Annotated in this window: 198 protein-coding genes and 2 tRNA genes (1 of these 200 cut by a window edge); 113 read left to right on the top strand and 87 right to left on the bottom strand. The window is 64.5% G+C overall.

Annotated features, from left to right (window positions below; all coding sequences use genetic code 11):
* Positions 1-442: 442 nt before the first annotated feature.
* The 5 genes from ACM42_RS20185 to ACM42_RS20165 form a co-directional block, all read right to left on the bottom strand.
* Positions 443-739 (bottom strand): hypothetical protein, encoded by a 297-nt coding sequence (locus tag ACM42_RS20185; RefSeq protein ID WP_271529566.1) that lies wholly within the window; start codon positions 737-739, stop codon positions 443-445.
* A gap of 382 nt (positions 740-1,121) precedes the next feature.
* Positions 1,122-1,574 (bottom strand): hypothetical protein, encoded by a 453-nt coding sequence (locus ACM42_RS20180; protein ID WP_271529565.1) that lies wholly within the window; start codon positions 1,572-1,574, stop codon positions 1,122-1,124.
* Positions 1,571-2,995 carry a tyrosine-type recombinase/integrase gene (locus ACM42_RS20175; protein WP_271529564.1) on the bottom strand — a complete coding sequence of 475 codons (1,425 nt, stop codon included), beginning with the start codon at positions 2,993-2,995 and terminating at the stop codon, positions 1,571-1,573. The genes ACM42_RS20180 and ACM42_RS20175 overlap by 4 nt, the downstream gene beginning before the upstream one ends.
* A 287-nt stretch (positions 2,996-3,282) precedes the next feature.
* Positions 3,283-4,248: an AraC family transcriptional regulator gene (locus ACM42_RS20170; protein ID WP_271529563.1), complete on the bottom strand. Its 966-nt coding sequence runs from the start codon at positions 4,246-4,248 to the stop codon at positions 3,283-3,285.
* A gap of 361 nt (positions 4,249-4,609) precedes the next feature.
* Positions 4,610-4,888 (bottom strand): hypothetical protein, encoded by a 279-nt coding sequence (locus ACM42_RS20165; protein WP_271529562.1) that lies wholly within the window; start codon positions 4,886-4,888, stop codon positions 4,610-4,612.
* A 265-nt stretch (positions 4,889-5,153) separates the two neighbouring features.
* On the opposite strand from ACM42_RS20165, the gene ACM42_RS20160 reads away from it, so the two are divergent.
* Positions 5,154-5,564 carry a DUF3775 domain-containing protein gene (locus ACM42_RS20160; protein WP_271529579.1) on the top strand — a complete coding sequence of 137 codons (411 nt, stop codon included), beginning with the start codon at positions 5,154-5,156 and terminating at the stop codon, positions 5,562-5,564.
* Between the two features lie 39 nt (positions 5,565-5,603).
* Entirely contained in the window at positions 5,604-6,065 is a 462-nt protein-coding gene (locus ACM42_RS20155) for a host attachment protein (RefSeq protein ID WP_271529561.1), read from the top strand.
* Between the two features lie 25 nt (positions 6,066-6,090).
* Here the strand turns inward: ACM42_RS20155 and ACM42_RS20150 are convergent, their stop codons facing one another.
* A complete protein-coding gene (locus ACM42_RS20150; RefSeq protein WP_271529560.1) occupies positions 6,091-6,354 on the bottom strand; it encodes a hypothetical protein in 264 nt (87 codons plus the stop codon).
* Between the two features lie 301 nt (positions 6,355-6,655).
* On the opposite strand from ACM42_RS20150, the gene ACM42_RS20145 reads away from it, so the two are divergent.
* The gene (locus ACM42_RS20145) at positions 6,656-7,102 is read left to right on the top strand and encodes a hypothetical protein (protein WP_028178621.1); all 447 of its coding nucleotides are present in this window, start codon (positions 6,656-6,658) and stop codon (positions 7,100-7,102) included.
* A 97-nt stretch (positions 7,103-7,199) separates the two neighbouring features.
* Positions 7,200-8,072, top strand: coding sequence for a DMT family transporter (locus ACM42_RS20140; protein ID WP_271529559.1), 873 nt, complete (start codon positions 7,200-7,202; stop codon positions 8,070-8,072).
* 232 nt (positions 8,073-8,304) lie between these two features.
* Here ACM42_RS20140 and ACM42_RS20135 read toward each other — a convergent pair whose 3' ends face one another.
* The 3 genes from ACM42_RS20135 to ACM42_RS20125 all read right to left on the bottom strand — a co-directional run bounded on the left by ACM42_RS20135 (position 8,305) and on the right by ACM42_RS20125 (position 10,882).
* On the bottom strand, positions 8,305-8,598 hold the full coding sequence (locus ACM42_RS20135; RefSeq protein WP_271529558.1) for a histone: 294 nt from the start codon (positions 8,596-8,598) through the stop codon (positions 8,305-8,307).
* Between the two features lie 66 nt (positions 8,599-8,664).
* The gene (locus ACM42_RS20130; protein ID WP_271529557.1) at positions 8,665-10,104 is read right to left on the bottom strand and encodes a cryptochrome/photolyase family protein; all 1,440 of its coding nucleotides are present in this window, start codon (positions 10,102-10,104) and stop codon (positions 8,665-8,667) included.
* 118 nt (positions 10,105-10,222) lie between these two features.
* Positions 10,223-10,882, bottom strand: coding sequence for a peroxiredoxin (locus tag ACM42_RS20125; RefSeq protein WP_271529556.1), 660 nt, complete (start codon positions 10,880-10,882; stop codon positions 10,223-10,225).
* Positions 10,883-11,275: 393 nt separating this feature from the next.
* Between ACM42_RS20125 and ACM42_RS20120 the strand changes: the two genes are divergently transcribed.
* Entirely contained in the window at positions 11,276-11,860 is a 585-nt protein-coding gene (locus ACM42_RS20120) for a hypothetical protein (protein WP_271529555.1), read from the top strand.
* Positions 11,861-11,915: 55 nt separating this feature from the next.
* On the opposite strand, the gene ACM42_RS20115 is transcribed toward ACM42_RS20120, so the two are convergent.
* On the bottom strand, positions 11,916-13,769 hold the full coding sequence (locus ACM42_RS20115) for an alkaline phosphatase family protein (RefSeq protein WP_271529554.1): 1,854 nt from the start codon (positions 13,767-13,769) through the stop codon (positions 11,916-11,918).
* 1,115 nt (positions 13,770-14,884) lie between these two features.
* Entirely contained in the window at positions 14,885-15,166 is a 282-nt protein-coding gene (locus tag ACM42_RS20110) for a hypothetical protein (RefSeq protein ID WP_271529553.1), read from the bottom strand.
* 285 nt (positions 15,167-15,451) lie between these two features.
* Here ACM42_RS20110 and ACM42_RS20105 point away from each other — a divergent pair, with 285 nt between their 5' ends.
* On the top strand, positions 15,452-15,898 hold the full coding sequence (locus ACM42_RS20105) for a hypothetical protein (RefSeq protein WP_271529552.1): 447 nt from the start codon (positions 15,452-15,454) through the stop codon (positions 15,896-15,898).
* Between the two features lie 88 nt (positions 15,899-15,986).
* Here ACM42_RS20105 and ACM42_RS20100 read toward each other — a convergent pair whose 3' ends face one another.
* A complete protein-coding gene (locus tag ACM42_RS20100; protein ID WP_271529551.1) occupies positions 15,987-16,829 on the bottom strand; it encodes a GNAT family N-acetyltransferase in 843 nt (280 codons plus the stop codon).
* Positions 16,830-16,943: 114 nt separating this feature from the next.
* On the opposite strand from ACM42_RS20100, the gene ACM42_RS20095 reads away from it, so the two are divergent.
* The 3 genes from ACM42_RS20095 to ACM42_RS20085 all read left to right on the top strand — a co-directional run bounded on the left by ACM42_RS20095 (position 16,944) and on the right by ACM42_RS20085 (position 18,612).
* Positions 16,944-17,648: an SDR family oxidoreductase gene (locus tag ACM42_RS20095; protein WP_271529550.1), complete on the top strand. Its 705-nt coding sequence runs from the start codon at positions 16,944-16,946 to the stop codon at positions 17,646-17,648.
* An 83-nt stretch (positions 17,649-17,731) separates the two neighbouring features.
* Positions 17,732-18,121, top strand: a complete 390-nt coding sequence (locus ACM42_RS20090; protein ID WP_271529549.1) for an ArsR/SmtB family transcription factor — start codon at positions 17,732-17,734, stop codon at positions 18,119-18,121.
* Complete coding sequence (locus ACM42_RS20085; RefSeq protein WP_035676811.1) at positions 18,121-18,612, top strand: SRPBCC family protein; 492 nt, start codon at positions 18,121-18,123, stop codon at positions 18,610-18,612. Before ACM42_RS20090 ends, ACM42_RS20085 begins: the two co-directional genes overlap by 1 nt.
* 164 nt (positions 18,613-18,776) lie before the next feature.
* Here the strand turns inward: ACM42_RS20085 and ACM42_RS20080 are convergent, their stop codons facing one another.
* Positions 18,777-19,109 (bottom strand): hypothetical protein, encoded by a 333-nt coding sequence (locus tag ACM42_RS20080; protein ID WP_271529548.1) that lies wholly within the window; start codon positions 19,107-19,109, stop codon positions 18,777-18,779.
* A gap of 291 nt (positions 19,110-19,400) precedes the next feature.
* Between ACM42_RS20080 and ACM42_RS20075 the strand changes: the two genes are divergently transcribed.
* Positions 19,401-19,898, top strand: coding sequence for a ferritin-like domain-containing protein (locus ACM42_RS20075; protein ID WP_271529547.1), 498 nt, complete (start codon positions 19,401-19,403; stop codon positions 19,896-19,898).
* Positions 19,899-20,020: 122 nt separating this feature from the next.
* Here ACM42_RS20075 and ACM42_RS20070 read toward each other — a convergent pair whose 3' ends face one another.
* The 4 genes from ACM42_RS20070 to ACM42_RS20055 are packed head-to-tail and all read right to left on the bottom strand — an operon-like array spanning position 20,021 to position 24,388.
* Positions 20,021-21,241: an ABC transporter substrate-binding protein gene (locus ACM42_RS20070; RefSeq protein WP_271529546.1), complete on the bottom strand. Its 1,221-nt coding sequence runs from the start codon at positions 21,239-21,241 to the stop codon at positions 20,021-20,023.
* Positions 21,242-21,261: 20 nt separating this feature from the next.
* Positions 21,262-22,248: a Bug family tripartite tricarboxylate transporter substrate binding protein gene (locus ACM42_RS20065; protein WP_271529545.1), complete on the bottom strand. Its 987-nt coding sequence runs from the start codon at positions 22,246-22,248 to the stop codon at positions 21,262-21,264.
* Between the two features lie 54 nt (positions 22,249-22,302).
* Positions 22,303-23,499 (bottom strand): CaiB/BaiF CoA transferase family protein, encoded by a 1,197-nt coding sequence (locus tag ACM42_RS20060; protein WP_271529544.1) that lies wholly within the window; start codon positions 23,497-23,499, stop codon positions 22,303-22,305.
* Between the two features lies 1 nt (position 23,500).
* The gene (locus ACM42_RS20055) at positions 23,501-24,388 is read right to left on the bottom strand and encodes an IclR family transcriptional regulator (RefSeq protein ID WP_271529543.1); all 888 of its coding nucleotides are present in this window, start codon (positions 24,386-24,388) and stop codon (positions 23,501-23,503) included.
* A 207-nt stretch (positions 24,389-24,595) separates the two neighbouring features.
* Here ACM42_RS20055 and ACM42_RS20050 point away from each other — a divergent pair, with 207 nt between their 5' ends.
* Positions 24,596-25,438: a hypothetical protein gene (locus tag ACM42_RS20050; RefSeq protein WP_271529542.1), complete on the top strand. Its 843-nt coding sequence runs from the start codon at positions 24,596-24,598 to the stop codon at positions 25,436-25,438.
* Between the two features lie 3 nt (positions 25,439-25,441).
* Here ACM42_RS20050 and ACM42_RS20045 read toward each other — a convergent pair whose 3' ends face one another.
* Genes ACM42_RS20045 through mhpA form a run of 3 tightly spaced genes read right to left on the bottom strand, consistent with a single transcriptional unit; the run spans position 25,442 to position 29,078 of the window.
* On the bottom strand, positions 25,442-26,653 hold the full coding sequence (locus ACM42_RS20045; RefSeq protein WP_271529541.1) for an ABC transporter substrate-binding protein: 1,212 nt from the start codon (positions 26,651-26,653) through the stop codon (positions 25,442-25,444).
* Positions 26,654-26,694: 41 nt separating this feature from the next.
* A complete protein-coding gene (locus ACM42_RS20040) occupies positions 26,695-27,546 on the bottom strand; it encodes a fumarylacetoacetate hydrolase family protein (RefSeq protein ID WP_271529540.1) in 852 nt (283 codons plus the stop codon).
* Between the two features lie 23 nt (positions 27,547-27,569).
* Positions 27,570-29,078 (bottom strand): bifunctional 3-(3-hydroxy-phenyl)propionate/3-hydroxycinnamic acid hydroxylase MhpA, encoded by a 1,509-nt coding sequence (gene mhpA / locus ACM42_RS20035; protein ID WP_271529539.1) that lies wholly within the window; start codon positions 29,076-29,078, stop codon positions 27,570-27,572.
* Positions 29,079-29,252: 174 nt separating this feature from the next.
* Between mhpA and ACM42_RS20030 the strand changes: the two genes are divergently transcribed.
* Both ACM42_RS20030 and ACM42_RS20025 read left to right on the top strand, forming a co-directional pair.
* Positions 29,253-30,440, top strand: a complete 1,188-nt coding sequence (locus ACM42_RS20030; protein WP_271529538.1) for an ABC transporter substrate-binding protein — start codon at positions 29,253-29,255, stop codon at positions 30,438-30,440.
* Positions 30,441-30,474: 34 nt separating this feature from the next.
* A complete protein-coding gene (locus ACM42_RS20025) occupies positions 30,475-31,653 on the top strand; it encodes a cytochrome P450 (protein WP_271529537.1) in 1,179 nt (392 codons plus the stop codon).
* Here the strand turns inward: ACM42_RS20025 and ACM42_RS20020 are convergent.
* Positions 31,650-32,441: a DNA-binding transcriptional regulator gene (locus ACM42_RS20020; RefSeq protein WP_271529536.1), complete on the bottom strand. Its 792-nt coding sequence runs from the start codon at positions 32,439-32,441 to the stop codon at positions 31,650-31,652. The genes ACM42_RS20025 and ACM42_RS20020 overlap by 4 nt on opposite strands.
* A gap of 146 nt (positions 32,442-32,587) precedes the next feature.
* Between ACM42_RS20020 and ACM42_RS20015 the strand changes: the two genes are divergently transcribed.
* Positions 32,588-33,571, top strand: coding sequence for a VOC family protein (locus ACM42_RS20015; RefSeq protein ID WP_271529535.1), 984 nt, complete (start codon positions 32,588-32,590; stop codon positions 33,569-33,571).
* A 37-nt stretch (positions 33,572-33,608) separates the two neighbouring features.
* Positions 33,609-34,571 carry an MBL fold metallo-hydrolase gene (locus ACM42_RS20010; protein ID WP_271529534.1) on the top strand — a complete coding sequence of 321 codons (963 nt, stop codon included), beginning with the start codon at positions 33,609-33,611 and terminating at the stop codon, positions 34,569-34,571.
* A gap of 11 nt (positions 34,572-34,582) precedes the next feature.
* On the opposite strand, the gene ACM42_RS20005 is transcribed toward ACM42_RS20010, so the two are convergent.
* Positions 34,583-35,230: a response regulator gene (locus ACM42_RS20005; RefSeq protein WP_271529533.1), complete on the bottom strand. Its 648-nt coding sequence runs from the start codon at positions 35,228-35,230 to the stop codon at positions 34,583-34,585.
* Complete coding sequence (locus ACM42_RS20000; RefSeq protein ID WP_271529532.1) at positions 35,227-36,609, bottom strand: sensor histidine kinase; 1,383 nt, start codon at positions 36,607-36,609, stop codon at positions 35,227-35,229. The genes ACM42_RS20005 and ACM42_RS20000 overlap by 4 nt, the downstream gene beginning before the upstream one ends.
* 192 nt (positions 36,610-36,801) lie before the next feature.
* Between ACM42_RS20000 and ACM42_RS19995 the strand changes: the two genes are divergently transcribed.
* Complete coding sequence (locus ACM42_RS19995) at positions 36,802-37,668, top strand: DUF3280 domain-containing protein (RefSeq protein WP_271529531.1); 867 nt, start codon at positions 36,802-36,804, stop codon at positions 37,666-37,668.
* A 6-nt stretch (positions 37,669-37,674) separates the two neighbouring features.
* On the opposite strand, the gene ACM42_RS19990 is transcribed toward ACM42_RS19995, so the two are convergent.
* Genes ACM42_RS19990 through ACM42_RS19980 form a run of 3 tightly spaced genes read right to left on the bottom strand, consistent with a single transcriptional unit; the run spans position 37,675 to position 40,706 of the window.
* A complete protein-coding gene (locus tag ACM42_RS19990; protein ID WP_271529530.1) occupies positions 37,675-38,706 on the bottom strand; it encodes an L-idonate 5-dehydrogenase in 1,032 nt (343 codons plus the stop codon).
* A 20-nt stretch (positions 38,707-38,726) separates the two neighbouring features.
* A complete protein-coding gene (locus tag ACM42_RS19985) occupies positions 38,727-39,494 on the bottom strand; it encodes a glucose 1-dehydrogenase (RefSeq protein WP_271529529.1) in 768 nt (255 codons plus the stop codon).
* A gap of 12 nt (positions 39,495-39,506) precedes the next feature.
* On the bottom strand, positions 39,507-40,706 hold the full coding sequence (locus tag ACM42_RS19980) for a mandelate racemase/muconate lactonizing enzyme family protein (protein WP_271529528.1): 1,200 nt from the start codon (positions 40,704-40,706) through the stop codon (positions 39,507-39,509).
* 177 nt (positions 40,707-40,883) lie between these two features.
* Between ACM42_RS19980 and ACM42_RS19975 the strand changes: the two genes are divergently transcribed.
* Together ACM42_RS19975 and ACM42_RS19970 are read left to right on the top strand one after the other, a co-directional pair.
* Positions 40,884-41,651 carry a GntR family transcriptional regulator gene (locus ACM42_RS19975; RefSeq protein ID WP_271529527.1) on the top strand — a complete coding sequence of 256 codons (768 nt, stop codon included), beginning with the start codon at positions 40,884-40,886 and terminating at the stop codon, positions 41,649-41,651.
* 26 nt (positions 41,652-41,677) lie between these two features.
* A complete protein-coding gene (locus ACM42_RS19970; RefSeq protein ID WP_028177361.1) occupies positions 41,678-43,042 on the top strand; it encodes an MFS transporter in 1,365 nt (454 codons plus the stop codon).
* A gap of 48 nt (positions 43,043-43,090) precedes the next feature.
* Here the strand turns inward: ACM42_RS19970 and ACM42_RS19965 are convergent, their stop codons facing one another.
* The 4 genes from ACM42_RS19965 to ACM42_RS19950 form a co-directional block, all read right to left on the bottom strand.
* Positions 43,091-43,327: a hypothetical protein gene (locus ACM42_RS19965; protein ID WP_028177362.1), complete on the bottom strand. Its 237-nt coding sequence runs from the start codon at positions 43,325-43,327 to the stop codon at positions 43,091-43,093.
* 121 nt (positions 43,328-43,448) lie between these two features.
* Positions 43,449-44,699, bottom strand: a complete 1,251-nt coding sequence (locus ACM42_RS19960; protein ID WP_271529526.1) for an arsenic transporter — start codon at positions 44,697-44,699, stop codon at positions 43,449-43,451.
* Between the two features lie 26 nt (positions 44,700-44,725).
* A complete protein-coding gene (locus ACM42_RS19955) occupies positions 44,726-46,009 on the bottom strand; it encodes an MFS transporter (RefSeq protein ID WP_271529525.1) in 1,284 nt (427 codons plus the stop codon).
* A 76-nt stretch (positions 46,010-46,085) separates the two neighbouring features.
* Positions 46,086-48,563, bottom strand: coding sequence for a PAS domain-containing hybrid sensor histidine kinase/response regulator (locus ACM42_RS19950; protein WP_271529524.1), 2,478 nt, complete (start codon positions 48,561-48,563; stop codon positions 46,086-46,088).
* A gap of 215 nt (positions 48,564-48,778) precedes the next feature.
* On the opposite strand from ACM42_RS19950, the gene ACM42_RS19945 reads away from it, so the two are divergent.
* The 4 genes from ACM42_RS19945 to ACM42_RS19930 all read left to right on the top strand — a co-directional run bounded on the left by ACM42_RS19945 (position 48,779) and on the right by ACM42_RS19930 (position 53,360).
* Positions 48,779-49,870: a zinc-binding metallopeptidase family protein gene (locus ACM42_RS19945; protein ID WP_271529523.1), complete on the top strand. Its 1,092-nt coding sequence runs from the start codon at positions 48,779-48,781 to the stop codon at positions 49,868-49,870.
* Positions 49,871-50,035: 165 nt separating this feature from the next.
* Entirely contained in the window at positions 50,036-52,051 is a 2,016-nt protein-coding gene (locus ACM42_RS19940) for an acetyl-CoA carboxylase biotin carboxylase subunit (RefSeq protein ID WP_271529522.1), read from the top strand.
* Positions 52,052-52,197: 146 nt separating this feature from the next.
* Positions 52,198-53,064, top strand: a complete 867-nt coding sequence (locus ACM42_RS19935; RefSeq protein ID WP_271529521.1) for an isocitrate lyase/PEP mutase family protein — start codon at positions 52,198-52,200, stop codon at positions 53,062-53,064.
* Positions 53,061-53,360, top strand: coding sequence for an acylphosphatase (locus ACM42_RS19930; RefSeq protein ID WP_035675193.1), 300 nt, complete (start codon positions 53,061-53,063; stop codon positions 53,358-53,360). Before ACM42_RS19935 ends, ACM42_RS19930 begins: the two co-directional genes overlap by 4 nt.
* Before the next feature lie 140 nt (positions 53,361-53,500).
* Here ACM42_RS19930 and ACM42_RS19925 read toward each other — a convergent pair whose 3' ends face one another.
* Together ACM42_RS19925 and ACM42_RS19920 are read right to left on the bottom strand one after the other, a co-directional pair.
* On the bottom strand, positions 53,501-55,018 hold the full coding sequence (locus ACM42_RS19925; protein WP_271529520.1) for a PAS domain-containing sensor histidine kinase: 1,518 nt from the start codon (positions 55,016-55,018) through the stop codon (positions 53,501-53,503).
* A 124-nt stretch (positions 55,019-55,142) separates the two neighbouring features.
* Positions 55,143-55,997, bottom strand: coding sequence for a LysR family transcriptional regulator (locus ACM42_RS19920; RefSeq protein ID WP_271529519.1), 855 nt, complete (start codon positions 55,995-55,997; stop codon positions 55,143-55,145).
* Positions 55,998-56,111: 114 nt separating this feature from the next.
* On the opposite strand from ACM42_RS19920, the gene ACM42_RS19915 reads away from it, so the two are divergent.
* Positions 56,112-56,534, top strand: coding sequence for a tautomerase family protein (locus ACM42_RS19915; protein ID WP_271529518.1), 423 nt, complete (start codon positions 56,112-56,114; stop codon positions 56,532-56,534).
* A 43-nt stretch (positions 56,535-56,577) separates the two neighbouring features.
* On the opposite strand, the gene ACM42_RS19910 is transcribed toward ACM42_RS19915, so the two are convergent.
* Together ACM42_RS19910 and lipB are read right to left on the bottom strand one after the other, a co-directional pair.
* Positions 56,578-57,291, bottom strand: coding sequence for a DNA helicase (locus tag ACM42_RS19910; protein WP_271529517.1), 714 nt, complete (start codon positions 57,289-57,291; stop codon positions 56,578-56,580).
* Positions 57,292-57,477: 186 nt separating this feature from the next.
* Positions 57,478-58,227 (bottom strand): lipoyl(octanoyl) transferase LipB, encoded by a 750-nt coding sequence (gene lipB, locus ACM42_RS19905; RefSeq protein WP_271529516.1) that lies wholly within the window; start codon positions 58,225-58,227, stop codon positions 57,478-57,480.
* 68 nt (positions 58,228-58,295) lie between these two features.
* Here lipB and ACM42_RS19900 point away from each other — a divergent pair, with 68 nt between their 5' ends.
* Positions 58,296-58,538: a FliM/FliN family flagellar motor switch protein gene (locus ACM42_RS19900; protein WP_028177375.1), complete on the top strand. Its 243-nt coding sequence runs from the start codon at positions 58,296-58,298 to the stop codon at positions 58,536-58,538.
* 204 nt (positions 58,539-58,742) lie between these two features.
* Positions 58,743-58,827 (top strand) — tRNA-Leu (locus ACM42_RS19895).
* Between the two features lie 617 nt (positions 58,828-59,444).
* Here the strand turns inward: ACM42_RS19895 and ACM42_RS19890 are convergent.
* Entirely contained in the window at positions 59,445-60,224 is a 780-nt protein-coding gene (locus tag ACM42_RS19890) for an IclR family transcriptional regulator (RefSeq protein ID WP_271529515.1), read from the bottom strand.
* A 181-nt stretch (positions 60,225-60,405) separates the two neighbouring features.
* Here ACM42_RS19890 and ACM42_RS19885 point away from each other — a divergent pair, with 181 nt between their 5' ends.
* The 8 genes from ACM42_RS19885 (at position 60,406) to ACM42_RS19850 (ending at position 70,050) form a co-directional block, all read left to right on the top strand.
* Positions 60,406-61,557, top strand: a complete 1,152-nt coding sequence (locus tag ACM42_RS19885; RefSeq protein ID WP_271529514.1) for an ABC transporter substrate-binding protein — start codon at positions 60,406-60,408, stop codon at positions 61,555-61,557.
* A gap of 66 nt (positions 61,558-61,623) precedes the next feature.
* Complete coding sequence (locus ACM42_RS19880; protein ID WP_271529513.1) at positions 61,624-62,499, top strand: branched-chain amino acid ABC transporter permease; 876 nt, start codon at positions 61,624-61,626, stop codon at positions 62,497-62,499.
* A gap of 4 nt (positions 62,500-62,503) precedes the next feature.
* Positions 62,504-63,484: a branched-chain amino acid ABC transporter permease gene (locus ACM42_RS19875; RefSeq protein WP_271529512.1), complete on the top strand. Its 981-nt coding sequence runs from the start codon at positions 62,504-62,506 to the stop codon at positions 63,482-63,484.
* The gene (locus tag ACM42_RS19870; RefSeq protein ID WP_271529511.1) at positions 63,481-64,218 is read left to right on the top strand and encodes an ABC transporter ATP-binding protein; all 738 of its coding nucleotides are present in this window, start codon (positions 63,481-63,483) and stop codon (positions 64,216-64,218) included. The genes ACM42_RS19875 and ACM42_RS19870 overlap by 4 nt, the downstream gene beginning before the upstream one ends.
* On the top strand, positions 64,205-64,912 hold the full coding sequence (locus ACM42_RS19865; RefSeq protein WP_271529510.1) for an ABC transporter ATP-binding protein: 708 nt from the start codon (positions 64,205-64,207) through the stop codon (positions 64,910-64,912). Before ACM42_RS19870 ends, ACM42_RS19865 begins: the two co-directional genes overlap by 14 nt.
* A 21-nt stretch (positions 64,913-64,933) precedes the next feature.
* Positions 64,934-66,250, top strand: a complete 1,317-nt coding sequence (locus ACM42_RS19860; RefSeq protein WP_271529509.1) for an aspartate aminotransferase family protein — start codon at positions 64,934-64,936, stop codon at positions 66,248-66,250.
* Between the two features lie 84 nt (positions 66,251-66,334).
* A complete protein-coding gene (locus tag ACM42_RS19855) occupies positions 66,335-67,993 on the top strand; it encodes a hydantoinase B/oxoprolinase family protein (RefSeq protein ID WP_271529508.1) in 1,659 nt (552 codons plus the stop codon).
* Between the two features lie 14 nt (positions 67,994-68,007).
* Positions 68,008-70,050, top strand: a complete 2,043-nt coding sequence (locus ACM42_RS19850) for a hydantoinase/oxoprolinase family protein (protein WP_271529507.1) — start codon at positions 68,008-68,010, stop codon at positions 70,048-70,050.
* Positions 70,051-70,225: 175 nt separating this feature from the next.
* Here ACM42_RS19850 and ACM42_RS19845 read toward each other — a convergent pair whose 3' ends face one another.
* Positions 70,226-71,548, bottom strand: coding sequence for an HlyD family type I secretion periplasmic adaptor subunit (locus ACM42_RS19845; RefSeq protein WP_271529506.1), 1,323 nt, complete (start codon positions 71,546-71,548; stop codon positions 70,226-70,228).
* 10 nt (positions 71,549-71,558) lie between these two features.
* Positions 71,559-73,334, bottom strand: coding sequence for a type I secretion system permease/ATPase (locus ACM42_RS19840; RefSeq protein WP_271529505.1), 1,776 nt, complete (start codon positions 73,332-73,334; stop codon positions 71,559-71,561).
* A 502-nt stretch (positions 73,335-73,836) separates the two neighbouring features.
* Here ACM42_RS19840 and ACM42_RS19835 point away from each other — a divergent pair.
* Together ACM42_RS19835 and ACM42_RS19830 are read left to right on the top strand one after the other, a co-directional pair.
* The gene (locus ACM42_RS19835; RefSeq protein WP_271529504.1) at positions 73,837-82,146 is read left to right on the top strand and encodes an ExeM/NucH family extracellular endonuclease; all 8,310 of its coding nucleotides are present in this window, start codon (positions 73,837-73,839) and stop codon (positions 82,144-82,146) included.
* Between the two features lie 567 nt (positions 82,147-82,713).
* Positions 82,714-83,322 carry a cysteine hydrolase family protein gene (locus tag ACM42_RS19830; RefSeq protein WP_271529503.1) on the top strand — a complete coding sequence of 203 codons (609 nt, stop codon included), beginning with the start codon at positions 82,714-82,716 and terminating at the stop codon, positions 83,320-83,322.
* A gap of 142 nt (positions 83,323-83,464) precedes the next feature.
* Here ACM42_RS19830 and ACM42_RS19825 read toward each other — a convergent pair whose 3' ends face one another.
* Together ACM42_RS19825 and ACM42_RS19820 are read right to left on the bottom strand one after the other, a co-directional pair.
* On the bottom strand, positions 83,465-84,034 hold the full coding sequence (locus tag ACM42_RS19825; RefSeq protein ID WP_271529502.1) for a hypothetical protein: 570 nt from the start codon (positions 84,032-84,034) through the stop codon (positions 83,465-83,467).
* A gap of 12 nt (positions 84,035-84,046) precedes the next feature.
* Positions 84,047-85,222: a zinc-dependent alcohol dehydrogenase gene (locus ACM42_RS19820; protein ID WP_271529501.1), complete on the bottom strand. Its 1,176-nt coding sequence runs from the start codon at positions 85,220-85,222 to the stop codon at positions 84,047-84,049.
* A gap of 152 nt (positions 85,223-85,374) precedes the next feature.
* Here ACM42_RS19820 and ACM42_RS19815 point away from each other — a divergent pair, with 152 nt between their 5' ends.
* Entirely contained in the window at positions 85,375-86,157 is a 783-nt protein-coding gene (locus tag ACM42_RS19815) for an SDR family NAD(P)-dependent oxidoreductase (protein WP_271529500.1), read from the top strand.
* Positions 86,158-86,432: 275 nt separating this feature from the next.
* Positions 86,433-86,630, top strand: coding sequence for a hypothetical protein (locus tag ACM42_RS19810; RefSeq protein WP_271529578.1), 198 nt, complete (start codon positions 86,433-86,435; stop codon positions 86,628-86,630).
* A gap of 161 nt (positions 86,631-86,791) precedes the next feature.
* Here ACM42_RS19810 and ACM42_RS19805 read toward each other — a convergent pair whose 3' ends face one another.
* Positions 86,792-87,076, bottom strand: a complete 285-nt coding sequence (locus ACM42_RS19805; protein ID WP_057197072.1) for a hypothetical protein — start codon at positions 87,074-87,076, stop codon at positions 86,792-86,794.
* Between the two features lie 276 nt (positions 87,077-87,352).
* Here ACM42_RS19805 and ACM42_RS19800 point away from each other — a divergent pair, with 276 nt between their 5' ends.
* The 5 genes from ACM42_RS19800 to ACM42_RS19780 all read left to right on the top strand — a co-directional run bounded on the left by ACM42_RS19800 (position 87,353) and on the right by ACM42_RS19780 (position 90,073).
* Positions 87,353-87,562, top strand: a complete 210-nt coding sequence (locus tag ACM42_RS19800; RefSeq protein ID WP_271529499.1) for a hypothetical protein — start codon at positions 87,353-87,355, stop codon at positions 87,560-87,562.
* The gene (locus ACM42_RS19795) at positions 87,562-87,762 is read left to right on the top strand and encodes a hypothetical protein (RefSeq protein WP_271529498.1); all 201 of its coding nucleotides are present in this window, start codon (positions 87,562-87,564) and stop codon (positions 87,760-87,762) included. The genes ACM42_RS19800 and ACM42_RS19795 overlap by 1 nt, the downstream gene beginning before the upstream one ends.
* 62 nt (positions 87,763-87,824) lie before the next feature.
* The gene (locus tag ACM42_RS19790; RefSeq protein ID WP_271529497.1) at positions 87,825-88,901 is read left to right on the top strand and encodes a flavodoxin family protein; all 1,077 of its coding nucleotides are present in this window, start codon (positions 87,825-87,827) and stop codon (positions 88,899-88,901) included.
* The gene (locus tag ACM42_RS19785; protein ID WP_271529496.1) at positions 88,898-89,794 is read left to right on the top strand and encodes an NAD(P)/FAD-dependent oxidoreductase; all 897 of its coding nucleotides are present in this window, start codon (positions 88,898-88,900) and stop codon (positions 89,792-89,794) included. The genes ACM42_RS19790 and ACM42_RS19785 overlap by 4 nt, the downstream gene beginning before the upstream one ends.
* A 90-nt stretch (positions 89,795-89,884) precedes the next feature.
* Positions 89,885-90,073 carry a hypothetical protein gene (locus ACM42_RS19780; protein ID WP_271529495.1) on the top strand — a complete coding sequence of 63 codons (189 nt, stop codon included), beginning with the start codon at positions 89,885-89,887 and terminating at the stop codon, positions 90,071-90,073.
* A gap of 24 nt (positions 90,074-90,097) precedes the next feature.
* Here the strand turns inward: ACM42_RS19780 and ACM42_RS19775 are convergent, their stop codons facing one another.
* Entirely contained in the window at positions 90,098-91,036 is a 939-nt protein-coding gene (locus tag ACM42_RS19775; protein WP_271529577.1) for a GlxA family transcriptional regulator, read from the bottom strand.
* A gap of 92 nt (positions 91,037-91,128) precedes the next feature.
* Between ACM42_RS19775 and ACM42_RS19770 the strand changes: the two genes are divergently transcribed.
* Both ACM42_RS19770 and ACM42_RS19765 read left to right on the top strand, forming a co-directional pair.
* Positions 91,129-91,815, top strand: coding sequence for a DJ-1/PfpI family protein (locus ACM42_RS19770; RefSeq protein WP_271529494.1), 687 nt, complete (start codon positions 91,129-91,131; stop codon positions 91,813-91,815).
* Between the two features lie 59 nt (positions 91,816-91,874).
* The gene (locus ACM42_RS19765; protein WP_271529493.1) at positions 91,875-93,140 is read left to right on the top strand and encodes an ABC transporter substrate-binding protein; all 1,266 of its coding nucleotides are present in this window, start codon (positions 91,875-91,877) and stop codon (positions 93,138-93,140) included.
* A gap of 36 nt (positions 93,141-93,176) precedes the next feature.
* On the opposite strand, the gene ACM42_RS19760 is transcribed toward ACM42_RS19765, so the two are convergent.
* Positions 93,177-93,434: a hypothetical protein gene (locus ACM42_RS19760; RefSeq protein WP_193374346.1), complete on the bottom strand. Its 258-nt coding sequence runs from the start codon at positions 93,432-93,434 to the stop codon at positions 93,177-93,179.
* 290 nt (positions 93,435-93,724) lie between these two features.
* Between ACM42_RS19760 and ACM42_RS19755 the strand changes: the two genes are divergently transcribed.
* Positions 93,725-94,099: a hypothetical protein gene (locus ACM42_RS19755; protein ID WP_239624072.1), complete on the top strand. Its 375-nt coding sequence runs from the start codon at positions 93,725-93,727 to the stop codon at positions 94,097-94,099.
* A 4-nt stretch (positions 94,100-94,103) separates the two neighbouring features.
* Here the strand turns inward: ACM42_RS19755 and ACM42_RS19750 are convergent, their stop codons facing one another.
* Complete coding sequence (locus ACM42_RS19750) at positions 94,104-95,444, bottom strand: polysaccharide deacetylase family protein (protein WP_271529492.1); 1,341 nt, start codon at positions 95,442-95,444, stop codon at positions 94,104-94,106.
* A gap of 160 nt (positions 95,445-95,604) precedes the next feature.
* On the bottom strand, positions 95,605-96,411 hold the full coding sequence (locus ACM42_RS19745) for a polysaccharide deacetylase family protein (protein WP_155251819.1): 807 nt from the start codon (positions 96,409-96,411) through the stop codon (positions 95,605-95,607).
* Positions 96,412-96,494: 83 nt separating this feature from the next.
* On the opposite strand from ACM42_RS19745, the gene mgtE reads away from it, so the two are divergent.
* The 4 genes from mgtE to ACM42_RS19725 all read left to right on the top strand — a co-directional run bounded on the left by mgtE (position 96,495) and on the right by ACM42_RS19725 (position 100,374).
* Entirely contained in the window at positions 96,495-97,916 is a 1,422-nt protein-coding gene (gene mgtE, locus ACM42_RS19740) for a magnesium transporter (protein ID WP_271529491.1), read from the top strand.
* Between the two features lie 251 nt (positions 97,917-98,167).
* Positions 98,168-98,470 (top strand): helix-turn-helix domain-containing protein, encoded by a 303-nt coding sequence (locus ACM42_RS19735; protein WP_131867921.1) that lies wholly within the window; start codon positions 98,168-98,170, stop codon positions 98,468-98,470.
* A 121-nt stretch (positions 98,471-98,591) separates the two neighbouring features.
* Complete coding sequence (locus tag ACM42_RS19730; protein ID WP_271529490.1) at positions 98,592-99,410, top strand: aldo/keto reductase; 819 nt, start codon at positions 98,592-98,594, stop codon at positions 99,408-99,410.
* Positions 99,411-99,459: 49 nt separating this feature from the next.
* Positions 99,460-100,374, top strand: a complete 915-nt coding sequence (locus ACM42_RS19725; protein WP_271529489.1) for a hypothetical protein — start codon at positions 99,460-99,462, stop codon at positions 100,372-100,374.
* 287 nt (positions 100,375-100,661) lie between these two features.
* Here the strand turns inward: ACM42_RS19725 and ACM42_RS19720 are convergent, their stop codons facing one another.
* Complete coding sequence (locus ACM42_RS19720) at positions 100,662-101,375, bottom strand: DUF599 domain-containing protein (protein WP_271529488.1); 714 nt, start codon at positions 101,373-101,375, stop codon at positions 100,662-100,664.
* Positions 101,376-101,511: 136 nt separating this feature from the next.
* On the opposite strand from ACM42_RS19720, the gene ACM42_RS19715 reads away from it, so the two are divergent.
* The 4 genes from ACM42_RS19715 to ACM42_RS19700 all read left to right on the top strand — a co-directional run bounded on the left by ACM42_RS19715 (position 101,512) and on the right by ACM42_RS19700 (position 104,303).
* Positions 101,512-102,174, top strand: a complete 663-nt coding sequence (locus ACM42_RS19715; protein WP_271529486.1) for a glutathione S-transferase family protein — start codon at positions 101,512-101,514, stop codon at positions 102,172-102,174.
* Positions 102,175-102,478: 304 nt separating this feature from the next.
* On the top strand, positions 102,479-102,682 hold the full coding sequence (locus ACM42_RS19710; RefSeq protein WP_085966667.1) for a hypothetical protein: 204 nt from the start codon (positions 102,479-102,481) through the stop codon (positions 102,680-102,682).
* A gap of 154 nt (positions 102,683-102,836) precedes the next feature.
* Positions 102,837-103,820 carry a hypothetical protein gene (locus ACM42_RS19705; protein ID WP_271529484.1) on the top strand — a complete coding sequence of 328 codons (984 nt, stop codon included), beginning with the start codon at positions 102,837-102,839 and terminating at the stop codon, positions 103,818-103,820.
* A gap of 42 nt (positions 103,821-103,862) precedes the next feature.
* Positions 103,863-104,303, top strand: coding sequence for a DUF1489 family protein (locus ACM42_RS19700; RefSeq protein WP_271529483.1), 441 nt, complete (start codon positions 103,863-103,865; stop codon positions 104,301-104,303).
* Here the strand turns inward: ACM42_RS19700 and panC are convergent.
* Complete coding sequence (gene panC / locus ACM42_RS19695; RefSeq protein ID WP_271529482.1) at positions 104,300-105,151, bottom strand: pantoate--beta-alanine ligase; 852 nt, start codon at positions 105,149-105,151, stop codon at positions 104,300-104,302. The two genes, ACM42_RS19700 and panC, sit on opposite strands and share 4 nt — an antisense overlap.
* A 94-nt stretch (positions 105,152-105,245) precedes the next feature.
* Here panC and ACM42_RS19690 point away from each other — a divergent pair, with 94 nt between their 5' ends.
* The 5 genes from ACM42_RS19690 to ACM42_RS19670 all read left to right on the top strand — a co-directional run bounded on the left by ACM42_RS19690 (position 105,246) and on the right by ACM42_RS19670 (position 109,245).
* Positions 105,246-105,452, top strand: coding sequence for a hypothetical protein (locus ACM42_RS19690; protein ID WP_271529481.1), 207 nt, complete (start codon positions 105,246-105,248; stop codon positions 105,450-105,452).
* Positions 105,436-106,359: a division plane positioning ATPase MipZ gene (locus ACM42_RS19685; protein WP_271529480.1), complete on the top strand. Its 924-nt coding sequence runs from the start codon at positions 105,436-105,438 to the stop codon at positions 106,357-106,359. Before ACM42_RS19690 ends, ACM42_RS19685 begins: the two co-directional genes overlap by 17 nt.
* A 342-nt stretch (positions 106,360-106,701) precedes the next feature.
* Positions 106,702-107,562 (top strand): alpha/beta fold hydrolase, encoded by an 861-nt coding sequence (locus ACM42_RS19680; RefSeq protein ID WP_271529479.1) that lies wholly within the window; start codon positions 106,702-106,704, stop codon positions 107,560-107,562.
* A 134-nt stretch (positions 107,563-107,696) separates the two neighbouring features.
* Positions 107,697-108,446, top strand: coding sequence for a VWA domain-containing protein (locus tag ACM42_RS19675; RefSeq protein WP_271529478.1), 750 nt, complete (start codon positions 107,697-107,699; stop codon positions 108,444-108,446).
* Positions 108,447-108,519: 73 nt separating this feature from the next.
* Complete coding sequence (locus tag ACM42_RS19670; protein WP_271529477.1) at positions 108,520-109,245, top strand: DnaJ domain-containing protein; 726 nt, start codon at positions 108,520-108,522, stop codon at positions 109,243-109,245.
* A 243-nt stretch (positions 109,246-109,488) separates the two neighbouring features.
* On the opposite strand, the gene ACM42_RS19665 is transcribed toward ACM42_RS19670, so the two are convergent.
* A complete protein-coding gene (locus ACM42_RS19665) occupies positions 109,489-111,324 on the bottom strand; it encodes a serine hydrolase (RefSeq protein WP_271529476.1) in 1,836 nt (611 codons plus the stop codon).
* 387 nt (positions 111,325-111,711) lie between these two features.
* Here ACM42_RS19665 and ACM42_RS19660 point away from each other — a divergent pair, with 387 nt between their 5' ends.
* The 4 genes from ACM42_RS19660 to clpA all read left to right on the top strand — a co-directional run bounded on the left by ACM42_RS19660 (position 111,712) and on the right by clpA (position 116,002).
* A complete protein-coding gene (locus tag ACM42_RS19660; RefSeq protein WP_024341049.1) occupies positions 111,712-112,050 on the top strand; it encodes a phasin family protein in 339 nt (112 codons plus the stop codon).
* 322 nt (positions 112,051-112,372) lie between these two features.
* Entirely contained in the window at positions 112,373-112,630 is a 258-nt protein-coding gene (locus tag ACM42_RS38720; protein ID WP_370123080.1) for a hypothetical protein, read from the top strand.
* A gap of 339 nt (positions 112,631-112,969) precedes the next feature.
* Complete coding sequence (clpS, locus tag ACM42_RS19650; protein WP_028135886.1) at positions 112,970-113,302, top strand: ATP-dependent Clp protease adapter ClpS; 333 nt, start codon at positions 112,970-112,972, stop codon at positions 113,300-113,302.
* Positions 113,303-113,593: 291 nt separating this feature from the next.
* Complete coding sequence (clpA, locus tag ACM42_RS19645) at positions 113,594-116,002, top strand: ATP-dependent Clp protease ATP-binding subunit ClpA (RefSeq protein ID WP_271529475.1); 2,409 nt, start codon at positions 113,594-113,596, stop codon at positions 116,000-116,002.
* 99 nt (positions 116,003-116,101) lie between these two features.
* Here clpA and ACM42_RS19640 read toward each other — a convergent pair whose 3' ends face one another.
* The 4 genes from ACM42_RS19640 to ACM42_RS19625 form a co-directional block, all read right to left on the bottom strand.
* A complete protein-coding gene (locus ACM42_RS19640; RefSeq protein ID WP_271529474.1) occupies positions 116,102-117,523 on the bottom strand; it encodes an MFS transporter in 1,422 nt (473 codons plus the stop codon).
* A gap of 90 nt (positions 117,524-117,613) precedes the next feature.
* Positions 117,614-117,952: a c-type cytochrome gene (locus tag ACM42_RS19635; protein ID WP_271529473.1), complete on the bottom strand. Its 339-nt coding sequence runs from the start codon at positions 117,950-117,952 to the stop codon at positions 117,614-117,616.
* A gap of 115 nt (positions 117,953-118,067) precedes the next feature.
* Complete coding sequence (locus tag ACM42_RS19630) at positions 118,068-119,093, bottom strand: aldo/keto reductase (protein WP_271529472.1); 1,026 nt, start codon at positions 119,091-119,093, stop codon at positions 118,068-118,070.
* Positions 119,094-119,385: 292 nt separating this feature from the next.
* On the bottom strand, positions 119,386-120,342 hold the full coding sequence (locus tag ACM42_RS19625; protein WP_271529470.1) for a helix-turn-helix domain-containing protein: 957 nt from the start codon (positions 120,340-120,342) through the stop codon (positions 119,386-119,388).
* 190 nt (positions 120,343-120,532) lie between these two features.
* Here ACM42_RS19625 and ACM42_RS19620 point away from each other — a divergent pair, with 190 nt between their 5' ends.
* Positions 120,533-121,549, top strand: a complete 1,017-nt coding sequence (locus ACM42_RS19620; protein WP_271529469.1) for a carbon-nitrogen hydrolase family protein — start codon at positions 120,533-120,535, stop codon at positions 121,547-121,549.
* A gap of 27 nt (positions 121,550-121,576) precedes the next feature.
* Here the strand turns inward: ACM42_RS19620 and ACM42_RS19615 are convergent, their stop codons facing one another.
* Entirely contained in the window at positions 121,577-122,215 is a 639-nt protein-coding gene (locus ACM42_RS19615) for an HAD family hydrolase (RefSeq protein WP_271529468.1), read from the bottom strand.
* Positions 122,216-122,303: 88 nt separating this feature from the next.
* Between ACM42_RS19615 and ACM42_RS19610 the strand changes: the two genes are divergently transcribed.
* The 4 genes from ACM42_RS19610 to tsaA all read left to right on the top strand — a co-directional run bounded on the left by ACM42_RS19610 (position 122,304) and on the right by tsaA (position 125,121).
* Positions 122,304-123,257 (top strand): lytic transglycosylase domain-containing protein, encoded by a 954-nt coding sequence (locus ACM42_RS19610; protein WP_271529467.1) that lies wholly within the window; start codon positions 122,304-122,306, stop codon positions 123,255-123,257.
* A gap of 254 nt (positions 123,258-123,511) precedes the next feature.
* Positions 123,512-124,252 carry an AzlC family ABC transporter permease gene (locus ACM42_RS19605; protein ID WP_271529576.1) on the top strand — a complete coding sequence of 247 codons (741 nt, stop codon included), beginning with the start codon at positions 123,512-123,514 and terminating at the stop codon, positions 124,250-124,252.
* On the top strand, positions 124,249-124,599 hold the full coding sequence (locus ACM42_RS19600) for an AzlD domain-containing protein (protein ID WP_271529466.1): 351 nt from the start codon (positions 124,249-124,251) through the stop codon (positions 124,597-124,599). Before ACM42_RS19605 ends, ACM42_RS19600 begins: the two co-directional genes overlap by 4 nt.
* Positions 124,600-124,629: 30 nt before the next feature.
* The gene (tsaA, locus tag ACM42_RS19595) at positions 124,630-125,121 is read left to right on the top strand and encodes a tRNA (N6-threonylcarbamoyladenosine(37)-N6)-methyltransferase TrmO (protein WP_271529465.1); all 492 of its coding nucleotides are present in this window, start codon (positions 124,630-124,632) and stop codon (positions 125,119-125,121) included.
* Between the two features lie 3 nt (positions 125,122-125,124).
* Here the strand turns inward: tsaA and ACM42_RS19590 are convergent, their stop codons facing one another.
* The 4 genes from ACM42_RS19590 to ACM42_RS19575 all read right to left on the bottom strand — a co-directional run bounded on the left by ACM42_RS19590 (position 125,125) and on the right by ACM42_RS19575 (position 128,211).
* A complete protein-coding gene (locus tag ACM42_RS19590; protein WP_271529464.1) occupies positions 125,125-125,550 on the bottom strand; it encodes an HIT family protein in 426 nt (141 codons plus the stop codon).
* 60 nt (positions 125,551-125,610) lie between these two features.
* Positions 125,611-126,867, bottom strand: a complete 1,257-nt coding sequence (locus tag ACM42_RS19585) for a GNAT family N-acetyltransferase (protein ID WP_271529463.1) — start codon at positions 126,865-126,867, stop codon at positions 125,611-125,613.
* A 124-nt stretch (positions 126,868-126,991) separates the two neighbouring features.
* Positions 126,992-127,738: a glycerophosphodiester phosphodiesterase gene (locus ACM42_RS19580; protein ID WP_271529462.1), complete on the bottom strand. Its 747-nt coding sequence runs from the start codon at positions 127,736-127,738 to the stop codon at positions 126,992-126,994.
* Between the two features lie 5 nt (positions 127,739-127,743).
* Positions 127,744-128,211, bottom strand: a complete 468-nt coding sequence (locus tag ACM42_RS19575; protein ID WP_061021329.1) for a RidA family protein — start codon at positions 128,209-128,211, stop codon at positions 127,744-127,746.
* Positions 128,212-128,434: 223 nt separating this feature from the next.
* On the opposite strand from ACM42_RS19575, the gene ACM42_RS19570 reads away from it, so the two are divergent.
* Together ACM42_RS19570 and ACM42_RS19565 are read left to right on the top strand one after the other, a co-directional pair.
* Complete coding sequence (locus tag ACM42_RS19570) at positions 128,435-129,280, top strand: cell envelope integrity EipB family protein (RefSeq protein WP_271529461.1); 846 nt, start codon at positions 128,435-128,437, stop codon at positions 129,278-129,280.
* A gap of 77 nt (positions 129,281-129,357) precedes the next feature.
* Positions 129,358-129,759: a RidA family protein gene (locus tag ACM42_RS19565; protein WP_239624027.1), complete on the top strand. Its 402-nt coding sequence runs from the start codon at positions 129,358-129,360 to the stop codon at positions 129,757-129,759.
* A 21-nt stretch (positions 129,760-129,780) separates the two neighbouring features.
* On the opposite strand, the gene ACM42_RS19560 is transcribed toward ACM42_RS19565, so the two are convergent.
* The 3 genes from ACM42_RS19560 to ACM42_RS19550 are packed head-to-tail and all read right to left on the bottom strand — an operon-like array spanning position 129,781 to position 131,785.
* Positions 129,781-130,188: an ACT domain-containing protein gene (locus ACM42_RS19560; RefSeq protein ID WP_271529460.1), complete on the bottom strand. Its 408-nt coding sequence runs from the start codon at positions 130,186-130,188 to the stop codon at positions 129,781-129,783.
* The gene (locus ACM42_RS19555; RefSeq protein WP_271529459.1) at positions 130,188-131,477 is read right to left on the bottom strand and encodes a DNA polymerase IV; all 1,290 of its coding nucleotides are present in this window, start codon (positions 131,475-131,477) and stop codon (positions 130,188-130,190) included. The genes ACM42_RS19560 and ACM42_RS19555 overlap by 1 nt, the downstream gene beginning before the upstream one ends.
* Positions 131,474-131,785, bottom strand: a complete 312-nt coding sequence (locus ACM42_RS19550; protein ID WP_028177874.1) for a DUF3572 domain-containing protein — start codon at positions 131,783-131,785, stop codon at positions 131,474-131,476. The genes ACM42_RS19555 and ACM42_RS19550 overlap by 4 nt, the downstream gene beginning before the upstream one ends.
* Positions 131,786-132,022: 237 nt before the next feature.
* On the opposite strand from ACM42_RS19550, the gene ACM42_RS19545 reads away from it, so the two are divergent.
* Positions 132,023-132,388 (top strand): response regulator, encoded by a 366-nt coding sequence (locus ACM42_RS19545; protein WP_271529458.1) that lies wholly within the window; start codon positions 132,023-132,025, stop codon positions 132,386-132,388.
* A 14-nt stretch (positions 132,389-132,402) separates the two neighbouring features.
* Positions 132,403-133,776 (top strand): PleD family two-component system response regulator, encoded by a 1,374-nt coding sequence (locus ACM42_RS19540; protein WP_028177872.1) that lies wholly within the window; start codon positions 132,403-132,405, stop codon positions 133,774-133,776.
* A 355-nt stretch (positions 133,777-134,131) separates the two neighbouring features.
* Here the strand turns inward: ACM42_RS19540 and ACM42_RS19535 are convergent, their stop codons facing one another.
* Positions 134,132-134,731 carry a TetR/AcrR family transcriptional regulator gene (locus ACM42_RS19535; protein WP_333921692.1) on the bottom strand — a complete coding sequence of 200 codons (600 nt, stop codon included), beginning with the start codon at positions 134,729-134,731 and terminating at the stop codon, positions 134,132-134,134.
* 129 nt (positions 134,732-134,860) lie between these two features.
* On the opposite strand from ACM42_RS19535, the gene ACM42_RS19530 reads away from it, so the two are divergent.
* On the top strand, positions 134,861-136,099 hold the full coding sequence (locus ACM42_RS19530; RefSeq protein ID WP_271529456.1) for an MFS transporter: 1,239 nt from the start codon (positions 134,861-134,863) through the stop codon (positions 136,097-136,099).
* Between the two features lie 248 nt (positions 136,100-136,347).
* On the opposite strand, the gene ACM42_RS19525 is transcribed toward ACM42_RS19530, so the two are convergent.
* Entirely contained in the window at positions 136,348-137,358 is a 1,011-nt protein-coding gene (locus ACM42_RS19525) for an Lnb N-terminal periplasmic domain-containing protein (protein WP_271529455.1), read from the bottom strand.
* A 446-nt stretch (positions 137,359-137,804) separates the two neighbouring features.
* Between ACM42_RS19525 and ACM42_RS19520 the strand changes: the two genes are divergently transcribed.
* The 3 genes from ACM42_RS19520 (at position 137,805) to ACM42_RS19510 (ending at position 140,730) form a co-directional block, all read left to right on the top strand.
* On the top strand, positions 137,805-138,008 hold the full coding sequence (locus tag ACM42_RS19520; protein ID WP_028181690.1) for a hypothetical protein: 204 nt from the start codon (positions 137,805-137,807) through the stop codon (positions 138,006-138,008).
* A gap of 171 nt (positions 138,009-138,179) precedes the next feature.
* Entirely contained in the window at positions 138,180-139,541 is a 1,362-nt protein-coding gene (locus tag ACM42_RS19515; protein ID WP_271529575.1) for a metal-dependent hydrolase family protein, read from the top strand.
* A 325-nt stretch (positions 139,542-139,866) separates the two neighbouring features.
* Positions 139,867-140,730, top strand: coding sequence for a cation diffusion facilitator family transporter (locus ACM42_RS19510; RefSeq protein WP_271529454.1), 864 nt, complete (start codon positions 139,867-139,869; stop codon positions 140,728-140,730).
* Between the two features lie 1,199 nt (positions 140,731-141,929).
* Here ACM42_RS19510 and rpmG read toward each other — a convergent pair.
* The 6 genes from rpmG to topA form a co-directional block, all read right to left on the bottom strand.
* Positions 141,930-142,097, bottom strand: coding sequence for a 50S ribosomal protein L33 (gene rpmG, locus ACM42_RS19505; protein ID WP_007603295.1), 168 nt, complete (start codon positions 142,095-142,097; stop codon positions 141,930-141,932).
* A 208-nt stretch (positions 142,098-142,305) separates the two neighbouring features.
* Entirely contained in the window at positions 142,306-143,631 is a 1,326-nt protein-coding gene (locus tag ACM42_RS19500; protein WP_271529453.1) for an LLM class flavin-dependent oxidoreductase, read from the bottom strand.
* Positions 143,632-143,872: 241 nt separating this feature from the next.
* Positions 143,873-144,625: an NUDIX hydrolase gene (locus tag ACM42_RS19495; protein WP_271529452.1), complete on the bottom strand. Its 753-nt coding sequence runs from the start codon at positions 144,623-144,625 to the stop codon at positions 143,873-143,875.
* Between the two features lie 32 nt (positions 144,626-144,657).
* A complete protein-coding gene (locus tag ACM42_RS19490) occupies positions 144,658-145,098 on the bottom strand; it encodes a DUF983 domain-containing protein (protein WP_271529451.1) in 441 nt (146 codons plus the stop codon).
* Positions 145,092-147,458, bottom strand: a complete 2,367-nt coding sequence (gene rnr, locus ACM42_RS19485; protein ID WP_271529450.1) for a ribonuclease R — start codon at positions 147,456-147,458, stop codon at positions 145,092-145,094. The genes ACM42_RS19490 and rnr overlap by 7 nt, the downstream gene beginning before the upstream one ends.
* 7 nt (positions 147,459-147,465) lie before the next feature.
* Positions 147,466-150,252 carry a type I DNA topoisomerase gene (topA, locus tag ACM42_RS19480; protein ID WP_271529449.1) on the bottom strand — a complete coding sequence of 929 codons (2,787 nt, stop codon included), beginning with the start codon at positions 150,250-150,252 and terminating at the stop codon, positions 147,466-147,468.
* A 230-nt stretch (positions 150,253-150,482) separates the two neighbouring features.
* Between topA and ACM42_RS19475 the strand changes: the two genes are divergently transcribed.
* Positions 150,483-150,719, top strand: coding sequence for a hypothetical protein (locus ACM42_RS19475; RefSeq protein ID WP_271529448.1), 237 nt, complete (start codon positions 150,483-150,485; stop codon positions 150,717-150,719).
* A 9-nt stretch (positions 150,720-150,728) separates the two neighbouring features.
* Positions 150,729-151,118, top strand: coding sequence for a hypothetical protein (locus ACM42_RS19470; protein WP_271529447.1), 390 nt, complete (start codon positions 150,729-150,731; stop codon positions 151,116-151,118).
* Positions 151,119-151,170: 52 nt separating this feature from the next.
* On the opposite strand, the gene ACM42_RS19465 is transcribed toward ACM42_RS19470, so the two are convergent.
* Positions 151,171-151,635 carry a winged helix-turn-helix transcriptional regulator gene (locus ACM42_RS19465; RefSeq protein WP_271529446.1) on the bottom strand — a complete coding sequence of 155 codons (465 nt, stop codon included), beginning with the start codon at positions 151,633-151,635 and terminating at the stop codon, positions 151,171-151,173.
* 122 nt (positions 151,636-151,757) lie between these two features.
* On the opposite strand from ACM42_RS19465, the gene ACM42_RS19460 reads away from it, so the two are divergent.
* Together ACM42_RS19460 and ACM42_RS19455 are read left to right on the top strand one after the other, a co-directional pair.
* Positions 151,758-152,531: an SDR family oxidoreductase gene (locus tag ACM42_RS19460; protein ID WP_239624003.1), complete on the top strand. Its 774-nt coding sequence runs from the start codon at positions 151,758-151,760 to the stop codon at positions 152,529-152,531.
* A 174-nt stretch (positions 152,532-152,705) separates the two neighbouring features.
* The gene (locus ACM42_RS19455; RefSeq protein ID WP_271529445.1) at positions 152,706-152,873 is read left to right on the top strand and encodes a hypothetical protein; all 168 of its coding nucleotides are present in this window, start codon (positions 152,706-152,708) and stop codon (positions 152,871-152,873) included.
* Positions 152,874-152,951: 78 nt separating this feature from the next.
* Here the strand turns inward: ACM42_RS19455 and ACM42_RS19450 are convergent, their stop codons facing one another.
* Positions 152,952-153,560, bottom strand: coding sequence for an FMN-dependent NADH-azoreductase (locus ACM42_RS19450; protein ID WP_271529444.1), 609 nt, complete (start codon positions 153,558-153,560; stop codon positions 152,952-152,954).
* Between the two features lie 83 nt (positions 153,561-153,643).
* On the opposite strand from ACM42_RS19450, the gene ACM42_RS19445 reads away from it, so the two are divergent.
* Positions 153,644-154,090 (top strand): winged helix-turn-helix transcriptional regulator, encoded by a 447-nt coding sequence (locus ACM42_RS19445; protein ID WP_271529443.1) that lies wholly within the window; start codon positions 153,644-153,646, stop codon positions 154,088-154,090.
* Between the two features lie 232 nt (positions 154,091-154,322).
* Here the strand turns inward: ACM42_RS19445 and dprA are convergent, their stop codons facing one another.
* Positions 154,323-155,465 (bottom strand): DNA-processing protein DprA, encoded by a 1,143-nt coding sequence (dprA, locus tag ACM42_RS19440; RefSeq protein ID WP_271529442.1) that lies wholly within the window; start codon positions 155,463-155,465, stop codon positions 154,323-154,325.
* Between the two features lie 91 nt (positions 155,466-155,556).
* On the opposite strand from dprA, the gene ACM42_RS19435 reads away from it, so the two are divergent.
* Positions 155,557-156,801, top strand: coding sequence for an amidase (locus ACM42_RS19435; RefSeq protein WP_271529441.1), 1,245 nt, complete (start codon positions 155,557-155,559; stop codon positions 156,799-156,801).
* Here ACM42_RS19435 and ACM42_RS19430 read toward each other — a convergent pair.
* From ACM42_RS19430 to ACM42_RS19415, 4 genes are all read right to left on the bottom strand, one after another.
* On the bottom strand, positions 156,793-157,998 hold the full coding sequence (locus ACM42_RS19430) for a patatin-like phospholipase family protein (RefSeq protein WP_271529440.1): 1,206 nt from the start codon (positions 157,996-157,998) through the stop codon (positions 156,793-156,795). The two genes, ACM42_RS19435 and ACM42_RS19430, sit on opposite strands and share 9 nt — an antisense overlap.
* Before the next feature lie 150 nt (positions 157,999-158,148).
* Positions 158,149-158,745, bottom strand: coding sequence for a glycerol-3-phosphate 1-O-acyltransferase PlsY (gene plsY, locus ACM42_RS19425; RefSeq protein WP_271529439.1), 597 nt, complete (start codon positions 158,743-158,745; stop codon positions 158,149-158,151).
* 47 nt (positions 158,746-158,792) lie between these two features.
* Positions 158,793-160,094 carry a dihydroorotase gene (locus tag ACM42_RS19420; protein WP_271529438.1) on the bottom strand — a complete coding sequence of 434 codons (1,302 nt, stop codon included), beginning with the start codon at positions 160,092-160,094 and terminating at the stop codon, positions 158,793-158,795.
* Between the two features lie 5 nt (positions 160,095-160,099).
* Complete coding sequence (locus ACM42_RS19415; protein WP_271529437.1) at positions 160,100-161,047, bottom strand: aspartate carbamoyltransferase catalytic subunit; 948 nt, start codon at positions 161,045-161,047, stop codon at positions 160,100-160,102.
* A 186-nt stretch (positions 161,048-161,233) separates the two neighbouring features.
* Here ACM42_RS19415 and ACM42_RS19410 point away from each other — a divergent pair, with 186 nt between their 5' ends.
* The 3 genes from ACM42_RS19410 to ACM42_RS19400 all read left to right on the top strand — a co-directional run bounded on the left by ACM42_RS19410 (position 161,234) and on the right by ACM42_RS19400 (position 164,548).
* Positions 161,234-161,998, top strand: a complete 765-nt coding sequence (locus ACM42_RS19410) for a M15 family metallopeptidase (RefSeq protein ID WP_271529574.1) — start codon at positions 161,234-161,236, stop codon at positions 161,996-161,998.
* Positions 161,999-162,018: 20 nt separating this feature from the next.
* The gene (locus ACM42_RS19405) at positions 162,019-163,662 is read left to right on the top strand and encodes an isovaleryl-CoA dehydrogenase (protein WP_271529436.1); all 1,644 of its coding nucleotides are present in this window, start codon (positions 162,019-162,021) and stop codon (positions 163,660-163,662) included.
* A 115-nt stretch (positions 163,663-163,777) separates the two neighbouring features.
* Positions 163,778-164,548, top strand: a complete 771-nt coding sequence (locus ACM42_RS19400) for a CPBP family intramembrane glutamic endopeptidase (RefSeq protein WP_271529435.1) — start codon at positions 163,778-163,780, stop codon at positions 164,546-164,548.
* A gap of 182 nt (positions 164,549-164,730) precedes the next feature.
* On the opposite strand, the gene ACM42_RS19395 is transcribed toward ACM42_RS19400, so the two are convergent.
* Both ACM42_RS19395 and ruvX read right to left on the bottom strand, forming a co-directional pair.
* Positions 164,731-165,651 carry an AEC family transporter gene (locus ACM42_RS19395; RefSeq protein ID WP_271529434.1) on the bottom strand — a complete coding sequence of 307 codons (921 nt, stop codon included), beginning with the start codon at positions 165,649-165,651 and terminating at the stop codon, positions 164,731-164,733.
* 3 nt (positions 165,652-165,654) lie between these two features.
* The gene (gene ruvX, locus ACM42_RS19390) at positions 165,655-166,146 is read right to left on the bottom strand and encodes a Holliday junction resolvase RuvX (RefSeq protein ID WP_271529433.1); all 492 of its coding nucleotides are present in this window, start codon (positions 166,144-166,146) and stop codon (positions 165,655-165,657) included.
* Positions 166,147-166,191: 45 nt separating this feature from the next.
* Here ruvX and ACM42_RS19385 point away from each other — a divergent pair, with 45 nt between their 5' ends.
* Positions 166,192-166,419: a hypothetical protein gene (locus ACM42_RS19385; RefSeq protein WP_239623971.1), complete on the top strand. Its 228-nt coding sequence runs from the start codon at positions 166,192-166,194 to the stop codon at positions 166,417-166,419.
* Positions 166,420-166,690: 271 nt separating this feature from the next.
* Entirely contained in the window at positions 166,691-168,934 is a 2,244-nt protein-coding gene (locus ACM42_RS19380; RefSeq protein WP_271529432.1) for a DNA/RNA non-specific endonuclease, read from the top strand.
* Positions 168,935-169,143: 209 nt separating this feature from the next.
* Here the strand turns inward: ACM42_RS19380 and ACM42_RS19375 are convergent, their stop codons facing one another.
* A complete protein-coding gene (locus ACM42_RS19375) occupies positions 169,144-170,079 on the bottom strand; it encodes a cyclase family protein (protein ID WP_271529431.1) in 936 nt (311 codons plus the stop codon).
* 186 nt (positions 170,080-170,265) lie between these two features.
* Complete coding sequence (locus ACM42_RS19370; protein WP_271529430.1) at positions 170,266-171,156, bottom strand: LysR family transcriptional regulator; 891 nt, start codon at positions 171,154-171,156, stop codon at positions 170,266-170,268.
* A 97-nt stretch (positions 171,157-171,253) separates the two neighbouring features.
* Here ACM42_RS19370 and ACM42_RS19365 point away from each other — a divergent pair, with 97 nt between their 5' ends.
* The 8 genes from ACM42_RS19365 (at position 171,254) to ACM42_RS19330 (ending at position 179,259) form a co-directional block, all read left to right on the top strand.
* Complete coding sequence (locus ACM42_RS19365; protein WP_271529429.1) at positions 171,254-172,231, top strand: NAD(P)H-dependent flavin oxidoreductase; 978 nt, start codon at positions 171,254-171,256, stop codon at positions 172,229-172,231.
* A 189-nt stretch (positions 172,232-172,420) separates the two neighbouring features.
* Positions 172,421-173,497 (top strand): NAD(P)H-dependent flavin oxidoreductase, encoded by a 1,077-nt coding sequence (locus ACM42_RS19360; protein ID WP_271529428.1) that lies wholly within the window; start codon positions 172,421-172,423, stop codon positions 173,495-173,497.
* A 139-nt stretch (positions 173,498-173,636) separates the two neighbouring features.
* Positions 173,637-173,924, top strand: a complete 288-nt coding sequence (gene gatC, locus ACM42_RS19355) for an Asp-tRNA(Asn)/Glu-tRNA(Gln) amidotransferase subunit GatC (RefSeq protein ID WP_008548395.1) — start codon at positions 173,637-173,639, stop codon at positions 173,922-173,924.
* 78 nt (positions 173,925-174,002) lie between these two features.
* Positions 174,003-174,215 (top strand): hypothetical protein, encoded by a 213-nt coding sequence (locus ACM42_RS19350; RefSeq protein WP_027547180.1) that lies wholly within the window; start codon positions 174,003-174,005, stop codon positions 174,213-174,215.
* A complete protein-coding gene (gene gatA, locus ACM42_RS19345; RefSeq protein WP_271529426.1) occupies positions 174,212-175,687 on the top strand; it encodes an Asp-tRNA(Asn)/Glu-tRNA(Gln) amidotransferase subunit GatA in 1,476 nt (491 codons plus the stop codon). The genes ACM42_RS19350 and gatA overlap by 4 nt, the downstream gene beginning before the upstream one ends.
* The gene (locus ACM42_RS19340; protein WP_271529425.1) at positions 175,678-175,980 is read left to right on the top strand and encodes a hypothetical protein; all 303 of its coding nucleotides are present in this window, start codon (positions 175,678-175,680) and stop codon (positions 175,978-175,980) included. Before gatA ends, ACM42_RS19340 begins: the two co-directional genes overlap by 10 nt.
* Positions 175,977-177,455, top strand: a complete 1,479-nt coding sequence (gene gatB / locus ACM42_RS19335) for an Asp-tRNA(Asn)/Glu-tRNA(Gln) amidotransferase subunit GatB (RefSeq protein ID WP_271529424.1) — start codon at positions 175,977-175,979, stop codon at positions 177,453-177,455. The genes ACM42_RS19340 and gatB overlap by 4 nt, the downstream gene beginning before the upstream one ends.
* Positions 177,456-178,992: 1,537 nt before the next feature.
* Positions 178,993-179,259: a hypothetical protein gene (locus ACM42_RS19330; RefSeq protein ID WP_061877321.1), complete on the top strand. Its 267-nt coding sequence runs from the start codon at positions 178,993-178,995 to the stop codon at positions 179,257-179,259.
* A 434-nt stretch (positions 179,260-179,693) separates the two neighbouring features.
* Here the strand turns inward: ACM42_RS19330 and ACM42_RS19325 are convergent.
* Positions 179,694-179,786: transfer RNA gene (locus ACM42_RS19325), tRNA-Ser, on the bottom strand.
* Positions 179,787-180,621: 835 nt separating this feature from the next.
* On the opposite strand from ACM42_RS19325, the gene ACM42_RS19320 reads away from it, so the two are divergent.
* Complete coding sequence (locus tag ACM42_RS19320) at positions 180,622-182,157, top strand: porin (protein ID WP_271529423.1); 1,536 nt, start codon at positions 180,622-180,624, stop codon at positions 182,155-182,157.
* A gap of 469 nt (positions 182,158-182,626) precedes the next feature.
* Here the strand turns inward: ACM42_RS19320 and ACM42_RS19315 are convergent, their stop codons facing one another.
* Complete coding sequence (locus ACM42_RS19315; RefSeq protein ID WP_271529573.1) at positions 182,627-185,050, bottom strand: transglycosylase SLT domain-containing protein; 2,424 nt, start codon at positions 185,048-185,050, stop codon at positions 182,627-182,629.
* Positions 185,051-185,328: 278 nt separating this feature from the next.
* Here ACM42_RS19315 and dapA point away from each other — a divergent pair, with 278 nt between their 5' ends.
* The 4 genes from dapA to ACM42_RS19295 all read left to right on the top strand — a co-directional run bounded on the left by dapA (position 185,329) and on the right by ACM42_RS19295 (position 187,810).
* On the top strand, positions 185,329-186,219 hold the full coding sequence (dapA, locus tag ACM42_RS19310; RefSeq protein ID WP_028179703.1) for a 4-hydroxy-tetrahydrodipicolinate synthase: 891 nt from the start codon (positions 185,329-185,331) through the stop codon (positions 186,217-186,219).
* 56 nt (positions 186,220-186,275) lie between these two features.
* Positions 186,276-186,689 carry a large conductance mechanosensitive channel protein MscL gene (gene mscL / locus ACM42_RS19305; RefSeq protein WP_061877353.1) on the top strand — a complete coding sequence of 138 codons (414 nt, stop codon included), beginning with the start codon at positions 186,276-186,278 and terminating at the stop codon, positions 186,687-186,689.
* Positions 186,690-186,750: 61 nt separating this feature from the next.
* Entirely contained in the window at positions 186,751-187,224 is a 474-nt protein-coding gene (gene smpB / locus ACM42_RS19300) for an SsrA-binding protein SmpB (protein WP_271529422.1), read from the top strand.
* Between the two features lie 4 nt (positions 187,225-187,228).
* Positions 187,229-187,810, top strand: coding sequence for a peroxiredoxin (locus tag ACM42_RS19295; RefSeq protein WP_271529421.1), 582 nt, complete (start codon positions 187,229-187,231; stop codon positions 187,808-187,810).
* An 81-nt stretch (positions 187,811-187,891) separates the two neighbouring features.
* On the opposite strand, the gene ACM42_RS19290 is transcribed toward ACM42_RS19295, so the two are convergent.
* On the bottom strand, positions 187,892-188,566 hold the full coding sequence (locus ACM42_RS19290) for a uracil-DNA glycosylase (RefSeq protein ID WP_271529420.1): 675 nt from the start codon (positions 188,564-188,566) through the stop codon (positions 187,892-187,894).
* The gene (locus ACM42_RS19285) at positions 188,547-189,191 is read right to left on the bottom strand and encodes a LabA-like NYN domain-containing protein (protein WP_028179699.1); all 645 of its coding nucleotides are present in this window, start codon (positions 189,189-189,191) and stop codon (positions 188,547-188,549) included. Before ACM42_RS19285 ends, ACM42_RS19290 begins: the two co-directional genes overlap by 20 nt.
* A 329-nt stretch (positions 189,192-189,520) precedes the next feature.
* Here ACM42_RS19285 and rpoZ point away from each other — a divergent pair, with 329 nt between their 5' ends.
* The 13 genes from rpoZ (at position 189,521) to ACM42_RS19220 (ending at position 203,750) form a co-directional block, all read left to right on the top strand.
* Positions 189,521-189,913 carry a DNA-directed RNA polymerase subunit omega gene (gene rpoZ, locus ACM42_RS19280; RefSeq protein WP_007603391.1) on the top strand — a complete coding sequence of 131 codons (393 nt, stop codon included), beginning with the start codon at positions 189,521-189,523 and terminating at the stop codon, positions 189,911-189,913.
* 205 nt (positions 189,914-190,118) lie between these two features.
* Entirely contained in the window at positions 190,119-192,401 is a 2,283-nt protein-coding gene (locus ACM42_RS19275) for a RelA/SpoT family protein (protein ID WP_271529419.1), read from the top strand.
* A gap of 45 nt (positions 192,402-192,446) precedes the next feature.
* Positions 192,447-193,199, top strand: coding sequence for a pyridoxine 5'-phosphate synthase (locus tag ACM42_RS19270; protein WP_271529418.1), 753 nt, complete (start codon positions 192,447-192,449; stop codon positions 193,197-193,199).
* Positions 193,196-193,615 (top strand): holo-ACP synthase, encoded by a 420-nt coding sequence (acpS, locus tag ACM42_RS19265; protein ID WP_271529417.1) that lies wholly within the window; start codon positions 193,196-193,198, stop codon positions 193,613-193,615. Before ACM42_RS19270 ends, acpS begins: the two co-directional genes overlap by 4 nt.
* A gap of 249 nt (positions 193,616-193,864) precedes the next feature.
* Positions 193,865-194,629 carry a signal peptidase I gene (gene lepB, locus ACM42_RS19260; RefSeq protein WP_061877333.1) on the top strand — a complete coding sequence of 255 codons (765 nt, stop codon included), beginning with the start codon at positions 193,865-193,867 and terminating at the stop codon, positions 194,627-194,629.
* Positions 194,626-195,462 carry a ribonuclease III gene (gene rnc / locus ACM42_RS19255; protein WP_271529416.1) on the top strand — a complete coding sequence of 279 codons (837 nt, stop codon included), beginning with the start codon at positions 194,626-194,628 and terminating at the stop codon, positions 195,460-195,462. Before lepB ends, rnc begins: the two co-directional genes overlap by 4 nt.
* A complete protein-coding gene (gene era, locus ACM42_RS19250; protein WP_271529415.1) occupies positions 195,452-196,378 on the top strand; it encodes a GTPase Era in 927 nt (308 codons plus the stop codon). Before rnc ends, era begins: the two co-directional genes overlap by 11 nt.
* Positions 196,379-196,399: 21 nt before the next feature.
* Positions 196,400-196,780: a hypothetical protein gene (locus ACM42_RS19245; RefSeq protein WP_271529414.1), complete on the top strand. Its 381-nt coding sequence runs from the start codon at positions 196,400-196,402 to the stop codon at positions 196,778-196,780.
* 159 nt (positions 196,781-196,939) lie between these two features.
* Positions 196,940-197,692: a DNA repair protein RecO gene (gene recO / locus ACM42_RS19240; protein WP_271529413.1), complete on the top strand. Its 753-nt coding sequence runs from the start codon at positions 196,940-196,942 to the stop codon at positions 197,690-197,692.
* A gap of 99 nt (positions 197,693-197,791) precedes the next feature.
* Positions 197,792-198,079: a hypothetical protein gene (locus ACM42_RS19235; RefSeq protein WP_271529412.1), complete on the top strand. Its 288-nt coding sequence runs from the start codon at positions 197,792-197,794 to the stop codon at positions 198,077-198,079.
* 61 nt (positions 198,080-198,140) lie between these two features.
* Positions 198,141-200,399 (top strand): DNA topoisomerase IV subunit A, encoded by a 2,259-nt coding sequence (gene parC / locus ACM42_RS19230; RefSeq protein WP_271529411.1) that lies wholly within the window; start codon positions 198,141-198,143, stop codon positions 200,397-200,399.
* A 251-nt stretch (positions 200,400-200,650) separates the two neighbouring features.
* Positions 200,651-202,201 carry an ABC transporter substrate-binding protein gene (locus ACM42_RS19225; RefSeq protein WP_271529410.1) on the top strand — a complete coding sequence of 517 codons (1,551 nt, stop codon included), beginning with the start codon at positions 200,651-200,653 and terminating at the stop codon, positions 202,199-202,201.
* Between the two features lie 4 nt (positions 202,202-202,205).
* On the top strand, positions 202,206-203,750 hold the full coding sequence (locus tag ACM42_RS19220) for a GMC family oxidoreductase (protein ID WP_271529409.1): 1,545 nt from the start codon (positions 202,206-202,208) through the stop codon (positions 203,748-203,750).
* 1,013 nt (positions 203,751-204,763) lie between these two features.
* Here the strand turns inward: ACM42_RS19220 and ACM42_RS19215 are convergent.
* From ACM42_RS19215 to ACM42_RS19205, 3 genes are all read right to left on the bottom strand, one after another.
* A complete protein-coding gene (locus ACM42_RS19215; RefSeq protein ID WP_271529408.1) occupies positions 204,764-205,381 on the bottom strand; it encodes a hypothetical protein in 618 nt (205 codons plus the stop codon).
* Positions 205,382-205,656: 275 nt separating this feature from the next.
* Entirely contained in the window at positions 205,657-207,042 is a 1,386-nt protein-coding gene (gene chrA, locus ACM42_RS19210; RefSeq protein ID WP_271529407.1) for a chromate efflux transporter, read from the bottom strand.
* Positions 207,043-207,861, bottom strand: a complete 819-nt coding sequence (locus ACM42_RS19205; RefSeq protein ID WP_271529406.1) for a chromate resistance protein ChrB domain-containing protein — start codon at positions 207,859-207,861, stop codon at positions 207,043-207,045. It abuts the gene before it with no gap.
* Positions 207,862-208,057: 196 nt separating this feature from the next.
* Between ACM42_RS19205 and dmeF the strand changes: the two genes are divergently transcribed.
* Positions 208,058-209,047: a CDF family Co(II)/Ni(II) efflux transporter DmeF gene (dmeF, locus tag ACM42_RS19200; RefSeq protein WP_271529405.1), complete on the top strand. Its 990-nt coding sequence runs from the start codon at positions 208,058-208,060 to the stop codon at positions 209,045-209,047.
* Positions 209,048-209,101: 54 nt separating this feature from the next.
* On the opposite strand, the gene ACM42_RS19195 is transcribed toward dmeF, so the two are convergent.
* Together ACM42_RS19195 and ACM42_RS19190 are read right to left on the bottom strand one after the other, a co-directional pair.
* The gene (locus ACM42_RS19195) at positions 209,102-209,293 is read right to left on the bottom strand and encodes a hypothetical protein (protein ID WP_271529404.1); all 192 of its coding nucleotides are present in this window, start codon (positions 209,291-209,293) and stop codon (positions 209,102-209,104) included.
* A 31-nt stretch (positions 209,294-209,324) separates the two neighbouring features.
* On the bottom strand, positions 209,325-209,422 hold the end of the coding sequence (locus tag ACM42_RS19190; RefSeq protein WP_271529403.1) for an MFS transporter. It continues 1,060 nt past the right edge of the window; the window shows 98 of its 1,158 coding nt (coding positions 1,061-1,158); its start codon lies beyond the right edge, outside the window; the stop codon is at positions 209,325-209,327.

Below are 209,422 nucleotides of genomic sequence, written 5' to 3'. Positions count from 1 at the left end.
CGTACTCATGGCGGGCCTGCTTGTATGCGTTCGTCCGCGCCAGCAAAACGATCCCCCCGAGCACCGCGAACTCAAACACACCAAGCCCAACTTCCGGGTCATCGCCACGGTGTCTGATCGGTGGGTTCTTGAGAATAGCGTTCGGCAGACAGACGAATTGATGTAGGGACGTGTGGTCTCTTTTGGAGTTAGCTACCACGCGGCACCTGCGAAACCATCAGCGCACGCATTAAGTCTCGCCATGCCTTGCGCTCGTTACGGTGAAGTGTCAGTGGCGAAGCCCCCGGAGCCAAGGTGTGGGGTTTTTCCTGCCAAGACCAGTTTGCTTGTAGTTCATAGAACGCATCGAGCACAGCAGGTTCTGCCGGTCTGATCTTGGGGCGGCGTGGCAGTTTCTGCTTAGGCTTATATCGAGGGATAGACTTCTTGCTGTAGCGCGGCGTCATTTTCCGCGCGCCTTCTTTGCTTCGCGCCCCATCTTTCGTCCTTGCTCAAGATTGCGGACGTCCCTCTCGTCCGGTGCTGCCGATGCGGCCACCATGATCAGGTGCTGCTTGAACTGCTCCCAGAGATCGCGCTGGCGGTGATTGATCCTGCCGATCTTGATTTTTGGTGGAAAGATGTCGGGATAGCGCCGCTGCAAGCGCACCCACCACATGTCGCTTCTCTCGTCATTTGGATCGAGATCGCGACGACACTGCGCATCTGGCACAAACCTGATGGACTCGGTCTCGTTCACGTTGACGGCCTCCGCTAGTTGCTTCGTAGCCTAACGTTAGCGCGATGCTGGTGCGAGCAAAGGACCGTCTACCGGGTATAAGGCGCGGGTATTACCCGGCACTCTTCTGTTGCGAAGAGGGTGCGGCTGTTGTGGTGATCAGAGGCGCGCACATGCTGTGTGCGCTAGAACAAGCGGAGAGTTTCAGTGCGCAGAAAAATAAGGGACCACAATGACGACACTGATCTCGCAGGCATTGACTTGCGAGTGGCTACGATTGAAGACCGATTGAGGAAACTGGAAGAACGGGTGGGCTGCACCCAGCGGAAGCCGCGAAACCGCTCTACGCAGGAGTCAATTGGCGGTACGCTATTTCGTGACTGACGGAAGGCCGCCTTACGAATTATGCCGTATCGGCGGCCTTCTTCTGTCGAGGCTTCCTCGGTCGGGTTTTCCCAATCCGATCGGGGTGGTCATACATTTCCCAAACTTGCTTGTTGGTACAGCCGAGTTCGTCGACGGCATCGTTTATGATTTCAGCTTCATGCTGACAATACTCGCGTGTCGAGGTCGGTGCTCGCCGGTACGCGGCCTTTAGCGCTGCTATCCGCTGTCGCACCTCTTCGATGACCATCTTCCGAAACCGCACGGAATGGCTGGGTGGACGGCCCGTAGTGCCCGACGCTTCCGCTTCGTCGGCAATGTCCAGCAAGCGCTCAAGGTCCTCAATGCGAAGAGTCACGGCCTCTTCGCCAGCCTGTCTGGCTCGTTCTAGGACATTCAGCCTGACCGAGGCAAGGAAGCCATGTTGGCCGTAACGATATCGTGGCACGCGAGGTTTCACTTCCTGGGTCACTGCTTGGCCCTCATCCGCACCACGTTGTCGCTACCTTCGACCAATCCGGCAACGTGCTGGCTCCAGCGCTCCATCGCAATCTTCACCTCTGCGGACATCAGATCGGTCTGATAGGTGCCGACGATACCACCGAACGTGCCACTGACGTGGTTCAGAGCGCGCTCGATCACTTCCGGCCTCACGCCGAGACGTTGCATTCCAGTGGCACAGCTACGCCGAAGATCGTGAAGCGTCCAATGCGGAAAGTCCTTGCCCATCGCCTTATTGAGCCTCTTCTTCATTTTCGACCAGCCACTTATCGGCGTGGAGCCGGTCGTGCTGAAGACATAGGAGAAGTTCTGTCCTCGCGGAGGTTCTACCCTCGGCACATCATCGATCATATCCCTAACCGATTGCGCGAGCGGCACGTGATGCTCCCTATGGTTCTTTGTCCGATCTGGCCCAAGGGTCCAGACGTCTGCCGGTGTCCCGGGAAAGAACCCACCGAGTTCGTGGTCCATCATGCCAGCGACCTCCCTGAGCCGTTGACCCGTCAGGAGCAAAACGCGCAGCGCGGACCGGAATGGTTCTGAAATCTGCTCGCTCGCAGTCCAGAACACCTTGATCTCAGCGTCGGTAAACGCCCGCTTGCGAGCTGGCCGGGGTTCGGGACGCCAGACGTCCAAGCAGGGATTGGTCGCAATCCTGCGTTGATGCTTGGCCCATTTGAAGAAGGCCGAGAGCGCACCATGCATCTTGCGGGCTCGCGAGTCGCTCACTCCCTTGTTGCGTTTCTTCAAACCGGGGATGCCCTTCTTGCGGGCTTCGTCGATGCAAATATGGACGGCATGGTCGTCGATGGTACTGACCGGTCTGTCGCGCCACTTGTCGGCCTGACCGCCCGGAATGATCTCCGGCTCGCCCTTGGTAGGGTCTGCACTGCTGCGGTCCCATCGCAAGCCGAGTAGGGCAGCGGTTTCGCGCCAGCGACGCGGCCAGGTTCCCCAGCGCCGAACGCGGTGATCACGGATGAACTCCGTTGCTAGCTTAGGGAACGTGTTCTCGGCGGCGTCTGCGGCTGAGGCTCGCTTTCGTTCCTTGTCCGCCTTGTATTCGCTGACGACATCGATGCCGCGAGCACGATCGCGATCGACCTTATTGGCTAACTGACGGGCGGCACGCAGCGTCAGCGGAGCACCGAGAACCGGCTCCTCGTCGTTCTCGGCCTCTGAGAAATCGACAAGACCCAATGTGAGCTTCGCGGTTCGCCCATCCGGACGACGGAAGCGCATTGCCCACGAGCAGCGGGCGGGCTCTCGCTTGTCGTCAGTACGCTTCGGTTGGATCACAAGGTGCAGGCCAGGAGCGAGGCTATCGCGGATCTCGCGACGCTTTGCTGCCGGCCGGTACTTCATCATTCCGGGTACGGTCAGGACAGGCATGGGGTAGGGGCTCCTCAGGGTAACAGCCGGGTAACGGCTTGAGCCGTTATGGGGCGTTAGGCTTAGAGGGGAACCTTACCCTAACTTGCCGAAAAGCGTAGTTATTACGTGGGCTTAATGCCGATCTGACCGTTAGGCTACGTTAGGCTAGTAGGGGTAGGCCGCCGGATTTCGATTCCGAGGGTCGGAGGTTCGAATCCTTCCGAGCGCGCCAGTCTTCCGTTGTTCTAGATATGTTCTGAAGCGGCGCTGATGCCGGATCACGGTCGCGGTGCCCGCGGCGTCAATCAGCCCGCCGGGACACCGCTTCGCCGGCCGCGTGACAGCGTGTCGGAGGGCGCCTCGTGGAATATCGCGCGGTAGGCTGCGGCAAATTCACCGAGATGGTGGAAGCCGTGGGCGCGTGCGCAGGTGGCAACGGTGACGCCGCCGCCCTTGAGGAGGCGGGATCGGGTCGCCCACAGCCTTTTCAGCCGAATGTACTGGTGCAGGCTCATGCCGCGCACCATGCTGACGGCGCCGCCGAGCGTCCGGATCGAGACGCCAAACGCGCGGGCGAGATCGGCTGTATAGATCGGCGTGGTCGGATAGGTCGCGACGTAATCGTCGATGCGCTGCACGAGCTTGATCGCTCGCTCGCCCTGGACCGAGGTGCTCCGATCCGGGATCGAATCGATCCGGAACAGATCGTCGAGAGCGAGCAGCAGGCCTTCCTGGAGATGGGCCGCAACCTCGGTGGTTTCGAACAGGCCCGGCTGCACCGACGCGGTGCGCAGGATGTCGAGCAAGAGTTGTCGCGTGTGCAGCAGGGCGGGCCGGTTCGTGACATGCGCCTGCAAATCGTCGACGTGGTCGAACCAGCCCCGGTCGCTCAGCGCGGGGGAGAAGATGATCATGGCATGATGATTGGTCCGCGGCTCGACGAAATGGCACTCATCGTTGCCGCGGAGGGCAACGAAGAAGCGGGCGTCGAGATCCATTCCCTTGAAGTTGACCTGAAGGTCGTCGGTCATGGACAGGATCACCATCCCACCCGGCATGCGATAGGCGGTATCGAGGATGCGTGCGAACGATCTCATCATGATGATGCGGCACGCCGGCAGGGAGACGACGGCACGGGCCGCCGCGAAGTTCGGGATGTCCAATGGAATGCTTCTCGCATCTTCCATCGTCTCGATCGGCCGAAACGCATCGATATCGGAAAATCCGATCAGTTGAAGCGCGGAGGACGGAGCGAGGTCGTCGAACAACATGGTTCTGGCCGGCTGCTGAAATGAGATGATCAAATGAATGTCGATGCATCGCCATCAATGGCGAAACATCGCGTTTCAGTAAACCGGATTCCGGACCGTAGTATTGCGGACATCATGCCATAAATTCCGCCGGATCACTGTCACCACCGCGTTCTCGGCGCATCGCTTCGCCGGAGGCGAGGTCGATGAAATGCTGCATGCAGGCGTGACGGGCGAAGGACGAAACTCCGTCGCTTCGTCACTATGTAGAATGACGGTATCGGCAAATTTCAACTTTGATCTAAATCAGATCCAGGCCGGGGACGGCCGCGCAAAATATGATTCCGCAAATGCGAAGGGGCCCTGACGGCCCCTTCAAACGTCACCAGCGGCGATAGCCATGATAGCCATAATAGCGCGGGCCGTAATAGCGCCGCGGCCCATAGTACCGTGGGCCGTAATATGGCCGCGGCCCATAATACCCGTAGTAGTTCGGGCGCCACCAGCACCGCCCCCAGGCGTTGCAGACCATGCGGACCTGCTCGACGCCGGAGACCTGCGGTGTCGCCGGTGCGGGCGCGATGGGCATGGCGGATGCCGCCGACGATGCCACGAGGGCGCCGAACAGGGACGTGGCGACAAGGCCAGTCTTGAGATTCATGATGTCTTCCTCCGCTTACGCGATGCAGGATATCGAAGTTGTTCGGATCAAATTGTGGCGGAGCCCAAATGTAATACTGATGAACAAACCTTCAGCGAGCTGGCCCGGCCCTGATCCCAGCTGGCCGGGGCTGCAGGGCAATGTCGTAACTTGGACCTTAGCCGTGACTTGGACCTTGATCCTGCGCAATTCGCAAGTTTGCCTTGGCTTTAGTGTCGCCGACATGGCAGCGGCGTTGTGCGTGCTGCCGGACAAGGTGAGCTGGATGCGAGTCATTCCAAATCTGTCGATCTCGCCGGAGAAGGTCTTCTTCGTCATCTCGAAGTCGCGCCGGTCCGACAGCGAAGCGGCCGGGAACGGGGTCATCCTGGAGTCCGGTGACGACGACATGAGCTTCGGCCGCGGCGGACGCGGCGAAACCACCGATCGTGCCGAGCTTGCGGGCTTCATCCGCGATCTCAATGTCGACGAGCAGATCGATCTCGTGGCGCTGACCTGGCTCGGCCGAGGCGACGGTGATCTCTCCGATTGGCGCGAACTGCGCGCTCAGGCCGCGCAGGCGCACAACCAGCGCACGGCATCCTACCTGATCGGTACGCCCATGCTCGCCGATTATCTCGAAGAGGCGATGGCGCAATTCGGCAAGTCCTTCGAGGAATTCGAAGAGCAGCTCTGATGCCGAAGCGGCATCTGCGAGTGTCAAGGAGAAGTTGTGATGGACAAGATGAGGATGGCCAAGGGCGAATGGCTGGTCGTGTGCGACGGGCGCAAGGCGCTCATTCTGGAGAACCTCGGCGACGACAAGTTTCCGAATCTCCACACCAGAGAAGTGCATGAGCAGCCCAACCCTTCGACCACCGCGCAAGGCAGCGACGCGCCGGGCCGGCTGCAACCGGCGGCCGGCGGGGCGCGCAGCTCAGTCGAGCAGACCGATTGGCACGATGAGGCCGAGCGCGCCTTCTTGCGGAGACTGGCGGGCCGACTCGATGCTGCCGTCAGCTCCGGCGAGACCAAGGCCCTGACCATGGTGGCCTCACCGCGCGCGCTCGGCATGATCCGGGCCGACTATTCAGACGCCGTGCGCAAGGCGCTTCAGGGGGAGGTCAGCAAGGATCTCGTCAAGCTGCCGGTCTACGAGATCGAGAAGCAATTGCTGGTGTCGGGTGCCGCGAAATAGCGCACCCGTACGGGGCCGCGGCGCCTCAGTAGCAGGGGTGCCGCCGGCCGTCCTGGCCGATGTAAGCGGCCGCGCTGCGGTAGCAGTAGTTGGTCGACGGACCGTCGTAGTAGGCGAAGGTGCCGGGGGTGATGCCAGGTCCGTAATTGTGCAGATAGCTGATCGGGTAGGGTAGCGGGTTGGCATAGGAGCGGTGGTGCCGGTGACGTCCGTGCGCCTCCGCAAGGCCAGGGGCCAGGATTGCAGCCGTCAGGGCCGCAACCGCAGCTACAAGCGTCAACTTGCTCATCTCGATTCTCCGGAACCCGCTCGAACAGATCAGCCATCTATAGCAATTTCGGGCGGTCAGGCATCGCTGCGGAGGCCCGAAATCATGGCCAGTCCTGCAGATTTCCGGGTGGGTGTGACAGAATTGCCGGACATGCGGTCGAAAGCTGCCCATTTTTGGCCTTTTCGGGATGCTTAACGAATTCCCCACACAAGTATGACCAAAGAGTATTTGCTTAAGAATCCTGCCGCCGTCCCCAAGGGATCACTTGCGGGTCCTTCGAGGTCGGCGCATTCCTGAAGGCCATCGCCGTTACCTTGCCATGCGCATCACGCTCCTGAGCCTGCTGTTGCTCTCCGTCGCCGCCGCTACGCCGGCGCGCGCCGAGCTGCACATCACCCGCGACCATGGTGGCTATGTCGAGGAGTACAAGGCCAAATACAAGCGCGTGCGCGAGAAAGGCGAGCGCGTCATCATCGACGGTATCTGCAATTCGGCCTGCACGCTCGTGCTCGGCATCGTGCCGATGAACAAGATTTGCGTGACGCCGCGCGCGAGCCTCGGTTTCCACCAGGCCTATTACGACAAGGCGTTCACCTTCGGCATCAAGGTCACCAGCGCCGAAGGCACCTCCGATCTCATGTCCTACTACCCCGACAAGGTGAAGGACTGGATTCGTCGCAATGGTGGGCTCACCACCGACATGAAGAAGATCAAGAACGGCGTCGAGCTCTGGAAGATCATCGATCCCTGTCCGGAAGAATGGTGATCAGCTGAGCTAGGCCGCTGTCATCCGCCGCAGCGCAGCATCGTCCGGATGAAATTCGCATTGCCGCATGGCCTCCGCTGAGGCAATGAGGGCGGCAATGAACCATAATCAAGAAAACCTGACCGCCCGCGCTGCGCCGATCCTGTTCGTGCTGCTCTGGAGCACCGGATTCATCGGCACCAAATACGTCGTCAACAATGCCGATCCCTTGACCTATCTCGCCATACGTATGGCGATCGTGGTCGGCCTGATGGCGATCATCGCAGGGATCGCGCGGCCGAAATGGCCCGACCGGATTGGCATCGCGCACAGCGCGGTCGCCGGCATTCTCGTCCATGGCTTCTATCTCGGCGGCACCGCCATCGCGATCGCGCATTCGATTCCGGCCGGCCTGTCCGCTCTGATTCCGGGACTGCAGCCGATCCTGACCTCGACCATCGCCAATCGCTGGCTCGGCGAGAAGGTGACGCCGGTGCAATGGGCCGGCCTCGTCCTCGGCCTCGGCGGCGTCGTGCTGATCCTGCACAACCGTCCCATGACCGGCGAAGCCGGGCTCGGCTGGCTTGCCTCGGTGGTCTCGCTGATCAGCATCACGCTCGGTACGCTCTATCAGCGCCGCTACTGCAACCACATCGACTGGCGAGCCGGCAATCTCGTGCAGTACGTTGCCGTCACCATTTTCTTCGCGATCGGGGCATTCCTGTTCGAAGACCGGGTGGTGCACTGGACACAGGAGTTCGTGCTCGCGCTCGCCTGGCTCGCCGTGGCGCTCTCGATCGGTTCGATCGGACTGTTGTACTGGCTGATCCGCCACGCTGCAGCAACCTCGGTCGCGAGCCTGTTCTACCTGGTGCCCGCCGTCACCGCGCTGATGGCCTATCTGCTGTTCGGGGAAAGACTAGATGCGCTGGCGATTGCCGGCATGGCGATGTGCGCGGCGGCGGTGTTCGTCGTCAACCGGCGCTTCTAAAGCGCGATGCGATCAGGATGAATCGTCATCGCGCTTTAGGTTGTTGTTTAAGCATGATCTTTTCGGAAAACCGCCGTGCACTTTTCCGGATCATGCTTTAGGCGGACAGGGCGCGGCGTCGGAATACATCCCCGCTGCGCATGGCACGTTCGCGGTCAGCTGGACCGGCGCGGCGATCGGGCAGGTCTCCAGGCGTGTGTCCACTCCCGGAGACCTGTTCTGAGCGTCGTGATCAGCGCTTCGCCTTCTTGGCTTTCTTCTTCTTCTTGACGGCTTTCTTGGCGGCTTTTTTCGCAGATTTCTTGCTGGCCTTCTTCACGGTCTTCTTGGCCGCTTTCTTCGAGGATGTCTTCGCCTTCTTCTTGGCCTTCTTCTTGGACGTCTTCTTCGGGCCTACTTTCTTCGCGACCTTCTTGGCGGCTTTCCTGACTTGCTTGACGGCGTTGACCGCCGCGTCCTTGGTCGCATCCACGGCGCTGGTGCTCGTGTCCATCGCCTGTTCGGTGATCGGCTTTTCGTCGTCCATATCGTCCCCCGCGGTTTGACAGGAGCGATGACGATAGCGGGTTTCGAAATTGTGTCAAAGCATCGCTCAACCTCTGCGGATCTTTGCGTAAGCGGCGAGCGCACGCTCGCGCCCCCTGGCATGATCGATGATCGGTTGCGGATAGGTCTTGCCGAGCGTGATGCCCGCGCTCGCAAGCTCGATCGGCGTTGCCTGCCAGGGCTGGTGGATCAGCTTGGCCGGCAGGTTCTTCAGTTCCGGCACCCAGCGCCGAACGTAGGCGCCATCCGGATCGAACTTGTCGCCCTGGAGCACGGGATTGAACACGCGGAAATAGGGCGCTGCGTCTGCACCGCAGCCGGCGACCCATTGCCAATTGGCAGGATTGCTGGCCGGGTCCGCATCGACCAGCGTGTCCCAGAACCAGGCTTCCCCCTCGCGCCAGTCGATCTGCAGGTGCTTGACCAGGAAGGAGGCGACCACCATCCGGATCCGGTTGTGCATCACCCCGGTGTGCCAGAGCTCACGCAGACCGGCATCGACGATCGGATAGCCGGTGTGCCCGCGCTGCCAGGCAGCGAGCGCCTCGTCGTCGCGCGTCCAGGGGAAGCCATCGAAGTTGGTTTGCAAGTTTGCGGTGGCGAGGTCGGGATGGTCGTGGAGGAGATGACGGCAGAATTCGCGCCAGCCGAGCTCACTCAGGAATTTTTCGATGCCCGGCCCGAGCGCCGGATCTTCGGCCGCGGCGAACCGCGCGGCGTGCCAGACCTGGCGAGGGCTGAGCTCGCCGAATCTCAAGTGCGGCGAGAGCCGCGAGGTGCCCTCCCGGTCCGGGCGGTCGCGGTCGCCGACATAGACGCGTGCGGTGTGCTTGAGGAAGTCGCGCAGGCGCTCTCGCGCAGAGGATTCGCCCGGAGTCCATGTTTCGCGCAGGCCTTTGGCCCAATCAGGCTTGCTCGGCTCCAGTCCCCAACTCTCCAGCGCGTCCCCGGCGATCTTCGGCGCCGGGCCCAATTGCCTCGGAGCCGGCAGCGGTTTTGGTGGATCACCAAGCGACAACACGCGCCGCCAGAACGGCGTGAACACGCGCAAGCCCCGACCCTCCTTGTTGCGGATCGCCGAGGGCGGGACCAGGAGGTCGCCGGGGAAGCTTTGCGAGTCCACGCCGAGCTTGGCCAGTGCTGCTTCGAGTTGTCGCTCGGCCGCCCGATGCGGCGCTTGCGCGATCCCATTCCAGCAGACACAGCGGGCGCCAATCTCGCGCGCCAATTCGGGGATGACCGTGGTCGCCGCTCCCCTGCGCAGGACGAGCGATCCGCCGCGCGCGGCGATCGCCGCACCGAGCGCCCGCAGCGATTGCGCCAGCCACCAGCGCGCCGCGCCGCCCGGCGATCGCCCGACGCTGTCGTCCAGCACGTAGAGGCAGATCACCGTCCCGCCGGTCTTCGCGGCGGCGTGGAGGGCGGGGTGGTCGGACAGACGAAGGTCATCGCGGAACCAGACGATGACCGGCTGCGGGCCTGGCATAATCGGGAGTGCATCTCGCTGAGCAGGTTCTCAATATACGAGATGCATGAGCAAAGTTTCATCAGCAGTCATCCCGAGGATGCGAACCCCGGGATGATGCTCGCCGATCAAGCCGAAATCACTTGGGCTGCGGCACGATGCGGAGGTAGGGCTTTGGCTCCTTCCAGCCCTGCGGGTAGATCGTCTTGGCCTCGTCGTTGGAGACCGAACCCGCAATGATGACATCATCGCCCTGCTTCCAGTCGGCCGGGGTCGCGACGCGATGCTTGGCGGTGAGCTGGAGCGAGTCGATGACGCGCAGGATCTCCTGGAAGTTCCGCCCTGTGGTCATCGGATAGACCAGCACCAGCTTGATCTTCTTGTCCGGCCCGATGATGAAGACGTTGCGGACGGTCTGGTTGTCGGCCGGCGTGCGGGTGAGGGGATCGCCCGAGATCGCGGCCGGCAGCATGCCGTAGAGCTTCGAGACGTTGTAATCGGTGTCGCCGATCATCGGGTAGTTGGGCGCTGCGCCCTGCGTCTCCTTGATGTCTTCCGACCATTTGGCATGGTTCTCGACCGGGTCGACCGAGAGGCCCATCAGCTTGACGCCGCGCTTGTCGAATTCCGGCTTCAGCCGGGCGAGCGCGCCGAGCTCGGTCGTACAAACCGGCGTGAAGTCCTTCGGGTGCGAGAACAGGAGCGCCCAGCTGTTGCCGATCCAGTCGTGAAACTTGATCTTCCCTTCGGTGGTCTCGGCTTCGAAGTCGGGTGCAGTGGCGCCGATCGGAAGTGTCATGATTTTACCTCATCGCATTGAATTTACTGGAAGATTCATGTCTGGTCGTTACCCGCAGTATAGGGCCCTTACAAGGCCAAGTGAACGACAACTGAACCGGCTCAAGTAAAATGTGAATTCCTTCCTTGAAGGGCCGATTTCCGGGCAACTTATTGTTACAGCGGCACCTGCGGCGAAACATCCCCATCCGGGGTCAGACGGTCTCGCTCGCCCCGATAATGCCTTTTATGACTTCCATCACGCTCGCCCGGCGCGTCCCGGAACCAAAATGGTCCTGACAGCGACCAATTGGCAACCATCTAGAAAAGTCGCGATCCCCGTATCGAATCGTTAACCACCCCTTTACGCCGGCATGAAAATGCTGGCCGGTCAGAAGAAATCTGGAAGTGAACTATGTCTGCCGCTGTGCCCAAGTCCGCTGAGAAGTCTGTTGAGTCGCCTTCCCTCGAACCGTCCTGCCGCGACACCGCGGCTCATGCACTCTCCATCGTGCGGGACGGCGTGATCACGGGCGAAGGCCCGACCACCAGGGGCCGCGTCCACTTCTCCCGCTCGCTCGATGCCGATGACACCGCCTGGTGCGTGCGCATCCTGACCGCGACCGCCGTCAACGACCAGCCGGTCAGCCGCGCTGAAGCCGAACGTCTGTTCGAGATCAACGAGGCCGCGACCGAGCGCACCGATGGCGGCCGGTTCGACGACCTGCTCGCCAAGGCGGTTGCCCATTACGCGGCGAGCGCCTCGGGCCTGAAGGTGCCGCCGCGGAGCGTGGCGCTGTCGGCCGACACCGAGATCGAGAGCTGGGCGCCGTCCTATGCCGCCAAGGTCAACAGCGAGATGCTGGAGTGGATCGCCGGCCAGATGCGCGGCAAGCGCCAGAACAACCGTCGCTTGATGGCGATGGTGGCGACCTTCGTCGGCGCCACCGCGCTGCCTCTGGCGGGCCAGTTGCCGAACGTGTTCGACATCGGGATGTAAGAAACCGGGTATGTAAGATTTTTGCGTCACGCGAGGACGCGAGGGAACGGCGGGGTCATTTCCCCGCCGTTTTTTGTTTGCCGGCATCAGGCTCGAGCCCGAGCGTGCGGCCAGGGAAGCCGGCGGCATCGAAATAGCGCTGGCTGCCGACGCGCTGGAAGTTCAGCACCGTCATCAGGCCCCCCTCGGCGGGCTTCGACTTCAGCGTGCCGACAAAAGCCCTCGGCACGATGCCGTTGGGCATGGCTTCCGACATCACGCGGCCGATCAGGCCGCCGTTCTGCGAGCCGCGCAGGCCCATCAGCCGGGCGGCCGTCATGCCGACGTCGGCATTGCTGACGGGAATCTCGTCGACATAGCCCGCCTTGAAGTCCGGACCGATCGCCGCCATGAAATTCATGGTGTCGCCGCGGCTGAAGCTGCCATGCATGCCCTGGCCCTGGCGCAGCACGGTATCGGCGACCTGCACCGAGCAGTTGGTTGGCGCCTCGCCGCAATCGCTGGCATAGGAGCGGAAGTTGACGACGATCGAAGGCGCCGGCGTCGCCGCCTTGCCGCGCAGGTTGATGCTCGACAGCGGCAGCCTGCCGGGGAAGCGGCCGAGCGAGTCCTCGACGAACAGGCCGGAGACGTAATCCTGTTCGAGCAGTGCCTTGATCGTCTTCGCCGCCAGCTTCTTGTCCTTGTTCGGCAGATAGATCAGGTCGGAGCCGCCATTGGTGGCGACGACGAGATCGGGCTTCTCCGGATCCTTGCCGAGCACGCCGTTGCCCGCCCTGGGATGCTTGTTGCCTTCGACCTTCGCGTTCTTGTCGTTGGGATCGAACAGCGGCAGGTCGAGCGCCTTCGCAAGGTCGATCGCGAGGAATCCCATCGGCAGGAAATCCTTCGGCGTGTCGTCATAGCCGACCTTGGCAGAGGGGCTGGACTTGCTCTCCTTGGAGATGGTCGAGAAGCCGTGATCTGCGGAGACGATGATGTTGGTCGAGGCCGTGAGCCCGAGTTCGTCGAGCGCCTTGCGGAGCTGGGCGAGGTTGGTGTCGGCGTTCTTGATGCCGGCCATCAAGGTCGGCCCGTTGATGCCGGGCATGATCTGGTTGAGGCTGTCGCCGGTATTGTGCTGGCTGCCGTCAGGGTCGCGCGACCAGAACACCAGTACGAACGGCTTGTTGCGTGCCTTGAACATCGGCAGCACCACCTTGGTGGCGACGTCGGCGAAATAGGCCTGCTGCGCGACGTTGGCGACCGTAGTGCCCGGCGTCTTGGCATCGCCTGCCTTGGAGTTGTCGCCGCGCGGCGGCGTGGCGAGGGGCAGGCCGGCCTTGGTCAAGGCGTCCTTCACCTCGTCGGACAATGCGACACCGTTCTTGCCGCCGGTGGAATCGTCGAACACGATCGAATGCTGGCCGGGCTTTTCAGGCTTGTCGGTGTGGTCGAACTGGTAGGTCGGACCAACCTTGCCGATCGCCGCGGTGCTCAGCCCCTTGTCGCGGGCCATCTTCAGAATGGTCTCTTCGTTGAGATAGTCGCCCTTGAAATGCTCGTCGATGTCGCCGAGCACGGCGTCGTTCTCGATGAAGGGAACCACGGTATCGCCGGCGGGTGCGGAGGTGTAGTTGGTCCAGATCGTGTTGGAGAACACGCCGGTGTCGCCGAGATAATGGCCGGTCGACATCGCCGAGCCGTTGGCCATCGTGAAGGTCGGGAAGAGCGAATGCGGGTTCTTGAAGTTGACGCCCTTGTCGCGGACTTCGGCCATCGCCGGCGCCGTTTCCGGTGTGACCTTGAGCGCCCGCAGACCGTCGGGAATGAACAGGATCAGGTTGCGGGGCGTGTTGTTCTGGGCAGAGGCAAGTCCGGTGGACAGCACTGTCAGGCCGGCGAACAGCAACACCAGTGAACGGCGCATCAATTCTCTCCCTGCGTGAGGCGGCGTGGCCGCGACCGCGGCCCCCCGGAGCTTCGTTTAGTTTCGCTGGATGACAGTTTTGTTACAAGGCCCGTTGCCGCTGCAGGGGCTGGGGAGGGGGCGCTGTCGTCACTCTCGTGTCCCGGACAAGCCGCAACGCGTAAGCGTTGCTGCGCAGAGCCGGGACCCAGGAGGCTCTGCAGCGCACCGCTGAAGAAGCGCTGCGCTGCGTCCGGGGCACGAAATGTGATGTTGGGATGCACTGTCTCAGCGCCGTCATTGCGAGTGTAGCGAGCAATCCAGACTGCCGCTGCGGAAAGACTCGGATTGCTTCGTCGCCTCGCGCCTCGCAATGACCGAGTTTGGGGTAACGGTGTCTTTTTTCGATTTGCATCTTCATTGAAGACACACGGGCGCATCCTCGCGGCTCATCTCGCCCGAGCTTTGCGTCGATGCCTCACCCTCGATGAAAGAGGGCGCAGGGAAGACCGGGAGCCGGTTGGCTCCTGTGGACCGCCATGCCAGACGCAAACTGCGTGCGCTTCGATGCACAGCGGGTAACAGGGCAACCGGAGACATCCCGGCCTTCCCTGCGCAGTGGTTTTACGGCTTATGTCGCGCTCTCCCCGGGGAGCGATGCACTATTGCCCCCGTCGCCTTGCGGATGACTGACGGTGCGAAACCCGGTCGGGCCGCAACGTCACCGCAAGACTTGGCGCACAGACCCCGGGCGCCAGGACCACACGATTTTGCCGTACGCTGATGGCACCGGTCGTATGCGCGACACCTTGCTCACGGTCTCCCGCCCTGCAAGCCCGTTCGCGCCAACGCCATCTGCGTCCACCGCCGCCCGGCCCGCGTTCGTGACGATCGCGATCCGCCCCTCTTCCTTGGGCCGGGTTGCGGCGACACATACGCCGTTTCCGAATTTCGGTAAAGTGGAATATTTTCGGCCGGACGTCTTGACCGATGGTTTGGGTGTTTTGCCTGTCGGGCAACGCAAGGGATTGTGCCCCGGAGACGCGACCGGTGCGGTCGGCTGCGCGAGCAGCAAGGCCGCTGACGCACGAAGGCCCTCCGCCCGTTGTGGACGGTGGGCCTCACGTCAAGCAGCCTTACCAGCGATCTCTGCCGGTCAGCGTGCCGTTGTTATTGCCGCCAGGGCCGACATCACCCTGCGTCGAACTCGGGGTTGGATGGTTGGTGCCGTTGAGTGCGCCATACGGCCCGGCAACGTCCGGATAGTATGCGCGCGGCTGAACCGGTTCATAGGCGGGCGCAGTGCGGTCCCAGCCCACGGACGGTCTGTTCCAGTCGTAGCCCTGCGCCGAGGCGGCCGCAGTGCCCGCGACCAGCGATGCCGTGATCAGGCCGAGAAGTTTTGACTTGTTCTGCATTGGAGATGCTCCTTGCTTGTGTGGGGGCCAACGGTTGCAATGCGGGAGCGTTCCGGATGCATGGGCCGGGGGCGGTCACCTCCGATCAACTGGTTATGATGCGCCTGTCGCGGAACGAAGTGGCTGAAGTGTAGATGCGAATCCCTGGCGTTCTGCCGCACCATGTTCCCCGTTAATCGCGTGCCTTAACCAACAATTAATTATACGTTTGCCGGTGGGCGAGGGCCCGGCCTAGCGTAGCCGCGGGGAGCCGCAATCGCGAAGCCAAACGAGTTGGTGCGTATCATGACGTGTAGAATGCATGGGGCGGTATTCGCCTCGCTCGGCGCAGCCGCGCTGCTCCTTGCCGCCAGTGACAGTATCGCCCGTCCCGTCAGCGCTGCGCCGCATGGAGTGGCTGCCGCGCCTTCCGGCGCAGTCGCGCGTCCGCCGATTGGGCCGGGCGCCCGCTTCCATCGACGGAGCAGCCCCTGGGTCTATTGGCCGGGCGGCGGTGGGTTCTTCTACGACGGCGCGGGTTACAGCCAGCCCTTCCTCGATGCCGGCCAGCCTCTCTCCAGCGACGTGCGTTATACCTACACCTATGATGTTCCCTGGGACTGGACGCATCGCTATCCGCCGAACGTCGTGCCGTCCGATCGGCCCTATGTGCCGAGCTGCCCGACGGAGCAGGTGACTGTGCCCGGCCGCGGCGGCAGCGAGCACACCGTCAACATCATGCGCTGCTACTGAAGGGCTTAGTTGGCATTCGACGGATGATCTCTTCGGAAAGCCGCTTCACGCTTTGCGCTAGCGCGGCCCTTCGGGTCGGGATCATGCTTTAGCCCAGCTCGAAGCTGGTCACGCCGAAGACGCGGTCGAGCCGCAGCGGTGCGAGCGGCCCCGTGTACATCCGTGCCGTCTCGAATACCGGCTTGAGGCCGAGCGCCTCCGCGAGCGCGATCGCCTCGCGATTGGTGGCTGGGACATCGAGGAAGACCTCGCCGCCGCCCGCGCTTCCGAACAGGGCCTGCACGACCGCATCCGCTGCCGCGCGGTCGTCGGCGATGAGCGGGCCGATCTTGTAGCCCGTCCGGCACGGACGGATCACGCCCCATGCGGCGAGCCTGCCGTCACGCCGCAGCGCGCAGCCCATATGGCCTGATGTGTTGATCCAGGCGCGGAGGAAGGCGTTGCGCGCGGCAGGGAACACGGTGGCGTCATCAGCTTCAACGATTGCAAATGGGATCTTGTCGAGGGTGACGACCTCGGCAGGTGGTCTCGGTGGCGCCGCCACGACGCCGCCATAGCGGATATTGGCGTAAGCGAGTTGGAAGCCGGACCTCTTGTAATTGTCCTGCTGCGCCACAACGCCGTCGAGCCCGATCACGCGCGCGCCTGCATGCGCGATGGCTGCGTTCCAGATGCGCAGGCCATGGCCCGCGCCGCGAAAGCGCTCGCGCACGACGTAGAAGCCGAGGAAGGCGAAGCGGTCGTCGTAATTGACGCAGGAGATGGTCGCGACCGGCTCGCCGTCGATTTCGCCGACGAAGAAGCCTTGCGCATCGGGGATGGCGAAGCAGGCGGCATCGGCAAGGCCCGGATTCCATCCCTCGGCCGCGGCCCAGTCGACGGCGAGGGCGATTTCGTCGGGGCGCAGATTGCGGATCTGCAATTCACTCATCTCGAGTCGCTCATGATGGATGCCTTCGACCATGGACCTGCCGAGAGGTCTGGCTGTAGAAGGCCTCATGATAGTCCGAGCCTGCGGCTCGCCTCAACACAGGGATGATCGGTCATGGCAGCAGAGAAGGTTGCGCTCGTTACCGCCGGTGGCAGCGGCATGGGGGCGGGGGCTGCGCGGCGGCTGGCCGCGGACGGATTTCGCGTCGCGATCCTGTCGTCCTCGGGCAAGGGCGAGGCGCTGGCTGCCGAACTCGGCGGCTACGGCGTCACCGGCTCGAACCAGTCGAACGACGATCTGAAGCGCCTCGTCGACGCCGCCATGGCAAAATGGGGGCGGATCGACGTGCTCGTCAACAGCGCCGGGCACGGGCCGCGTGCGCCCATCACCGAGATTACCGACGAGCAGTGGCACGCCGGCCTCGACACCTATCTGCTGAACGTGATCCGCGCGACGCGGCTGGTGACGCCGGTGATGCAGGCGCAGAAGGGCGGCGCCATCATCAACATCTCGACGGCCTGGGCGTTCGAGCCAAGCGCGATGTTCCCGACCTCGGCGGTGTTCCGCGCGGGCCTTGCAGCCTTCACCAAGATCTTCACCGACACTCATGCGGCGGACAACATTCGCATGAACAACGTCCTGCCGGGCTGGATCGACAGCCTGCCGCAGCTGGAGGCGCGCCGCGACAGCGTGCCGCTGAAGCGCTACGGCAAGGTCGAAGAAATTGCGGCGACGATTTCCTTCCTGGCTTCCGACGGCGCTGCCTACATCACCGGCCAGAACATCCGCGTCGACGGCGGCCTGACGCGCTCGGTCTGAGGCGGCGACTGCGCCGCCAAATTACTTAGCTTTTGAGCTAACAATCATTGACGTCGCATGGCAGCGGCGCTATAGTTAGCTTCATGGCTAACCAATCGTCCCGCCTCGACCATGTTTTCGCAGCGCTCGCCGATCCGACGCGGCGGGCGATCGTGATGCGACTCTGCGATGGCGAGGCGTCGGTCGGCGAGCTCGCCGATCCCTTCGACATGGCGCTGCCGAGCTTCATGAAACACATCCACGTGCTGGAGACGAGCGGGCTCGTTCTTTCGGAGAAGACCGGCCGCGTGCGCACCTGCCGTCTCAGTCCCGATGCGCTTCTCGGCGCGGAGGATTGGTTCCAGCAGCAGCGCGCAGTGTGGGAGGCGCGGCTCGACCGGTTCGAGGCCTACGTGATGAAGCTCAAGAAAGAGAAGGAGAGGGCGGGCGCCAAGCGGCCGTCCCGAACAACCAAACGGAAAGGTTCCGAGTGATGACCAATTCTGCCAATCCCGCCCTGTCGCAATGGTCGCTCGACCGCGAGATCGTGATGTCGCGCGTGATCGACGCGCCGCGCGAGCTGGTGTTCGAGGCGTGGTCCGACCCGAAGCATCTGCCGCAATGGTTCGGGCCGAAAGGATTCAAGGTCGAGACCTTCGAGATCGACGTGCGGGTCGGCGGCGTCTGGCGCTTCAACATGATCGGACCCGACGGCACGGTGTACCCGAACCGCATGCGGTTCCGTCGCATCGAGCGGCCTTCTCTGATGGAGATGGATCACGGCCTCGACCAGGATGATGATCCCGGCATGTTCCGCTTCACCGTCACCTTTGCCGAGCAGAGCAACGGCAAGACCGTTCTGATGATGCGCCAGCTGGCCTCGAGCACCGAGCAGCGCGACGGCATGATCGGCTTCGGCGCCGTCGAATACGGCTACCAGACGCTGGACAAGCTTGCCGCCTATGTCGCGGCTATGAGCCGGTGAGGGCAGCGTCATTCCGGGACGCCCAATAGGGCGTGCCCGGAATGACAGGGTAGGCGTGCTCTCCTAAAGCGCGATGCGATCAGGATGAATCGTCATCGCGCTTTAGGTTGTTGTTTAAGCATGATGTTTTCGGAAAACTGCTGCGCACTTTTCCGGATCATGCTTTAGCGCCGCGTTGTGCCGTCGGATCGTGGAGTGGTTTCATTGCGCATGCCCTGAGGGCTGGAAGCGCCCTGTCCGCCACGCTCCACATGGGTGATGCCGCCGCCGCCTCCGGCGCTTCCCGCACCAGCGCCCGCGCCGCCACCATCACCTGAGCCGCCGCCGGCTCCGGCACCTGCGCCGCCCGCACCACCTGCACCTGCACCTGCACCGCCACCGGCTCCGCCGCCGGCGCCTCCGCCAGCGCCGCCGCCCGCGCCTTGCGCGAACGCTCCGCCGACTGAAGCGCCGGCAAGTACCGCGGCTGTGAAGATCGTCAGAATTGTCTTACGCATGTTGTTTCTCCTTGAGGTTTGCGACGGACCAATCACGCGTGACGCCAAGCGTTCCTACGTTCGTTGATGGAGAGGCACGGCGACCTCGTCGAACCGTTCAGCGGGAGCATCGAGTGCGAGGCGGCATCATCTCCCTGTTTTGCGTTTCGCTATCCCAGGTTAGCGCCGGGTCCTTCGGCCGGAACACTCGTTGAGACAGTCTCCTGCGGCAATCAGCCCGGTCCTCTTAGGAACAATCGCCCGTGCTTCCCTGTTGCGCGAACGAAGCCAGTCAAAACGGAGGACAGGAAAATGGCTAATGCAGCCCGCGATACGTTCGTGGTGGGACTACGCAATGCGCATGCGATGGAAGTGCAGGCGCGAGAGTTGATGGAGCGCCAGTCAGAGCGGCTGGACGACTATCCCGAGGTCAAGGCGAAGGTCACCGCTCACCTTCAGGAGACCAACGAGCAATTGCGCCGGCTGGAGAAATGCCTGGAGGCCTGTGGCGAGAGCACGTCGACCCTGAAGGACACCGCGCAGTCGGTGATGGCCAACATGACGGCCATGGCGCATTCGGTTGCCGGCGACGAGATTCTCAAGAACACCTTCGCGAACAATGCGTTCGAGAATTTCGAGATCGCTGCCTACAAGTCGCTCCTCGCGCTCTGCGGCGCCGCCGGCATGCCGGAGGCCAGGGCACCGCTCGAGACATCGTTGAAGGAGGAGCAACGCATGGCCGCATGGATCGACTCCAATGTCGAGAAGGTGACGATGGAGTACCTGACGCATCAGCGCCAGGCCGCGTAGCTCGGAGATCCCCGCCGATATCGAACCACCGGCGCGCCAGGGCGGCCGGTGGCTCTTTCGTGCCTTCGCTTTGCGTGCGTTGACCGACAGGAACGATCACGGCCAAACGACCTCTCGCCGTCTCACTCCCTGGCCTCATCCGTCACGATGTCGCCGAGCTTCTGCCAGCGCAGGCCGTCGAACTGCACCATCTGGAACTGCTTGTTGACCCGATAGTCGGTCGGCGAGGTCGTGACCGAGATCCCCGGGAGCGTCAGGTCGAGCTCGACGTTCTTGAGGTTGGCCGCCTGTCGCATGACGTTGTCGCGGGTGAGATCGTCGCCGCATTGCTTCAGCACCTGCACCAGCAGCTGCGCGGTGATGTAGCCGTAGACGTTCAGGTTCGAATCCTTGTCGCCGTCGGGATAGTACTTGGCCATGAAGGCGAAATAGCGCTTCATGCCGGCATCGTCCTTCCATTCGGGATCGGCGGCATCCTTGACGTAGCCGACGCTGATGACGCCCTTCGAGTTGTCGAGCCCAGCGGGCTTGAGCACGGCGCTGACCGAGGAGGCGTTGATGTCGATGATGTGCAGCGGCTTCCAGCCGATCTCGGCGACCTTCTTGATCGCCTGGGCCGCCTGCTTCGGGGTCGTCGCGCTGAACAGCACGTCGGCACCCGCATCCTTCAACCGCAGAATCTGCGAGTCGATCGTCGGCTCGGTGATCTCGTAGGACGTCTCGGCCACGACCATGTTCGCCTTCTCGCCGAGGCCGGCCTTGAGGCCGGCGAGATAATCCTTGCCGAGGTCGTCGTTCTGGTAGAGCACGCCGATCTTCGCGTTCGGGTGGTTCTTCAGCAGGTACTGCGCGTAGATGCGGCCCTCGACGAGGTAGGACGGGTTGAAGCCCATCGTCCAGGGGAAGTTCTTCGGGTCGGTGAAGCGCGCCGCGCCGGTCGCGGCGAAGAGCTGCGGGATCTTCCTGGCGTTGAGATATTTCTGGACGGCGACGTTCGGCGCCGTGCCGATGATCTGGAACGTCAGCAGCACCTCGTCGCTTTCCACCAGCCTGCGGGTCTGCTCCACCGTTTTCGGCGGCGAATAGGCGTCGTCATACTGGATCAGCTCGACCTTGCGGCCATTCACGCCGCCCTGGTCGTTGATCATCCTCATATAGGCGGCCTGGGTCTTGCCGATCACGGCGTAGGCCGAGGCCGGGCCGCTGAGCGGCACGGTCTGGCCGACCTTGATCGCGGTATCGGACGCGCCGGGGTCGTATTTCTTCTGCGCCTGCGCTGCCGTGATCGAGAGCGCCAGAAGCAGCGCGGAAGCTGCGATGCGCTTGAGAAGAGTGCTTGTCATGTGCTTGTCCCTCCCGCTTGCTATTCGCCCTTGAGGCCGGCGTCGCGGATCAGCCTGGTCCACTTCTGCGTCTCGTTGTCGATGAACCGGCCGAACTCGGCTGCAGTGCCGGCACGCACTTCGAGGCCCTGGGCGGTCAGCTTGTCCTTGATCGCGGGTTCGGCGAGCGCACGCAGAACCTCGGCCTGGAGCTTGTCGACGATCGCGCGCGGCGTCGTGGACGGCACCATGAAGCCGTACCACCCGGCGGCGGCCACGTTGGGAAAGCCCTGCTCGCGCAGCGTCGGCGCCTGCGGGTAGAGCGCGCTGCGCTCGGCCGAGGCGACACCGAGCACGATGAACTTGCCGCTCTGGATGTAGGGCAGGGCGGTCGGCAGCGCCGTCAGCGTCGCATCGACGCGGCCGGCGAGCAGCTCAGTGTAGGAGGCCGCATCGCCGCGGAACGGGATGTTCAGCCCCTTGACGCCGGCGTCGCGGAACAAAAGCTCTCCGGCGAGGTGCGGTTGCGAGCCGGCGCCGGGAGAGGCGAAGGTCAGTCCATCCGGTTTCGATTTGCCGTAGGCGATCAACTCGGGCAGCGTCTTGAACGGCGCGTCGGCACTGATGATGAGGAACAACGGCGCGATCACCGCCATCGCGACCGGCTGCAGATCCTTGCGGTCATAGGTCAGCTTGCCGAACAGCGCCTCGGCGGTCGCGTAGGGCGCCGCGACGTACAGGATCGTGTAGCCGTCGCCCGGCGCATGGGCGACCATGTCGTTGGCGATACGGGTGCCGGCACCCGGCTTGTTCTCGACGATGAACTGCTGACGCAGACTGCGGCCGAACTCCTCGGCCAGCAGGCGCAGCGAGATGTCGTTGGAGCCGCCGGGCCCGTAAGGCGAGATCAGCCGCACCATGCGCGACGGCCAGGCGTCCTCGGCATGCGCTGCCAAGCCTGACCCTGCTGCAAGGCCGCCTGCGATTGTGCCGAGCAGGGTTCGGCGTGTGACCTTGAATGATGCCACTGTTTTCTTCCTCCCTATTTTCTTCTCTGCTTTTTATTGGTCTTCTTGTTGCGTTCAGATCACCTTTCGCTCGGTGAGCCTTTCGACCTCCTGGTCGGAAAGGCCGAGCCAATTCCGAAACACCTCGTCATTGTCCTGGCCGACGTCGCCGGCGGCGTGGCGCATTTGCGCGGGATCATTTGCGAAGCGCGGGACGACATTGGTCATGGCAACCGTGCCGAAGTCCCGGTCGGGGACGCGGGTGATGACCTCGCGCGCTTTCACTTGCGGGTCGTCGGCGATCTGGTCGATCGAATAGATCGGGGCGAGCGTGCCTTGCGCGGCATTGAATCGCGCGAGAACCTCGTCGAGGGGATGGGCGGCACACCAGCCGGCGAAAATGCTGTTGAGCTCGGAAGCGTGCTGGACGCGCCGGTCGTTGCTGGCAAAGCGCGGATCGGTGATCAGGTCGGGCCGTTCGATCGCCCGGCAGTTCGCGGCAAAGAGGGCGTTGGTCGAACCTGCCAGCGTCACCCAGTGATCGTCGCTGGTGCGAAACACGGCGGCCGGGGCCGAATAGCCGTTGGCATTGCCGATGCGGCTGCGAACGGTGCCGAGCTGATCGTGCTCGATGGCGAGCACGTCGAGCAGGCGGAAGGTCGCTTCGGTCAGCGAAAGATCGATCTCCTCGCCGGGCGCATCGGGGTCGCGTGCCCGCTTCCAGAGCGCCGCGAGCACGCCGACGGCGCCGAACAGGCCTCCGATCGAATCCCCGATCGGGTATCCGGGATGGGTCGGCTCGCCCTCGCGCTCGCCGGTGATGTAGGTCAGGCCGCCCATGGCCTCGAAGATGCGGGCAAAGCCGGGGCGCTCGCGATAGGGGCCGTCCTGCCCGAAGGCGGTGGCGCGCAGAATCACGAGGCGCGGCTGGATCGACCACAGCACCTCCTTGGGAAGACCCCAGCGATCCAGCGTTCCCGGGCGAAAATTCTCGATCAGCACGTCGAAGCGCGGAAGGAGCTGCTTGAACAGCGCAAGCCCTTCCGGCATGCGCAGGTCGAGCGTGGCAAACTTCTTGTTGCGGTTGGCGGCCTTCCACCAGAGCGGTTTGCCGTCCTTGAACGGCGGAAACGATCGCACGCCGTCGCCGTGCCCGGGCATCTCGATCTTGAGCACGTCCGCGCCGTAGTCGGCGAGCAGCGTGGCGGCGAACGGCGCGGCGATGATCGTCGCGATGTCGAGAACCTTCAATCCTTCGAGCGGCCCAGCCATGTCATGTCCCGCCGCTTGTGATTTTCTTGGTCTTGCGCGGCGGCGTCGTGGGCTCGGCCTGCCCGACGATGGCGCGGATGCTGTCGGCGAGCGCCGCGATGCGCGGGCCGATCTCGCCCTCGAGCTGACCCGGCTGGAGCCGGAAGGCGGGAATGCCGCAATTGATCGAGAACGACTGCTTCGATTCGCTCGCATGAAACAGCGGCGCGGCGACGGCATGGATCGAGGCCATGTACTCGCCCCAGCAGGTGCAGAAGCCGCGGTTTTTGCATTGCGCGATCCCGGCGCGGTATTTGTCCCGGAACGTCGACCACAGCCCGGCGTCTTCGGCGGCGATATTCCGTTCCAGCCGGTCTGCATCGGCCGGCGGCAAGGTCGACGCCGCGGCGCGGCCCATGGCGGTCATCACGACGGGAATGGGCATGCCGATGTCGGGCACGTGCGGGCCGACGTCGCCGGAGCGCGCGGTCTCCACATAGATCATCGAAGTGGCATCGAGCAGGCCGATCGAGACCGTGCCGCGGACGCTGTGCGCCAGCTCCTGCATCATGGGCCGCGCCACCTGGCGGAATTGCATTCCGGCGAGCAGGGGATGCGCCATCCGCAGCGCCCGCGCACCGACGCGGTACTTCGCCCGCTCGGCGTCGTAACGGAGATAGCCGAGCTCGGCCAGCGTATGGGTCAGCCTCGCCACTGTCGGCCGCGGGATGCCCGTCAATGTCGACAGCTCCATGTTGCCGAGCAGCGTGCTCCCGGCCTTGAACGCCTCGATCACGACGAGCCCCTTTGCCAGCGTCGTGGCGAAAGCAGCGTCGTCGGCGCTGTCCGCCAGCACTGCTGCGGCGGAGGAGGGCGGATGTCGTGGCTTGGATGAGCTCGTCGGGGCCATTCCTAATTATCAGACAGGCCCAGCTCAGATGTCCAATAGATTCGCAAATGGCGCGGATATTGTCCGATATGTGGACGTGCTTGGGACACTTCCGTGAGAGGCAGCTCTCAAACGACCGGGCAGACAGATTTTTGTCGCGATTGCATGCCGTCCTGTGACAGGATTATTACGACGGCATGTCAGATCGATAATTTTGCGGAGCGGCTCATGTTGCAGTGGCAGGCGCGGTCAAATCCCCTCGCGTGGTGGTGGGGATCCCTTACGCTTGTGAGCAGCGCCAATATTCTCGTCTGGTTCATGCTCTATCGCGAGTTCTATCCGACGGTGGCAGGCAGCATCAGTGGCGGCTCGGACATCGGGCTGATGTTCCTGCTGTGCGCCGGCTATGTGTTCGGCTGTGCCTTCCGCTCGGTGCTGCCGCGCGCCGACGTGCAGCGCATCTGCCTGTTCGACACCTGGCTATCGAGCGTTTTCGTCGGCCGCTCCGTCGCGACCGTCGCCGAGGTCTGCTTCGCGGCGCAATGGGCCATCATCCTGCATCAGCTCGGGACCATGACCGGCGCCGAGACGGTGGTGAACATCGCGTGGGTGATCGTCCCGGTGATCATCATCGCCGAATGCTTCTCCTGGTACGCGGTGGTGACCACCAACTATCTCTACAACGCGATCGAGAATTCGCTGTGGGCGGTGACCTTCTTCCTCGCCGGCATCGCGCTGTGCCGCCTGATGCCGGAATTCCAGGGCGTGGTGCGCTGGGCGCTGATGTCAGGCGTCGTCGGCATCGCCTGCTTCCTCGCCTTCCTCGTCACCGTCGACGTGCCGATGTATCTCAGCCGCTGGCGCATCGGGCACGCCGAGGGCAACAAGTTCCTCGGCTTTCTCGAAGGCCTGCATGACGTCTCGACGCGCTGGGTCGTGACCCACGACATCGCGCATTGGAAGGGCGAGCTGACCTGGATGTTCCTGTATTTCAGTGCCGCCGTGTGGTCGAGCCTCGCGCTCTGCGCGCTCTATGCGATGGAAGGCTATCTGACGCGCTATCTGGCCTAGCGATTATTTGCCGACCAGGCTGCACTTGCTGCGGTCGAGCGGACGAAAGGCCTGGTCGGGCGGGATCGTCGCGACCAGCTTGACGAAATCCCACGGGCCTTTCGATTCTTCCGGCGTCTTGACCTGAACCAGATAGAGATCGTGCACCATGCGCTGGTCCTCGCGAATGCGGCCGTTGGGCGTGTAGGCATCTGACACCGGGGTTGCCTTCATCTTCGCCATCACGGTCGCGCCGTCGTCGGAATCGGTGTCCTTGATCGCTTGCAGATAATGGCGCACGGCGGAGTAGACGCCGGCCTGGATCTGCGACGGCATCGCCTTGCGCCGCCCATAGAATGCATCCGAGAATTTTCGGGCGGCGGGCGAGACGTCCTCGAAGAACGAGGTGACGATGAGATCACCGCGCGTCGCCTTCAAGCCCACGGACTCGATGTCGACATTCTGGAACGACATTGGCACGATCTTCATGCCCTGGTCGGCGAGCCCGAATTCCTCAGCCTGCTTGATCGCGGTCGCGTTGTCGCCGGCGACGTTGATGGCCAGGATCTTGGCGCCCGACGACTGCGCCTGGAGCAGGAACGAGCTGTAGTCGGGCGTGCCGAGTTGCGCTTTCACGCCCCCAGCGACCTTGCCGCCGAGCGCGGCGATGCGGTCGCGCGCGGTCGCCTCGATCGAATGGCCGAACGCGTAGTCGCCCGTGATGAAGAACCACGGCTCCTTGCTGGTCTGCATGATGCCGGAGACCACCGCAGTCGCCGTGGAGTAGGCGTCCTGGGTCCATTGCACACTGGTCGGCGCGCAGGCCTCGTCGGTGAGCAGGTTTGCGCCGGCGCCGGAGATGAGGAACATCTTGCCATTGCCGCGCACCAGCTCTTGCACCGCCAGCGCCGCGCCGGAGCTGCCGCCGTCGGCGATTGCCTGCACCCCGTCGCTGAACCATTTTCGCGCGAGGGATGCCGCGAGATCCGGCTTGTTCTGGTGATCGGCCTGCAGGATCTCGATCGGCTTGCCGTTGATCTTGCCGCCGAACTCCTCCGCCGCCATGCGCGCCGCCTCGACCGAGCCCGGGCCCATGGCGGTCGCGAACACGCCGTTCATGTCGGTGAGCACGCCGATGCGGATGGCGTCGCCCTTGATTTCGGCCCGCGCAGCGGAGCCCGCGAGCACGAGTGTCATCAGCAGGGTGGCGGCGGAGGTGGTGCGGGTCGTGCCCATGGCGTTTCCTGATTTTATCGTTGATTGATCGGTCTTGACGGTCAGGCCGGTTCGGCGATCACCGTGTTGCGCAAGGTGCCGATGCCGGAAATCTCGACCTCGACGGTGTCGCCGGGGCGCATCCACAGCGGCGGCGTGCGCTTGGCGCCGACACCGCCCGGCGTGCCCGTGACGATGACGTCGCCGGGCACGAGCGGGCAGATGGTGGAGATGTAGGCGATCAGCTCGGGGATGGCGGTGATTAGGAGATTGGTCGTGGTGTCCTGCACGACGTTGCCGTTCAGCCGGGTCTGCAAAGTGAGCTTTGACGGATCGGGAATCTCGTCCGTCGTCACCAGCCATGGACCGAAACTGCCGCTCTCGGCGAAGGTCTTGCCGGCGAGGAATTGACTGGTGTGGCGCTGCCAGTCGCGGATGCTGCCTTCATTGTAGCAGGAATAGCCGGCGACGTGGTCGAGCGCGCGGCCGGCGGGAATGTGACGACCCGCCTTGCCGATGACGAGCGCGAGCTCGCCTTCATAGTCGAAATCGTCGCTGACCTTCGGTTTCACGATGGGCTGGAGATGGCCGACTTGGCTGCATGGGAAGCGAACGAACAGAGCCGGCTTCTCTGTGACGGTGCGGCCGGTCTCGGCCACGTGGTCGCGATAGTTGAGACCGACGCAGATGATCTTGCCGGGATCGGGGATCACGGGTGCGAAGGTGATGCTGTCGAGCGGATGGTCGGGGGCAGTGGAGGCTGCAAGCTTGGCCGCTTCGGCGACGCGGCCAGCTTCAAGCAACTGTCGTAGCGTGGTGCAGCCTGTCATGCGCGAGCCCAGATCGACGACGCCATTGTCCTTGACGGCGCCGAAGGAGGGGCGTCCGTCCATAATGAATGAGAGCAGCTTCATGAGATGTCCTTGAGAAGGTTCGGTCAGGCCGCGGAGGGCACATGGGTTGGAGGCACGATGGCGGCGATGAGCCGGTCGAGTTCGGTCTCGTTGCAGGCGGCGCCGCGCACATAGCGGTCCGGGCGGACGAGCGCGGCAATGATGCCGTGCTCGCGCAGCCAGGGCCCAAGGCCGTTGGCATCGTCGCTGGTCAGGATCTTGATCCCTGCCTGTGAAAGCGCGAGACTCGATGAGAGTGCCGCCGCCGTCTCGACGAGCAGCACGTGGCTGTAGCCGGTCCGGTCGTCGCTGCGGCTGTCGTCGGCCAAGGTGAATTGCGGCGCCAGATGCCCGGCCAGCGGTAGATCCCCCAGGACCAGCCCGGGGCCGAGCAGAGGCTTCTTCACCTCGAGCTTCACGGGCGCGTTCTCGCGAACCTCGCCGGCGGCAAGGCCAGCTTCGATCGCCTTGGTGTTGATCACGCCGCCGAGCCGAATGGCGAGCTCGATGAATTCGCGCACATGCGGCAGACGTTCGCTCTGGTAGGTGTCGAGCACACCGGAACCTGCGGCGCCCCGGATGACCGCATCGAGCTTCCAGGCGAGGTTGGCGGCATCGCGGATGCCGGCGCACATGCCCTGGCCGAGAAAGGGCGGCGTCTGGTGCGCAGAATCGCCCGCGAGCAGCAGTCGATCGTTCCGCCATTGCTGTGCGATGACGGAATGAAAGGTATAGACCGCGGCGCGCTCGATCTCGGCATCGGCGGGAGTGATCCAGCGCGACAACAGCTCCCACACCTTCGCGGGTTGCGCGACCTCCTGGGAATCCTCGTCGGGGAGGACCGTGATCTCCCAGCGTCGGCGCCTGCCGGTGCCGCGCACATAAGTCGCGGGCCGCCTGGGATCGCAATGCTGGAGGCTGTAATCGCCAAGATCGTCGCGCTCGCGTTTGAGCAGGACGTCGATCACCAGCCACCGCTCGTGGAAGCCGAGGTCGGCCATGCCAGAACCGATGAAGCGGCGCACCAGCGAGCGGGCGCCGTCGCAGCCGATCACATAGCCGGCGCGAACTTCCATGAGCTTCCCGCTGGAGAGGTCTTCGTAGCGGACGCGCACGCCATCCTCGTCCTGATCGAGCGCGAACACATCGCAGCGGTTGCGCAGGGTGACGTGTGGCCAGCGGGCGAGCCCGCCGATCAAAACGTCCTCGAGGTCGGGCTGGTGGAAGCGGTAGCTGAGATTCCAGCCCATCGGCGTCAGCGTCTGTGGACGGGACCAATCGAGCAGCATGCGACCGGAGGCATCGAGAAAGAGCATGCCGGGGCTGAGGATGACATGCGGCAGGATCGCGTCGGCGAGCCCGAGGGTCTGGAACACGCGCATGCATTCGTCGTCGAAATGCACCGCTCGCGGCAAATGGTAGGTCCGCGCCTCGCGCTCCAGCACCAACGTCCGCACGCCGCAGAGGCCGAGCAGGTTGGCGAGCGTGGCGCCCACCGGGCCGCGACCGACGATCACGACGTCAAACTCTTCAGGGACGGATTTATCTTGCATGGGGCTATCTCTTCCCCAAGCGATGCCACCCCTTCAACGCCGCCGCGCCAAGTGTCCGCCCAGCGGACGGGCATGTTGGGTTGGTCCTTTGCGGCTGTCCACCAGCCGGACACCTCCGTGATGGCGCTACGCGCGGCGGCAGCGTTTGGCTAGGGAAAGAGAAAAGGAAGTAAAATGCAGGCTGCTTTCGGGCAGGCGATGGGAGGAATGGCGATGCTGCGAGCCGTGCTAGGCGTATGCGTTGCGCTGCAAATGCTGGCGTCACCAGCTTTCGCGGCCAATATCAAAGTCGGGATCATCCTGTCTGCCACGGGGCCGGCGGCCGCAATCGGCAATGCCGAGCGCAATGGTACCGCTTTTGGTCCTGCCGAAATCGCGGGCAGGAAGGTCGACTATCTCTTCCTCGACGAGGCTTCCGACAGCACGGCCGCGGTGGCTGCGCTGCGCAAGCTGTTTCAGGAAAGCAGCATAGATATCCTGGTCGGTCCGACCACCACGCCGGGCTCGTTCGCCGCGATCGACCCTGCGGTCGAATACAAGCTGCCGGTGATCACGCTCGCCCCGGTCAATGCGCTGGTTGCGCCGGTCGACGCACGGCGTCGCTGGATCTTCAAAACCACGACCAATGACGATCACGAGGCCACGCCGCTCTTTGCCAACATGAAGAAGACCGGGGTCAAGAAGCTGGCGCTGATCGGCTTCGGCGACTCCTATGGCGACGCCTGGAGCAAGGTCAGTGCAGATATGTGTGCGGCCGCTGGCATCGAGCTTGTCGCCGATGAGAAGTACGCGCGAACGGATACTACGGTGGTTGGTCAAATCCTGAAGATCATCGCGGCGGGGCCCGATGCGGTGTTGATTGCAGCATCTGGAGCGCCGGCGGCCCTTCCGCTGCTGCAACTGCGCGAGAAGGGATTTGCGGGGCAGGTCTACGGCACGCTCGGCGCGACTTTCGGCGACTTTCGCAAGCTGACCGGCGTGCAAGGCAACGGCATTTTGGTGCCGCTGAGCCCGGCGGTCGGCGCAGCGTCCTTCCCGGACGACTATCCCGCGAAGAAAGCTGCGCTCGAGTTCATTCAACGTTACGAGGCCAAGTTCGGCCCCGGCAGCCGCAACATCTTTGCCGGCTCCGCCTATGATGCACTGATCCTGATCGAGCAGGCGGTGCCGGCTGCGCTGAAGGTCGCAGAGCCGGGCACGGCTGAGTTTCGGGAAGCGCTGCGTAGCGCGATCGAGGGTCTCAAGGGCGTCGCCGGCTCGCGCGGCGTCTATAGCTACGGCTCCAACGATCACACCGGGCTCGACCAGACGGCACTCACGCTTGGCAGGCTCGAAAACGGTGAGTGGATTGCCGTGCGCTGAGGCGGATCGTCATGATTTGAAGGAGCCGGGGACGATGCCGACCGTCACGAACTGTCCTGCCTACGACGTCGATCTCTACGACGACGAGGTCCTGCGCAATCCCTATCCCCACTATCGTGCGCTGCGCGAACTGGGCGCTGCGGTCTGGCTGCCGCGCAACAGCCTCTACGCACTGAGCCGCTTCGAGGACGTCCGCGCGGCATTGCGCAATCCCGGCTTGTTCTCGTCGGCCGAAGGCGTTGCCGCCAACGAGGTGGTCAATGAAATGTCGAAGGGCACAACGCTTGCAAGCGACGCCCCGCTGCATGACCGGTTGCGGGCGATCATCGCGGCGCCGTTGCTGCCGCGAGCGCTGGAGGCCATCGGTCCCCGGATTCGCGCGGAAGCGAGACAACTGGTCGACGACCTCGTGAGGCGCGGACGGTTCGACGCGGTGGCGGATCTGGCGCGGCACCTGCCGCTGACCATCGTCTCCAAGCTCGTCGGGCTCGAGGATTACGGTCGGAGCAGTATGCTGCGTTGGGCGTCAGCGACGTTCAACGTCCTTGGCACCATGAACGAGCGTGGCTGCACGGCCATGAAGGACGTTCAGGAGATGCGGGGGTATCTCGGGAGCGTTGCGATCCGCGAGCGACTGCGACCCGGCAGCTGGGGCCAACGGATTTTCGACGCTGGTGATCGCGGCGAGGTCGAGCCGGAACGCTGTCCAGTCCTGATGCGCGATTATCTCGGGCCGAGCCTCGACACCACGATCTTCGCCACAGCGAACCTGATCCTGCTGTTTGGGCAGCATCCCGATCAATGGGACCTGGTGCGCCAGGACCCCACGCTGATCCCGAATGCGATCAACGAGGCGTTGCGGCTTGAATCGCCGCTCCGCGGATTCACGCGTCACTTGACCGCCGACGCAACGATCGGCGACGCCGTCATCCCCGCCGGAAGCCGGGTCCTGCTGCTCTATGCGTCGGCCAACCGCGACGAACGGAAATGGCAGGATCCGGAGCGCTTCGACGTGCGTCGCCGCGCCAGCGATCATCTCGGTTTCGGCAACGGCACGCATATGTGCGCCGGCCTGCACTTGGCCCGACTGGAAATGACGGCGCTTTTGGAGGTGCTGGTGGAGAAAGTGGCGCGCTTTGATATCGGTGAGCCCGTGCTGGCACTCAATAACGTCCTGCGCGGGCTTGCTTCGCTGCCGGTTCGCGTCTCCTAGGGACTGACTGGAATTGCGGCAGCGGTTTCGCCCATCAATGACACGAATTGTGAGATCGCATCTTCAGTTCCAAGTGCCGATCGAATCCAGATGATGGAGATGCAGCCGAATACGGCGCCGTCGCGGACGATGGGGACTGCGATCGAAGCGGTTTTCGGATTGTATTCGCCCTCGCTGCGAATGGCGTAGCCGCGGGCCTGCGTCTCGGCGATCATGCGGTCGAGGCGGCCAGCCTCGAGGAAGGGGCGGTCGTCGGCCTCATCGATCCGGCGCAGATGGGTCACGATCAGATCGCGTTCGCGCGCAGGGCAGGCGGCGAGATAGGCGCGGCCCGCAGACGTGCGCAGCATCGGCAGGCGCTTGCCGATCATGCCGCGGTCAATCGAGAGCGGGCTGCGAGAGTGTGTGGTCTCCTGCACCACCATCGCCGCGTTCTCATAGGTGGAGAGATCGACCGGCCAGACCAGTTTCTTGCTGAGATCGGCGAGATAAGGCGCCGCCGCCTGGCAGATCACCACGCCGGGATCATAGCCGTCGCCAAGGCTCAGCGCGCGCCGGGTGACTCGAAATCGGTCGTCGCTGGCGCTGCGGGCGATATAGCCGAGTTCCTCCAGAGTTTCGAGGAGGCGGTAGACGGTGGGGCGAGGCAGGTCGAGCGCGCGGGCGACGTCGCCCGCGCGGATGCCGCCGGAGCGGTTGACCTCGTGCAGCACGTCGAGCCCGCGCTTGAAGGCGCGGACGCCCTCGGACTGCCGAGGCTGGCCGTTCCGCGTCCGCTCCTTGGACACTTCGTATTTCCTCCCTTGTGGCACACCGCGGCGCGGCTATCGTCGTTGCGAACGCGAAGCGATTGCGAACGCCACCGTAGGGTCGCGCGCGGCCGGTATCAAGCTCGCCGCAGTGCGGCGATCGCGATGCCTTCGGGAGGACGTCGATGGAAATCACAGCGCTCGGCTATATCGGGATCAGTTCATCCCAGCTCGACCAGTGGGACCAGATGGCGACCGGGCTGCTCGGCATGCAGCAGGTCGATCGCGGCGCCAAGATGCGCGCCTTCCGCATGGACGATCGCAAGCAGCGGCTGATCATCGACGGCGGCAGCGACGCCGGCCTCGCGGTGATGGGCTGGGAAGTTCCGTCGACCGCCGAACTGGACCAGTTGGCAGGACGGCTGGAAAGCCTTGGCATCAAGGTGGTCCGAGGCTCGCGCGCGCTCGCTGACGAGCGGCATGTCGCCGAGCTGATCGCGTTTGCCGATCCAGCCGGCAACCGGCTGGAAGCTTTTTGCAAGCCGGAGCTTGCGAGCGAGCCCTTCAGGCCGGGCCGCCCGATCTCGGGCTTCCGCACCGGCGCGCTCGGCATGGGGCACGTCGTGCTCAATGTTGAGGATGTCGAGCCGCTCTTGCCGTTCTATCGCGACGTGCTCGGCTTTCACGTCTCCGATTTCGGGCTGAAGCCTTACGGGCTCTATTTCTTCCACGTCAACGGCCGCCACCACTCCTTTGCGATGGTCGGCTCGGGGCGGAAGGCGATGCATCACTTCATGGTCGAACTCGGCAGTCTCGATGATGTCGGGCAGGGCTACGACCTCGCGCAGTTGGACGAGGGGCGCATCGCCTACACGCTCGGCCGCCACACCAATGACCACATGACCTCGTTCTACGTAAATACGCCGTCCGGCTTCTTCATCGAATACGGCTGGGGCGGGCGCGTCATCGATCCCGAGACCTGGCAGCCGCACGAGACCTTCGACGGCCCCTCGCTATGGGGCCACGAGCGGCTCCATATGCCCGAGGAGCAGCGCAAGCGATTGCGCGACATGCGACTAGATGCGGCCGCGCGCGGCGTGCGCGTCGCCGACCCGCGCGTGCCGCCGCTCAACTGCGCATGGCTGGATTCGGTGATCGCGCGCGAATGATCCGCCGTCAATGATCCAACACTCAGGAAGAGAAGATATGCTCAAAACGCTCCTGCGGGCGGGCCTTGTGCTGCTCGCGTTCGCCACGGTCGCCTCCGCCGAACCGATGAAGGTCACGCTGCTCGGCACCGGCGTGCCGACGCCGCGACCGACCAGTTTCAGCGCGTCGACGCTGGTGGAGGCAGGGAGCGAAAAACTGCTGTTCGATCTCGGCCGCGGCGCGACCATCCAGCTCTACAAGCTGAAGATTCCGCTCGGCGCGATCACCGCGAACTTCCTCACGCATCTGCATTCCGATCATATCGTCGGCCTTCCCGACATGTGGCTGACCGGCTGGCTCGCCACGCCCTGGGCTTCGCGTAAAGGGCCGATGAAGCTCTTTGGCCCGAAGGGGACCGTCGCCATGACGGAAAACCTCACCAAAGCTTTCGCCGACGACGTCCGCATCCGCATCGACGACGAGCACCTCGATCCCGTAGCTGTCACGTTCGCGGCAACGGATATCGAAGCCGGGCGGGTCTATGAGAACAACGGCGTGACGGTCAGCGCGATCGAGGTGAACCACGGCGAGAAGATCAAGCCTTCGTTCGGTTACATCATCGAATATGGCGGCCACAAGGTCGTGCTGTCGGGCGACACCAAGTATGATGAGCGCATCGCGAAGGCGGCCGAGGGCGCCGACCTGCTGATCCACGAGGTCGCGGTGATCGAGCCGGAGCTGCTGGTCAAAAATCCCGTCTATAAGGACATCCAGGCTCACCACACCTCTCCGGAAGAGGCCGGCCGCATCTTTGCGGCCGCTAGGCCAAAACTCGCGGTCTATTCTCACATCGTGTTCGGCACGGTGAAGCCCGCGCCTGATATTCCCGAGGAGCCGCTGATCCTGCGCACGCGCACCGCTTACAAGGGGCCGTTGCTCGTCGGCCGTGACATGATGTCGTTCAGGATCGGTGACACGGTGGAGGCGTTCTCCCCTGACGGAACGAGGCTGGAGCCGTAAGGCAGCGGCAATCAGACTTCCGTCAACAGGCCCTGGCGCAGCGCCAGGCGGACCAGCTCGATGTCGGAGCCGACGCCGAGCTTGTCCTTGATCAGGGAATGCAGGTTCGCCACCGTCTTCGGGCTGACATGCAGCGTCTCGGCGATCTCCTCCGTCGTGTTCTCGGCGAGCAGCAGCCGCAGCACCTCGAATTCGCGCGGCGTCAGCACGTCGGCGGCCGAGCTCTCGCCGCTGATGCGGCTGAGCGCAAGCTCGTGGTCGATGTCGGGGCTGATGGCGATCTTGCCGGCGAGCACGTCCTTGACCGCGCGCACCAACGTCTCGGGCGGGCTGGTCTTGGTGACGTAACCCCTCGCACCGGCGCGGATCGCCTGCACGGCGAAGCCGGCATTCTCGTGCATGGTGAAGATGAGGATCCGTGCCGTCTTGTCCCACTGCCTGATCCGCCTGACGGCCTCGATGCCGCCGATGCCGGGCATGGTGAGGTCCATGATGACGAGGTCGGGCGCCTCGGATTTGTACAGACGATAGGCCTCCTCACCATCGGCTGCCTCGGCGACGACGCGCAAGCCCGGCTGCTTCTGGAGCACTGAGCGGTAGCCCTCGCGGACGACGGAATGGTCGTCCACCAGCAGGATGGTGGCGTCGGCTGCGCTCATGCCGCGTGCTCCAGCGCCTGCCGATCGGCGGCCGCGAGCGGAATGAACACGCGCAGCGCCGAGCCGTGAGGGCCGGTCTCGAAGCTCAGCCGGCCGCGAAGCGCGGCGACGCGCTCGCGCATGCCGAGCAGGCCCATGCCGGATTTGGCGGCAGCCTCGTTCGGCCGGCCGTCGTCCGCGATCGCGAGCGCGATCTCATCGTCGGCCATCGTCAGATGCAGGCTGACCTTCGTTGCGCCGGCGTGCTTGGCCGCGTTGGTGAGCGCCTCCTGCACGATGCGGTAGAGATTGGCGCTGACCGAGGCAGGCACGCTCTCGAAGGCACCGTCGAACCGGATATCGAAGCGGGTCTGTCCGCGGCTGCGGCCGTTCCACCCCGACACCAGTCCTTCGAGGCTCGCGACGAGGCCGAGCTCGTCGACATCGGGCGGCCGCAACCGGAACAGCGCGCCCCGCAGCGTCTCCATCATGCCGGTCGCGGTCCGGGCAATGCCATCGCACTCTCCGAGCAAGGCGGGACAGTCCTGCGCCGCAGTCTGGCGGGCTGACGCGGCAAGCGCGCGGATGGCGGCGAGCGACTGGCCGAACTCGTCATGCAGCTCACGCGCGAGATGGCGGCGCTCCTCGTCCTGGAGCGCGATCAGCTTCCGTGTCAGCTCGTTGCGTTCGGCAAGCGCGGTGTCGAGGCTTTCGGCGAGATGGTTGAAGACGTCCCGGATGGCGGAGAGCTCGGCGAGGTCGAACGCCGGCAGCCGCGTCGTGAGATCGCCGGCAGCGATGCGCGCGAGACCGTTGCCGATCATGCGGGTGGGGCGCAGGGCGCGGGCCAGCGCGGCATAGACCAGCGCGCAGAGCAGCGGCAGCGCGATCGCAAGCGCGATCATCAGGCGGCCGGCCTCGTGCCAGGCCTCGGCCGTCTGCACGGCCGCATCGACCGAGACCACGGTCTCGCCCAGCTTCGTTCCGCGGACGATCACAGGCCGTGCCGCCTCGCGGCCGGGGTCGAACAGGCTGCGGTAGAAGGCGGTGAAGGCCTGCGGCGGCGGGCTCGCCGGGGCAGGCGCGCCACTACAGAAGCGCTGGAGGATGTCGCCGCTCGTGCCGCGGAATGCCAGACAGAGGCCTGGCGTCATCACATAGGCAGATACAGGATCGAGGTTCGGAAAGTCTGAGCGCGGGCTGGCCACCCACTGGACCTTGCCCTGTTGCAACTCCAGCGACTTAGCCACGATGGCGGCGATACCGTCGATGCGCGCATGCGCGGCGCGGTCGGCCGTCACGAGGAAATAGGCGGAAATCGCGGCGAAGCAGGCAGCCGATATCGCGGCCACGCGCAGCGTCAGACGGATCTTGAGATCGAACCTCGGGCGGTTCCACATCGGCGGACACCTGGTGCGAACGGGTTTGTCGCTCCCGCATTAAAGGGCAGAACGCAGGCGGCGGGAAGCGTTCCCGCCTTACCGCAGTGCAACGTCGTGAAATTTTCCCGGCGTTGGTCGGGACGGTCACGGCTGCACGGCGTCAGGTAACCCGTCCAGATTTGCGGGCCGCTCCATCGACGAGGCCCATTCATGCACCGCTTCAGCCTGATTCTCGTCTTTCTCCTCTTCGTCCTCTCCTGTTCGCGGGCCGATGCCGGGGACGCCATTGGCGTAGCCATGGACGATTTCAGCTATACCGACACCTCGGCCGAGCCGACCAACCAGACCGCCGCCCACGAGCGGCGGCTGGCGGCGTTCATGGCCGCGCTTCGAAGGGACATCGCTGCGGACCCGCGCTATCGGCTGGTTCCGTCCGCGCAGGACGGCGCGGCGTTCAAGGTGATCGGCGGCATCCAGAAGACGAGCACGCTGGTGCAATGGGCCAAGGTCGCCGTGATCGAAATCGGCGCCAAAAAGCTCGTGATGGACAAGCTCTACAGCTTCCGCGGCGACAATGATGAATCCTGGGAGCGCGCCGAGATCTTCGTCTCCCGCGAGATCATGGCCGCGCTCGCAACGCCCGCGCCGGTCGCGCTCGCCGTGTTCGATTTCGAGCTCGAGGATACGACTGCCGCCCCGGCCGGCACATCGGCGGCATCGGACGCGTCATACATGGCCGAAGTTACCGGCGGCGTGCGCGAGGCGCTGGGCCAATCCGGCCGCTACCGCATCGTCGACGTCAGCGGCGCGCGCGGCGAGGCGGAGAAGGGGCGTGCCTTGCGCGATTGCGGCGGTTGCGAGGCGGCGATCGCGAAAGAGCTCGGCGCGGATCAGTCGCTGATCGGCGTGGTGCGGCGGGTGAGCCGCACCGAATACACGCTCGGCTTCCAGGTGCGCGATGCCAGGACCGGCACGGTGCTGACGCGTGGTGACAGCGGCCTGCGCATGGGCGCGGACTATTCCTGGAAGCGCGGGGCCGTGCGGCTGGTCAGCGACCGGCTGATCGAGAGCCAGTAGCGCGGTTCAGAACGTCAGCTGCACCTTCATCGACTGCGAGCGGTCGCTGGCGAGCTCGAAGGCGGCGACGGCGTTCTCGAACGGCATGGTCGCCGTGATCAAAGGCTTGACGTCGATCAGGCCTTCGCCCATCAGGCGCACCGCCAGCTCGAACTCGGGATCGAAGCGGAAGGTGCCGCGGAGCTGCAATTCCTTGGCGACGATGGAGTTGATCGGCAGCGTCATTTCCCCGCCGAGGCCGAGCTGCACCAGCGTCGCGCCCGGCCTGAGCACGTCGAGCGCGGTGCGCAGCGCCGCCTGATTGCCCGAGGCCTCGAACAACGTGTCGAACACGCCCTTACCCGCGCGCCAGGGATCGAGCGCGGCGGCGTTGCTCGCGACGTTGATGGCGTGCGTGGCGCCGAGCTTCCTGGCGACCGCGAGCGGTGCGTCCGCCACATCGGTGACCACGATCTCGGCCGCGCCGCCGAAGCGCGCGACCAGAATCATCAACGCACCGATCGGACCGCAGCCGGTGATCAGCACGCGCTTGCCGAGGAGGGGACCGGCCTGCTTGCCGGCATGCAGGCAGACCGCGAGCGGCTCGGCGACCGCGGCTTCGGCGAGCGAGAGCTTGTCCGCGATCGGGGCGGCCTGCGTCGCATCGACCGTGATGAATTCGCGAAAGCCGCCCTGCACGTGGGGAAAGCGCATCGCGCTGCCGAGGAAGCGCATGTCGAGGCACTGGTTACGCATGCCCTCCTGGCAATGCAGGCAAACACCGCACGGCTTGCTCGGGTTGACTGCAACGCGGGTACCGGGCTTCACGCTGCTGACGCCGTCACCGACCGCCGCAACCACGCCGGCAATTTCATGCCCCAGCGCCATCGGCTGCTGAATGCGGACGACGCCGAAACCGCCGTGATGGTAATAGTGCAGGTCCGAGCCGCAGATGCCGCCATTGGCGATCTTGACGCGGACTTCGCCCGGACCGGGCGCCGGATCGGGATAGCTCTCGATCCGCAGGTCCTTTGGTGCGTGGATGACGACGGCGCGCATGAGCTGCTCCTGGTTCGCGGTCACATCGCGGCGATCATGCCGCCATCGACATAGATGATCTGACCATTGACATAAGTCGAGGCGTCCGAGGCGAGGAAGATCGCCGCGCCCACCAGCTCGTCCGGCTTGCCCCAGCGCTTCGAGGGGATGCGGCCCATCAGCCAATTGTTGAAGTCGGCGTTGTTGACCAGCGCCTCGTTCATGTCGGTCAGCATGTAGCCGGGGCCGATCGCATTGGCCTGGATGCCGTGCTGGGCCCATTCTACCGCCATCGAGCGGGTCAGGTTCTTGATGCCGCCCTTGGCCGCGGTGTACGGCGCGATGGTGGGACGCGCGAGCTCGCTGCCGAGCGAGCCGATGTTGATGATCTTGCCATGCTTGCGGGGGATCATGCGCTTGGCCGCCTCGCGGCCGATCACGAAGGCGCTGGTGAGGTTGGTCTCGATCACCTTGCGCCATTCGTCGGTGGTGAATTCCACCAGCGGCTTGCGGTGCTGGATGCCGGCATTGTTGACCAGGATGTCGACGGCGAGCCCTTCGCGGTCGAAGCGCTCAAAGGCGGCGACGATGGCGGGCTCGTCGGTGACGTTGAACGCGGCGCCTTCGGCTTGATGCCCGGCGGCGCGAAACTCGGCGACGGCCTGCTCGACGCGCTGGGGGTCGACGCCGTTGATGATGATCCTGGCGCCGGCCTTGGCCATGCCCTCGGCGATGGCACGGCCGAGGCCGCGGGAGGAACCGGTCACGAGCGCGGTGCGGCCGGAAAGATCGAAAAGGGAAGTGCTCATCACGGGAAGTCCTCAGACGTTGGAGCGGCGCACGGTGAGATCGGAGCGGTCGAAGACATCAGGCAGGAGGTCGACGCCGAGGCCAGGTCCTTCCATCGGATAGACGTAACCGTCCCTGATCGTCGGCATCGTGGTGACGAGCTCATTGTACCAGCCCTTGTAGAAGGCGCGCACCGATTCCTGGATCAGCGTGTTGGGTTGGCTGAACGACATGTGGATGGCCGCGATGAAGCCGATCGGGCCGATGCAATCGTGCGGTGCGAAGGGCCGGTGATAGGTCTCGGCCATCGCCGCGATCTTGCGGCCCTCGGTGAGGCCGCCGGTCCAGCACAGATCCGCCATCACCACGTGCATGGCGTCGCGGTCGAGCATGTCCTTGTAAGGGAAGCGCGAGCCCAGCGTCTCGCTGGCGCAGACCCAGACGTCGGTCGAGCGCGCATATTCGGCCAGCGCCTGCGGCGAGTTCATGCGGATCGGGTCTTCGTACCAGGTCGGCTTGTACGGCTCGAGTGCGCGTGCGATCTGCTTTGCGGTCGGCAGGTTCCACAGCGAGTGGAGCTCGACCATGATCTCCATCTTGTCGCCGACCGCCTTGCGGATCTTCTCGAAGGGCTCGATGGCCTGCTTCATTTGCGCGGCGGTGATGTAGAGGCCCTTGTTCTCCTGCGCCGCCGGATCGAACGGCCAGATCTTCATGGCGGAGATGCCGCTTTCCAGAAGGCTCTCGGCGAGCGCGTCGGCGCGATGCATGAAACCGTCGAGATCCTCGTAAGGTCCCTTGGAGGCGCCGAGATTCCAGTTCGCGACGGGGCTGATATTGGTCGAGCGGACATATTGCGTGCCGGCGCAGGTGTTGTAGATGCGCTGCTTGTCGCGGCAGAGGCCGCCGAGCATCTGGTACACCGGCTGGCCGCAGACCTTGCCGAACAGATCCCACAGCGCGATGTCGATCGCCGAGGCGGCGCGATATTCGACACCGGTCGAGGACTGCGCCATCGGCAGGTTCAGCATGTCGCGATGGATGGCTTCGATGTGCAGGGGATTGCGGCCGAGCAGGCGGCCGGCAAAGGTGTCGTGGATCTGCGCCTCGACCGCGCCCGCGCCGTAGAACGTTTCGCCGAGCCCGATCACACCCGTATCGGTGTGAATGCGGACCCAGATGACGTTGGAAAATTCCTCCGTACGCAGCGTCTCGATCGACGTGATCTTCACGGCAATTGTCCTCCCATCACAGACGTCGCGCGTCCGTCGTCTCATTTTGCACTGCAACATGTTGCAGGTCGCGCGGGAGTCTTACGCCGGCTTGTAATATATCACAACATGTTTTAAGGCTCGAACAAACAGGGCGCCATCCAGCAACGAGAGCGCGGGCCGACGGGAGAGAACGACATGGCAAAGCGCAAGCGCGCACTCGAGGTGGTGAGAAACGACGACGACGGCGAGGGCAAGCCCTCGCGGCGCAACCGGCTCAATTTCTTCGAGCTGGCCTACCAGAAGATCGAAGAGCTCCTCGTTCACTGCGAGCTCAAGCCCGGACAATTCATGACGATGCTGGAATTGCAGCACATCACCGGCTTCGGGCGCACACCGGTGCATCACGCCGTCAATCGTCTCTCGGCCGATACCCTGATCATCATCCGGCCCCGTCACGGTCTGCACATCGCGCCAATCGATCTGGCCCGCGAGCGCATGCTGCTCGGCCTGCGCCGCGACATGGAGCGCTTCGTGATCCGCCTTGCCGCCGATCGCGCCAGCCTCTCGCATCGCAATCAGGCGCTGCACATCGAGCGTGTCCTGCGCGAGCGCCGCGCCAGCCTGACCCTCGACGAATTCAACAATATCGACCGCCGCATCGACGCGCTGGTGCTGGAGGCGGCCGGCGAGCCGTTCCTGGTGCATACGATGCGGCCACTGCACACGCTGTATCGGCGCATCGGCTACATCCACCACCGCTTCATGCCGGGGCAGGCAGATCTGTCGGGCACGATCGATCATCATCTCGCCATTCTCGCGGCCGTCGCCAACCGCCGTGTCGAGGACGCGGTGAAGGCGAGCGATGCCCTGATCGACTACATGGACTCGATGTTTACGGGCATGGAGGCGGGGATCGATCCGCGCCTGCTCGATTGCAGCATCGAGCCGCTGCTCGGCGCGTAGAAAGTTTCGAAGAGAGGACCAAGAAAATGTCAACGATGGCGATGCCACATCCGACCGCGAGCGAGGCCGCGGTCCGCTACCTCATCACGAACTACAGCCCCAAGGGCAACAAGGTCGGCTGGCTGATGATGGCCTCGATCCTGGTCGAGGCCTGGGACCTCTATTCGATCGCCTTCGTGCTGATCTTCATCAAGGAGCAGTACAATCCCGATCCGCTGATGCTGGGCCTTGCGGCGGCCGGCACGCAAGGCGGCGCCCTGATCGGCGCGCTCCTCGGCGGCTGGCTGTCCGACAAGATCGGCCGCCGCGTCATGTTCCTGGTGACGATGGTGATGTTCATCGTGCTGGCGCTGGCGCAGGCCTTCGTGCCTGACGTCGCCTGGCTCGTCGTGATCCGCTTCCTGCTCGGCATTCCGCTCGGCTCTGACATCTCGACCGGCTACACCTACATCATGGAATCCATGGCCAAGGGCGAGCGCGAGGTCATGGGCAACCGCTGGCAATTCATGTTCGCCGTCGGCGAGGTCCTGACCATAGGCGTCATCGTGATCTTCCTCCTGATCGACATGAACCACGAGATGCTGTGGCGCGTGACGCTCGGTCTCGGTGCGGTGCCGGCGCTGATAATCCTGATCATGCGCCACGACGTGCCGGAGACGGCGGTGTGGCTGGTGCAGAAGGGGCGTTACCGCGAGGCCAAGCAGGTCGCGCGCGAGATGTTCAACGACAATCTCGACATGCTGCCGGACCGGGACGTCCAGGTGCCGAAGGTCTCGACCCGCGCGTTCCTCGCCGACCTCAAGAAGGACCCGATCCGCTGGCGTGCGACGATCTACGGCTGGATCGCCTGCTTCGCGCAAGGCAGCGAATTCTCGACCTTCGCGTTCTACCTGCCGGTGCTGTTCGTGATGGTCGGCGTGTCGAGCGTGCTCGGCAATAATCTGGTGACGATGGGACTGTTCTGCTTCGCCGCGTTGTCCGGCTGGGTCGGTCCGCTGCTGACGCCGAAGATCGGCCATCGCGGTATCGCCATCGCTGGTTTCGGCATCGTCCTGGTTTCGCTTCTGGTCGCGGCCTTCGCGCTCTACACCGACAACAAGATACTGCTGCCGTTCGCGGCCGCCGCCATGCTGTGGGGCCATTATTGGGATGCGTCGAACTGCATGACGATCCCGACCATGGTCGCCAAGCCGAGATATCGCGGCACCGCCAGCGGCTTCGCCTACATGTTCGTCAAGCTGCCGTCGTTCCTGGCGATCTTCCTGTTCCCGTCGCTGTTCGCGGCGATCGGGCAGGCCAACGCCACGCTGTTCGTCGCAATCTTCCCGCTGATCGGATTGCTCGCCGCGATCTTCATCCTGCCGGAAGTCTACGGCTACGAGAACGACTGACGTGTAATCCGATCGCGGCCCGTTGTGGCCGCGATCGGGCTCCTCCCGCTACGGGCTCAGGAAGACGGGATCGATCCCGGTGCCATGGCCGAGCAGGCCGATGGCCTGAAGCTGGGCCGTGTGCACGTCGATCTCCAGGATGGCGAACAAGGCCAGCAGCACCACAACGGAGAAGACGAGCAGCGGATGGGACGTCTCCGCGCGGCCTTTGCCGGGCGCAATGAAGCTCTGAATTCCGCGACGCAGCGAGAAGCTCTGCGGCAGCGACTTTGATCGAATCTGCATGATCAACCTTCCTTGCCGCGGCCTGTCTGGAGCACGCGACAAGTAAAGTTTAGCTGCCGCAGCACCGCCGGCATTGATGCACCGCAAACGGCTGTACTTATTTAGTCGGCGCCCTTTGCCGCTACCTGATGGCAGCCGCCAGTGCACCGATCAAGGCAGGCGGCGTCACCAGCAGACCGAGCTTGAGGAACGGCCAGGCGCCGACCTCGATCTTCTCCCGCCTGAGCGCGACCAGCCAGAGGATGGTGGCGAGCGATCCGGTCACCGACAGATTGGGGCCGAGATCGACGCCGATCAGGATGGCGCTGACGACAGGTGCGGGCAGATGATCGCTGGCGGCGACCGAGCCGGCGACGAGGCCGACCGGAAGGTTGTTGGCGATGTTGTCGGCGAGCGCGGTGGCGATGCCGACGCTCCAGGCCGCCTGGGGCACCGATTGCGCGACCGCCTGGTGCAGCAGCGCGCTCAGCTGCGCGATGACGCCGGTCTTCACCAACGCTTCCACCATGACAAAGAGCCCGCCGACCAGCGGCAGCACGCTCCAGGAGACACCGTGCAGCACGGGCAAGGGCGATTGCCGGTTGATCAGCAGCACGATCGCCGCCGTCGCGACGCCGCAGATGAAGGTCGGCAGGCCCAGTTGCCGGTCCAGCGCCGACGCGGTGACCAGCACGACGCCGATCGCGACGATGCCTATTGCCGTGAGCTTGCCGCCACGTCCAAGCTTCGGATGCGGCACGCTCCGGGCGATCGTTTCCTCCTTGAGCGCGCGGTGCTGGCTCAGGCGCAGGACCACGTAAGTGAGCAGGATCGAGGCCGCCGAGGGCAGGGCGAACAGGCGCAGCCATTCGGTGAGCTCGGGCATGCGCGCGCCGAACACGACGAGATTGGCCGGATTGGAGATCGGCAGCACGAAGCTTGCGGCATTGGCAATGAAGGCGCAGACGAACAGATAGGGCAGAGGCTTTGCGCCGGCCGCGCGCGTCGCGGCATAGACGGCCGGTGTCAGCACGATCGCGGTGGCATCGTTGGAGAGCAGCACGGTGACGAGGGTGCCGACGAGGTAGATCAGCAGGAACAGCCGCTGCGGGGAGCCACGTGCATACTCCACCGCAAGCGCGGCGAGATAATCGAACAGGCCTTCGAGCCTCGCCAGCTCTGCGATCAGCATCATGCCGATCAGGAAGAGATAGACGTCGACGCCTTTCTCGATACCTGTCAACGCATCCGGCCACGGCAGCAAGCCAAACAGCAGCAGCGCGCCGGCGCCGATCACCGCCCAGATCGCCTCGGGCAGGCGAAAGGGCCGGACGATGACGCCTGCGGTCGCGACGGCGATGATACTCCAGGTCCAGATCGCGTCAGGCGGCACGGTTCAGTTCTCGAATGGGAATGGATTCATTCGGCAGCGATAACCGATGCGGGCGCCGCTGTCTTCCCCTGCGGGCGCGGATCGCCGTCGTCGCTTTGCCGCGTCTCGGGCAAGGCGAGGAGGCAGATCACCGCACCGATCGCCGCCACGGCGCCGAGCGTGATGAATGCTGCGCTGTAACCGGCGCCGACCACGACCAGGCCCGCCAGTGTCGTCGACAGCGCTGCACCAATGCTCTGGGCCGTGATGACGGCGCCCTGTGCGACGTTGAAGCGGCCAGTGTTGCGCATGAGGTCGGCGACGATGACGGGGAAGATTGCCCCGAAAATGCCGGCGCCGACGCCATCCAGCAGCTGCACGCCGACCAGCCAGAACGGATTGTCGGAGAGCGTATAGAGCGCACCGCGGATCGGCAGGATCAACAATGCGGCAAGGAAGAACCGCTTGTGTCCCCAGCGGTCGGCCCGTGCGCCGACCAGCATCGCGAATGGCACCATCACCACTTGCGCCGCAACGATGCACGCCGACACCAGGCTGGTGCCGATGTTCTTGTCCTGGAGCGCGAGCTTTTGTCCGACCAGCGGCAGCATCGCCGCGTTGGAGAGGTGAAACAGGACGACGCAGATAGCGAATATGAGCAGCGGACGGCAGGTTAGGAGCACGCCAAGGCCCGAGGGGTGTTCGGGTGCGCCATTGATACGAGAGTGGTGCAGTCCGCGCGCGAGGTCGTGGTCGATGGCCCGTTCTGGGATCGCCAGGATGCTGACGAGGCTCGCGATCGCCATGGCGCCGAGAAGGTAGAAAACGACGGTCGGTCCGAACCAATAGGCGGAGAGGCCGGCGATGCCCGCCGCGACAGCGTTGCCGGCGTGGTTGAAAGTCTCGTTGCGGCCGATGCGCCGGGTAAACGCGGCATGCCCGAAGATGCCAAGCGAGACAGCGGCGATCGCCGGCGGGAAGACCACGGCAGCGGCTTGCGCGATGCCTTGCGAGATTATCACCGGCAGGAGGTTCGGGAACAACGGCAGCGAGAGCGAGGCGAGTGTCACCAGAATTGCAGCGGCCACCATCACCAGCCGCTTCGTCCGTGTGGCGTCAACCAGCGCACCGGCCGGCGTCTGCGCGACGATGCCGGCGATGGTTGCGATCGACATCACGAGGCCAATGCGAGCCTCGTTCCAATGCTGCTCGGTGAGAAGATAGACCGCGAGATAAGGGCCGAGCCCGTCGCGGACGTCGGCGAGGAAGAAATTGGCAGCGTCCAGCGCGCGGCCGGCGCGCCTCGCCTGATCAAGGTTTTGGCTCGACATGCATTCCTCGATCCAGGCTGGAAGGTCCCCGGCGAAAACCGATTTCACGGCAGCGTTGTTCCGTCAGGTGGCGTGTTCACCGCACCCCGGATAGCTTCTCGGTGATCGCCTTGCGCAATATGCGCGACAGCGATTCCACCGAATACGGCTTCTGGATCAGTTCGAAGCCGCGATGGGCGCTTTCGGCGAGCACGTTGCTGTAGCCGCTGGTGAGCACCACGGGCAGGCCCGGATAGCGCTCCCGGATGATGCCGGCTAGCTCGACGCCGTTCATTCCGGGCATGATGACGTCGGAGAACACGAGGTCGACGGCAAATTCGTTCTCGCCGAGGATCGCCAGTGCCGCGTTTGCGTTGGCGACGCGGCGGACGACATAGCCGAGGTCTTCCAGAAGCTCGGTCGAGAACCGGCCGACCTCGTCGTTGTCCTCGACCACGAGCACGCGGTAGCCGCGCCCGGTGGTCGCGGTCTCGCTGGTCAGCGCCGCCGCTTCCTTCTCGGTGGCCGGGCTTTGCGCCTGCGGCAGATAGATGGTGAAGGTCGCGCCTTTGCCTTGCGTGCTCGTCACCGCAATGTCGCCCTCGGACTGTTTTGCGAAGCCGAAGGCCTGACTGAGGCCGAGGCCGGTGCCCTTGCCGACCTCCTTGGTGGTGAAGAACGGTTCGAAGATCGAGTCGAGATGCTCTGGCGCGATGCCGCTGCCGGTGTCGGTGACGGAGATGGCGACGTAGTCGCCGCTGCGCGCCGATTGTGCGCGCAGCTGAGGGATACCCTGGACCTTGCGCACGGCGATGGTGAGGCGGCCTTCGCCATCCATGGCATCACGGGCGTTGATGGCGAGGTTGATCAGCGCGGCCTCGAACTGGCCGATGTCGGCCACGGTGAAGCAATCGGGATCCTGAACTTCCACAGCGATCTCGATGCGGCCGCCGACTAGCGGCCGGACCAGCTGAGCCACGCCTTCGACTTGGCTGCCGACATTGAATATCTGCGGCTTCAGCGGCTGCCGCCGCGCGAACGCCAGAAGCTGTGCCGTCAGCTTGGAGGCGCGCTCGACCGTCTCGGAAATGGCGTCGACATAGCGGCGGCGGCGTTCCTCCGGCAGCTCGCGGCGGCGCAGGAAGTCGGTGGCAGAGCGGATGATGGTGAGGAGATTGTTGAAGTCGTGCGCGACGCCGCCGGTGAGCTGGCCGATCGCCTCCATCTTCTGCGATTGCCGCAGCGCTTCCTCGCCGCGGCGGCGCTCGGTGACGTCGACCGCCTCGGGCACCGCACCGGTGATGTTGCCATGGCGGTCGAGCACGGGCCGCATGCCGAAATCGAAATCGCGCTCGCCGATGGGAAGGCGCAGGCGCATCTCCAGTCGCACCGCTTCGCCTTTGAGCACCGTGTCGAAGGCCTCTCGCACGGCGACACTCATGCCGTCCGTGCCGGCGAACCAGGGCGTGTCCCAGAACGGCTTTCCGATCACATCCGAAGAGCGTGCCTTGATGCCGTCCAGCGCGGTCTTGTTGGCGTAAACCAGCTCACCTTTGAGATTGACCAGGCCCTGATACTGATTGCTGGTCTCCAGGATCGCGCGCAGCCGTGCCTCGTTGGATTCGAGCTCGGCGGTGCGCTCGGCAATGCGCTGTTCCAGCGTCTCGTTGAGCTGCCTGAGCTCGATCTCGGCCTGCTTGGCGACGGTGATGTCGTGGGCGACGCCGATGAAGCCGATATGCTTGCCCGTCGGGTCCCAGCGCGGCTGCGATTCCGATCGGAGCCACCGCCATTCGCCGCTTGCGTTCTTGTAGCGCGCTTCCAGCACGAAGGGTTTGAGGGATGCTTCACCCTGGACGGATTGCTGGAGCACGTGCGGCAGGTCGTCGGGATGCAGCACCTTGCGCCAGTCGAAGTCGATGGCCTGATCGTAGGGCAATCCGACGAAATCGACATAAGCCTGGTTGGCGAAGGACCGCTTGCGGTCGAGCTTGGTGACCCAGATCGGTACCGGCGCGCTGTCGGCGATCAGCCGAAAGCGCTCCTCGCTCTCGCGCAGCGTCTCGCGCGCCAGCGCCTGGTCGGTGATGTCGATATGGGCGCCGACCAGGCGGATGGCGCGGCCATCCTTGTCGCGCTCGATCTTGGCGACGACCCGGATCCAGCGGGTCTCGCCGTCGCTGGGACGGATGATGCGGTATTCGGCGCTGTAGTCTTCGCTCGTTCCGGCGAGAGCCTCGAAGAAATGCTTGACGGCCGCGTCGCGATCGTCGGGATGGATGCGGTTGACCCAGGCCTCGTGCGTCTCGCCCGCGGCTTCCGGCGGCAGGCCGTGGATGATCAGATATTCGGGCGAGCGACGGTTCTTGAAGCCTTCGCGGAAATCGACCTCGACGCCGCCGACCTTGCCGATGCGCTGGATGCGTGCCAGCTCGGCCTCGCGCTCCTGCAGCGCGCGATAGGCGTTATCGCGCTCGCGCGCGACGTCTTCGAGGTGCTGGCGCAGCCTCTCGGCGGCGATGGTCTCGGGCAAGGGATCGTTCAAGGCATCGGCCGTTGTGATGCGGGTGCGCACGTGCCGAACCGATATTCACACAGACGGAGCGTGATGGCCATTGTCTAGAGGGCAAAGTATCGGAAAATAGGAGCGCGTGCCTGAACGCGAGGAACGACGCGGTGGCAACGTCTGGTCCGGCAATTTGTTCCGGAGACTGGAACGATCGGCTGATCGAGGCGTCTTCGCGAGGTGCCAACTCTCTCATAAAAATCCCTTTCCAAAGAGGCTAAATCTTGAAGCTCTTCGTCTGTCAGGCCTGCGGCAACGTTCTCTATTTCGAGAATCGTGCCTGCGAACGCTGCGGCCATCGTGTCGCCTTCATGCCGGAGAAGGAGACAATGTCGGCGATCGAGCCCGACGGAGAAGCCTGGAGGACATTGGCCGACAACGGCGAAAGCCGGATGCTGTGCCGGAATGCCGAATACGATGCCTGCAACTGGCTGACAGACACGGACGATACCACCGGCTATTGCCGCGCCTGCCGCCACAATGGGATGGTACCGAACCTCTCCGATCCGGCGCAGCTTGCTGGATGGCGTGAGCTGGAGGTGGCCAAGCACCGTCTACTCTATTCCCTGATCCGCTGGAGGCTGCCGCTCCAGACCCGGCAGGACAATCCCGGGCATGGGCTGATCTTCAATTTCCTTGCCGACGATCCGAACAGCGGACAGAGGGTCATGACTGGCCACGACAGCGGCCTGATCACGATCGCGCTCAAGGAGGCGGACGACATCGAGCGCGAGCGGCGCAGGCTCGAAATGGGCGAACCCTATCGGACGCCGCTCGGGCATTTCCGCCACGAGGTCGGACACTATTTCTGGGACGTGCTGGTGCGGGACGGCGGCAGGCTGAACCAATGTCGCGCCGTGTTCGGCGATGATTCCGTCGATTACGGTCAGGCCTTGCAGCGGCACTATGCCGAAGGCCCGCCGCCGGACTGGCAGCAGAGCTACGTCTCGGCCTACGCCACGACACACCCCTGGGAAGACTTCGCCGAGACCTGGGCGCACTATCTCCACATCGTCGATACGCTGGAGATGGCCGCCGAGTTCGGCATGGAGGTGCGCCCCAGGGTCGACCGCGACGGGGAGTTGACGGCGCGCATCCGTTTCAACCCCTACGAGGCAAGGGATATCGAGGCGCTGGTCAACGCATGGCTGCCCTTCACCTTCGCCATGAACAGCGTCAACCGAACCATGGGCCTGCGCGACCTCTATCCCTTCATCCTGTCGCCCGCGGTGGTCGCCAAACTCGGCTTCGTTCACGGCCTCGTCCGGGACGTGGCCACGGCCGGGAAGCCCCGGGAAGCGGGACGGCGTCCCTAGGGCTCGCTGGGCCCATTTCGGTCTTGTGCTGGTACGCCAGAGGCCCCGGATTTAGACCGTTGCCTCCGGCCCATTTTGATGTACCACGGGAGCCACACGGCCCGTTCCCATAGGCCCCAACGGCCAGGAGACGGGTCCCGCCCAAGGTCGAGACTCAAGAAAAGCATGTTCAAACGGATTCTGATCGCCAATCGCGGCGAAATCGCCTGCCGGGTCATCAAGACCGCCCGCAAGATGGGAATTCAAACGGTTGCGGTCTATTCCGAGGCCGACCGCGATGCCCTCCATGTCGAGATGGCCGACGAGGCGGTGCTGATTGGTCCGCCGGCTGCGGCCGAGAGCTATCTGGTGATCGAGAAGATCGTTGAGGCCTGCCGCAAGACGGGCGCCGAGGCGGTGCATCCCGGCTATGGCTTCCTGTCCGAGCGCGAGGCGTTTCCGCGTGCGCTGGAGGCGGCCGGAATCGTCTTCATCGGCCCCAACCCCGGCGCGATCGCCGCGATGGGCGACAAGATCGAATCCAAGAAGGCGGCGGCGAACGCCGACGTCTCGACCGTGCCGGGCTTCCTCGGCGTGATCGAGGACGCCAAGCATGCGGTCAAGATCGCCGACGCGATCGGCTATCCCGTGATGATCAAGGCCTCCGCCGGCGGCGGCGGCAAGGGCATGCGGATCGCCTACTCGACCCAGGAGGTCGAGGAGGGATTTGGGCTGGCAAAAGCGGAAGCGAAGGCCTCGTTCGGCGACGACCGCGTCTTCATCGAAAAGTTCATCGTCGATCCCCGCCACATCGAGATCCAGGTGCTGGGCGACAAGCACGGCAACGTGATCTATCTCGGCGAACGCGAATGCTCGATCCAGCGCCGCAACCAGAAGGTGATCGAGGAAGCGCCGTCGCCGCTGCTCGATGAGGCCACCCGCCGCAAGATGGGCGAGCAGGCGGTCGCGCTGGCCAAGGCCGTGAATTATGACTCCGCCGGCACGGTCGAGTTCGTGGCAGGGCAGGACAAGAGCTTCTACTTCCTGGAGATGAACACGCGCCTCCAGGTCGAGCATCCCGTCACGGAACTGGTGACGGGCATCGACCTCGTCGAGCAGATGATCCGCGTCGCCGCCGGCGAGAAGCTCGCCATCGCGCAGAAGGACGTCACGCTGACGGGCTGGGCGGTGGAATCCCGCCTCTACGCCGAAGATCCGTTCCGCAACTTCCTGCCCTCGATCGGGCGGCTCGTGAAGTATCGCCCGCCGGCGGAAGCCAGCAAGGACGGCATCACCATCCGCAACGACACCGGCGTGCAGGAGGGCGGCGAGATCTCGATCCACTACGATCCCATGATCGCCAAGCTTGTCACCCACGCGCCGTCGCGCGCGGCTGCGATCGAGGCTCAGGCCACTGCGCTGGATTCGTTCTACGTCGACGGCATCAGGCACAACATCCCGTTTCTGTCGGCGCTCATGCACCATCCGCGCTGGCGCGAGGGACGGCTCTCGACCGGCTTCATCGCCGAGGAATTCCCCAAGGGCTTTGCGGTGCGCGTGCCCGAAGGCGAGGTCGCGCGGCGGATCGCCGCGGTCGGCGCCGCCATCGATCACGTGCTCGGCGAGCGCAAGCGGCAGATCTCGGGCCAGATGGGCGGCCGCATCGTGCAGCGAGAGCGACGCCGCGCGGTCTGGCTCGATCGCCAGGAGATCCTGCTCGAGGTCGGACGCGAGGACGAAGCGATCGCGATCCGCTTCGTCGATCCCGACGGCAAGGCCGGCAATGCGCATCACTTGCAGTCGGCGTGGAAGCCCGGCGATCCGGTCTGGCAAGGCACCATCGACGGTCACCTCGTCGCGGTGCAGGCGCGTCCGATCGCCAACGGCATCCGTCTCGCGCATCAGGGCGTCGAGGTGCCGGTCTATGTCTGGACCGAGGCCGAGGCGGCTTCCGCGCGGCTGATGCCGGTGACGACGGCCTCCGACACCGGCAAGAAGCTGCTGTGCCCGATGCCCGGCCTCGTGGTCTCGATCGCGGTGACCGAAGGGCAAGAGGTCAAGGCCGGCGAGACGCTGGCGGTGGTCGAAGCCATGAAGATGCAGAACGTGCTGCGCGCCGAGCAGGACGGCACCGTGAAGAAGATCCATGCCAGCGCGGGCGCGACACTCGCCGTGGACGCGCTGATCCTGGAGTTTGCGTAGGCGCTCGAAGCACGAAGCCGACCCTCACCCTGAGGAGCCGCGCTTGCGTGGCGTCTCGAAGGGTGAGGCCACCAGCCGGGCCTTTATCCTTCGAGACGCGCGCAAAAGCGCGCTCCTCAGGACGAGGAATTGAGAGTGAGGCAACCATGGCCTTTCGTTCCCGCCGCGAGAAACTTCGCTCCATCCTGTCGGGCGGGACCTGTGTCCATCCCGGCTCGGTCTACGACGCCATCTCGATCCGCATTGCGGAGGACCTCGGGTTTCCGCTCGGCATGTTCGGGGGATCAGTGGCCTCGCTCGCCGTGCTCGGCGATCCCGATGTCACGCTGATCACGCTCACCGAGCTTGCCGAGCAGATGCGGCGGATGTCGCGCGCCGCAACACTCCCCGTTCTGGTCGATGCTGATCACGGCTACGGCAATGCGCTCAACGTGCGCCGCACGGTGCAGGAGCTGGAGATGGCGGGCGCGGCCGGCCTCACCATCGAGGACACGCTGCTGCCGGCTGCCTTTGGCGAGACCAAGGCGCAGCTGATCTCGCTCGAGGAAGGCGTCGGCAAGATGAAGGCGGCGCTTGCCGGCCGCAGCGATCCGTCGCTGGTGATCATGGGCCGCACGGGCGCTGCCGCGATCACCTCGATCGAGGATGCTGTTCGCCGCGCCAAGGCTTATGAGGCCACCGGAGTCGATGCGTTGTTCTTCACCGGCATCAAGTCGCGCGCCGAGCTCGAGGCCATCGCATCTGGCACGCGCCTGCCGATCGTGCTCGGCGGTGCGCCGGACGAATTGAACGCGCTCGATTACCTTGCGCGCCAGCGCGTACGCATCGCACTCCAGGGCCATGCGCCGATCGCCGCCGCGACGCAGGCCGTCTACGAGACGCAGAGGGCGCTGCGCGAGGGCACGGCGCCGAAAAGCCTCAAGGGCTTGGCATCGCCGGAGCTGATGGCCCGTGTCATGCGCGAGGGCGAGGCCAGGGTGCGCAGCGCCGATGTTCTCGGACTGAACAAGTGAGCCGGGCAATTCTCCAGGTCATGATCCGCGGACGCGTGCAGGGCGTCGGCTATCGGGCCTGGCTCGAGTATCAGGCGACGACGAGCGGCCTCGAAGGCTGGGTCCGCAACCGTCGCGACGGCAGCGTGGAAGCGCTGTTCGCTGGCGCGCCGAAGCACGTTGCCGACATGGTCGCGCTTTGCCGCCACGGCCCGCCGTCCTCGCGCGTCGACAGCGTCACCAGTGAAACCGCGAGCGCGGATGAGCTGAATCTGCGCCGGGCAGGGGAGACGTTCTCGGTGCTGCCGACGGCGTAGCTTCAGAGAAGACCGTCATGTCCGGGCGCTGTCCCGGGCATCCACGTTCTTCGCGCCGTGTGGTTATGCGCGGATGGCCGGGACAAGCCCGGCCATGACGACGTAGAGGCTGAGGTGCCCCAAGCTCTCGATGGGAAATTTCACCTTGGCAGCTTGGCGATCGCCTCACTCAGCTCATGGATCTCATAGGGTTTGCGCAGGATCGGGAAATCGCCGCGCACGCCGGCGGCGACCTCGCTGTAGCCGGTGGCGAGCAGGATCGGCAGGCCGGGGCGGATCTGGCGGAGGCGATGGGCGAGGCTGAGCCCGTCCATCTTGCCGGGCATGACGATGTCCGAGAACACGAAGTCGACGCCGTTGCTCTCGATCTCGCGCAATGCCGCTTCGGCATCGGCGACCCGGCGCACTTGATAGCCGAGTTGCTCCAGAAGACCGATGCTGACCAGAGCGACGTCGGGATTGTCCTCGACCAGCAGCACCGTGCCGCTGCCGCGCAGAGGCGTCCCCGATGTCTCGCGCGACGGCGCATCTGTGCCGCGCGGCAGGATGATGGTGAATGTCGTGCCCTTTCCGAGCTCGCTTGCGACCTTTATGGTGCCGCCGGCCTGATGAGCGAAGCCGTGCACCTGCGAAAGGCCGAGGCCCGTGCCTTTTCCGATCGGCTTGGTCGTGAAGAACGGCTCGAAGATCTTGTCGAGAACGTCGGAAGGAATTCCGAGCCCGGTATCCGTGACGTCGATCGCGACGAAGTCGCCGGCGAGGGGAGGTTCGTTGAGCACGACATTGCGCGCGCCGATCGTCACCGTGCCACCGTCCGGCATCGCGTCGCGGGCATTGATGACGAGGTTGAGGAGCGCGGTCTCGAGCTCGGAGACGTCGGCCTTGATCGGGCAGGTGTCGGAGCCGATGTCGAAAGCGAGGCGCACGGAACTGCCCACGCCGGCGTCGAGCACCTCGCGGATGGCCGCGATGCGTTCGGCGAAATCGATCGCCTGCGGGTTGACGCTCTGCCGCCGCGCGAAGGTGAGGAGCTGGTTCGTCAGCGCGGCGCCGCGTTTGGTCGCGGTCTCGATCGCGGACATGGCGCGCTCGAGCTTGGGGTCGTCGGCGGCGCTCTTCTTCAGGATGTGAAGGCTGCCGCTGATGATCATCAGAAGATTGTTGAAGTCGTGGGCAACGCCGCCGGTCAGCTGTCCGAGCGCATCGAATTTCTGCGACTCGGCGAGTTGCTTCTGCATTGCCTCGAGCTTGAGCTGGGAATTGCGGCGCTCGGTGATGTCGCGCGTGATCTTGGCGAAGCCGATCAGCGCGCCGCCCTCGTAGATCGGGTCGATCACCACGCTGGCCCAGAAGAACGTGCCGTCCTTTCGGACGCGCCAGCCTTCCTCCTCATATCGGCCCTTTTCCCGCGCAATACCGAGCGCCCGCGCGGGCTTGCCATTGGCGCGGTCGGTCTCGGTGTAGAAACGGGAAAAATGCTGGCCGAGGATCTCCTCGGGCGAATAGCCCTTAATGCGTTCGCCGCCGACGTTCCAGCTGGTGATGATCCCCCTGGGATCGAGCATGTAGAGGGCGTAGTCGGCGACTCCCTCAACCAACAGCCGGAAACTGCGCTCGCTTTCGAACAAGTCTCTCTGTTGACTGAACTTTTCGGACATTCCGGACCCGCCTCGACGGGGACAAACGCCGCACATGGCAGATTTGTTCCCATTCTATGGGACATTTTTAGGCAATATCGCGCACGGAATACAGAGGCCGCCGGGCGATCAGGCGCGGTGGCCGCTAGCTCGTCGCCAGGCTCCGGAACGTCGCGGCCACCGCGCGCAGGGCCGCGAGCTTGGCGGGATCGCCGACTTTCGAATGCAGCATCACCTTCGAGCTGCCGAGTCTCGGCAGCTTGTGCGCCGGCCCGAGATCGACCAAGCCCGGAGGCGCGATCCGCCGCGCCAGCGGCGCAATTGCAAGTCCGGCAAGCGCGGCCGCGACCACCGCCGTGACACCGCCGCCGACAAATCGCTCGCGCCAGGCGATGCCGGCCTTGTCCAGCGCGCGCACGGCGATGGCGCGGACGCCACAGGGCGGGGCGAGCGTTGCGAGCGGCAGTGCTTCGCCCTTCGGGAACGTGAAACGGTGTGACGCGAACCAGCCGAACGCGTCATCAGCCAGCTTCTCGCCGCCACGGCGGCTGCCCTCCTGGCGGACGATCACCGCGTCCAGCTCGCCCGCATCATAGGCCTCCTGCATCTCGCGCGAGAAACCGATGGTGACGGCAAGCGTGAGATTCGCGGATATCGCGTGCAGACGTTCGAGCAGCGGCACCAGTTCAGGGCCCGCGGCGTGGTCGGAGATGCCGAGCGAAAGCGACTGCGCGGCGGAAGCCTCGCCGGAGAGCGCACGGTCATGCGCGTCCATGAGCGCGCGGGCGCGATCGAGGAAAGCAGCACCATCGGCAGTGAGCCGAACCGCGCGCGGCGAGCGTTCGACGAGACGTTTTCCGACCAACGTCTCCAGGCGTTGGAGCTTGAGGCTGACAGCCGCCTGCGTCGTGCCGAGCGCTTCGGCCGCGCGGGTAAAGCTCTGGAGGTCGGCGACCAGCAGGAAGGCCCGGACCGTGGCGATGTCGAGGGTGGCCGTCATTAGCAACTGTTATCACAGATATCAGATGAGATAAGATACTAAAATGAAGGGAGGAGGGCTAGCTTCCCAACGACCCCGCGCCGAAGCCCGCGCGGCATGCTGAGGAGAACGTCCATGCCCCTGATCACCGTGTCCTACACCACGTCTCGCCAGTCGCCGTCGCTGAAGGCCGACGTCGCCAATGCCGTGTCCGAGCTCACGGCAAAGATCCTGCACAAGGATCCCAGGGTCACCGCCATCATCGTGAAGTCCGTGGATGCGGGCGACTGGTTCGCGGGCGGCAAGTCGCTCGCTGAGCAGAAGCTCGCAAGCTACTGGATCGACATCCACGTCACGGAAGGCACTAACACCAAGGACGAGAAGGCGGCCTATCTCACCGCCATGTTCGAGCGCATGGCCGATATCCTGGGCCCGCTGCATCCCGAGACCTATCTGCATGTCGACGAGGTCAAGGGCGATGCCTACGGCTTTGGCGGCCTGACCCAGGAGCGGCGCTACATCGCCGGCAAGCTCGAGGTTTCGCTGCAGGCGGCGTGATGCCGGGGGCCGCGGGCGAGCCGTCTCACCCGCGGCCCGATCGTCAGCTTGCAGCCTGGAACTGAATTTCCGAATCGTTGATGAAACACGTCTTGTCGAACAGCTTCAGGTCCAGCGGGTTCGGCAAGCGGACATCGCTGAGATCAGGACAGGGCTTGACTGCGGGATCATAGGATCGGTCGATCTGCGAGATGAAGACGACGATCAGCCCCTTGTCGCGTGCGAACGATTTCAGCGCGCGCACCTGAACGGTCAGGTCGGGGTTTTCCCGCCGCTGGTCGAGCAGTTGCAGATAGTCGATCACCACGAATGTGCCGCGCGGGGCGGGGGCCATCTGCTTGACGACGTAATCGGCGCTGATCGCATCGGAGCAATCGACCTCGAACAATCTGTCGAACTGCGCGGGCTCCACGCCGATCGCCCGCAAGCGGTCCAGAACGTCTCTCTCGGTGTATTCGAGCGAGAAGAACGCAGCGCGGCTGCCTTTCCTCATGGCCTCTACCGCAAATTCGAGGCTCATGAGCGTCTTGCCATGACCGGGTCGCGCACCGAGCAGCACCAGCTCGCCCGGCCGGAATTGAGGAAACAGCTTGCCGGCCGGCGTCTCCGCCGCGGCTTTTGCCGCGAGCAAGCTCCAGGCGGAGAACCCTTCCGCTGTGGCGACGCGGTCAAGCGCGTCGTGGAGTGGAATGCCTTCCTCGCGGGACAGGCGCTTCGCCTTGCGCTTGAGATGATAGATCGGCGCAGACAATCTCATCGTGAGAACCTCCCATTGCGAGCATGATCGCAATCCCTCCTTATGCCCAGCGCTCGAACAGTCGGTCCGATGATCAATTCGCCCGGCATGAAGTCTGCTTTCCCGGCGGAGGGGGGAGGCGTGGGCGACGCCGGAATTGAGCATAGCCGATTCCGCGTCTGCGGAGAACGGCCCGGTGCGGGCTCGCTAGGCGACCGCTTCCGGCAGCAGCGCGCGGGTTGGCCCGAACAATTCTTCGAACGTCTGCCTGAGTGCGATATCGACATCGGCCATGGTCACGAGCTGGCCGAGATCGACCAGAGAGGTGACGCCGTAGCGGGGATCTGCAACGCCGCAGGGCACGATGCCGGCGAAATGCGACAGCTCCGGCTCGACATTGATGGCGATGCCATGGAACGACACCCAGCGCTTCAGACGGACGCCGATCGCCGCAATCTTGTCCTCGTGATCCGCTCCCTTGTCGGGGCGCCTGACCCAGACGCCAACCCGGTCCTCGCGCCGCTCGCCGCGAATATTGAAGGCGGCCAGCGTGCGCAGGATCAATTCCTCCAGGCTTGCGACATAGGCTCGGACATCAGGCCGGCGGCGCTTGAGGTCCAGCATGACATAGGCCACCCGCTGACCCGGCCCGTGATAGGTGAGCTGCCCGCCACGCCCGGTTGCGAAGATCGGGAAGCGGGCATCCAGCAGATCGGATTGCTTGCCCGAGGTGCCCGAGGTGTAGAGCGGGGGGTGTTCGAGCAGCCAGACCAATTCCGGGGCCTCGCCTGCCGCGATCGCTGCGACCCGAGCCTCCATGGTGGCCACCGCATCCGGATAGGGCACCGGAGCATCCGAGATAAGCCATTCGACGGGCTCGCCGCCTGCGGCGGAAAACGACGTCAAATCGAGCTCTTGGCGCTGGTTTTGACGGGGGTTTTCGGGCGAATTAACCATTGGCTAACCATAACGTGGTGATGATCGCAGGTGCAAATGAAGAGTCCCAAGTCGCGGCGGTCCTGACAGTGCCCACTCTCGATAAAGTCACCGTGGATCTCATGGTCGTCCTCGGGACGACCACCATGCCGATCCATCAAGTATTGCGTCTTTCCCGCGGCGCCATCATCGAGCTGGATGCTACCGAGGCCGACGAGGTCAAGGTCCTGGCCAATAACCTGCCGGTTGCCTCCGGCGTCGTGCTGGTCGATCGCAACCGGATCGCGGTCGAGGTCAAGCAGATGCTGCCGCGCTCCGCGGGCACCCGGTAGGCCCTGGGGCACCAGCGGCAAGCGGCCTGGGCAGGCGGCTTGCGGCCCGGCCACCCAGCGAGGCCGATTCGGGCAGAAGGCTGGAACTTTCCTGCAAAGCTTGTGGAATTCAGGGCCTTTGCAGGCTTGTACCCCTCTGATGGATTTGTTAGATCGGCGCCGTTGATCCGGCTGGCCCTCAAGCCTCAAGCCGGCATCCCCAAAGCGCTCGTGGCGGAACTGGTAGACGCGCTGCCTTGAGGTGGCAGTGAGTAAAATCGTGGGGGTTCGAGTCCCTCCGAGCGCACCATAGACCCGCGATTGGCGTTGAAATCATTTAGCTTTTTTTGGGTTTTGCCCGGGAACGTTACATCTGCGTTCCCGCGTCGCGTCGGGTCCCCGCAAAAGGTCGTCGAGTGACGGCTCTGATCGAATGCGACGATCTTTTCCATGCCGATGAGGCCGAGCTTCTCTCGATTCGCCTGAGCGATGCAGTGGCGCCGGCATTTTCGGATCGGTCCAGCCGAACATGGCCATCATCTCACTCTCGATGCAGTCGGCCTAAGCCGCAACCTCGGCGCGGGCCTCGCGCACGCCGAGAATGGCGAGAAGCCGTTCGCGGTGCTGACGCGCAAGGTCGTCAACTTTGCCTGTAGCCGTTCCAGCACCAGCGCAGCGTGCCAGGTTGTGCCGCGCCGACCGTGCTGCCGATCCGCAGCTCGGCCCCGGCGTGACAAGCGCACTCGACCGTTCTTTCGAGACGATCGACAGCAAGGGTCAATCTGTTTGCGAGCGGTCGTCCGCAAGAGGTGATCACGGCGTCGATGCTGGCAGATGTGTACGGCGTCGATGCAGTCGTGGAGCATACTGCGGGAGGCGGACTGCATATCTAGGTCGGCTGAGCGTACCAGTTCGTCAAACTCGTTCTCAACGCCGACCATTGACAACCATTCCTCGGGATAGCGCCTTCGAGAGAGCCGCTGCAGTGTCCCGCAGAGCGGCAAGTCGATCCTCCATCTGCTTGTTCATGATACGCTCGAGCGGCCCGGTCATGCCTACCGACTGCAGAACTGAGCCATCTGAAAGCACAACGGGGACCGCAAGCGCCGCAAGCCCTTCGTCGATCTCCCCGACACAGGTGGCGTAACCCAATCTTCTGACCTTTGCGAACTCCTGTTCAATCCACTTTCGGCTGGTGTGTGAATTGACGGTCGGCTTAGGAAGCTCATTTGAGAGAGCTTCAGCGATCAGTTCTTTGCTCTGAAATGCCATGATGGCCTTGCCCGTCGCAGCTGCATTCACGGGCATCTCGATTCCCGGCTGAACATATCCGCGCCACCTCACATCGGGCGAGTATGAAACGGCTACCAGTACGCGTGCCCCGACCAGGCGTGCGAGATAGCAAGTCTCGGTGGACGCCTCCGTCAAGGCATGAATATGGGGACCGGCAAGCGATGCGTACCAGCCGTCGTCGGCGCCCGCATGCAGCAGGCGCGTCAGCCTATCGCCGACTGAATAGGTACGTCCGGCTTCTCGTTCGACCGCTAGTCCCGATCGAACCAGCCCCTTCAGCAATCGATGCGCGGTCGTTTTGGGGAGTTCGAGGATCGATGAGACGTCGGCGAGCGTGATCCCGCCAGGGAAGGCCGCAATCAATTCGAGCACGTCGATGTACCGAGCCAGCGGGCCGGGCGAATTGTCATCCATGCGCATGTGATCCGATCAATTTTTGTGCGGCGCAAGCAAAAATGAACGGCTTGACACCTGACGAGGATGCCGTCTACCGTTTCGTTATTCGGGATTATGTTCCGGAAAACGGAACGTCTGTCAAGCCTCGTGAAGCTCCATTGGGCGTGATGGACAAGGTTATTTCATTCCAGGAGACGACATGAAGATCACGCGGAAGGCCTTTCTCAGTTTGATGATGGGAGCAGGAATGCTGCCGTTGGTCGGTGCGGCTCAAGCTCAGCAGGGTGGGCCCATTTTGATCGGCGCGACCGTGCCGATGACGGGGCCGCTCTCGCTGACGGGAAAGCAATACCAGAACTCTCTTTCGATGGCCGAAGAGGACATCAACAAGGCAGGGGGCATCAACGGTCGCCAGATCAAGATTGTGTTTGAGGACACGCAGGCCTCCAACGGCACCGCGGTCAACGCATTCGTAAAGCTGGCCCAGGAGACCAAGCCCGCGTTCTTCTTTCTGTCGAGCTACTCCACGCAGAATCTTGCGACCGCGCCCGAGCTTGGCAAAGTGCAAGTGCCTGCGATGTATGCGGGCGGTGCCGATGTTGTGGCTGAAAACGGAAATGAATGGATGTTCCGTATCCGTCCCGCTGACAGCGTTTCGGCCGAAGGAATGGTGAAGGCTGCGGTCGACGTCATCAAGGCGAAGAAACCCGGGATTCTCTATATCCAGAACGACTTCGGCCAAGGCGGTGCGCAGACTGCCGCCAAGCGCTTCGAAGCTGCAGGCATCTCGGTCGCCGGCATGGAAGCCTATGGTCAGAACGACAAGGACTTCTCGGCGCAGCTCCTTGGTCTGCGTAACAAGGGCGCGGATGCCATTTTGATTTTCAACTATCCGCAAGATGGCGCGCTGGTACTCCGCCAGGCCAAGCAGCTCGGCTTCAAGATGCCGCTCGTTACGTCCTCTGCTGCGCTGGTACCGGCGGCGACACAGCTTCTTTCCCCTGCAGATCTCGAGGGTGTCTGGGGGGTGGTCGATGCTTTCATGGATGTTGGTGTCGGTGGCCGGATGAAGGACTACGTCGAGCGCTTCAAGGCGAAGTTCGGAGTTGATCCAGATCCCTACGGGCTTGCTTATTACGACGGCGCGATGCTGATGGCCGACGGCATGCGCAAGGTCGGGACCGATCCGAAAGCGCTGCGCGAATGGCTGTCCTCGGTCAAGGGCTGGCAGGGCATTGGACACGTCTATTCGTACGACAGCAAAGGCAATGGCGTACGCGACCTCGCTGTCGTGAAGGCGAAGCCGGGCACCAAGACCTTAGAGCTCGTGCAGCCTGTCACCCTCAACTAGTCCTTCGCAAGGAAGTGGTCTGCGGTTCGGCGAGCCGACCGCAGACCGGGATCGTGTAGGAACGTCATGGCGGACTTCGTCCAGCTTCTAGTCAACGGACTGGCGATCGGCAGCGTCTATGCGCTCGCCGCGATCGGCTTCGTGATCGTCTACTCTGCTACCGGAGTGGTCAATTTCGCGGCTGGCCAATTCGTAATGTTCGGAACGTTCGCCGGCGTTGCGACGCTTATTCGCGCTCAGCTTCCCTGGCCAGTTGCGTATAGTGCGGCGCTCATCATCATGGCACTGTTCGGGGCCTTGTTCTTTGTCGCGGTCTATCTGCCTCTACGACGTGGGTCGATTGTGACGATCATCATCGGGACCGTCGCGATCAGCATCACGATGCAGAACGCTGCGTTGCTCTCTTTTGGATCGTGGCCGTTCCGTCTGCCGTCTCCCGTCGAAGACAGCGCGGTCTCGCTTGGCGGCGCGATCATTTCTACGCACGCACTTGGCGTGGTCGCTGTGACCGCCGTGATGGTTGCCGGATTATGGCTTCTCTTCAACCGCACTTCGGCGGGCGTGGGGATGCGGGCCGTCGCGCAGGATGTGCAGGCCGCCAAGTTGATGGGCCTCAAAGTCAATCGCCTGCTGGCGTTATCGTGGATCCTCGCGGCAGTGCTTGCAGGGGTCGCGGGACTAATGCTCGGACCTATGTGGTTCGCGGACGTCAATATGGGCGACCCGATCGCATTGAAAGCCTTCGCCGCCACCATCATCGGCGGCTTTGGCAGTCTGCCGGGGGCCATTGTGGGCGGCCTGTTCGTTGGCCTGACTGAGGTCCTCGGCGCATCCTACGTCTCGTCCGCGTACAAGGACCTGATCTCGTTCGGCATCATGATCGCTTTCTTGCTGGTACGTCCGCAAGGCGTGTTCGGCGAGAAGATTCAGGATCGAGGCTGACAGGATGGCGATGCGTATTCCCCTGCAGATCGCCACAGCGATCATTGTGCTCGGCGGGCTATCCGGTATCGTTTTGCCGGAATATCACCTTCGCCTGTTGAACCTGTCGCTGATCTCCGCAGTAGCGGTGATCGGGCTCAACTTTGCCTTTGGCTACGCCGGTTTGATCTCGCTGGGCCATGCGGCCTTTGTTGGCATGGGCGGCTATGGTCTGGCTATCCTGACCACCACTTGCGGATGGTCACCGTGGCTCGCCGCGCCAGTAGCGGTCGCGGCGACGGCCGTCTCTGCCGGCCTGATTGGGTACCCATTGCTTCGCTTGCGCGGGCACTACCTGGCACTGGCCACGCTCGGCCTCAACGTGTCGTTCTATATCGTGACGTCCAATTGGATTGCGATGACAGGGGGGACCAACGGGATCGCGCGAATCCCGGGCTTGGCGCTTGGCTCGCTCAGCTTCTCCGGGGAGCATCAATTCCTTTGGCTTGCGCTTGTAGTCCTGGCTCTGATCGCCGCAGCGGCGGCCGCATTGCACAAGTCCCGTCTCGGCCGCGAGATGATGGCTGTGCGCGATGATGAGATCGCGTCCGAGATGACCGGAATCGATACGACGCGGATCAAGATTGCAGCATTCGTGCTTTCCGCCGTCTGCGCCGCCGTTGCCGGATGCCTGTTTGCCCTGCACGTGCGCTTCGTCGCGCCCGAAGATTTCACCTACGCGCATTCGATCACATACCTCGCCATGTTGATCGTCGGCGGGGAAGGCACGATCGTCGGTGCTATCCTCGGAGCGGTGCTGCTGACGTTTCTGCCGGAATGGTTGCGCTTTCTCGGTACCGCTTACCTCTTCTTCTTCGGCCTGCTGGTGCTTGGCATTCTGGTGTTTCTGCCCACGGGCCTCGTTGGCCTCGGCCAACGCCTGAGCCGCCGGTCAGCAAGACGTCCGGTCTTCGCGTCTGCTCGTGCTCCGGAGGCGACGCCATGAATGCCTTGGAAGCACGGAGCATTCACAAGCGCTATGGGGGCCTGGCTGCGTTGGCGGACGTGGATCTGACCGTCAAAAAGGGGCAGTTCGTCGCGGTCATCGGCCCTAACGGCGCCGGCAAATCCACTCTGCTGAACGTTCTGACTGGCCTGGCGATGCCAGATGAAGGGCAGGTGTTTCTCGATGGTCAGGCGATCACGCGTATGGCCACTAACAAACGTATTCGTGCCGGCCTTGGCCGTACGTTTCAGCACGGGCGGGTGTTCGCGCGTCTTAGCGTACTGGAAAACGTGATGACGGGTGCGGCGATACGTGGCGGCCTAAGCGAGTCTGGCCTGCGCGACGTTTCGATGGAGATCATCGAGCAAATGGGGTTGGCAGACGAGGCGCACGATGCCATTGGGTCGCTCTCGTACGGTCGGCGCCGAATGGTGGAGCTCTCACGTGCGTTGGCCTGCCGGCCGCACGTCCTCTTACTGGACGAGCCGGCGGCCGGCCTCAACTCCGGCGAGGTCGACCAACTCATCGATCGCCTGGCAGAGTTGCGGGCGGCGCACGGACTCGCCGTGGTGTTGATCGAACACAACATGGGGATGGTCATGCGGCTTGCCGAGCGCATCTTCGTTCTCAACTTTGGTTGCAAGATCGCCGAGGGAACTCCAGCGGAGATTCAAGCAGATCCGGCCGTGCTATCTGCTTATCTGGGCGAAGGATATGCTCATGCTGTCGTGTAACGATCTCGTGGTCGCGCATGGCGATATCGTGGCGTTGCAGGGAGTGACCCTCCAGGTCGAAGCTGGCGAAACGGTCGCACTTATCGGTGCCAACGGCGCCGGCAAGACGACCTTGCTACATGCGATCTCCGGCCTCAACCGGGTCGCGTCGGGAGACATTAGATTCGAGGAACGCTCGATCGCCGGATGGCCCACCGATCAACGCGTTTCCGCTGGAATTGCGCAGGCGCCCGAAGGCCGAAGGATATTTCCCGGATTGTCGGTCGAGGAGAACCTGACCCTCGCGACCGTCAGCTGGCGTCGTTGGCGGCAGTCGATTGCGGCCGATCTCGATCGCGTCTTTGGATTGTTTCCGCGCCTTAAGGAGCGCCGACGACAGCTGGGATGGTCATTGTCGGGTGGAGAGCAGCAAATGCTCGCGATCGGACGCGCTCTGATGGCTCGCCCCAAGTTGTTGCTGCTCGACGAGCCATCGCTCGGCTTGGCGCCGCGGCTCGCCGAGGAGGTTTACGAACAAGTCAGGTGCATTGGCGAGACCGGTCTGACCATCCTGGTCGTGGAGCAGAACACGGTGCTCGCGCTCTCGGTCGCCGATCGCGCCTATGTGCTGGAGACAGGGCGCATTGTGCTCGAAGGACCAGCAGACGAACTCAAGCACAATGCGCGCGTGCGCGAAGCTTATCTGGGCCGTTGAACCCGGAATCAAGGAGGCAAGATGTATCCCGCCAATCATTCTCAGTCGCGAGATCTCTATCAGCGAGCGCTGAAGAGCCTGCCGGGTGGCAATACGCGCACCACAGTCTACATGAAGCCGTTTCCGATCTATGCAGCTTCGGGTGCCGGCTGCCGAGTCTGGGACGTCGATGGCAATGAATATATCGACTGCATCAACAACTTCACGTCTCTGATCCATGGCCACGCTCATCCCGCATTGATCGAGGCGGCGACCAAGCAGCTCGCGCTGGGCTCGGCCTTCGGCATGCCGACGGAGTCCGAAGTCGAGCTCGCTGAACTGCTGGCCGCAAGGCTTCCATCGGTAGATCATGTCCGTTTCTGCAATTCGGGCACGGAGGCGGTGATGATGGCGCTAAAGGCTGCCCGCGCCTACACGGGTCGTCCGAAGATCGCCAAGTGCGAGGGGGCTTATCACGGCTCCTATGACTACGCTGAAGTCAGCCTCGACCCGACACCCGCGGCTTGGGGAGGCAACGCCCCGGTATCAGTAGCCTATGCCAAGGGCACGCCGGACAACGTGCTCGCGGACGTCGTGACCATTCCGTTCAACGACGTCCAAGCGGCTGTGAGCTTGATCCGCGAGCATGGTCCCGAACTCGCTTGTGTACTCGTTGATCCGATGCCGAACCGGGCAGGTCTGGTTCCGGCGGATAGAGCCTATTTGGAAGCGATCCGTCAGGTCACGCGCGAAGTCGGCGCGCTGCTTGTATTCGACGAAGTCATCACATTCCGTCTCGGCTATGAGGGGGCACAGGGGCTCTGGGGTATCGATCCGGACCTGACTACGCTCGGCAAGATCATCGGTGGCGGCTTCCCGGTCGGCGCAATCGCCGGCGGCAAGAAGTTCATGTCGGTGTTCGATCCATCTTCCGGCAAGCCGGCGCTCCCGCACGGTGGCACTTTCTCGGCCAATCCCGTCACCATGCGCGCCGGTCTTGCCGCGATGAAGCTGCTCGATCCAGCAGCCTATTCACGCCTCGATAGGATCGGCACCGCGGTACGCGACGGTATCAATGCGGCCTTCCGCAAGACCGGCGTTGCCGGGACCGCAGTCGGATTGGGTTCGCTTCTCAAGATTCATTTTACGGATCGCAACGTCCGTGATTATCGATCAGCTTACTCGAACGAGATGGAAACGAAGCGCCAGGCCGTGTTCAACGCCGGGCTTCTCAATCGCGGGATTTTCGTCGCGAGCTATGGCCTGATGGCGCTGTCGTTGCCGATGACCGATGCTGACGTCGATACGATTGTGAAGGCGGCTGCGGAGTCCTTGGAGGAGGTCGCCGCGTTCGGCTGATCAAGCTCCCTGTACCGCGAACTGTTCCGACCGGCGCTCACTTGACGCCGGATTGAGATCCTCATTCCTACCAGTAGGCTTGCGATGACCTCCAGGATTGACCCTATCACCCGTTCCGTTGTCCAGCACCGCCTAAGTTCGATCGTGAACGAGATGGGTGAGGCGATGCTGCGTACATCTTACTCGCAGATCCTGAATTCCAGCCGTGACTTCTCGCTGGGGATCTGCGACGTAAATGCGCGGTTGATTGCGCAGGCGGACCATATTCCGGTTCATGTCGGCGCGCTGTCCTGGGCCACGCTTGCTATCGAGGAGCGCTTCAAGGACATCAAGCCCGGCGACGTTCTGCTGCTCAACGACCCCTATCATGGTGGCAGTCACTTGCCCGATCTGACCGCGTTCGTGCCAGTCTTCGATGGGAAGCGGAGGCTGTACTGGACCATCGTGCGCGCACACCAAAGCGATATCGGCGGGGCCACTCACGGCGGCTACAATCCGAGTGCGACCGACATTTGGCAGGAAGGATTGCGGGTACCGCCGATCCGTCTTTATGAAGCGGGCAAACTTCGCGACGACCTGCTCGACATGCTGGCACTTAACGTGCGGAATCCTCGCGATTTCCGCGGCGACCTTGCTGCGATGATTGGTGCGGCGCACCTCGGCGAACGCCGGGTTAGGCGGCTGCTCGACGAATTTGGTGGACGGGTCGTCGAAGCGGCCGTCGAAGCAATTCTCGATGCTGCCGAACAACAGACGCGGGCAGTCCTGTCGACATGGCAGGACGGTACGTTCTATGGAGAAGCGTATCTCGACGACGATGGTCATGGCCGAAGCGATATCAGAATCGCGGCGAAGGTGACCAAGAAGGGATCCGATATCGAGATCGATCTTTCGGAATCGGATCCTCAGTCGACGAGCTTTGTCAATTCGTCGCACGCCAATATGCAGGCTGCGGTCGTCATGGCTTTTGCCTATCTCATCGACGCGGACATTCCCAAGAATGCCGGCGCACTTCGGCCGCTGAAGGTCGTTGCCAAACAGGGCACGATCGTATGGGCAGATCCCGGCCGTCCGGTCACGATGTGCACCAGTCATCCTTCGAATGAAATCGTGGAAGCTATCGTCAAGGCACTTTCCCAGTCGTGCCCCGATCGTGCGATGGCCGGGTGGAGCCGCAGATTCCGCATCGCCATCCAAGGTGAGAATCCGCGGACAGGGCGCAATTTCATCTGGCATTTGTTTCAGGCCAGGCCCGGAGGAGGAGCGTCGTCGGCCGGCGATGGTTGGTCATCGATTGGTGAGTGGCATACGGTCGGAGGCATCAAGTTCGGCAGCATCGAAGTCGACGAAGCCCGGTTTCCGCTCTATTTCCGACATCACGAATTTCGTCCGGATTCCGGCGGTGACGGCAAGTTTCGTGGCGGCCAGGGCGTATCGTTGGATCTCGTCGTGGAAACGGCGAAGCCTGCGCGAGCGAACACGGCAGGGGAGGGCACGAAGCATGGAGGATGCGGGATGCTCGGCGGCAGCGATGGGCTTCCACATCAGTACACTCTCGTGTCGCAAGGCCGCGCGCCGCGCGTGCTGCGCACGAAGGAGGTCGGCATCGAAGTCCTTCCCGGCGACTGCTTCGAGGTTCGCTCCTCGGGGGGCGGAGGATGGGGCCCCCCTGGTCAACGGTCCGTTCAGGCGCGCGAAGCCGACTTGATGCAGGGCCTTACGACAAAACTCACAACGATTTAACGGATAGCCTGAAGATGTTTACCATCGGAATCGATGTTGGCGGTACGTACACCGACCTCGTCGCGATCGATCGCGACGGCAACACCGTGTTCGCAAAATCGCCGACAACGCCGGCAGACCAGTCTTTAGGCGTAATGAATGGACTTGAGGAACTCGCAAGCCGGCTGAAGATGCCGCGAGCGGACATGCTCGCTACAACGGACCGCCTGGTGCACGGGACAACGGTCGCGACGAACGCATTGCTCGAGCGGAAGGGAGCAAAGGTCGCGCTTCTCACGACGGAAGGCCATCGTGACGTCATCGAGATGCGCGAGGGTCTGAAGGAAGATCGCTACAATCTCCGCATCGCACCGCCGTCTCCCCTGGTACCGCGCCAGCTGCGCTTCGGTGTACGCGAGCGCGTTAGGCCGAACGGCGAAGTGCTGATCCCACTCGATCAAGACTCTCTCGGTGAGGCGATCTCGGCGATCCGCGCCGCCGGAGCAAGCTCCGTGGCTGTGTGCTTCCTGCATGCCTACCGCAATCCAACGCACGAAATTGCGACCGTCGAACGACTGAAGCGCGAACTTCCGGAACTCGACGTCTCTCGATCGAGCGATGTGTTGCCGCAGATCAAGGAGTATGAACGCGTTTCAACGACGATCGTGAACGCCTACGTCGCTCCGGTGGTGCGGCGCTATCTGACCAATCTGGAAGCCCGGCTGAAAGACGCAGGGTTGGCCAGCAGCCTTTTCATCATTCTTTCGCATGGCGGGATGGCCCCACTCGAGGAAGCCGCGCGGCTCGCTGCTGGCACCGTACTTTCCGGCCCAGCGGGCGGCATCTCGGGAGCCCGACGCTGTGCGGAACTGCTCGGAATTCCCGATCTTGTGCCGTTCGACATGGGGGGGACCAGCACCGACATCTCGCTGATTGCGGATGGACGCGCGTCGCTGTCGGCCGAGGGTGGGCTTGCCGGTCAACGCATCGCGCTCAGGAGCCTCGACATTGCGAGCATCGCCGCCGGTGGAGGCTCGATTGCCACTCTGGACGCGGGTGGTACGCTCCGCGTCGGGCCAGAAAGCGCAGGGTCCGTGCCGGGGCCTGCGTGCTACGGCAACGGCGGTGTCGAGCCGACGGTTACAGATGCCAATGTTGTTCTCGGATATCTGGACGCGTCTGCGTTCATGGGTGGAAAGCGGCCGCTCGATCGCGCGGCCGCAGAAGCGGCAGTCGATCGGCTCGCGAAAGCGCTCGAGCTATCCCGGGACGATGCCGCGGCTGGAATCTATCGAATGGTCAATCTGCGCATGGCGGACGGCATCCGTCTGATGACCCTGCGACGCGGCGTCGACCCACGTCGCTTCGCGCTGCTCAGCTTTGGCGGCGCTGCCGGCCTGCATGCGGCCGAAGTCGCGCGCGAACTCGAAATCAAGCGCGTCATCGTGCCGACGGCGGCTTCGGTCCTGTCCGCCTGGGGCATGTTGACCAGCGACCTGAGGTACGAGGTGAGCAGTACACACTACAGCTCCGGCCAACGGATTACGGCCCAGGAGGTCAGGACCATCTTCGCTGACCTCGAAAGAGAAGCTACGGGCCGTCTGAAGTCGTGGTTTGGTGGCGATGTGGCTGTCGAACGTTCCGCCGAGATGCGCTACGGCGAGCAGATCTTCCAGATTGATGTCCCGCTAAACGATCTCGATTGGAATTCGGAGAACATCGTCGATCGGATAGAGGAGCGATTCCATCGTCGCCACGAAGAACTGTACACCTACTCGTCGCCGGATCAGGAAGCGGTGTTCGTCAATGCGCGGGTCGCTGCCATAGGCGCTGTCCCGAGCGTCGGACAGGTCGCGCGTGGGCAGAAGACCGTAGCGCCCTGCAAGCCAAAGGGACGTCGAAAAGTATTCTTCGGCGAATGGCGAGAAGTTGAAGTATTCGCCGCGGATCAACTTCGTCCTGGTAACAAGATCGAAGGTCCAGCAATTGTGGAAGCTGAGACGACGACCGTCCTGGTTGGTGACGGCGATCAAATCGAGGTCAATGATCTGGGATGGCTCGACATTAGGCTCAGGTGATTGAATGATGAGGCCGCTCAGCGTTTGGGTGCGCCACTCCGTCAGCTTGGTCTGGCCTGAACTGCTGACGTTCCGAGCGCGACCGCGATCTTCGCCTTAGGGCGACGCCTTCGAAAGTCGGGATATCGTGCTGGCGGCAATGCGGCCGCATGCTGGACAGCGATAGGGACTTGGACTATTTCTGCCGCAGCGCGCGGGCGAGCTGATCTTCCAGCGGCTTGCGCAGGTAGGCGAGCGCCGTCCGCACGCCGTTCTGGATGAAGGCTTCAACCGGCATGCCGGGCACCAAAGCCTTGCCGTCGAGCTTGGCGAGTTCGCTCGCGTCGAGGCTGATGCGGGCGACGTAGTAAGCCGCGCCGGATTGCGGGTCTTTGGTCAGGTCGGCGGCGATCCGCGTCAACGTGCCGTCGAGCTCGGGGGTCACGGCGGCGTCGAACGCGCTGAAGCGGAGCTTGGCGGATTGCCCGACCTTGAGCCGGTCGATCATTTGCGGATCGACCCGGGCCTCGACCACAAGCGAATCCTTCGGCACGATGAGCATCAGCTGTTCGCCCGCGGTGATCACGCCTCCGACGGTGAAGACCGATTTCTGGTGGATCAGACCGTCTTGCGGCGCGCGCAATACCACGCGATCGAGCTGGTCCAACGCGGCAACGCGGCGTTCGCCGAGATCGGCAAGCTTGGTCTCGACGTCGCGCAGTTCGGTCGCGACCTCGCGGCGCTGGTCCTGAACCAGCTGGATGATTTGAAGTTCGGTTTCGGTGATCCGGCCCTTGGCGCGCGCGATCTCGGCGATCAGCTGGCCTTCCTCGCCGGTCAGGCGGGAGGCCTCGCGCTCGAGCGCAGTGAGGCGCGCATAGGGTACCAGACGCTTTTCATACAGCTGGCGGACGCCCTCCAACTCGGTGTCGATCCAGCGGATCTGTTCGCGCTTCGACGCGATCTGCGCCTCCAGGCCGCGGATCTCGTCCGCGATCTGCGCCTTGCGTTCGCGCAGCTGCGATTGCTGGCCGCTGATCGCCTCGCGCCGCCGGGCGAACAGCGTGGTCTCGCCCTCGATCATCTCCGCGATCGCAGCGACGGCGCGGCGTGCGGCGATCTCGCCGGGCAGCACCACCGCGTCGCGGCCGTTCTGCTCGGACTGCAGCCGGGCACGACGTACCCCTAGCTGGTTGAGCTGGTTTTCGATCAGCGCAAGGTTGGCACGCGACAGCGTCTCGTCGAGGCGGACCAGCACGTCGCCGGCGCGAACCTGATCGCCGTCGTTGACGTAGATGTCGGCGACCACGCCGCCGGTCGGGTGCTGAACCCGGCGGACGTTGCTGTCGACCACCACCTGTGCCGGCGCGATCACGGCGCTGGCGAGCGGCGCGGTCATCGCCCAAACGCCGGCGGTGGACACCACGATCGCCAGCGTGCCGATTCCGAGTCCGGTGGCGCGTCGGATATCGCGAAACGGATCATTGCGGCGAGCTTCGGGCGTGCGGGGTGCGGTCATATGGTGGTCCTCAACTGGCGGCGGCGGCCGGAACCGAGCGCGCATCGGGCACCGCCTGCAGCGCCGCTCCGCCCGGAGCCGGATGAGCGGCGAGCGATTTGCGCAGCACTTCGTCCTTCGGGCCGAACGCCTGCACCTGGCCGGTCGCCAGCGTCAGCACGAGATCGACCGCGGCGAGCGCCGCCGGTCGATGCGCGATGATGATGGCAATGCCGCCGCGAGCCCGGACGCGCCGGATGGCGTCGGTCAGCGCGGCGTCGCCTTCGGCATCCAGACTGGCGTTCGGCTCGTCGAGCACCACCATGAACGGATCCTTGTAGAGCGCGCGCGCCAACGCGATCCGCTGCCGCTGGCCGCCCGACAGGGTGGCGCCGGCTTCGCCGATCCGCATCTCGAATCCCTTCGGCAGCTTCAGGATCATCTCATAGGCGCCGGCGGCCTTCGCCGCGGCGATCACCGCCGCCTCGTCGATCTCCGGGTCGAAGCGTGCGATGTTCTCCGCCACCGTTCCGTCGAACAATTCGACGTCCTGCGGCAGATAGCCGATCATGCCGCCACGAATTTCTGCCGGCCACTGGTCGAGGGTGGCGCCATCAAGGCGGATCTCGCCGCGTGCGATCGGCCAGATCCCGACCAGCGCCCGCGCCAGCGTCGATTTGCCGGCCGCTGACGGGCCAATGATGCCGACCGCCTGTCCGGCTTCAAGTGCGAACGACGCGTTGTGCACGATCGCGGTGGTGCCGCCGGGGGCGGCGATCGTTACCTGCTCGACCGTGAGCCGATGGACGGCGCGTTCGGGCGCGACGTCCGGATTCGGGGCGTCGCCGTCGCGCAGGGCGGCGCGGAGCCGTTGGCCCGCCTGTCGCGCGCCGAGGAACGGACGCCAGATGGAGATCGCCAGTTCCACCGGCGCGAGCGCGCGGCTGCCCATGATCGACGCGGCGATCATCACGCCGCCGCTGGCCTGCCCCTCGATCACCAGATAGGCGCCGAGGCCGAGCAGCGCCGATTGCAGCATGAAGCGCAGCGTCTTCGACAACGCGCCGAGCGATCCGGCGATATCGGCGTTGCGCTGCTGGGCGGCGACGAGATCGTCGTTGGCGGCCCCGATCCGGTCGATCAACCGCTGCTCCATCCCCAGCGCGGCCACGATTTCGGCGTTGCGCCGACCGGCTTCAAGCTGGACGCCGCGGATTGCGCCGGCACGTGACGCGTCCCGGGTCGGCGCCCGCGTCAGCACCTCGGTGAGCAGCGCGATCCCGAACAGCAGCGCCGCGCCCGCGACCAGCGTCCAGCCGAGATAAGGATGCAAGAGAAAGCAGCCGGCGAGATACAGCGGCATCCACGGCAAGTCGAACAAGGTCGTCGGGCCGAGCCCGGAAAGGAACGACCGGACCGAGTCCAGATCATGTGACAATTGCAGGCCGCGATTCGCGCCGCCGCGCAGCGGCCCGCGCAGGATGTTGCAGACGACCGGTTGCCACAGCGCGGCGTGCAGCGCCGATCCGATCCGGGTCAGAATGCGCTGACGCAGCAGGTCGAACAGCCCTTGCATCGCATACGCCGCCGCCACCGCGATCGACAGCGCGATCAAGGTCGGAATGCTGTGCGATGGAATGACCCGGTCGTACACCTGCAGCATGTAGATAGAGCCGGTGAGCATCAGCAGATTGAGCACCGCCGAGAACAGTCCCACCGTCAGAAAGGCCGTTCTGCAGGAGGCGATCGCGGCCGACGCGAGATCGCCGGACGCGGGAGTCGACGCGGAGGACGTTGTTGCGGTCATGATACTCAATTCAAAAACGACGTCGGACCGTCACGGTCGGATGCGGTCGGCGTTCGTTAGCGAGGTTCAACGTCAGGCGCATGACAAAGCGCGGTGCGCGAAAACGCGGGCCCATGGCAACGAGGCCGCGACAACCTGCGACGAAACGCCGCCTTGGTTCGGAAGTTCGGCCGCGCGGGCCGGCAATCGAAACCTGGCGTGGTCGCCCCTCGCGGCGGGCTGATCGAGCTGTAGCGCGATGACTCATTGGCGATTGCTGCCGGCCGAGAGGTCGAGCGCGCCGCCTGTCGCAGATCGAGTCGTTGGTTCGCGCGGTCTTCGGGGCCTTTCGTGTCGTGACTTCACCGGCCCGTTAAGAAGCAGTCACCGATCTGTTGTCGTCGGCGTTCTAGAAACGCGCATTAACGATCCGTTAACCATCGGCCGTCTGGACCGCGCCCTTACGCATGCCGTGAGGCGGTGATCCGCGACGTCTTCATCTCAAGCGCTGGAGTGGCGATACATGTCGACGACCCCTCATGTCCTGGCGAATGGCGATTTCCTGCAGGACTGGTCCAATACCGGCCTTATCACGACCAACGATGACTGGTCGGGGGTCGCATCGATCGTCGGCTATCTCGGCAACGATGTCGTTTCGGCCACCGGGGTGGACGCGCGTACGGCTACCGGATCGTCGTCAGGAGATGCCGACGTCGTCGCCAACCAGACCAACACCGCCATCACCAACGGCGGTGTGGCCGAATTCCAGATCGCCGACCCGACGGTGGCGCTGAACGGCTCAAACAGTGCGGATGCCCCCAGCCTCGTGATCCATCTCGACGCCACCGGCCGCAAAGATGTCCGGCTGAGCTTCAACGCACGCGACCTCGACGCCAGCACGGACGACTCGGCGCAGCAGATCAACGTGCAGTACCGGCTCGGTTCGAGCGGGGCGTGGACCAACGTTCCGAGCGGTTACGCCGCCGACGTCACCACCGGCGGTGCCGCGACCCAGGTGACGCCGTTCGATCTGCTGCTGCCCGCCGCCGTCGACGGCCGCAACGACATCCAGGTTCGCATTCTCACCACCAACGCCGTCGGCAATGACGAGTGGGTCGGCATCGACGACATCCGCGTCACCAGTTCGTCCGAATCGTCGATCGAAGTTCATCACGTCGCCTTCGCGCCGGATTCGCTCACGGTGTCGCATGACGAAGGTAACAGCGGCCCGACCGTCTATCAGTTCACCGTCGAGCGCAGCGGCGGCACCACGGGCGACGTCGCGTTCTCGGGAACGATCGCTTCGGCGCAGACCGATGCGGCGGACTACGTCGGCGGCAAACCGGTCAGCTTCAGCGGCAGCATCGCGGCGGGAGAGACCTCCGCGGTCGTGACCGTTACCGTCGCCGGCGACATCGACAATGAGGCGAACGAGAGCTTCACACTGACGCTGCAGGACGTTTCCAATTCGGTGGCCGTGACCACCACGATCGGCAGCGCCGCGACGGCGACCGGCACCATCGTCAACGACGACGTCGGCATTACCAAGATCAGCGCGATTCAGGGCAGCGGGGCCGGCAGCGCCATGGTCGGTCAGACTGTGACCGTCGAAGCCATCGTGGTCGGCGACTTCCAGAACGGCGATGCCGACGCCAACCGCAATCTCAACGGCTTCTATCTCCAGGAGGAGACCACCGATTCCGACGGCAACGTGCTGACCTCCGAGGCGATATTCGTCTACGGCGGCGCCACCGACGTCCAGATCGGCGACCGGGTCCGCGTCACCGGCTCGATCAGCGAATATTTCGGTCTGACCGAGCTCACCGCCAGCAACATTTCGGTCGTCCAGGCCGGCGCGGTGGCCGACGTCGACACGATGGCGGTGCAGATCGACCTGTCGTCGATGGGCACCACGCTGAGCCAGGACGGCGACTACCAGCCCGATCTTGAAGCCTATGAAGGCATGCTGGTCACGATTCCGCAGACCCTGACCGTCACCGAGCAGTACAATCTCGACCGGTTCAACGAGATCAAGCTGGTGGCGGGCGAACGGCCCGAACAGTTCACGCAGGAGAACGCGCCCGACGCCGCCGCCTACCAGGCGTATCTGGCCGAGCTCGGTGCTCGCACCATCACCTATGACGATGGCCTGAACGTCCAGAACGCCGCGATCAACAACCTCGACGGCTTCGATCCGAACGACAACCCGTCCGCCGCGCCGAACTACGGCACCGCCGACGCGGTCCGGATGGGTGACACCGTCACCGGCCTGACTGGCGTGCTCGACTATCAATGGGCCGGCAACTCCGCCTCGGGGGCGACCTGGCGGATCCGCTCGGTCGAGGATGGCGCCAACACCTTCGGAGCCGGCGACAATCCGCGCACCGATGCGCCGGAAGACGTCGGCGGCCGCCTGAAGGTGGCGAGCTTCAACGTGCTGAACTACTTCACTACGCTGGACAATGGCGGCACCACCGCGATCGGCGAAGCGCCGCGCGGCGCCGACAACGCCGCGGAGTTCGCGCGTCAGACCGAGAAGCTGGTCGCGACCATCCTCGACATGGACGTTGACGTGCTGGCGCTGACCGAGCTGGAGAACGACTTCTCCGCTGCATCGTCCGGCAACGCCATCAAATATCTGGTCGAACAGCTCAATGCCGTGGCTGGGGCCGGTACCTATGCCTGGGTCGATCCCGGCCAGCAGTTCGTTGGCGGCGACGCCATCGCGGTCGGCTTCATCTACGACACCACCGCGGTGAAGATCGCCGACGGTACGACCATCGAGATCCTCAACGACGCGGACCTGCCCGGCCTCGGCCTTGGCGGCCTGCTCGGGCAGAGCACGGTCGGCGCGGTGTTCGACGGCGAGAACACCAGCCGCAACGCGATCGCGGTGACCTTCGAGGAGCTGGCGACCGGCGAAACCTTCACGGCGATCGCCAACCATCTCAAGTCCAAGAGCGGTACCGGCTCCGGCGCCGATTCCGATCAGGGTGACGGCCAGGGCAACTGGCAGAACCAGCGCGAGCTGGCCGCCACCGCGCTGACCGCGTGGGCGGCGAGCGATCCGACCGGCTCGGGCGATCCGGACGTGATGCTGCTCGGCGACTTCAACGGCTACGCCAAGGAGCAGTCGACCGCGCTCATCGAGGGCGCGGGCTATGAGAATCTGCAGGACCGTGAGGACGGCGCTTATTCCTATGTGTTCGACGGCCAGACCGGCACGCTCGACTATGCGTTCGCCAATGCCAGCCTCGGCGCGCAGGTGTCCGGTGTGACCACCTGGCACATCAACGCCGACGAGGCCGACGCGCTCGACTACAACACCGACTACGGCCGCGACACCTCGATCTTCGACGGCGACTCCTCGATCCGGGTGTCCGACCACGATCCGGTGATCGTAGGCCTCAATCTCGGAGAGCAGGAGCCGACCCCCGCTTACACGCTGCAAATCCTCCATGCATCGGACTTCGAGGCGGGCCTGAACGCAGTCGATCGCGCCGGCAACTTCGCGGCGATCGTCGACTATCTCGAGGAGACCTACGACAACTCCATCACGCTGTCGTCGGGCGACAATTTCATTCCCAGCCCGTTCTTCAGCGCCGGCAGCGACGGCTCGCTGAAGGAGGTCTACGAAACCGCGCTGGAGACCTACTACGGCCTCGCTGCCGGGACGCTGAATATCTCGCCCGGCTTCGGCACCGCCGACATGGCGATGCTGAACATCATCGGCGTGCAGGCCTCGGCGATCGGCAATCACGAATTCGACGCCGGCACCAAGGCGTTCGCCGACATCATCAAGCAGACCGCCGGCTATCCCGGCGCGCAGTTCCCGTACCTCGCAGCCAATCTGGACTTCTCGGCCGATGCCAATCTCGCCTCGGTCTACACCGGCACGATCCAGGATGCCGACGCCTACACCGGCTTCCCGCCGGAGGCCGGTATCGGCAAGAAGATCGCGCCAGCCACGGTCATCGAGGAGAACGGCGAAAAGATCGGCGTGATCGGCGCGACCACGCAGATCGTGCAGAGCATCTCCTCGACCGGCGGCGTCGAAGTGATCGGCGACAATGTCGATGACATGGCGGCACTGGCGGCAATCCTGCAGCCGACTATCGACGGTCTGCTGGCGCAGGGCATCAACAAGATCATCCTGGTCAGCCATCTGCAGCAGCTCGCGCTCGAAAAAGCGCTGGCGCCCCTGCTGCACGGCGTCGACGTCATCGTCGCCGGCGGCTCGCACACGCTGCTGGCGGACGAGACCGACGCGCTCCGTGCCGGCGACACCGCTGCCGACACCTATCCGATCGTCACCGCGAACGCCGACGGCAAAACCACGCTGATCGTCAACACCTCCGGTGAGTATTCCTATGTCGGACGACTGGTGGTCGATTTCGATGCTGAAGGCAACGTGATCTACACCGCCAACACGGCGGTCAACGGCGCCTACGCCAGCACGGAAGAGGTGGTCGCCTCGCTGTACGACGGCAACACCACAGTCGATGTCGACGATGACGGCGACGTAGATGCCGACGACGCCGATCCGTTTGCCGACGGCGGCCGCGGCGATCTGGTCAACGACATCGCCCAGGCGGTGGGTGGCATCATCGATGTGCAGGACGGCAACACTTTCGGCAAGACGGAGGTCTATCTCGAGGGCCGTCGCAGCGAGGAGACCAACCTCGGCGACCTCTCCGCCGATGCGAACCTGTGGTACGCCCAGAAGGTCGACCCGACCGTGCTGGTTTCGATTAAGAACGGCGGCGGCATCCGCGACTCGATCGGCTACGTCTATGCGGTCGGCGGCGAAGCGGTGGAGAGCCCGCCGCTGGCGAACACCAGCGTCGGCAAGGAAGCGGGCGAGGTGTCGCAGCTCGATATCGCCAACTCGCTGCGCTTCAACAACGCGCTGTCGATGGTCACGGTGACCGCGGATCAGCTGCTCGAGGTGCTCGAGCACGCGGTGGCGGCGACCACCGCGACCGCGACGCCCGGCCAGTTCGCCCAGGTCGGCGGCATCGCGTTCTCGTTCGATAAGGATTTGCCGGCCGGCAACCGCGTGCAGTCGGCAGCGCTGATCGATGACAACGGCAATCCGGTGCTGGCGCTGGTCGCGAACGGCGAACTGGTGGTCGATCCGGAGATGGCGATCCGGGTCGTGACCTTGAGCTTCCTGCTCACCGGCGGCGACGGCTATCCGTTCGCGAGCTTCATCGCGGCCAATCCCGCCTTTGCCAACGTCGTCAATCTGTCGCCGGACCTGGTTCCGGATGCGGGGCAGGAGGCGAACTTCGCCGCCGAAGGCACCGAGCAGGATGCCTTCGCCGAATACATGGCGGCGAACTACTCCGACACGCCCTACGACGTCGCCGACACCGACCGGGCGCACGACGAGCGCATCCAGAACCTCGACTATCGTCAAGACACGGTGCTCGAAACCGACGCGCTGGTGCTGGTCGGCGACGACGGTGACAACGAACTCACCGGCGCGCTCGGTGACGACGTCCTCAACGGTCTCGGGGGCGACGACGTCCTCGCCGGGCTGGGTGGCGACGACCAGCTCGATGGCGGGGAAGGCGATGATACCCTGTCCGGCGGTGACGGCGACGACACGCTGCTTGGCGGTGCAGGCGATGACACGCTCGACGGTGGCGCTGACGACGACCGGCTGGCGGGCGGCGACGGTGACGACACCCTGACCGGCGGCGAAGGCGACGACGTCCTGGTCGGCGGCGAAGGCTACGACACCCTGCAAGGTGGCGACGGCAACGACGAGCTGGTGGCTGGCGCGGGCGACACTGCTGAAGCCGGTGAAGGCGACGACCTCATCATCGTCTCCACCGACGATCCCGCGCCGAGTTTGATCGACGGCGGCGCCGGCAACGACACCGTCAAGCTGATCGGCGGCGGCACGGCGGAACTGATCGCCACGCTCAATGTCGAGAGCCTGCTGGTGGCCGCAGGCGCCTGGTCGGTGGCCGGATCGGAATCGTACGACAATGTGACGATCCAGGGCGGCGCGACGCTGGCTTCGAGCCTCGTTGTGGACAACAACGACCACGTCGCCATCGAGGCCGGCGGCGCGCTCTCGGTGTCCGGCAACGCGATCGTCTGGCAGGGCGGTGGCAACGCGGTCATCGACAATGCCGGCGAGATCTCAGGTTCGACCCGTGCGCTCACCACCACGGCGGGGGCGACCGGCTCGGTGACCCTCAACAACCAGGCCGGCGGCGTCGTCCGCGGCGCGCTGACCCCGGAACGGGCCGGTCACGCCGACGCGACCATCACCGTCAACAACGCCGGCGTGATCGAAGCGAACGGCCGCGTCCTCGATTTCCGTACCTTCGACAACAACGGCGCGTCGGCGGTGATCAACAACCTTGCCGGGGGCGTCATCCGCCAGCATGGCAGCGATACCGACGTGATCCGCCCGGGCACCGACGGCATCGTCAACAACTGGGGGACGATCACGACGGATCCGACGTTCGTGGGCGGAGGCGACCTGATCGACTTCCAGAGCGACACCGGCGGCAAGGTCAACAACTATGCCGGCGGCTGGATGGAAGCTTCGCGTCATGCCGTCACCGGTGACAATGCAGTCACCGTCATCAACAGCGGCACGATGATCGGCCGCAACGGGTCCGCCGTGAACTTGGACACCGACGGGTCGCTCGCGCAGAAGGCCTTCATCACCAACCATGGGGTGATGGAAGGTCGCTCCGCCGAGCTGGCCGACTCCGATGGCGACGCCATCGACGTCGACGGCTTGGTGCAGGTGCTGAACTATGGCCGAATTGCCGGCCTCGGTGCCGAGGGCTATCACGACGGCGAACCGAACGTGTCCGAAGCGATCGCGATCGGCGGCGGCGAGATCGTCAACAGCGCCACCGGCGAGATCTACGGCTACGGCCGGGCGATCCAGGTCGACAACTCCAGCAACAGCAACGCATTGGGGGCGACGACCATCGTCAATGACGGTCTGATCCAGGGCGACGGCCACGGACCGGAAGGGGTTTCGCCGGCGGACGCTGCCCGGTTCGACCTCCGCGGCAACGAGGCGATCAACCTCGTCGGCGACTACGAGGACTTCGTCGGCAACAACAGCACCGGCCGGATCGTCGGCGGCATCTCGATGGGCGGCGGCCGCGACACCCTGAACAACTCGGGGTCGATCGTTGCGACGGGCGGTTCGGCGATCGACATGGGCGCCGGCAACGACCAGGTCAACCTCTACGTCGGCGCCACGGTGACCGGCACGATCCTGCTCGGCGTCGGCGACGACGTCGCGCTCTCGACATCTGCGGGCGGCTTCGTCATCGATGGTGGCGATGGCAGCGACACCATCGCCATGGACTACACTTATGGCGGCGATGACGTCCTGTTCGGCGGCGCGGGCAACGACTACATCTACGCCGGTGCCGGCAATGACCAGGTCGATGGCGGTGCCGACAACGACACGTTGTACGGCAATGACGGCGGCGACCTGATCAACGGCGCAGCCGGTGACGACATCATCGACGGCGGCGCCGGGACCGACACCGCGACCTTCTCCGGCGCGATTGCCGGATACGCGATGACGCTCAATGCCGACGGCTCGATCAACATCGCTGATCAGGTCGGCACCGACGGCACCGACACGCTCGGCAACATCGAGGAACTCGGCTTCGCCGACGGCACCTGGAAGCTGCGCATCGGAACCGGCGGCAGCGATACGATCGTCGGCGGCCTCGGCAACGATCTGGTGTTCGGCGGCGCCGGCGACGACACCTTCATCGGCGGCAATGGTCTGGATCGTTACGACGGCGGCGACGGCGTCGACACCATCGATTACAGTCAAATCCTGTTCAAGCTGACGATCGACCTCGACTCCGGGCTGGCCTACTATCCGGGCTATCTCCCGGGCGCCGACCACCTCGCCGGGATCGAGAACGCGGTAGGCACGGCGTTCGGCGACACGCTGATCGGCTCGGCCGGAGCCAACACCCTGAACGGCGGCCTCGGCGACGACCTGCTGATCGGCGGCGCCGGTAACGACGTGCTGCTCGGTGGCTTCGGCGACGACGTACTCCGAAGCGGTGCTGGTGACGACACCATCGACGGCGGCTGCGGTCAGGATCTGTTGGATCTGTCCGACGCCACCGGTGCGGTCACGATCAGCCTGGTGTCCGGCATCGCGACCGGCGCAGGCATCGGCACCGACCACTTCAGCGGCATCGAGGGCTTCGTGCTCGGCGCCGGTGCAGACCATCTTACAGGCGGCAACGGCGCCGATATGTTCGATGGCGGAGCCGGCAACGACGTCATCGCCGGTGGTGCCGGCAATGACACGCTGCGCGGCGGCGACGGCGACGACAGCGTCGACGGTGGCTCCGGCAACGACGTGATCGAGGGTGGCGTCGGCAAGGACACGTTGAAGGGCGGTTCGGGTGTCGACGCCATCTCCGGCGGCGACGGCGACGACACCATCGATGGCGGCTCCGAGAACGACATGCTGAATGGTGGTGCCGGCAACGACACCATCAAGGGTGGCTCGGGTGCCGATATCCTCGCGGGCGATGCCGGCAACGACATCCTGTCCGGCGGCTCGGGTGCCGACGTGTTCATGTTCGCCGCCGGCTTCGGCAAGGACACCGTCACCGACTTCGCCACCACCGGTGCCTCGGCCGACGTGCTGCAATTCTCAAGCAGCCTGTTCTCCAACTTCGCCGAAGTGATGTCGCACACCACGCAGGTCGGCAACAACGTCGTCTTGACGCTCGATGCCGACAACACCGTGACGCTGGCTAATCTGCAGATGGCCTCGCTCGCGGCAGACGACTTCCGCTTCGTCTGATCCATTGCGGATCGAACCGGACCACGGAACGCAAGAGCGTTCCGTGGTCCTTCGCGACAAGCGTCCCGACACGTCGCCGCTGGGGCAGGAGAGGATTGTCGTCTAATTCAGATTGCCAAAATTCCGGCCGTCCAACCGCGCGTCCACTCAGAACAGTGTCCGTGAGCTCGAAGGTGTCGTCCGCGTGTTGCGTCAGCGATCGGGTCGGATCGGCCATGTGTTTGCACGGCAACGCTCGAGGTTAGTCTTGGCATCCTGCCGTGGTCGTGGGCGGTGATGCGCGATCGTCAGGTTGAGAGCCGTGCATGGATGCCGTCCTGCGTCCAGTCATGACGCGCGAGCCGGCGCAAGGCTCCGGGCGCTTAGGAACTTGCGGTGGCATCTCGGGTTTTGGGTGCGGGGCCCGCAATCGAAGGGAAGAGTCATGCGGCAGAAGGCGAAGGTCGGGAACTATGATGCGCCCGCCGCCTGTTCAAGGACGTCCCTCCCGAAATCGTCGACGGCGGAGAGGCGCCGATTTCGGCATCGCGAATGCTGGATGAGGCACATGGTCAGGGGTGGATGACGATGAGGGACAGCACGTCGGATGTCGCCGACATCGGGAACGCCGTTCACTTGTGCATCGACATGCAGAACATCTTCGCTCCCGGCGGCCTTTGGGCGACGCCCTGGATGGAGCGTGTCCTGCCGACGATCGTTTCGGTCGTCTCGCGGAATCCCGCGAGAACGATGTTCACGCGCTTCATCGCCCCGCAGGATCCGGAGGATCGTCCGGGGCAGTGGCAGAGCTATTTTCGCCGCTGGCACCAGGCGACCCGCAGGCATCTGCCGCAGTCCGCCCTCGAGCTTGTGCCGTCCTTGAACCGCTTCGTTCCGCCGGCGGCCGTCATCGACAAGCCGGCCTATTCGGCTTTCAGCAATCCCGGTCTCGCGAGCCTGCTGGTCGAAAAGAAGATCGGTACCGTCGTGATATCAGGCGCAGAGACGGACGTCTGCGTGCTTTCGACGGTCCTGAGCGCCGTCGATCTCGGCTTCAGGGTCGTCATCGTCGAGGACGCGCTGTGCAGCTCGTCGGACGTCGGGCACGATGCGCTCATGACGATGTATCGCACCCGCTTTCACGGCCAGGTCGACCTGGTGACAGCGGAAGAGCTGGCCGAATTCTGGCGGGAGTAGGAAGCGAAGCGGGATACGATCCGACAATCGCGAAGGCAATGCGCACCCGGTGCCCTTTGTGATGGGTCAAGCGACGGCGGCCTCGGCCATCACCGAGGCTCAAGCGCGATGATCACGCCCTCGTTGCCCCGGAGCCGTTTCGTCACGGGACCCGGCGCTCATCGCCTTGCTTCACCCCGTTGTGCCCAGCGTGCGCTGCAATCTGCCTTGCGGCAGTTCGGGCGCTCTCGATGCCCTTGGGGAAACCGCTGCGGTTCGGATAGAGCTTGCGCCGTGCGTCGCGCGGCGGGCGTCGCGGCTTGGTGTCCTGCGCGGCGCGGTAGTCGAGCATGGCGATGCCGCCGACCATCAGCAGTGCGAGCGCGATGTTGCCCTTCTTGGGGTTGTCCGGCGTCAGCCCCGAAAGCAGCGCGGCGGCATCGAGGCCGTCGCCGCCGACGCGGGCCCACAGGCCGGCGTTCTTGTCTACCGAGAGCGACATGATCCCGGCCAGGATCTCGCGCACCCCAAAGGCTCGGACCAGGGTCTCATGACCTTCCATGCCGAGCGTGCGCGTGACGCGACTTGGCGCGAACAACTCGACGACGCCAAGACCAATGCTGAACCAGCCGAGTGCGCGCGCGAGCTGGTCCGCGGGCTGCTTCAGGCTCGGTCCGCCCTCGACGATCTTCGGGTCGCCCTTGGTGCGCACGATATTGGAGAAATGAAACATTGGTCTTGCTCCTCAGGGCTTCAGCACGACCTTGACGCAGGAATCGCGCTTGTCGCGGAACACCTGGTACATCTCGGGGCCCTGGCTGAGCGGCACGGTGTGGGTGATGACGAACGACGGATCGATCTCGCCCTCTTCGATGCGGCGGAGCAGGTCGTCGGCCCAGCGGTTGACGTGGGTCTGGCCGGTCCGCATCGTCAGGCCCTTGTTCATGAAGGCGCCCATCGGCATCTTGTCGGAGAGGCCGCTATAGACGCCGGCGACGGAGATGATGCCGCCGGGCCGGCAGACATAGATCATCTCGCGCAGCACGTGCGGCCGGTCGCTTTCCAGCATCACCATCTGCTTGGCGCGATCGAGCACTGTGTCGGGCTGGGACGCCATCACGTGAGCCTCCATGCCGGCGCAGTCGATGCACTTTTCGGGGCCCTTGCCGTCGGTGAGCTCGTTCAGCCGCTCCACCACGCTCTCGGTCTCGAAATTGATCGTGGTGGCGCCGCCGGCCTCGGCCATGCTGAGCCGCTCGGGCAGGCAGTCGATCGCGACCACCTGGTTGGCGCCGAGCAGGATGGCGCTGCGGATCGCCATCTGCCCGACCGGGCCACAGCCCCAGATCGCGACCGTATCGGTCGGCTCGATGTCGCATTGCCCGGCGGCCTGCCAGCCGGTCGGGAAGATGTCGCTGAGGAATAGCAATTGCTCGTCGGGAATACCGGCGGGCACCTTGATGTGGGTGGCGTCGGCAAAGGGCACGCGCAGATACTCAGCCTGGCCGCCGGGATAGCCGCCGGTCAGATGCGTATAGCCGAACAGGCCAGCCGTCGCGTGTCCGAACGCCTTGTCGGCCAGATGACGCTTGCGGTTGGTGGTCTCGCACACCGAAAAATTGCCGCGCTTGCACTGATCGCATTCGCCGCAAATGATCGTGAATGGCACGACGATGCGGTCGCCCTTCTTCAGCTTGCCGTCGACGCCCGAGCCGACCTCGACCACTTCGCCCATGGTCTCGTGGCCCATGATGTCGCCGGGCAGCATGCCGGGAATGAAATTGTGGAAGAGATGAAGGTCGGAGCCGCAGATGGCGCAGCTTGTGACCTTGATGATGGCATCGCGCGGATCCTGGATCTCCGGATCGGTGACGGTGTCGCACCGGATGTCCTCCTTGCCGTGCCAGACCAGCGCCTTCATCTTCCGTCCTCCCGGTTGAACCACGTGCCATCTAAGTCCAGGAATGAACGATGGTTGCTACCGCCCCGCGCAAATTCTTCGCGCTGCGCAAATAGGAACGAGGGAGCAGGGCAGCGATTGGGCGTCATCACCTCAATTCCAAGGATATGCGCATGCCCGCCAATCAACTCGCCGTCGTCACAGGCGCCTCCACCGGTATCGGCCTGGAACTCGCCAGGTGCTGCGCCCAGGCAGGTTTCAACCTCGTCATCGCGGCGGACGAGCCCCAGATCGAAAGGGTAGCCGTCGATCTGCGCCGGCTCGGCAGCAGCGTGGAGCCGGTCGAGGCCGACCTCGCCACCACCGAGGGGGTCGACAAGCTCTGTGCCGCCGTCGCCGACCGGCCGATCGATGCGCTGCTGGCGAATGCCGGCATCGGTCTCGGCAGGGCCTTCCTCGACCAGGACTTCGCCGGGGTGAGACGCCTCATCGATACCAACATCACCGGCACGCTGTATCTGATCCACCGCGTCGGCAACGAGATGCTTCGCCGCAATGCGGGCCGGATCCTGATCACCGGCTCGATCGCGGGGTTCATGCCGGGCAGTTTCCAGGCTGCCTACAACGCCAGCAAGGCGTTCCTGGATTCATTCTCGTTTGCACTGCGCGAGGAGCTGCGCGACAGCGGCGTCACCGTCACCTGCCTGATGCCGGGTGCGACCGAGACCGAGTTCTTCCGCCGTGCCGGCATGATGGACACCAGGGTCGGCACCGAGAAGAAGGACAGCGCCTATGACGTCGCCAAGGCCGGGTTCGATGCAATGCTGCGCGGGGAGTCCGACATCGTCACCGGGCTGAAGAACAAGATCCAGACGACGGTCGCCAACGTCACGCCGAACGAGATGCTGGCCAAGCAGCACCGCAAGATGGCCGAGCCGGGCACCGCGCGGTCGTAGCGGCGCGGGCGCAATCTCGCGGAGCGGCGCGAGCCGTCTTGCGGACGGACAAAGGAGATCGCCGATTCACATTCATGCACAGCGGCCGCAGAGCGTTTCTGGGCAAGTGACGTCTTTTGAGTAACTTACGTTGCGCGGGGCGGAAGTTTTTCGGCGAGCCGAGCAACCGTTCCGCGTCAGGAACGTTGGACGCACGCCAGCGCGATTTTGCCTGGCATCATCAACATGTGAACGCAACGGCGCGCTCCACTGACTGACAGGGATACGCCATGACGATGATGCGGCGTCGGGTCAAGCACGAGGATACCTTGGAGGCGCGGCTGGCTGCCGAAGCGGAGCGGCTGCGCGAAGAGGCCAAATCGCTCCCGCCGGGCGCGGCGCGCGACGATATGCTGCGCAAGGCGCGCCAGGCCGAGACGGGATCTCAGATGAGCGAATGGCTGCGATCGCCGGGCTTGCAACCGCCCAGTTAGGGACCGCTGCTGCAGCGTGCAGCTGGTCAGCTGCACGCGCCGGGAACGGGTCAGATGTCGGCGCGTACCGATGCGCTGGTGTCGTGGGCAGAAACCGGAAAAATGAGCACCACGTCCATCGTTCCCCGTTGCGTCCGGTTGTCACCCGGCGGTGCGGGAAATCAACGCCGCTTCGCCGCTTTGGTTCGCCGGTTGTAGGGCGAGCGGTTGACTGGCCTCAGCGAAATCCCTTCGCGTTGCGCCTTGCTGCGGATGGCCGCGACCGGCCGCTGAAGCTTGATGCTCATCACGCCGGTTGGCGTGTTGCCTTTCGCGAGCTGCTTCAGCTTGCTGACGTCCGCCGGCGTCCAGGGCTGGCGCGCGCGGCGCTTATACGCGGGATTGGCCTTGCGCGGTCCCTTACGGCCGATCGGCGAGCCCGGCCGTTTCCATGCTGCTTTTGCCATGATGATCCTCCTTCAAGTCGTTCTTGAACATGCGAATCGGCATTTCGGTTCCGGCGCAGTGCGGCGACGATGGCCGCGCGCCCGTCTGCCGCGCAAAATTGCGTGGCGTTAACTTATTGAAATGCCGGAACCGCAAGTTGCGGCTGAAGCTACAAATGCGCTTCCGGAACCGGGCCGCCCCAACCGGCACCGACTTGACTGACGAGCGGCTTGGGCCCCGGCGCCCAACCTCCCGTCGGGCCAGCTTTCTTCCATCCAGATCCAACGTGAAAAACCATGACCGCCAGACGTAACCGCAGGAAACAGACCCAATCGCTCCAGGAGCGGTTGGCCGCCTTCGCCGAAAGTGCCCGCGAGCGCGCGCGCAGCCTGCCACCCGGCCGGGAACGCGAGATGCTGCTGCGACGCGCCAAGCAGAACGAGGTGACCTCGAACCTGACAGAGTGGCTGAGCGCACCTGTCTCCCCAAGACGAGGACAGTCGTAATGGGGAGCATCAAGCATTACCGCGCGTTTCAGATCGATCCGGACGGCCACGTGTTCGGATGCATCAATCTGGTCTGCGACGATGACGAGCAGGCCAAGCGCGAAGCGGCCGCGCTCGTGCTGGCCCACCGCATCGAGCTGTGGCGGCTCGACCGGCGGATCGCGAAATTCGATCTGCCGCGGGAGGCTGCTCGGCAGTAGAGCTGTGGGAACCGCGCGCTGCGCGGCGGGTTGGTCGATGACCGACTTTGCCAGGAGCCAGCATGACGGAAGCCGACGTTCGCAAGGGAATGCCGCTCGTCAAGCTGTCGCGCGAGGAGTTCGACCGGCGTTACAAGGAGCAGTTCGTCGACCCTGCCTTTGCCCCGCTGCAACGTGAGCTCGATGCCATCACTGCTGCGGCCTGGGACGCCTATAGCCATTCGCGCAAGGCGCCGTTGACGCGGAAGGCGGGTGCAGGCTTCTCCGACCCCGACTACGATCTTGCCCTCGACTGGCTCGATGCGCGCGCAAAGATCCTGGAAGCGCAGCGGCGCCACGACGATGCGGACGAGATGCCGCGGATTCTCGTCATCAACGGCTCGGCGCGCAGCGAACACACCTGTCCCGGCGAGATGTCCAAGACCTGGCGGCTGGTCAAGCTGGCCGAGCCCGTCTTCATCGAGATGGGATATGCCGTCGATATCCTCGATCTGTCGCGCCTCGCCTCGGAGTTCGGCAAGACCATTCATCCCTGCAAGTCCTGCGTCGGCACCGCCATGCCGCTCTGCCACTGGCCGTGCAGCTGCTATCCGAACCATTCACTGGGCCAGACCGGCGACTGGATGAACGAGATCTATCCGTTCTGGGTTGCCGCCCACGGCATCCTGATCGTGACGCCGGTGCACTGGTATCAGGTGCCCGCCGGGCTCAAGGCGATGATGGACCGCATGGTCTGCGCCGACGGCGGCAATCCCGATCCGACCTCGACCCACGGCAAGAACGCCACCGAAGCCAAGGCGATGGAGCTGAAGGGCTGGCCCTATCCACGCCATCTCGCCGGCCGTCATTTCGGCGTCGTCGTTCACGGCGATGCGGTCGGCGCCGAGGGCGTGCGCCGGGCCTTGTCCGACTGGCTGACCGACATGCAGCTGATCTCGGCGGGGCGCTTCGCCGAGCTCGACGGCTATGTCGGCTACATGGAGCCATACGCCACCTCGCATCGCGATCTCGATGAGGACAGGGAATTCCAGCAGAAGGTGCAGAATGCGGCGCGCGCGCTGGGCAACGCGGTCCGGCTTGCAAGGAGCGGGCGCCTCGAGGAGCCCGGTACCGGTCTTGCGGATCCGAACCCGAAATGACGCCGCCGCTCGATTGCCTGATCGTCGGCGGCGGCCCGGCCGGGCTGATGGCCGCGATCTATCTGGCGCGATTTCATCGCAATGTCTGCGTCGTGGACGCCGGCGCCAGCCGGGCGGCGCTGATCCCGCGCAGCCACAATGTCCCGGGTTTCGTCCACGGGCTGTCCGGCACTGAACTGATCAAACGGATGTCGGCCCAGCTGGACGAGCTCGCCGTCACGCGCGTGGACGCCGAGGTCACCGCCCTGCAGCGACACGATCAGGGCTTTCTGGCGAGCTGGAATGGCCGCACGCATGCGGCCGCCGCCGTCATTCTCGCCTGCGGCATCGTCGATACCCATCCGCCGTTCGACGAATGGCGCGCCGCCGTTGCGGATGGGCTGTTGCGCTACTGCCCCGTCTGCGACGCCTTCGAGGCGACCGGCCGCCGCATCGGCGTCATCGGCCCGCTCGCGCGTGCCGCAGGCAAGGCGCTGTTCCTGCGGGGCTATTCGCGCGACGTCACGCTGCTCGCAACGGAGGGGGATGACGATCAGGCGGCAACGTCACGATTGGCCGAGGCGGATGTGGAGGTCCTGTTCGCGCCCGATCTGCGTTTGCGGCGGAGAGGCGAGGGCGTCGAAGCCGTATTCGCCGATGGCCGCACGGCGCAGTTCGACATGGTCTATCCCGCGATGGGTGCGGAGGTGCGCTCGCAGCTCGCGGTGTCGCTTGGCGCCGAACATACCGGGGAGGGCTATTTGAAGGTCGACGACCGTCAGCGCACGTCGATCGGTGGGCTCTACGGCATCGGCGACGTCGTCACCGACCTGCACCAGATCTCGGTCGCGTTCGGCCACGCCGCAATTGCCGCCTGCACGATCCACAACAGCCTGCCGCCGCGACTGGCCTGACCGGGGCCGCTGGCGGTGAGCCTCGCGATCGACCGGAGAAATCTGCGGCGAATGCGCCGAGGATTGCATCGGTGGCCTGAGGAGATGTCCATGCTGGAAGAGAAGCTCAAGGAAGCCATCATCGACGAGTTGAAGCGCCAAGCCGCCGACCGGCCGCAAGCGCTGAAGGTCCAGGGCGCGGGAGACGCGAAGGGCTCGGAGGAGCTGACCGTCAATGGCAAGATCGACCTTGGTGCGCTGGTCATGGTGATCGCAGGATCGGTTGCCGGCGGGCCTTAGACTAGCGCCGGTCAACTGCAGCTCTCATGCAGTTCGGGCGGAACGCCGCAGGGACTTCGGCGGCTGACCGAATGCGCGGATGAAGGCTCTGCGCATCCGCTCGGGGTCGCGAAAGCCGGTGGCTTGAGCGACGCGCTCGATCGCTTCTCCGGAGGACTGCACGCGCTCCCGTGCCACCTCGACCCGCAAGCGCTCGACGGCCTTCGTTGGCGTGGATCCGGTTTCGGCGATGAAGGAGCGGACGAAATGCCGTGAACTCAGGCCTGCGCGCTCGGCAAGTGCCTCGACCGTGAGAGGCGCATCCAGATTCTCGCGCACCCATGAAAGAAGGTTGCCGAAGCGCCCGTTCGGCGTCTTCAGTTCGAGCAAGGTCGAGAACTGCGATTGTCCGCCGCTGCGGCGATGGTACAGCACCAGCTGCCGAGCGGTCGCTTGCGAAATCTCTTCACCGTGGTCCTCGGCGATCATGGCGAGCGCCAGATCAATTCCTGCGGTGATTCCGGCCGATGTCCACACGCCGCCATCGCGGGTGAAGATCTGGTCCGGCTCGAGCCGGACCTTCGGGTAGCGTCCGATGAAGTCACGGGTGCAGGACCAATGCGTGGTCGCGCAACGACCGTCCAGAACTCCCGCCTCGGCGAGCAAATAGGCCCCCGAGCAGACGCTGGCCAGACGCACGCCGCGGCGCGCCAATCTCTGAATGAATGCGATCGTCGTCTTGCAGCGCGCCGCGTCCTCGACGCCTTCGCCACCTGCCACGAAAAGCGTCGTGACTGAGCTTGCCGATCGCAAGTTGCGCGCGAGCATCTCGGTGCCCGACGAACTGCGCACGGCGCCGGCCTTCGTGGCAACCGTTGTCACACGCGGCGCATGCGGCGTGTGGCGTCTTGCGATCTCGAACACCGATATCGGGCCGGCGGCATCCAGCAACTGGAATTCGGGAAAGATCAGGAAGCCGATCATGAACGCGTCCAAAAATGAGGGAATTACGCCGTTTCCGCCCCCAAGGCCAACATGGCAGGCTGCCACCGTCAAGCGCGATGTCGAGGTTGGATATGTCGGGTCCGTTGCAGATCGGTCTTCTGGTTTTTCCCCGCGTTACCCAGCTCGATCTCACCGGCCCGGCCCAGGTCTTCTCCAGCCTGCCTGACGTGACGGTGCATCTGATCTGGAAACGCATCGAGCCCGTGCCGAGCGATTCCGTGATTGCGCTGACGCCGACCATCACCTTCGCCGATTGCCCGCAACTCGACGTGATCTGCGTCCCGGGTGGCTATGGCACCGACGAGCTGATGCTGGACGAGGAGGTGCTTGCGTTTCTGAAAGCGCAGGCGCGGGGCGCGAAATACCTGACTTCGGTCTGCACGGGTTCGCTCGTTCTCGGTGCGGCCGGCCTCCTGAAAGGATATCGCGCGGCCACGCACTGGACGGCGACCGATGCATTGCCGCTCTTCGGAGCCGAGGTGTCGCGCGAGAGGGTCTGCATCGATCGCAATCGCATGACGGGCGGCGGCATCACCGCCGGAATCGACTTCGCGCTCACGCTGGTTTCGATGTTGAGAGGCCGCGCGGCTGCGGAAATGATCCAGCTGCGCATGGAGTACAATCCCGTACCGCCTTTCCGGGCCGGTTCGCCGGATACCGCACCGGCGGCGATCGTTGTTGCGATGAAGGAACTGGTCGCGCCCGCGCAGGCGAGGCGTCTGGAGTTCGTCAGGCGAGCCATTCATCAGGAGGGATAGCGCGGCGTTTCGGGGCGATCATCGCCGACAGTCGTCGCGGTGCGAGAGCGGAGGGGAAGATGGTGGATCACGTAGGGGCGTTGCAGTCATGGCACATCCGACTTTGCCGGTCGGCCTTCGTCATCATCCTGACGCTGGGTCCGGTCGCGTTCGCCGAACGAAGCCTGGCCGCCGATTTTTCCGGTGACGTTGTCCGGATCGGCATCATCAACGACCAGGCGGGACCATTGTCCGACCTTGCCGGACCTGGCTCCGTCGTCGCCGCGAAGATGGCGGTCCAGGATTTCCAGAAGGTCGCGCCGGGCCTGAAGGTCGACATCGTCGTCGCCGACCATCAGAACAAGCCGGATATCGGCGCCCAGATCGTCCGCAAATGGTTCGACGTGGATGGCGTCGACATGGTGGCCGACGTTGGAAACTCAGCGGTCGCGCTCGCCATCCAGTCGATTGCGCGCGACAAGAACAAGATCGTCATCTACTCGGCGGTCGGGACCACCGAGATCGGCGGCAAGCAATGTTCGCGCACCGGTCTGATGTGGTTGCACGACAATTACAATCTGGTCGCCGGCTCGGTCCGAAAGCTGGTATCGCAAGGATACGACAGCTGGTTCTTCATCGCGTCTGACTATGCGTTCGGACGCAATATGGTCGAAGTGTCTCAGCGCGTGCTCGCAGCGACTGGTGCCAAGTCGCTCGGCGCGGTCTTTCATCCGCTGGGAAATGCCGACTACAGCTCTTTCCTGCTCCAGGCCCAGGCCTCGAAGGCCAAAGTGGTCGCATTCGCCAATGCTGGCGAACAGCTCGTGACCTCGATGAAGCAATGGAATGAGTTCGGAATGAATGCCGGGTCTCAGAAGGCCGTCGCCGAGCTCATGTTCCTGACCGATGTGCACGCCATGGGCGCCGATACGGCCAAGGGATTGACGACGGTTACCGCCTGGTACTGGGCGCTCAACGAGGCGACGCGGGCATTCGCCCAGAGGTTCTACAAGCTTCACAACGCCATGCCGACCGCGCCGCAAGCCGCCGTCTATTCGGCCGTCCTGCAATATCTGAGGGCCGCGGCTGCTGCAGGGACGGATGAAACCAATGCTGTCCTGGAGCAGATTCGGTCAATGCCCGTAGACGACTTTTACGCACCTGGCGCGCGGCTGCGCGCTGACAACAAGCTGGTGCACGATTTCTATCTCGTTGAGGTCAGGAAGCCCTCGGACGTGAAGACGCCCTGGGACTATTACGACGTTGTCGAGAGAATACCTGCCGAGGAAGCCTATCTCCCGTTGAGCCAGAGTGAATGCCCGCTGCTGAAGACCTCGCAAAACTAGCGCCGCGCCGGCCTTGCGCCCCTTAAGCGCGCCCCGTCAGCCGTACTCCTCGCCGATGCCGTATTCCCGGTAGATCTCCAGCGGGTCGATCTCGGGAAACAGGCGGCATTTGGCCTGGGCGAGGTGCAGGCTCACCGCCGCCGGCTCCTTGCCGTTCGCGAGCAGCTTGCGGATGTCGTCCATATGCGCGTTCGGCTGGTGCTTCGGTGCGAGCTGCTCCAGCGCGACCAGGGCGGTTGCGAGCGCCTCGGTCAGAACCCACTCGTCGTGGCCCGTGATTCCCTTCTTCGGCATCGGCAGACCCCACATCTGGCGGTGGTTGGCAGTTTACAGCGACTTCGGCCAAATCGCCATTGAGCCGTCGCGGCATGCCGTGCGGGCAGTCCGATCGGCCATATTCCGGCCTGTGTTGTGGCCGCGTCTGGCTAAAAGGCGGCAAGTTTCGGGGCGATAGTATCTTTGTTGAAACAAACTTGGCGTAGACGGGCCGCTGCCGCATCCAGGCCGGCCGTTCCGGTCCGGGTCCCCCATCCCGAAATTTCGCAACACGATCGAGTTGCGCCCCCGCAAAGGTTCGAGCCAGCATGGCCTTTCTTAGCTTCGTCTACCGCTTCCTCACCAATTTCGCGTTCATGGCGGTGGTCTATTTCAGCCTGAACTTCATGGAGAAGTATCCGAACCGGGCGATCCTGGCGATCCTGGTGCTGGTCTATGCCGGCATGCGCGCCGCCTCGACGCTGCGTGCGTTCTACTTCTTTCAGAAGATCGAGAAGCTGGAGGCCGAGACCAAGCGCCTGCAGGCTTCGATCAGTGACGGTTCAGGCGGAGCCTCGGCGCGCAGGCAGGTCGTCGCCGACGTGGCGCGGCTGCGGCGCGATGGCGAGCTCAAGTCCTATATGGACCTGTTCTTCCTGGCGCTGATCGTGCTGCTCTGCGTCGCCGCGATCATGCGGCAGTGAGGGCTCAGGCGCGCTTCTTCAGGCTGGCGACGCGGGTCGGGCGGGTGGTGGCGCTCCTGGATGCCGGGCCCTTGGGTGCAGTGCCCGTGGCTGTCGTGCCCCGGGCTGTCGTGCCCCTGGGCTGCTCGGCATGTTCCGGTGCCGCCGCCGCCGCATGCGCCGTGCGCCGTCCCTGCAGCTTGGCCGCCTTGCCCTTTGCTGCTTTGGCATGTGCGGCCTTGTCCTTGGCCGCACGAGTTGCCTCGGCCGCCATCGCCAGCCGCGTCGCGGCACGCCGCGACAGGGTCGTCGACAGCAGCACCTCGACCGAGCCTTCGGGGATCGCAAAGAGCGCGCGGCCGGGCACGGGCAGGGTGGCCGCGACATTGGCCTGCGCCATGGTCCGGAGCGGCAGCAGCGGCTGATGCTCGGCCTGCGCATTGAGGTCGGCAAGAGCGGGCGCCGGCAGCGTCCGGGTCTGCGTGAACACGAAATTGGGCACGCGCGGCCAGCGCGCGATCGGCGTCGTCTCGGTCGGCGGATGCAGCAGCCATTCCACCGTCGTGGTCGGCGTCGCCGGGCGCTCGGCGGTCGCGGGCACCACATGCACGATGCGATAGCCGCGCGCCTTGAGGTCGCGGATGATCTTGGGCAGCGCCGCCACCGTGCGGGCCTGGATGTCGTGCAGCAGCAGGATACCCTTGCCCTTGGCCTCCAGCCGCTGGATCGCGAGCTGGTAGACGCGGTCGGACGACACGTGCCGCCAGTCGTCGGCGGGGAAATCGGCGCTCCAGACCTGGATGCCGCGCGAGATCAGATAGTTCTCGACGCCCTCGGCGCGCATCAGGCCGGGAATGCGGAAAAACGGGGCGAGCTGGGACTGATCGGTCATCGCGGCCGACGTCCACGCGATTCCGCCGTTGATCTCGGCCTCGGCCTTTTCGATCGGCATCCGATCGAAGGTCAGCGGATGGTCCATGCTGTGCGTGCCGACGGTGTGGCCCGCCGCGACCAGCTTGCGCACGCCTTCCGGATTGGCCTTGGCCTGGCTGCCGATGATGAAGAAGGTCGCCTTGATGCACTCGTCGGCCAGGATCTGGAGCACCTGGTTGGAATATTTCGGCAGCGGACCGTCGTCGAAGGTAAGGACAACCTCATGGTCCTTCAGCGGCAACGTCTCGCGGTACTGCATGGTGCCGATCAGCGGATGCTCGCGCGGATCGACCACGAGGGTGCGGGAGGTACCGAGTGCGTCCGGGTGGCCGGGACAGTCGGCCGCGAAGGCCGCCGGTGTGCCGACAGTCAGCATTCCCAGACAGAGGACGATCCACGATCGCGTCCGCGAAACAACGCTACTTCCGATCATGAACCTCGTCTGCCCTCATGCGCGATTGCCGCCTTGGTAGGTCGGAGACGCCCCGGAATGGTTCAGGCGCAATACCCAACCATCTTTGCAGGAGGTAGCATGAACAGAGTGTTAATTGGGCCGGGATCACCCCATTTTGCGCTGGCGTGACATTCCGGCATCAATGCGCATCGGCGCTCTTCTGTGACGTGCCCGCCGGTACGACGTGGACCACCCGATAGCCGTTCTCCCTCAGATACCGCAGAAAGGCCGGCATCATTGCGGCCGTGCGCACCTTGTTGTCGTGGAAGAGGATGATGCCCTTGCCGCTCGCCGCCAGGCGGTCGGTGACGAGTTTCAATTCCTGCTCCGGCGTGATCTCCTCCCAGTCGCTGGCCCATAGGTCGGCCCCGAACACGACGATGCCGCGCGACTGGAGCAGGTCGAGCTGTGCTTGCGTCGACTCGAAATAGGGAAAGCGGAAGAACGGCGTCGAGGGTATCGTCGTCGAGCTGCCGTGCAGCGCCATCTCGTCGGCAGCGATACCGCGATCGATGTCGGCCTTCGACTTGTCGAACGGGATATGCGCCATGAACGGGTGCGACCAGGTATGGTGGCCGACGGTGTGGCCCTCGCGGGCGATGCGCTTGACCATGTCGGGATACTCGGCGGCGTGCTGGCCGATCAGGAAGAAGGTCGCGCGCACGCACTCCTGCGCCAGCGCTGCCAGCACCTTCGACGTCGTCGGCGGGAACGGGCCGTCGTCGAAGGTCAGCACGACCTCGTGATCCGCCAGCGGCAGCGTCTGGGGAAAGCTCTTCAGGCCGACGCGTGGATACGTCTTCGCGTCAACGCTCAGGATGCGCGAGGTGCCGAGCGCGTCCTTGCGCGGGCACTCGGCGGCATCGGCCGAGGCGATGCCGATGATAGAAGCGATGACCGCGCCCGCCGTCATCGATGTCCATTTCAGTCGAAGCATCTTTGTCATTGCGCTCAGAGTTGCCTTGTGGGTATTGCCTGAACCATCAGCTCAGACCACTGGTTCCAACCTGTCAACCGGCGAGGCGCGCCATGGATGAACATATGGACGTTGCCCCATCCGCCTTGGATTCGGTACTCGACCACGTGCCGATGCGCAATGAGAACGGCGAAATTCGTCACGAATTCGTCGAAGAAATTGCCCGGGCGATCGAGGCTGGCGACAGCGCTGCGCTGCGTGCCTGCGTCGCCGAGCTGCACGAGGCCGATCTCGGCGATCTGATCGCCGCCCTGGAGCCCGACGACCGCGTCCGCCTGGTCGAGCTGACGGGGCGCGATTTCGACTTTTCGGCCCTGAACGAGGTCGACGAGGCCGTCCGCGAGGAGATCCTCGAGGAGCTGCCGCCGGAGACGGTCGCCGAGGGCGTCCGCGAGCTCGAATCCGACGATGCCGTCGAGCTCCTGGAAACCCTCGACGAGGCCGAGCAGGAGGAGATCCTCGAAAAGCTGCCGCTCAAGGAGCGCGTCGCGCTCGAGCGCAGCCTGCTCTATCCGGAGAACTCCGCCGGCCGCCGGATGCAGACCGAGTTCATCGCCGTGCCCCAGGATTTCACCGTGGGCCAGGCGATCGACTACATGCGCGAGACGCCGGATCTGCCCGACCGCTTCTACGAGATCTACGTCGTCGACAAGGACCAGCACTGGCTGGGCGCGGTGCCGCTCGACGTGCTCTTGCGCACGCGCCGCCCGGTGGCGCTGACCGAGCTGACCGACGAAGACCGCCGCCGCGTCTCCGTCCTGGAAGACCAGGAAGAGGTGGCGCGCATGTTCGGCAAGTACAATCTCGTCGCCGCGCCCGTGCTCGACACCCAGGACCGTCTGGTCGGCGTCATCACCGTCGACGACGTCGTCGACGTCATCGAGGAGGAGGCGGACGAGGACCTCAAGGCGCTCGGCGGCGTCACCAGCGACGAAGAGCTGTCGGACACCTTCCTGACGATTGCGCGCGGCCGCTTCAATTGGCTGCTGGTGAATCTCGCCACCGCCTTTCTGGCGTCCTCCGTGCTCGGCCTGTTCGAGGGCCAGCTGGAACAGATGGTGGCGCTCGCGGTGCTGGCGCCGATCGTGGCGAGCCAGGGCGGCAATGCCGCGACCCAGACCATGACGGTAGCGGTACGCGCGCTCGCCACCCGCGAGCTCGGCTCCTCCAACGCATGGCGGGTGGTGCTGCGCGAGACGCTGGTCGGCCTCGTCAACGGCCTCGCCTTCGCGGTGATCACGGGCATTGCCGCGGTCGCCTGGTTCAAGATCCCGGGCCTCGGCATCGTCATTGGGCTCGCCATCATCTGCAACCTCGTCGCCGGCGCGCTCGGCGGCATCCTGATCCCGATGGCGCTGGATCGCGTCCGGGCCGACCCGGCGGTGGCGTCGGGCACCTTCGTGACCACTGTGACCGACGTGGTCGGCTTCTTCTCCTTCCTCGGCATCGCGACCCTGTGGTTCGGGCTGAAGTAGGGAAATTGCTGCGCGCTCTCGTGTCCCGGGCGCGCTGCGGCGCCAATAGCGCGTCGAAGACGCGCGTAAACGCGCTTATGGCGCTGCTGCGCAGAACCGGGACCTAGAAAGCTGCACGGCACGCTGTTGCGACATGGGCCCCGGCTCTGCGGCACACCGCGAAGCCGCGCTGCGCTGCGTCCGGGGCACGGGACCTCGCATCTTTAATCCGAACTTAAGCGACCTGCCGCATCATCGCTGTGCTTGGGGGAATGGGCATGCGGTTGCGGCTGAAGGCGGACGGACGGATCGTCGAATTGCGGGATGGGCAGGAATTTCCGGTCCAGCCTGCGGCCAATGCCGCGCCGGGCGACACCGGCCCGCTCGCGGTGCGCGATCTGCGGCGCCGCGCCTGCCTGACCCAGATGGAGTTCGCCGCCAAGCTCGGCGTCCCCGTCGAGACCATCCGCAATTGGGAGCAGGGCAAGCGCGCTCCACGGGGGCCTGCCCGCGCGCTGCTCGCGGTGATCGCGCATGCGCCGGACACCGTGTTTCAGGCTCTCGCCAAGGTCTGACGCACACCTCTCGTTAGTCTTGCACCTGAATATCCGCCCCGATCGTTGCGGCGTCCGTTGGCAGCATCATTGGCCGGGTCCATAATGACATTTCGGGCTGCCGCAACAGAGAGGATTCCTCATGCTGTTCGTCGAGGCCAATGGCGCGAGAATCCCGGCGATCGGGCTCGGGACGTGGGAGCTGAGCGGCAGGCCTGCCGCGCGCGTGGTCGAGCAGGCGCTGCGGCTCGGCTATCGTCACATCGACACCGCGCAGGTCTACGACAATGAGCGCGAGGTCGGCGATGGCTTGCGCGCCTCCGGCGTGCGCCGCGACGACGTCTTCCTCACCACCAAGGTCTGGACCAACCATTTCGCGCCCAACGATCTCGAACGCTCGGTCAAGGAGAGCCTCGCCCGGTTGCGGCTTCCCTCCGTCGATCTGTTGCTGCTGCACTGGCCCAATTCCCACGTGCCGCTGGCGGAGACGCTGGGCGCGCTGTCGCATGCCAGGCAAATGGGACTGACCCGCCACATCGGCGTCTCCAATTTCACGGTGGCGCTGATCGAGCAGGCGGTCGCGCTGTCGGCCGAGCCGCTCGTCTGCAACCAGGTCGAATATCACCCTTATCTCGACCAGGCGAAGGTGAGGGCGGCCTGCGACCAGCACGGCCTCGCGCTGGTCGCCTACAGTCCGATTGCGAGGGGCCGCATCAAGTCCGATCAGACGCTTGCCGAAATCGGGCGCGCCCACGGCAAGACGCCGGCGCAGGTCTGCCTGCGCTGGCTGGTGCAGCAGAATGTCGCTGCGATCCCGCGCACCTCGCGCGTCGAGCGTCTGTCGGAAAACATCGACATCTTCGATTTCGAGCTGTCGGAGGACGAGATGAGCCGGGTCGCCGGGCTCGCCAATCCCAGGGGACGCCTGACCGATTTCGGCTTCGCGCCAAAATGGGATTGAGGGGGACTTCCGTTATGCTAGGACCGCGGCAGCAACCCAAGATCGGTCGATGGAACTGCGGAAGATCATACGGACGGACATTGCGGCGTCGGCGATCGCGCATCTGACGCTGGTGGGGCTGATCATCCTGATCAGCGAAGTCCATCCGTTCCACGCCGCGCCGCCCGAGACCGTGATGGTGGACATCGTCACGCCGGAGCAGGTGAAGCAGGAAGAGGCCAAGGCCGAGGAGAAGTCCAAGGACGAGGCAAAGGAGAAGCCGCCGGAGCCGCTCCCCGATCTGAAGTTGCCGAAGCTGGATGTCACCGACAAGGCCGACGCAGCGCCGAAGGCCGCGGCCAAGCAGGAGGCTGCTGCTCCATCGCCATCCCCGCAGGCCTCGCCCGAGGCAAGGCAGAACCAGCCGCCATTCTCGCAGCCGCAGAAGCAGCGCGAGGCCAATGTGCAACCGCCGCCTCAGCCGCCTCAGCAGTCGCAACCGCCACCTCAGGTAATGCAGCAGCCGCAGGCCACGCCGCCGCCGGCCTATCTGCCTCCGGAGCCGGACGTCACCGTCAAGTACGGCGTCATGTTGGGCCTTCCGCCTGAACTGCCGACGGAGCTTCTGAAAGATGTCCCCAAGGACGATGGCGGCGACGCCAAGGATTCGATCGCCGCGAAGCTTCCACCCGAGGTTATCGCCGCGCTTCGCCGCCACCTGAGAAGCTGCGCCAAGCTGCCGGCGGGGGTCGCGCCGACCGACAACGTCCAGGTCAAGCTGCGCACGGTGTTCGCCACCGACGGCACGCTGGCACGCGAGCCGATCCTGCTCGAAGCTCCGCCGTCCGCGAAGGGCGTGGCTATCGTCAAGTCCGCAATGAGCGCGCTCCAGAACTGCCAGCCCTACAAGATGTTGCCGGCCGACAAGTACGGGGAATGGAAGGTGCTGGACTTGCCGTTCAGCCCGCGGGATTTCGGCGGGTAGCGTGGAGCCGGATCCTGCTGTGTCGCCCTCTGTCAATCCGCTCGCACGAAGGCGGAAGCAAACCAGAATCCCTCCGAGGTGACAGTCTGGATTGCTTCGTCGCAAGAGCTCCTCGCAATGACGAGGAGGAGAGAGCCTGCGCCAAATTCCACTCTCGTGCCCCGGACGCAGCGCAGCGTCCCGCGACGGTGCGCCGCAGAGCCGGGGCCCATGTCGCCGTGTCGTACTGTGGCCCTGGGTCCCCGCCGCAACGCTCAACGCGTTGCAGCTCGTCCGGGACACGCGCCTCAACCGCGCTTCCGCATCTCCTCACCATCCACGACCTCCGGCGCCATCGCGGCCCACGCACTGGACGCGAACTGCCGTCGCCAGGTGACGACCACCACGGCCGCCGTGGTCACGAACAGCACCCAGGGGCTGACGAACCAGCCGAGATAGCCGAGCGCGAAGAAGAACGCGCGCTGGCCGCGGTTGAAATGGCGGCCGGCGGATTCGAACAGGCGGGAGGTGCGAATGACATGGGCTTCGGCCTCCGGCGTGTCGCGCCGGTCGGCCGGCGGCATGCCGCCAAACAGGATCGCGACGTAGTTGAACAGGCGATAGGCCCAGGCGAACTTGAAGAAGGCGTAGACGCAGATCAGCACGAGGCCGACGCATTTCAGCTCCCACATCGCGGGTGAGGTGCTGAGGTCGATCGGCAGCTTGCTCAGAATCGTGATCGCATCATTGGTGGCATGCAGCAGCGCCAGCGCGCCGCCGAGCGCGAACAGGCTGGTGGAGGCGAAGAAGGCGGTGCCGCTCTGGAGCGAGGCCATGATCTGCATGTCGACCATGCGCGTCTCGCGGTCGAGCATGCGGCGTACCCAGACCTCGCGATAGCGGTTCATGCGCGCCGACAGGCTGTCGCGGCCGTAGGCCGAGTGCTCCAGCGTCAGGGCATAGACCAGCCATTCGATGATGAAGAAGCCGACGGCGGCGATGTCGACCCAATGCCTGCTCATGTCTGTCTCATGTCTGTCTCTTGGCAAGGACCGCAACGATTGCCACGCATGACGGGGCGCAGCAACGATTGATTGGCGGCAGGCGATGGCGCTAAAAGCAGCTCGCTTGAAAGGCGTATCGAGAAGGACTGGTGACATGGCAGCGCTGAAACTCGCGATCGGCAACAAGAACTACTCGTCATGGTCGATGCGGCCCTGGCTCGCGCTCCGCGCCAACGATATTCCGTTCGTGGAGACGCTCATCCCGCTCTACACCGATAATCCCGCCGACAAGGAGCAGATCCTCTCCTTCAGCCGCGCCGGCAAGGTGCCGGTGCTGGTCGATGGCGACATCACGGTGTGGGATTCGCTTGCCATCATCGAATACATCGCCGAGCGCTACCCGGAAGTGAAGCTGTGGCCAGACGATGTCGCTGCGCGCGCGCATGCCCGCTCTGTGTGCGCGGAGATGCATTCCGGCTTCATGGCCTTGCGCAACGAATGCGGCATGAACCTGCATCGGCCGATCCGCCCCGTGGCGCTGTCGGCGGACGCCAAGGCCAACATCGCGCGCATCGAGGCGATCTGGCGCGAGTGTCGCACCCGCTATGGCGCGAACGGACCGTTCCTGTTCGGCCGCTTCGGCGCGGCGGACGCCATGTATGCCCCGGTCGTGCACCGCTTTCGCACCTACGCGATCGAGGTGGCGCCGGACACCAAGGCCTACATGGAGACGATGATGGCACTGCCGGCATTCCAGGAATGGACGCGCGACGGGCTTGCCGAAACGCTCGTCATCGCGAAGTTCGAGGACGCCTGACCGCAGGCTTGACGGGGGCGGCCGCCCGCCGGCCGGCCGGCGGCCTCAGGCCGGCAACGAGCGAGGGGCGGTGGATCGGGGGGGTGCGACACCGGCCTGCGACATGCCGGCGGAACGAGCAGCTCCGCTGGTATCATCGGCCCGCCATTTGTCCCGTTATCATTCTGAAATGACTGAAAAATTCGAGTGCTTGCCATGCTGCCATGGCGCTGGCCAAAACGGCGAGTCGCGTGCTATATAACAGCCCGGGTTTCCGGCCGGCCATCGCAGTGGGACACTGGGCGAGGTAGGCGCTGTTTGAGTAATGGAGAGGGTGTTGAAGCACAAATTTCCCGTGGGATCGCGCGTCCTGTTCACGGCAAGCAACGTCGCGCGTCCCGCTGCCAGCGGCTCGTACGAAGTCATCCGTCTGCTGCCGACCGACGGCGACGACTGCCAGTACCGGATCAAGAGCTCGACCGAAGCCTTCGAGCGCGTCGCCAAGGAAAGCCAGCTCGCGCTCTCCTGAAGGCTGACCGCACCCGCGCATTGGTGCCATCAGGGATTTGTGTCCTGCGCCGTCAAAAGGCCAGCTTCACCCTCACAAGGTGGGCCGGGGCAGTTTCCGACCCGCGGTGCTCGCTTGACCATTCGCTCTTTGCTCGCGTGAGGGGACGTCGCGCATGAACTGGGCATGGGCCACTTCGTTCGACCAAATCTGGCACTCGCCGGCCTTCCCGATGTGGATGACGCTGGCGGCCGCCGGATTCTTCGGATTGATCCTCCTGATCACGCTGCACCGCGCCGACAGATCGGTCGCCAACGGTGCGCTGACCGTCATTACGCTGCTATCCATCGTGATCGCGGGGGCAGCCACCGTGCGTGCCTATGGACCGGACGGACAGGCGGCCCCGGCCGAGGCGCGCGCGCAGGCCGCGGTTGCCGCGAGCCTGCCGGCACTGTCCTGTCTCGACGATCTCGCCGGCGATGCCGTCGCCGCTGGCTGCGAGAAGGCGCTGTTCGGCGCGCCTGACGCCGCGGCTGCCGCCGTGTCCTACACGGCCGCCAGGATCGACCGGCTGACCGCGCTCGGCGACGTCGCCACGGCGGAGAGGAACCTGACACTCGAGATGAAGGTGCTGCGCAAGTCGCTTGAGCGTGATCGCTACGGCCTTGTCGCGCATGTGCTGATCGTGCGCGACGGCTGCACGCAGTTCGATTGCGCCGCGTTCCGCTCGCTGACCGACCAGCAGCAGGTCGCCGCGAACATGGGCTCCCATCTCTACGACACGCTGGTCGCGCGCTACGCGCCGACCTGGAATACGCCCGCAACAGCGCCGGCGATGCCGGCCACCGCCGCGCTTGCCGGGCTGCCGCCGTCGATGCCGACGGGCAAGCCGACCAATGCGGAGTTCCCGAGCGCTGCGTCGACGCCGCCGGTGAGCATCATGAGTGCGGAGCCATCCACGACATCGCGCCAGGCCGCGCCTGCAGCCAACACGGCGCCGCCAGCGCCGCGCGCGCCGGCCGCAACCTCGGCGCAGGCTGCGGCACCCGCCGCCAAGAAACCGCCGGCGCCGAAAGCCGCGCGTCCGCCGACTGCCGCCCCGGTTCCGCTCGCGCCACCGGCCTCGGCGCCGGCTCCGGCGGCTGCGGATAACGAATAGATCGGCATTCCCAATGCGTGGCTGCCCGGCTAATGCTTGGGCATGTCACTCCATCTGATCAAGCTTGCCGTCGGCTGCGACTCCGTCAAGGAATTGAAGGAGTGGGTGGCCGAACGGATGCAGACCGCCAGGAAGAAGGGTCTGCCGCAACGTCACATCCATATCACCCGCATGGTGCCCAAGCGCGACGCCGAAATCCTCGCCGGCGGTTCGCTCTATTGGGTGATCAAGGGCGAGATCGCCGCGCGGGAAAAGATCATCGGCATCGAGCCGTTCCGCGACAAGGACGGTATCGGGCGCTGCCGGATCGTGATGCAGCCGAAAGTGATCTCGGTCTCGCCGCGGCCGATGCGCCCGTTCCAGGGCTGGCGTTATCTCACCGACGATTCCGTTCCGGCCGATCTCGGCAAGTCCGCGGCCGGCTCGATCGCGGCGATGCCCGAGCCGATGCGGCGCGAGCTGCGTGATCTCGGACTGCTCTAAACCGCGATATTATCGATCAGCCGGGTGGTGCCGAGCTTGGCTGCGACCAGGATCCGCAGGGGCCCATCCTTGCGCGAGGTGACTGGCGCCAGCGTCTCGGCATGGCGGACCTCGTAATAGTCGAGCGCCAAGCCGGCCGCCTTGATCATCTCGGCGCCGCCCGCCATCGCCGGCCCGATCGAATCGCCGGCCCGGATGCGCCCGGCACTCTCCTTCATGGCGCGGTAGAGGACAGTGGCGGTCTGGCGCTCCTCGGGCGAGAGGTAGACGTTGCGCGAGGACATCGCGAGCCCGTCGCGCTCGCGCACGGTGCGGGAGCCGAGGACCTTGACGCCGAGGTCGAGGTCGCGCGCCATCTGCGTCACCACCCGCAATTGCTGAAAATCCTTTTCGCCGAAGATCGCAAAGTCCGGCCGGCACTGCGTGAACAGCTTGCCGACGACGGTGGCGACGCCGCCGAAGAAGTGCGGGCGGAAGCGGTCCTCGAGGCCGGCCAGCGCGGGTCCTTCCGGCACGATGCGGGTGGCAAAGCCCTCTGGATACATGGCCTCGACGCCCGGATGCCAGACGATATCGACGTCCTCGGCCGCGAGCTTGGCGATGTCGGCCTTCCAGGTGCGCGGATAGGCGCCAAAGTCCTCGGTCGGGGCAAACTGAGTCGGGTTGACGAAGATCGACACCACGACGCGGCTGGCGCGGCGCTTGGCGAGTCGAACCAGCGACACATGCCCATCATGGAGGGCCCCCATGGTCGGGACCAGCGCGATCGTGGCTTTTCGCTTGCGGAGATTGTCGACGGCGCGTCGCAGGGCAGGGACCGTGCGGGCGATCAATGGGCTTGCTGACATCAGGACTCGACGGATTGGGAATCGGGGCAGGAGCGGGCGTCGTGCCCGGCCGGCTAACCTTAACAAGTGGCGATCGTGGACGCCATGCATCCGGATGCGGCACAGCATCCCGCGCAAGGTGGCGCAGGACGTCGCGACGTTGCAGGCCGGATCAAAGACGAAAGACGGCGCCGCGATTCACGATGAAGCAGGGCGCGCTGCGATTTGCATGATCTGTCACGCATTTCACTTGACCGCCGACGCGGTCAACTCGAAGATATTCGCGGGCGGCGTTGAGGACCACTATGCTTGTGCAGGCTAGCCAAGGCCGATCGGGCTCGGCGCATGTGGTCGTGCTCGGTAACGAGAAGGGCGGCTCCGGCAAATCGACCACCGCCTTGCACATCGCCGTTGCGCTCCTCAAGGCGGGCCAGCGCGTCGCCACGATCGATCTCGACTGCCGCCAGCAGAGCTTCACCCGCTATATCGACAACCGCGCCGCCTGGGCCCGCCGCACCAAGCTCGATCTCGAACTGCCGGTGCATCGCTGCATCAAGCTCGGCGAGACCATGCAGATCGCCGAGAACGAGCATTCCGAGTTCCTACAGTTCATGGAAGCGGTCTCGGCGGTCGAGAGCAGCTTCGACTTCATCGTCGTCGATACGCCCGGCACCGACAGCTATCTCATGCGGCTCGCCCATTCGATGGCCGACACCCTGGTGACGCCGATCAACGACAGCTTCCTGGATTTCGACGTGCTCGGGACCGTCGATCCCGCCAACTACGCGGTGACGGGCGAAAGCCACTATGCCGAGATGGTGCGCGACGTCAGGCGCAAGCGCCGCCAGCTCGACGGCGCAACCACCGACTGGATCGTCGTGCGCAACCGCCTGTCCATGCTCGGCTCCCGCAACAAGCAGCTCGTCGCCGAGGGCCTGAAGGATTTGTCGCTGCGGCTTGGCTTCCGCTACGTCGACGGTTTCGCCGAACGCGTCGTCTACCGTGAATTCTTCCCGCGTGGCCTGACCGCCCTCGACGAGATCGATGAGGCCACGCTCGGCATGCGGCCCAATCTCGGCCATCTTACCGCGCGGGAGGAGGTGACGAGCCTGCTCCGCCAGCTCAAGCTGCCGCTCGACGAGCGCGGTCGGCGCCGCGCCGCCAACCGGGCCGAGTGGTTCAACCAGGTCGGCAAGCCGCTCGAGGTCCACGACATCCTGGGCGTCTGAGGCGGCGGTAATTTGCTACTTTCTACCGATCCAATCAGCCGGTTCCTGCGGGAACCCTGGCTGCGCTCGACGCGTTTTCACTTCGTGTTGACTGCGAAATTGAACCAATCGGGACCGGTTGCGCCGGATGGTGAGCTGCACCTGACGTAGTGGTATGAGGATGGGGTGCACAGAAAACGTGTGCGTCGCACAATGGAAGGGCTGCGATTTCACATTATTTAGCCTTCCTGTCACGCTGCTGTGACATATATTAGCCAATAGGCGACAAGGGACCAAAGAGCCCCGGAAGAACACGATTTTCAACAGGGATTCAGGCAGCTAGGCCTGAGGCTGAGGACGAAAATGAAGCGTGGAATTGCCGTTCTGGTTTCGGTCAGTGCCCTCTGCGGCATCGCCTATTTCACGGCGAGCAAGTGGGCCATCAAGCACGAGACCATCACCTTCTACGACGCCTCGCGCGACAATCGTCCGGTGCCCGTCTACGTCGCGGTGCGCCGTGACAAGGAAATGCAGGCGAACGCCGGCATGATCACGCTGCCGGTCGCCGTGATCAATCACGGCAACACCGTCAAGAACACCGAGTACGGCTTCCTCGCCAACATCTTCGCTGCGCGCGGCTACATGGTCTTGAGCCCGCAGCATGACCTGCCGACCGATCCTCCGATGGTGACCAAGCCCGGCGAGCTCTATGTCGGCCGCCTGCCGCAGATCCTGCGCGGCGTCGCCAACATTCATCTCGCCATGCAGGAGATGAAGAAGGTTCAGCCCAATGCCGACTACGACAAGGTGACGATGGTCGGCCACTCCATGGGCGGCGACATCACGATGTACTTCGCCAAGCAGTATCCGGATGAGGTCAAGAAGGTCGTCACGCTCGACAATCTGCGCGTGCCCTTCGTCACCGCCGGCAAGTTCAAGATCCTGTCGTTCCGCTCCCAGGATCCGCAATTCAAGACCGATGCAGGCGTGCTTCCGACCGACGAGGAATGCGAGAAGGCGGGCATCCAGGTCGTGAAGACCGAATTCCAGCATAACGACATGCGCGACACCGGTCCGGATGTGGCGAAGAGCTCGATCCAGAGCATGCTCGACAAGTTCCTGAGCACGACCGACAGCGAAGTGGGGCCGGTCGACACGCAATCGTCCCCGCCCAAGATCCTCGAGCCTGGCCCGGTCGCCCTGATGGCACCCGCCAAGAGCTGACGCACAAGAGCTGACGTCAGCGCTCGACTGCACCGATCGTCAAAGCCTCCGCCGGCCTGCCCGCGGAGGCTTTGCGCATTGACCGGGCCGCATGCGCTGACCACATTAGCCGCTGACGCAAGGTGCAAACAGCGATGTCGGGCGAACCTATCAAACCGCGCGGTCGCGATGCCGTCTCGGCGCAAGCAGACGGCGCGCTGCCGCAAGCGGCGACCTCAACCTCGGAAGACATCGCTGCCTTCGTCGCCAAGGCGCGGGCACTTTCACCGCATTCAGCGGGCGCCAAGGGGCGGCTGATCTTCGCGCTGGATGCGACGATGAGCCGGCAGCCGACCTGGGACCTGGCCTGCGCGCTCCAGGCCGACATGTTTCGCGAGACCGCAGCGCTCGGCAGTCTCGACATCCGGCTGGTCTACTATCGCGGCTTCAACGAGTGCCGTGCCACGGGCTGGATCTCCGACAGCGCCAAGCTGGCGGCGCTGATGAGCAAGATCGATTGCCGCGGCGGCGATACCCAGATCGGCAAGGTGCTGAGCGAGGCCCGGCGCGAAGCGGTGGCGTCCGGCGTGCGGGCCGTGGTCTTCGTCGGTGATGCCATGGAGGAAAAGGTCGACGAGCTCTACGCCAAGGCCGGCGAGCTCGGCATGCTCAAGGTGCCCGTGTTCGTGTTTCAGGAAGGCCGTGACGCCGTCGCCGAGCAGGCCTTCCGCCAGATAGCGCGCCTGACCGGTGGGGCCTGGTGCCGGTTCGATCCCGGCGCGGCGGCGCAGCTGCGCGAGCTGTTGCGGGCAGCTGCGGCCTATGCAGCCGGCGGACGCGAAGCGTTGCTGAAACTGGCGAAGACCGCGAGCGGCGCGGCGCTTCTGATCGGCCAGATGAAATAGCGATCGGGCTGGCGCGGCTCGCGGCGGCGGTGGATGCGATGCATTTTGCCGCGAGGGCGCCTATATTCCGGTCATGACCCTGATTGCCGGCGCTGTCGCCGTTATCACGCTTTACCTGCTCCTTCAGATGTTCCGCGCGGCCAATCCGGCGGCGCTGGCGCGCACCATCAAGTTTGGGGGCGGCGTGCTGGCGCTGGCGGTCGCGGCCTTCACGGGTTTGCGGGGTGAGCTGGCGGTTGCGATCCCGCTTGGAATCTTCGGCGCGGGGCTGCTCGGCTGGACGCCACTGGCGAATGCCGGCTTCGGCAATATCGGCGGGCTGTTCGGTGGCGGTGCGGCGCCGGCGCAAGGGCAGGTTTCGCGCGTGCGCTCGCAATTCCTCGACATGCGGCTCGACCACGATTCCGGGCAGCTTACAGGCCAGATCGTCGCCGGACCTCACGCCGGGCGCAATCTCGGCGACTTCGATCTCGCCAGCCTGCTGGCGATGGTCCCGACGTTCGACGCCGAGAGCGTGGCCTTACTTGAAAGCTATCTGGACCGCCGGTTTCCCGCTTGGCGTCAGAACGCGCAGGGCGATGCGGCAGGGCGGCAGCGCCGCACGGCGGCGAGTGGCAAAATGACGGCGGAGGAAGCCTATCAGATCCTTGGCTTGCAGCCGGGAGCGGGGCGCGACGACATCAGCCGGGCCCACAAAGCCCTGATGAAGAAACTCCATCCCGACCAGGGGGGCTCGACGTATCTCGCTGCCCGGGTAAACGAGGCCAAGGATACTCTGCTTCGCACGCATAACGGCTAACTCCGGCACTACGCTACAAACGCCCGTACCGCGTGAGCTCCGTTCGCTCCGTCTGCCGTCGCCCCGATGCCCGCCCATTGTCGGCGTGGTCGATCCCTTGAGTAAAGTTTTAACCGTAAATCCTTGACGAGAGGTTGTCGTGGAACGGCCTTGTCAGGAATAGCCTCGGCATCACCGCATCCCCAAAACGAAAATGCCCGCGCAAGGGCGCGGGCATTTGGCTCGGAACGAAGAGAAGGGAGATCAGTTGCGCACGGTGATGCAGGAGATCTCGGCGCGCTTCAAGGTGCGGCAGACGGCTTCGGCCTGATCGCGCTCGAGCCCGGCGAAGCGGGCGCGGTAGAGCTTGCGATTGTCCTTGGCGACAACCGGCTCGGTAAACGGATCGGCCTTGCTGAGCAGGCCGCGGGCGGAGCTGCGGGCAGCGTCGATGCGCTGCTGGGCTTCGTTCTCGCTTTCAAGCGCGCCGACCTGGACGATCCAACCGCTGTGAGTGACGGCCGGCTTGGTGGTGCTCATCTGGATCGGCTGCGGCGCCGGGTCGGCGGACGCGAGCTTCGGACCAGCGGGCGCAGCGGCGGTTGCGGCCGGCAACACACCGAGAATGCCGTTGCCGGTGCCGAAGCCCGCCGGCTGCCGCGGCAGTTCGGTCCGGGCAATCTCGGCCTTCGGTGCTTCCGGCTGGCTGACCGCCTCGGGCTTGTTGATGAGATCCGCCCGGGCGACGACGGCGCCGGAGGTTTCCGCGACGTCGGAACGGGGCGGGATGGTGCTGGTGACCGGCGGGGCGACCTGGGTCGGGGCGGCGGAGGCGACCTTCACGGCGCCGGCCTTGACCTGAACCGTCTTGACCCGAACCGGCTTCATCGGCTCGGACGAGCCAGGGATGATGGAGAGCGGCTGGCTCGAAATCACGCCATTGGTGAGCGGCGCAGGCTCGACCTTGGATTCAGTCGGCCGAACTTCAGGCTTGCTGGCTTCAGATCTGGCGTGAGCGGGCGGCATCGCGGCAGCCGCAGCGGCCAGCGTCGACAGCCGCGAGGCGAGACGCGACGGGGCGGCTTCAGGAGCAGGGGCGGTGGCCTGACCCTGCGGCGCGGAGCGTGCCGGAGCATCGGAGGCATCGGCGACGTCGGTATTGGCTTCGGCGCCGTTGCGCTCCGTGACCGCGGCGACCGTGTGGACAGTCGCGCCCTTGTCGAGATTCTCCGCGAGCAGGCTGCGCATGATGGCGTCGCGCGAGCCGCCGCTGCGGCCGCCCAGCACCACGCCGATCAGGTGGCGATTGCCGCGGCGGATCGAGGTGACGAGGTTGAAGCCGGAGGCGCGGGTGTAGCCGGTCTTGATGCCGTCTACGCCCTCGACGCTGCCGAGCAGGTGGTTGTGGTTGCGGATCGACTGTCCCCGCCAATTGAAGGTCGAGGTCGCGAAATAGCGATAGTAGCGCGGGAAGCGCTCCTGGATGGCGCGACCGAGCGTCGCCTGGTCGCGCGCGGTGGTGACCTGCTCGTCGTTGGGAAGGCCGTTCGCGTTGCGGTAGACCGTCCTGGACATGCCGAGCGAGCGCGCCTTGCGCGTCATCATCTGGGCGAAGTCGTCCTCGTCGCCGGCGATCGCTTCCGCGATCACCACGGCTGCATCGTTGGCCGAGCGGGTGACGAGGCCCTTGATCGCGTCCTCGACGCGAATGGTCTGGCCGGCACGCAGGTTCAGCTTGGTCGGATCCTGATTGGCGGCGTGCTGGGACACCGGCATTTCGGTGTCGAGCTTCATCTTGCCGGATTCGAGGCGCTCGAACAGCAGATAGAGCGTCATGATCTTGGTCAGCGACGCCGGATGGCGGATCCCGTCAGGGCTTGTTGCCTGGAGCACCGCGCCGGAATTGCCGTCGACGATGATGGACGCGAATTTCGGGCTCGAACTCTCGGACACATCGCGCTGGACGCGGTGATGCACCTGGTGGCGGCGATGGCGCCGCGCCTCCGCTGCATCGGTGAAGATGACTGCGATGGTGACCGTAAGAAGCCCCAAAACGCCAACCCGCGCCAAGCGCGAGGAAGACAAGTTTTTACGAAGCATGGAACCCCGTCCCCGTTTCTGACTTGATCACCGGCCCGTGGGGCGAAATTGTGCCCAATGGTCCCGGGATCATTACCTGCTCAGGCTGTCCCTCCGCTGGTGTTCGCCGCGGGGGACGTTGGACCCGAGCCGCTGTTCTGGCTAAGGTGATGTTCTCAAACGGCTTTGGCCGCCTGCGGAAGTGAACACGTCCAGGGAATCAGGGTAGGGCGCCGCGGTTTCCAAAAGCTTAAGGAACCCTTGCGGGAACCCCCGGGAATCTCCGCGATTTGCGTTGATTTTTTGTGCGACGCACAAGATTCTTGACATTTTTGTGCGTTGCACTATTTTTGGGCGAAGTCAGGGAGCCGGGGCTTCCCGACGCGAGCCAGGGAAAAGGATTCCGACATGTTCAAGGTTGAAGACTTTCAGAACTACGGGAAAGAGCAGTTCGAGCAGTGCGTTGCCTCCGCGACCTCGGTACAGCACGGCCTCCAGGCGATCGCCAGCGCCTATGGCGACTATACGAAGAAGTCGTTCGAAGACACCAAGTCCTTCGTCGAGAAGCTGTCCGGTGTGAAGTCGCTGGACAAGGCGATGGAAGCGCAGACCGATTTTGCCCGTTCCGCCTACGAGACCTTCGTTGCGGAATCGCAGAAGATCGCCGGCCTCTACAGCGATCTCGCCAAGCAGGCGTTCAAGCCGGTCGAGACCATCGTGTCGAAGTTCACCCCGGCCGCGAACTGACCCGCTCAACGCGCTCCTGGAATCAAAAGCCCGGCCAGATCTGGCCGGGCTTTTCGTTTGTGGATGCTGATGAGAATGACTTCGCGACCCGCGGCTTGGAAATCTGCGCCAAGATGTTCTTGAACGCGTCCGATGTCTGAAGGCGCTGGATTTGTTGTCCGCGAGAATCGGAGGCTCGGCCTCCCATTCGGTCCAATTGATCGAGGCACGGACATTGGTGGTGCCGACGTTGACGTCCTTCGAGAACGGGATGATCGAATCGAGCGCGACCTGCAGCGAAGTACGTGCTTGCACTGCGCGGCTATAGTTTACCGCGGCGCCGATGAAACTCAGCACGGGCACCAGCGATGGCGGAGATCGTGCCGATATTGCCTTGCTCGGCCGCTGCAAAGCGGACGAACTGTCGACCGGGGCGGCTGAGGAGGCAGGCGAGACTTGGCGGTCCACGAAATCTATGTCCTGCCCGATTTCGCGGCACGCCATTGAACGGCAGGTAAATCAGACCGTAGAAGGCCGGAGCCATCCGCGAAAAACCGTCGCAGGCCGGTTAACGGCCGGGTTCCTGGTCAACATGTTCTGAACTTACCGGGCGGAAATTTTTGTCAAATCGGTCCGGATTGATTAACCTGACGAGGATCGCCCGGACCGGGAATCGGGACTGCCACCGCCGCATCGGCCCGATCTACGCATGCTTGCGGCCAGCCGTGGGCAGGCCCATATTGCTGGCGAACGGTCCGGCTCGAGCCGGATGTGTTGGGAGCGGCGATCCAACAAGGCGGCGCGCCTGCGCCAGGCTCCGAAGGGCGGAGTCGCGCGGTGACCGCCATGCGCTTCCGTGGGGAATTTGAACGCCTGTGCCATGCCGCAATTGACTTCCAGTATCGACCTGTTCGCGCCAGCCGCTGCCGACGCTCCTCGCATGAGCAATGACGAGAACCGTTCGGGCAGCCCCTCGGGTCCGAACACTTCGGTCATCACCAAGGTCAAGCCCAAGACCAAACGGCCGAACCTGTATCGCGTGCTGATCCTGAACGACGACTACACGCCGATGGAGTTCGTCGTCCACGTGCTGGAGAAGTTCTTCAACAAGGACGTCGAAGCGGCGACCAAGATCATGCTGCACGTCCATCATCATGGCATCGGCGAGTGCGGCGTGTTCACCTATGAGATCGCCGAGACCAAGGTGACGCAGGTGATGGATTTTGCCCGCAAGCACCAGCATCCGCTGCAATGCGTGATGGAAAAGAAGTAAGACGCCTCGCGGCGCGCGTTTGAAGCCGGCTCTTGTGCAAGTCGCGGCGTGATTGTTGCAGTCACGGCTGCGCGCGAGTCCCGTTGCTGCCGGCAAAACTACGGAATTCCGCGCCGGCGCCGATCCCGCCCAAATCGGAACGGGTTTTGCATTGAAAATACCGCAGGTGTGTCGCCGCCGAGTCGCGGAACCGGTCTTTCGCCGCGATCTTGTATAACTATATGTGACAAAGGTTGTTGTTGCCTGACCGGGCGATGACGATCATGATGGTGGGGGCCATAGAGGACGCGAATGCCGACTTTTTCCCAAAGCCTTGAACAATCCCTGCATCGTGCGCTGGCGATCGCAAACGAGCGTCATCACCAATACGCGACGCTCGAGCATCTTTTGCTCTCACTGATCGACGACTCCGATGCAGCCGCCGTCATGCGCGCCTGTAGCGTCGATCTCGACAAGCTCCGTACGAGCCTCGTCAACTACCTTGAGACCGAATTCGAAAACCTGGTGACGGATGGCGCCGACGACGCCAAGCCGACCGCCGGTTTCCAGCGCGTGATCCAGCGCGCGGTGATCCACGTGCAATCCTCCGGTCGCGAAGAGGTGACCGGCGCCAATGTGCTGATCGCGATCTTTGCCGAGCGCGAGAGTCATGCCGCGTATTTCCTGCAGGAGCAGGACATGACGCGCTATGACGCGGTCAACTATATCAGCCACGGCATTGCCAAGCGTCCGGGTGTCTCCGAGGCGCGCCCCGTGCGCGGCGTCGACGAGGAGACCGAGACCAAGGGCAACGAGGACGCCAAGAAGAAGGGCGAGGCGCTCGAGACCTATTGCGTCAACCTCAACAAGAAGGCACGGGACGGCAAGATCGATCCGGTGATCGGACGCAATTCCGAGATCAACCGCGCGATCCAGGTGCTGTGCCGGCGGCAGAAGAACAACCCGCTGTTCGTGGGCGAGGCCGGCGTCGGCAAGACCGCGATTGCGGAGGGTCTTGCCAAGCGCATCGTCGACAGCGAGGTGCCGGAGGTGTTGGCGGCCGCGACCGTGTTCTCGCTGGACATGGGGACGCTGCTTGCCGGCACGCGCTATCGCGGCGACTTCGAGGAGCGCCTGAAGCAGGTGCTGAAGGAGCTCGAGGCGCATCCCAACGCCATCCTGTTCATCGACGAGATCCACACCGTCATCGGTGCGGGCGCCACGTCGGGTGGGGCGATGGATGCTTCGAACCTGCTCAAGCCGGCGCTGGCGTCGGGCACCATCCGCTGCATGGGCTCGACCACCTACAAGGAATATCGCCAGCACTTCGAGAAGGACCGCGCGCTGGTGCGGCGCTTCCAGAAGATCGATATCAACGAGCCGACGGTCGAGGACGCGATCGCGATCCTCAAGGGTCTCAAGCCGTATTTCGAGGACTACCACCGGCTGAAGTACACCAACGAGGCGATCGAGGCCGCCGTTCAGCTCTCCTCGCGCTACATCCACGACCGCAAGCTGCCGGACAAGGCGATCGACGTGATCGACGAGTCGGGTGCGGCGCAGATGCTGGTCGCCGAGAACAAGCGCAAGAAGACCATCGGCATCAAGGAGATCGAGACCACGATCGCCTCGATGGCACGGATCCCGCCGAAGAGCGTGTCGAAGGACGACGCCGAGGTGCTCAAGCATCTCGAAACGACGCTGAAGCGCACCGTGTTCGGTCAGGACAAGGCGATCGAGTCGCTCGCCGCATCGATCAAGCTGGCGCGCGCCGGTTTGCGTGAGCCGGAGAAGCCGATCGGCTGCTATTTGTTCTCAGGGCCCACCGGCGTCGGCAAGACCGAGGTCGCAAAGCAGCTCGCGGCAAGCCTCGGCGTCGAGCTGTTGCGCTTCGACATGTCCGAATACATGGAGCGGCACACCGTGTCGCGCCTGATCGGCGCGCCTCCCGGCTATGTCGGCTTCGACCAGGGCGGCCTCTTGACCGACGGCGTCGACCAGCATCCGCATTGCGTGGTGCTGCTTGACGAAATCGAGAAGGCGCATCCCGATCTCTACAACGTGCTGCTGCAGATCATGGATCACGGCCGGCTCACCGACCACAACGGCAAGCAGGTCAATTTCCGCAACGTGATCCTGATCATGACCACGAACGCGGGTGCTTCCGATCTCGCCAAGCAGGCGTTCGGCTTCACACGTTCGAAGCGGGAAGGCGACGACCACGAGGCGATCAACCGGCAGTTCGCGCCGGAATTCCGCAACCGTCTCGATGCCATCGTCTCGTTCGGTCATCTCAGCGTCGAGGTGATCGGAACCGTGGTCGAGAAGTTCGTGCTTCAGCTCGAAGCGCAGCTCGGCGACCGCGACGTCACCATCGAGCTGTCCGAGCCGGCCAAGACCTGGCTGGTCCAGCACGGCTACGACGAGCAGATGGGCGCGCGGCCGATGGCCCGCGTGATCCAGGAGCATATCAAGAAGCCGCTGGCCGACGAGGTGCTGTTCGGCAAGCTGAAGGGTGGCGGTCACGTCCGCGTCGTCCTGGTGAAGGACGAGGCCGACGAGACCAAGGACAAGATCGGCTTCGAGTTCGTCGAAGGTCCGGTCACGCCGAAGCAGGAGAAGCTCCCGGGTGCTCGCAAGCGCCCGCCGGGCAAGTCAAAGCCGGGCGGTCCCGGCGGCTCAAAGGGGCCGACCTCCAAGGGCCCGCTGGTCAAGGCTTGATCTGCACGCGATGAAATCGAAAAGGCCGGCTGCAAAGCCGGCCTTTTTGTTGGCGCCGATGTCGGCGTCGAGGGCCGCGGGAACTGGGCCTGGCTCCTTTTAGTCTCCCCGCAGGCGCTGGTCGTCCTGGACGCGAACGTGCTCGGCGCCTCGCGCGCCCACGGGAGACAGCCGCAGCATGCTCAGCACCGCGCCGCAGAGAGCAAATCCGACGCCGACGAGGAGCGCCAGCCTGGTGCCCTCAACCGGGTACCGTCCGAGCAGCAGCGCCACCAGCGCTGCCCCCGTGGTCTGGCCGAGCAGGCGCGCCGTGCCCAGCATCCCGCTTGCGCCGCCGGCGCGCTCGCGCGGGGCGGCCGCGATCATGGTGCGGTTGTTAGGGGTCTGGAACAGGCCGAAGCCGGCACCGGCCAGCGCCATGCGCCAGATCACGTCAAGCGGGGTCGGGCTTGCGGGCAGGAAGGCCAGCGCGGCGAGACCGCAGGCGAACAGCGTGAGCCCGATGCCGCCGAGCAGGCCCGCCGGATAGTGCTCGACGAGGCGGCCGGCAAGGGGCGCTGCGAATGCCACCGCGATCGGCCAGGGCGTGATCAAGAGCCCCATATGCACCGCCGAATAGCCGAAGCGGCTCTGGAGATAGAAGGGGATCGCGACGAAGGCCAGCATCTGCCCGCAGAACGATGCGATCGAAGTCGCAATCGACAGCGCGAACACCGGGATGCGTAACAGATCGACCGGCAAGAGCGGCGAGCTCTTATGGGTTTCGCGATAGATCAGCAGCGCGCCAGCGACGATGGCGATGGCGAATTGCGCGATGCAGGTGATGGCGGCCTCACCATGACCGACGCTGTCGACGGCGGCGATGCCGACACCGAACGTGATCGCGGACAGGCCCGCGCTCTGCCAGTCGAAGGAACGGCTCGCTGGCTTGGTGTGCGGCAGGCTGCGCAGGCCGATCAGCAATGTCACCGCACCGAGGGGCACGTTGATCGCGAACAGCCAGGGCCAGCTTCCGATGGCCAGGATGCCGGCGGCGAGCGTCGGTCCGACCGCAGCCGAGAAGGCGACCACGAGCGCGTTGAGCCCGATGCCGCGGCCGAGCTGGCTGCGCGGATAGGTGAAGCGCACCAGCGCCGCGTTGACGCTCATGATGCCGGCGGCGCCAAAGCCCTGGAGGATGCGCGCGGCCGTCAGCAGCGGCAGCGTGTGCGCCAGCGCGCACAATGCGGAGGCCAGCGTGAACAGCACCAGTCCGACCAGATAGACGCGGCGATAGCCGACGATCTCGCCGAGCGAAGCCAGCGGTAGAAGTGAGATCGTGATCGCGAGCTGGTAGCCGTTGACGATCCAGATCGAGAAGGCCGGGCTTGCATCGAGGTCGGCCGCGATCGTCGGCAGTGCGACGTTGGCGATGGCGCTGTCGACCACCGCCATGATGATGCCAAGCGCAATCGTCAGCACTGCCTGGTTGCGCTGTGGCTGCGGCAGGCCGTCGGCGTGCTCGATGGTGGTCGATGACATCGTGAAGCGTGCTTGCTCGAGACGCGGTTGCTGGTCCGCAACCTGGTCCGACCCGTGATGGTTCCAGCCAAAGCCTGGACGATTCCAGTCCTATTTCGGCTTCCGTGGCTCCTGAATCGCCCTGAGGTAGCTTACCACGGCCTCGGCGTCGTCTCGGCCGAATCGAGCCGTTGGCATCGAGCGGTGGATGCTGCTGTAGCCGTCCTGGAGGCGCTGCATGAAGTCGGGATCGTAGAGTTTGTTCTCGCCGAGGTTCCGGAAGGGCGGTGCCAGCTCGTTCCGGCTCTTGTCCGTCCTGCCGACCGCGTGGCACTGCGCGCACATCCGTTGCAGCAGTGCTTCGGCGCGCCGCTGTTCGAGATCCAGGGCTTGACTTGCCGTGCTCCACAGAACGCCAACGGCCAGCAGCGCTGGCGCGATCCTATTCATCGCTCATGTCCATCATTCCCAGCGCAGGGCCTTCATGGCAAATCGGCGCGGCAGCATCGCGAGTGCCGCAGCGTGTCACGGCCGACGCAGGCGGGCTTGATGCAGCTCAAGTGTCCTACACCGCCGGCGGATTCCGCTCGGTGAAGGTCACGCGCTGGTGCCAATAGGGATAGGGCAGCGTCACCGTGCTCGCGGCATCGAGCTTTGCGACCTGGTCCTTGGTCAAGGACCAGCCGACCGCACCGAGATTTTCGCGCAGCTGGGTCTCGTTGCGCGCGCCGATGATCAGCGTCGAAACGGTCGGACGCTGGAGCAGCCAGTTGAGCGCGATCTGCGAGACGCTCTTGCCCGTCTCCTTCGCGATTTCGTCGATGGCCTCGACGACACGGTAGACATGCTCGTCCGGAACGGGCGGTCCGAACTCGGCCGTCTTGGGCAGTCGGCTGACTTCCGGCTTCGGCTGGCCGCGGCGGATTTTTCCGGTGAGGCGTCCCCATCCGAGCGGCGACCAGACTACGGCACCTAACCCCTGGTCGAGCCCGAGCGGCATCAACTCCCATTCGTAATCGCGCCCGATCAGCGAATAGTAGGTCTGGTTGGCGACGTAGCGCGGAAAGCCGTGCTTGTCGGCGACGGCAAGCGATTTCATCAGGTGCCAGCCCGAGAAATTCGAGACGCCGATGTAGCGGATCTTGCCGGCACGCACGAGCACGTCGAGTGTTGCAAGCACCTCTTCAGGCGGGGTGAAGGCGTCGAAGCCGTGCAGCTGGAACAGGTCGATGTAGTCGGTGCCGAGCCGGCTCAGCGAACCGTCGACGGCCGCGAGCAGATGCTGCCGCGACGAGCCGATATCGTTGGGGCCCTCGCCGAAGCGGAACGTCGCCTTGGTCGAGATCAGAACTTTGTCGCGGCGCCCCTTGATCGCTTCGCCGAGCACCCGCTCGGACTCGCCGAGAGAATAGACATTCGCGGTGTCGAACATCGACACGCCGGCTTCGAGGCAGATGTCCAGAAGGCGCCGCGCTTCGGTCGCGTCGGTCTTGCCCCAAGCCGCAAGGCGGCCGACGCCGCCGAAGGTGCCGGTGCCAAGACTGAGGGCGGGCACCATGAGGCCTGAACTGCCCAAGCGTCGGTATTCCATCGATGTGCTCCTCGGCTGGCCGCCGGTTGATCGATGCGGCCTTGCGGGCCGATGGTAATGCAAGCAGGCGCTGCGTCCTATCACGCGCTCACATACCGGCCTTGCTTCGGTAGGCGCATATCGTCGAATGCAGCCTCGCAACGCGCGCGCCGAACGTCGTCACCAAAGATTGAACTTCGAGCCTCGTTGCGGGTGAGAGGAAGCGCGCGCGTTCGCATCATCCGCCTGCCGCGGCGGAAGCGTCAGGCTCCAGCCATCACGACCAGCACCGAATCGCGGTCACACCCAGATCTCAGTGTCGCAACTGACTCTGCCGGAAGTCGCGCGGCGACATTCCGAAATGCTCGCGGAAGACGCGGCCGAAATGTGAGAGGTCGTTGAAGCCCCAGCCGAACGCGACCTCGCTGATGTGGCGATGGGCGAGCACGGGCGAGGCGAGGTCGCGCCGGCATCGTGCGAGGCGTTCGGCAAGAACATGGCGCTGGAAGGAGGTGTCCTCGTCGGCGAGAAGATCGTTGACGTAGCGCGGCGAGATGCCGAGCGCGGCCGCGGTCTCCGCGAGTGAGAGGTCGGGATCGGAGAGATGCGCGCGGATGTGCGCCTTCAATCGGTAGAGCAGGGCCGAGCGGTGGGTCGAGGACGGCAGCGATGTCCTGCCGAGCCGCTCGCTCAGCGCCATGGCGAGCAGATCGACGGCCTGCTCCGACAGCGCGGCGGCGGTGTCCGGGGCCAGCCCGTCCGCGCTCTGGCAAAGCCGGAAGATGAAATCATAGGCGAGCCGCTCGAGCGGTGCGTCGGCCCCGAATGCCATCGCTGTCAGCGTCTCGGTGCCACCGAGCCGGCGTCGCAGCATCTCGCGCGGCACCTTGAAGATGGTCTGCGTGAAGGCGTCGTTGAACTTCAACTCATACGGACGCGTGGTGTCGTAGAGCGCGAACTCGCCGGGGTGGATCACGGTCTCCCGGCCGTCCTGCACAACGCCACCGCTGCCGCGATTGCCTAGTGCAATGAGAACAAAATCCTGGTCCGAGCGCGCGATGCGAGATGGCGTGCGGAACACGTGCTGGCGGTCCGAGCAGACTACGGAGCATGCCGCCTTGCCGAGCGAAGCCTGCGTGACCGAGCCGCGAAAGGCGCTGCCGAGATCGGACTTGCAGTCGAGGCCGACGAAGACGTCGCAGACGATGTCCTGCCATAGCGCGAGCCGCCGATAGCCGGGGCTGCCGTCTGTCGTGAACTGGATTGTCATCTGGACAGCCTCCCTTTCACACCCTGCACAATCGCCGGGGATCCAGCCTGCCGGAGGCAAATCCCGTACCGACCGACGGTCCCTTCCCAGTCGAGTTTTTGTTCCGCCGTGGTCGAGCGCCCGGCCGCCCAGCTTGGCCCAATAGACTGCATCGGACATGGCGTCCGATCAACCGGCAATGGAGGCGGGAATGGGCATCGAGCATCCGAAATACAAGGTCGCGGTGGTGCAGGCGGCGCCGGCCTGGCTCGACCTCGACGCCTCGATCGACAAGTCGATCGCGCTGATCAGGGAGGCCGCGGAAAAGGGCGCCAAGCTGATCGCTTTTCCCGAGGCCTTCATTCCCGGCTACCCCTGGCACATCTGGATGGACTCGCCGGCCTGGGCGATCGGCCGCGGCTTCGTGCAGCGCTATTTCGACAATTCGCTGTCCTACGACAGCCCGCAGGCCGAGCGGCTGCGCGAGGCCGTGCGCAAGGCAAAGCTCACCGCCGTGGTCGGCCTGTCCGAACGCGATGGCGGCAGCCTCTATCTCGCGCAATGGCTGATCGGGCCCGACGGCGAGACCATCGCAAAGCGCCGCAAGCTGCGGCCGACCCATGCCGAGCGCACCGTCTATGGCGAGGGCGACGGCAGCGACCTTGCCGTGCATGCGCGACCCGACATCGGCCGTCTCGGCGCACTATGCTGCTGGGAGCATCTCCAGCCGCTGTCGAAATACGCGATGTATGCCCAGAACGAGCAGGTCCATGTCGCGGCCTGGCCGAGCTTCTCGCTCTACGATCCCTTCGCGCCAGCGCTGGGAGCCGAGGTCAACAACGCCGCCTCGCGCGTCTATGCGGTGGAGGGCTCCTGCTTCGTGCTGGCGCCTTGCGCGACGGTGTCTCAGGCCATGATCGACGAGCTCTGCGACCGGCCGGACAAGCATGCGCTGCTGCATGCCGGCGGCGGGTTTGCCGCGATCTACGGCCCCGACGGCAGCCAGATCGGCGAGAAGTTGGCGCCGGACCAGGAAGGGCTGCTGATCGCCGAGATCGACCTTGGCGTCATCGGCGTCGCCAAGAACGCCGCTGACCCGGCCGGCCACTATTCGCGGCCCGACGTGACGCGGCTTCTGCTCAACAAGAAGCGGTACCAGCGCGTCGAGCAGTTCGCGCTGCCGGTCGACACCGTCGAGCCCACGGAGATCGCGGCGGCGGCAAGCTGAGCGTCGCCGCGCGAAGACGGGCTTACGTTAGGCGACGCAGTGCCCGAGCAGTTCCGGATGTGCGGCGCAGATATGGTGCGCGCCGGCATCGCGCAGCTCGGCCTCGCTGCCATAGCCATAGAGCACGCCGATTGCGGTCATGCCGTTGGTCCTGGCTCCGACCACGTCATGGCTGCGGTCGCCGATCATGATCGCGTTGTTCGCCTCGACCCTGGCCTCGTCGAGCGCATAGCGGAGCAGGTCGCGCTTGTCGACGCGGGTGCCGTCAAGCTCGGAGCCGAACACGCGCTCGAAATACGGCTTCAGGCCGAAATGATCGACGATGCGGGTGGCGTAGACCGCGGGCTTGCTGGTCGCGACGAACATGCGCGGTGTTGTCGCGGCAAGCCTCGTGAGGGTGTCCATGATGCCGGCATAGGCTTCGTTCTCGAACAGGCCGATATCGCTGAAGCGCTCCCGATAGAGCAGCAGCGCGCGGTCGGCGAGTTCGTCGGTTCCGGTGAGCTTTTTCAGGCTGGCATGCAGCGGCGGCCCGATGCACCAGGTCAGCTCGTCCTCGCTCGGGACAGGCTGGTTGAGCCGATCCAGGGCGTATTGGATGGATCGCGTGATCCCCGGCTTGGGATTGGTCAGCGTGCCGTCGAGATCAAAAAAGATTGTCACCATCCGGGCGGGACCTGCGTTGTTACTGCCGCTCGTGCTAATTGGCTGGGGTTCCAAGTCAAGGTCCGATTTGTCCGATAGCGTCAATGCCATGCGAATAGCTCGGGTCATCGCAGTCTTGTGCCACGCCCTCGTGCTGTCGCCGGCGCTCGCAGAGGAGACGCCGCCTCCCGTCGCGCCTCCGAATGCCGAGGAGCCCGCGAAGCCGGCGGAGAAACCCGCGGACGCGCGCGAGAGCGACACGCGGGAGTCGATCTGCCTGATCGTGGAGGCGGCTGCGCGCGATGCCAATCTCCCGCTCGAATTCTTCGCCCGGGTGATCTGGCAGGAAAGCCGCTTCCAGGCCGATGCGGTCGGCCCCATGACGCGCAACGGGGAGCACGCGCAAGGGATCGCGCAGTTCATGCCAGGCACGGCAAGCGAGCGTGGGCTGCTCAATCCGTTCAATCCGGTGCAGGCACTGCCTAAGTCGGCCGAGTTCTTGAACGAGCTGCGCAACCAGTTCGGAAATCTCGGCCTCGCCGCGGCTGCCTACAATGCCGGTCCGCGGCGTGTGCAGGAATGGCTCGCCGGCACCGGCCCGATGCCGGAGCAGACCCGCAACTACGTCTTCGCCATCACCGGCACGAGCGTCGACGCCTGGGCCAAGGCCGGCAGCACCGGCAAGGGGCCGCCGAGTTCACCGCCGACGAGCTGCCGTGATCTGATGGCGCTGCTGAAGCGCGCGCCGAACCCGTTCGTCGCCGAGCTCGAGCAGCATGTGGAGCTTGCCGCCGCAAAGATCTGGGGCGTGCAGCTCGCGGCCGGCTTCGACCGCAACAAGGCGCTGGCGATGTATTCCAGGGCGGTCACGAGACTGAGCGCCGTGATCGGCGAGCGTGACCCGAGCCTGCTAAGCTCGGTGATGCGCAGCCGCGGCACGCGCGCCTTCTACCAGGTCCGTATCGGCGCGGATACCCGAGCCGAGGCCGATGATCTGTGCAACCGCATCCGCAAGGCAGGCGGCGCCTGCTTCGTGCTGAAGAACCGCGGTGTGAGCGGGTAGAGCGCATTCGCTCTGGCCGTCATTCCGGGGCGATGCGAAGCATCGAACTATGGTGCGCAATTGCGCACCTGAGAATCCATCGGGCCACAGAGACCGTCGCGAGATGGATTCCGGGTTCGCGCCAAGTGGCGCGCCCCGGAATGACGACGGTGGTCCTGGGCCTCGCGCATGTCAGCCCCGCCGTGCCCTTCCTTGACGCGCGCCGCCGTCTCGCGCGTTATGCCGCCAGGATTCCTCACCAGCCAAAGCTCTCCGTGGCGCTTCCTCCACTCGATTCCCCTCAATGGCAAAGTCCGTGGCGCGCGTTTGCGTGGGGACTGCGCTCGATCACGCAGACGATCCTCACCATCGTGCTGTTCGTGACCTATCTCGGCATCGGCGCGCTTGCCCACGACACCCATTTCAGCCTGCTCTGGGCGCTCTGCTCGACGCTGTTCGTTTGGGCCGGGCCGGCACAGATCATCCTGATCACCACGCTCGGCTCCGGCGCGACCATCATCCAGTCCGCGATTGCGGTGACCGTGAGCGCCATTCGGCTGTTTCCGATGGTCGTGTCGGTGCTGCCGCTGATGCGCACGCCGACGACGAAACGACGCGAGCTGGTCTTCGCCGCGCATCTGACCGCGGTGACGCTGTGGGTCGAATGCCATCGCTTCCTGCCGCTTGTGCCGCGGCAGCGGCGCATCGCCTTCGTCCACGGGCTCGGCTGTGGCCTCGTTTCGGTGTGCCTCGTCGCCAACACCGTCGGCTATTTCCTCGCCGCCAATCTGACGCAGACGCTGGGAGCGGCGATCCTGCTGCTGACGCCGCTGTCCTTCCTGTTCTCGACCGCGCGCAACAGCCGCGAGGTCGCCGACGTCGTCGCGCTGGCGCTCGGGATCTTGCTCTATCCGCTGGCCGCGAAGATGAACTCCGGCCTCGACATCCTCGTCAGCGGCGTGGCGGCCGGCACGATCGCCTATGGCGTGCATTGGTGGCGGGAGGTGCGCGCATGAGCTACGCGCAGCTCATCGGCGACTGGCAGGCGCTCGTCGTGCTGTTCGTCGCCGGCGTCGTTCCCAACCAGATCTGGCGCATGCTGGGTCTGTGGTTCGGCGGCGGCATCGACGAGGGCTCCGAGCTGCTGGTCTGGGTGCGGGCGGTCGCGACCGCGATCCTGGCCGGCGTCATCGCCCAGATCGTGGTGGAGCCGCCAGGGGCGCTTGCCACTGTGCCTGACGTGCTGCGCTATGGCGCGGTCGGTGCCGGACTCGTCGTCTTCCTGCTGACCCGCCGCTCGATCTTCGCCGGCGTGGTCACGGGCGAAGTCTTCATGCTGGCCGGCAAGTGGTGGTTGGGCTAAAACCGCCGGCGAACAGCAAGGAACTGAAATATGGTTCGCGAACAGGAGCTCCGCGGGGGCGAGGTCGCCATCGAGCTGCCGCCGACGCAAGATGCCGGGCTCGTCTTCATCGGCCGTATCCGCACGCCCTGGACGTCGCGCCTGGAGACGCCGCGGCAGGGGCGTCAGGACGGCCCGATATGCCGGCTCGAGATCTTCGAGCCGTTCGTGCCGGCGATCAAGGGCGTCGATTTCTACAGCAATCTCGAAGTGCTCTACTGGCTCGACCAGTCGCGCCGCGACATCGTCCTGCAAAGCCCGAAGAACAACGAGAAGACCCGCGGCACGTTCTCGCTGCGCTCGCCGGTTCGCCCCAACCCGATCGGCACGTCGATCGTGAAGCTGGTCGGCATCGAGGGTAATGCGATCCTGGTGCGTGGGCTGGATTGCCTCGACAACACGCCGCTGATCGACATCAAGCCGGATCGTTGCGAGTTCACCCCATTGGCCGCGCCGCAGCCGGGGGATTTCCAGACGGAATGAGGATCAGCCCTTCAACGCCGTGATCAGCTTGGCCGCGTGCTCTTCCAGCGCCTTGGCGTCTTCCTTGCGGCTCGCCGGCGGCAGCATGGCGACGCCGTCGTGGCGCGGCATCACGTGCATGTGCAGGTGAAACACCACCTGTCCGCCGGCGGGCTCGTTGAACTGCTGCACGGTGATGCCGTCGGCGTTGAATGCCTTCATCGCGGCGGCGGCGATCTTGTGCGCGCCGCGGGCGACATGGGCGTAGTCGTCCGGCTTGATGTCGAGGATGTTACGGGCAGGGGCCTTGGGGATCACCAGGGTGTGGCCGGGCGTGCGCGGCATGATGTCGAGGAAGGCGATGACGTGCTCGTCCTCGTAGACCTTGTAGCAGGGCAGCTCGCCGCGCAGAATCTTTGCGAAGATGTTGTTGGTGTCGTAGGCGGTCATGGTAGCTCCTCGGCGGCTCCTCGAGACTTTGCACTTACTGTCACCAGCGGCGGCGAGGCGTCAAGGCGCCTCATCGGCGCCCTTGCGGAACGGGCCGAGCTCGGCGAGCTCCCGTCCGGCCTCCGCGACATAGGCGCGCTCGCGCTTGAGGTAATCGTCGATGGCGCGGCGGAGTCCCGGATCGGCGATGAAGTGGGCGGAGTAGGTGGTGCGCGGCAGGTAGCCGCGCGCGATCTTGTGTTCGCCTTGCGCGCCGGCCTCGACATGCTTCAGGCCGTGTCTGATCGCGAAGTCGATCGCCTGATAGTAGCAGACCTCGAAATGCAGGAACGGATGATGCTCGACCGCGCCCCAGTTGCGGCCGAACAGCGTGTCCGAGCCGATGAAGTTGATCGCACCCGCGATCCAGCGGCCGTTGCGGCGGGCCATCACCAGCAGCACGTCCTCGCTCATGGTCTCGCCGATCAGTGAGAAGAACTCGCGCGTCAGGTAAGGCCGGCCCCATTTGCGCGAGCCGGTCTCCATGTAGAATTCGAAGAAGGCATCCCAGGCATCCTCGGTGATGTCCTTGCCCGTCAGCGAGTGGATCGTGATGCCCGCGGCCAGCGCGTCGCGCCGCTCGCGCTTGATCGATTTGCGGTGGCGGGAGTTCAGCGTCGCCAGGAAATCGTCGAAGCTCGTAAACCCCTCGTTGTGCCAGTGGAACTGCTGGTCGGTGCGCTGGAGGAAGCCGTGCTCTGCGAGCAGCTTCCATTCGGCCTCGCGCGCGAAGGTGACGTGGACCGAGGACGCCTTGCTGACGCCGCACAGCGCCACCAAGCCGCTCGCCAGGGCGTCGGTGATCTGCGCACAGTCGATGTCGTCGCGGACCAGCAGCCGCGGTCCCGTGGCCGGGGTGAACGGCACCGAGACCTGGAGCTTTGGATAGTAGCGCCCGCCCGCGCGCTCATAAGCGTCTGCCCAGCCGCGGTCGAAGACGTATTCGCCTTGCGAGTGCGATTTCAGATAGCAGGGCACGACACCGACGACGCGGCCGTCGAGCTTGGCCACCAGATGCCGCGGACCCCAGCCGGTGCGGATGGTCGCCGAACCCGATTTCTCGGCTGCGGAAAGAAATGCGTGCGAGACGAACGGGTTATAGGCAGGACTTGAGAGGCCGAGGGAATCGCCTGGAAGGACGGATGAGGTTCCCAGGCCATGCCCCTTGCAAGCCTTTTCGTTAAGAGCCTTGCCGGGATTGGCGCAAGCGTCCCAATCCTCGGGCGAGACTTCGCCGATGGATGGTACGGCCTCGAGCGTAATGTCGGATGATGCCATTGCGCCCAAGATCGTGCATTGCAGCAGCGACTTCAAGGGGTGGAAACTGAGCTCTCTCGTGTCCCGGACGCTCGCAGCGCGCGCGTCCGGGACACGAGAGCTGGCGCCGTGCAGCGGCGTTCCCCTACGGCACGAACCCCTCGAAGATCATCTGATCCGCATATTGGGCGACCCGCGTCCGCTGCTCCGGGGTACGCACGGTCCAGCCGAGCAGGGTGCAGCCGAAGACGTTGCGGGCGATCCAGGGAGCGGGGGCCGGGAGGTGATCGACCTTGAAGGCGACGAAGTGGGGCTGGGTCCGGAAGCCGTGGCGCAGGTACAGCATGCTGTCGCGCTGCTGCTGCGTCAGGTCAGCCCAATAGTCGTCTTCATAGGTCCGTTGTGCGACGATGCCGCGCGGACGGGAGGGCAGCAATTCGCGCAGCGCCAGCACCTGGTCGGGATCGAACGACATGCCGACCGCCGGGCCGTCATAGGACGCCAAGACTTCGGCCATCCGCTTCACCAGCTTGCGGTCGCCGCCAAAATGACTCTTCACCTCGATCACCAGCGGCACGCGGCCGGCGACCATGGCGCAGAGGTCGCTGAGCGACATCATCCGCTCGTCGGTGTCCCTGAACCTGACCGCCTTCAGCTCCGCCGCGGTCTTCGAGATGACGTCCCCGGTGGCCTCGGTGAGACGGCCCAGCGCGTGGTCGTGATGCACCATGGCCTCGCCGTCGGCCGAGAGCTGGATATCGACCTCGATCGTGAAATTGCCCGCAATCGCAGCCTGCACCGCGCCCGGCATGTTCTCGACGATGCCGCGCGAAATGTCGTGCAGGCCGCGGTGGGCGACCGGCCGGGCTGTCAGCCAATCCGGAGCACGCATTCGCGTCAGGCGACCTCGAACACGCCGTCGACCTCGACCGCCGCATCGGCGGGCAACGAGGCGACCCCGACGGTGGTCCGGGCATGGCGGCCCTTGTCGCCGAAGGCGGCGACCATCAGGTCGGAAGCGCCGTTGAGCACCTTCGGCCCGTCGAGGAAGTCCGGCGCCGAGTTGATGAAGCCGCCGAGGCGGACCACCCGCACGACCTTGTCGAGATCGCCGAGCGCCGCCTTGACCTGGGCCAGCAGGTTCACCGCGCAGCCACGCGCGGCCGCCGCCCCCTCCTCGATGGAGACCCCAGCGCCGAGCTTGCCCTTGGCGATCAGCTTGCCGGCGGGGTCGAAGCAGACCTGGCCGGAGACGAACAGCAGATTGCCGGTCCGCACGAACGGGACGTAGTTGGCGACGGGGGTGGGGGCCTCATGCAGCTTGATGCCCTGTTCCGCCAGTTTCTGCTCGACCGTGCCCGCCATGTCCGACCTCGTTGTCCAAAATCATTGCCCCGGCGCGTCCGTTTGAAGGCCGGGCGCGCCCTGTTTCGCCCATCGTGCCGTCACATGCAAGCAACCGGAAGGGGGGCGCATTTTGTCGAGGCGGACCAACGCGAAGGGGCAACTTTACGTGAAACGGCCTCAGTTGCGACGCAATGGAACGGTCATTAAAATGTCGATTCTGCGCTTTCCTCAGGGAACAGACATGGTGCACCTTTTCCGGACTTCGCTCGGTGTGATGGCGCTCGCGGCGGCCGCTTTCGGCCCCGGCGGCGGGGCGCTGGCCGCCAATGGTCCGTTCCTCGCGCACCAGGCGCTGTATGACCTCAATCTCGTCAAATCGCGCTCCAATTCGGTCAACAGTGCCCGCGGCCGCATTCTCTACAATTTCACGGGGAACGCCTGCGAGGGCTATACCTCGGAATTCCGCCAGGTCTCCGAGCTCGACAGCGGCGAGGGCAAGGTCACGCTCAGCGATCTCCGCTCCAATTCCTGGGAGGACGCCGCCGGCAAGAGCTACCGCTTCAAGATCGAGACGCGCATGAACGAGGCGGATGCCGGCCGCGTCGACGGCTCGGCCGAGCGCGACGGCGACCACATCAACGTCAAGCTGAAGCTGCCGGCGCCGAAGAGCTTTACACTCGACGGCAAGATCGTGTTCCCGACCGAGCAGATCCAGCGCATCATCGCCGCCGCGAAGGAAGGCAAGTCGCTGCTTGAGCTCTCCGTCTATGACGGCTCGGACGACGGCCAGAAAGTCTACAACACGCTGACCGTGATCGGCCAGCCGATCCCCGCCGACCGCGCCACCTCGTCCGATCCGTCGACCTCGGACGAGCACATGAAGTCGCTGAAGCGCTGGCCCGTCACCGTCAGCTATTTCGATCGCGACGCCCAGCAGAAAGAGGGCGAGCAGACGCCGGTCTATGCGATGTCGTTCGAACTCTACGAGAACGGCGTCTCGCGCCAGCTCGTGCTCGATTACAACGATTTTGTGATCTCGGGTTCGATGGGCAAGTTCGACGTCAAGGACAGCAAGCCCTGCAATTGAGGGTTCGTTGCATCTAGCCCTCGACACCGTCTCCCGCTACGCTTCCTCCCAACCACAAACTCCGGGAGGCAAGCACCATGCCCAAGCTCGACCATCTCCGCCCCAGCGGCCTGCATCACAATCCCGCTTACTCCCACGTCGTGACCGCTACCGGTGCGCGGACCATCTACATCTCCGGCCAGGTGTCGGTGGATGAGGAGGGGCGGATCGTCGGCGAGGGCGATATCGCCGCGCAGACGACGCAGGTGATGCAGAATCTCGGGCACGCCTTGAAGGCGGCGGGGGCCACCTACGCCAACATCGTCAAGATCACGACGTTCGTCGTGAACTACAAACCGGAGCTGCGGCCGATCATCGGCAAGGCCCGCTCCGCCTTCTTCGAAGGCATGGAGCCGCCGGCCTCGACGCTCGTCGGCGTCTCCGCGCTCGCCGCGCCGGAATGGCTGATCGAGATCGAGGCGATCGCGGTCACGGATTGATTTCGCTACGCTCTATCTGGACTACGAGTGCGTCGCCTTGGACATCTCCCGCAGAACAGCCATCGCCTCGTCGGCCCTGTCGGCGGGCACGAAGAGATGGTCGTGGTGGAAGGCCGACACGGCGTTCACGCTGATGCCGGCTTCGGCCAGACGCGCCGTGATTGCCGCCAGAAGGCCCACCGCATCGAGTGCGGAGTGAACTGTCAAGGTGATCAGGCGCGAGGGAAATTCATGGTGTAGTCCGGCACGCTCGGCCTGCTCGTGCAGCATCACCAGCGTTGTTCCTTCGCGTTCGCGGAACGTCAGCATCGGGCTGATGGTGGCTGGAATGCTCGCGTTCGGCGCAAGCGTACAAAACACGAAGATGCCGTCCAGGATCTCCGGCCTCATGTGACTCAGCAGCGCATCGAGATCGCGTTCACCCGTCATCACTCCTGCGCCTTCTCCGGCCCGTCATAGGCGATGCCGCGGATCACCGCGGCGCTGCCGAACTTCTTGCGCAGGCTGTCCACGGCGCGCTCGGCGTGCGCGGCGCGGCGGTCGAGCATGTCGGTGTCGTCGGCGGGCGAGCCCTCGCGCAGCGCGCTGACGCCGGCGCCCATCAGACGGAAGGCGGTGCCGTCGATCTCCCTGGCCAGCATCTCGCGGCAGATCGAGAAGATCTTTGCGGCGAGCTGGGTCGGGGCCGCAATGGACTGCGAGCGGGTGCGCTGGCGGAAGTCGGCGGTCTTCAGCTTCAGCGTCACGGTGGAGCCGGCGAGTTCGCTGCTTTTCAAGCGCGACGACGTCTTCTCGCACAGTCGCCACAAAATCTTCTCCAGCGTCGCGAAATCGCGGATGTCGGTCTCGAAGGTGGTTTCGCTGGAGATCGTCTTGGCGCCGCGGTCAGGCTCGACGCGGCGGTCGTCGATGCCGCGCGCGAGCCGCCACAGTCGGCGGCCGTCGCTCGGAAACTGCCGCATCATCTCGATCTCGTCGGCCTTCTGCAGGTCGGCGATGATGCGGAAGCCGCGCTGCACGAGGCGTTCCTGCGTCGCTGGTCCCACGCCGAAGATGAAGCCGACCGGCTTTTCCGCCAGCATTGAACGGGCTTCTTCCTGGTCGAGCGCGGCGAAGCCGCGGGGCTTGTCGAGGTCCGAGGCGATCTTGGCCAGGAACTTGTTGCAGGACAGGCCGACCGAGACGGTGATGCCGACGTCACGCTCGACGTCGCGGGCAAAGCGCGCCAGCACCTTTGCCGGGATCATGCCGTGCACCCGTTCGGTGCCGGAGAGATCGAGGAAGGCTTCGTCGATCGAGAGCGGCTCGACCAGCGGCGTCAGCGCCTGCATGGCCTGGCGCACCTCGCGGCCGACGCGGACATATTTGGCCATGTCCGGCCGGATCACGGTCGCATGCGGGCAGGCCTCCAGCGCCTTGAACATCGGCATCGCCGAGCGCACGCCATAGGTGCGTGCGATGTAGCAGGCGGCCGACACCACCCCGCGTTTTCCCCCGCCGATGATGACGGGCCTGTCGGCGATGTCAGGATTGTCGCGCTTCTCGACCGTCGCGTAGAACGCGTCGCAGTCGATATGGGCGATGGTCAGGCCAGCCAGCGCCCGGTGGCGGACGAGGCGAGGGGAACCGCAGGCCGAGCAGCGCCGCACCCCCATATCCAGATCGGCCAGACAATCCCGGCAGAAGCAGCGGGGCCCGGCCGGGTCGGGGGCGGTCACGGCACGTCGCGCTCCCAGGAGCGGTCGCCGAGCGCGTCCCCGAGGACCTGCCGCGCTGCGGCAACGTTGGTCGGATGCAGCTCCGAGGCGCTCGCGAAGGCCTTCACGGTGGCGTCATCGCGCAGCACGAAATCCAGCACGTTGAGGAGGAAATTCGGGTCCGAGGCGGCGTTCCGGAGGGTCTCCGGGCCCACACCTGTCTCGGCCAGGAACAGGCCCAGCCGCTCGGGCTCGCTCGCGACGAAGGACAGCGCCTGAATCGCAACGATTTCAGCGACTTCGCGGGGGTTGTGAACAGGCTTTTTCACGGGCCCGGTTTGCCTTTCCGTTAACTTTCGGTGTCTACTTTGCATCATGCCCGAGTCTCGTGCCTGAGTCTTGCGACCCGGGGCAAGCAACTGGAAACCACATCGCAGAAAGTGGCCCCTCGGCTTTAACGAAACTAGAGCGAATCTGAGGCTAGTTTGAATCCAGTTTTCGAAGCGCCGGAAAGCGGCGCCTGAGGCGTCACATGTATCCGGCTTCGTGCCAATCAGGAGGACGGGATGGCTAAGACCGTCCTGATCGTGGAAGACAACGAGCTCAACATGAAGCTCTTCCGCGACCTGTTGGAGGCGCATGGTTATCAGACCTCGGGCACCAGCAACGGCTACGAGGCGCTCGATCTCGTTCGCAAGATGCGGCCCGACCTCGTGCTGATGGATATCCAGTTGCCGCAGGTCTCCGGCCTCGAGGTGACGCGCTGGATCAAGGACGATCCGGAGCTGCGCAACATTCCCATCGTCGCGGTCACGGCATTCGCGATGAAGGGTGACGAAGAGCGCATCCGCGAGGGCGGCTGCGAGGCCTATTTGTCCAAGCCGATCTCGGTCGGCAAATTCATCGAGACGGTCCGGCGTTTTATCGGATAGGAAGTGAGTTCAAAGTGTCCGCGCGTATCCTGGTTGTCGATGACGTTCCTGCCAACGTCAAACTCCTCGAAGCCCGCCTCTCCGCCGAATATTTCGACGTCATGACCGCTTCGAACGGCACCGAGGCGCTGGCGATCAGCCGGCGCGCCGAATGCGACATCATCCTGCTCGATGTGATGATGCCCGACATGGACGGTTTCGAAGTCTGCCGCCGCCTCAAGACCGATCCCGCCACGCACCACATTCCGGTCGTGATGGTCACCGCGCTCGACAGCCCGGCGGACCGCAACCGCGGCCTGGAAGCCGGCGCCGACGACTTCCTCACCAAGCCCGTCTCCGACGTCGTGCTGATCGCGCGCGTGCGCTCGCTGACCCGGCTGAAGATGATGACCGACGAGCTGCGCATGCGCGCCATCACCTCGCTCGAGATCGGCATGCAGACGCCGGAGCGCAGCGCCGTGGCCGACACCGGCAAGGGCGGCCGCATCCTGCTGGTGGACGACCGCGAGTCCTCCTACGAGCGGCTGGCGACCATCCTCGCTGCCGAGCACACCATCGATGTCGAGCCGAACCCGACGGAGGCGCTGTTCCACGCCGCCGAGGGCAATTACGACCTCCTGATCGTCTCGCTCGACCTCAACAATTTCGACGGCCTCAGGCTGTGCAGCCAGGCGCGCTCGCTGGAGCGCACGCGGCATGTGCCGATCCTGGCCATCGCGGACCCCGAGAACTCGACGCGGCTGCTCCGCGGCCTCGAGATCGGCGTCAACGACTACCTGCTGCGTCCGATCGACAAGACCGAGCTGCTGGCCCGCGCCCGCACCCAGATCCGCCGCCGCCGCTACACCGATCATCTGCGCGACAACGTGCAGAACTCGATCGAGATGGCGATCACCGACGCGCTCACTGGCCTGCACAATCGCCGCTACATGGAGAGCCATCTCGCGACCCTCGCCGAGCAGGCCTCGATCCGCGGTAAGCCCTTGGCGCTGATGATCCTCGACATCGACTACTTCAAGTCGATCAACGACAATTACGGCCACGACGCCGGCGACGACGTGCTGCGCGAGTTCGCGGTGCGGGTGCGCAAGTCGATCCGCGGCATCGATCTCGCCTGCCGCTACGGCGGCGAGGAGTTCGTCATCGTGATGCCGGAGACCGATCTTCACGTCGCCGGCATGGTCGCCGAGCGCCTGCGCCGCTCGATCGCGGGTGAGCCGTTCGCGATCCACAAGGGCACCAAGCGCATCGAGGTCACGATCTCGATCGGGCTCACCACGCTGGAGCGGAAGGGCGAGGCGGTCGCCGACGTCCTCAAGCGCGCCGACACGGCGCTCTATCGCGCCAAGCACGACGGCCGCAATCGCGTGGTGTCGCAGGCGGCCTGAGGCCGCCACGACACAAAAGTTGCGAAAACAACCCCATGCACAGTAGCCGGCGCCAGTCGGATCAAGGACTTACGCGGGTGGCAAAGAGGCATGCGCAGGCGGCCGGCAAAGCCGTTTGACTTGTCGGGCAAAACAGGAGCATTTTGCGAACATCGCGAAATGGTCCTGACGTGTAGTTAGGTGTCGACGCTTCCTCCACATCCTCACTGTCGTCCCTGCGAACGCAGGGACCCATAACCCCAGGGAGCGGTTATGGCGTGAGCTGGCAACCACGGGTCTTCGCCTAACTTCTCCCTGTGGTTATAGGTCCCGGCTCTGCGCTCCGCTTCGCTGCGCTTGTCCGGGACGACAGTGGTTATTGTGGCGCGCGCTTGTGCTGCTTCACCGCATCATCGCCCACATCCACGCCCGCATTGCGCAGCAGCACCTTTGCCGCTTCCTTCGCTGCGCGCGCCATCGCCGGATCGTCGCGCACGAGGTCCTGGGCGATGGAGCCGTCGACCAGCAGCACGAGCTGCGTCGCGAGCGCATCGGCATCGGCGACGCCGAGCTCGGTCAACCGCTCGCGAAACCAGATGCGGCGGCTTTCCTTGAAGGCGATGGCGATCTTCTTCACGGCGCGGTCGGTGGGGCCCAGCTCGGCGACTGCATTGACGAACGGGCAGCCGCGAAAATCTTTCGCCGCAAACCGCCGCTCCAGCGAATCGAACGTCGCGAGAATCTGCTCGGCCGGCGGCTTGTCGGACGGGCGCTGAGCTACGAAGCGGCGCTCGAGATAGGCCGCGATCAGCGCGTCCTTGGAGGGGAAGTGGTTGTAGAGCGTGCGCTTGGAGATGCCGATCTCGGCCGCGATGGTGTCGACGCCGATGGCGCGAATGCCTTGCAGATAGAATAGCTTGTCGGCGGTCTCGAGGATCCGCTCTTTCATCGTCTGTTGTTTGGGCGGGGGAGCCATGCGGTAGCACGCGTCCTGTTCGCTTGACAGCACCGGACATCCATAGCCTATGTAAACAGATCTGTGTACCCAAAATCAACGGCAAAAACAGACGACGGCATTTGCGCCGTGCCGACGAGGGAGAAGAAAATGCCTCTGCTGCAGGTCCTGCGTCCGACATTGCCGATCCTGATCGGCGCATCGATCATGCTGACGCTGAGCATGGGGCTGCGGCAGAGCCTCGGGATCTTCATGCAGCCGCTGACGCATGACATCCACATTTCGATCTCGGATTTCACGCTGGCGCTGGCCGTACAGAACCTCGCCTGGGGCTTTCTCCAGCCACCCGCCGGCGCGCTCACGGTGCGCTACGGCTTCCGCCCGATCATGATTGCGGGCGCGCTGATGTACATTGCAGGGCTCGCGCTGATGGCAACCGCGAACGGGCTCGTCAGCATCATGGTCGGAGCGGGCGTGCTGATCGGCACGTCGCTGGCCTGCACTGCCGCGGCGATCGCGATGTCGGTGGCGGCGCGCGCGGTGCCGGAAACGGTGCGTTCCACCGTGCTCGGCATCGTCTCCGGCGCGGGCTCGCTCGGCGCGCTCCTGTCGGCGCCGATCGGGCAGATGCTCAACGAGGGTTTCGGCTGGCGCATCGGGCTTGCCGGCTTCGTGATCATGTCGGTGCTGATGATCCCCGCCGCCTGGTATGCCGGCCGTGTCGACAGGATCCCGCTGCCGAAGCCGGCGGCCGACGATATCGGAGATGCCACGGCCGCGACGGCGGCGAGGACAGCATTCGGCAATGCGTCCTTCGTGGTGATGACCTGCGCCTATCTCGTCTGCGGCATGCAGCTGGTGTTCCTCACCACGCACTTGCCGTCGTATCTGGCGATCTGCGGCCTCGATCCGATGCTGAGCGCGCAGACGCTCGGCATGATCGGCGGCTTCAACGTGCTGGGCTCGCTGTTCTTCGGCTGGGCCGGCCAGCGCTGGAACAAGCTGGCACTGCTCGGCGGCATCTACATCCTGCGCTCGCTGGCGCTCGCCTGGTACTTCACGCTGCCGGCGACGCCATTCTCGACGCTGCTGTTCGGCGCGATCATGGGCTTTTTGTGGATGGGCGTCGGCCCGCTGGTCGCGGGCGCGGTCGCCGAGATGTTCGGCCTGCGCTGGCAGGCGATGATCCAGGGCCTCGCCTTCATGAGCCACCAGATCGGCAGCTTCCTCGGCGCCTATGGGGGAGGGGTGCTCTACGACGCGCTCGGCTCCTACACCATGGCCTGGCGCATCGGCGTCGCGCTCGGCCTCGCCGGCGGCATCGTGCAGGTCGCGTTCGCGCTGATCCGCCCGTCGCAGCCGCCGGCGCCCGTGTTGCGGACGGCGTAGCAGGGGCGACTGGTCGCTTTCGTCAGCTTGGGAGCTTACCGCGGACGCCGCGCTGTTTAGTCGTCATGGGCCGATTGTGACCCAGCGCAGACTACCACTCCGTTCAAGCCGGGCAGAGGTCGCTCGCCGCCTCCGATCATTGCCAACTTTCGTAGACAAGCAGGACCCGAGATGGACATGGGCGGGTGAAGAGGGAGAGCCCGGCGGATCGGCGACGGCTCCTCACAAGCCTTGTGAGCCCACTGCGGTTAGGGTCGCATCATTGTCGGCAAGGATAAGCGAATCTGCTGTGAGAAATCGGCTGCGCCATCGGCCGCCTGTGCGGCTTCGTTGATCAAGGACCCGCGCCTCAGTTCATCAAACGGCAGCGTCGCCTCTATCCGGCCGGAGTGGTAGAGATAGCTATCGATCAGTCCATTGAACAGATGTCGAATGTCGAAGCGCCCCCGTCGGCCCGCCGCATTTGCATAGCGCACGATGTTGATCGTGCAGCTGTTGGTCAACAGATGGTAGAACTCCGGCTGATCGGCGAGTTCGTTGATGCGCGTCAAATAGATCGTTAGCAGCCGGCGCGCGTCGTCAGCCGATGTATTGAGGCGATACAGGTACACCGGCTCGTGGCGATGGTTGGTGCGCACGCCCACAACATCACGCTCTTCACCCACCACGTAGATGAGCTCGAATTGCTTGAACAATGAGGCGACGGGCGCAAAGCCTTCGCCGACCTCAGGACGCGTCTCGATGGAGATGGCCAGTGGTGGCGCGTTGTCGAAGACAAAACTCACAAACGTGTGTCCGACTGGCCCCTCGGTGAAATAGGAAACGTAGAAATCGAGGGCTATCAAGTGCGACAGCGACACCTCGCGCTCCTCGTAGCGGACCGTGAGGTCGCTTCGACTTCGGTAGTCGAAGTTACGGACACCGGTCAGGCGCACGCGGTCGCCGTCGATGGCCGCCCGCGGCATCACCGCGACTTCCGGTCGCCAATGGCGATCGTGTGATGGAGGGATTGAGATCCACCATGCGACGACACCGAAAAACATGACGAGGAAGAGAACGGACGTGCGCCGTTGGCGCGAACGCCAGAGCGCCCAAATCGCAAAGCCCGCAAACGCTCCGGCCGAAATCGTACGCAGCCCACCCCAAGGCAAGTTCGAGTAGTAGATGGCCAGTACGGCCCATGTGACGAGCATGATCCGAATGAGAGAGCCAATTGGCTTTCCCGGCCATCTGACCAACATTGATACGAATTTACGCACTGAAATCACCTGGCTGCTCCTGCCGCAAAGCTCCGGCAATGCCTTTCTACAGCTCCGTTGTGTCAGATCACCTGTCGTTTCATTGTGAATAGTTGCACGCTACAGTAGCTCTTCGCGAACGAGAAGCGATGGCCTCGTTTTTTACAGTGCGTTCAAAGGGCTGCGCGACCTCACCTTCGTAGTGGGCTTGTTGCTGCCGATATCCGGATTTGTCCGCCTCTTTCTGGGCCTCACTGGAAGGATGCGGGCTGGGTGATGCTGCGGCGCATTCGGAATTCTCGCTGGCCTCGTTATTCTCACGGGGTTCCCGATGACAGGCCTTTGGGTGCTCGGATTTGTGCTCGTCGTCGACCTGATCTCTCACGGCATAGCCTGGCTGACCTATGCATGGCCGCCGGCGACGAGAACGGCATAGTGGAAACGAGTCGATAAAAGGGAGTGCGCTGATGGCGATCGCAGCTGAAAGACCAATCCTCCTGATCAAGAAACTCGCGGGTATCCTTCTCCTGCTTTTCGGCTTGCTATTCACGGCGCTCGGCTTGAGCAGCGAGTCCAGCGGAGTCACCGCGATCGGTGTTGCCTTCCTGGTTGCCGGCGCGATCTTCCTGGTTCTCAAGATCATGAGGCGCAACCAGGGCGATCCGCTCTGACCGAGGCCGCGAGATCGGCCTGTCGCTGCAAGAGCCACGCACGGCATCGCAATCGCGAAGGTCTGGCCGCTTCAACCGAACGCAGCCGATACGCAACGAGGGGGACCGTGCGCGATGATGTCAGGAACTCTCTTGAACAAATTGTACAGTGCGCGGCGGATCCGACCGTCGATGAGCGGAACATGCCGTTCGCTGTCGATCGCGGTGGTGCTCTCGACCTGGCTCGGTGGAGCGAGCCTGGCGCAGCAAGCGCTTCAGGCAGATGGCGCGGCCACGCTCTTTCAGAACGTCCGCATCTTTGATGGGAAGAGCGCCACGCTGTCTGCCTCCTCCAACGTCTTGGTGCGCGGCAACAAGATAGAATCAATCTCGCTACAGCCGATAGCGGTGGATATCCCGGCGGACATTCGCATTGTCGAAGGCGGCGGACGCACACTGATGCCCGGCCTCATCGACAACCATTGGCATGCGATGTTGATCCGGGTCACGCCGGCACAGTCGTTCGGCGACGTCGGCTACGTCAATCTTGTCGCTGGCGACGAGGCCACGCACACTCTCATGCGCGGCTTTACCAGCGTTCGAGATGTGGGCGGGCCGGTGTTCGGGCTCAAGAGCGCCATCGACGAAGGTATCATCAAGGGTCCGCGCATCTATCCGTCCGGCGCGGTCATTACTGTCACGAGTGGGCACGGGGATTTCCGCCAGCTTACCGACCTGCCGCGGACGATCGGCGGCATGCTCACCCGCATGGAACAGACCGGTGGGGCAATGATTGCGGACAGCCCCGACGAGGTCCGCGTCCGTGTCCGCGAGCAGCTCATGCAAGGCGCTTCCCAGGTCAAGTTGACGGCTGGCGGCGGAGTGTCGTCGCCTTTCAGTCCGATCGACGTGACCACGTTCACCGAACCCGAAATACGCGCCGCCGTTGAAGCGGCTGAGAATTGGGGCACGTACGTCGCTGCGCATGCCTTTACGTCTGCTGCGATTCGGGGAGCCATTGCGGCTGGGGTGAAGTGTATCGAACACGGCTTCCTGATGGACGACGCAACAGCGAAACTGATGGCAGAGAAGGGTGTCTGGTTGAGCATACAGCCTCTCCCCGAGGACTTGAGGCTGGGCTTTCCCGTAGGCTCCATCCAGCGAGCCAAGGCGGATGAGGTCTGGCCCGGCATAGCCAGATCCTACGAGTTGGCGAGGAAGTACAAGATCAAGACGGCGTGGGGCACCGACGTCCTGTTCTCCGCAGCGCTCGCGCGTCAACAGGGGGCCATCCTGGCCTCACTCGCTCGCTGGTACACGCCTGCCGAAGCGCTGACCATGGCGACATCGACGAACGCCGAACTGCTGGCGCTATCGGGCAAGCGGAATCCTTATCCCGGCAAACTCGGCGTCGTGGAACAGGGCGCACTCGCGGATTTGCTGCTCGTCGACGGAAATCCCCTGGACAATATCGGCCTTCTTGCCGACCCCGCCAACAATTTCAAGATCATCATGAAAGATGGAATTATCTACAAAGATACGCTTGCGCGTTAGCAGCAACGTCATCGCCCTGTTCGATGGACGAGGTCGCGCTCGATCCCAAAGCGCGAAGTACCAACCCGTGCCGGGTAATTCCGCTTGTGCCCGACGGCGAAGAGGTTCGGGAAGCCGCATAGGGCTGCTGTAGCAGGTAGAGCGGACGCTGATCGCTCTGCCGTCAATGGGCGCATCCGACCCAGATGTATGGTCCGGCCGTGCGGTGCAAGAAGATTTCGACGATCCGGTAGATGGGCAACATGGTACTGGCTCCTGTAGTAACTACAGGACGTAGAGTGGCGAGCCAAATAACAAGGATGCTCGATACCAAGGATGCCTCGATATGGAGACGGCAGAACTAGTTGAGCCAGTGCGTTATCGCGTCACGGGCATGGATTGTTCGTCGTGTGCCGCGAAAATCGAAACGGCGGCGCGTGCAATCTCGGGCGTGCTGGAAGCAAGAGTTTCAATTGCTTCGCAGGAAATGACGCTCCACATTGATGAAAAGGCGGCTCCGCTGCCCGAGCTTGAGCGAACGGTCGCTGGGCTGGGCTATATGCTCGCGCGTCTAGACGCGAACGATGCCGACGACAAGATTATGGACCTCTCCCATGTCACGCCCGCTTACAAGCGTGCCCTATGGATTGTGGTTCTGCTCAATGCCGGTTATGGCGTCATCGAAATCATCGGCGGGTTTATCGCTGGCTCTCAGGCGCTCAAGGCGGACGCGCTAGACTTTCTTGGCGACGGAATGATCTCTTTCCTAGGGCTGATTGCTGTGGGGTGGGGGCTGGCCGCACGGGCCAAGGCGGCAATGTTGCAAGGAATTTTTCTGGGCGTTCTGGGCATAAGTGTGCTCGTCGCAACCGTCTATCGCGTGTTGGTCGTTCAGCAGCCGGAAGCGCAACTGATGGGCGTGCTCGGCCTGATCGCTCTTGCCGTGAATATAGCTGCGGCTGTTGTTCTCCTTCCACACCGACATGGCGATGCCAATGTGCGCGCAGTGTGGCTGTTCAGCCGGAACGACGCTATCGGGAATGTGGCTGTCGTCATCGCGGCCTTACTCGTCGCTTGGACGCGAACGCCGTGGGCGGACCTGGTGGTAGCGGTCATCATCGCTGGCCTGTTCCTGCAATCGGCGTTTTCCATCATCAAGGACGCACGCAGTGACTTGAACGTGGCCACGCGCGCGCGTGGCCACGTGTGAGCGGTTGTGAGCGAGCGGACGACGTCGGGTTGTGGCCCGAAGGCGAAGAGGTTCGGGAAGCCGCATAGGGCTGCTGTAGCAGTAGAGCGGACGTTGATCGCTCTACCTCAGTGGGTGCATCTGACCCAGAGCGAACGTCCAGGGCTTCGGTTGAGGTCGTGACCCGGACCGGCCGATCACGTTTGTCGGGATACGAGCCACAGAAACCTGCTCATTAGTGCGGCAGGGAACGGCGCCCCAGTCTAGCCACCCAGGTCTTCCCGAGAAGGGTTCAGCGGGACGAGGCCAACCCATCGAAGCCATGTTGCAGTCTGCCCTGCTGGAGTTGTCGGACGTCAAGTCGTCTCGTCGCAAAACCGCTAGCACGCCCCTCGCCACAGGGACTAAGACATGGAATGGGCGGGCCATACGACGCATTGGACACTTGAGACCGGAGTTAAGGTGTGGCTGAGGACCAATTCCGTGTCGCACGACTATCCACCGGCAGGAACCGACCTGCCGATCATACTCGGTGATGCAACTATCATCAGCACCTGGGTGGTGAGCTCGTCGCCGAGCAAACTTGTCCTCGAGCTAGACGACGGTCATCTCCGACGTCTGACGCCGGGCGCTTCAGGCTTATCGCCTCGCGGATTTCCTGGCTCAGAGTGGATCGTGCAGCGGCGCGTGTAGCTAAGCGGCAGGCCGCTTGTCACGCGTCGAACGAAACGATTTGTACCGATCAATCTGGTTTGCGAGGCGGACCCAGCTTTGCGACAGAGACTTGAGGAGTCTTGCTTCAGTCTCGTCCCGCGCTGATTGCATCAAGCTGAGGCATTCAGTGGACTGGGCACGACAATGTTTCACGGTTTCCATGAATGCTACCCCACCCCAATCGCCAAACCTGTTAGCTAGCTTGACATACTTCCGAGCGAAAATCTGTGGGCTCGCTCACCTTCTTTATAGGGCCTGGTTCCGCCGCCATAGATGCGCTTAGCGTCGTTGCGCGGGCCGCTCGCACACAGGCTGGCGTTGATGTCCATCGTTGCCTGTTAGGCTCGAAGAGCCGGGGACCCATGTCTTCGCGGTGTGCCGTGTTGCTTTCTGGATTCCGGCTCTGCGCAGCAGCGTTGTACGCTGCAGCCGTCCGGGACATGCAGCGGAGAAAATGAAAACGGGGCCCGTGAGGGCCCCGTCAAAGTCTTCAACGTCCCGCGATCTTACTTGATCTTGGCTTCGCGGAATTCGACGTGCTTACGCGCGACCGGATCGTACTTCTTCTTGACCAGCTTGTCGGTCATGGTGCGCGAGTTCTTCTTGGCGACATAGTAGAAGCCGGTGTCGGCCGAGGACACGAGCTTGACCTTGATGGTGACCGCTTTGGCCATGTTCTGAACCTCAGAATATCGGGGAATCTGGAGCCGGCCAAACGGCCCGCGTTGGCCGGCAACCTAGCCAGAAACCGCCTGATGTCAAGGTTTCGAAGCGTTTTCGAGCGAAGTGAGCACCGGTTCGCGTCAAGAAAACGCGTCAAAAACAACAACCTAGAGCCCCGAAGGGAGCTCTAGGGCCGGAAAACCACTCAAAACGGGCCGATCAGGCCTCGAAGAACCGGTTTTTCGGCCGTGGCAGCCCCAGATTCTCCCTCAAAGTGGCACCCTCATACTCTTTGCGGAAAATCCCGCGCTTCTGAAGCTCCGGGACCACCTTGTCGACGAAATCGTCGAGGCCGGCGGGCAGGAACGGGAACATGATGTTGAACCCGTCGGAGCCGCGCCCGACCAGCCATTCCTCCATCTGGTCAGCGATGGTTTTGGCGGTGCCGACGAACGACAGGCCGCCATAGCCGCCGACGCGCTGGGCGAGCTGGCGCACGGTGAGCTTTTCGCGGGCGGCGAGATCGACCATGCGCTGGCGACCGCTCTTGCTGGCGTTGGTCTCGGGGATCTCGGGAAGGGGGCCATCGGGATCGAAGCCGGAGGCATCCGTGCCGAGGATGACGGAGAGCGAGGCGATGGCGCTGTCGTAGTGCACGCGGCTGTCGAGCAAAGCGCGCTTCTCCCTGGCCTCATCGACGCTGTCGCCGACCACGACGAAGGCGCCGGGCAGGATCTTCAGGTGCTCGGGATCGCGGCCGACCTTCTCCATGCGGCCCTTGATGTCGGCGTAGAGCTTCTGGCCGTCGGCGAGACTGCCGCCGCCGGTGAACACGGCTTCCGCGGTCTCAGCCGCGAGCTGCCTGCCGTCCTCGGAGGCGCCGGCCTGCACGATCACCGGCCAGCCCTGCACCGGACGGGCGATGTTGAGCGGCCCGCGCACCTTCAGATATTTGCCCTTGTGGTCGAGCGTGTGCATCTTCGCGGGATCGAAGAACAGGCCGCTTTCGACATCGCGAACGAAGGCATCGTCGGCGAAGGAATCCCACAGGCCGGTGACGACGTCGTAGAACTCGCGGGCGCGCTTGTAGCGCTCGGCGTGCTCCATGTGATCGTCGAGGCCGAAATTCAGCGCCGCGTCCGGGTTCGAGGTGGTGACGATATTCCACCCCGCACGCCCGCCGCTGAGATGGTCGAGCGAGGCGAAGCGGCGGGCGACGTGATAGGGCTCGTCGAAGGTGGTCGAGCCTGTCGCGATCAGGCCGATGCGCTCGGTGACGGCCGAGAGCGCCGACAGCAGCGTGAACGGTTCGAACGAGGTCACGGTGTGGCTGCGCTTGAGCGCGTTGATGGGCATGTTCAGCACGGCGAGGTGATCGGCCATGAAGAAGGCGTCGAACTTGCCGGCCTCGAGCTTTTGGATCAGCGTCTTGATGTGGCCGAAGTTGAAATTGGCGTCGGGCCAGGCCCCGGGATAGCGCCAGGCGGCGGTGTGGATGCTGATCGGGCGCATGAACGCGCCAAGCTTGAGTTGCCGTTGTGCCATCGCCCGGTGTCCGTTCTTGGTGTCGCTCGGGAAGACATAGGGACGCGACGAAACTCCGCCATTGGGGGCGGCGGGAAGATTATTTTGTTTTTTGCAGATCTCTCAGCACGTCATTCCGGGGCGCGCCACTTGGCGCGAACCCGGAATCCATCTCCCCGCAGTCTCGGCGGCCCAATGGATTCCGGGTTCGCCGCTGACGCGGCGCCCCGGAATGACGGACGAGGGCGTGGCGGCCCTGAGCCTAGCTCAAAATATCCTTCTGCATCTTGCCGCCGTAGAAATGGAAGAACGGCACCGGCGCATCGTGGCGGAGCGGGCCGGTGGCAAGGCGGGTGTCGAGCTCGTTGAGCACGTTGCGCGTCATGGGATGCAGATCGGCGAGCGGTTTCGAGCCGAGCTCGACCCAGACCAGCTCGACCAGCTCCGCATCGGCATGGATCACCCCCTCGACGCGATGGGTGATCGCGGACGCGTCGGCCGTGAAGAAGCGCGTGTCGAACCGCTTGACGCGGCCGGGCGGGGTGATCGCGCGCGCGATCAGGAACAGGCCGGAGGGATCGGGCAGCAGGCCCGCATCCGCAAACGGCTTCCAGGGGCCGTCGAGCCTCGTCACCTTGCCCTCAGCCTTGCGGCCGAGGCACAGGCCGGTTTCCTCACAGGCTTCGCGGATCGCGGCAATGGCGAGCGATTTCGCGCGGGAGGCCGGCGTCTTCGGGCTGCCCTTGGCGAGATTGGTCTCCAACTCCGCGGTGATGGGCGCAGCGCACGGCACGCGATGGTCGGCCTTGTCGACGCGGCCGCCCGGGAAGACGAATTTTCCGGGCATGAACACCACCTTGTCGTGCCGCTTGCCGACCAGCACTTTCGGACTGGCGCCGCTGCGATCGATCAGGATCAGTGTCGCCGCATCCCGTGGGCGGAAATAGGGATGATGGTCGGCTTCCTTCTCCTCATGGACCTTGGTTTTCTCCGCTGCCTGCGCAATATCCGTCATGTCCTCACCCAAACCGCTTCTTGCTTATTTGCTTACACGGGCGGAATACCATCCGGAGGGTTCTCGTCAAACCCGTGCATGCGCAGAGCCCATTGCAAGCCGACCACAGCTCCCTTCACCGGCTGCAGCAGCGCGAGCGAGGCGACGAAGGTGAAGGGCAGATAGGCCGCGAAGCTGATCCAGACCGGCGTGGTGTAGTTGGTCTCGATCCACAAAACCGCCGGCACCACGATGTGGCCGACGATGACGATGACGAGATAGGCGGGCAGATCGTCGGCGCGGTGCGGCGTGAAGTCGAGGCCGCATGTCGCGCAATTGTCCGCCGTCTTCAGGAAGGCGCGGAACAGCTTTCCCTCGCCGCAGCGCGGGCAGCGGCCGCGAAAGCCGCGCTTCATCGCCGTCCAGAGATCGCGCTTCTCGACGAGGCCGCTCTCGCGCGTCCAGATCTTCGGGGCCGTGCTCATCGTCACCATGCCTTGCCCTTCTGTCCCTTGCCTTTTCCCTTGCTCTTCGTCTGGTTTTTCCCCTGACCCTTCTTCCCCTTGCCGGATTTCTGTGTCTCCGGCTTGCGTTTTTTCTCTGGGCTGCGTCCGGGATGGGCCTTTGACGATTTGCGTTGCGGGCGGAACGGCCTGCGCTCCCTTGGGGAGCTCTCGCTCTGCGACGACAGCAATTCGAAGCGCAGTGCGCCCGCGATCGGGGCTGCTTCTATCAGACGGACGTCGACGACGTCACCGAGCTGATAGATCGTGCCGCTGCGTGTGCCGACCAGCGCGTGACGGCTCTCGTCATAGTTGAAATATTCCGTGCCGAGGGATCGGATCGGGATCAGCCCGTCGGCGCCGGTCTCGCTCAGCTTGACGAACAGGCCGGCGCGCGTCACGCCGGAGACGCGGCCCTGGAAACTTGCGCCGATGCGATCGGCGAGGTGATGGGCGATCAGGCGGTCGACAGTCTCGCGCTCCGCCTTCATCGCGCGCCGTTCGGTCACAGAGATGTGGGCGGCGACTTCGCTCAAGGTCTCAGGCGTCTCGCTGTCGGGCAGGGCGCCTTCACCGAGGCCGAGCGCGCGGACCAGCGCGCGGTGCACGACGAGGTCGGCATAGCGGCGGATCGGCGAGGTGAAATGCGCATAGCGGCGCAGATTCAGGCCGAAATGGCCGTAATTCTCGGAGGAATATTCGGCCTGCGCCTGGGCGCGCAGCACGACTTCGCTCACCAGCGGATAGTAGTCATGGCCTTCGAGCTGGGCCAGCACGCGGTTGAACAGCGTCGGGCGCAACGCGCCTGATTTCGTGAAGGGGACGTCGAGCGTCTCCAGAAATTCCGCCAGAGCGTGGACCTTCTCCAGCGTCGGCTCGTCATGCACGCGGTAGATCAGCGGCAGCGATCTCTTCTCCAGCATCTCGGCTGCCGCGACGTTGGCGAGGATCATGAACTCCTCGATCAGCTTGTGCGCATCGAGCCGCTCAGGCACGACGACGCGATCGACCGTGCCGTCGCTCTTCAGCAGGATCTTGCGCTCGGGCAGATCGAGATTGAGCGGATCGCGCTCGTCGCGTGCGCGCTTGGCGCAGGCATAGGCGGCATAGAGCGGTTTCAGGATCGGCTCGAGCAGGGGGCCGGTGATATCGTCAGGCTTTCCGTCGATCGCGGCCTGGGCCTGCGCATAGCTCAGCTTGGCCGCCGAGCGCATCAGGATGCGGTGGAAGCTGTGCGAGCGCTTGCGGCCGTCGGGCCCGAGCACCATCCGCACCGCGAGCGCGCCCCGTGGCTCGCCCGGCACCAGCGAGCAGAGATTGTTGGAGATGCGCTCGGGTAGCATCGGCACGACGCGGTCGGGGAAGTAGACCGAGTTGCCGCGGTCGAGCGCGTCGCGATCGAGCGCAGTGCCCGGGCGGACGTAGAAGCTGACATCGGCAATGGCGACGTTGACGATGAAGCCGCCCTTGTTGTTGGGATCGTCGTCGGGCTGCGCGTGGACCGCGTCGTCGTGATCTTTTGCGTCCGGCGGATCGATCGTGACCAGCGGGACGTCGCGCCAGTCCTCGCGTCCCCTGAGATTGGCGGGCTCGGCCGCCTCCGCCTCGCGCTCGGCGGCGGCGGAGAATTGCAGCGGGATGTCGTGGGCGTAGATCGCGATCAGGCTGATCGCCTTCTCCGACTTGACCGAGCCGAGCTTCTCCTTCACGCGGCCGGAGGCGAGGCCGAAGCCGCGCGAGCGGACGATGTCGACGCTGACGAGATCGCCGTCCTGCGCGCCGTGCGTATCGGTCTTGGCGATATTCAGCTCGCGGTCGGCGAACTTCTTGTCGACGGGGACAAGCCGTCCGCCGCCTTCGGGAAGCTCGCGAAACACCCCGAGGATGCGGCTCTTGGCCTTGTCGATGACCTTGATGATGCGGCCGCGCCAGGCGGGGCCTTCGGTCTCGTCCGAGCGCTCGACGCGCAGCAGCGCGCGGTCGCCGACGCCGGCCGCGGTGCCGGGCTTCGGCCGGCGCGGCATCTCGATGAGGATCTTTGGCGGCTCGCCGCTCTCGACCTCGTCCCATTCGGCGGGAGAGGCGATCAATTCGCCGTCGGAGTCGCGGCCGGTGATGTCCGCGAGCAGCGTCGGCGGAAGCGTGTCCGGCTCCGAGACCTTGTGACGCTTCTTCTTGATGATGCCGTCGTCGGCGAGCTCGCGCAGCATGCGCTTGAGCTCGACGCGGTCGGCGTTCTTCAGGCCGAACTCGCGCGCAATCTCGCGGGTCCCGACATTTCCCTGATTTGCCTTGATGAAGGCGACGATGGCGCTCCTGTCGGGAAAGCCATGGTCTTTCTTGCGTTTCACTTAACCTCTAACTCTTGCCGGCACTCTTCTTGGCCGGAGTATTTGCAGGATTCTTGGTGGCGGCGGCCTTGGTCGGCGACGTCTTGGCGGTCGACGGCACGGCGGCGCGCGCCTTGCTGGTGGATTCGGACTTGGTTTTGGCCGCGGCTTTCTTCGCGGCCGGCTTCTTCGGTTTTGGCGCGCCGTCTTCGCCGTCCGCAGCGTTCTCTGCAGCTTTCTTGGCCGAAGTTTTCTTGGCCTTGGCCGGCTTCGCTGCTTTCTTCGCCGCCTTGGTGGTCTTCTTGCCGCCACCCTTGGCCGCGCGCTCGTCGATCAGCGCGATCGCTTGCGGCAGGGTGATCGTATCCTTCTCGAACTCGGCCGGGATCGTCGCATTGACGCCGCCGGCCGTGACATAGACGCCGTAACGCCCGCTCTTGACGGTGACGGTGCCGAGCGTTGGATGATCGCCGAGCGCCTTGCCGGGATCGGCGCCGAAGCGGCGGCTCGGGCCCTTGGCGACCTTTTCCGCGATCAACGTCACCGCGCGGTTGAGGCCGATGTCGAACACCTCGTCGCCGGCTTCCAGGCTGGCGTAGGTCTTGTCGTGCTTCACGAACGGGCCGAAGCGGCCGAGGCCGGCGGTGATCGGAAGACCGCTTTCCGGATGCTTGCCGATTTCACGCGGCAGCGACAGCAGCTTCAGCGCAAGCTCGAGGTCGACATCGCTGGGCGAGGTGCCCTTCGGGATGCCGGCGCGCTTGGGCTTCTCGCCTTCTTCATAATCCTTCTGCTCTCCGAGCTGGATATAGGGGCCGAAGCGGCCGGCCTTGACCCAGACATCGCGACCCGTATCAGGGTCCTGGCCGAGCGAACGATCGGCGGTCGCTTCGCTGTCGGCGGCGAGCTGACGGGTGTAGCGGCATTCCGGATAGTTCGAGCAGCCGACGAAGGCGCCGAACTTGCCGGCCTTCAGGTTCAGCCGGCCGGTGCCGCAGTTCGGGCACTGGCGGACGTCGCCGCCATCGGCGCGCGGCGGATAGATGTGCGGCCCCAGCATCTCGTCGAGCACGTCGAGCACCTGCGCGACGCGCAAATCCTTGATGTCGTCGACGGCGCCGATGAAGTCGCGCCAGAAATCCTTCAGCACCTGCTGCCAGGAGATCTCGTTGTTGGAGATGCGGTCGAGCTGCTCCTCCAGCGCGGCGGTGAAATCGTATTCGACATAGCGGCTGAAGAAACTCTCCAGGAACGCGATCACGACGCGGCCCTTGTCCTCGCCGTGCAGGCGCTTCTTCTCCAGCTTGACGTAGCCGCGGTCCTTCAGGACCTGGAGGATCGAGGCGTAGGTGGAGGGCCGGCCGATGCCGAGCTCTTCCATGCGCTTGACGAGGGAAGCTTCCGAGAAGCGCGGCGGCGGCTCGGTGAAGTGCTGGGTGACGGACAGGCTCTGCCGTTTCAGCGCGTCGCCCGAACTCATGGCGGGCAGACGGCGGGAATCCTCGTCCTCCTCGTCGTCGCGGCCTTCCTGGTAGAGCGCCAGAAAACCGTCGAACTTGACGACCTGGCCGGTGGCGCGCAGCTCCAGCGTGCGGGAGCCTGCCTTCGCCGCGATGTCGACCGTGGTGCGCTCGAGCTCGGCGGATTCCATCTGGCTCGCGATCGTGCGCTTCCAGATCAGCTCATAGAGTTTCGCCTGATCGGCATCGAGCTTGCGGCTCAGGCTGTCCGGCCGGCGCGACAGATCCGTCGGGCGGATCGCTTCGTGCGCTTCCTGGGCGTTCTTGGCCTTGGCCTGGTACTGGCGCGGGGCATCCGGCACATAGGCGTTGCCGTAATCCTCGCCGATCACTTTGCGGGCCTGGGTGATCGCGGACGGATCGATCTGCACGCCGTCGGTACGCATATAAGTAATGAGTCCGGTGGTCTCGCCGCCGATGTCGATGCCCTCATAGAGGCGCTGGGCGATGCGCATGGTGTGCGCCGGCGCAAAGCCGTATTTGCGGCTGGCTTCCTGCTGCAGCGTCGAGGTGGTGAAGGGCGCCTGCGGATTGCGCCGGGCCGGCTTGGCATCGACCGCGGTCACGGTGTAGCTGGCTGCCTCCAGCGCCTTCTTGAAGTCTTCGGCCTCCGCGCCGGTGCCGATGTCGAGGCGCTGGATCTTCTTGCCGTCGGCGCCGACGAGGCGGGCCTCGAACGCGTCGCCGCGCGGCGTCAGCAGGGTCGCGATCAGCGACCAGTATTCGCGCGGCACGAACTTCTCGATCTCGAGCTCGCGGTCGCAGACGAGGCGCAGCGCCACCGACTGCACGCGGCCGGCCGAGCGCGCGCCCGGCAGCTTGCGCCACAGCACGGGGGAGAGGGTGAAGCCGACCAGGTAGTCGAGCGCACGGCGCGCCATGTAGGCGTCGACCAGCGCGCCGTCGATCTGGCGCGGATGCTTCATCGCGTCGGAGACCGCCTGCTTGGTGATGGCGTTGAACACCACCCGCTCGATCTTCTGGTCCTTGAGCGCGCGCTTTTCCTTCAGCACCTCCAGCACGTGCCACGAGATGGCCTCGCCCTCGCGATCAGGGTCGGTGGCGAGAATCAGGCGGTCGGCGCCCTTCAGGGACCTGGCGATCTCGTTGAGCCGGCCGGCCGCCTTGGGATCGACCTCCCAGATCATCTTGAAATTGGCATCGGGATCGACGGAGCCGTTCTTCGCGGGCAGGTCGCGGACATGGCCGAACGAGGCCAGAACCTCATAGGACGAGCCCAGATATTTGTTGATCGTCTTGGCTTTCGCCGGCGACTCCACGATGACGATATTCATGTAGTTCCAGTAACTTACGGGAAAATCTTGGGCCGAAAACGAAAGGACTCGGGTCGGCCGTTTCGACCCGAACATGGGTGGTGCGGCCTCCGCTGTCAAATCGAGGGGTGTTGAAAGCCGCCTCGATGGGAAAAGTTTCATATCGAGAAAGTTGCAGAATACCACCTTGGAGTTGCGGTCGATGTGGGCGTAATGTTGCTGTTGGGACCATGGATTCGGGTGGGGTCTTGGTGACTAAGCCAAAGAAACGGAAGCGTGCCGCATCGGGCGCGCGGGGAGGCTCGCGTCACGAGGAACCAGGGGAGGGCGGCGCGGACGAGGCCGTGGCCTTCATCGCCGAGCAGACCGGAGCGTTGCGCAAGCTCGCCGAGCGCCACAAGCTCGACGTGCTGTATTATCTCCTGGGCATGACCAAGCTGGAGGCCGACGAGCATCTGCGGCTGCGGACCAAGCGCAAGCTGTCGTGACAAGGCTAGATGGATTGGCGTGAACTGTCGCGTTCGACCGACGACAAAGCCAATGTGAAGAACGCGTCCAATCTCTCGAGCCTTGCGGACAAGCTCCGCAACGATGTTCGTAGCCTCGTGATCATGGTGGCATTGATCGGAGGGTTGATCCTATGGTTCGCGACCGTCGGCTCGACCGATCGGGTGCTCTATCGTGGCGTCGATCAAGCCTGGTCCGAGCCCGGTCGCGTCCATCTCAAGACGGAGCCTTCCGGTCACTACACGATCGAGCGGAATGCAGACTTTGCCGCCATGAAGGCCGGCTGTGTTTACGATCTGAACTACGAGGTCGGGTTCGGCCGGCGCCAGCGCGCGGATCGGCTGAAAATGGTTCGCAGGGCTACCCTGGTCGGATGCTAGACAGGGTTCGCTCCACTTGCATTGACGGTATGGTGGCAGCTCGCCGTCGCAATCAGGCCGACCGCCGTCGCGCCGGCCGCGGCTTCAGCGTGGTGTCGGCGGGACTGAGCAGCCGCCCGTCCTCGGCGCGCATTTCCAGCCTCTTCACCGGGCGGCCTTTCGCACGATCGACCAGGATGGTCGCGATCTCCTCGGGGTGATCGTCGAACTCCTCGCTCCATTGCCGCAGCGCGACCAGGATCGGGAAGGTGCCGCGGCCCTTCGGCGTCAGCAGATATTCCTGATAGGCGCTGCCGTCGGAGGCGGGGGCGGTCTCGAGAATGCCGTGGTCGACCAGCGATCGCAGGCGGGCCGACAGGATGTTCTTGGCCATGCCGAGCCTGCTCTGGAATTCGCCGAAGCGGCGCACGCCGAACAGCGCCTCGCGGACGATCAGCAGCGACCACCAGTCGCCGAGCGCCTCCAGCGAGCGTGCGATCGGGCAGGAATCGCCCTCGAAGCTGGTTCGTTTCACCATCGCGGTCTGTCCTATCGCGTTCGCACGGCGCCGGCGCCGATCACGCGCTTGTGTGGTTGCATCATAAAACCATATGCCCTAGATGGCAACATAGTTTCATCATGCAACTACTGGAGGCGAGCGTGAGACTGAAAGATAAGACGGCATTGATTACGGGCGGCAACAGCGGCATCGGGCTTGCGACGGCAAAGCTGTTCGCGGCCGAAGGCGCCAAGGTGGTGATCACCGGGCGCAACAAGCAGACGCTGGAGGCTGCCGCGAAGGAGCTCGGGCCGAACGCGCTCGCACTCGCCGCCGATGCCACCGACATCGCCGCGACCGAAGCTGCCATCAAGCAGGGCGGGGAAAAGTTCGGCAAGTTCGATATCGTGTTTGCCAATGCCGGCATCGCCGGCGGCACGCCGCTGGGTTCGGCGACGCCCGAGGTCTTCGAGAAGGTCATCAGCACCAATCTGACCGGCGTGTTCTTCACCGTGCAGTCGGCGTTGCCCTATCTCAACGACAATGCCTCGATCATCCTCAACGGCTCGGTGATCTCCGTGCTCGGCATTCCCGGTTACTCCGCTTACGGTGCCGCGAAGGCCGGTGTGCGGGCGATGGCGCGGATCATGGCCTCGGAGCTGTCGCCGCGCGGAATCCGCGTCAATGTCGTGGCGCCCGGCGCGATCCGCACCCCGATCTGGGGGCCCGCGACCGCGACGCCCGAAGCCGAGAAGGCGTTCGAGAAGCGGATCGCGCTATCGACGCCGCTCGGCCGCATCGGTGAAACGGATCACGTTGCGAAGACGGTGCTGTTCCTCGCCTCCGATGATTCCGCGCATGTGCAGGGCCAGGAAATCTTCGTCGACGGCGGCGCGGTGGCCTCCCCGAGCGGCGCGCCGATCTATCGCGGCTGATCAAACCAAGCGCAAATCGAACTGGCCGGCGCGGTCCATGCAGTTGCGCCGGTCGGTTCCGACGTGCCGTGAGGTGCGTTGACCGAACCTTTGCGTGAGATATTGAACCTTCGCGCAAGCTGCGAAGACCCTCTTATGGGGCGGGGCAGACTCGTTATTTATATGGAGTCTAGCATGCCGAAAGCAGCCCGCTTTTTCTCGTCGCTTTCATCGCCGCGCATCTTCACCGAACGATCCGCCGTTCCGGCCAAGCGCTCCGACACATCCGAGCTGGTCGCCATCGCGTTGTTTTCCGGGATGGGCCTGTTCGTCTCGCTCGTTGCCGTGATCCTGGGCATCTAGGGCGTCTGGTTCCAGCTTTGCAGATCGTGCAGCCGTCAGCCGCCGCGCATTTCGGCGGCGGCCGATCTCGGCGCGGCGTCAGGCCGCCCGCAGGCTGGTGGCCGCTTGAAGCGCGTCCGCGAGCGCTTTCTCGCGGTGATCCGGTCCGACCTGGATGCCGTCGGCGATGATGAATTCGGCATCACTGATGCCCATGAAGCCGAACACGCCGCGCAGATAGCTTTCGAGATGCTCCAGCGCTGCGGCGGGCGAGCCCGCGCCGTAATAGCCGCCGCGCGAGATCGCGACGATCACCCGCTTGCCGCCAGCCAGCCCCTCCGGCCCGGCCGCGCCATATTTAAAAGTCTTCCCCACCACCACGATGCGGTCGATCCAGGCCTTGAGCTGGCTCGGAATGGTGAAGTTGTACATGGGGGCACCGACGACGACGACGTCGGCGCCCATGAACTCGTCCAGCACGGCCGCGCTTGCGGCAAGATCGGGCGCGAGTTCCGCCGGCGCGGGGGCGCCTTGCGCGGCCGCGAGATGCGAGCCGGAGAGATGGGCAAGCGGGGTCTGGGTCAGGTCGCGATAGGTTACGTCGAGACCGGGCGTCGTCTGCCGGAGCCGGTCGACGATGGCGGCGGAGACCTGCCGGCTGACGGAGTGGGGGCCGAGGACACTGGAGTCGATGTGGAGCAGTTTCATTTGAGGTCACCCTGGTATAGGTTTGTAACCAGAGCTACATGAGTGACTGTCAAAATCCCCGCAAGAACGCACTTTTTTGAGCCATGGGCACATCATTGAAACCTGAGAACACCGATTTGCCTGCTCCGCCGAGGGCAAATCCAAGGCCGGACATGAGGCCTGATCCATTGCCGGATCCCAACCATGCGGACTGCCGTGGGGTCGCCTCCATCCTGTCCCGCGTCGGCGACAAATGGAGCGTGTTCGTCATCATGATGCTCAGCGACGGGCCGAAGCGCTTCAACGAGCTGAAGCGAATGATCAACGGCATCTCGCAGCGGATGCTGACCCTGACGCTGCGCGGTCTCGAGCGCGACGGCCTCGTCACGCGCACGATCTTCCCGACCATTCCGCCGCGGGTGGACTATGAGCTGACCGACCTCGGCCGCGGTCTTCAGCAGCCCGTAAAGGCGCTCGGGGAGTGGGCGATCGAACATCAGGAGCAGATCGCGGCCGCGCGCACGCGGTTCGACGAGCGCAACGAGGATTAGGACGTGATCAATCTCGGTTCACCGATGTGAGCCGACCGTCACCTCCCCCTGAGGGGCACGCGCTTTACCCTCCCCTGGAGGGGGAGGGTCGGCTCACATTGAGCGCAGCGAAATGTGAGACGGGGTGGGGTGACAGTCTCTCCTCATCGAACGCTGCCCGAGTGGAGAGATCACCCCACCCCGCTCGCGCTACGCGCGATCGACCCTCCCCCTCCAGGGGAGGGTAAGCTCTCTAGAGCAGCGACACCAACCCGCCGCCGTGGCGTTCGAGGCGCCCGGCGAGTTCGAGCTCCAATAGCACCGTGCGCACGATCGCAGGCGAGGCGCCGGACATTCGCACGAGATCGTCGATCGAGATCGGGGCTGGGCCGAGCAGGTTGGTGATCTGATCGCGGTCATGGCCCTGCGGATCGCTCTCGAACGGCTCGCTGTCGGGCTCGCCTGCGGGGTGCATCAGCGGCCGCTCCATGATCGGCTGAACCGCATTGACGATGTCGGCGGCCTCGGTGACGAGCGTTGCGCCCTGCTTGATCAGATCGTTGGCGCCGGCCGCGCGCGGATCGAGCGGCGAGCCGGGCACCGCGAACACCTCGCGCCCCTGTTCCGCCGCCATGCGCGCCGTGATCAGCGAGCCCGAGCGGTGCGCCGCTTCCACCACGACGACGCCGAGCGAGGCGCCGGAGATCAGGCGGTTGCGGCGGGGGAAGTCGCGGGCGCGCGGCTCGTGGCCGAGCGGCATCTCGGAGATCGCAGCGCCCGCGTGACCGAGGATCGCGGCGAGCAGATCGCCATGCTCGGGTGGATAGATGCAATCATGCCCGCCGGCCAGCACCGCGATCGTGCCGTTCTCGATGCTCGCGCGATGCGCGGCCTGATCGACGCCGCGGGCGAGGCCCGAGATGACGACAAAGCCGGCGTCGCCGAGCTCGCGCGCGAGCTGGCCGGCGAATTTCAGCCCGGCGCCCGAGGCGTTGCGCGAGCCGACGATGGCGATCATCGGCCGCATCAGGGTTTTCGTGTCGCCGCGCACGGCGAGCAGCGGCGGTGCGTCGTCGATCATCGCCAGTCGCGCCGGATAGCCGTCCTCGCCGGGCGCCAGCCAGGCGAGGCCGAACTTGCGGCTCGCGGCAAGCTCGGCCTTCGCCTCATCCGTACTGCAGATGCGGCCCGTTCGCTGCGCACCGCCACGGCGCGCCAGATCAGGCAGGCGCTCCAGCGCGGCCCGCGCCGTGCCGAAATGATCGACCAGTGAACGGAAGGTGCGCGGGCCGACATTGTCGGAGCGGATCAGCCGCAGGCGGTCGATCCTGTCAGGCTCGGTCAGCTCTACGCTCGGATTGCTAGCGTCCACGGTGTCTCCTTGCAGGGACAGCATGGAACAACCTGAGGGCGTTGCGCAACAGTCACCTGCGCTTGCGCGGCCTTGCTGCGATGCTAAAAGCGATCCCAATAAGAAGGGTTTTGCCATGATCTCACTCGCCGACCTCCAGCGCCGCATCGAAGCGGGCGAGTTGTCGCCTGACGCCGCCATCGCGCAATCGCACGCGGCGATCGAAGCCAAGGAGAAGGACGTCCACGCCTTCGTCCGCCACGACAAGTCGGCGAAGGCGCAAGGCTCCGGGCCGCTGCGCGGCATTGCGGTCGGGATCAAGGACATCATCGACACCGCCAATATGCCGACCGAGATGGGTTCGGAGATTTATCGTGGCTGGCAGCCGCGCGCTGACGCACCCGTCGTGATGATGCTGAAGCGGGCAGGGGCCACCATCATCGGCAAGACAACCACGACCGCGTTCGCCTCGCGCGATCCGACGCCGACGCGCAATCCGCACAATACAGGCCATTCGCCGGGCGGCTCCTCCTCGGGCTCGGCGGCGGCCGTCGGCGCCGGGATGATCCCGCTGGCGCTGGGCACCCAGACCGGCGGCTCGGTGATCCGGCCCGCCGCCTATTGCGGGACGGCAGCGATCAAGCCGTCGTTCCGGATGCTGCCGACAGTCGGTGTGAAGTGCTACTCGTGGGCGCTCGACACCGTCGGCCTGTTCGGCGCGCGCGCTGAGGATCTCGCGCGTGGGCTGCTCGCGATGACCGGGCGCACGGAGTTCTCCGGCATCGTCGCGGCGAAATCGCCGCGGATTGGCGTGGTCAGGCAGGAGTTCGCAGGCGCGGTGGAGCCGGCGGCCGAACAGGGGCTGCTGGCCGCCATCAAGGCGGCCGAGCGCGCCGGTGCCAGCGTGCGGACCATCGATCTGCCTGAGGCGGTGCAGGAAGCCTGGCGCATCCATCCCATCGTCCAGGATTTTGAGGCGCATCGCGCGCTGGCCTGGGAGTTTTCCGAGCGTCACGACGAGATCGCGCCGATGCTGCGCGCCAGTCTCGATGCGACGGTCGGGCTGACGCCGAAGGAATACGACGAGGCGCGCCGCATCAGCCGTCGCGGCCGCCGCGAGCTCGGCGAGCTGTTCGAGGGCGTCGACGTGCTCTTGACCTATTCGGCGCCGGGCGCGGCGCCGGCCAAGGAGCTCGCGACCACCGGCGACCCCCGCTACAACCGGCTCTGGACGCTGATGGGCAATCCTTGCGTCAACGTGCCGGTGCTGAAGGTCGGCGGCCTGCCGATCGGCGTGCAGGTGATCGCCCGCTTCGGCAACGATCCGCTCGCGCTTGCGGCGGCCTGGTTCCTGGAGGATGCGCTGTCGAAATCAGGCTAGCGCAGGTTCGGAAGAAGCAAGGGCCTGAGCGGGCGCAGAGGGCGCTGCGCCGGCCCGTGCATCTTGCCCGAGCCAGCGCTCGGCGGCCTCGCGACCGCTCCGGTGCAGCAGGCGAATGAAGCCGCGGCCGAGATCGGTCGATGAGCGCTGCGCCAGGCCGTCAACCGAGTCTTCTGCCGCGATCCTGGTGAGGCGCAGCGAGGCTGTGGCACACGACTGCGCCCATTCGATCGCCGCGATCTCGGCATTGAGCGCGGCGTTGGCCATGATCTGGTCGAGCCTGCGGTCGATCGCGGCGAGCGTGATCGGTACATAGCTGTCGCGCGTCGGCGTGACCTGGACGAGCAGCAGATCCGTCGCCGCCGTTTCCTGGACCAGCCGCAACAGCGGCGGATTGCCGCCGAAGCCACCGTCCCAATAGGCCTCGCCGTCGATCTCGACGGCGCAGTGAACCAGCGGGGGACAGGTCGAGGCCAGCGCGACGTCCGCGGTGATGGCGTCGTTGGGGAAGATTTGCTGCTGCCCGTCGCGGATCCGCGTCGCCGCGATCAGCAGCTTCGGGCATCGCGCGTCGCTCAAGATGGAAAAGTCGATGTCGCGCGCCAGCGCCTGCCGCAGCGGGTCGAGATCGAACGGATCGAACTGACCGGAGCGCAGCGTCGGGCCGAACGCGACCGAGCTTCCCGCCGGCGAAAAGCCGCCGACCAGCATCAGCGAGCGGAACGAGGCCTCGTGCATCAGTCGGATCCAGAACCGGCTCAGCCGGCTGCGGGCGCCCTCGCGGCCGCCTTCGGCAAGGCCGCAAGCGAGCAACAGCGCATTGATGGCGCCGGCGCTGGCGCCGCTGACGGTGTCGATCGCGATGTCAGGCTCTTCCAGCAGCCGCTCCAGCACGCCCCAGGTGAAGGCGGCAAAGGTGCCGCCGCCCTGGAGCGCCAGCGAGAGTTTTCGCGGCGGCCATTGGTCGGAACGCGCCCGTGGGAGCGCGAACGGTGCAGCCTTGGTGACCACGACGTCGAGCGGAGCGTCGGCTTGCGCGACGGGCTCGGGCTGCGGCACTTGCGGCGAAACGGGCGCGGGGGCGGGCGGCGGCGCATCGGACCAGATATTGGTCGCCGAGAGCAGCCGGCTTGCTGCGCTGCCGGAAGCACTGAGCGAACCAACCCGGTCATGCGCGTCGTCAATCATCTGGCTCATTCTGAGCAACCGCGTAACGCCGTTTCCTGTGTCAGGATGACAGGCATGGAACCCGTTCGCTACTGTCTGCACCGAGCGGTGCGGAAGTTGCGAACAGGATTTGGCGTATAATGCGGAAGGTGTGCGGCGATATCCGTACTTTTTCCGGCTTCAGGCCTTTTCGCCGATCCGGCTTTCCTTGCCGGTTTGCAGGCGCTTGATGTTCTCGCGATGCGCGTAGAACAAGAGCAGCGTCAGCACCGCTGTCAGCGCCGACAATGCGAGGTGGCCGAACCACCACAGGAACATCGGCGTGATGAATGCCGCCACCAGCGCGGAGAGCGAGGAGTAGCGGGTGGTGACGGCGGTGGCTAGCCAGAGCAGGCAGAACACCACTGCGCCCGGCCAGAACAGGCCAAGCAGGACGCCGATATAGACGGCAACACCCTTGCCGCCCCTGAACTTGAGCCAGACCGGGAAGAGATGGCCGAGGAAGGCGCCGAGCCCGGCCACCATCGCGGCATTGGGGCCCGCGATGTAGCCGGCGATCACGACGGCCACCGTGCCCTTGAGCGCGTCGAACAGCAGGGTGCCCGCGGCAAGGCTCTTGCGTCCCGTACGCAGCACATTGGTGGCGCCGATGCTGCCGGAGCCGATCGAGCGGATATCCTGCGTGCCCGCGAGCCTGGTCAGGACTAGCCCGAACGGAATCGAGCCGAGGAGGTAGCCGATGACGAAGGCTACGGGCAAAAATGCTTCAAGCCCCATGGCGGCAGCTCCAAAGGCAGGATTCCCATGTCGAACGATCGCGTATGTCAGACATGCTCGTAGACCGTCCGGCCGCCGACAATGGTGCGCACCACCCGGCCTGTAAAGCGGGCCTCGTCGAACGGGGTGTTCTTGCAGGGCGATTTGAGGTCTGCGGGATCGACCACCCAGGGCGTATCGGGATCGATCACGATGACGTCGGCGGGGCTGCCGGCGCGCAGGGTTCCGCCTGGCAGCCCGAGCAGCTCGGCTGGCCGGGTCGACATCGCCCGGATCAGCGTCTTCAGCTCCAATTCGCCATTATGCACCAGCCGCAAGCCGGCCGGCAGCATGGTCTCGAGTCCGATGGCGCCGGGCGCGGCTTCCGCGAACGGCAGGCGCTTGACCTCGACGTCCTGCGGATTGTGGTCGGACATGATGACGTCGAGGAGGCCGGAGGCGATCGCCGCCGCCAGCGCCCGGCGGTCGTCCTCGGTCCGCAGCGGCGGCGACAGCTTCAGGAAGGATCGATAGGGGCCGATGTCGTTCTCGTTCAGCGCCAGATGGTTGATCGAGACCGAGGCGCTGACGGCGAGCCCGGCGTCGCGGGCGCGCTGGAGGATGTCGAGCGAGTCGATGCAAGTCAGTGAGGCCGCGTGGTAGCGGCCGCCGGTGAGCGCGACGAGGCGCAGGTCGCGCTCCAGCATCACGGCTTCGGCGGCATTGGGGATGCCCATCAGGCCGAGCCGGGTCGCGAACTCGCCCTCGTTCATCACGCCTTCACCGACCAGATCGGGGTCCTCGGTGTGATGCACGATCAGCGCGTCGAAGTCGCGGGCGTAGGTCAGCGCGCGGCGCATCACCAGGGCGTTGGTCACGCTTTTGTCGCCGTCGCTGAAGGCAACCGCGCCGGCGGCTTTCAGGAGGCCGAACTCGGTCATCTCCTCGCCGTGCATGCCCTTGGTCAGCGCCGCCATCGGCTGGATGTTGACGATCGCGGTGTCGCGGGCGCGGCGCATCACGAAGTCGACGGTTGCCGAATTGTCGATGACGGGAGAGGTGGCCGGCTGGCAGATGATGGTGGTGATGCCGCCCGTCGCGGCGGCCTGGCTCGCGGAGGCAAAGGTCTCGCGATGGCTGAGGCCGGGCTCGCCGACGAAGGCGCGCATGTCGATCAGGCCGGGCGCCACGATCTTGCCGGAGCAGTTGACGATGTCGGTGCCCTCGGGGACGCCGGCCGCGCCGATGCCGCGGCGCGTCTCGCGGATGGTGCCGTCCGCAATGAGAACGTCGCCGATGCCGTCGAAATCCCGGGAGGGATCGACGACGCGGGCATTGGCGAGCAGGATGGGGCGGCGATCGGTCAGCATCGGCATCACGCGTTGGGCAGGTTGCGGGCGAGCGCTTCCAGCACGGCCATGCGCACGGCGACGCCCATTTCCACCTGTTCGCGGATCAGGGACTGGGCGCCGTCGGCCACGATCGAGTCGATCTCCACGCCGCGGTTCATGGGACCCGGATGCATCACGAGGGCATCCGGCTTGGCGTAGGCGAGCTTCTTCTGGTCGAGCCCGAAATAATGGAAATATTCCGATGACGAGGGCACGAAGGAGCCGTTCATGCGCTCCCGCTGCAGCCGCAGCATCATGACGATGTCGGCGCCTTCCAGGCCCTCGCGCATGTCGCGCATGACCTCGACGCCCATCCGCTCGATGCCGGTCGGCAGCAGCGTGGAAGGGCCGACGACGCGGACGCGGGCGCCCATGGTGTTGAGCAGGATGATGTTGGAGCGGGCGACGCGCGAATGCAGCACGTCGCCGCAGATGGCGACCACGAGGCCTTCGATCCGGCCCTTGTTGCGGCGGATGGTGAGCGCGTCGAGCAGCGCCTGCGTCGGATGCTCGTGCGCGCCGTCGCCGGCATTGATCACGGAACCGTCAACCTTGCGCGCCAGCAGTTCCACCGCGCCGGAGGCATGATGGCGCACCACCAGGATATCGGGGTGCATCGCGTTCAGCGTCACGGCGGTGTCGATCAGGGTCTCGCCCTTGCGGATCGAGGAGGATGATACCGACATGTTCATGACGTCGGCGCCGAGCCGCTTGCCGGCGAGCTCGAACGAGGACTGGGTCCGGGTGGAAGCCTCGAAGAAGAGGTTCACCTGGGTCCGTCCACGCAGGACGGTGCGCTTCTTGTCAACCTGGCGGTTGACCTCGACATATTCTTCGGACAGGTCGAGGAGGCCGGTGATGTCGGCCGCGGAAAGGCCCTCGATGCCCAGCAAATGCCGGTGGCCGAGGACGAAGGTCGATTTCGATGTCATTAAAAGCAGAGCTATAGGGGCGGATGGCGGGGGGAGCAAGGGGCAAAGGCGAGGATGTGAGTTATCCCCTGATCTGTCGATGGTGGCTCATTCTTACCGGCATGCCCGGGCTTGTGCCGGGCATCCACGCTCTTGCACGCTCGCCGCAAAAGGGGCGTGGATGGCCGGGACAGCCCGGCCATGACGATGCGGAGGCATCTCGTGAAATCATTTCCAATTGCGGCCATAGCGATAACCATAGTCTCGTCGGCCCACGCGCAAGCTCTCCCCGGCGGCTTCGTGCATTTGCGTGATATCGACCCAAGCATCATCCAGGACATCCGCTACGCCACCTCGAACAATTTCGTCGGCCGTCCGCTCGCCGGCTACGGCGCCGGCGAATGCGTGGTGAAGCGCGAGGTCGGGATGCGGCTGAAGGCGGTTCAGCAGGAACTGGCCGCACAGAACCTGTCGCTGAAAATGTTCGACTGCTACCGGCCGGCGCGGGCCTCGCTCGACATGGTGAAGTGGTCGCAGAACGGTCATGAGACCGCGGCCGAGCGGCGCTACAACCCGAACATTCCGAAGACCGAGCTGTTCCGCCTCGGCTACATTGCGAGCCGCTCGCAGCATTCCACGGGTGCGGCGCTCGATCTCACGCTGGTCGATCTCAAGGCCGACAACTCCGCCACATTCGATCCGTCGAAGACCTATGCCGACTGCACGGCGCCGGTCGCGATGCGCGCGCCCGAAGGCAGCGTCGACATGGGCACAGGCTACGACTGTACCGACGTGAAGGGGCATACCGCTGTAACGTCGATCAATCCGGAGCAACGCACCTGGCGCAAGCGGCTGGTCGCTGCGATGGCCAGGCAAGGCTTTGTGAACTATTCGAAGGAGTGGTGGCATTTTTCCCTGCCGGGAGCAGGCGGGGCAGCCTATGATTTCCCGATCCAGCCGCGCCGGAACTGATTACGCGCCGAGGAAACCTGATGACCCAGCCGAGCTTTGCGACCCACGAGGTCTTCAACCAGTCGCCGCCGTTGGAGGACGTCGACCTGTTCGCGGTGGACCTGCCGCTGGTCGAAGCGGTCAAGGCCAATGGCGGGGCCAAGGCGGAGCGGGAGCTGTCGGAGTTCGGCAAGCAATGGGGCTCGGCGGCGATGGCCGATCGCGGGCGCATAGCGAACGAGAACACGCCGAAGCTGCGCACCTTCGATGCCAAGGGCAATCGCCGCGACCAGGTCGAGTTTCATCCCGCCTATCACGAGCTGATGGCGCACAGTGCGCATGCGGGCGTGCACAATTCGACCTGGACGGCAGATGGAAGATCCGCTGGCGATGCCGCCGAGGTCATTCGTGCCGCGAAATTCTATATTGCCGCGCAAGTCGAGACCGGCCATCTCTGTCCGATCACGATGACGCGCGCCTCCGTGGGGGCGCTGGCGATGCAGCCTGACTTGCTCGCGGGCGTGATGCCGGTGCTGTCGACGAAGAGCTATGATCCCACCTTTGCGCCGTGGTGGCAGAAGCGCGGCATGACGGTCGGCATGGGCATGACCGAGAAGCAGGGCGGCACCGACGTGCGCGCCAACATGACACGGGCCGTGCGCGACGGGGACGGCTATCGCATCACCGGTCACAAATGGTTCATGTCGGCGCCGATGTGCGATGCGTTCCTGGTACTGGCGCAGGCAGATGGCGGGCTGACCTGTTTCTTCATGCCGCGCTTCGCGCCGGACGGCTCGGTCAACGCCATCCAGTTCCAGCGGCTCAAGGACAAGCTCGGCAATCGCTCCAATGCCTCGTCCGAGGTCGAGTTCGTCGGCGCTTATGCGCAAGCGGTCGGCGAGGAGGGCAAAGGCATTCGCACCATCATCCAGATGGTGCAGCTGACGCGGCAGGATTGCGCGATTGCGTCCGTCGGCCTGATGCGCTCGGGGCTCGCACATGCGCTGCATCATGCGCGGCACCGCAGCGTGTTCCAGAAGCATCTTGCCGACCAGCCCCTGATGCAGGCTGTGCTGTCGGACATGGCGCTGCATGTGGAGGCGAGCACGGCGCTGGTGATGCGGCTCTGCCGCGCCTTCGACCATACGCCGCAGGATGCCGCGGAGGCCGCCTACATGCGGCTGCTGACGCCTGCGATCAAATACTGGACCTGCAAGAGCGCGCCGCCGTTCCTCTACGAGGCGATGGAGTGCCTCGGCGGCAACGGCTATGTCGAGGACGGCATTCTGGCCCGCCACTATCGCGAGTCGCCGGTCAACGCGATCTGGGAAGGCTCGGGCAACGTGATGTGCCTCGACGTGCTCCGCGCGCTCTCGCGCGAGCCGGAGGCGGCGATGGCGGTGCTGCAAGCGCTGGCGGCCGAGACCAAGGGCCTGCCGGGGGCTGGTGAGGCGGTCGCGTTCATCGGCAAGACCTTCCGCCGCGCCGACGGCGAGCGCGTCGCGCGCCTTGCCGTCGAGAAGCTGGCGCTGCTTGCCGCCGCCGCGGCGCTCAACGGCGTGTCGCCGCACAATGCCGAATTGTTCGCGAGCACGCGTCTCGCGGCCAATCACGCCAGCATGTATGGCGCGGTGGAGCTGGATAGCGGCGAGGTGCGTGCGCTGCTGGAGCGGGCGCTGCCGTGATGGTTTTTCCCGTCATTCCGGGGCGCCCAACGGGCGCCCCCGGAATCTCGAGATTCCGGGTTCGGTCCTTCGGACCGCCCCGGAATGACGGTTATGTTCTAACGAAAGCCCACTGATGGACTCCCTCAATCCCGACCATCCGCCGATTACAGCGGCGCCTGCGGACATCGCGCCACCTGTCTGGAAGTTCTGGGGCACGGCGCTGTGGGGCCTTTTCATCTTCGCCGCGATGTTCGTCGGGCAGATCGGCGCCGTCGTTCTGCTGGCGTCGCAGCGCGGTCTTCCGATGGACCTCCCTTCGCTCCAGCTCATCGGCCGCGAGCCCCAGACGCTCGCGCTGTCGGTCATCACGGGCCTGCCGGCGACGCTTCTTGCGGTTTGGCTCGCCATTCGCATCAAGAAGGCGTCCTTCGTCGAGTATCTCGCGCTGCATTGGCCTTCCTGGAAGCAGCTGCTGTTCGGCGCCGTCGGCCTCATCCTGATCGTGCTGGTGTGGGAGACGATGTCGCGCGCGCTGGGGCGCGAGGCGACGCCGGGCTCCATGACCGATCTCTTGAAATCGGGACGCGACAAGGGCGCTGCCCTGTTGCTCCTGTTCGCCTTCAGCGTGGCCGCGCCCATGTCGGAAGAGATTCTGGCGCGAGGCTTCCTCTATCGCGGCTGGTCGGCGAGCTTCCTGCGCGTGCCCGGCGCGATCCTGCTGTCGTCGCTGATCTGGACGGTCGTGCACCTGCAATACGACGTGTACTTCCTCACCGAAGTCCTCGCCATCGGCCTGTGGTTCGGCTACATGCGCTATCGCTCCGGCTCGCTCTGGCTCACCATCGTGCTCCACGCGCTGAACAATCTGACCGCGGTGGTGCTGACGATGTGGGTGGGGAGCTGAAGCATGATCCGGAAAAGTGCGCAGCGGTTTTCCGAGAAGATCATGCTTAAACTACAACCGAAAGCGCGATGACGATTCATCCTAGTCGCATCGCGCTTTAGGCCTCATACTCCGTCATTGCGAGCCACCGGGGCCGCGCAAGGCGCGGCCCGATGACAGGCTCCGCGAAGCAGTCCAGAATCTTAGGCCAGCGCGATCGCGATCGGCATGGTGATTGCCGCCAGGATCGTCTGCAGCGTGATGATCTGCGCCAGCAACGGCGCGTCGCCGCCCATCTGGCGGGCCAGCACATAGGCGCTGGGCGAGGTCGGCACAGCCGCACAGATCGCGACGATCGCAAGGCTGTTGCCGGTGATGCCGAACCAGGCCGCGAGCCCCAGCGCGAGCGCAGGCATCAGCACCAGCTTCAGGCCGACGCCGATGGCTGCGCCCAGGCTGGGGCGCAACAGGCCCTTCAGATGCAGGCCCGCGCCGGTCACGAGCAGGCCGATGGCGAGCGAGGACCGGCTCAGCGCGTCCGCCACCTCATGCCAGATTTTCGGCAGCGGCAGGTGCATCAGATTGACGGCAAGGCCGATCGCGCAGGCCCAGATCAGTGGATTGCGGATCACCGTCATGGCGATGGCGCGCGGGGATCGCTTCTCCTTTGCGGCGTAGTGGGCGAGCACGGCGACGCTGAACACGTTGACCAGCGGGATGATCGCGACCATGGCCACGGAGGCGAGCGCCAGCCCGAGATCGCCGAACATGTTGGCGGCGATCGACAGCGCAACGAAGGTTTGCCAGCGCGTTGCGCCCTGGAAGATCGAGGTGAAGGCGGGGCCATCGATGCCGAGCCGCGACAGGGCCGGCCGCAACGCGAGACAGAGCAGCGACATCGCGAGCGCCGACAGCAGCAGCGCGCCTCCGACGCCGGCGACCGGCACCCTGGAGAGGTCGGCCTTGACCAGGGTCTGGATCAGCAGCATCGGAAACAGCACGAAATAGGTCAGTTGCTCCAGCCCGTGCCATTGCGTGTCGAGACGCATCAGGCTGTGCTTCAGCACGACACCGAGCACGATGAGGATGAAGACCGGCAGCAGCGCCGCGACCACGACCGGCATGGATCAGTCCGTCCCCGGCGCCGCGCGCAGATTTGCCAGACGGTCGAGCGCGCCTTGCAGGATGAAGATCGCGGCATGCTCGTCGATCACTTCGGCGCGCTTGGCGCGGCTGACGTCCATGCCGATCAGCTCGCGCTCGACCGCCGCCGTCGAGAGGCGCTCGTCCCAGAGGCCGATGGCGAGTTGGGTCAGTCCGGCGAGATTGCGGGCGAAGGCGCGGGTGGATTGCGCGCGCGGGCCCTCGCTGCCGTCCATGTTGATGGGCAGGCCGAGCACGAAGCCGACCACCTTGCGCTCGGCCGCAATCGCGAGCAGCCGGGCGGCGTCCTGCTTGAACGCCTTGCGGGCGATGGTCTCGACGCCGGTCGCAAGCCGACGATCGGGGTCGGACACGGCAACGCCGATGGTCTTGGTGCCGAGATCGAGCCCGACCAGCGCGCCGCGCACGGGCCAGTGGGTTGCAGCATCGACGAGGGGCAGGATAAGAGCCGGCATGGCGTAGCGCATATCACGCGTCACGCAGCGGAGTGAACCCGGAAGATGGACGTGCTGACATTATTCGGCCTGTTCGCCGTCACGGCGATGCTGGTCACCTACGCCCTGGAGGATCGCAGCCACTGGTTCGTGCTGCTGTTCGCCGCGTCCTGCGCGCTCGGCTCGGTCTACGGTTTTCTCCAGGGCGCCTGGCCGTTCGGGCTGGTCGAGGCGATCTGGTCCGTCGTGGCGCTGCGGCGGTGGCACCTGAAGGCGACAGCAAGAAGCGTGTGAGAATGGCCACGCACAAATGCAACGATCATTTGTGGCGAATCTCACACGGGCGACGTTGCAGGCCATGGCATGATGTCGCGTCCCCGGCAGCGCACGTCGATTGACGCTCTGGTTGCCGAGCGATAGATATATAGGTCTAAGGTAGTGTGGGGCGCGTGCCCCGATTTTTAGAACGATCGGCGGCGACCGGCAGTCCGGCCCGCGCTGCAACCTTGGTGCAGATATTCAGGCGCCGACCACGTCCAATACTCGCCCTTCATTTTGAGAGGTCATGATGCTCATCAACCCAAGCCTGATCGCGGGCTCAGAAAGGCGATTCAAGCAAGCCGAGTTCTCACCCGATGCCTTGAACCGAAAACTGGGCGACGGCCCGATCGAGATGACCGTCGAAAAGATGCGCCAGCGCCAGCGCCAGCTTCTGGCCGAGACGCACGACATGCAAGCGGCCGAGATCGGGTTGGAGCGGATCATCCAGGGCAATGATCTCGACAGCATCAATTATCTCGCCAAGGGGACCGCCGCCGCGCGCTCGGTCTGTCGTATTCAGCTCAGGGATCTCAAGTCGAATCTGCTCGGCTATGGCTCCGGCTTTCTGATCGGGCCCGGCCTGCTGCTGACGAACCATCATGTCTTCGGCCGGCCCGCCGACGCAGCCAATTCGATCGCCGATTTCAACTACGAATTGGACGTTTCGGGACAGGAGCGTGCGCCGGTGCGGTTCGGCTTCGAGCCGGGCAGATTCTTCTACACCAATGACCGGCTGGATTTCTCGGTCGTTGCGGTGGCGCCGACCTCGCTGTCAGGCCACGAGGAACTCGAGGATTGGGGATGGCTGCCGCTCAGTAGCGCGCCCGGCAAGGCGGATCCGGGGGAGTATCTCACCATCGTGCAGCATCCCAGCGGGCAGATGAAGCAGGTCTGCGTCCGCGAGAACAAGCTGCTCAAATATGTCGGCGACTTCCTCTGGTACAATACCGATACGACGGCCGGATCGTCGGGTGCGCCGGCGTTCAACCGCTTCTGGCAGGTGGTCGCGCTGCACCACAGCGGTGTTCCCCGGAAGAATGCGCAGGGTCGCACCCTGACCAAGGACGGCAAGGTGTGGAAGCCGTCGATGGACGAATCCCTGATCGACTGGATCGCCAACGAAGGCATCCGGATCAGCGCGATCGTCGCCGATCTCAAGGTGGCCGTCGGCTCTCACCCTCTGGTCAGGCCGGTGCTGGACGAGATGGACCCGCCAGGCCGGCACGAAATCGAGCGAGCCCGGCCGCCGGTAGACGCAACTCCTTACGGCGCCAATGTCTGGGTCGAGCAATCCGTCGACGGCACGTCTCTGGTGGTCCCGATCCGCGTTCCGCTTCCGATGTTCAGGAAGGAGATTCCTCTCGCTCCAGCGGCGCCGCTACCGAGCCCGGCGGGAGGTCATGGCAATGGCCGGACGCCGAACGGCGGCACGGACGGCGGCATGCGCAACGGCGGTACGCCATTGATTGTTCCGCCGACCGGCCTGTTGTCTCACATCAGTGCGAGGAACGGCCTGCCGATGGAGGCCGTGCATATCGATCAGAGCACGCTGAAATCGCGTCCCGGCTACAAGGCGAATTTTCTGGGCACCGGCAAGTTCTCGGTCCCCCTGCCGAAGATTCCGGCCGCCCTCAAGTCGAGGATCGCGATGCTCAAGGGCCGCTCCAGGCAATCCGAGCTGAAATATTTCAACTACAGCGTCGTCATGAACAAGCAGCGCAGGCTCGCCTTCTTCAGCTGCGTCAATATCGACGGCGGCAAGCAGCAGGACGTCGGCAAGCGTGAAGGTGATTCCTGGCTGCGCGATCCGCGCATCGACGAGGATGCCCAGATCGGCGACGAGTTCTACCGCAAGCAGGCCACTTTCGAGGCGGACCGCAGCAAGAATCCGTTCGACCGCGGTCATCTGGTGCGCCGCCTCGATGCGACCTGGGGCGACACCGTCGCCGCGGCCAAGCAGCATGGCGACGACTCCTTCCATTTCACCAACTGCTCGCCGCAGTTCTTCTCGTTCAACCAGGGCAAGCAGCTCTGGGCAGGACTGGAGGATTACACGCGCGATGTCCTGCTCGAAGGGGAGGAGAAGGGCATCGTCATGAATGGCCCGGTGTTCGATGGGCCGGATGCCGACGGATCCGATCTGCCCGATCCGGCCGGCCGGCCGCACAAGGATCCGAGCTTCGGGGGCGTTCAAATTCCGAAGTATTTCTGGAAGATACTGATCCGCCGCAACGAGGATGACGACGCTCTCAAGGCGGCGGCATTCCTGATGAGCCAGCGAAAGCAGGTGATGGAGATCGACCGAATCCAGGAGGCTGATCTGCTCGAGCGGATGTCCGAGGAGGATGTCAGCGTCTTCCAGGTCTCGATCGCGGATCTGACGAAACTGACCAAGCTCGACTTCGGCAATCTCGCTGACGCGGATTCGCACGAGACGACCTCGGTCGGCCCGCGACGCATCGAATCCTATGAGGACATTCGGATCTAAAGCGCGATGCGATTAGGATGAATCGTCATCGTTCTTTAGCTTGTTGTTTAAGCATGATCTTTTCGGAAAACCGCTGCGTACTTTTCCGGATCATGCTTTAGGGCCTTGTTCTCGGAGTAGCGGAACCACGGGGGCGGGTGAGGGGAGCGGTGTGCTCTGTCGAGACACTGACGGCCCTCACCCGGTGCGTTTGCGACGCGGGCCGCGCGTCAGCGGATCGCGATCGGGTTGATCATCGCCTGCACGCCGCCGGTCCAGCGCGGCTGTCCCAGCACGAACAGGAATTCATAGCCCTTGTCCCGGGCGAGCGCGGCGGTGTCCATGTTTTCGAGGATGTAGGTCCCGTTCATCGCGAGCAGGATCTGGTGCACCTCGAACACGTTCTTCGATTCGAACGGCAGCACCTCCAGTCCCCAGGTGTCGGCGCCAACGGCGACGACGCCCTTGCCAGTCAGATATTTTGCGCCCTCGACGCCGAGGCCGGGCTCGCCGGCCGAATAGCGCTTGTCGTCCTTGCCGACCAGGCTGAGCCAGCCGGTGTGGAAGATGACGACGTCGCCCTGGCGGATCTCGACGTTCTGCTGCTTGGCGGCTTCCTCGATCTCCTTGACGTTGAAGGCGGTGCCTTCCTTCACCACGTCGGTCTTGAAATAGGCGGCCATGTCGAGCAGGACGCCGCGGGTGACCATCGGCGGCACCTTCTCGATGCCGAGCTTCTTCAGACCGTTGGGATCGGCGAAGTCGGCGAGCTTGTTGCCGTTGTAATAGACGTGCTCGACGCCGAGATGGCCGAGCCCGTCGAGCTGGCTGCCGATGCCGACCCAGGTGTCGAGGATGTCATCGTTATAGGTGGCCTTGTTCGGACCAAGCCCAGGGCTGCCGGCCTGTCCCGGCTGCACCACCGTGATCTTGTAGGTGCGCGGCGGATAGGCGGGCGTCTGCGACGTGACGGGAATGCCGAGGGCGTAGGTCTTGCCGGTCTTCACCAGCGATGCCGCCTTCACCACGAGCTCGGGCGTCATGTAGTTGGCGGCGCCGACCTCGTCGTTCGGCCCCCATTTCGATTTGGTCCAGTCTTGTGCGCTTGCAGTTCCTGATATCGCCGACAACACAGCGACACAGCACAACACGAGCGTATTGCGCATCGATAGTCCTCCCGATGTTCTTGCCGATGTTTGGCTTCGTTATGGTTTTGCGCTGGCCAGTCAGTCATCCTAACGTAGAATGATCGCGGGCTTCAAAGCTTTTTGATGTGCTGCGTTGCCGCGGAAGGCAGCGTGGAAGCGCGATGGATTTGTGACGAATTTCGTGGAGTGGAACGCTGCGTCGCGTCAGGCCGCGATGACGTCGTCGTCCTTCTTCAGGCAGTCGGCAAAACCGCTCAGCGCGCTGGTTTGATGGCCCGCGCGGCGGTGGATGAACAGTGTCTCGACGCGCGCGTGCGCCGGGCTCAGAGAGTGGATCGCGATGCTGCCGTTCATCGCGCTACGCTCGACGACCGCGCGCGGCAGCAACGTTACGCCCATGTCGGCGGCGACGCAGCCGATCATGCCGTCGAGCGTGCCGAGCTCGAAGCGCGCGGCCGACGGCCAGCCGAACTCGACGAACACTTGTTCGAGCCGCTGGCGGTAGGTGCAGCCGGTGCGGAAAACCAGCGCTGTCGGCCCGGACTCCGGCGTTCCTGCGCGCAGCTCGGCCATCGAGGCCCAGCGCCGTGCGCTGACCAGCACCAGCTCCTCGCGGAAGGCGCTCGTCGCGACGAGATCGGCATGCGTGATGGGACCCGCGACGAAGGCGCCGTCGAGCGAGCCTTCGAGCACGCCGGTGACGAGGTCGGCCGTCGGCGCGGTACGCAAGGAAAGGCGCACGGCGGGGAAGCGGCGGTGGAAGTCGGCGAGCAGCGGCGGCAGGCGCACGGCCGCCGTCGTCTCCATCGATCCAATCGCAAGCGGTCCTTTCGGCGCGCCATCGTCACGTGCGGCGAGCAAGGCTTCACGCGACAGCGCCGCCATTCTTTGTGCGTAGGGGAGAAGGCGCTTGCCGGCGCCGGTCAGCGTCATGCCGCGGCTGTGGCGCTCGAACAGCGCCGTGCCGATCTCCGCCTCCAGCGCCTTCACGCGCTGGGTGACGTTCGACTGCACCGTGTTGAGCTCTTCGGCGGCGCGGGTGATGCCGCCCGTGCGGGCGACGGCGGCGAAGGTCTGGAGATCGCTGAGTTCCATGGCGTCGTTCCGCTTTCGAGATGGCAGCGTTCGCAACAATTCATTTCTGGAGAATGCTAGTCGCGCCTAGTCTCGCTGTCCAGATCGGGGAGAAGCCATGCCGATGACGACGTCGCTGACCACGCTGCTGGAGATCGCGCATCCGATCTTGCTGGCGCCGATGGATGTCGTCGCCGGCAGCCGCCTGGTCGCGGCTGTGAGCCGCGCCGGCGGGTTCGGCATTCTCGGCGGCGGCTATGGCGAGCGAGCGTGGCTGGAGCAGGAGACTGCGAAGCTCGCCGAACTGCGTGCGCCGTTCGGCATCGGCTTCATCACGTGGAGCCTCGCCATGCGGCCCGAGCTTCTCGACATTGCGCTCGGCGTGAAGCCATCGGCGATCATGCTGTCGTTCGGCGATCCCGCGCCGTTTGCACCCAAGATCAAGTCCGCCGGCGCACGCCTGATCTGCCAGGTGCAGGACGAGGCCATGGCGCGGCAGGCGCTCGATGCCGGCGCCGATATCCTGGTCGCGCAGGGGACGGAGGCGGGTGGTCATGGCGCCTCGCGCACCACCGTCGATCTCGTACCGGCGATCGTCGATCTCATTGCGGGTCGTGCTCCCGTGGTGGCGGCCGGCGGCATCGCCGACGGGCGCGGGCTTGCCGCCATGATGATGCTGGGCGCAAGCGGCGTGCTGCTCGGCACGCGCTTCTATGCGAGTCGGGAGGCCGACGGCGCGGAGGAAGCGAAGCGGCGCATCTGTACGGCGAACAGCGGCTCCACGGTGCGTGGTATCATCTTCGATCTCTCCCGAAACAATGTCTGGCCGGCACCGTTCACGGGACGGTGTCTGGTCAACGACCATGCCCGGCGCTGGATCGGGCGCGAGGTCGAACTGATGCAGAATGTTGCCGCAGTCGCGGCGGACTATGCGGCGGCAAAAGCGGCGGGCAATTTCGACGTCGCGGCCGTGATCGCGGGCGAGGCGGTCGGGCTGATTCATGATATTCCACCGGCGGCGGAGATCGTCGAGCGGATTGTCGTGGAGGCGGAGCAGTTGCTGGAAGGGCGGCGGAATTCTGTGATAGCGGCGTAGACTTTTTACCCTCCCCTGGAGGGGGAGGGTCGATCGCGCGAAGCGCGAGCGGGGTGGGGTGACAGTCTCTCCATTGAGGCGGTGCCCGTGTGGAGAGATCACCCCACCCCGCTTCGCATTTCGCTTCGCTGCATGCGAACCGACCCTCCCCCTCCAGGGGAGGGTAAGAAAGAACGCGAGAGAACAACCATGTGGCCTGACCGTCGACTGATCGATCTGTTCAAGACCGAATTTCCGATCGTGCTGGCGCCGATGGCCGGCGTGATGGATGCGGAGCTGGTGATTGCGGCCGCGCAAGGCGGCGCGCTGGGCTCGCTGCCTTGCGCGATGATCTCGGCCGAGAAAGCGCGCGAGCAGGTCGGTCTTATCCGTCAGCGCGTGAAGGCGCCGGTCAACATCAACTTCTTCTGCCACACGCCGGTCGAGCTCACGGCGGAGGCTGACGGACGCTGGAAGCAGCGGCTCGCGGGCTATTACTCCGAGCATGGTCTCGATCCGGCAGCGCCGATCGCCGCGGCCAACCGCGCGCCGTTCGATGCGGCCTTCTGCGAAGTTGTCGAAGAGCTGAAGCCGGAGGTCGTCAGCTTCCATTTCGGCCTGCCGGAGCAGGCGCTGCTCGGGCGGGTCAAGGCGGCCGGCTGCCTCGTCATCGCGTCCGCCACGACCGTGAAGGAAGCGGTCTGGCTGGAAGAGCGCGGCGTCGACGCCGTGATCGCGCAGGGCGCCGAGGCGGGCGGTCATCGCGGCATGTTCCTGACCGACAGGATCGCGGAACAGCCCGGCACTTTCGCGCTGGTGCCGCAGGTTGCCGATGCCGTGAAGGTGCCGGTGATCGCGGCGGGCGGCATCGCCGACGGGCGCGGCATCGCCGCGGCCTTCGCGCTCGGCGCATCCGGCGTGCAGATCGGCAGCGCTTATCTGCGCTGTCCGGAATCCAGGGTCAGCGCGGGCGGCCGCAAGGCGCTCGCTGAAGCGCGGGACGATTCCACCGTCATCACCAATGTCATGACTGGCCGTCCGGCGCGCGGCGTCCAAAACCGCCTGATGCGCGAGGCCGGCCCGGTCTCGCCGGATGCGCCGCCTTTTCCCCATGCCGCGACCGCGCTGGGGCCGCTGAAGGCCGCCGCCGAAAAGCAGGGCAGGGTGGATTTCACCAATCTCTGGGCGGGACAGGCCGTTGCGCTGGGCCGCGAGGTCCCCGCCGCCGAGTTGACCCGGGATCTCGCCAAATCGGCCTTGGCTCGCCTGAAAGCGCTGGCCGGATAAGCCTCCAGGTTCTTGTTTGCGCATGATCTTTTCGGAAAACCGCTTCACACTTTTCCGGATCATGCGCTAGCGCCGGTTGCGGCGCAAAACCGGCCTCTGCTATACGGCACATGGGTTTTGCCGTGAGAGGCCTTATATAATGTCCGTCGACGCCGCTACCGTCCGCCGCATCGCGCATCTGGCGCGCATTGCGGTTTCCGAGGACGAAGTTCCGCATCTGCAGGGCGAGCTCAACGCCATGCTCGCTTTCGTCGAGCAGCTCTCGGAGGTCAATGTCGAGGGCGTGGAGCCGATGACCTCGGTCACCCCGATGCAGATGAAGAAGCGGCAGGACGTGGTCAATGACGGCGAGATCGCCGACGATATCGTTGCCAACGCGCCCGCGACCGAAGGTCACTTCTTCCTGGTGCCCAAGGTCGTCGAATAGAATGGCGTTTTCGAGCGAAGCGGAAGCGGTTCGCGCGAAGACAACGCGTCAAATCAAAGAGTCTTAGGACGTGGTCCGATGTGTCTGCTTTGCGACGATGAAAAGGCCTATCAGGCCTACATGAATTACCTCGACAAGATGGAGCGGCAGGGCAAGGCTGCCGACCCCAATGTCGCCGTCAATGCCGTGCTCGACGAGATCGAGGCCGCTGCGAAAGCCGCCGCCAAAAAAGACGACCCGGCCAACGACAAGACCCTGTCTCCGTTCTTCTGCAGCCCGATCAATAAATGACCGATTTGACATCGCTGACGCTCGCCGAGGCCCGCAAGGGTCTCGCCGACAAGACTTTCACGTCGCTCGAGCTGACCGACGCGCATCTGAGCGCGATCGAGGCCGCGCGCGTGCTCAATGCCTTCGTGATGGAGACTCCCGACCAGGCGCGCGCGATGGCGCGCGAGGCGGACGGCAAGATCGCCAAGGGCGATGCGGGCCCGCTCGCGGGTATTCCGCTCGGCATCAAGGACCTGTTCGCGACCAAGGGCGTGCGCACCACGGCGTGCTCGAAGATCCTCGGCAATTTCGTGCCGACCTATGAGTCCACCGTCACCTCACAGCTGTGGCGCGACGGCGCGGTGATGCTCGGCAAGCTCAACAATGACGAGTTCGCGATGGGCTCGTCGAACGAGACCTCCTGCTTCGGGCCCGTCGGCAATCCCTGGCGGCGCGACGGCAGCAACACCACTCTGGTACCGGGCGGCTCGTCCGGCGGCTCGGCCTCGGCCGTGGCGGCGCTGCTGTGCATGGGCGCGACCGCGACCGACACCGGCGGCTCGATCCGCCAGCCGGCGGCGTTCACCGCCACCGTCGGCATCAAGCCGACCTATGGCCGCTGCTCGCGCTGGGGCATCGTCGCCTTTGCCTCCTCGCTCGACCAGGCCGGTCCGATCGCACGCAGCGTCCGCGATGCCGCGATGCTGCTGCGCTCGATGGCCGGTCATGACCCCAAGGACACGACCTCGGTCGACCTTCCCGTGCCGGACTACGAGGCTGCGATCGGCAAGTCCGTGAAGGGCATGAAGATCGGCATCCCCAGGGAGTATCGGCTCGACGGCATGCCGGCCGAGATCGAGAAGCTGTGGCAAGCGGGCGCGGATTGGCTCAGGAGCGCCGGCGCCGAGCTCGTCGAGGTCTCGCTGCCGCACACCAAATATGCGCTGCCGGCCTATTACATCGTGGCGCCGGCGGAGGCCTCCTCCAATCTCGCGCGCTATGACGGCGTGCGCTACGGCCTGCGCGAGCAGGCCAAGAACATCATCGAGCTCTACGAGAACACCCGCGCGTCGGGCTTTGGCGCCGAGGTGAAGCGCCGCGTCATGATCGGCACCTATGTGCTCTCGGCCGGCTATTACGACGCCTATTATCTGCGCGCGCAAAAGGTGCGGACGCTGATCAAGAAGGATTTCGAGGATTGCTTCGCGAGGGGCGTTGACGCGATCCTCACCCCCGCGACGCCGTCGGCGGCCTTCGGTATCGGAGAGAAGGGCGGTGCCGATCCCGTCGAAATGTATCTCAACGACATTTTCACGGTCACCGTGAACATGGCGGGCCTTCCGGGCATCGCCGTGCCCGCCGGCAAGGACGCGCAGGGCCTGCCGCTCGGCCTGCAATTGATCGGACGGCCCTTCGACGAGGAGACGCTGTTCTCGCTCGGCGAGGTGATCGAGCAGGCCGCTGGCCGCTTCACGCCCGCGAGGTGGTGGTGAATGTCGCCGCGTTCATCGCGAGCCTCGACAGCGCGGCGCCCGCGCCGGATTTGAACGCGCCGCTCGCCGGTCTCTGGTGGGCCGCGAAGGGGGACTGGGACCGCGCGCACAAGATCGTTCAGGACGACAACGGCCGTGACGCCGCCTGGGTGCACGCTTACTTGCACCGCGTCGAAGGCGATCTCGGCAATGCCGGCTACTGGTACCGCCAGGCCGGTCAGCCGGCCGCAAAGGATTCATTACAGGCGGAGTGGGAGCGGATTGCTGCCACGCTGCTCGGGAGCAGGACATGAGCACGGCCACGCACAAGCTTCTCAAGGGCGCCACGGGTGACTGGGAGATGGTCATCGGCATGGAGATCCACGCCCAGGTGACCTCGAACTCGAAGCTGTTCTCCGGCGCCTCGACGGCATTCGGCGGCGAGCCGAACACGCATGTGTCGCTGGTCGATGCGGCGATGCCGGGCATGTTGCCCGTGATCAACGAGGAATGCGTCAGGCAGGCTGTCCGGACTGGGCTCGGTCTCAACGCCAAGATCAATCTGCGTTCGGTCTTCGACCGGAAAAACTATTTCTATCCGGACTCGCCGCAGGGCTACCAGATCAGCCAGTACAAGTCGCCGGTGGTCGGCGAAGGCGAGGTGCTGGTCGAGCTCGACGGCGGCCGCAGCGTCACCATCGGCATCGAGCGGCTGCATCTGGAGCAGGACGCCGGCAAGTTGCTGCACGACCGGTCGCCGACCATGTCCAATGTCGATCTCAACCGCTGCGGCGTGGCGCTGATGGAGATCGTGTCAAAACCGGACATCCGCGACGCCGAGCAGGCCAAGGCGTATGTCACCAAGCTGCGCTCGATCCTGCGCTATCTCGGCACCTGCGATGGCGACATGGAGAAGGGCTCCTTGCGCGCCGACGTCAACGTCTCGGTGCGCAAGCCGGGTGGGCCGCTCGGCACCCGCTGTGAGATCAAGAACATGAACTCGATCACCTTCATCGGCCAGGCGATCGAGTACGAGGCACGGCGGCAGATCGAAATTCTCGAGGACGGCGGCCAGATCGACCAGGAAACGCGGCTCTATGATCCCAACAAGGGCGAGACGCGGTCGATGCGGTCCAAGGAAGAGGCGCATGACTACCGCTACTTCCCCGATCCCGACCTCTTGCCGCTGGAATTCAGCCAGGAATTCGTCGACGCGCTGAAGGCGAAGCTGCCGGAGCTGCCGGATCAGAAGAAGACGCGCTTCGTCGCCGACTTCGGCCTGTCGGCTTACGACGCGAGCGTGCTGGTCGCCGAGCGCGAGAGCGCGGTGTTCTACGAGACGGTGCTCGACAAGCTTGCCAATCGCGCCCGCGACGGCAAGATGGCGGCGAACTGGGTGATCAACGAGCTGTTCGGCCGTCTCAACAAGGAAGGCCGGGATGTTACGGGCTCTCCGGTCAATGCGGAGCAGCTGGCGGCGATCATCGACCTGATCGGCGAGGGCACGATCTCCGGCAAGATCGCCAAGGATCTGTTCGAGATCGTCTGGCAGGAAGGCGGCGATCCCCGCGCGCTGGTGGAAAGCCGCGGCATGAAGCAGGTGACGGATCTTTCGGCGATCGAGAAGGTGGTCGACGACATCATCGCGGCCAATCCCGACAAGGCCGCGCAGGTCAAGGACAAGCCGCAGTCGCTCGGCTGGTTCGTCGGCCAGGTGATGAAGGCGTCCGGCGGCAAGGCCAACCCGCAGAGCGTCAACGATCTGCTCAAGTCCAAGCTCGGCTTTTAGCCTCACGCGTTCGAACGAGGTGACGGACACGCTTCGTCACCTCGCTTTCCGTTCTCGCTGCGACGTTCGCGCGCATCTTCGGCAGCAAACTTCATCCCGATCGACAGTGCCGCGGCGACCGAATCGCCGTCACGCGATTCGCGCAAAACGGCGGCTTGCACACGCTCAGACGAGCGTTCGCGCCGTTAAGCATGAAAATATTTTCATTGCCAAAATTCGCGACTCAGAGTCCGCAAAGCGCCCTTGCGAGGTGATCGGAGGAATGGCGATGCGCATCGTCGCGTCGATCGCGCGCGATACGCGCGTGCAGAAAAATACTTGCTGCATAGTGTTTTTCTGCAATCGCATCAGTCGCGAACGTCGACGATGCGCCTGTTCTCCGTGATCGCAGGTGCACGTCGTGCGGTGCACTTGCGTCGCGCCCGCCAAGCGCACGCGCGTTGCGCCGTCAACACTTCTTTAAGCGAGACGCTGTTTTTTTCTTCGTGTTGGTGTATTCGGGATGAAGTGCATTCGATCCCCGAGTGCACGCAGCGATTAAAGCCATCTCACACATCGGAGGGCAACATGGCCAAGAAAGCGAAGAAGGCGAAGGCGAAGAAGGCGAAGAGCGCAGTGAAGAAGACTGCGAAGAAGACCCGCAAGGTCGCGAAGAAGAAGAAGTAACTTCGCTTCTGAAGTTGCCGGCTTCAGTTAGCCGGCACGTCATCAGCGCCTCCTAGAGGGTTCTGGTCGACGATAGAGGGTGTCGGCGAGACATCAGGTCAACGGTCGGACCGTTCTCTTTCGCGGTCCGGCAGAAGAAACGAGTTTTCTTCGTTCGGTGCGGTTCTCCGGAAGGAGCTCCGCAATTTCACGAGAGGCCTTCGGGCCGAAGTGGAATCTGGTCCTGACGTGTTCGCCGACGCCCTCGTTCTCATGAGGCCGGGGTATTGCCGGCATTCCTTTCCCCCCGACATCGCTGATCTGACTGCGACGTGGCCGCGCTGCCTTGGTGCAGGCGAGGGCTGTGCGCGTTTGGCTGCCTGCTGCAGTCCGCGCGTGGTTCCACGTGCGCGGTGTCATCGCCCGGCCTCGACCGGGCCGATCCAGTGCGCACGCAGCTTCTCCGCGGATCACTGCTGCCTCTTGGACAGGTCAGTCGCCTGTCGCCGTCGCTGAAGCTTCGGCGACCCGAGACCGCGTGCCCCGGCGAAGCCTTAGCGTAGCCGGGTCGCGGGTGACGACGGAGGGTGGGGCGGCGCATGAGACGCGCCACCGCGCGCGATGGTTATCGATGTCCCAAGATCTCAGGGTAAACCGAATCTGACGAATTGCAGAAGTGCCTGCAAATCAGGGACTTTTTGAATTTCCCGTACGCGCCTCGCGCGCTCGCGTTTACGTCTGCTTCATCGCGATACTTAAACTGCCATTCAAATTTGCCCGCCATCATCGCCTCCAACAAGCCGGCAAACGGCATGGGGAAGAGTTGAACAGCTATTTGGACGGGAGCCGCGCTCGGTGGAGCAGGACGGCATAAGAATAAAGGGGATGCGTGATGTTTCAGGGTACTTTCGATCTGGAGACGGCAACGCCGATCGACGCGAGCGCGCTGTCGGACGTGCTGTTCGAGCGCGGGATCTATTGGGCGAGCGGCCGCTCCGGGATCGTCGATCTCGTCGCCGCGCACAAATGGTTCAACCTTGCGGCGTTGAAGGGCCGCAAGGACGCGGTGGCGCTGCGCCAGGAAGTCGCCGGGCAGATGTCGGATGCCGAGATCTCCATCGCCCAGCGCGAGGCGAGGGCCTGGGTCTCCGCGCACTGAGATGAGAACCGCTGCCGACCCGTGTTTGCACGGGTGGGTCCGGTTGCGCTGAATCAAGTTTGCTCGTCGTGCCGCCGCATAAAACCGCATGGCATGGGCGACCAAAACACGAATGGACGATGGCTTCCGATCCAGATCGCTCCCGACGAGTGCGACCTGGAACTCGGACGTCTTCACAAGACGGGAATTCAGCCCTGGTCCTTTCCGTGCCGGCGCAAGGGCGGCGTCTGGTTCAATGTCTGGGCCGGCGAGGCTGTGCTGATATCGCCCTCGCATTGGCGGATATGGCGATCCGGTGTCTAGGTGTGCGCTCACATATATAAGGAGCACGCGATCGGGCTGAGCTCCCCATGGCTTGTCCGTGCGCCAGGCTCTGCACCGGCTTCACGATCGCTTTCAGGTGAAAGAACGCAGTGATTGATTCTGCTGCTGGGTGGCGGAGAGGGAGGGATTCGAACCCTCGATACAGCTTGAGACCGTATGACGCTTTAGCAAAGCGTTGCCTTCAGCCACTCGGCCACCTCTCCGGTGCGAGCCTTATGCCTCTAATTACTCGGGCCGGTCAATTTGGAAGCGTGTGTTTTCGCTCGAATATTCCCAGTGATTTTCGACACAAGGCGGCCTGTCATCGGGCCAGAGTGTGGCGCTGCGCGAGCGGACGCGAAGCCTGAACCTAAGGCACGCTGCGCAAGGGAGTTCCGCGCATAGAAGCGTCCTTGCTCATGTCAGAAGCCGATTTGCTAGGAAATTCAACGGCTCGCGAGAAGGGGCTACAGAAACTTGGCAACCTGCGCCTCGGCTAGCCGAGCTGCCGGCCCGACTCCAGAATCCCGCCTTCATAAAGAGTGTTTGCCGCACACCCCAAGTGTAGCAGTGGCCCTGCTTGCATCAGACTGTCTGATACCGCGGAGGCGGTTGATACCCCTCATTGAGTCTCGTTTCTGATTCCACGATTCGAGCCCCTCAAAGCCCCTTCCAGGCCGATGTCTCGGCTGGGCGCCTCATGTGGGGAACTTTGATGGCAAATGGAACCGTCGAAAAAACGTCAATGTAAACAATGTGTTGCGAGGGCGTTACGATCACATCTACGTGTTATTTGTGCAACACCCGTTGGAAAACACGCTTCATCGGTCCGTTTCGGAGCGTTCTCTTGTTGTGTGTGCAAGGGCGTTCGGTAATTGTGGCTGAGCGACGGAGGGGGGCATCCCGAGGTCGTCCCGTTTAGGTCTTTCGCTTAAGTCCCTCGCGTTCATGCGGGTGTGTCCGAAGGCGCGAAGGGGCCAAAAGCGGTGATTTAGAGGGGGTTTGGGAATTGGCCGTCCGGTCAGTGACCTTCCCTGAAGAGCAACTTGGAGGTTTAACATGAAGTTGGTTAAGAGCCTTTTGCTCGGCTCAGCGGCGGGTCTGATCGCCGTGGGCGGAGCGCAGGCAGCCGATCTCCCCGTGAAGGCCAAGGCGGTCGAATACGTGAAGATCTGCTCCCTGTACGGAGCCGGATTCTACTACATCCCGGGCACCGACACCTGCATCAAGCTGGGTGGTTATCTGCGCGCTGAAGTCGCGCTGAACACCAACAGCGTGTATAGCGGCCAGTTCAGCGGTACCGGCGGGGCGCACAACCGTCTCAGCAACTACTACACGATGCGCGCTCGTCAAGATCTCAACATCGACACGCGCACCGCGACCGAATACGGCGTCGTCCGCACCTTCTTCGATGCGACGTTCTCCTGGACCACTGGTAACTACTCCGGCAGCGGCTCCGCCACGGGTGCTACGACCTACTCCGGGGCTGCCCCGGTCGGCAACCCGTCTGACGGCGGCACTTCGGGCGGTTCGCTCGGTGTGTACTACGCCTTCATCCAGTTCGCCGGCTTCACGATGGGTAAGGCCGTGTCGCAGTTCGACGCGCCCTGGACCAACTATCCCGGCAACAACTTCGACGGTCTCGTCGGTGGCAGCGGCACGGTCACTGGTGTCAACCAGTTCACCTACACCGCTGACTTCGGTCAGGGCATCACGGCGTCGTTCTCGGCGGAAGATGCGACTGCCTATTATCAGGCAGGCAATCTGAACCTGACGGGCGCCACGGTTGCTGGCATCGCTGGCGGTTCGTACGGCTCCAACGCCATCGGCGGCTCGCGTTCGCCGAACCTCGTCGGTATGGTCCGCGTTGACCAGGCCTGGGGTCTGTTCCAGGCGTCGGTTGCTGCGCATGACAACCATGTCGCCTATTACGGCGCGACCGAGACCACTGGCCACCCCGACGACAAGTGGGGTTGGGCGGTTCAGCTCGCTCTGTCGATCAAGAACATCCCGACCGGCGCGGGTGACACGATCAACATTTCGGGCGTCTACACCGATGGTGCAACCCGCTACAACTTCCAGAACCTGGCGGGTAGCTCGTACTCCATGTTTGGCGGCACGGGCGTCGCCGGCGCTTATCAGAGCATCGGTTTCGCCAATGCTCCGGACACGGTGTTCGTGACCGGCGGCTCGCAGGAAAGCGTCAAGACCTGGGGCTTCCGTGGCGCTTACACCCACAACTGGGATCCCTACTGGAACACGGCGCTCTATGGTGCCTATGCATCGGCCCAGTTTGGTTCGCTGGCCAAGAACGCCATCTGCGGCGGCGGCGGTTTCGTCGGTGTCATGGCAGTGGCCGGTGTCACCAGCTGTAATCCGGACTTCAATATCGGCCAGGTCGGTGTCATCACCCGCTGGACTCCTGTGAAGAATCTGACCTTCTCGGCAGATTTCAACTGGACCCGTCTGGATCAGAAGTATGCCGGCACTGCCGTCATCACTCCGGCTGCTGCTGTCGCCAAGCCGACCGCAGTGTATGAGCTCAAGGATCAGGACTCGTTCACCCTGCTCCTCCGCGCTCAGCGCAACTGGTAAGTTCCGGTCTAACGACCTGACAGAGAACCCCGGCGGGCAACTGCCGGGGTTTTTCTTTTGCCCCGGCCGTGCCGGTTCTCGCTTCGCGCGTTTGGGACGAGCTGGTGCGCCGCTCTCCGTTGATTTCGTCGTTCCTCGTTGCGACCTGATGGAAGAAGTCACTGTGGACGGGAGCGCGCTGCAAGCGGTCTCCGACAGAGGCGCGCAGCGAAGGCCTGCCGTGGGCTCCGCCGAGCCGCACAGCGCCCCCACGATCCGGCCCCCGCAAGCAGGAGCGATCACGCCTTCATCTTCCAGCCGCGGCACCGGTGAACGTGCCGACCAGGCCGCAACCGTCGCAGCGCTCACGGCGCGCGTCGAAAGGGCTCGCTGAGGATCGTGGCCGGCGCCCAATATGCCTCGGCGACTCAGGTCCTGACGAGGGCGGCGCTCGCCCCCATGCCCGGCAGCGAATCGGAACGGGGCAGCGTCATTCCACGCTTCCGGCGCCGCGACGCAGATCGGCTTCGATCTGCAAGCGCGTGCCGCCGCCGAAGCGGGCGCGATAGACCTGAAGGTTCTCCATGATCCGCTGCACGTAGTTGCGCGTCTCGGAGAACGGAATCAGCTCGACCCAGTCGACCGCGTCCACCTTCGGGTCGCGCGGATCGCCGTAACGCTCGACCCACTTCTTCACGCTGCCGCGGCCGGCATTGTAGGCGGCAAAGGTCATGATGTAGGAGCCGCGATAATCCTCGAGCAATCCGCCGAGCTCGGCCGAGCCGAGCGCGGCGTTGTAGACCGAATCGTTCTTCAGCCGCCCGAGGTCGTAGGTCGCGCCGTGGCGTTTGCAGACGTAGCGGGCGGCGTCCGGCGTCACCTGCATCAGTCCATAGGCCTGCGCCGGCGAAACCACGCGCGGATTGAACGCGCTCTCCTGTCGCGCGATCGCATAGACGATGCTGCGCTCGACGTCGGGGCCGATCGGCGTGAACTGCGGAATGCCGTTGACGGGATAGGCGTAGAAGTCGAATGGCAGGCCGCGGTTGAGGGCAGCCTTGCCGACCAGCAGCATGCCGCGCGCATCGCCGTAGCGCTGGGCGAGCTCGCCGAGGCCCGCAAGCGCTTCGGGATCGCCGTTCTCGCCCATGTCGGCGAGCATGGGCACCGCGAGCTCGCGCTCGTCGAGCTCGTAGAGCAGATGCGCAGCGCGCACGATCTCAAGCCGCTCGGCGCCGCGCCCGCGCGGCTGGCTGTTGAGCTCGATCTGCGGTAGGCCGAGTTTGGCCCGGGCGAGCTGGCCGTAATAGCTGGTCGACTGTTCGGCGGCGCGTGCATAGGCGTTGCGCGCCTCCTGCTGACGCCCCATCGCTTCGGCCGCACGGCCCTGCCAATAGCCGGCGCGCGCCAGCGCGGTCGGATTGACGCTGCCGACGCCGATGCGGGCAAAATGCTGGGTGGCGGTCGCGGGGTCGTTGAGGAATCGCAGCGCGATCCACCCGGCGGTGAACTCCTGCTCGGTCTTGTAGATGTCGCGCGAGGGCAGGGCGGCATCGCGCGCGATCAGATAGGCCGTGCGGAATTCCTCGGTGTCGATCATCTTGCGCGCCAGGAGGCGCCGCTCGATCCACCATTCGTCGAGATTGTGAAGGCGACCCGGATCCTTGGGCGCCGACAGCATCAGCTGGGCGGCTTCAGTGAACTTCTCCTCGCGGCGCAGGAGCTGGATCTTGCTGAAGATGTAGCCGGGGTCATTGTGCAGCTCACGCGGCACCGCGTCGAGCAGCGCCCGCGCGTTCGGCGCTTTCTTGACCGCAGCGATGCGGGCCTTGGCAAGTGCGACATAGCCGGCGCCGAGGCGCTTTGCGGCGCGGAGCGCCGCCTCGGTCTCGCTGCCGTAGAGGAGGGTGTCCATCCGCGCCTTCTGGTCCCCCGGCGTCAGCAGGGCACCGAACTGGTCGAGCGCGTTGTTTTCGGTGTCTTCCGACATCGGATCGCTGCGCCAGGCCTCGCGCACCAGCCGCTCGGCATTGGCGCGGTCGCCGCGCGCCAGCATCGCCTTGGCGAGCGTGAAGCGGCCCTTGGCGGAGATCGGAGACTCGTTCTCGAACCACGACCACGCGACCGAATCGTCGCGCCTGTCGTCCCACATCGCGGCCTCGAGGCGCCGGCGCAGGAAGGTCTGCGACGGCCAGGTCGGATTGGCGGAGATGAAGGCCCGATAGCGTTCCACGGTCGCGCCGTTGTCCTCGCTGCGCAGGATGATCCATTCGGCGAGCTTTCGCGCGACCGGATCGGAGATGCCGGCGGCGGCACTGGTGGCCTCGCCAGCCTTGCGCTTGCGTACGAGCTCGATGACGCTCTCGAGCGTGTCCTTGTCGGCCTGCGACGTTGACGATGTCGCCGCGACCGCGGCCGGGATGACAGGCTTGCGTGGCGCCGCATGCTGGCGGGTCGCAGGGGCCAGCACGGGAGCTGCGAGCGGTCTGGCGGCCGGGGCGGTGGGTCTGACGGTGGCCGTCACGGCCGGCGCGGGTGCGGTCCTTGCGGGCTTGGGCGGCGATCCGTTGCTCGCCGGGTGAGATTTCGGCGAGGAGACCGCTGCCGCGGGTTTCGGCTTGTCCTTCGCCGGTTCCTTGGCGGCAGCATCCTTGGCTGGCGTCTTCGCGGCTTCCTTGGCCGGGGTGCCACCCTTGCTCGCGCCCTTCGCTGCGTCCTTGCCGGCTCCCTTGACCGTGCCTTTGGCTGTTTCCTTCGCTGTTTCCTTGGAGCCCTGGTTCGAGCCCTTGCTCGAGTCCTTGGCCGGTCCCTTCGCGGAGTCCTTGGCCGCTGGCTTCGCGATATCCTTGCCTGTCTCCGCGGCCGTCTCGTTGGACTTGGCGAGGGCAGCGCAGCCCACCGACAGCCCTGCCATCAGGCACACGGCCAGACCGGTGGATCGCCATGCGGCACGAGCAAAGGAGGTCACGGCGTTTCGTCGCCCCGAATCAGTGAAGTGGCTCAAGAGCTAGCTGAATTTGATTGAATATGCGGAAAAATACCAACAGCCGCTTACCACGATCCGATTTGCACCATCACCGCGGCAAAATCGCGGCCTAAACGCTGCCTCGGACGGAAGCGGGCCTTTTACCGGCAGGATAGACCCGATATGAATGGGCTTGCTCAAGAGATAGCCGCGTACGGAGGAAGTCCATGGCAGCCAAGACAAAGTTCCGGGGGTCGTTCACCGCCTTGGTCACGCCGTTCAAGAACGGCTCGCTGGACGAGGCGGCGTTCCGCTCCCTGGTCAACTGGCAGATTTCGGAGGGGACCAATGGCTTGGTCCCGGTCGGCACCACCGGCGAGAGCCCGACACTGAGCCATGACGAGCACAAGAAGGTCGTCGAATGGTGCATCGCTGAAGCCAAGGGCCGCGTGCCGGTCATCGCGGGGGCCGGCTCCAACTCGACCAAGGAAGCGATCGAGCTCTCCCAGCACGCCGAAAAGGCAGGTGCGGACGCCGTGTTGATCGTCACGCCCTACTACAACAAGCCGACCCAGGAAGGGATGTACCAGCACTTCAAGGCGATCAACGACGCGATCGGCATTCCGATCATCATCTACAACATCCCGCCGCGCTCGGTGATCGACATGTCGGTCGACACCATGAAGCGGCTGTGGGAGCTGAAGAACATCGCCGGCGTCAAGGACGCCACCGCCAGCATGGTTCGCGTGTCGCAGCAGCGCGCGGCGATGGGCGAGGATTTCAACCAGCTTTCGGGCGAGGACGCCACCATCATAGGCTACATGGCCCACGGCGGCCATGGCTGCATCTCGGTGACCTCGAACGTCGCGCCGCGCCTGTGCTCGGAGTTCCACGCCGCCTGGCAGAAGGGCGACACCAAGGCGGCGCTCGCGATCCACGACAAGCTGATGCCGCTGCACAACAACCTCTTCATCGAGAGCAATCCGGCGCCGATCAAGTACGCGATGTCGCTGCTCGGCAAGCTGGACGAGACGCTGCGGCTGCCGATGGTGCCGGTCTCCGAACCGACCCGCGTTGCCGTGCGCAGCGCAATGGTGCACGCGGGTCTGATCAACTGAGGCGTTAGCTTTTCCGGGGGGCGTTCATGAGCGCGGTCGAGGAAAAGGGCAGGCGGATGCTCAAGGAGTTCCGCGAGTTCGCCATGAAAGGCAACGTCGTCGACCTCGCGGTCGGCGTCATCATCGGTGCGGCCTTCGGCGGCATCGTCAACTCGCTGGTCGGCGACGTGATCATGCCGATCATCGGTGCCGTCACCGGCGGCCTCGACTTCTCGAACTACTTTACCCCCTTGTCGGCGAAGGTCACGGCCACCAACTTAGCTGATGCGAAAAAGCAAGGCGCCGTGTTGGCTTGGGGCAGCTTTCTCACGCTGACGATCAACTTCATCATCATTGCCTTCGTGCTGTTCCTGGTGATCCGCGCCATAAACACGCTGAAGCGCAAGGAAGAGGCGGCGCCGGCCGCTCCCCCGAAGCCGTCGGCCGAGGTCGAGCTGCTGACCGAGATCCGCGATCTCCTCAAGAAGTGACGCGCGCGCTTCATCCGAACTGTTAGATTCCGCGCGCATCTCACAAGCAGGTTTGCCCGACATGGCCGATAAGAACGAACGTCCGATCAAGGTCATGGCGGAAAATCGCAAGGCCCGCTTCAACTACGCCATCGAGGACACGATCGAGGCGGGCATTGCGCTGACCGGCACCGAGGTCAAATCGATCCGCAGCGGCAAGAGCACGATTGCGGAATCCTACGCCGATTCCAAGAACGGCGAGATCTGGCTGATCAACGCCACCATTCCCGAATATCTCCAGGGCAACCGATTCAATCACGAGCCCAAGCGGCCGCGCAAACTGCTTCTCCACCGCCGGCAGATCAACAAGCTGATGGGCGCGGTCGACCGCGAGGGCATGACGCTGATCCCGCTCAAGCTCTATTTCAACGAGCGTGGTCGCGCCAAATTGCAGCTCGCGGTTGCAAAGGGCAAGAAGCTGCACGACAAGCGCGAGTCCGAGAAGAAGCGCGACTGGAGCCGGGAGAAGGGCCGGCTGATGCGGGCGAGGGGATGACGCGATGAACCAACGAAACCTGCTCGAGGTCGATTGGAGCCAGATTCCCGCGCCCTCCGACGACGGCGGCGCCGCGCATCTCAAGGGCCTGACGTTGCCCCCGATCAGCCTGCTCGCGACCGACGACACGTCGGTCACGCTGTCGGCGCTGCGCGGCCGCACCGTCGTGTTCGCCTATCCCCGCACCGGCGAGCCCGGCAAGATCGCGCTGGTCGACGATTGGGACATGATCCCGGGGGCGCGCGGTTGCACGCCCCAGACTTGCGCATTTCGTGATCTGTTCGCCGAGCTGAAAGCCGCCGGCGCCTCACACGTGTTCGGCCTCTCGACCCAGAGCAACGCCTACCAGACCGAGATGGCCTCGCGCCTGCATCTGCCGTTCCCGGTGCTCTCGGACGAGAAGCTGGCGCTCACGCGCGCCTTGAACCTGCCGACCATGGAGGTCGCGGGCCTGACGCTGATCAAGCGCCTCGCGCTGATCGTCGACGACGCCAGGATCACCCATGTGTTCTATCCGGTATTTCCACCCGACCGGAACGCCGGCGACGTGCTCGACTGGCTGAAGGCCAATCCCGCCAAGGCCTAGATCGCCCGCCAGGGTGAATGATCTTGGTCGAACCGATGCGAGCCAGCTGCGGGGATCACAACCGCCTGACTCCATCAGGCCCTAATCGAGACCGGCCTTCACCTTCGCGAACACGCTTCGGAACATGTCTGGCGTCAGCACGCCGGTGTTCGTGTTGTAGCGCGAGCAATGATAGCTGTCGTAGAGCTTGAACCGGCCTGCCTGATGCACTGCGCCGTGGCCGAAGGGGGCCTGCGAGCCCTTCAGATTCAGCGGCTTGAGCACGCTGTCGTGCGCAATCCGCCCGAGCGCGACGATCGCGCGCAGGTTCGGCATCGACGCCAGATTCGCGACGAGAAACTGGCGGCAGGTGTTGATCTCGACCGGCAGCGGCTTGTTCTGCGGCGGCACGCAATGCACCGCATTGGCGATCCGGCAGTCGACCAGTTTCAGGCCGTCGTCGGGGCGCGCCTGATAGGTCCCCCTGGCAAAGCCGTATTCGATCAGCGTGCTGTAGAGCAGGTCGCCGGCATAGTCGCCGGTGAAGGGCCGTCCCGTGCGGTTGGCGCCCTGCATTCCCGGCGCGAGGCCCACGATCAGGAGGCGCGCCTCGAGGTCGCCGAAGGGCGCAACCGGCGCATTGTGCCACGACGGCTCGCGTGCGCGGTTCGCCTCGCGAAAGGCGACCAGGCGCGGACAGAGCGGACAGTCACGGTCGGGAACGACGGCGAGAGGCTGGCGGCTTGACCGGGCCGCCTTACTCCTCGAAGTCTTCATCGCCCCTCGGCGCCATCGTGGTTGCGCGCTGGAGGAATTGCGGGGCGTGGTGGCGTTCGCCACGCTCGCCGCGGTCGCGCGGGGCGGGGCGCTCGGACGGGTCGCGGCCGAGCTTGGATTGCAGCTCGACGAGGTCGGTGAAGACGTCGGCCTGGCGGCGCAGCTCGTCGGCGATCATCGGCGGCTGGCTGGCGATGGTGGAGATCACCGTGACCCGCACGCCGCGGCGCTGCACGGCCTCGACCAGGGAGCGAAAGTCGCCGTCACCCGAGAACAGCACCATCTGGTCGATGTGCTCGGCGAGCTCCATGGCGTCCACGGCAAGCTCGATGTCCATGTTGCCCTTGACCTTGCGGCGGCCGGAGGCGTCGATGAATTCCTTGGTCGCCTTGGTGACGACGGTGTAGCCGTTGTAATCCAGCCAGTCGATCAACGGGCGGATCGAGGAGTATTCCTGGTCTTCGATGATGGCGGTGTAATAGAACGCCCGCAACAACGTCCCGCGGCCCTGAAACTCCTTCAGTAGACGCTTGTAATCGATGTCGAAGCCCAGAGTTTTCGCGGTCGCGTAGAGATTGGCCCCATCGATGAAGAGCGCGATCTTGTTGGTAGGAGAAGGTGACATTCAGTTTGCTCGCGTAGTGTTCGTGATTGATCGTTTTTTTTGTTGGCGCGGCGACAGCAAGCCGCGCAGTTCTAAAGTGCCGCTGAGACCCGTCGAAACCGCAAGTCCGGAGAAGTCGGGGCAATCAAGGTATAGTTATGGCGGACTTGCATACACCCGGGGCTGCCCTCGATGGCAACCCAGAAAACCCCGTCCCAGCCCCAATGTGGCGTTAGCAGAGCCGTTTGGCGAGACCAAATCACAAATTAGCCTTGCGAAATCGTCCCGGCCCCTATAACTAGCCCCCATCATCCACATATTTCGTCCCACCCACAACGGAGCGACAGTCCATGGCTCGCGTCACCGTAGAAGATTGTATCGACAAGGTCGACAACCGGTTTGACTTGGTCCTGCTGGCCGCCCACCGAGCCCGCATGATTTCGTCCGGTTCACAACTAACGGTTGACCGCGATAACGACAAGAACCCTGTTGTGTCTCTGCGTGAAATTGCCGAGACGACGATCTCGCCGGAGGATCTCCGCGAGGAGCTGGTGCACTCGCTCCAGAAGTTCGTCGAGGTGGACGAGCCCGAGCCGGATACGGTGCCGCTGATCGGTTCCGCAGGGGCGAGCGTCGATGCGGACGACACCGAAGTCGCCGTGGAGCGCATGACCGAAGAGGAGCTGCTGAAGGGTCTGGAAGGCCTCGCGCCTCCCGAGGAGCAGCCCGAGGAAGACGAGTAATTCCTCCATCGTGATCATCGACTGCTTGTGATCTTATCAAAGGCCCGAACCCTTGTTCGGGCCTTTGCTTTTGTTGACGTTTTCGTGGTTACCATAGTGTTGCCGGTTGGCGCTGCGCCTGTCACTGAATTGATCGGACACACGCGCGATCGGAGCTAGGATGCATACAACGGACCGGCTCGGGCCCGTTTGAAAGCAGGACGGAATGGTATATCGGCGCCGCAGATCCACGCAGATGCAGGCCGCAACCGAATCGGTTGCCGTGGCCCCGACTGCGCCGGTCGCGCGCCCCGCCAGGCCCCGCGCGCGCATGATGCGTCAATATGACCTCGTCGAGCGCGTCAGGTCCTACAATCCCAACACCAACGAAGACCTGCTGAACCGCGCCTATGTCTACGCCATGAAGGCGCATGGTTCGCAGACCCGCGCCTCGGGCGATCCGTATTTCTCGCATCCGCTCGAAGTGGCGGCCATTCTCACCGACCTGAAGCTCGACGACGCGACCATCGTGGCAGCACTGCTGCACGATACGATCGAGGACACCGAGGCGACGCGGGCCGAGATCGACCAGATCTTCGGGCCGGAGATCGGCGCGCTGGTCGAGGGCCTGACCAAGCTGAAGCGGCTCGAGCTGGTGTCACGCGAGGCCAAGCAGGCCGAGAACCTGCGCAAATTGTTGCTGGCCATTGCTGATGATGTCCGCGTGCTTCTGGTCAAGCTCGCCGACCGCCTGCACAACATGCGCACGCTGGAATTCGTGCCGACGGAATCGCGCCGGCGCATCGCCGAGGAGACGCTCGACATCTACGCGCCGCTGGCGGGGCGCATGGGCATGCAGGAAATGCGCGAGGAGCTGGAGGATCTGTCCTTCCGCACCCTCGATCCCGAAGCCTATTCGGTGGTGATGCAGCGGCTCGACGCGCTTGCCGAGCGCAACCGCAACTTGATCGGCGAGATCGAGGACCAGCTCTCCAACAATCTGCGGCACAGGGGCCTCGGCGCGCGGGTCTATGGCCGCCGCAAGAAGCCGTTCTCGATCTGGACCAAGATGGAGCGCAAGTCGGTCGGCTTCGAGCAATTGTCCGACATCTTCGGCTTCCGCCTCGTCGTCAACGACATCGAGGCCTGCTATCGCGCGCTCGGGATCGTCCACACCACCTGGCCGGTCGTGCCGGGGCGCTTCAAGGACTACATCTCGACGCCGAAGCAGAACGACTACCGCTCGATCCACACCACCGTGATCGGCCCCGGCAACCAGCGCGTCGAGCTCCAGATCCGCACCGAGGCGATGGACCAGATCGCCGAGCGCGGCATCGCCGCGCATGTCTTCTACAAGGAAGGCGTGGGCTCGCCGACCGAATACCTCAAGCGTGAGTCCAATGCGTTCGCCTGGCTGCGCCACACCATCGGAATTCTCTCCGAGAGCGCCAATCCCGAGGAATTCCTCGAGCACACCAAGCTCGAGCTGTTCCACGACCAGGTGTTCTGCTTCACCCCGAAGGGCAAGCTGATCGCGCTGCCGCGCCACGCCAACGTGATCGACTTCGCCTATGCGGTGCACACCGACGTCGGCAACAGCGCGGTGGGCTGCAAGATCAACGGCAAGTTCGCGCCGCTATCCTCGGAGCTCCAGAACGGCGACGAGGTCGAGGTGCTGACCTCGGAGGCGCAGTCCGCGCCGCCGTCGGCCTGGGAAACGCTCGCAGTCACCGGCAAGGCGCGCGCCGCGATCCGCCGCGCCACGCGCACCGCGGTGCGCGATCAATATGTCGGCCTCGGCCGGCGCATCGTCGAGCGCCTGTTCGAACGCGCCAAGATCGAATACGCCGACGACAAGCTCAAGGGTGCGCTGCCGCGGCTCGCGCGCACTTCGATCGAGGACGTCATGGCGGCGGTGGGCCGCGGCGAGATCAAGGCATCCCACGTCGCGCGTGCGATGTACCCGGACTACAAGGAGGAGCGCATCGCGCGCTACGGCGTCAAGAAGGGGCTTGCGGCCAAGTTCAAGGAGAAGTCCTCGGAACCGCGCAGCCCGGTTGCGATCCCGATCCGCGGTATCAATTCCGACCTTCCGGTGAAGTTCGCTCCGAACGGCGGCGCCGTGCCCGGCGACCGCATCGTCGGCATCGTCACGCCGGGCGAGGGCATCACGATCTATCCGATCCAGGCGCCGGCGCTGAAGGATTTCGAGGAGGAGCCGGAGCGCTGGCTCGACGTCCGCTGGGACATCGAGGACTCCGCGCCGCAGCGCTTCCCGGCCCGTATCAGGGTCGAGAACGTCAACGAGCCCGGCGCGCTGGCGCAGATCGCGACCGTGATCGCCGAGCACGACGGCAACATCGACAACATCAGCATGCAGCGCCGCTCGCCCGACTTCACGGAGACGACGATCGATCTCGAAGTCTACGATCTGAAGCACCTGAGCGCGATCCTGGCTCAGTTGCGCGCGAAGGCGGTCGTCGCCCGCGTCGAACGTGTTAATGGATAGGCGCTTTGCGTATGCGCCTGTCGTCCTGATCTCGTGAGTCCTGAAATGCCCGCAACTCCGCTCCGCCTCGGCGTCAATGTCGATCATGTCGCGACCCTGCGTAACGCCCGCGGTGGCCGCAATCCGGATCCGGTGCGCGCGGCGCTGCTCGCGATCGAGGCCGGCGCCGACGGCATCACCGCGCATCTGCGCGAGGATCGCCGGCACATCCGCGACGAGGACATGGCGCGGCTGAAGGCGGAGATCTCCAAGCCGCTCAATTTCGAGATGGCGGCGACTGACGACATGTTGCGCATCTCGCTCGCCACCAAGCCGCATGCGGTCTGCCTGGTTCCGGAGCGGCGCCAGGAGGTGACGACCGAAGGCGGGCTGGATGTGGTCGGCCAGCACAACGCGCTCGCGCCCTATATCGCGCGGCTGAACGATGCCGGCATCCGGGTCTCGCTGTTCATCGCCGCCGATCCCGCCCAGATCGAAATGGCGGCACGGCTGCGCGCGCCCGTGATCGAGATCCACACCGGCGCATGGTGCGACGCCGTCGTCGACGGCCACACCGACAAGGCCGAGGCCGAATGGCGGCGGATCGTGGCGGGGGTGAAGCTGGCCAAGGATGCGGGGCTCGAGGTCCATGCCGGGCACGGGCTCGACTATGCCACGGCGGAGACGATCGCGGCCCTGCCCGAGATCATGGAGCTCAATATCGGCTACTACATGATCGGCGAGGCGCTGTTCGTGGGTCTGGGCGAGACCGTGCGCAACATGCGCGCGGCGATGGACCGTGGCCGGAGCCGGGCATGATCATCGGCATCGGCTCCGACCTGATCGACATCACCCGCGTGGCCAAGGTGATCGAACGTCATGGCGAGCGCTTCCTCGACCGCATCTTCACCGCGGCCGAGCGGGCGAAGGCGGAGCGGCGCGCCAAGAACGAGAAGATGGTGGTAGCGACCTACGCCAAGCGCTTCGCCGCCAAGGAGGCCTGCTCCAAGGCGCTCGGCACCGGCATCAGGCGCGGCGTCTGGTGGCGCGACATGGGCGTGGTCAACCTGCCGGGGGGACGGCCGACCATGGAGCTGACCGGCGGCGCGCTGGCCCGGCTTCAGGCCCTGACGCCGGACGGATTCGAGGCGCGGATCGACGTTTCGATCACCGACGACTGGCCGCTGGCGCAGGCCTTTGTCATCATTTCCGCCGTGCCACCTGCGAAGCCCTGAGGATATCCGTTCTATTTTATAATTCGTATGTGAAATCAATATCTTAAGCAGTTTTGATGCGATCCTTGATTGCGTGGCCTCCGACAACCGTCTAAAAGTCCGCCGTCGCAAATCAGCTTGGGCGAATTCGGCTTTACGCCGGAATTGGCCCTCACTATCAGAATCAGGACAATCTCCATGGGCCGCGAAGCAATGGGCTGTTCGCGCCAGGAGGGCGCTCTGTGACCGCCGGCCGGAATTGAGAGAGCAATGAGCGTGACTTCAGGAACGAAAACTGAGAGCGGCGTCGGTGAAACGATCCGGGTCGTCATTCATGCTCTCCTGATCGCGCTGGTGATCCGCACCTTCCTGTTTCAGCCTTTCAACATCCCGTCGGGCTCGATGAAGGCGACGTTGCTGGTCGGCGACTATCTGTTCGTCTCGAAATATTCCTACGGCTATAGCCACTATTCGATTCCGTTCTCGCCGCCGCTGTTCTCGGGGCGAATCTGGGGCTCGGATCCGAACCGCGGCGACATCGTCGTGTTCCGCCTGCCGAAGGACGATTCCACGGACTACATCAAGCGCGTGATCGGCCTTCCCGGCGACCGCGTCCAGATGCGGGACGGGCTGCTCTACATCAACGACACGCCCGTCGAGCGGCAGCGCATGAGCGAATATGTCGGCGAAGACCCCTGTGGCTCGGAAGGCGGCGGCATCTCCCGGGTGAAGCGCTGGAAGGAGACGCTGCCGAACGGCGTGTCCTATGAGACGCTGGACTGCGCCGACAACGGCTACATGGACAACACCAACGTCTACACGGTGCCGCCCGGCCATTTCTTCATGATGGGCGACAATCGCGACAACTCGACCGACAGCCGCTTCCTCGGCCAGGTCGGCTACGTGCCGCAGGAGAATCTGATCGGCCGCGCCCAGATGATCTTCTTCTCTATCGCCGAAGGCGAGCATGCCTGGATGTTCTGGCGCTGGCCGTGGGCGGTACGCTGGAATCGTTTCTTCAAAATCGTCCGATGAAAGACGAAGCCAAGGACATCGCGACCCAACCGATCGAGGCGCAAGCGGGCCCCGAAGGGGAAGCTGCGACCAAGACAGCTGCAGACAAGGCGCCTGCGAAGAAGAAGCGGGTGCGGAGCAGCAAGGCCAAGGCCACGGATGCGAACGCGGCGCTCGAGGCGCGCATCGGTCACAGCTTCGCTGACCCGAACCTCCTGATGCAGGCGATCACGCATGTCTCGGCGCTGAAGTCCGGACGCAAGCGCGGCGACAGCTATCAGCGGCTGGAATTCCTTGGCGACCACGTGCTCGGGCTCGTCGTCTCCGACATGCTCTATCACGCCTTCCCGAACGCCGACGAAGGCGAGCTGTCCAAGCGGCTGGCCGAGCTCGTGCGCAAGGAAAGCTGCGCCGACGTCGCCAAGTCGCTCGGTCTGGTCGACGACATCAAGCTGGGCTCGGTCGGCCCCAGCGCCGACGCGCGCCTGCGCAAGAGCGTGCTGGGGGACATTTGCGAGGCCGTGATCGGCGCCATCTTCCTCGACGGCGGCCACGCGGCGGCAGCCGAATTCGTCAAGCGCAACTGGACCGAGCGCATGCACAAGCCGCGCCGTCCCTTGCGCGACCCCAAGACCGTGCTGCAGGAATGGGCGCAAGGGAAGGGACTGCCGACGCCTGTTTACCGCGAGGTCGAGCGTACCGGCCCGCATCACGATCCGCAGTTCCGCGTCGCGGTCGATCTGCCGGGGCTGGCGCCGGCGGAAGGCGTCGGCGGCAGCAAGCGCGCGGCAGAGAAGGTGGCAGCTTCAGTGATGATCGAACGCGAAGGTGTTGGCGGCGGCAATGACGGCTGAAGCAAGCGGCGAAGCGCCCATTGGTACGCGCTGCGGCTTCGTTGCGCTGATTGGTGCGCCGAATGTCGGCAAGTCCACGCTGGTCAACGCGCTGGTCGGGGCCAAGGTCACGATCGTGTCGCGCAAGGTGCAGACCACGCGCGCGCTGATCCGCGGCATCGTCATCGAGAACAATGCGCAGATCGTCCTGGTCGACACGCCCGGCATCTTCTCGCCCAAGCGCCGGCTCGACCGCGCCATGGTCTCGACCGCCTGGAGCGGGGCGCATGACGCCGACCTCGTCTGCGTGCTGCTGGATGCCAAGACCGGGATCGACGAGGAAGCGGAGGCGATCCTCGCCAAGGCCGCCAGCGTCAATCACGAGAAGATCCTGGTGATCAACAAGGTCGATCTGGTCCAGCGCGAGAAGCTGCTGGCGCTGGCGCAAGCCGCCAACGAGCGCATGAAGTTCGCGCGGACCTTCATGATCTCGGCGATCTCGGGCGATGGGGTCGACGACATCCGCAAGACGCTCGCGGAAATGGTGCCGCCGGGCCCGTTCCTCTATCCCGAGGACCAGATGTCGGACGCGCCGATGCGGCAACTCGCGGCCGAGATCACGCGCGAAAAGATCTATCAGAAGCTGCACCAGGAATTGCCCTACCAGTCCACGGTCGAGACCGACAAATGGGAGGAGCGCAAGGATCATTCGGTGCGGATCGAGCAGACGATCTTCGTCGAGCGCGAAAGCCAGCGCAAGATCGTGCTCGGCAAGGGCGGCGCAACCATCAAGTCGATCGGCGCGGATTCGCGGAAGGAATTGATGCAGATCCTCGACGTGCCGGTGCATCTGTTCCTGTTCGTCAAGGTACGTGAGAATTGGGGCGACGATCCCGATCGCTACCGCGAGATGGGCCTGGACTTCCCCAGGGAATAACCAAGAAAAGATCGGTATCCGATGAGCGTGCCCAGCAACGTCCGGCGCTTCGAAGCGCTGCTCTATGCATCGTTGATGCTGGATGCCCTCTCAGTCGCGGTGCAGGACCGCACGCCCAATGCCGAGATGACCGAGCAGATGATCATGACGGCGACCTTGCTCGCCGGCGGCATGATCCTGCTGCTGGTCTATTTCGTCTGGCTCGCTGCGCATCGGCGCAAGAACTGGCCGCGCTGGGTGCTGGCTGCGGCCCTGGTATTGTCGGTGATCTCGCTCGGTCAGATCATCGGTGAGAAGGGCATGGAGTTCGACAGCGCCATCGAGATCGTCTCCTGCGCACTGACCACGATCGGCCTTTATTTCTCCTTCACCGGCGATGCGCAGGGCTGGTTCAACGCGTGAGTTGATACGTTCTGTCATTCCGGAGCGCCTCGAAGAGGCGAATCCGGAACCTCGAGATTCTCGGGTGCGCAAGGGCGCACCCCAGTTCGATGCTTTGCATCGCCCGGAATGACGGGATGGAGCGCTGCGCGCTGAGCTGGAATCCTGTAGACTTCTCCCATGGAATGGACCGACGAGGGCATCGTGCTGGGGGTGCGGCGGCATGGCGAAAGCAGCGCCATCGTCGAGCTCTTGACGCGCGCCCATGGCCGGCATCTCGGCCTCGTCCGCGGCGGCGCCGGCTCGCGGATGCGGCCCCTCTTGCAGCCCGGCAACAGCGTTAGCGCGGTGTGGCGGGCGCGGCTCGACGAGCATCTCGGTACCTATGCCGTCGAGGGATTGAAGCTGCGTGCGGCGACCTTGCTGGCATCGTCCCATGGGGTCTATGGCGTCACCCATCTCGCCTCGGTTGCGCGGCTCTTGCCGGAGCGCGATCCGCACGAAGAGATCTTTGCGCTGCTCGAGCATTCGCTCGACGATTTCGAGGATATCGGCAGCGCCGCCGTGCATCTGATCCATTTCGAGCTGGCGATGCTCGCCGAGCTGGGGTTCGGCCTGGCGCTGGACAATTGCGCGGTGACCGGCGAGACCACGGACCTGATCTACGTGTCGCCGAAATCCGGCGGTGCGGTGTCGCGCGGCGCGGGCGAGCCGTGGCGCGACCGGCTGTTGCGGCTGCCGCCCTTTCTGCGCCATGGCGAAACCGCGAGCGATCTCACCGAGCAGGATCTCCAGGACGGCTTCCGGCTCACCGGCTTGTTCCTGCTGCGTCACGTGCTGGAGCCGCGCGGGCAGGGCCATTCCGATGCGCGGGCCGGCTTCATCAATGCCCTGATACGACAGCAGGCGAGGGCAACGATTCCCGCGCCATGAGTTCATCGGGACTCTGCATTGCCACTTGGCATGGAGTTCCCCGGAACGAAGTCGGGCCGGTCGAGTTCGCCTTGAGGTTCCACAACGGGGACAGCCTAAATGTTGATCAGGGGTTTCGCCTTCTCCGCGGCGCTGCTTACGTTCGCGCCCGATGCAATGGCCGGCGAGCCGCAACCCGGCTTGTTTCGCCGGGCTTCCTGCACGGTCGTCCGGTATTATGTGGCGAAATATTCCGCTGCCACCGCAGAGACATGGGCGAGGGCCCACGGCGCGACCGAGGCTGAGATCGAGGCCGCCCGCCGCTGCGTGGCCAATGCGCGGGCACCCGCCCAAACGCCTGGTCAGGCCAAAACCCAGACATTCACGGCCGGCTGGGCAGGCCAGTAGGCCACCAACAGGGAACCATTCGATCCTTGCCCGATTCGCTTCCACGGTTTAACCGGGCAGCATGGGAAAACGAATCGTTCCGCCGGAAGAACCGGCCGAAATCCACGATGTGCCGCTGCGCGAGGCGCTGGAAGAGCGCTATCTCGCTTATGCGCTCTCCACCATCATGCACCGCGCGCTCCCGGACGCACGCGACGGCCTGAAGCCGGTGCACCGGCGCATCCTGTACGGCATGCGGCTGCTCAGGCTCGACCCCGGCACGGCTTTCAAGAAATCCGCAAAGATCGTCGGCGACGTGATGGGCTCGTTCCATCCGCATGGCGACCAGGCGATCTACGACGCCATGGTGCGCCTCGCGCAGGACTTCTCCTCGCGCTATCCGCTGGTCGACGGCCAGGGCAATTTCGGCAATATCGACGGCGATAACCCCGCCGCCTACCGCTATACCGAAGCGCGCATGACCGACGTCGCGCGGCTTCTGCTCGAGGGCATCGACGAGGACGGCGTCGAATTCCGCGCCAACTACGACGGCCAGTCGAAAGAGCCCGTCGTGCTGCCCGGCGGCTTCCCGAACCTGCTCGCCAACGGCGCGCAGGGCATCGCGGTCGGCATGGCCACCTCGATCCCGCCGCACAACGCCGCCGAGCTTTGCGATGCCGCGCTGCATCTGATCGAGAAGCCCGACGCGAAATCCAAGGCGCTGCTGAAGTGGGTCAAGGGACCGGATTTTCCGACCGGCGGCATCATCGTCGATTCCAAGCAGGCGATTGCGGAAGCCTACATGACCGGCCGCGGCTCGTTCCGTGTCCGTGCGAGATGGGAGCAGGAAGAGGGCGCCCGCGGCAGCTGGGTCGTCGTCGTCACCGAGATTCCCTTCCTGGTGCAGAAGTCGCGCCTGATCGAGAAGGTCGCCGAGCTGCTGGACCAGAAGAAGCTGCCGCTGGTCGGTGACATCAGGGACGAGTCGGCCGAAGACGTCCGCATCGTGATCGAGCCGAAATCGAAGAACGTCGATCCGGCGCTGATGATGGAATCGCTGTTCCGGCTCACCGAGCTGGAAAGCAAGATACCGCTGAACCTCAACGTGCTGATCAAGGGCAGGGTGCCCAAGGTGGTCGGCCTGGCCGAAGCCCTGCGCGAATGGCTCGACCATCTGCGCGACGTGCTGATCCGGCGCAGCAATTATCGCAAGGCGCAGATCGAGCACCGGCTGGAAGTGCTTGGCGGCTTCCTGATCGCCTATTTGAACATCGACAAGGTCATCAAGATCATCCGTACCGAGGATGAGCCCAAGCCCGAGCTGATGAAGGCGTTCAAGCTCACCGAGGTTCAGGCCGAAGCCATCCTCAACATGCGCCTGCGCTCCTTGCGCAAGCTCGAGGAAATGGAGATCCGCACCGAGGACAAGAACCTCCGCAACGAGCTGAAGGGCATCAACGCGGTGCTCGCCTCCGAGGCCGAACAGTGGAAGAAGGTCGGCGAGCAGGTCGGCAAGGTCCGCGAGATGTTCGGGCCGAAGACGCCGCTCGGCAAGCGCCGCACCACCTTTGCCGACGCGCCCGAGCACGATCTCGCCGCGATCGAGGAGGCCTTCGTCGAGCGTGAGCCGGTCACGGTCGTCGTCTCCGACAAGGGCTGGATCCGCACCATGAAGGGCCATGTCGAGGATCTCTCGGGCCTTGCCTTCAAGCAGGACGACAAGCTCGGCTTCGCCTTCTTCGCGGAGACGACCTCGAAGCTGCTGCTGTTCGCGACCAACGGCAAGTTCTACTCGCTCGACGTCGCGAAGCTTCCGGGCGGCCGAGGTCACGGCGAGCCGATCCGCCTGTTCATCGACCTCGAGCAGGAAGCCGCGCCCGTCGCGCTGTTCGTCCACAAGGGCGGACGCAAATTCCTGGTCGCGAGCCACGAGGGCCAGGGCTTCGTCGTCAACGAGGACGATTGCGTCGGCACCACCAAGAAGGGCAAGCAGGTCCTCAACGTCGACATGCCGAACGAGGCGCGCGCGATCACCGAGGTGCTCGGCGACACCGTCGCGGTGATCGGCGAGAACCGCAAGATGCTGGTCTTCCCGCTCGACCAGGTGCCGGAAATGGCGCGCGGCCGCGGCGTTCGCTTGCAGAAGTACAAGGATGGCGGCCTTTCGGATGTCGCCGTGTTCGACGCCAAGGCCGGCCTGACCTGGAAGGACTCCGCCGGTCGCGAATTCTCCGCGACCATGAAGGAACTCGCCGAGTGGCAAGGCACCCGCGCCGACGCCGGCCGCCTGCCTCCGAAGGGTTTTCCGAAGTCGAACAAGTTCGGCCGGGGCATCGGGTAGGGGCGCAGGCCGTCGCCACACCATTGGTGTCATGCCCCGGCTTGACCGGGGCATCCAGTACGCCGCGGCCTTTATCATCGCATAGTCTCTGGAATACTGGATCGCCCGGTCAAGCCGGGCGATGACACCGACGGTGTGGTGCACAAACGCGCGGCTGATAGCCGTGTGCGCATACGTGCTCCGATCGAACGGGCACGAACATTGCTTTTTGCTGGCGACCGTAACCGTTTCGCCAAGGCAAGAAGAAACCAATGTTCAAACTCAAGTCTTTGATCCCCGCGCTGTTCGCCCTTGTGCTGCAGGCGGCGCCGGCGCATGCGGCGGGCAATCTCGTCGCGGTGCTCGAGGCGGAGATCGTCACCCTCGATCCGCATTTCTCCACGGCCTATATTTCGCGCACGTTTGGCTACATGGTGTTCGATACGCTGTTTGCGAAGGACTCCAAGGGCGACGTCAAACCGCAGATGGTGCAGGACTGGAAGGTCTCGCCCGATGGCCTGACCTACAGTTTCACCCTGCGCGATGGCCTGAAGTGGCATGATGGCCAGCCGGTCACGGCGGCCGATTGCGTGGCCTCGCTGCGCCGCTGGGGCACCCGCAGCGCGCTCGGCCGCCGCATCTTCGCGATCACCGCATCGCTCGAGCCGACCGATGCCAAAACCTTCGTGCTGACGTTGAAGGAGCCGTCCGGTCTCGTTATCGACGCGCTCGGCAATCCCGTCAGCCCCGTCGCCTTCATGATGCCCGAGCGGATCGCCAAGACGCCCGGCGATCAGCGCATCACCGAGATCATCGGTTCGGGCCCGTTCGTCTACAGCAAGGCCGATCACCGCACCGGCGATCGCATGATCCTGAAGAAATTCGCCGACTATGTGCCGCGCCCCGAGCCCGCCGACTTCCTCGCCGGCGGCAAGCGCGTCAATGTCGACACGCTGGAGATCCGCGTCATTCCCGACGGTGCGACCGCAGCCTCCGCGCTCCAGGCCGGCGAGGTCGATTTCATGCAATACGCGCCGTTCGATCTGCTGCCGACGCTGGAGAAGAATTCCCGCGTGAAGCTGGTCAATTTCACCGGCGGCAACATGTTCGCAGGCGCCTACCGCCTCAACGCCGCGTCGAAACCGTTCGACGATCCCGCGATCCGGCGCGTGCTGTGGAAGCTGGTCGATCAGCGCGAAGTGCTGGATGCGCTCGGGCTCGATGCCAAATACGCCACGCCGTGCGCGACGTTCTTCACCTGCGGCACCACCTATGAAAGCAAGGCCGGCACCGAAGCGGCGGCAAAGCCCTCGATCGAGGCGGCGAAGGCCGCGCTGAAGGCGACCAAATACGCCGGCGAGCCCGTCGTCGTCATGGAGGCCAACGATCTCGAGGCGCCGCGCGTCTCGGCGCAGGTGCTCGCCGAGCGGCTGAAGGCCGCCGGCTTCAACGTCGATCTGCAGGTGATGGACTGGGCGAGCGTGCTGGCGCGCCGCGCCAAGAAGGAAGGCTGGAGCGTCTACGGCGTTCACGCCGGCGGTTTCGATCTGGGGTCGCCGCTGACCAACGTCATGGTTGCCTTCAACTGCGCCGACTTCACCGGCTGGCAATGCGATCAACGCATCACGCCCTTGATGGAAGCCTTCGCCAAGGCGCCGGCCGAGGAGGACCGCAAGAAGATCGCGGGCGAGATCCAGGCCGTCATGTACGATCAGGCACCCGCGATTCCGTGGGGCCAGTTCGCCCAGCCGGCCGCCTATCGCGCGACCTTGCGCGGTCTGATACCGTCCGCCATCCCGGTGTTCTGGAACGTTGAGAAGTAACGCGATGTACGATGTCATTGTTGTCGGCGGCGGCTCCGCCGGCGCCGCTGTTGCGGCACGGCTGTCCGAGGATCCAGGACGGCGCGTCCTGCTGCTCGAAGCGGGGCGCGACTGGCGCGCCGACGAGGCGCCCTGGGAGGTGCGGACGCCCAATCCCATTCCGATCATCCACAAGCGCGAATACCAGGAGAAATGGCAATGGCCTGACCTCTTGACGCGCCGAGTGGCGGGGCAGGAGCCACGCTTCTACTGGCGCGGCAAGGGGCTCGGCGGCTCATCGATGATGAACGGCCAGATCGCCATCCGCGGCGTTGCGGACGCCTTCGACGAATGGGCGGCCAATGGCTGCACCGGCTGGTCGGCGAAGGAGGTGATGCCGCTGTTCTCGGTGATCGAGGACGATCTGGAATTCGGCGATGCCGAGGGCCACGGACGCGGCGGGCCGTTGCCGGTCTATCGCGCGCCGCCGGAGAAATGGGGCCCGATCGATCGCGGCTTGCGCGACGCGGCGCTGGCGAGCGGCTATCCCTGGTGTGCCGATGTCAACGGCCCGGACGGCGAGGGCGTCGCCTGCTATCCCATCAACAGCCGCGACAGCCGCCGTATCACCACCAACGAGGGCTATCTCGAGCCCGCGCGTGGCCGCGCCAATCTGGAGATCCGCGGACATGCACTGGTCGATCGCGTGCTGATCAGCGACGGCCGCGCGACCGGCGTCCGCGTTCATGTCGAGGGGCAAGGCACCAGCGAGATCAGCGCGCGGCAGATCGTGCTCTGCGCCGGCGCTATTCACAGTCCGGCGATCCTGCTGCGCTCGGGCGTCGGACCGGCCGAGGAGTTGCGGGCGATGGGGATCGCGGTCGCTCGCGATCTGCCGGTCGGCCGCCACTTCTTCGATCACCCGCTGTTTCGTGCCACGATCCAGCTGCGGGAGGAGCTTCGTCCCACCGATCCCGATACGCGCCACACCAATTGCTGCGTGACCTACTCGTCGGGCCTTGCCAATGGCGGCAAGCGCGACATGATCCTGATTGCCTTCAATCACCGCGGCGTCGGCGTGTCCGGGGCGATTGGCGCCGGGCTGTTCAACGCGTATTCGCGGGGAACCCTCAAATTGGCCTCGACCGATCCTGCGATCGATCCCGTCGTCGAGGAGAACATGCTGGCCGATCCCCGCGACATGCTGCGCATGATGGATGCGGTGAAGCGGCTCGCGGTGATCACGTCCCAGCCGGCGCTATCAGGTATCGCCGATTGGATCCGGCTGACCGACACCGACCTGACATTGCCGCAGGCCGCGGCGCTGCCGGATCACGAGCTCGACGCGCTGCTGCGGCGAGAGACCGGCGACATCCAGCACGCCGCCGGCAGCTGTCGCATGAGCGGCGTTGGGGATGCCGACGGCGTGGTCAATCCGGATGGCACGGTGAAGGGGATAAGCGGCCTGCGCGTCGCCGATGCCTCGATCATGCCGTCGGATTGCCGGGCCAACACGCATTTCACGACGGTGGTGATTGGGGAAGCGATCGCGCGGATGATGATGCGGTAGAGGCACAACGATGGTGTCAAGCCCCGGCTTGACCGGGGCATCCCGTACGCCGCGGCCTATCGATCAAACACGACCGTCTCGGAGTACTGGGTCGCCCGGTCAAGCCCGGCGACGACACCGAGTGTGAAGCTGGACAGGTCATCGCTCGTTGCACGCTTCAAACGGCAGACGCACGATCGTCTTCCCGCGGCGCATGTCGCCCGAGTTTTGCTTCTCGCACGCCCTCGAAAATGACGAGGGCGCACGGATCTCGGGCGCCGGCTGGCACCCGAGATCCGTGCGCCGAAAAATGCACACGGGGTGAACCACAGGTGATGCCGGTCGCCCGGCCTTCCCTGCGCAAATGGTTTTAACGGTGTCCTTCGTGCTCTCCTCGGGGAGCGATGCACTATTGCCCCCGTCGCCCTGCGGATGGCTGATGTGCGGACCCGGTTGGGCCGCAGGCATCACCGCAGGACTTGACGCACAGACCCCGGGCGTCAGGACCACACGACTTCTCCGTCCGCGCACGTCCTCGCATGTCGCTTCGAGGGCTGGCGTGTGCTCACGCCCGAAGCCATGCGAAGACGCTGTCAGCGTCGTGTCGTATGCGCGACGGCAAGTTGCTCACAGCCGAAGCCGCCCTGCAATGCTTGTTACGCCCGACGCCGTCGCGTCCATCGCTGCCCGGCCCGCGGCTCGTGACGATCGCGATCCGCCCCTTGTCTCGGGCCAGGGTGTTTCGTTTTACGACAAATCCGAATTTCGAGAAAGTGGAATATTTGAACTGTCGGGCCTTGATAAGGCTTGAGGTCAGGGCGTGCGGCTGTTTTGCGCGCGACCGCGCCAATGGTCGACCGGGCATTGGCGACGTGCTTTTGCCTTAAGGACGTGAACTCATGAACGGCAGCTTCCGCGGGGCACAGCGGAAGTCGCCGGTTGATCATCATCGGCGCAAGCTTCCGAAATCCGAGCAAAGTTTGCGCCGATGTTGCGACCGGAAGGAGGACTCTAGCCAATCGCAATCCACTCGGTCACTTGACCTTCCCCACTGTAGCGGATTCGTCGATTAGCAACTGGTTGCTGATCGACGTGCATACTCGTTGAACAGGCTGGGATGATCCGGAAAAGGTGATCTTCTGAACGTATGGCTTGTCTATCGCAACCGTAATCTTCTTTCTGTCATCAGAGACATGGAACAGCCTGCTGTCTCCCTCTATGGAGAATTGCTGGCCGGCATTTGGCCCGGCATTCAGCCTGCCCTGAAAGGTGCCGGGTTTGAGGGCCATACGATAAGCGTGCTCTCCCTCGGCTGTGTAAGTGAACGAGTAAGAGAGTGTGCCCGCGCTTACTGCCGCTCCCAAAGGATTGGGGGGCGGAACGATGGTCACGAACGTCTGTCTCGCCTCGCCGGTCCCGTCGCCATGGTAGATGACCTGACCTTCGGTGGTGAGATGGCTGAGGTTGGTTTCGCCGATTGGGATTGTGAAGTTTCCCATGCTGTCTTGCTTGAACCCGGCCGGTGCGACCAAGCAGGTTTGAGCACCGACCAGCGAGTAAGTCCCCTTGAGATTTTCGGTAGCAGCGGCGGCTGCTGCTGCCGCAGCAGTCGATGCAACGGCAATGGTTGGCCAGAAGAGTGCAACTCGCATGATACTCTCCGAGGTTGGACAGCCCCTGGCAATTTATGCCGCAGTCCAGATCGATGTCTCTTGATCTGTCTCAAGGATGTGGAAAGTCCGAAGTTATCAAAATGACGCTCGGATTCGCGGCGGCCTTACACGATTGAAAGATCGGCGGAGCTTCGCCCTCCAGCTCGCAGATGATCAGCCACCTTATGCTGGTTCCCGGAGAGAAGCACATCAGGCTTCAACGATTGGTCCTCTGCGCTCTCCCGAGAACCGTGCCTTTGTGGCCACCATACGTCCTAGATGATTCCCGCCAGCCGCAGCGCCACGCCTGCGGCGCAACTGCCGGCGAGCACCGTCAGCATGCCCAGCTTGAACCGAAAGATCGCGGTCGCCGCCGCGATGGACAGCACGAACGCGGGGATGTCGATGCTCCTCAGCACGGGCATGTCGAAGTTCAGCGGGAACGCGTGCACCGGCACGGTCTCTCGGAACAGCGTGTGCAGCGCGAACCAGATCGAGAGGTTGAGGATCACGCCGACCACCGCGGCAGTGATCGCACTCAGCGCGCCGGCGAGGCCAATGTTGCCGCGGAGGCGCTCGATATAGGGCGCGCCGACGAAGATCCAGAGGAAGCAGGGTGTGAAGGTGACCCAGGTCGCGAGCAGGCCGCCGAGCGTGGCCGCGAGCAACGGTGACAGGCCGCTGGGATCGCGGTAGGCCGCCATGAAGCCCACGAACTGCAGCACCATGATCAGCGGGCCCGGCGTGGTCTCGGCCATGCCGAGGCCGTCGAGCATCTCGTGCGGTTTCAGCCAGTGATAATGCTCGACCGCCTGCTGGGCGACGTAGGCCAGCACGGCGTAGGCGCCGCCGAAGGTGACGAGCGCCATTTTCGAGAAGAACAGCGCGATCTGGCTGAACACATTGGCCTGTCCGACGAATAACAGCAGCGCGATCACCGGGACAAGCCAGAGCGCGAGCCACAGTGCGCCGACGCGGATCGCGCGCGCCGTGTCGGGGCGCACGTGCTCGGGCACGGCATCGCCGAGCATGCTGTCGATCACGGCGCCGCTGCCGCCATGGCCGTGACCGGCCGGCGCGAACTCCGGACGGCCAGCTCGCGCGCCGGCATAGCCGATGATGGCGGCGGCGATGATGATGACGGGGAAGGGGACGGCGAAGAAGAAGATCGCGACGAAGGCCGCGGCCGCGAGCGCGATCATGATGCGGTTCTTCAGCGCGCGCTTGCCGACGCGCACCACGGCCTCGACGACGATGGCAAGCACGGCGGCCTTGAGGCCGAAGAACAGCGCCTCGACGAAGCTGACATTGCCGAATGCGGCATAGACGTAGCTGAGGCCCATGATGGCGATGATGCCGGGCAGGATGAAAAGCCCGCCCGCCATCAGGCCGCCGGCGGTGCGATGCATCAGCCAGCCGACATAGGTCGCAAGCTGCTGCGCCTCAGGTCCCGGCAGCAGCATGCAGTAATTCAGCGCATGCAGGAACCGGCCCTCGGAGATCCACTTCTTCTCCTCGACCAGGATGCGGTGCATCACCGCGATCTGGCCCGCGGGCCCGCCAAAGCTGAGGCAGGCGACGCGCAGCCAGACGCGAAAGGCCTCATCGAAGCTGACGCCGTGACCGGCGTCAGCTCCTGCTTGAACGTTACGGGTGTCCATTTACGCCTTCACCTTGTTGGTCGGCCAGTTGTGCGTCTCGGTGGTGGCGTCGCGGCACCAGCGGTAGAAGGCATCGTAGAGCAGCATGCCGGCCTCGAGCTGTTCGAGGTCGTCGTCGTACATCCGGGACAGCCCGAGCGAGGCCGCGAGCAGGCCCGGAGCCTCCGGCGCCAGATCCGGCCGCGCGGTGTCGGCGCCGCGCACCAGCGTCGCGAGGCGAAGCAGGGCCGGCGTTGCGATCCCGAATTCCTCGATCATCACGTCGAAGGTGCAGAGCTCGCCACGGTGGCTCCAGAACACGTTCTCGATGTCGAAGGGGGCCGCGCCGAAGCGCTCGCCGACAGCGACCACCTCGGATGGCGCCACATAGAGGAACACTGCATTGGGATCGACGAAGCGGCGGATCAGCCACGGGCAGGCGATGCGATCGACCTTCGGTCGCGCTCGCGTGACCCAGACGGTGCGGCCCTTGGCATCGCTTGGCGGCAGCTTGCGGGCGTCGACCAGCGGCAGCCTGGCCGCCTTCCAGCCCTCGAAGCCGCCCTCCAGCGTTTCGGCTTGCACGCCGAGCTGCCGCAGCCAGGCCGCGGTGCCTTGCGCGAGCTTCTCACCGCGGAAGCAGGAGACGACGGCGCGGCGGCCGGCGAAGGCGCCGCCCCAGTCCGTCACATTGTCGTGGCTGAGCTTGATGGAGCCGGGGATCAGCCGCCGGTCGGCGGCAAAATCCTCCTCGGTGCGCACATCGATCAGTGCAGGCGCGTTCGCCGTGCCGATCAGCCGTGCCATTTTGTCAGACGAAATGGTCGTGAATGTAGACATGATGCGTCCTCGCAAGAAACGAACGGGACGCGATGCTTGGGCCTGTCGCCTCGTGGGGAGATCGCTCAAATCCCCATGGCGCAGATTACAGCGAAACTAAGTTGCACTGTCAATCCGCGGGACGATTGGACCTTAGAAAATTGGTGCCCGCCGTCTATATTGCACGCCGACAGACCTGAATCTTCGGGAGAATTCGATGCATTCCCATTCCGTCGAGCAATGGACCCATGACCACGCATTCCTGGGCGAGAAGCACGACGAGAACGAGCGCCGCACCTGGTTCGTGGTCGTCCTGACGCTGGTCATGATGGTCGGCGAGATCGTGGCAGGCTCGCTGTTCGGCTCGATGGCGCTGCTGGCCGACGGCTGGCACATGGGTACGCACGCGGCGGCGCTCGGCATTGCCGCCTTCGCCTATCGTTTCGCGCGACGGCATCTGGGGAATGCGCATTTCACCTTCGGCACGGGCAAGTTCGGGGATCTTGCCGCTTTTGCCAGCGCGATCATCCTGGGCCTGATTGCGGTCGAGATCGCCTATGAGAGCGTGCTGCGGCTGATCACGCCGGTGCCGATCGTCTATGGCGAGGCCATGGCCGTGGCTGTTCTCGGCCTGTGCGTCAACCTCGCCAGTGTGTGGCTGCTGCGCGATAGCCACGATCATCACCATCACGGTCACGACCATGGCCATGCGCACGATGACCATGACGATCATGACCACGACCACGACCACGATCATCACGGCCATCATCATCACCACCATCACCACGACAACAACCTTCGCGCGGCCTATGTTCATGTCATGACCGATGCCGCGACCTCTGTGCTGGCGATCGCAGCGCTCGCCGTCGCCATGTACTCGGGCTGGGTCTGGGCCGATCCGGCGGTGGGCCTGATCGGCAGCGTCGTGATCGCGAGCTGGGCGTTCGGCCTGATCAAGTCATCGGGGGCGGTTCTCCTCGACGTGCGCGCCGACGAGAAGCTGGAGCGGGTGATCCGGGCCCGCATGGAGGTCGGCGACGATCGCGTGACCGACCTCCATCTCTGGCAGGTCGGCCCCGGCCATTGTGCCGTGCTGCTCTCGGTGGTGTCGGACAAGCCGAAGCAGCCGGCCGTCTACAAGCGGCGGCTCGCGGGGCTGAAAGGCCTCAGCCACGTCACGGTTGAGGTCGAGACCTGCCCGCATTGACGGGCCTTACTGGAATTCAGACGGGGTGCGGAGGCTTTGTGGCCGAAGCGCGGATCAGCCTTTCGGCGCGGTCACCGGCGGCGGGCTCGCGTCCGGGGTCTTCTTCGGCTTCAGCGTGCCGGCATAGAACGAGAGCAGCCACACCAAGAGGACGGCGAGGAGGTAGACGCCCCAGGCCTGCGGCGGCGTGGTCGCCCAGCGCAGGAGGCCTTTGAATGTGCGGGGCGGGCCGGCATCGTCGCTCATGGCTCGCTTCTGCGCGAAAGCGGCTGCGCCGTCAATCCGGCGGCCGCTCGGGGCGGATCAGGAACAGCGCCACAAGCGCCGAAAGGCTGAGCGCAGACGAGACGATCAGCACCTTGGCGCCCATGAGGT

Source organism: Bradyrhizobium sp. CCBAU 25338 (genome assembly GCF_028128965.1).
GTDB lineage: Bacteria > Pseudomonadota > Alphaproteobacteria > Rhizobiales > Xanthobacteraceae > Bradyrhizobium > Bradyrhizobium liaoningense.
Note: the sequence above shows the minus strand (reverse complement) of the source record. Positions and strands in the feature narration are given on the sequence as shown.

Coding starts and splice junctions, on each gene's coding strand:
- ACM42_RS20175 (WP_271529564.1), bottom strand. CDS start 2,995: ATGCCTGTCCTGACCGTACCCGGAATGATGAAGTACCGGCCGGCAGCA.
- ACM42_RS20170 (WP_271529563.1), bottom strand. CDS start 4,248: ATGTTGTTCGACGACCTCGCTCCGTCCTCCGCGCTTCAACTGATCGGA.
- ACM42_RS20165 (WP_271529562.1), bottom strand. CDS start 4,888: ATGAATCTCAAGACTGGCCTTGTCGCCACGTCCCTGTTCGGCGCCCTC.
- ACM42_RS20160 (WP_271529579.1), top strand. CDS start 5,154: ATGCGAGTCATTCCAAATCTGTCGATCTCGCCGGAGAAGGTCTTCTTC.
- ACM42_RS20155 (WP_271529561.1), top strand. CDS start 5,604: ATGGACAAGATGAGGATGGCCAAGGGCGAATGGCTGGTCGTGTGCGAC.
- ACM42_RS20150 (WP_271529560.1), bottom strand. CDS start 6,354: ATGAGCAAGTTGACGCTTGTAGCTGCGGTTGCGGCCCTGACGGCTGCA.
- ACM42_RS20145 (WP_028178621.1), top strand. CDS start 6,656: ATGCGCATCACGCTCCTGAGCCTGCTGTTGCTCTCCGTCGCCGCCGCT.
- ACM42_RS20140 (WP_271529559.1), top strand. CDS start 7,200: ATGAACCATAATCAAGAAAACCTGACCGCCCGCGCTGCGCCGATCCTG.
- ACM42_RS20135 (WP_271529558.1), bottom strand. CDS start 8,598: ATGGACGACGAAAAGCCGATCACCGAACAGGCGATGGACACGAGCACC.
- ACM42_RS20130 (WP_271529557.1), bottom strand. CDS start 10,104: ATGCCAGGCCCGCAGCCGGTCATCGTCTGGTTCCGCGATGACCTTCGT.
- ACM42_RS20125 (WP_271529556.1), bottom strand. CDS start 10,882: ATGACACTTCCGATCGGCGCCACTGCACCCGACTTCGAAGCCGAGACC.
- ACM42_RS20120 (WP_271529555.1), top strand. CDS start 11,276: ATGTCTGCCGCTGTGCCCAAGTCCGCTGAGAAGTCTGTTGAGTCGCCT.
- ACM42_RS20115 (WP_271529554.1), bottom strand. CDS start 13,769: ATGCGCCGTTCACTGGTGTTGCTGTTCGCCGGCCTGACAGTGCTGTCC.
- ACM42_RS20110 (WP_271529553.1), bottom strand. CDS start 15,166: ATGCAGAACAAGTCAAAACTTCTCGGCCTGATCACGGCATCGCTGGTC.
- ACM42_RS20105 (WP_271529552.1), top strand. CDS start 15,452: ATGACGTGTAGAATGCATGGGGCGGTATTCGCCTCGCTCGGCGCAGCC.
- ACM42_RS20100 (WP_271529551.1), bottom strand. CDS start 16,829: ATGAGTGAATTGCAGATCCGCAATCTGCGCCCCGACGAAATCGCCCTC.
- ACM42_RS20095 (WP_271529550.1), top strand. CDS start 16,944: ATGGCAGCAGAGAAGGTTGCGCTCGTTACCGCCGGTGGCAGCGGCATG.
- ACM42_RS20090 (WP_271529549.1), top strand. CDS start 17,732: ATGGCTAACCAATCGTCCCGCCTCGACCATGTTTTCGCAGCGCTCGCC.
- ACM42_RS20085 (WP_035676811.1), top strand. CDS start 18,121: ATGACCAATTCTGCCAATCCCGCCCTGTCGCAATGGTCGCTCGACCGC.
- ACM42_RS20080 (WP_271529548.1), bottom strand. CDS start 19,109: ATGCGTAAGACAATTCTGACGATCTTCACAGCCGCGGTACTTGCCGGC.
- ACM42_RS20075 (WP_271529547.1), top strand. CDS start 19,401: ATGGCTAATGCAGCCCGCGATACGTTCGTGGTGGGACTACGCAATGCG.
- ACM42_RS20070 (WP_271529546.1), bottom strand. CDS start 21,241: ATGACAAGCACTCTTCTCAAGCGCATCGCAGCTTCCGCGCTGCTTCTG.
- ACM42_RS20060 (WP_271529544.1), bottom strand. CDS start 23,499: ATGGCTGGGCCGCTCGAAGGATTGAAGGTTCTCGACATCGCGACGATC.
- ACM42_RS20055 (WP_271529543.1), bottom strand. CDS start 24,388: ATGGCCCCGACGAGCTCATCCAAGCCACGACATCCGCCCTCCTCCGCC.
- ACM42_RS20050 (WP_271529542.1), top strand. CDS start 24,596: ATGTTGCAGTGGCAGGCGCGGTCAAATCCCCTCGCGTGGTGGTGGGGA.
- ACM42_RS20045 (WP_271529541.1), bottom strand. CDS start 26,653: ATGGGCACGACCCGCACCACCTCCGCCGCCACCCTGCTGATGACACTC.
- ACM42_RS20040 (WP_271529540.1), bottom strand. CDS start 27,546: ATGAAGCTGCTCTCATTCATTATGGACGGACGCCCCTCCTTCGGCGCC.
- mhpA (WP_271529539.1), bottom strand. CDS start 29,078: ATGCAAGATAAATCCGTCCCTGAAGAGTTTGACGTCGTGATCGTCGGT.
- ACM42_RS20030 (WP_271529538.1), top strand. CDS start 29,253: ATGCAGGCTGCTTTCGGGCAGGCGATGGGAGGAATGGCGATGCTGCGA.
- ACM42_RS20025 (WP_271529537.1), top strand. CDS start 30,475: ATGCCGACCGTCACGAACTGTCCTGCCTACGACGTCGATCTCTACGAC.
- ACM42_RS20015 (WP_271529535.1), top strand. CDS start 32,588: ATGGAAATCACAGCGCTCGGCTATATCGGGATCAGTTCATCCCAGCTC.
- ACM42_RS20010 (WP_271529534.1), top strand. CDS start 33,609: ATGCTCAAAACGCTCCTGCGGGCGGGCCTTGTGCTGCTCGCGTTCGCC.
- ACM42_RS20005 (WP_271529533.1), bottom strand. CDS start 35,230: ATGAGCGCAGCCGACGCCACCATCCTGCTGGTGGACGACCATTCCGTC.
- ACM42_RS20000 (WP_271529532.1), bottom strand. CDS start 36,609: ATGTGGAACCGCCCGAGGTTCGATCTCAAGATCCGTCTGACGCTGCGC.
- ACM42_RS19995 (WP_271529531.1), top strand. CDS start 36,802: ATGCACCGCTTCAGCCTGATTCTCGTCTTTCTCCTCTTCGTCCTCTCC.
- ACM42_RS19990 (WP_271529530.1), bottom strand. CDS start 38,706: ATGCGCGCCGTCGTCATCCACGCACCAAAGGACCTGCGGATCGAGAGC.
- ACM42_RS19985 (WP_271529529.1), bottom strand. CDS start 39,494: ATGAGCACTTCCCTTTTCGATCTTTCCGGCCGCACCGCGCTCGTGACC.
- ACM42_RS19975 (WP_271529527.1), top strand. CDS start 40,884: ATGGCAAAGCGCAAGCGCGCACTCGAGGTGGTGAGAAACGACGACGAC.
- ACM42_RS19970 (WP_028177361.1), top strand. CDS start 41,678: ATGTCAACGATGGCGATGCCACATCCGACCGCGAGCGAGGCCGCGGTC.
- ACM42_RS19965 (WP_028177362.1), bottom strand. CDS start 43,327: ATGCAGATTCGATCAAAGTCGCTGCCGCAGAGCTTCTCGCTGCGTCGC.
- ACM42_RS19955 (WP_271529525.1), bottom strand. CDS start 46,009: ATGTCGAGCCAAAACCTTGATCAGGCGAGGCGCGCCGGCCGCGCGCTG.
- ACM42_RS19940 (WP_271529522.1), top strand. CDS start 50,036: ATGTTCAAACGGATTCTGATCGCCAATCGCGGCGAAATCGCCTGCCGG.
- ACM42_RS19935 (WP_271529521.1), top strand. CDS start 52,198: ATGGCCTTTCGTTCCCGCCGCGAGAAACTTCGCTCCATCCTGTCGGGC.
- ACM42_RS19925 (WP_271529520.1), bottom strand. CDS start 55,018: ATGTCCGAAAAGTTCAGTCAACAGAGAGACTTGTTCGAAAGCGAGCGC.
- ACM42_RS19920 (WP_271529519.1), bottom strand. CDS start 55,997: ATGACGGCCACCCTCGACATCGCCACGGTCCGGGCCTTCCTGCTGGTC.
- ACM42_RS19915 (WP_271529518.1), top strand. CDS start 56,112: ATGCCCCTGATCACCGTGTCCTACACCACGTCTCGCCAGTCGCCGTCG.
- ACM42_RS19910 (WP_271529517.1), bottom strand. CDS start 57,291: ATGAGATTGTCTGCGCCGATCTATCATCTCAAGCGCAAGGCGAAGCGC.
- lipB (WP_271529516.1), bottom strand. CDS start 58,227: ATGGTTAATTCGCCCGAAAACCCCCGTCAAAACCAGCGCCAAGAGCTC.
- ACM42_RS19890 (WP_271529515.1), bottom strand. CDS start 60,224: ATGGATGACAATTCGCCCGGCCCGCTGGCTCGGTACATCGACGTGCTC.
- ACM42_RS19885 (WP_271529514.1), top strand. CDS start 60,406: ATGAAGATCACGCGGAAGGCCTTTCTCAGTTTGATGATGGGAGCAGGA.
- ACM42_RS19880 (WP_271529513.1), top strand. CDS start 61,624: ATGGCGGACTTCGTCCAGCTTCTAGTCAACGGACTGGCGATCGGCAGC.
- ACM42_RS19875 (WP_271529512.1), top strand. CDS start 62,504: ATGGCGATGCGTATTCCCCTGCAGATCGCCACAGCGATCATTGTGCTC.
- ACM42_RS19870 (WP_271529511.1), top strand. CDS start 63,481: ATGAATGCCTTGGAAGCACGGAGCATTCACAAGCGCTATGGGGGCCTG.
- ACM42_RS19865 (WP_271529510.1), top strand. CDS start 64,205: ATGCTGTCGTGTAACGATCTCGTGGTCGCGCATGGCGATATCGTGGCG.
- ACM42_RS19860 (WP_271529509.1), top strand. CDS start 64,934: ATGTATCCCGCCAATCATTCTCAGTCGCGAGATCTCTATCAGCGAGCG.
- ACM42_RS19855 (WP_271529508.1), top strand. CDS start 66,335: ATGACCTCCAGGATTGACCCTATCACCCGTTCCGTTGTCCAGCACCGC.
- ACM42_RS19850 (WP_271529507.1), top strand. CDS start 68,008: ATGTTTACCATCGGAATCGATGTTGGCGGTACGTACACCGACCTCGTC.
- ACM42_RS19845 (WP_271529506.1), bottom strand. CDS start 71,548: ATGACCGCACCCCGCACGCCCGAAGCTCGCCGCAATGATCCGTTTCGC.
- ACM42_RS19840 (WP_271529505.1), bottom strand. CDS start 73,334: ATGACCGCAACAACGTCCTCCGCGTCGACTCCCGCGTCCGGCGATCTC.
- ACM42_RS19835 (WP_271529504.1), top strand. CDS start 73,837: ATGTCGACGACCCCTCATGTCCTGGCGAATGGCGATTTCCTGCAGGAC.
- ACM42_RS19830 (WP_271529503.1), top strand. CDS start 82,714: ATGAGGGACAGCACGTCGGATGTCGCCGACATCGGGAACGCCGTTCAC.
- ACM42_RS19825 (WP_271529502.1), bottom strand. CDS start 84,034: ATGTTTCATTTCTCCAATATCGTGCGCACCAAGGGCGACCCGAAGATC.
- ACM42_RS19820 (WP_271529501.1), bottom strand. CDS start 85,222: ATGAAGGCGCTGGTCTGGCACGGCAAGGAGGACATCCGGTGCGACACC.
- ACM42_RS19815 (WP_271529500.1), top strand. CDS start 85,375: ATGCCCGCCAATCAACTCGCCGTCGTCACAGGCGCCTCCACCGGTATC.
- ACM42_RS19810 (WP_271529578.1), top strand. CDS start 86,433: ATGATGCGGCGTCGGGTCAAGCACGAGGATACCTTGGAGGCGCGGCTG.
- ACM42_RS19805 (WP_057197072.1), bottom strand. CDS start 87,076: ATGGCAAAAGCAGCATGGAAACGGCCGGGCTCGCCGATCGGCCGTAAG.
- ACM42_RS19800 (WP_271529499.1), top strand. CDS start 87,353: ATGACCGCCAGACGTAACCGCAGGAAACAGACCCAATCGCTCCAGGAG.
- ACM42_RS19795 (WP_271529498.1), top strand. CDS start 87,562: ATGGGGAGCATCAAGCATTACCGCGCGTTTCAGATCGATCCGGACGGC.
- ACM42_RS19790 (WP_271529497.1), top strand. CDS start 87,825: ATGACGGAAGCCGACGTTCGCAAGGGAATGCCGCTCGTCAAGCTGTCG.
- ACM42_RS19785 (WP_271529496.1), top strand. CDS start 88,898: ATGACGCCGCCGCTCGATTGCCTGATCGTCGGCGGCGGCCCGGCCGGG.
- ACM42_RS19780 (WP_271529495.1), top strand. CDS start 89,885: ATGCTGGAAGAGAAGCTCAAGGAAGCCATCATCGACGAGTTGAAGCGC.
- ACM42_RS19775 (WP_271529577.1), bottom strand. CDS start 91,036: ATGATCGGCTTCCTGATCTTTCCCGAATTCCAGTTGCTGGATGCCGCC.
- ACM42_RS19770 (WP_271529494.1), top strand. CDS start 91,129: ATGTCGGGTCCGTTGCAGATCGGTCTTCTGGTTTTTCCCCGCGTTACC.
- ACM42_RS19765 (WP_271529493.1), top strand. CDS start 91,875: ATGGTGGATCACGTAGGGGCGTTGCAGTCATGGCACATCCGACTTTGC.
- ACM42_RS19760 (WP_193374346.1), bottom strand. CDS start 93,434: ATGCCGAAGAAGGGAATCACGGGCCACGACGAGTGGGTTCTGACCGAG.
- ACM42_RS19755 (WP_239624072.1), top strand. CDS start 93,725: ATGGCCTTTCTTAGCTTCGTCTACCGCTTCCTCACCAATTTCGCGTTC.
- ACM42_RS19750 (WP_271529492.1), bottom strand. CDS start 95,444: ATGATCGGAAGTAGCGTTGTTTCGCGGACGCGATCGTGGATCGTCCTC.
- ACM42_RS19745 (WP_155251819.1), bottom strand. CDS start 96,411: ATGACAAAGATGCTTCGACTGAAATGGACATCGATGACGGCGGGCGCG.
- mgtE (WP_271529491.1), top strand. CDS start 96,495: ATGGATGAACATATGGACGTTGCCCCATCCGCCTTGGATTCGGTACTC.
- ACM42_RS19735 (WP_131867921.1), top strand. CDS start 98,168: ATGGGCATGCGGTTGCGGCTGAAGGCGGACGGACGGATCGTCGAATTG.
- ACM42_RS19730 (WP_271529490.1), top strand. CDS start 98,592: ATGCTGTTCGTCGAGGCCAATGGCGCGAGAATCCCGGCGATCGGGCTC.
- ACM42_RS19725 (WP_271529489.1), top strand. CDS start 99,460: ATGGAACTGCGGAAGATCATACGGACGGACATTGCGGCGTCGGCGATC.
- ACM42_RS19720 (WP_271529488.1), bottom strand. CDS start 101,375: ATGAGCAGGCATTGGGTCGACATCGCCGCCGTCGGCTTCTTCATCATC.
- ACM42_RS19715 (WP_271529486.1), top strand. CDS start 101,512: ATGGCAGCGCTGAAACTCGCGATCGGCAACAAGAACTACTCGTCATGG.
- ACM42_RS19710 (WP_085966667.1), top strand. CDS start 102,479: ATGGAGAGGGTGTTGAAGCACAAATTTCCCGTGGGATCGCGCGTCCTG.
- ACM42_RS19705 (WP_271529484.1), top strand. CDS start 102,837: ATGAACTGGGCATGGGCCACTTCGTTCGACCAAATCTGGCACTCGCCG.
- ACM42_RS19700 (WP_271529483.1), top strand. CDS start 103,863: ATGTCACTCCATCTGATCAAGCTTGCCGTCGGCTGCGACTCCGTCAAG.
- panC (WP_271529482.1), bottom strand. CDS start 105,151: ATGTCAGCAAGCCCATTGATCGCCCGCACGGTCCCTGCCCTGCGACGC.
- ACM42_RS19690 (WP_271529481.1), top strand. CDS start 105,246: ATGCGGCACAGCATCCCGCGCAAGGTGGCGCAGGACGTCGCGACGTTG.
- ACM42_RS19685 (WP_271529480.1), top strand. CDS start 105,436: ATGCTTGTGCAGGCTAGCCAAGGCCGATCGGGCTCGGCGCATGTGGTC.
- ACM42_RS19680 (WP_271529479.1), top strand. CDS start 106,702: ATGAAGCGTGGAATTGCCGTTCTGGTTTCGGTCAGTGCCCTCTGCGGC.
- ACM42_RS19675 (WP_271529478.1), top strand. CDS start 107,697: ATGTCGGGCGAACCTATCAAACCGCGCGGTCGCGATGCCGTCTCGGCG.
- ACM42_RS19670 (WP_271529477.1), top strand. CDS start 108,520: ATGACCCTGATTGCCGGCGCTGTCGCCGTTATCACGCTTTACCTGCTC.
- ACM42_RS19665 (WP_271529476.1), bottom strand. CDS start 111,324: ATGCTTCGTAAAAACTTGTCTTCCTCGCGCTTGGCGCGGGTTGGCGTT.
- ACM42_RS19660 (WP_024341049.1), top strand. CDS start 111,712: ATGTTCAAGGTTGAAGACTTTCAGAACTACGGGAAAGAGCAGTTCGAG.
- ACM42_RS38720 (WP_370123080.1), top strand. CDS start 112,373: ATGAAACTCAGCACGGGCACCAGCGATGGCGGAGATCGTGCCGATATT.
- clpS (WP_028135886.1), top strand. CDS start 112,970: ATGAGCAATGACGAGAACCGTTCGGGCAGCCCCTCGGGTCCGAACACT.
- clpA (WP_271529475.1), top strand. CDS start 113,594: ATGCCGACTTTTTCCCAAAGCCTTGAACAATCCCTGCATCGTGCGCTG.
- ACM42_RS19640 (WP_271529474.1), bottom strand. CDS start 117,523: ATGTCATCGACCACCATCGAGCACGCCGACGGCCTGCCGCAGCCACAG.
- ACM42_RS19635 (WP_271529473.1), bottom strand. CDS start 117,952: ATGAATAGGATCGCGCCAGCGCTGCTGGCCGTTGGCGTTCTGTGGAGC.
- ACM42_RS19630 (WP_271529472.1), bottom strand. CDS start 119,093: ATGGAATACCGACGCTTGGGCAGTTCAGGCCTCATGGTGCCCGCCCTC.
- ACM42_RS19625 (WP_271529470.1), bottom strand. CDS start 120,342: ATGACAATCCAGTTCACGACAGACGGCAGCCCCGGCTATCGGCGGCTC.
- ACM42_RS19620 (WP_271529469.1), top strand. CDS start 120,533: ATGGGCATCGAGCATCCGAAATACAAGGTCGCGGTGGTGCAGGCGGCG.
- ACM42_RS19615 (WP_271529468.1), bottom strand. CDS start 122,215: ATGGTGACAATCTTTTTTGATCTCGACGGCACGCTGACCAATCCCAAG.
- ACM42_RS19610 (WP_271529467.1), top strand. CDS start 122,304: ATGCGAATAGCTCGGGTCATCGCAGTCTTGTGCCACGCCCTCGTGCTG.
- ACM42_RS19600 (WP_271529466.1), top strand. CDS start 124,249: ATGAGCTACGCGCAGCTCATCGGCGACTGGCAGGCGCTCGTCGTGCTG.
- tsaA (WP_271529465.1), top strand. CDS start 124,630: ATGGTTCGCGAACAGGAGCTCCGCGGGGGCGAGGTCGCCATCGAGCTG.
- ACM42_RS19590 (WP_271529464.1), bottom strand. CDS start 125,550: ATGACCGCCTACGACACCAACAACATCTTCGCAAAGATTCTGCGCGGC.
- ACM42_RS19585 (WP_271529463.1), bottom strand. CDS start 126,867: ATGGCATCATCCGACATTACGCTCGAGGCCGTACCATCCATCGGCGAA.
- ACM42_RS19580 (WP_271529462.1), bottom strand. CDS start 127,738: ATGCGTGCTCCGGATTGGCTGACAGCCCGGCCGGTCGCCCACCGCGGC.
- ACM42_RS19575 (WP_061021329.1), bottom strand. CDS start 128,211: ATGGCGGGCACGGTCGAGCAGAAACTGGCGGAACAGGGCATCAAGCTG.
- ACM42_RS19570 (WP_271529461.1), top strand. CDS start 128,435: ATGGTGCACCTTTTCCGGACTTCGCTCGGTGTGATGGCGCTCGCGGCG.
- ACM42_RS19565 (WP_239624027.1), top strand. CDS start 129,358: ATGCCCAAGCTCGACCATCTCCGCCCCAGCGGCCTGCATCACAATCCC.
- ACM42_RS19560 (WP_271529460.1), bottom strand. CDS start 130,188: ATGACGGGTGAACGCGATCTCGATGCGCTGCTGAGTCACATGAGGCCG.
- ACM42_RS19545 (WP_271529458.1), top strand. CDS start 132,023: ATGGCTAAGACCGTCCTGATCGTGGAAGACAACGAGCTCAACATGAAG.
- ACM42_RS19535 (WP_333921692.1), bottom strand. CDS start 134,731: ATGGCTCCCCCGCCCAAACAACAGACGATGAAAGAGCGGATCCTCGAG.
- ACM42_RS19530 (WP_271529456.1), top strand. CDS start 134,861: ATGCCTCTGCTGCAGGTCCTGCGTCCGACATTGCCGATCCTGATCGGC.
- ACM42_RS19520 (WP_028181690.1), top strand. CDS start 137,805: ATGGCGATCGCAGCTGAAAGACCAATCCTCCTGATCAAGAAACTCGCG.
- ACM42_RS19515 (WP_271529575.1), top strand. CDS start 138,180: ATGAGCGGAACATGCCGTTCGCTGTCGATCGCGGTGGTGCTCTCGACC.
- ACM42_RS19510 (WP_271529454.1), top strand. CDS start 139,867: ATGGAGACGGCAGAACTAGTTGAGCCAGTGCGTTATCGCGTCACGGGC.
- rpmG (WP_007603295.1), bottom strand. CDS start 142,097: ATGGCCAAAGCGGTCACCATCAAGGTCAAGCTCGTGTCCTCGGCCGAC.
- ACM42_RS19500 (WP_271529453.1), bottom strand. CDS start 143,631: ATGGCACAACGGCAACTCAAGCTTGGCGCGTTCATGCGCCCGATCAGC.
- ACM42_RS19495 (WP_271529452.1), bottom strand. CDS start 144,625: ATGACGGATATTGCGCAGGCAGCGGAGAAAACCAAGGTCCATGAGGAG.
- ACM42_RS19490 (WP_271529451.1), bottom strand. CDS start 145,098: ATGGTGACGATGAGCACGGCCCCGAAGATCTGGACGCGCGAGAGCGGC.
- topA (WP_271529449.1), bottom strand. CDS start 150,252: ATGAATATCGTCATCGTGGAGTCGCCGGCGAAAGCCAAGACGATCAAC.
- ACM42_RS19470 (WP_271529447.1), top strand. CDS start 150,729: ATGGATTGGCGTGAACTGTCGCGTTCGACCGACGACAAAGCCAATGTG.
- ACM42_RS19465 (WP_271529446.1), bottom strand. CDS start 151,635: ATGGTGAAACGAACCAGCTTCGAGGGCGATTCCTGCCCGATCGCACGC.
- ACM42_RS19455 (WP_271529445.1), top strand. CDS start 152,706: ATGCCGAAAGCAGCCCGCTTTTTCTCGTCGCTTTCATCGCCGCGCATC.
- ACM42_RS19450 (WP_271529444.1), bottom strand. CDS start 153,560: ATGAAACTGCTCCACATCGACTCCAGTGTCCTCGGCCCCCACTCCGTC.
- ACM42_RS19445 (WP_271529443.1), top strand. CDS start 153,644: ATGGGCACATCATTGAAACCTGAGAACACCGATTTGCCTGCTCCGCCG.
- dprA (WP_271529442.1), bottom strand. CDS start 155,465: ATGCTGTCCCTGCAAGGAGACACCGTGGACGCTAGCAATCCGAGCGTA.
- ACM42_RS19435 (WP_271529441.1), top strand. CDS start 155,557: ATGATCTCACTCGCCGACCTCCAGCGCCGCATCGAAGCGGGCGAGTTG.
- ACM42_RS19430 (WP_271529440.1), bottom strand. CDS start 157,998: ATGAGCCAGATGATTGACGACGCGCATGACCGGGTTGGTTCGCTCAGT.
- plsY (WP_271529439.1), bottom strand. CDS start 158,745: ATGGGGCTTGAAGCATTTTTGCCCGTAGCCTTCGTCATCGGCTACCTC.
- ACM42_RS19420 (WP_271529438.1), bottom strand. CDS start 160,094: ATGCTGACCGATCGCCGCCCCATCCTGCTCGCCAATGCCCGCGTCGTC.
- ACM42_RS19415 (WP_271529437.1), bottom strand. CDS start 161,047: ATGACATCGAAATCGACCTTCGTCCTCGGCCACCGGCATTTGCTGGGC.
- ACM42_RS19410 (WP_271529574.1), top strand. CDS start 161,234: ATGCGGAGGCATCTCGTGAAATCATTTCCAATTGCGGCCATAGCGATA.
- ACM42_RS19405 (WP_271529436.1), top strand. CDS start 162,019: ATGACCCAGCCGAGCTTTGCGACCCACGAGGTCTTCAACCAGTCGCCG.
- ACM42_RS19400 (WP_271529435.1), top strand. CDS start 163,778: ATGGACTCCCTCAATCCCGACCATCCGCCGATTACAGCGGCGCCTGCG.
- ACM42_RS19395 (WP_271529434.1), bottom strand. CDS start 165,651: ATGCCGGTCGTGGTCGCGGCGCTGCTGCCGGTCTTCATCCTCATCGTG.
- ruvX (WP_271529433.1), bottom strand. CDS start 166,146: ATGCCGGCTCTTATCCTGCCCCTCGTCGATGCTGCAACCCACTGGCCC.
- ACM42_RS19385 (WP_239623971.1), top strand. CDS start 166,192: ATGGACGTGCTGACATTATTCGGCCTGTTCGCCGTCACGGCGATGCTG.
- ACM42_RS19380 (WP_271529432.1), top strand. CDS start 166,691: ATGATGCTCATCAACCCAAGCCTGATCGCGGGCTCAGAAAGGCGATTC.
- ACM42_RS19375 (WP_271529431.1), bottom strand. CDS start 170,079: ATGCGCAATACGCTCGTGTTGTGCTGTGTCGCTGTGTTGTCGGCGATA.
- ACM42_RS19370 (WP_271529430.1), bottom strand. CDS start 171,156: ATGGAACTCAGCGATCTCCAGACCTTCGCCGCCGTCGCCCGCACGGGC.
- ACM42_RS19365 (WP_271529429.1), top strand. CDS start 171,254: ATGCCGATGACGACGTCGCTGACCACGCTGCTGGAGATCGCGCATCCG.
- ACM42_RS19360 (WP_271529428.1), top strand. CDS start 172,421: ATGTGGCCTGACCGTCGACTGATCGATCTGTTCAAGACCGAATTTCCG.
- gatC (WP_008548395.1), top strand. CDS start 173,637: ATGTCCGTCGACGCCGCTACCGTCCGCCGCATCGCGCATCTGGCGCGC.
- ACM42_RS19350 (WP_027547180.1), top strand. CDS start 174,003: ATGTGTCTGCTTTGCGACGATGAAAAGGCCTATCAGGCCTACATGAAT.
- gatA (WP_271529426.1), top strand. CDS start 174,212: ATGACCGATTTGACATCGCTGACGCTCGCCGAGGCCCGCAAGGGTCTC.
- gatB (WP_271529424.1), top strand. CDS start 175,977: ATGAGCACGGCCACGCACAAGCTTCTCAAGGGCGCCACGGGTGACTGG.
- ACM42_RS19330 (WP_061877321.1), top strand. CDS start 178,993: ATGTTTCAGGGTACTTTCGATCTGGAGACGGCAACGCCGATCGACGCG.
- ACM42_RS19320 (WP_271529423.1), top strand. CDS start 180,622: ATGAAGTTGGTTAAGAGCCTTTTGCTCGGCTCAGCGGCGGGTCTGATC.
- ACM42_RS19315 (WP_271529573.1), bottom strand. CDS start 185,050: ATGGCAGGGCTGTCGGTGGGCTGCGCTGCCCTCGCCAAGTCCAACGAG.
- dapA (WP_028179703.1), top strand. CDS start 185,329: ATGGCAGCCAAGACAAAGTTCCGGGGGTCGTTCACCGCCTTGGTCACG.
- mscL (WP_061877353.1), top strand. CDS start 186,276: ATGCTCAAGGAGTTCCGCGAGTTCGCCATGAAAGGCAACGTCGTCGAC.
- smpB (WP_271529422.1), top strand. CDS start 186,751: ATGGCCGATAAGAACGAACGTCCGATCAAGGTCATGGCGGAAAATCGC.
- ACM42_RS19295 (WP_271529421.1), top strand. CDS start 187,229: ATGAACCAACGAAACCTGCTCGAGGTCGATTGGAGCCAGATTCCCGCG.
- ACM42_RS19290 (WP_271529420.1), bottom strand. CDS start 188,566: ATGAAGACTTCGAGGAGTAAGGCGGCCCGGTCAAGCCGCCAGCCTCTC.
- ACM42_RS19285 (WP_028179699.1), bottom strand. CDS start 189,191: ATGTCACCTTCTCCTACCAACAAGATCGCGCTCTTCATCGATGGGGCC.
- rpoZ (WP_007603391.1), top strand. CDS start 189,521: ATGGCTCGCGTCACCGTAGAAGATTGTATCGACAAGGTCGACAACCGG.
- ACM42_RS19275 (WP_271529419.1), top strand. CDS start 190,119: ATGGTATATCGGCGCCGCAGATCCACGCAGATGCAGGCCGCAACCGAA.
- ACM42_RS19270 (WP_271529418.1), top strand. CDS start 192,447: ATGCCCGCAACTCCGCTCCGCCTCGGCGTCAATGTCGATCATGTCGCG.
- acpS (WP_271529417.1), top strand. CDS start 193,196: ATGATCATCGGCATCGGCTCCGACCTGATCGACATCACCCGCGTGGCC.
- lepB (WP_061877333.1), top strand. CDS start 193,865: ATGAGCGTGACTTCAGGAACGAAAACTGAGAGCGGCGTCGGTGAAACG.
- rnc (WP_271529416.1), top strand. CDS start 194,626: ATGAAAGACGAAGCCAAGGACATCGCGACCCAACCGATCGAGGCGCAA.
- era (WP_271529415.1), top strand. CDS start 195,452: ATGACGGCTGAAGCAAGCGGCGAAGCGCCCATTGGTACGCGCTGCGGC.
- ACM42_RS19245 (WP_271529414.1), top strand. CDS start 196,400: ATGAGCGTGCCCAGCAACGTCCGGCGCTTCGAAGCGCTGCTCTATGCA.
- recO (WP_271529413.1), top strand. CDS start 196,940: ATGGAATGGACCGACGAGGGCATCGTGCTGGGGGTGCGGCGGCATGGC.
- ACM42_RS19235 (WP_271529412.1), top strand. CDS start 197,792: ATGTTGATCAGGGGTTTCGCCTTCTCCGCGGCGCTGCTTACGTTCGCG.
- parC (WP_271529411.1), top strand. CDS start 198,141: ATGGGAAAACGAATCGTTCCGCCGGAAGAACCGGCCGAAATCCACGAT.
- ACM42_RS19225 (WP_271529410.1), top strand. CDS start 200,651: ATGTTCAAACTCAAGTCTTTGATCCCCGCGCTGTTCGCCCTTGTGCTG.
- ACM42_RS19220 (WP_271529409.1), top strand. CDS start 202,206: ATGTACGATGTCATTGTTGTCGGCGGCGGCTCCGCCGGCGCCGCTGTT.
- ACM42_RS19215 (WP_271529408.1), bottom strand. CDS start 205,381: ATGCGAGTTGCACTCTTCTGGCCAACCATTGCCGTTGCATCGACTGCT.
- chrA (WP_271529407.1), bottom strand. CDS start 207,042: ATGGACACCCGTAACGTTCAAGCAGGAGCTGACGCCGGTCACGGCGTC.
- ACM42_RS19205 (WP_271529406.1), bottom strand. CDS start 207,861: ATGTCTACATTCACGACCATTTCGTCTGACAAAATGGCACGGCTGATC.
- dmeF (WP_271529405.1), top strand. CDS start 208,058: ATGCATTCCCATTCCGTCGAGCAATGGACCCATGACCACGCATTCCTG.
- ACM42_RS19195 (WP_271529404.1), bottom strand. CDS start 209,293: ATGAGCGACGATGCCGGCCCGCCCCGCACATTCAAAGGCCTCCTGCGC.